Raw genomic sequence first — 218,034 nt, forward strand, 5'->3', positions numbered from 1 at the left:
CCGGCACGGCGGAACACCCCGGGGGGCGTGCCCGGTGCGGTGACCCGGCGGCCGGCGGCTTCCGCCGCCCTGCGCGCCGCACCCCGGCGCCGCACCCCGGCGGCGCGGCAGTGGCTTCGCGGTCTCCCGCAGCCCGCCCGCCCACCCGCCCGTAACGGCCCCCTCCCCGCACCCGGCCGCGCAGGACCCGGTCCCCGCGCACGGTGTGCGCAGCACGGCCGCCGTGCCCGCCGCACCCACCGCGTGCGCCGTCCTGCGGGCCGCCCGCCGCCCGCCGCCCGCCGGACGCCGCACGCGGTGCGCGGATCCGCCGCGGCGAAGAGCGCCGCCCGGACGGACGCGGCCCGCCCGCCGGACGGTACCGCGCATTCCGGGGTTTCTCCACAAACGGAATTCGCTTGAACGGTGACCGGAAAGAGCCCTCTGTGATACGCCGGACGTGCTTCGCTCCAGCCGTGGTTCATCCCTTCTTGAGCCGCTTCGGCAGCCGTTCCCCCCTTCCCGGGGCGGATCGATTTGCGGGCCGGGGTATCCAGTTGAAACACCCTCAAACTCCGGTCGAGGAAAGCCGGGCGTGGCGTGATTCCCGCTAGTGTGCTTACGGCGATGTAATTCAGCCATGAGAGGAATTCGACGAGGTACGGAGGAACGCAGTGAAGATTCAGGTTCTGGGTCCGTTGAGTGCCGAGGTCAACGGGGGGTCGATTGTCCCGACGGCCGGTAAGCCGCGGCAGATTCTTTCTCTGCTCGCCCTCTATCCCGGACGGGTGATGCCGGTCCCCATGCTCATGGAGGAAATCTGGGGAACGGAGCCGCCGCAGAGCGCACTCACCACTTTGCAGACCTACATCCTCCAGCTGCGCCGGCGCCTGGGCACCGCGATGGGGCCCGACGCCCCCGGCGCTGCCAAGGAAGTGCTCGCCACCCGGCACGGCGGCTATCTGCTGCAGATACCGCCCGAGAGTGTCGACGTGCACGAGTACGAAAGCATGGTCACGGAAGGACGGGCGGCTTTCGAGGCCGGCGACGACGAGAGATCGGCCGACCGTTTCCGCCGGGCCCTGGACCTGTGGCGCGGCCCCGCGCTGGTCGACGTACGGGTCGGGCCGATCCTCGGGATCGAGGTCATGCGCCTGGAGGAGAGCCGGCTCGGCACCGTCGAGCGGCGCATCGACGCCGATCTGCGGCTCGGCCGGCACTCCGAACTCATCGCCGAGCTGGCCGAGCTGACGGCACGCTACCCGCAGCACGAAGGGCTGCACTCGCAGGCCATGGTGGCGCTGTACCGGTCGGGGCGGCAGGCGTCGGCCCTGTCCGTCTTCCGCAAGCTGCGCATCCGTCTGATCGAGGAGCTGGGCGTCGAGCCCTCGCCGCAGGTGCAGCGGCTGCACCAGGCCATGCTGGCCGTCGACCCGCAGCTGGATGTCGCCTCCGGGCTGCGGCGCACCTCGACCTTCGATCTCTATGCCGCCTGAGACCGGCCGGAGCGGGGGCTCGAGTCGTACTCAGAAGCTGTGCGGAACCTCTGTTCCCGAAGGCGTCTCGGTGCTGTGACTGAGCATGCCGGCCGGTGAGCCGGGCAGTGCGCCGCCCGTGTGCGCACGCGGCCGGGCCGCCCCGCGCACCCGCGGGCGGCCCGGCAGCACACGGCAAGCACCGGCCCGCGGCGCGGGCGGACAAGGGCAACGGCAGGCGAGGAAGACCACCGCCGCCGGCCTGCGCGCCATCGGTACGGCGGCGGCCACGGCCGCCGGGACGGCGCTGCCTCCGGCCGGGCTCCGGCCCGAGGCGCTGCCTCCGGCCGGCTCCGGCCCGCCGGCCGCGCCGCCGGGTGCCCGCGCCGTCCAGGGCGAAGGCGCCTGGCGCCGCCTCTGGCCGCGAGGCGGCCGGCCCCGAGCCGGCGCCGCGGAGGCCGGCTCGCGGGGACGCGCCGCCGCTGCCGGCCGTGCCCGGCCACCGGCCCGGCGCCGTCCTTCGCCGCGCACCGGTGCGGCGCGCGCCGTCTCGCGGCCCACCGCCTATTCCCGCCCGCCGGATCAACTCCCGGCCCGCCGGACGACGTGCCCGTCACCGCCGCTCCTTTGAATAACGGTATTCGTGGAGCAGGAGCCGGAAATCGGCAGAAAACCCTGAAGATCTCGGCGGATGTCTCTCCGGACAGGGCGGGCGATGACACCTCCCGCCGATACCGCATTCTTTTCTGCAAACACGCTCTGCGGGAACGGAAATGAATCTTCACGCGACTCGCGGATACGGCGGAACCGGCACCGGGGAAGACCTCGCAAAACGTCCGGTCTCTTCGGTCTCTTCAGGCTTCCTGGCGGTTCGTCATGATGGTCAGGAAGGCGGCGGGTTCACCGTGCGGACACCGCGGGTTTCCCGCCCGGCGGCCGCCGTGTTCTCCTGCCCGGCAGCGAGTGATTCCCCCGGTGGCGTACGGGGAAATCACCCGTCCCCGGCTCTGCCTGCCCCGAAGGGAGCCCGGCCGGCCCGGAGGCGAAGCCCGGCCGGACCCGAGGCGCTGATCTGGCCCCGCATGCGAACCGGGTGCCGTCGCGCAGGAGCGGCGGCGGCCCCGGGAAGAAGAACGGGCCCGGCGCGGACTTCGTCAGCCGGTCCGCGGGGTGCCGGCACTTCCTGCCAGGGCGGGGAGGAGCCACGAGGCAGAGGGCCGGGCCGTCGACGAACAGGACGAGATGCCGGGCGTCGTGGACAGGGGGAGATGCGGCCCCTGCCGGCTCGCTCCGCACGGGCCCGTGGTGCGCCCTCCCGTGCAGAGCGGCCCCGCACCCCGGCCCCGCATCCCGGCCCTGCGCGCCGGCCCCGCATCCCGGCCCTGCGCGCCGGCCCGCTGAGATTGCCCGGCACTCCTGGCTGACGCGGGACGGGCCGGCCGCCCCGTCCCGCGTCAGCCAGGAGTTGGCCGCGGACGCGCCCGTGAGACGTTCAGCCGCTGCCGCTGCCGCTGCCGCTGCCGCTGCCGCTGCCGCTGCCGCTGCCGCTGCCTGGCCGCAGCGTCCGGTGACGGCCTGCCCCGCGATCGCCGTGCCGGACAGCTCGCTGATCGGGGCGTACTAGTTGACGCGCTCGGGTTGCGCCGCGTCCTGGCTCTCGGGCGGACCCGCCGGATCCGCCGGGGTCTTGACGGATTCCAGGAGGAGTTGGGAGACGTCGACGACCTGGATGGTCTCCTTGGCCTTGCCTTCGTTCTTCTTGCCGTTGACGGAGTCGGTGAGCATGACGAGGCAGAAGGGGCAGGCGGTGGAGACGATGTCGGGGTTGAGGGAGAGGGCTTCGTCGACGCGCTCGTTGTTGATGCGCTTGCCGATCCGCTCTTCCATCCACATCCGTGCGCCGCCGGCGCCGCAGCAGAAGCCGCGTTCCTTGTGGCGGTGCATTTCCTCGTTGCGCAGGCCGGGGACGCTGGCGATGATCTCGCGCGGGGGCGTGTAGATCTTGTTGTGCCGGCCCAGGTAGCAGGGGTCGTGGTAGGTGATGAGGCCCTCGACCGGGGTGACGGGGATGAGTTTGCCGTCGTCGATGAGGTGCTGGAGCAGCTGGGTGTGGTGGATGACTTCGTAGTCGCCGCCGAGCTGCGGGTATTCGTTGCCGAGGGTGTTGAGGCAGTGCGGGCAGGTCGCGACGATCTTCTTCGCCGACTTCGGCTTCTTCGACTCCTCGGTGACGTTGCCGTCGTCGTCCGTCTCCTCGCCGAACGCGGCGTTGAGGGACATGACGTTCTCCATGCCGAGTTCCTGGAAGAGGGGTTCGTTGCCGAGGCGGCGGGCGGAGTCGCCGGTGCACTTCTCGTCGCCGCCCATGATCGCGAACTTGACGCCCGCGATGTGCAGGAGTTCGGCGAAGGCCTTGGTGGTCTTCTTCGCGCGGTCCTCCAGGGCGCCGGCGCAGCCGACCCAGTACAGGTACTCGACCTCGGTGAGGTCCTCGATGTCGCGGCCGACGACGGGGATCTCGAAGTCGACTTCCTTGAGCCATTCCAGGCGCTGCTTCTTCGCCAGGCCCCAGGGGTTGCCCTTCTTCTCCAGGTTCTTGAGCATGGTGCCCGCCTCGGACGGGAACGCGGACTCGATCATCACCTGGTAGCGGCGCATGTCGACGATGTGGTCGACGTGCTCGATGTCGACGGGGCACTGCTCGACGCAGGCGCCGCAGGTGGTGCACGACCACAGCACGTCCGGGTCGATGACACCGCCTTCTTCGGCGGTGCCGATCAGCGGGCGTTCGGCCTCGGCGAGCGCGGCGGCCGGCACCCCGGCCAGCTGCTCGGCGGAGGCCTTCTCCTCGCCTTCCGTGGTCTTGCCGCCGCCGGCCAGGAGGTAGGGGGCCTTGGCGTGCGCGTGGTCGCGCAGCGACATGATCAGGAGTTTGGGGGAGAGCGGCTTGCCGGTGTTCCAGGCGGGGCACTGGGACTGGCAGCGGCCGCACTCGGTGCAGGTGGAGAAGTCGAGCAGGCCCTTCCAGGAGAACTGCTCGACCTGGGAGACGCCGAAGACGTCGTCGTCGCCGGGGTCGGCGAAGTCGATCGGCTTGCCGCCCGACGTCATCGGCAGCAGGCCGCCCAGCGCGGTGGCGCCGTCGGCGTTGCGCTTGAACCAGATGTTCGGGAACGCCAGGAAACGGTGCCAGGCCACACCCATGTTGGTGTTCAGCGAGACCACGATCATCCAGAGGAACGAGACACTGATCTTGATCATCGCGACCAGGTGGACCAGGTTCTCCAGCGTGGCGGCGTCCAGCCCCCTGAAGGCGGCGACCAGCGCATAGGAGACCAGGTACGCAGGTTCCCAGTGCTCGACGCCCGCGAGGGCGCCCTCCAGACCGCGCAGCGTCATGATCGCGAGGCCGATGGTGAGGATGACGGACTCGACGAAGTAGGCCTGGCCGGACTTGGAGCCGGCGAAGCGGGACTTGCGCCCCGCGCGGGAGGGCAGGTTCAGCTGCCGGATCACGATGAGCACGGCGATGCCGGCCGCCGTCAGTGTGCCGATCACCTCGACGAACAGCTCGTAGGGCAGCCAGTGTCCGAGGACGGGAAGCACCCAGTGGGCCCGGAACAGCTGGCCGGCGGCGTTGGCCAGCGTCAGGAGCAAGGTGTAGAAGCCCATGGCCACGCACCAGTGCGCCACACCGATGACGCCCCACCGGTTCATCCGCGTGTGGCCCAGGAACTCCTTCACCACCGTCACGCTGCGCCGGTAGGGGTTGGCGGTCCGGCTGCCGGCGGGCACCGGCTGGCCCAGCCTGACGTACCGGAATAACTCGCCGACGGCACGGACGAACAGCGCGGTGCCGACGGTGACGAATGCCAGCGAAACGATGATCGCGGCGAGTTGCATGGCGGGCTCCTCGAACCTGCGAGAGCGAATCTACTAAGCGGTAACTTATGTGTCCGGGTCTGAGACTACCCACTCCGGGCCCGCCCATGAAGCCGGGACCACGGTGACCTGCGTCGCCGCGGCCGCCGCGGCCACACCGCCCGGCACCGCCACCACCGCACGCCCGAACACCTGGCACGCCAGGCGCAGTTGCCGTGCGCGGCGGCCGGCCCGTCCCGCGGCCCACGGCCGCTCCAGCCGGAATCGACCGGTCCTCAAGGCGCCCCGAGGCAAAGAGGCGGCGCACCCGCCTGCTGCCACCCGCTCGCCTCCGGTCGGTCTCAGCCCGCTCTCGAGCGGCACTTGAGGCGGTGCCGCCACTCTTGGATCCCACCCCGTGCGACCAGGGGTGCAGGTACAGGAGGGTGCCATGTCGGACGAACAGCCAGTGCGGCTCCACTGTTTCGCGCATTCCCTCGGGGGCGAGTCGCTCTTCGAGCACTGGCCGGCGAGCGCCGGACCCGGCGTGGAGGTGGTCCCGGTCTCCCTGCCGGGCGGCAGCAGGCGGCGGTCCGAACCCCGGGTGAACACCCATGAGGCGCTGCTCGCCGATGTGCTGCCCCGGTTCACCGACCCGCACCCCGGCCCGTACGTCCTGTACGGGCACGGCCTGGGCGCGATGGTCGCCCTGAGCGTCACACGCGCCCTGCACGAGGCAGGCCTGCCCGGCCCCGCGCTCCTCGCCGTCGGCGCCCACTCGCCGCCGCCGGTGTACGCCGGGCTGCCCGACGTGCGCGGGGCCACGGACGCCGAACTGCTGCATGTGCTCGGCGGCGAGGGCGCCGTGCCGCCCAGCAGCGACGAAGGAATCCTCCTGCGCGCCATGCTGCCGGTGCTGCGCGCCGAACTCGAGCTCGCCCGGGCCCTGGACGAGGCGGCCCGCAGGCCCTCCTGCGCCGGCCCGCTGACCACCGCGCTCCTCGTCGTCGCCTCACAGGACAACCCGCTGGCGCCGCCCACGGTCGCCGACAGCTGGCGCCGGTGGACCGTGGGGCCCGCCCGGACCCGCATCGTCCCCGGCCGCCACTTCTTCGCACGCGGCAGCCGCGAACTGCCCCGGCTCCTGGGCCGCGCCTGCCGGGTCACCCGCCGCCTGGCCCAGCAGCCCGCGCCCGTCGGCTGATCCGCGTCACCCGCCCGCCAGCCCGCCCGGTGCGGGACGCGGTGCCCGCACGCCGCCGCAGCCCCCGGCGTGCCGCACACCGCCGCAGCCCCCGGCGTGCCGCACGCCGGCCGGCCGCGACGGCGGCGGCGTTTCGTCCGGCCCGCGGTCCGCTCATGATCCAGTGGTCCTCGTCCGGTTCTCTGAAATCTGTACGTGTTCCGTCCCGTCCCCGTCGGCGCAATGTGAGGAGAGGTGTTCGGATGTCTGGTGAGCGTGTCGACAGGGCGACGCACACGGTGCACGTGGCCGCGCCCGCCGGTGTGGTCTACGCCGTGCTGGCCGATGCGGCCAAGCTGCCGCTCTATTTCTCCCCGAGCATCCATGTGGAGCGCCTGGAGAGCGACGGCGAGCGGGAGCGGCTGCGGATGTGGTCCCTCCTGGACGGGCAGCTGAAGTCGTGGACCTCGTGGCGGCACCTGGACCCGGTGGAGCGCCGCATCGAGTTCCGGCAGGAGCTGTCCGCGGCAGCGGACAGCCCGATGAGCGGCATCCTGCACGCCCGTTCCCGAGGCCCGCACCGCACCGAGCTCGAGCTGCAGTACGACGTCAGCGTCACCGGCGACCTGCCCGAGGTCGGGGCGTGGACGGGACGGGCCGCCGACGGGAGCAGCCGTACTCAGCTCGCCGAGCTCAAGAGCGTCGCCGAGCGGTGGACGCGCCTGGACGACCTGGTCCTGTCCTTCGAGGACGCGGTGCGCGTCAACGGCCCGGCCGAACTGGTCTACGACTTCCTGTACCGGGCCGGGGACTGGCCCGGCCCGGTGCCGCACGTCGCCCGGGCCGACCTCACCGAGGACGCGCCGGGAGTGCAGCGCCTGACCACGCAGACGCTGACCGAGTACGGCTCGTACACCACGGACTCGGTGCGGATCTGCTTCCCGCACGCGGGCCGCATCGTCCACAAGCAGACCACCCCCCACCCGCTGCTGGAGGCGCACACCGGCGAATGGTCCGTCGTCCCGGACGAGTCCGGGGTCAGCGTCATCGCCCAGCACAGCGTCGTGCTGCGCGAGGAGAACATCACCGCCGTGCTCGGCGAGCACGCGGGCCTGGGACAGGCGCGCCGGCATGTGCGCGAGGAACTCGGCCGGGACAGCCGGGCCCTGCTCGCCCATGCCAAGCGGCACGCGGAAAGCGCCGTGCGCATGCTGTGACACCGGCACCGCATCCACGGACACGGCACCGCCCCCGCCCGCCGGGCCGTCGCGCGCCGGACAGCGGCTGCCGCCCCCTCGCGCCCACGCGGACACCCGGGGCGGGCTCGGGCACCCCTCGCACACCCGGGCACCCCTCGCACACCCGGGCGGGCTCGGACACCCGGGCGGGCTCGGGCGCCGCTCGGACACCGCTGTACACCCGCTCGGGAAAACGGACTTCGGGTGCCAACCGCAACTAGCGTGGCCAACCCGCCCGTTGTGGATTGTCGCGGACCAGGAGGCGCCATGCAGCACAGCCCGTACGCCACAGCCCCGGCACACCCGTACGCCACAGCCCCGGCACACCCCGCACCGCGCCCGCTGCGCGTCCCCGCCCGCTGCCCGCATCCCGCCGGGCACGCACCGTCCGCCACGCTCTAGGGCCGGCATCCGGCAAGCCGCACCACAGGCACGGCATCCGGCCCTCACCCGGGGGCCGGGCGAGCGCCACCTCGCAGCCCGTGCAGCGCCCACAGAAAGGAGAGAGGGGAACGCGCCGGCCCCAGCGGACCGCACCCCCCGGACACGCATGACTGTTTCCCGCTCCTCGCGCGAGGCGATCTTCGTGGTCGTCGCCCCCGGGCCCGCCCCGTCCACGGCCCCCTGGGACCTCCAGCTGCGCGGGCCCCTCGACCCCGCCGCCCTCGAACACGTCCTGGGCGAACTCACCGCCGGTGAGCCGGCCGGGACCGTGCCCCGCCACCGGCTGCTGCGGCACGGCCCCGACCATCACACGCTCCGGTTCACAGCGCCGCGAGGGGCGGCCGCCGCGACCGCGGTGGGCCGCATCGCCGACCTGCTCACCGAGCCGCGCCCGGCCGACCGCCCGCTCGCCCCCGCCCAGTACGCGCTCCTCACACCCGCCGCCGGACACGGCTACGAGGCGGTGTTCATCGAAGCGGCCGCTCCGCTGGACGCGGCCGCGGTGCGCGAGGCGCTGCACGCGGTCCTGACCGCCCACCCCCAGCTGCGCTCCCGCCTCGACCCTGCGGCCGGCCGGCCGGCCGGGCAGGCCATGACCGCCGGCGGGGCTGCCGGCAAGACCGGGGCCGGCGCCGTGCCCCGGTCCGAAGCCGCGGACGGATACGGCCCCGGGGCCGGGACTGCGGACAGGACCGGAGCCGAGCTCGGGGCCGGGACTGCGGCCGGGGCCGGCGCCGAGGTCGGGGCCGGGACTGCGGCCGGGGCCGGCGCCGAGGCCGGGGCCGGGACTGCGGCTGGGGCCGCGGCGGGAGGCGGCCAGGAGCTGCTGGTGGAGGGGGAGTTCAGTGACGAGGCCGGCTTCGCCGCAGCGGTTGCCTCGGTCGGCCGCACTCTCGACGCGTACCTGGGCGTCCAGTTGCGGGCCCTGCTCGCCCGAGACCGCCGTCCGGCAGGACCGCGCGCCGACCGGCTCGCCGTGGTCGTCCATGAACTCGCCGTGGACGCCGCGTCCTGGAAGATCCTGCTCGACGACCTGACGGCCGCCCTCGGCGCGGCCGCGCCCGCAGTTCCGGCGCGAGCGCCGTATGCCCCGGACGGCCTGGCCGACTGGGTCACCGGACTGCGGGAGCTGGCCCGCGACCCCGCCGAGGTCCGCCACTGGACCTCCGTCGCAGGGCGCAGGTCCCGGGCGCTCAGCTCCCGCCGGTCCGCACGGGTGACCCGGCCCGGCGGCAGCGCCGGCATCGTCTCCGCCGACACGCAAGACACCGCACCCGGCAAGACCCTGCACACCGGCCCCGCCCAGGACCCCGGCCAAGGCGTCGCCCAGGACTTCGCCCAGGGCCCCGCCCAGGGCTGTGCTCTGAGCTTCCCCCTGGACGAGGACGTCACCGAGCGGATCACCCAGGGCCTGGCCCAGCGGCTCGCGCTGACCGCCGGGCAGCTCCTGACCGGCGTGTTCGCCCTGGCCCTCGCCCGCTGGCAGGGCGTCGACGACATCAGCCTCGACGTCCGCAGCGACCCCAGGCCCGGCCACCAGGGCCTACGGCGTCACGTGGGCCGGCTCACCGACCTGCACCCGGTCCACCTCACCCTGGAACCCGGCCTCGACCCCCTCGGCCAACTGGCCGCGCTGGCCGGCCCCCTGGCCGCCGCCGCAGGCCACGCCACGGGCGGCGCGGGTTTCGGGGCCTGCCGGGAGTGGAGCCCCGACCCGCTGCTGCGCGATGCCCTGCGCGAACTGGCACCCGCCCAGGTCTGTCTGCACCTGCACGCTCCGGGCGAGCTGCTGCCCGCCTCCGTGCACCCCGTGCGCGGCAGCGCACCGCACCGGCCGGGCCGGCCCGCACACCCCCTCGAGGCGCACGCCCAGATCGCCGGCGGCAGGCTGCACATCGGCCTCGAGCGGACCCACGACCTCACCGAAGGCATCACCGACACCTCCGTGGCCGCCCTCGCGGACCTGCTGCGGGACCTGCTGACACAGCTGGCCGACGCCTCCACCGCCCCCATCCCGTCCCTCTTCAAGGCCACCCCCCAGCAGGCGGCGCTGTTCACCGGCGGCGACGCACGGCCCGGCACCGGCCGCCATGTCGAGCAGCTCGTCTGGGTCTGGCACGGCCCGCTCGACCCGGAACGCTTCACCGCGGCCTGGCAGTCCGTCTTCGACTGCGAAGCGGTGCTGCGCACCGCGTTCACCGGCGGCCCCGAACCGCAGCTCATGGTGCACAGCCGGGTCACTGCCGACATCACCCGCCGCATCCATCGCGGCGACGACTGGCAGCCGCTCCTGGAGCGCGACCGGCTGCGCGGCTTCGACCTGCGCTGCCCCGGAGCACTGCGCCTGACCCTGCTGGAGACGGAGCACACCGCACCCGACGACACCGCCCCGCCCACCCGGATCGTCCTCACCTACCACCGGGCGCTCCTCGACACCTGGAGCGCGCACATCCTGCTGCGCGAGTTCTACCGGGCCTACCTCGCCGGCGGCACCCTGCCCGGTGGCGAGCGCCGCCCCGACCTGCGCGACTACACCGCCTGGATCGCGGCCCAGGACCTCGAGCCCGTACGGGTGTTCTGGGCGCGCTCCGCCCCGCCCGACACCGCGGCGTCGCGACCGGGCCGCCCCGCCGGGGGAGCCACGCGGCTGACCGGGGTCGGCCGCGCCCGGCTGCGCCTGGACCCTGCAGAAACCATCCGCCTCGCGCGCTGGGCCGGCCTGTGGGGCATCGCGGAGAGCAGCGCACTGCAGGCCGTCTGGGCGATACTCATCCACCGCGCCTCCGACGCCGCCGGCCCGGCCCCGGTCTGCTTCGCGGTGAGCGTTGCCGGACGCGCGATACCGCTCGACGGCGTGGCCCGGATGCCGGGACCGCTGCGCAACGCGCTGCCCGTAACCGTCGAGGTGGACCCGGCGGGCACGCTGACGGACCTGATGCGGCGCCTGCGCGACCACGCCCTGGACATGGCCGCCTACGAATGGGTCCCCGCCGACCGGATCCGTTCCCGGGACCGGCACGGTCCGGGCACCGACCCCGCCGGCACCGTCCTCGTCTTCGAGGACCCGCCGCATCCGGTGGAAGGCCTGGAGGACGAACTCGCCGCACAGGGGATACGGGCCGAGTTCTCGGGCACCGTCCCCGCCCGCTCGGTGCTGCCCATCGGACTGCTCGCCCACCACGACAACGCCGGCGGCCTGGTCCTCACCGGGGTGCACGACCGTGACGTGCTCGACGAGGAGGCCGCTGCCGAACTGCTGGTGCAAAGTGCCCTGCTGCTGCGTGAACTCCCCTTGTGGGCCGCTGAGTCCACCACCGTCGCGCAGGTGCTGAAGCTTTTGCAGGGCAGGGCCGTACCCCGCATGGCCGACGCTGTCGCAGCCGGCCGCGACACCGTGCTGGTCACCCTGCGCGCCGCGGGGCAGGAACAGGCGGGCACGATCTGCCTGGTCCCGCCGCCGGGCGCGGCCACGACCTGCTACGACCTGCTGCCCCACACCTACGCGGGCCCGCAGGAACTGCTGGTCCTCACCGCCGGCGCCGGCGCCGAGGACGCCGGGCCCGCCCTGGCCGCCCGCGCGGCCGGCCTGCCCCTGCTGCTCGCAGGGTTCTCCGGCGCGGGTGCCCTCGCCTGCGACATCGCCCGGCGGATCGGGGCCGACGGCGGCCGCCCGCCCCGAGTGGTGCTCGCCGGCGCGTTCGAGGACGAGCGGGCGCGGGCCCTCGCACTCGCCCGTGCCCTCCGGGACGCCGCACCGGACGGCTGAGGCGGGACGAACGCCCCACCGGACGGCTCCGGAACAGAACGGCTCCCCGGCGGGACGGGATCCGGTGCAGAACGGATCCCCGGCGGGAGGTGATCCGGTGCAGAACGGATCCCCGGCGGGACGGGATCCGGTGCAGGACGGACCGCGGGACGGGATCCGGCGCGGGACGGGATCCGGCGCGGGACGGGATCCGGTGCAGGACGGACCGCGGGACGGGATCCGGTGCAGGACGGATCGCAGGACGGGATCCGGTGCGGGACGGATCCGTTGCGGTACGGATCCGGTGCGCCACGGCACCGGCAGGTCCGCGCGCGCCGGCCCCGCCGCGGCGGAGCACAGCCGCATGGGCGATCCGCTCCGCTGCTGTTCCGCCGCTCTTCAAGTGCTCCTCGTTCGAGGTCGCACATCGTGGCTGTGACACGGGCGGCCCCCGCCCGCCTCGGACGCCCTTCGCCTGGGCCATCAACCATCTGGAGAGTCATGTCCCGACGTCTTTTCACCTCGGAGTCCGTGACCGAAGGACATCCCGACAAGATCGCGGACCGGATCAGCGACACGATCCTGGACGCGCTGCTGCGTCAGGACCCCGCCTCGCGGGTCGCGGTGGAGACGCTGATCACCACCGGCCAGGTGCACATCGCCGGCGAGGTCACCACCTCGGCCTACGCTCCGATCGCCCAGCTGGTGCGCGACGCCATCCTCGACATCGGCTACGACTCGTCGGCCAAGGGCTTCGACGGGGCCTCGTGCGGGGTGTCGCTGTCCATCGGCGCGCAGTCGGCGGACATCGCCCAGGGCGTGGACACGGCGTACGAGTCGCGGGTCGAGGGCGACGAGGACGAGCTGGACCGGCAGGGCGCCGGTGACCAGGGCCTGATGTTCGGCTACGCGACGGACGAGACGCCGAACCTGATGCCGCTGCCCATCGAGCTGGCGCACCGGCTCGCGCGCCGTCTGACGCAGGTCCGCAAGGACGGCACCGTCCCGTACCTGCGGCCCGACGGCAAGACGCAGGTCACCATCGAGTACGACGGTGACGAGGCGGTCCGCGTGGACACCGTGGTGGTCTCCTCGCAGCATGCCTCCGACATCGACCTGGAGTCCCTGCTCACGCCCGACATCCGCAAGGAGGTCGTCGAGCATGTGCTGGGACAGCTCGCCGACGAGGGGATCAAGCTGGAGACGGAGGGCTACCGCCTGCTGGTCAACCCGACGGGACGCTTCGAGATCGGCGGCCCGATGGGCGACGCGGGCCTGACCGGACGCAAGATCATCATCGACACGTACGGCGGAATGGCCCGCCACGGCGGCGGCGCCTTCTCCGGCAAGGACCCCTCCAAGGTGGACCGCAGCGCCGCGTACGCGATGCGCTGGGTGGCCAAGAACGTCGTCGCGGCCGGCCTGGCCTCGCGGTGCGAGGTGCAGGTGGCGTACGCGATCGGCAAGGCCGAGCCGGTGGGACTGTTCGTGGAGACCTTCGGCACCCACACCGTCGCGGTGGACAGGATCCAGCAGGCCATCGGGGAGGTCTTCGACCTGCGCCCGGCCGCGATCATCCGCGACCTCGACCTGCTGCGCCCGATCTACGCCCAGACCGCCGCCTACGGCCACTTCGGCCGCGAGCTGCCCGACTTCACCTGGGAACACACCGACCGCGCCCCGCAGCTCAAGGCAGCCGCGGGCATCTGAGCCCGGCACCCGGACGGCCGGGCCCGACGGCCGCGGCCGACGCTGCGCACCACCGGCGATCAGCGACTCGAAGCGAGCGAAGGAGTTCTTGTGCGCATCGCGGTGACAGGATCCATAGCCACCGACCATCTGATGGTTTTCCCCGGACGGATCGCCGACCAGCTGTTGCCCGACCAGCTCGCCCATGTCTCGCTGTCCTTCCTCGTCGACCGCCTGGAGGTGCGCCGGGGCGGCGTCGCCGCCAACATCGCCTTCGGCCTCGGCGGCTTCGGGCTGTCGCCGCTCCTGGTCGGGGCGGTCGGCACGGACTTCGCCGAGTACGAGGTGTGGCTGAAGGAGCACGGCGTCGACACCACGGGAGTGCGGGTCTGCGCCGAACGGCAGACGGCCCGCTTCATGTGCATCACCGACGAGGACGCCAACCAGATCGCCGCGTTCTACGCGGGCGCGATGACACAGGCACACGACATCGACCTGCGCGCCCTGTTCACCGGCCCCGACCGGCCGGGCCTGGTCCTCATCTCGCCCAACGATCCCTCGGCGATGCTGCGGCACACCGCCCAGTGCCGGGCCCTGGACATCCCCTTCGCGGCCGACCCCTCGCAGCAACTGGCCCGCCTGGACGGCGACCAGGTCCGTGCCCTGGTGGACGGCGCCACCTGGCTGTTCACCAACGAGTACGAGGCCGCGCTGCTGAAGGAGCGCACCGGCTTCAGCCATGACGACGTCCTCGCGGCCGCCGGCACCTGGGTGACCACCCTGGGCGAGAAGGGCGTACGCATCGAACGCGCCGGACAGAGCCCGCTCGTCGTGCCCGCGGTCCCCGACGCCGTCACGAGCGACCCGACCGGTGTCGGCGACGCCTTCCGCGCCGGTTTCCTGGCCGCCGTCAGCCACCGGGTGCCGCTGGAGGCCGCAGCCCGGCTGGGCAACGCGCTGGCCGCCGTGGTCCTCGGCGCGGTGGGCTCACAGTCCTACGAGGTCGACCCGGCACAGCTGGCCGCCGTCGTCGAGCGGACCTACGGTCCCCGGGCGAGCGGCCCGCTCGCATCCGTCCTCGGAGAACAGGCATGAGCGCCGGCCAGCAGGCCCGCATCGCCGCGTTCCGCGAGGCGCTCGCCACCCGCGTGGTGGTCGCCGACGGCGCGATGGGCACCATGCTCCAGGAACAGGAGCCCACCCTCGAGGACTTCGAGCAGCTCGAGGGCTGCAACGAGATCCTCAACGTCACCCGCCCCGACATCGTCCGCTCCGTGCACCGCGCGTACTTCGACGCGGGCGTCGACTGCGTCGAGACGAACACCTTCGGCGCCAACCACGCGGCCCTGGGCGAGTACGACATCGCCGGACGCGTCCACGAACTGTCCCGGGCCGGCGCCCGCGTGGCCCGCGAGGCGGCCGACGAGTACACCGGACGCGACGGCCGCCCGCGCTGGGTGCTGGGCTCCATCGGCCCCGGCACCAAACTGCCCACCCTGGGCCACGCCCCCTACACCGTCCTGCGCGACGCCTACCAGCAAAACGCCGAGGGCCTGGTCGCGGGCGGCGCCGACGCGCTGCTCGTCGAGACCACCCAGGACCTGCTGCAGACCAAGGCCTCCGTCCTCGGGGCCCGCCGCGGCCTTCAGGCGCTGGGCCTCGACGTGCCGCTCATCGTGTCCGTGACGGTGGAGACGACCGGCACGATGCTGCTCGGCTCCGAGATCGGTGCCGCGCTGACCGCGCTGGAACCCCTCGGCATCGACATGATCGGCCTGAACTGCGCGACCGGACCCGCCGAGATGAGCGAGCACCTGCGCTATCTGGCCCGCCACAGCCGCATCCGGCTGTCCTGCATGCCCAACGCGGGCCTGCCCGTGCTGGGCACGAACGGCGCCCACTACCCGCTGACCGCCTCCGAACTGGCCGACGCCCAGGAGAACTTCGTCCGCGAGTACGGCCTCTCGCTGGTTGGCGGCTGCTGCGGCACGACGCCCGAGCACCTGCGCCAGGTCGTCGAACGGGTCCGCGGCATGGCCCCGGCACCGCGGCAGCCGCAGCCCGAGCCCGGCGCCGCCTCGCTCTACCAGAGCGTGGCGTTCCGTCAGGACACCGCGTACATGGCGATTGGTGAGCGCACGAACGCCAACGGTTCGAAGAAGTTCCGTGAGGCGATGCTGGAGGGCCGCTGGGACGACTGTGTGGAGATGGCCCGGGACCAGATCCGTGAGGGCGCGCACATGCTGGACCTGTGTGTCGACTACGTGGGCCGTGACGGTGTCGCCGACATGGACGAGCTGGCCGGCCGCTTCGCCACCGCCTCCACGCTGCCGATCGTCCTGGACTCCACGGAGGTCCCCGTCATCCGGGCGGGCCTGGAGCGGCTCGGCGGCCGCGCGGTCATCAACTCCGTGAACTACGAGGACGGCGACGGTCCCGAGTCCCGTTTCGCCAAGGTGACCGCGCTGGCCCGGGAGCACGGCGCCGCGCTGATCGCGCTGACCATCGACGAGGAGGGCCAGGCCCGGACCGTCGAGACGAAGGTCGCCATCGCCGAGCGGCTCATCGAGGACCTGACGACGAACTGGGGCATCCAGGAGCCGGACATCCTCATCGACACCCTGACCTTCACCATCTGCACCGGCCAGGAGGAGTCCCGGGGGGACGGTATCGCGACGATCGGGGCGATCCGCGAGCTCAAGCGCCGCCGCCCGGACGTGCAGACCACGCTGGGCCTGTCGAACATCTCCTTCGGCCTGAACCCGGCCGCGCGGATCCTGCTCAACTCGGTCTTCCTCGACGAGTGTGTGAAGGCGGGCCTGGACTCGGCGATCGTCCACGCGTCGAAGATCCTGCCCATCGCCCGCTTCAGCGAGGAGGAGGTGCAGACCGCCCTCGACCTGATCCACGACCGCCGCGCCGAGGGCTACGACCCGCTGCAGAAGCTGATGGCGCTGTTCGAGGGCGCCACCACCAAGTCCCTGAAGGCGGGCAAGGCCGAGGAGCTGGCCGCGCTGCCGCTGGACGAGCGTCTCAAGCGGCGGATCATCGACGGCGAGAAGAACGGCCTGGACACCGACCTCGCCGAGGCCCTCCAGACCCGCCCCGCCCTCGACATCGTCAACGAGACGCTGCTGGACGGCATGAAGGTGGTCGGTGAACTGTTCGGTTCCGGCCAGATGCAGCTGCCGTTCGTGCTGCAGTCCGCCGAGGTCATGAAGACCGCCGTCGCCTACCTCGAACCGCACATGGAGAAGTCGGACGCCGAGGGCAAGGGCACCATCGTGCTGGCCACCGTGCGCGGCGACGTCCACGACATCGGCAAGAACCTCGTCGACATCATCCTGTCCAACAACGGCTACAACGTCGTCAACCTCGGCATCAAGCAGCCGCTCTCCGCGATCCTGGAGGCCGCCGCCGAGCACCGGGCCGACGTCATCGGCATGTCGGGTCTGCTGGTCAAGTCCACGGTGATCATGAAGGAGAACCTGCAGGAACTCAACACCCGTGGCCTGGCCGCGAACTACCCCGTCATCCTCGGCGGCGCCGCCCTCACCCGCGCCTACGTCGAACAGGACCTGCACGACATCTACCAGGGCGAGGTCCGCTACGCCCGCGACGCCTTCGAGGGCCTCTCCCTCATGGACGCCCTCATCGGCGTCAAGCGGGGCGTGCCCGGCGCGAAGCTGCCCGAACTCAAACAGCGCCGGGTCAGGACCACCGCGAGTGCCCTCGTCACACCGGAGCACCCCGAAGAGGCAGGACGCTCCGACATCGCCACCGACAACCGCGTGCCCGCACCGCCGTTCTGGGGCACCCGCGTCGTCAAGGGCATCCCCCTCAGGGAATACGCCTCCTGGCTCGACGAGAGCGCCCTGTTCAAGGGCCAGTGGGGCCTGAAGCAGACCCGCGCCGGCGACGGACCGAGCTACGAGGAACTCGTCGAGACCGAGGGCAGGCCCCGGCTGCGCGGCCTGCTGGACCGCCTCCAGACCGACAACCTCCTCGAGGCGGCCGTCGTCCACGGCTACTTCCGTGCCGTCTCCAAGGGCGACGACCTGATCCTGCTGGACGACAACGGCTCCGAACTGACCCGCTTCACCTTCCCCCGCCAGCGCCGCGGCCGCCGCCTGTGCCTGGCCGACTTCTTCCGCCCCCAGGAATCGGGGGAGAGCGACGTCGTCGGCCTCCAGGTCGTCACCGTCGGCTCCCGCATCGGCGAGGAGACCGCCAGGCTGTTCGAGTCGAACTCCTACCGCGACTACCTCGAACTGCACGGCCTGTCCGTGCAGCTGGCCGAAGCCCTCGCCGAGTACTGGCACGCACGCGTGCGCGGCGAACTCGGCATCGCCTCGGCCGACCCGGACTCCCTGGACGCCATGCTGCGTACCGAGTACCAGGGCTGCCGCTACTCCCTGGGCTACCCGGCCTGTCCCGACCTGGAGGACCGCGCCAAGATCGCCGGCCTGCTCCGGCCGGAGCGCATCGGCGTCCACCTGTCTGAGGAGTTCCAGCTGCACCCCGAACAGTCCACGGACGCGATCGTCGTGCACCACCCACAGGCCAGCTACTTCAACGCCGGAGGCCGCCCGTGACCACCCTGCGCGACACCCTCGGCCGGGGGACCCCGTCGTTCTCCTTCGAGTTCTTCCCGCCGAAGACGGCCCAGGGCGAACGGACGCTGTGGGAGGCGATCCGCCGGATCGAACCCCTCGCGCCGGCCTTCGTCTCGGTCACCTACGGCGCCGGCGGCTCCTCCCGGGACCGCACCGTCGAGGTGACCAAACGGATCGCGACCCAGACCACCCTGCGCCCCGTCGCCCATCTCACCGCGGTCGGCCACTCGGTGGCGGAGCTGCGCCACATCATCGGCCAGTACGCCGATGCCGGCGTGCGCGACGTCCTCGCCCTGCGCGGCGACCCGCCCGGCGACCCCAACGCCCCCTGGAGACGCCACCCCGACGGCTTCACCCACGCCCATGAACTGGTCGCTCTGGTCAAGGAGTCGGGCGACTTCAGCGTCGGCGTGGCCGCCTTCCCCGAGCGGCATCCGCGCTCGCCGGACTGGGACAGCGAGATCCGCCACTTCGTCGACAAGTGCAGGGCGGGCGCCGACTACGCCATCACCCAGATGTTCTTCCGCGTCGAGGACTATCTGCGGCTGCGCGACCGGGTGGCCGCCGCGGGCTGCGACACCCCGATCATCCCGGAGATCATGCCCGCCACCGACGTACGCCAGATCGCCCGCTTCGCCGCCCTCAGCGGCGCCGCCTTCCCCGAGGACCTGGCCCACCGCCTGGACGCCGTGCGCGACGAGCCCGCCGAAGGCCACCGCATCGGCGTCGAGCACGCCACCGCGATGGCCCAGCGCCTCCTCGCCGAAGGCGCCCCCGGACTGCACTACATCACGCTGAACCGCTCGACGGCGACGCTCGAAATCCACCGCAACGCAGCGAACCCAAGGAGTACCCGGCATGTCCTCGCAGCCCAGCACTGACGTCACGGACTTCAAGGTCGCTGACCACCGTGCGCCCCGAGCAGGCCGCCTGCATCGGCGTCGACGCCGCGGGCCCCTACAAGCCGGACCACTACCGCTACTGAGCCCACCCGAGGAGGACTAGATGTACGACACGCCGGAGGAGAACAACAGGCAGTACCAGGACGCCCAGGCCCTCGCCCCGCCGCTGCGGCTCGCCGGCATCGACGAGGACGACCCCCTGGAACCCCACGTCGTACGCGGCATCGACTGACGCCCCGCAGCGTGACGGATCCGCCCACGCCTGCGACGCCTTGCTCCTTCCACCGATCCACGAGTGAACCTTGGCAATCTCTGCGGATGATGACGAGCGCAGACACGCAGGTGCGGACATGAACAGCTTGCTGCGCGGCGGCCGGCGGTGGAAGAACTACTGCCTCCGCCGGATCTGGCGGTCCGTGGCGGCCTTCGGAGCCGGCCACGCCGCACCGGCTCCCGGCGCCGCCGCCGTGGCCGGACAGCGCGTCCGCCACGGCAGCCGGCCCTCGCAGGCCTCCGTCACCATTCGATGAGGGCGAGGCCTGCGGCCATGCCGCCGCCGAAGCCGGCGAGGAGGATGAGGTCGCCGGGGTGGAGGGCGTTGTTGCGGTGGGCTGTGTCGAGGGTGAGGGGGATGGAGGCGGCGCCGGTGTTGGCGTAGGTGGTGAGGGTCTGGTGCATGGTGGCGTGGGGGAGGGCGAGTTGGGTGAAGAGGTCGTCGAGCATGACGCCGTTGGCCTGGTGGGGGATGAAGTGGCGGATGTCGTCGGGGACGGTTCCGGCTTCGTGGAGGAATTCTTTGGTGAGTCGGGGGAGGTGGTCGGCGACGAAGCGGCGGACGCCGCGTCCGTCCATGGTGAAGTAGTGCTGGTCTTGTTGGAGGGTTTGGGTGGTGGTGGGCAGGCGGCTGCCGCCGGCGGGGACCTGGATGAGGTCGGAGTGTTCGCCGTAGGTGTGCAGGGTGAGGTGGCGGATGCGGGGGCCGGTGGTGGCGGGGCCGAGGATCATGGCGCCGGCGCCGTCGCCGAAGAGGACGGTGGTTTTGCGGTCGGTGGGGTTGAGGATGCGGGAGTAGAGGTCGGCGCCGATGATCAGGGCGTGGCCGCCTTTGCGGGCGAGGGTGCCTTCGGCGGCGCTGAGGGCGAAGATTTCGCCGGAGCAGACGGCGTTGATGTCGAATGCTGCTGCGTGGGTGGCGGCGAGGTTGTGCTGGACGTAGGCGGCGGTGGGTGGTTGGGGGCGGTCGGGTGTGGAGGTGGCGACGATGATGACGGTGAGTTCGGCGGCGGTGATGCCGGCGCAGTCCAGTGCGTTTCGGGCGGCTTGGGTGGCCAGGTCGGAGGTGGCTTGGTGGGTGGCGGCCCAGCGGCGTTCGCGGATGGCGGTTTTGGCGGTGATCCAGGCGTCGTCGACGCCGGCCGGTGCGCCGACCTCGTCGTTGGAGACGATCCGGTCCGGCACGTAGGCACCCGTACCGAGAATCCTGACGTCACTCATGCGGCTGCCCTCCCCTCATATGGTCTTTGACTGGCTGTACGGACGGCCGGCAGGTGCCGGGCCATGACAGGGCCGGATCGCGCGGGCGGGCTGTCAGGGTGCCCGCGCGATCCGGCCCTGAAGGGTGCCGCTAGCGCGCCTGGTAGAGGCGCTTGTGGCCGCTGATCCCGGCCAGCCGGAACGGGCCGGTGGTGTGCCGCTCGGTGGCGTGGTCGCCGCCGTCGGTGGGGAACGAGCGCTCGTGCAGGTCGCGGTAGCCGGCGAGGTCGACCGGCGTGCGCCGGGCGATGGCCTCACGGTTGGCGTCGGTGCGCAGGTTCTCCCGGTAGCCGGCGGTGACGGTCCCGGCGAAGAACTCGGCGACGCTGCCGGAGCCGTAACTGAGGAAGCCGATGGCCTTGCCGGTCAGGTCGTCGGCCTGGTCGAGCAGCGCGGCCAGGGCCAGGTACACGGACGCGGTGTAGCTGTTGCCGATGACCGTGTTGTAGGCCGTGGTCCGGCCGATGGCGGCGGTGACGGCGTCGTTGTCGGTGTCCTGGCCGCAGTAGTTCAGCAGGTGACGGTGGGCCTTGTAGGCCATCTTCGTGAACGGCTGGTGGTAGCAGAACGCGGCGAACTCCTCCAGCGTGCGGCCGCCCTGCTCGGTGTAGTCCTTCCAGGTGCCCTCCACCGCCTGCAGATAGGCGTTGATGGACTCGTGGCCGTCGACCAGGGCCTCGTTGCGGTAGTTGGGCCGCCAGAAGTCCATGACGTCGGCGGTGAACAGTCCCGACGGGTCCTCGATGCGTACCAGGGCGGGGTCCGCACCGACCAGCATGGCCACCGCCGCCGCGCCCTGCGTGGCCTCACCGGGGCTGTCCAGTTCGTACTTGGAGACATCGCTGGCGATCACAAGGACCTGCTGCGCGGGGTCGCGCCGCACCAGGCCGATGGCGAACTGGAGGGCGGCCGTCGCCCCGTAGCAGGCCTGCTTCAGCTCGACGATGCGGGTGGCCGACGGCAGCCCGAGCAGCGAGTGGACGTAGATGCCGGCCGCCTTCGCCTGGTCGATCGAGGACTCCGTGGCGAAGACGACCGTCCGTATCCGGTCGCTGCCGTGCCGGGCGATGACCGGCGCGGCGGCCGCGGCGGCCATCGTCACGATGTCCTCGTCGGCGCCGGGGATGCTCATCGACTCCTGGCCGATGCCGATGTGGTACTTGCCGATCTCGGTGCCGTTGTGGGCGGCGAGTTCGGTGTGCGGCAGGACGAACTCCGCTGTGGCAAAAGACAGATCGTGGATTCCGATGGAGAGGGACATGCCTTAGACACCAACCTTTGCGGTCTTGTTGTCGCGTTCCAGCTGGACGTGTGCGCGCATGAGCTCTCCCGGGTTCGTCTGCGCCGCGAGCAGCGAGAGCTCACCGCACAGCACGGTGGCCGCCGCGAGGACGGCGAGCCGGCGCGCGTTCTCGCCCGGGGCGCCTTCGGCCCGGCAGCCGAGCCGGGTCAGGTTCGTCTCCACGAAGCCGAGGCCCTTGCCGTTGCCGACCGTGCCGACGATCAGGTTGGGCAGGGTGCAGGCGAAGTAGAGGTCGCCGTCGCGGTCCTCGGCCATGACGACGCCCTGGGAGCCCTCGATGATGTTGGCCGCGTCCTGGCCGGTGGCCAGGTAGAACGCGAGCAGCATGTTCGCGTAGTGGGCGTTGGCCGAGCGGATGCCGCCGGCGAGGAGGGTGCCGAGCAGGTTCTTGCGGATGTTCAGCTCGACGATCTTCGCGGCCGTCGTGTGCAGGACGTCGGCCACCACGTCACGCGGCACGAGCAGCTCGGTGACCACGTTCTTGCCGCGGCCGAGGATGCCGTTGATGGCGGTGGCCTTCTTGTCCGTGCAGTAGTTGCCGGATATCGACCCGTAGGAGATGCCCGGGACGGTCTGCAGCAGGCGCGCCAGGAGCGCGTCGGAGGCGAGGGTCGCCATGTTGTGGCCGGAGGCGTCGCCGGTGGAGAACTCGAACCGGATGAACAGCAGGTTGGCGTTGATCTCGTGCCGGATGCCGATCAGCTCGGCGAACCTGCTGCACCCGCGCACGACTTCGCGCAGTTCGTCGATGCGGGCCTCGATGGTGCGTGCGGCCGTGAGCGCGGTCTGCGCGTCGGTGGCCTCGACGAGCACCGAACGCGTCATCCGCTCGTCGACGAGGGTGGCGACGATGCCCTTCTCGGCCAGCCGGGACACCTTCGCGCCCCGGCCCACCGACGGCCACAGCGGCGACTCGTAGGTGGCCAGCGGAACCTGGGTCTCGGTGTCGGCGACGTTCCCCGAGATGCGAAGGGGCCCCACCCACCGCATCGGGACTCCGGCGATCGCGTGTGCTTCAGTCATCGTGTGCTTCCCGTCATCTCGTGGAGGGCGTCGATGGAGCTGGAACGCTGGGCGAGCCGCCAGGTGTCGATGCCCCGGTCAAGGCAGAAGTTCCGCAGCTCGCCGTGGATCAGCAGATCGCAGCGCGAGAGGTCGGCGGGCGTGCGCGCGCCGAGCATGGTCTGCAGGGCGGCGAGCTGGTCGAGCCAGGTCGAGATCTGCGTGACGAGCGCAAGGACGCCGCTGTCGACCAGGGTGCGCAGGAACCCGCCGGAGGAGCCGACGGCGCGGGCGCCCAGGGCGAGGGCGCGGGCCACGTCGAGCGGGTTGCGGACCCCGCCGGAGGCCAGCACGGGGATGCCGACGTCCTGCGCGTCCAGGAGACAGGCGACGGTGGACTGGCCCCAGTTGTGCAGGAAGGCGTAGTCGGCGAGTTCGCGCCGGCCGTTCTCGATCCGGGCGAAGTCCGTGCCGCCGCGGCCGCTGACGTCCGCCGCGGCCACGCCGAGGTTCGGCAGCGCGAGGAGCGTCTGGCGGCTCAGCCCGTTGCCGACCTCCTTGACGATCACGGGTACGTCCACGGCCGCCGCGATCCGCTCGATCTGCGGCGCCCAGGACCCGAAGGACCGGTCGCCCTCCGGCATGGGGGTTTCCTGCGCCGTGTTGAGGTGGATCTGCAGGGCGTTCGCCTCGATCAGGTCGATGGCGCGCCGCGCGTTGTCGACCGACGCCGTCGCGTTGACGTTCGCGATGACGAACCCGTCCGGGTTCTGCGTGCGCAGCACCCGGAAGGTGTCCGCGCAGGAGGGGTCCTTGAAGTAGGCGTGCATGGAACCGGACGCGATGGCCACGCCGGTCTCGCGGGCGGCGGTGGCCAGGTCCGAGTTGATGGCCCCTGTCTTGACGCTGCCGCCGGTCATCGCGTTGATGTAGAGCGGTGCCTGCCAGGCGACGCCGGCGAAGGTCGTGGCCAGGGACACATCCGGCCGGTCGATGCCGGCCAGGGCGTGGTGGACGAACGACACATCGTCGAACTGGTTGCGTCCGCTGTGCGCATGCTGCTGCTCCATGGCGAGCCGGACGTGGTCGTCCTTGCGCTGAGCACTACTCATGGTTCGATCCCTTCTGTGGCGGGCCGGACGGGCAGGGGCAGCACCCCGGCCGCGGCCCACCGTTGCCGTACGTGCGAGATGTCGTGGGGGGCGCCGGCGTCGAGCAGGGCGATGCCGCAGTCGCCGCCTCCCGCGCCCGACGGCTTGGCGGCACCGCCGACGCCCTCGGCCGCGTCGCACAGCGCGCTCAGCGCGGGCGTGAAGATGCCGAGGCCGACCTCGTCGTCCAGGCGGGCCAGTTCCTGCCGGGCCCGCCGGATCTGATCGAGCAGCCCCGGACCGTCGCCGGCCTCGAGCGCGGTGACGGCGGCACGCACCAGGTCGCCGGTGGCCGCCACGAACCTGTGGTGCGAGGCGCTGCCCCGCCAGGTCCGCCGGTGCAGGTCGGACACGAGAGCCGTGGTCGAGGCCGGGCTGCGGGTCCAGCCGACCTGGAGGGCCAGTCCGGCCGGCGGCGGCAGCCGGCGTACCGAGAAACCGGGCCAGGGGGCGCTCAGTGCCTTGTGGACGCCGAGGCTGCGGGCCAGGTCGAGGACCTGGTCCCGGTCGGGTGCCCGGTAGGCGATCCAGCCGCCCCAGGTGCTGGCGGCGAGGTCGCCTCCGGAGCCCTTGGGGTCGATGCGGGCGCCGGCGAGCAGGGCCAGGCGGAACCGCTCGTCGGGCGTGAGCTTGAGACCGCAGTACGCCGACACGGCCGCGACGGTCGCCACGGTCACCGCACCGCTGGAACCCAGGCCGTATTTCCTGCCGCCGTCGTGCAGGGTGCTGCTGATCGAGATGTCCAACGGGGGCACCGGCAGGCCGCGTTCGGTGAGCAGGTCGCTCACGGTCTCGATCGCGGACTCCACATGGGGCGTCCGCCCGTCGCCTCCGGCCAGCCGGCCGTCCTGCCAGTGCCGGTGCAGCGCGCGCGGTGCGAGGTCGGAGGAGATGACGACGGTGCCGGGCTCCTCGGCGGTGGTCACGGTGGCGGTGAGGTACCGGTCGACGGCCACCAGGATCGCCTGGTTGCCGGGTTCGACCACCGCGTACTCGCCCGCGACGAACAACTTGCCCGGGGCGCGGCGGACCACGCTCCGCCGGCCGGTCGTCATCCGTCCTCGCTGAGCAGGCGGGCGCCCGGACCCGGCTTGGCGATGTGCACCGCGCCGCCGGGAGCGGCGCCGCGCACGGTCTCGGCGACCCGCTCCGCGTCCGCGCGCCGGCACAGCACCTTGACGTTCGGGCCGGCGTCCATCGTCACGTAGGCCGGCACGCCGTCCTGCCGGAGCCGCAGCACGCTGTCCAGGACGGTCAGCGAGGCCGGCGAGATGTACCGCACGGCGGGCCGCGCCGCCAGCATCGTGGCGTGCATGCCGAGCGCGTTGCGCTCCGCGATCTCGCCCACCGCGGGAAGGTCGCCGCGGCTCAGCGCCGCCCGCATGTCGGCCAGGTCGGCCTTGCTGGAGAGCGCCCACGGCTCGTACAGCGGGGAGGTGTCGACGGTGCGGCGCATGGCCTCCCGGCTGGAGACCTCCTTGGGGCCCGCGTTGACGACGGCGATGACGAGTGCCGGGTCCAGGCCGCCGGCCTCGACCGGTTCGGCGTACGAACTCAGGTCCGCCTGCGTGGCGGTGCCCGTGGTCGTGCCGGCGTGCCACACGGCGAAGCCGCCGAAGACCGACCGCGAGGCCGATCCGGATCCGCGCCGGGCCAGGCGTGACAGGGCGGCGGCATCGAGGTCCAGGCCGTACGCGGCGGCCGCGGCGACGGCGAGCGCGGCGAACCCGCTCGCGGAGGACGCCAGACCCGCGCCGGTGGGGACGGTGTTCTCGGTGTCGACGACGGCCCGCCGGCCGAGGCCGGCCCGCTCGCGCACCAGGTCCAGGAACGCGACGATGCGCCGTGCGGCCTCGCCCGTCGCGGGCCGGCCGTTGAACGTGAGCGTGTCGTGCTCCGCCTCGTCGGCGAGCCGGACACGGGTGGTCGTGGGGAAGATGTCCAGGGTCATCGACAGGCTGTCGGTGCGGGGCAGGAACAGCCGCTCGTCGCTCTTGCCCCAGTACTTGATCAGCGCGATGTTCGGGTGCGCGACGGCGGTGGCGTCCGCCGCCCCGTCTGGCACCCGCGGTCGCACAAGCTGTTCAGAGCGCACGGCCGACCAGCCTCCTCAGCGGCACGACCCACGTCTGTACGGCGCCGGCCTCGTGCAGTTGCCGGGTGACCTCCCGGGCCTGGTCCGGCTGGGTCATGGCGAGGACGCAGCCGCCCAGCCCGCCACCGGTGATCTTCGCGCCGAGACTGCCCGCCCTGAGCGCCGCCCCGACCATCGCGTCGATCCGGTCGGTGCTCAGACCGGCGGCCCGCATCAGCTCGTGATAACCCGTCAGCCGCGCGCCGAACTCTTCTTGTTCGCCCTCTGCGAGCGCCTGCTCGGCCTCGGCGACGAGCTCCGCGGCACGGCGCAGGAACCTGTCCTGCGCCCCGGCCTCCCGCCCGAATCCCGCACGCAGCAGCTCGACCGCCTCCTTGGTGCTGCCCGCGGTGCCGCTGTCGGCGACGATGAACAGGCCGTCGCAGCCGATGCTCAACTCCCGTGCCTCGCCTGCCTGGAACCGCAGCGGGCCCGCCGCGCAGACGGCCTTGGTGTCCACGCCGCTGGCCCGGCCGTGTGTTTCGTTCTCGGCCGCCTGCACCAGGTCGAACGCCGTGCTCTCGGCCAGTTCGAGACCGAAGAGGTCGGCGAGGGCAAGGACGATCGCCCGCGAGTGCGCGGCGCTCGAGCCGAGCCCGCGGCCGGGCGGGATGGCGCCGTCGAGGATCACGTCGAGGTGCGTGGTGTCCTTGACGCCCGTGCGCTCCTTGAAGGCCGCGGTCAGCCGGCGCAGGCCGTCGGAGACGCGCGTCACCACCTCCCTCGACGCGGAGCCGGTCATGGTGAAGGACAACTCGCCCTGGGCGTCGGCGGCGGGCGACGACCTTCCGGCGCTCGCCGTGGCCGTGAGCTGCGGAATCGGCAGAGCGAGCGCCGCTGTCCCGTACACGACCGCGTGCTCTCCCAGCAGGATGGCCTTGGCATGGGCGCGGCCGATGCCGACTGAGCGAGCCCGGCGGTCTTCCGAAACCCTTTCCACTGAGGTCGGTGGAGTCGTCAACCCACTCAGCTCCCCTTGTCGTTGCTGCGGCGAGATCGCGTCGTCCGGATCTCTAGGAAGAAAAAAGGCAGGACGTCAGGCACCCGTCCGCACCCGGCAGCGCAGGCTGGCGCGAAGGTGCGACGGGGTGTGTGGACACGCAGGTGCCGGGCGCCGTTGCCGCCACGGCGCGCGGGATCGACGCGAACTGCCGTGCGTGCACAAGTGGTTGAATGCGGAGAAAGTCGGTGCCCTGCGTCGCCGAAGTCCGGTCCGTCCTGTGCGGACCGGCGGCCGCGGCACCCAAACCGCTGTCCCCCGGCCGTTTTTGGGCAGGGGGGATGTGCGTAGATAGTGACACGGGGGTCGTCCTCGCGCCAAGAGCACCGAAAAGTGACCTGGGCCACTTCGGCCGGGGCCCGTTCGCGCAGCATGCCGCCCCCCGCCCGGCGGTCACGCCCGAAGGCGCGACCGCCGGGCAGGGGGCGGCGAGGTCGCGCGCGTATGCCGTGGGTCACCGGGCTGCCGACGCCTGCTGCGTCGCGCGGGCCCCGCCGGCGTGATGGCGCGGCGAGGGCCGGGGCGGGCGCTGCAGGGCGATCTCGGTGAGCTCGTCGATGTCGAACTGCGAGCGGCAGTTCGGCGCTCCGTAGCGGGTGATCTTCCCGCGGCTCACCCACTTGCGGATGGTCGCCTCGGACACCCCCACGGCGAGCGCCGCCACATTCGTGGGGACGAGCCTGTGGCGCGGCGGTTTCATCATACGGTGACACCCTTTCGCTGCTGCTCCATGAGCCGCCTCAGGTTCAGCCATTCGGTCATTTCCCATGAATGTCCCGCGGAGCACTCGATGCTCCGGCTCCCCGAATTCCCGATGTTTTTCAGGGAAGCGCTGATCGTCCCGCCGCAGTTGTCCACCACGCACTTCCGGATGAGCGCGTGCAGGCCGCTGGGGTCGGGGTCTATTGTGCTGCGCAACTCGACCACCAGATTCTCGATCTCGTCCGCGAAATCGGCGGCCGGCGGCTGGGCCGCCAACCACTCCAGATGCCGTGTCAGAAACCTTGCCAACTGCGGCACCGAGCGCGCCGGTGCGGGGACCGTCAGCTGTTCCACGACGATTTCCGACCAGGACTCGAGCGTCGCGAGGATGTTGTGCCGGGCATCCAGCACCGAGATGTTCAGACGGTCCCGCCGGAGACTTCCCGACACCTTGGTCGGGTTGGTCCGCCTGGGCGTCGGCGCCACGTGGTGCAGGCTCTCCTGGTGCAGCCCGGGGAGTGCTCGCAGACTGCGTTCCACCTGTCCGACGCAGGCGGCGCAGAGCAGGGACCCGGCGGCGGCGCGGCTTTCCTCGTCGTGACTTCTGGTGCACGGGCCGACCGTCATCGAATCTCCTTCATGAGGCGGCTCGCCCTCCGCAACCTTCATGAATTCCATATGTTTTCCCTGCTGGTCACGGCAGTGAATGCAGGACGGGTGGCCCCGGATCGAGGCCACAATAAAGATCGCGATTTCGGATGAATTATTCCGTACCCCATGGCCCCCGCCGTTTCCGAACTCCTGCGTGCGCGTCGCGCGCTCGCGGCCGATCGATTCTCCGAGGGGACAGAAGATTCCCCTCCCATATCCCTGGCGAGCCGGTGAGATTCCGGCCCGAAGCGGGATCGGTGACGCTTTTCGACGAACCTACCGACCCGCGCTGGAGTCCCGATACAGCCCCGTTCGCGGCCCGCCAGGGAGCGCCGAATGCCGGATTCCGCGCCGCCTTCCCGTTTCTCGAGCGAGGTTCCACCCGAATCTGAGCCTTTGTTGAGCGCCTGGCCCGACGGTGGCGGAGAAAGGAGGCACTGTGGACGGTACGCATGGAGGCGAACGCGCAGTAAGCGTCGCAGGCACCGCAGGGCCGCGCACACCGGCGGCCTCTCCGAGGGTCCCGGGCGACCCGGTCCCGGCCGGCTGCCCGGCACCAGGAGAGCCCACCGTGTCCACAGGAAGCGGAGCCATGACGCATGTGCAGATCTGTCTCGTCGGCGCGGGACCGCGCGGCCTTTCCGTACTGGAACGGCTCTGTGCGCAGGAACGGAAGTCGCCGCGCTGGGACGCCGTCACCGTCCACGTGGTCGATCCGGACCCGCCGGGCGCGGGACGGGTGTGGCGCCCGACGCAGTCCCGCCACCTGCTGATGAACACCGTGGCCTCGCAGGTCACGGTCTACACCGACGCCAGCGTCCGCATCGACGGCCCGCTGGACGAGGGGCCGAGCCTGTACCAGTGGGCGAAGGCCCTGACCTCGGGCACCCTGGAGACCGACGCGCAGTGCGGATACGGCGACGACGTCCTTGCCGAGGCCGACCGGCTCGGCCCCGACAGCTACCCCACGCGCGCCCTGTACGGCTGCTATCTGACATGGGCGTTCCGGCGGGTCGTCGCCAACGCCGCCGCCCACGTGACGGTGCGCACGCACGCGGTACGCGCCGTCGCCCTCGAGGACGAGGCCGGCGAGAAGGCCGGCGGGGCGGGGCCGCAGACCGTCGTCCTGGAGGACGGCACCCGGCTCGCCGCGATGTCCGCGGTCGTCCTCGCCCAGGGCCATGTGCCGGTCGAACCCTCCGGCGCGCAGCGCGAGATGAGCGCGTACGCCGAACGCCACGGGCTGACCTACCTGGCCCCGGCCAACCCGGCCGACGTGGACCTGTCCGGCATCAGGCCCGGCGAGCCCGTGCTGCTGCGCGGGCTCGGGCTCAACTTCTTCGACTACCTGGCCCTGTTCACCCACGGCCGGGGCGGCGCCTTCACCCGCGTCGACGGCCGGCTCGTCTACCGGCCCTCCGGCCGCGAACCGCGCCTGTACGCCGGCTCCCGGCGCGGCGTGCCCTACCAGGCGCGCGGCGAGAACGAGAAGGGCGCCCACGGCCGCCACCACCCCAGGCTGCTGACCGCCGGCCACATCGCCGGGCTGCGCGGCCGCGACCCGCAGCGCGCAGCCATCGACTTCGCCGCCGACCTGTGGCCGCTCATCACCAAGGAGGTGTGCGGCGTCTCCTACGCGGCGCTGCTCGCGGCGCGCGGTGAACCCCCGTCCGTCATCGAGGACTTCGTCGAAAAGTTTCTGCACGCCGAACCGGGGGAGGAGGAGGCCCGGCTCCTCGACGACAGCGGTGTCCCCGCCGCCGAGCGCTGGGACTGGGAGCGCGTCGCGCGCCCCTACGGCAGCCGCGCCCTCACCGACCAGGCCGCCTTCCGCACCTGGCTGCGCGGCCACCTCGACGAGGACGTCCGCCTGGCCCGCCAGGGCAACGTCAGCGGACCGTTCAAGGCCGCCCTCGACGTCCTGCGGGACCTGCGCAACGAGCTGCGGCTCGCCGTCGACCACGCCGGCCTGAGCGCCGAGTCCCACCGTGACCACCTCGACGGCTGGTACACCCCGCTCAACGCCTATCTGTCCATCGGCCCGCCCGTCTCCCGCATCGAGGAGATGGCCGCGCTCCTGGACGCCGGCATCCTCGACGTGACCGGCCCCGGCCTGCGCGTGGCCACCGACGAGGACGACCCGCTCGGCCCCTGCTTCACGGCGACGTCGAGCGAGATACCCGGGGTGCGGGTGCGGGCCACCGTCCTCATCGAGGCCCGCCTGCCCGAGACCGACCTGCGGCGCACCGCGGACCCGCTGATGAGCCAGCTGCTGCGCACCGGACAGTGCCGCCCCTTCCGCATTCCCGGACCGGACGGTCACGGCGGCGCCGACTACGAGACCGGTGGCCTCGCCGTCTCCGAGCGGCCCTACCGGCTCCTCGACGCCCAAGGGGTCCCGCATCCGCGGCGCTTCGCCTACGGGGTGCCCACCGAGTCCGTGCACTGGGTCACCGCCGCCGGCATCAGACCGGGCGTCGGCTCGGTCACCCTCGAAGACTCCGACGCGATCGCGGCGGCCGTCCTCGCCCTGCCCGAACTGCCCACTGCCGCACCGCAACCGAAGACCAGGAAAGCGAGGGCGAGCGCATGACCTCCCTGTACGAGGACCAGCGCACGCACGTCCTCGGCGCCCACCTGGACGCCGGGCTGCTGTCGCCGGTCAGGGCGGGCACCCCCGTCGAGGCCGCCGTCGGCGACCGCGCCTGGCTGCAGGCGATGCTCGACGCGGAGGCGGGGCTGGCCCGCGCCCAGGCCCGCTGCGGCACGGTCCCCGCCCAGGCGGCCGCGGCCATCACCGCCGCCGCCCACGCCGACCTGCTCGACGTACGCGAACTGGCGCTGGCCGCGCGGGAGACCGCGAACCCGGTCGTGGGCCTGGTCAAGGCCTTCACCGCCGTCGTCGCCGAACGCTCCCCGCAGGCCGCCGAGTACGTGCACCGTGGCTCGACCAGCCAGGACGTCTTCGACACCGGTGCGATGCTGGTCGCCCAGCGGGCGCTACGGCTGATCGTCGCCGACCTGCGGGCGGTGGCCGACGCGCTGGCCGCACTCGCCGCCGCGCACCGGGACACCGTGATGGCGGGCCGCACCCTCGCCCTGCACGCCGTGCCCACCACCTTCGGCCTGAAGGCGGCCGGGTGGCGCGGGCTGGTCCTGGACGCCGCCGAACGCCTGGAACGGCTCACCGGCGGCGGGCTCCCGGTCGCGCTCGGCGGCGCGGCCGGCACGCTCGCCGGCTACCTCCAGTACGCCGGTGAGGGCGCCGACCCCGCCCGCGTACTCGACTCGCTCGGCGCCGCGTTCGCCGACGAGACGGGCCTGGCCGTACCCGTACTGCCCTGGCACGCCCTGCGCACCCCGGTCGCCGACCTGGGGACCGCGCTCGCCCACACCGCCGGCGCCCTCGGCAAGATCGCCGCGGACGTGCTGGTGCTCACCCGCACCGAGATCGGCGAAGTGGCCGAGCCGTCGGTCGCCGGGAGGGGCGCCTCCTCGGCGATGCCGCACAAGCGCAACCCCGTGCTCGCCACCCTGATCCGCTCCGCCGCCCTCCAGGTGCCCGCGCTGGCCACCGTACTTCTCCAGTGCCTGCCCACCGAGGACGAGCGGTCGGCCGGGATGTGGCACGCCGAATGGCAGCCGCTGCGCGAGGCCCTGCGGCTGACCGGCGGCGCCGCGCACACGGCCGTCGAACTCGCCCGGGGGCTCGCCGTCCACCCGGAGCGGATGCGGGTCAACCTCCAGGCGACCGGCGGCCGGCTCGTCTCCGAACGCGTCTCGGCCGTCCTCGCCCCGCGCATGGGAAAGACGGCCGCCAAGGAACTGCTCACCCAGGCCTCGGTGCTCGCCTCCCGCACGGGTCTGCCGCTCGGCGACATCCTGGCCGAACTCCCGCAACTGGCGGGCGTGCTGAGCCGCGAGGAGGTGACGGCCCTGCTCGACCCGGCCGGATACACGGGCGTCGCCGGCCCGCTCGTGGACCGGGCCCTGACGACGGCACCGCAGCGCACGCGGACCCCGTCGCCCTGAGCACCTCCCCACGGCATACGGAGCAGAGCGGCGCACGCCGACGCCGGCGTGCGCCGCCCTGGCGCGGGCTGCCGGGAGCCGCCCGCGCTGTCATGACGCACCCGCGGGCACCGCGCCGCGGCACAGGCCCGCGAGCCCCCCGGCACCGAGCCCGGAGCACCCCCGGACGGCACGGCCGAACCCTGTGCGGACCGCGGCCGGAGCCCGCCGGCCGGGCCTTCCTGCCCGCACCCGCCCCGTGCCCGTACTCGAATCCCTCTCGTGCCCCCCTCGAATGCCGCTCGAGACGCCGCTGAACCTGGCCGCCTCGACGGCCCCGCGGCGCATGATGCAAGCACAACGCACAGGGGAGGCGGCCGAGTTGGGTCTGGACGCACGTGTTGCCGACACAAGCGGGGGGCACGGCCATGCCGTGGTGATCGGCTCCGGCCTCGCCGGGCTCACCGCGGCGCGGGCGCTGGGGGCATTCATGGACCGGGTCACCGTGATCGAACGCGACTGGCTGCCCCGCGGCCCCGGCCGCCGCCGCGGCGTGCCCCAGGCCCGGCACACCCACAGCCTCACGACCGCCGCCACCGAGGGCCTTCAGCGGCTGTTCCCCGGTATCCGCCAGGAACTCGTGCGCGCCGGAGCGGTCCACGTCCGCGTCCCCGAGGACATGCTGCTGCTCGGCCCGGCCGGCTGGCTGCCCCGCTTCGACGCGGGCCTCACCCTGCTCAGCGCCGGCCGCGACCTGATCGACGCGACGGTACGCGACCGGCTGCGCGCCGACCCCAAGGTGACCTTCCTGCCCGAGCACGAGGTCGTCGCCCTCCAGCCCGGCCCTCAGGACACCGTCACCGGCGTATGGGCCCGCGGCCGGGACCGCAAGGCCCCCGACGGGTTCGCCCCCCGGCGCCTGATCGCCGCCGAGTTCGTGGTGGACGCCTGCGGACGCGGCTCCCGCGCCCCGCAGTGGCTCGCCGAGGCGGGCTACACGCCGCCCGACGAATCCGCGGCCGCCGCCGGGACGACGTACGCCACCACCCTGTACGCGCCGCCGGTCGGCCATGTCGCCGACTTCAAGAGCCTGATGCACATGGCCGCGCCCGGCGACCCGCGCCAGGCCGTGCTCCACCCCGTCGAGGGCGGCCGCTGGTCGGTGACGATCGGCGCCGGCGACGGCACCCGGCCGCCCACCGACCACGCGGAACTCCTGCACGCCGCCGGCTCCCTGCGCGAGCCGCTGCTGCGCGACCTCATCGAGACCGCCACCCCGCTCGGCCCCGTCTACACCTGCCGCGCCGAGAGCCGCTGGCGGCACTACGACAAGCTGCGGCGCTTTCCCGACCAGTTCCTCGTCGTCGGTGACGCCCTCGCCGCTCTCGACCCGGCCCACGGCCACGGCATGACCTTCGCCGTGGAGTGTGCTCTCGTCCTCGACCATCTGCTCACCGCCCACGGCACCGCCGTCGGCATCGGCTACCGCCTGCGCCGGGCCCTGGCCCACCGCATCGCCCCCGCCTGGCGCTCGAGCACCGGACCCCTGGGCCCGCCGAGCGGGCTGCGCGGCCGGCTCGGCAGGCGGTACGCGTCCCGGCTCGCGGCCGCCGCGACCGCCGACCGGCATGCGGCGACACTGCTGCTGCTCGCGCACGAGTCCCTCGCCCCGCCCGCCGCCCTGCGGCCGCGCGCCCTGCGGGCCGCGCTGCGCCCCCGGGCCGAGGTCCCCGCGGCGCCGCCCACCGCCACCCACACCCCCGACGCCCGCCGGCGCCGGCCCGCCGTGCCCACGGCACCCGTCATCGGCGTCACCACCGGCTCCACCGCGCCCCGCCCCGCCGGCTCCTCGGCCCACTGGCCCGCCGCGGCCCCGGCCGGCGATCGCCGACGACCGTGAACTCCCCAGCGTTTACACGCCACATGGCGCAATCAACGCCGTCGCGGCCCACCTCGCACCCTCATACGCTCTGCGTCATGACAGAGGAGGAGCAACCGGTCGCCGGCACAGCAGTCCGCTCACAGGCGCGTGCCCCACGACTCTCTCAAGAGTCACTGGAGCCGCCACTCGAGGATCACTTGAGCGCGGTTGTTCGGGTTCACCACGCGTCGATAGCGTTTCATCCGCTCCAGGGCACGGGCCCGCTTGCGCCGCGGCAGGCCGTCCTCACCACCGACCGCTCGCCGGCCGGCGTAGGTGTGCCTGTGACAGCCGAGCGGCGAGGGGAGGGCGCGCAGGTATGAGCACGACCGAAGAGGCGCCACAGGGCGCGCGCACATTACCGTCCAAGGGCGAACGCGTCGCCGACTGGGCGGACGGGCGGCTCGGGATCTACAGCTTGCGGTTTCTGGTCCGCAAGGTCTTTCCCGACCACTGGTCGTTCATGATCGGCGAGATTGCGCTCTACAGCTTCATCGTGCTGATCCTCACCGGTGTCTGGCTCACGATGTTCTTCGACCCGAGCATGACCGAGACGGTCTACGACGGGTCGTACGCCCCGCTGCACGGCATCCCGATGTCCCAGGCCTACGCCACCACCATCGAGATCAGTTTCGATGTGCGCGGCGGCCTGTTCATCCGTCAGCTGCACCACTGGTCCGCGCTGATCATGATCGGCGCGCTCATGATGCACACGCTGCGGCACTTCCTCACCGGATCGTTCCGCAAGCCGCGCGAGGCCAACTGGCTGATCGGCTTCGTGATCCTCGTGCTGGTCACCCTGGAGGGCTTCGTCGGATACTCACTCCCCGACGACCTGCTCTCCGGCACCGGCCTGCGCATCGCCGAAGGCGTCACGCTCGCCATCCCGGTGGTCGGCACCTATCTGACGCTGTTCCTGTTCGGCGGCGAATACCCGGGACACGACGTCATCCCCCGGTTCTACAGCATCCACATCCTGCTGATCCCGGGCATCGTCCTGGCCCTGGTCGCCCTCCACCTGCTCCTGGTCTTCTACCACAAGCACACCCAGTTCCGGGGCCCCGGCCGTACCAACAACAACGTCGTCGGCCAGCCCCTGATGCCGCACTACACGGCCAAGGCCGGCGGGTTCTTCTTCCTCGTCTCCGGCCTGCTCGCGCTGTTGGCCGGCATCGCCCAGATCAACCCCGTGTGGACCTACGGCCCCTACCGCTCCGACCAGATCTCCCAGGGCTCCCAGCCCGACTGGTACATGGGCTTCCTCGAAGGCGCCCTGCGCGCCATGCCCGCCTGGGAGTTCGTCCTGCCCGGCGGCTACACCGTCAACATGAGCGTCCTGCTGCCGGCCGTCATCCTGCCCGGGGTCATGATGGTGGTGTTCGCCATGTGGCCGTTCCTGGAGGCCTGGGGCACCGGCGACAAACGCGAACACCACCTGCTGGACCGGCCCCGCGAGAAGCCCACCCGCACCGCGTTCGGCCTCGCCTTCGTCTCCTTCTACCTGGTGCTGTTCTTCGGCGGCGCCAACGACGTCCTGGCCGAGCGCTTCCACCTGTCCCTGAACTCGATCACCTGGGCCGTGCGCATCGGACTCTTCCTCGTCCCGATGCTGGTGTACGTCATCACCAAGCGGATCTGCCTCGGCCTGCAGCGGCGCGACCGCGACAAGCTCCTCCACGGCCGCGAGACCGGACGGATCAAGCGGCTGCCGCACGGCGAGTTCGTCGAGGTCCACGAGCGCATCGACCGCGGGCTGGAGTACAAGCTGCTGTCCAGGGAGATACCCGAAGTCCTGCCGGCTCCGGAGCCGGCGGACGAGGACGGCGTACCCGACCCGGACATCCGCGGGAAGCGGCGGCGCCACCGGCTCAGCCGCTGGCTGTACGGCGACGAGGTCCCCACGCCGACCGTGCAGGAGATGCAACGCGCCCTGGAGCACCTCGGCCACGCGCCCTCGCCCAACGGCCACGCGTCCTCGCTCAACGGGCACCCGGTCGACGCCGGACACGCCGCCATCGGTGAGCGGGAGCAGGACCAGCAGGTGCACTGACCCGGGCACGGCACGCACGGCCGGCCGGTGAACACACGGCGCGGGTGATCAGGGGACGGTCACCCGCGCCGCTGTCGTGCCACGCCCGCCGGGCCGTGTGCGCGGCGGACGGGGAGCGCGCCTTCGGCAGGGCGACGGCCGCCCGCCCCAGTTGCCCCGACCCACGGAGGTCCGATGAGCCGCAGTCCATGGCGCCGGGGCGCAACCCGGGCCGATTCCATCACCGGGGCCCGCATCGGCCTGACGCAGGATCTGCGCGGCCGTCAGCGCCGCTATGTCACGGCCATGCTGGTGCGCAGCGCCTGCGTGGTCGTGATGGCGCTCACCTGGAGCCGCTGGCCGGCCGTCGCGGTGTGCGCGCTGGTCGGCGGGGTCGTCATCCCCTACGTCGCCGTCGTCGCCGCCCAGGCGGGATGGCGGCAGCAGCGGGGCGTGCGCGCCGAACTGGCCCGGCCGGACCCGGACCCCGAACCCGTGCCCCGTGTCGTCCTCGAACCGACCCTGATCCTGCCGCCGGAACGGGACACGGCGGGCTGAGCCGGAAGACGGGGCAGAACCGGAAGACGGGGCTGAGCCGGAAGACGGGGCAGAACCGGAAGGCGGGGGAGAGCCGGGCACCGGGGGAGCCGGCACACGAACGCCCCACCCGGAGCAGGCCGCTCAGCGGGCCCGGTTCGCCTCGCGGAGCAGGGCGCAGGCCTCGGCCACCGGGTCGGCGTGCCGGTCGTTGCCGGGGTGGACGACCAGGTGGACGCGCTGGACCCGCCCGTCCACGACGTCGAGCACCATGGTGTGCAGGACGGCGCCGTCCCGGTCGCGGAAGACCCAGCCGGGCCTGGCACCGACCCGGCTCTCCTCGAGCGTGACGCCGACGCGCACCAGGGGCGCGACGATCGCGGCGATCACCCGGGCGGCGTTCCCGGCGCCCTCCACGCACGACGGCCAGGGCAGCGGCTCGCGCCCGCCGTCGCTGACCGCCGCGACGGCGGCGAGGAGCTGGCGGCAGGCCTCCTGGGAGCACCCGAGGGCCGACGCGATCCGCGCCTCGTCGCATCCGAACGCCTCGTGCAGCACGAAGACGGCGCGCTCGAGCGGGGACAGCCGCTCCAGCACCAGCAGGGCCGACAGCGACAGCGAGTCCGCCAGCTCCGCCGGCCGGTCCGCGTCCCCGGGGCCGTCGCCGAGGAGCGGACCGACGAGTTCTCCCCGCTCGGCGCGGGCCGAGCGCAGGGCCCTGGCCGCCACCCGGGTGACCTCGGCCGCCAGATACCCCTCGGCCGGCTCGGGCCGCGCAGGCGCGGCCATCCAGCGCAGCCAGGCCGCCTGGACGGCGTACCGGGCCGTTCGCTCGTCACCCACGATCCGGTAGGCGATCGCGAACAGCAGGGGCCGCAGCCTCGCGAACTCCTCGGCTTTGATCACACCGGCTCCTCGGCGCTGACTGCGGCGGCCGTCGCACGGTCCGCAGGAGGGGCGGGGCGTGCCCGCCGCCGCCGAGTCAGGACGGCGGGCGGCGGGCACGCCCCGGGTGGGGGGTTCCCGGCGCATCCTAGGAGCGTGCGGCCACCGAATTCCTTACCCGTAGCGGAAGTTCGACCTCAGATGCAGAAAGGCTCCATTGCGGCCGGCGGCCTGCTGCGCGCGTGAACGGGACTCGACCGGACATCGAGTCACCGCTTCGATACTGGGACCCGTACGCGAAGGAGCACGGCGAGCACGGACCACGCAGGAGCAAGGTCCGAGACCACGCAACCAGCACGCCTCTCCTCGGTCACCGAGGAGCCGGCAGGACCGCCCCGCGCGTGATCGCGTTCGGCGTGGGCACCGGTGAACGTCGCGCGAGACCCCGACGGCGACTCCTTCCGCCCCTCTGTGCGTGACGGCGGGCGGCGAGGAGCTCTCCGAGCTCCAGGTGTACTCCCCGTGGCAGCCCCGGCCGACCCGCCGGACGCTGCTGTCCCGACTTTCGAAGAGACCAGGGAAGTTGACGCAATGACGAGCACCCGAACCAGCCCCGTGGAGGTCGTCGAGGACGCGCTCCGCCTGTTCTTCGCCGCCCGCCGGGACGAGGCCGCGGCGATCGGCCCGGCCTGCGTCGACGCGGTCGCCGAGTTGGAGACCTATGTGCTGCGCGGCGGCAAGCGCGTCCGCCCGACCTTCGCCTGGCTCGGCTGGCTCGGCGCCGGAGGTGACGCCGAGGACGCCACGGCCCAGGCGGTGGTGCGTATCTGCGCCGCGCTGGAACTGTTCCATGCCTCCGCCCTCATCCACGACGACGTCGTCGACGCGTCCCCCACCCGCCGGGGCGCCCGGGCCGCACACGTGATGTTCGCCGACCGGCACCGGCAGCAGTGCTGGAACGGCAACTCGGAACTGTTCGGCACCGGCGCCGCGATCCTGACCGGAGACCTCGCCCAGGGCTGGGCCGACGACCTGATCCACACCAGCGGGCTGCCGGCACCGGCGCTGGCACGGGTGTCCCCGGTGTGGTCGGCGCTTCGCACCGAGGTCCTCTTCGGCCAGCTGCTCGATGTGACGGCCGAGGCGGCGGGCGACGAGGACATCGCTACGCCGCTGCGCGTCAACCAGTACAAGACGGCCTCCTACACGGTGGAGCGCCCGCTGCACATCGGTGCCGCGATCGTCGGCGCGGACCCCGGACTCGTCGCCGCCTACCGCGCCTTCGGACGCGACATCGGCGTCGCGTTCCAGCTGCGCGACGACCTGCTGGGCGTGTTCGGCACCCCCGAGGAGACCGGCAAGCCGTCCGGCGGCGACCTGATCCAGGGCAAGCGCACGATGCTGTTCGCGGCCGCGCTCGGTTACGCCGACGAACGCGATCCGGACGCGGCGAAATTCCTCAGGGCCAAGATCGGGACCGAGATCAGTGACGACGAACTCGCCGCGATGCGCGCCGTCATCACCGAGGTGGGCGCGGTGGACCACATCGAACGCGACATCACCCGGCGCACCGAGCGGGCCCTTGCCGCACTGCGGGAGAGCAGCGCCACCGATGACGCGAAGGAAGAGCTGACCGCCATGGCGATCAGCGCGACGCAGCGCACTTCATGACGGATGCACACATGCGCAACTCCCCCTGAAAAAAGGCCCCTTGACGTGACCGAGGTCACGTCAAGGGGCGCTTGGCGCGCGGGTTTCATCCGTGTCACTATTTGAGCACGCCTTTCCTGCCCAAAAACATGCATCCGTCATGTATGGCAGTGAGTCGACGGCGTTCTCTCCCCCCCGCATCCCTGCATCGGCACACCACGCCGTCGCGCCCGCGCAGGGGCCCGCGCGCCGCTGTGCCGCGAAAACCCGTGACGACCGTGCGGCCGGGTCCGGACACCGCACCGATCCGGGTCCGGACGCCCTCGCCGAGAAGTTCGACGGCGACAGCGTCACCGAGACCCGCCGCAATGCGTCCCGTTTTCCCGAGAACACACCTTCCGAGAACACACCTTCCGAGAACACGCCTTCCGAGAACACGCCTTCCGAGAACGCAGAGAGGTTCTTGTGCCGGAATCAGTAGATACCAAGGCATTCACCGACGCGTCGGAGACCCGGCGCCACAACCGCGCCGTCGTCGAGCAGTACATGAACACCAGGGGCCAGGACCGGCTGCGCCGGCACGAACTGTTCACCGAGGACGGCATCGGCGGCCTGTGGACCACCGACACCGGCTCGCCCGTCGCCACCCACGGCCGGGACCGGCTCGGCGAACACGCCGTCTGGTCCCTGGCGTGCTTCCCCGACTGGGAGTGGTACAACGTCCGGATCTTCGAGACCGACGACCCCGACCACTTCTGGGTCGAGTGCGACGGCCACGGAAAGATCCGATTCGGGGACTACCCCGAGGGCCACTACGAGAACCACTTCCTGCACTCGTTCGAGTTCGAGGACGGGAAGATCAAGCGGCAGCGCGAGTTCATGAATCCCTTCCAGCAGCTGCGGGCCCTGGGAATTCCGGTCCCCGAGATCAAACGCACAGGAATCCCGACCTGACGACGTTCCTGACGCCAACGACATCACCGCTGGATCGGAGTACGGCATGAACGAAGTCGTGAAGGACGCCATCCGGGATATTCGTGTCCGCGGGGCGCTGCAGCAGCCCGAATGGAGCGACCTTCTCCAACTGAGCCGGGTGACCGAGGCGCTGGCCTCGCGCCCCACCCTCGTACAGCCCGACGACGTGGCCACCATGCGGACCCAGCTCGGCTCCGTGGCCCTCGGCCAGGCACTCGTGGTGCAGTCCGGGGACTGCGCCGAGGACCCCCAGGAGTGCGGGCCGCACCACGTCGCCCGCAAGGCCGCGGTGCTCGACCTGCTCGCCGGGGCGCTCGGCCTGATCACCGGCAAGCCGGTCCTGCGCGCGGGACGCATCGCGGGACAGTTCGCCAAGCCCCGGTCCAAGCCCACCGAGGACGTCGACGGCGTCGAACTCCCCTCGTTCAAGGGGCACATGGTCAACGCCCCGGAACCCGACCCCGAGAGCCGCCGCGCCGACCCGCTGCGCATCCTCACCGGCTACATGGCCGCCAGCGACGTCATCGACCACCTCGGCTGGCGCGAACGCGGCGCCGGCCGCGACGTCGTCGGCCCCCCGGTGTGGACCAGCCACGAGGCGCTGCTCCTCGACTACGAGATGCCCATGCTCCGCCTGGACGAGCAGGGCCGGCTCTTCCTCGGCTCCACGCACTGGCCGTGGATCGGCGAGCGCACCCGCCAGGTCGACGGCGCCCACGTCGCCATGCTCTCCCAGGTGAGCAACCCGGTGGCGTGCAAGGTCGGGCCCTCGATGGAACCCGAGGAACTGCTGGCGCTGTGCGAGCGGCTCGACCCCTGGCGCGACCCGGGCAAGCTCACCCTGATCGCGCGGATGGGCGCCGGCAACGTGGCCGACCGCCTGCCCCGCCTGGTCGAGGCCGTGCGCGCGGCCGGTCACCCGGTGATCTGGCTCACCGACCCGGTGCACGGCAACACCGTCAGCGCGCCCAGCGGCCACAAGACACGGCTCGTGGAGACCGTCGCGCTCGAGGTCTCCCGCTTCGTGACCGCCGTGCGCGACGCCGGCGGTGTCCCCGGCGGCCTGCACCTGGAGACCACGCCCGACGACGTCACGGAGTGCGCCGCCACCGAGGCCGACCTCGCCACCGTCGGCGAGCGCTACACGTCCTTCTGCGACCCCCGCCTCACCCCGTGGCAGGCCGTCTCCGTGATCTCGTCCTGGACCGCCTGAGCCCCACGCACCGAGCAGGAACAGGAGCCGAAGCCATGACCGGCATACCCCCCATCTCCGCATACCCGCTGCCCGCCGAGGGCGACCTGCCGCCGTCCGCCGTGTCCTGGACCGCCGAGGCCCACCGGTCGGTCCTCCTCGTCCACGACATGCAGCGGTACTTCCTCAAACCCTTTCCCGACAGCCTGCGCGACGACCTGATACGCAACGCGGCGCACCTGCGCGACCGCTGCGCCGCACTCGGCGTCCCCGTCGCCTACACCGCCCAGCCCGGCGGCATGACCGACGAACAGCGCGGTCTGCTCAAGGACTTCTGGGGCCCCGGCATGCGGACCTCGCCCGAGGACCGCCAGGTCGTCGACGCCCTCGCGCCGGCCGGCCACGACTGGCTGCTCACCAAGTGGCGCTACAGCGCCTTCTTCAAGACCGACCTGCTGGAGCGGATGCGCGCCGCGGGCCGCGACCAGCTCGTGCTGTGCGGGGTGTACGCGCACGTCGGCGTCCTGGCCACCGCCGTCGAGGCCTTCACCCACGACATCCAGCCGTTCTTCGTCGCGGACGCCACCGCCGACTTCTCGCAGGACTACCACCGCTCGGCCCTCACCTACGCCGCCGAGCGCTGCGCTCGCGTCATCACCGCGAAGGAGGTGTTCGTATGACGCACGGCCCGCACACGAACCCGGGCGACCTGCTCGGGCACGCCCTGGACGGCCCGCCCACCCAGCCCTACGCGCTGCTGCACCGGCCCGGCGCCACCGGCCCCGGCATCATGGAAGTACTGACCGGCGAGGTGTCCCTGCCCGCCACCCTCGCCGACATCGAGCTGCCCGAGAGCCCGGCCGACGGCATCGGAGCCCACCACGAGGTCCTCGTCGTCCTGCCCTACCGGCAGCTGGCCGAACGGGGCTTCGCCTGCGCCGACGACGGCACCCCGCTGGTCGCGATGACCGTCACCGGCCAGCAGCGGCTGCCGCTCGAGGAGGCGCTCGCCCGCATCCCCGACGTACCGACCTCGCTCGCCGGCGGCGACTTCGACGTCGACGACGCGGCCTACGAGGACGTGGTGCGCCGCATCGTCAAAGAGATGATCGGCACCGGGGAGGGCGCGAACTTCGTCATCAAACGCACCTTCGTCGCCGACATCACCGACTACGGGCCGCGCAGCGCCCCCGCACTGTTCCGCCGGCTCCTGACCCGTGAATCCGGCGCCCACTGGACGTTCCTCATCCACACCGGCACCCGCACCCTCGTCGGCGCCTCGCCCGAGCGGCACGTCAGCCTCCAGGGCGGCACGGCCGTCATGAACCCCATCAGCGGCACCTACCGCTACCCCACCTCCGGACCCACCCTCTCCGGCGTCCTCGAATTCCTCGGCGACCGCAAGGAGACCGACGAGCTGTACATGGTGCTCGACGAGGAACTCAAGATGATGGCGCGGATCTGCCCCGGCGACGGCCGGGTCGTGGGCCCCTACCTCAAGGAAATGGCCAAGGTCGCGCACACCGAGTACTTCATCGAGGGACGCACCGACCGCGACGTGCGCGACATCCTGCACCAGACCATGTTCGCGCCCACCGTCACCGGCAGCCCGCTGCAGAGCGCCTGCCGCATCATCGCCCAGTACGAGCCCGGCGGCCGCGGCTACTACAGCGGCGTGGCGGCACTGATCGGCCAGGACGCCGACGGCGAGCGCGTCATGGACTCCGCGATCCTCATCCGCACCGCCGACATCAGCGCACACGGACGCATCGGCATCGGCGTGGGGGCCACCATCGTGCGCCACTCCGACCCGGCGTCCGAGGCCGCGGAGACCCACGCCAAGGCCGCCGCCCTCGTCTCCGCCCTCGGCGGCGGACAGGACACCGAACGCTTCGCCGACCATCCCGTCGTCCGTCAGGCCCTCGGGCAGCGCAACGCCTCCATCGCCGACTTCTGGCTCACCGACGCCGAAGCCCGCGCGGCCGCGCGCCCCGAGCTCGCCGGACGCAGCGTCCTCGTCGTGGACGCCGAGGACACCTTCACCTCCATGCTGGGCCAGCAACTTCAGTCCCTGGGCCTGCACGTGACGGTCCGCCGCTTCGACGAGCCGTACTCCTTCGACGGTCACGACCTGGTCGTGATGGGCCCCGGCCCCGGCGACCCGCAGGAACTCGCGCACCCCAAGATGCGGCACCTGCACACGGCTGTCGACACCCTGCTGCGCGAAGGACGCCCGTTCTTCGCCGTGTGCCTCAGCCACCAGGTCCTCGGACTGCGCCTCGGCCTGCCGCTGCGCCGCAGGCCGGTGCCCAACCAGGGCGTGCAGAAGCAGATCGACCTGTTCGGCAGCGCCGAACGCGTCGGCTACTACAACACGTTCGCCCTCCTCACCGAGCACGACGAGTTCGTCGCCGACGGCGTCGGCCCGGTCCGGGTCAGCCGCGACGCGGCCACCGGCGAGGTCCACGCCCTGAGCGGGCCCGGCTTCGCCTCCCTGCAGTTCCACCCGGAATCCGTGCTGACCCGAGAAGGGCCGCGCATCGTGGGCACACGCCTGGCCGCGCTGCTCACACCGGCCGAGGCCGCCCACCGGGCCTGAGGCCTTGAGCACACGGCCTCACCCCCAACCGCCGGGCCGGCGTCCACCCCCCGAGCCGCCGGCCCGGCACCCACCCGACATCACAGCCCGGGAGACCAGATGCACACGTACGTCGTCGTCGACGCGTTCGCCCGCGAGCCCCTCACCGGCAACCCGGTGGCGGTGTTCTTCGGCGCCGACGACCTGACCGCCGAGCAGATGCAACGCATCGCGCGGGAGATGAACCTGTCGGAGACCACGTTCGTGCGCCGCCCCCGCCAGGACGGCACCGACGCCCACGTGCGGATCTTCACACCGGTCAACGAACTGCCCTTCGCCGGACACCCCTTGCTGGGCACCGCCATCGCCCTCGGCGCCCGGACCGACGCCGACCGGCTGCGGATCGAGACCGCCATGGGCGTCGTCCCCTTCGAACTGGAGCGCGCACACGGCAAGGTCGTCGCGACGAGCATGATGCAGCCGGTGCCCGTGTGGGAGCCCTTCGACCGCACCGACGAACTCCTCGAAGCCCTCGGCCTCTACGGCTCCACGCTCCCCGTGGACATCTACCGCAACGGCCCGCGGCACGTCCTCGTCGGCCTCGAGAGCGTCGAGGCGCTGTCGAAGGTGGACCCCGACCACCGCGCCCTGGCCCGCTTCCCCGACATGGCCACCAACTGCTACGCGGGGCACGGCAGTTCCTGGCGCAACCGCATGTTCTCGCCCGCCTACGGAGTCGTCGAGGACGCCGCCACCGGCTCCGCCGCGGGACCCATCGCCATCCATCTCGCCCGGCACGGCCTCATCCCGTACGGGCAGCGCATAGAGATCACCCAGGGCGTCGAGATCGGCCGCCCCTCTCCCATGCGCGCGCTCGCGCACGGCGAGGGCGACCACGTCACCTCCGTCGAGGTCTCGGGCCCGGGCGTCGTCACCATCGAAGGGGTGCTCCATGTCTGACCTGTCGCCGTCCCGCTCCGCCAACGGCACCGCGGTGGCCGCCCGCCGCGGCTCCACCCGCTCCGAAACCCTCACCGGCACCCTCCACGTGCCCTTCCCCGAGTTCATCGCGCCGCCCGCCGAGCCGATGGGCCTGCTGTCCGCATGGCTCGACGCCGCCGTCGGGCACGGGGTGCGCGAGCCCCGCGCACTGGCGCTCGCCACCGCCGACGCGCGGGGCCGCGCCTCCTCCCGCATCGTCGCCCTCACCAAGGTGACCGGCGACGGCATCGTGTTCATCACCCACTCCGGCAGCCGCAAGGGCCGCGAACTGGCCGAGAACCCCTGGGCCTCCGGCGTCCTGTACTGGCGCGAGACCACCCAGCAGATCACCCTCGCCGGCCCGGTCACCCAGCTGTCCGACACCGAGGCGGAGGACCTGTGGGGCGCGCGGGCCGTCTTCACACACGCGATGACGACGGTCTCCCGGCAGAGCCGGCCGGTGGAGGACCTCGACCACTTCGCCCGGCTGCGCGCCGAGGCCCTGCGGCTCGGCGAACCACTGCGCCCGCTGCCGCGCCCCGCGGCCTTCGCCGGCTACCTGCTCGAGCCCGCCTCCGTGGAGTTCTGGGCCAACGGCATCGACCGGCTGCACGAGCGACTCCACTACGGGCGTACCGAAGGCGGCTGGGAGATCAGCCGGCTCCAGCCCTGAGCCCGCCAGGCCCTGCGAACTCCCCGGGAGACATCATCATTTCGTCATCCGCCACCCAACGTGCCGCCGGCACGACCGTGTTCACCGACCACCACGACCTGCGGGCCCGCAACCGGCAGGCTGTGGAGCAGTACATGCGCACAGGTGCCGAGGCCCGGCTGAGCCGGTACACCCTCTACACCCAGGACGGCACCGCATCGCTGTTCTACACCGACATCGGCCGCCCCATCGTCGTCACGGGCCGCGAGAAACTGAAGCGGCACGGCGAGCTGTCCCTCAGAGTGCTGCCCGACTGGCAGTGGTCCGACGTCCAGATCTACGAGACCCAGGACCCGACGACCATCATGGTCGAGTGCGACGGCGAGGGCACGATCCGCTTCCCCGGCTATCCCGAAGGCCGCTACCGCAATCACTTCATCCACGGCTTCACGCTGCACGACGGCTGGATCGCCGCCAGCCGCGAGTACACCAACCCCCTCGAACACATGAAGTCCCTCGGCATCGAGACCCCGCACATCCGCCGGGACTGGATCCCCTCCTCCTGATCCTGACCCCCGGCCCAGCAGGCCGCCGGCCGCCCTGTGCGGCCGGCGGCCTGCACCGTGCTGTCACCATTCGATGAGGGCGAGGCCTGCGGCCATGCCGCCGCCGAAGCCGGCGAGGAGGATGAGGTCGCCGGGGTGGAGGGCGTTGTTGCGGTGGGCTGTGTCGAGGGTGAGGGGGATGGAGGCGGCGCCGGTGTTGGCGTAGGTGGTGAGGGTCTGGTGCATGGTGGCGTGGGGGAGGGCGAGTTGGGTGAAGAGGTCGTCGAGCATGACGCCGTTGGCCTGGTGGGGGATGAAGTGGCGGATGTCGTCGGGGACGGTTCCGGCTTCGTGGAGGAATTCTTTGGTGAGTCGGGGGAGGTGGTCGGCGACGAAGCGGCGGACGCCGCGTCCGTCCATGGTGAAGTAGTGCTGGTCTTGTTGGAGGGTTTGGGTGGTGGTGGGCAGGCGGCTGCCGCCGGCGGGGACCTGGATGAGGTCGGAGTGTTCGCCGTAGGTGTGCAGGGTGAGGTGGCGGATGCGGGGGCCGGTGGTGGCGGGGCCGAGGATCATGGCGCCGGCGCCGTCGCCGAAGAGGACGGTGGTTTTGCGGTCGGTGGGGTTGAGGATGCGGGAGTAGAGGTCGGCGCCGATGATCAGGGCGTGGCCGCCTTTGCGGGCGAGGGTGCCTTCGGCGGCGCTGAGGGCGAAGATTTCGCCGGAGCAGACGGCGTTGATGTCGAATGCTGCTGCGTGGGTGGCGGCGAGGTTGTGCTGGACGTAGGCGGCGGTGGGTGGTTGGGGGCGGTCGGGTGTGGAGGTGGCGACGATGATGACGGTGAGTTCGGCGGCGGTGATGCCGGCGCAGTCCAGTGCGTTTCGGGCGGCTTGGGTGGCCAGGTCGGAGGTGGCTTGGTGGGTGGCGGCCCAGCGGCGTTCGCGGATGGCGGTTTTGGCGGTGATCCAGGCGTCGTCGACGCCGGCCGGTGCGCCGACCTCGTCGTTGGAGACGATCCGGTCCGGCACGTAGGCACCCGTACCGAGAATCCTGACGTCACTCATGCGGCTGCCCTCCCCTCATATGGGACCTCGTAGATGAATGAACGACTGTGCCGGCGTCCGGCGTTGGCAGGGACCCGCAGACGGGACCGCCCCCGCCGGCAGTGCCGGCGGGGGCGGTCCCGTGCGGGCGAAGGGGCGTGGACCATGGTGTCCGGCAGGTGTGCCCCGGCCTCGCGATTCAGCCCAGATAGCGCTGGATCGTCGGCTTGAGGAGGGTGATCAGCTCCTCCGCCGAGGCCGACGCGATCGGCTCCAGCTTCACGATGTAGCGCATCAGGACGACACCCCAGACCTGGGACGTCGCCGCGTTGACGTTGATCACCGGCACCTTGATCGTCTCCGCCGCCTGGTAGATGTCCATCCCCGAGATGCCGATGGACCTGCCGGCCTGCGCGAAGAGCTGGTCGGTGAGGAACCGGCGCATCTGGTCGGCGCCCTCCTCGCTGTTGACCGCGGCCTGCAGGAGCCCGAGCAGCCGGGGCCGCACCTGCGGGTCCTCCCACAGCGCGAAGGCCGCGCGCAGAAGTCCCTCGGCGAGCTCGTCACGCGGCCCGGCCAGCGCGTGCGCACCGGCCTCGCCGAGTGCGCCGCCCAGCGAGTCCAGGGCGTCACGCTCTTCGGTTCCTATGGCTTCGGACATGTCTCCTCCTGAGGTCGCACTTCCTTGCTCGTGCGGAGCGTTCTTCGACACTGCCCGCCGGACGGGCAGGCCCCCGCCGCGAAAGACCCGGTCGGCCGTAACGGCGGCCGATGGAGCGGCGCCCCTTCGGACCTCGGGGCGGGACGGCCCGGGCGGTGCCGGGAGGCAGCGGTGAGTTGGGCGCGGGGGGCGGCGGGGCGGGGGGAAGCCGCCGCTCCCCGCAACTTGTGGGCCGGGGGATTCCCGGCTATCGGCTCGGCAGCTGGTTCTTGAGCCGGTCGGCGAGCGCGAGGCGCTGCACCTTCAGCGTGGCGGTGCGCGGCAGTTCGGCCTCCGGGATCTGGACCGGGTCGGCCAGCTGCGGGAACCCGGTCACGGCCGCACGCCAGCGGTCCGGGTCCAGCGGCGCGTCGCCGTGGGTGCAGATCACCGGCACCGCCTCGGAGTTCGGGCCCTGCACGACGACCAGCTCGCTCAGCTCGTGCAGCTTGCCGAGGACGACGTCCTCGATCTCCAGGGAGCTCTTCACCCCGGGGATCATGTCGACCTCCCGGTCGAGCATGTGCAGGCAGCCGAGCCGGGTGAAGTAGCCGACGTCGCCCGTTCCCCACCACTCGCCCTTGCGGTTGGCGTCGTAGCGCTCCTGCTCGCCGTGGTACGTCTTGGCCAGACCGGGCCAGGAGACCTCGATGCGGCCGGGGCTCTGCTCGGTCGGGCGCCTGCCGTCACCGCTGACGACCCGCACCTTCGCCGCGCCCAGCGGCATCTGCCAGCCCACGCACCGCCCGTTCGCCCGGTGGGCGGAGTGACGCAGGTAGGCACGGCCGACGGCGGGGCCGACCTCGCTCTGGCCGTAGATCTGGAAGAACAGGGCACCGCGCCGGTCGGACGCCTTGAGCAGCTTGCTCATCGTGCCCGGGTGGATCGCGTCGAAGGTGCTGCTGAAGACCTTCACCGAGCCGAACGGCGCCCGCGGGTCATCGGCCAGCCCCTCCCACTCCATCAGCGAGTTGGGCAGCGCCTCGATCAGCGCCGGCCGGTGCTCGAGGAGGTGCTCGGCGACGACGGCGGGGTCCATCTCCCGCATCAGCAGGACCGGGTACTCCCTCAGCAGCGCCAGCGACATCGCCGCGACCATCCGCGAGTGCACGAACGGCACATGGATGGCGACGGTCTCCCGCTTGCGCAGCAGGGACAGCAGCCGCCACTGGGGCACGAGCCGGATGCCCTGGGTGCGGGGGGTGTGCACCACGAGCTTGGGGATGCCGGTGGTGCCGGAGGTGTGGGTGATGACGGCGGCCTCGTCGATCGGCCGGACCACCGGCTTCACCCGCTCGGCGCCCGCGAGTTCACCGAGCGAGATGCTGCCGGGCCGGTCGTCGGCCGAGGTGATGACCCGCTCGGTGAGGTCCGCCAGCGGCACGCCGGCGAGGACGTCGAGCTTGGTGCCGTCGGTGAGGAGCGTCGGCCGGCCGACCCGCTCCAGCAGGACGCCCACGGTCGTGGCGTCCAGGGCAGGCGAGAGGTTCACCACGATCCCGCCGATGCGGGAGACCGCGGCGGCGAGCATCCAGTGGTCGGCGTTGGCCGTCTTGTAGATCACGACGTGCTCGTCGGGCCGCACGCCCGCCGCCCACAGCCGGGCGGCCAGGTCGTCGACGTGCTCGGCGTACTGGGCGACCGTCAGCCGCCGCCCGGCCTCGGGCAGGACGCCCAGGTCGTGGTCCAGGACGATCGGGGTCGAGGGGTTCACAGCGGCGGCCATCTCCGGCAGGAGACCGATGTGCAGGCCGCGCTTCTGTATCGAGGAATAGACGGTGGAGCCCTTCATCGGGCTGTCTCCTTCGGGCGATGGATGTCCGGGCTGTTCGCCGGCTCGGTGCGGGATGCCAGGACGCGCCGGCCGCGGCGCCCGCCCGGACACGGGGCGGACGCGGGCGCCGGCCGCGCAAGGGACCGCGGCGGCGGCCCCGGGAACACCGGGACCGCCGCCGCGGGCGGGGGATCGGTCCGTACGGAGCACACCGCCGTGCGGCGACGTCACCGTGACGGGAATCAGGCGGCGGCGCGGCCGGTCTTGATCGCGCAGGCGATGTCCACCACGCGCCGGGCCTGATAACCGGCGCCCTGCAGCACGTCCTCGCCGGGACCGCCGTCGGCGCCGCCGGCACCCGAGACGTACGAGGTGCCGTAGGGGTTGCCCGTCTTGAACTGGATCGGGTCGGTGTAGCCCGGCGGCACGATGATGCCGCCCCAGTGGTAGAAGGTGTTGCTCAGCGCCAGGATGGTGGACTCCTGACCGCCGTGGGCGGTGCCGGTGGAGGTGAACGCCGAGACGACCTTGTCGGCCAGCGCACCCCTCTGCCACAGCGGGCCCGCGGTGTCGATGAACGCCTTGAGCTGGCTGGAGACGTTGCCGAAGCGGGTGGGGGTGCCGAACAGCACCGCGTCCGCCCAGCTCAGGTCGTCGAGAGTGGCCACCTCGACATCGGCCGTGTCCTCGGCGTGGCGGGCCCAGGCCGGGTTGGAGCCGATCGCCTCCGGCGGGGCCAGCTCGCGTACCTTGCGCAGCCGCACCGTCGCGCCGGCCTTCTCCGCGCCCGCGGCCGCGGCCTGCGCCATGGTGTGCACATTGCCGGTGGCGCTGTAGTAGATGATCGAGACGTTCACGGATGCCATATGCGGTTTCCCTCCCTGACTCTGTGTCCGGTGCGGCCGGGGAGAACCGCTCGCGCGGTTCTCCCCACGAGCCTTCGCGCGCCGCCTACCGGGCGACGACCAGGGTGGCGGGCTCTGCGGTGTGGAAGGAGACGTCCTCGAAGCCGGCCTTGACGAGCCAGTCGCGGTAGTCGCTGCGCGTCCAGGTGCTGCCCTGACGGGTCTTGAGCAGCATCTCCGAGGCGAAGATCAGCGGGAACGCCGGGCCGCTGCGGTCGTCGTCGACGACATAGTCGTTGACGACGAGGGTGCCGCCGGGCTTGAGGGCCTGGCGGAGCCTGGTGAAGACCTCCACGTTGCTCTCCGGGCTCTCCTGGTGCGCGATGTGCGAGTACACCGCGACGTCGTAGGCGGAGGTACCGAAGTCGGTGGTGTGGAAGTCGCCGTCGATGGTGGTGAACCGGTCCCCGACGCCGCGCTCGGCCAGCAGCCTGAGCGCGATCTCGTTGATCGGCGCCCAGTCGAGCTGGGTCGCGCGGGCGGCCGGGTTGGCCTCGAGCCAGATGCCCGAGTAGATGCCCGAGCCGCCGCCCACGTCGAGGATCGAGATCTCCCCGGCGTCGGCCAGTGCGAGCACTTCGGCGGCGAGCGCCGCGGCCGGCACCGACTGGGCGGCGATCGCCGTGACGATGCCCTCCCAGTGCGGGTTGTTGGCGACCTCGACGACCGCGTCGTCCTTGACCGGGCCGCCGGCGCGGACCACCTCGGCCAGGTCGGTCAGGGAGCCCGTGTGGGTCAGCTTGAGCCTGGCGAAGGGCGCCAGCGAGACGGGGCTGTCCTCGACCAGGTAGGTCGCCGCCTCGGGGGTGTTGCGGTAGCGGCCCTCGTGCAGTTCGACCAGGCCCACGCTGACGAGCCCGTCGAGGAGGGCCTGGGCGCCCCGCTCGGCGATACCGGCGCGCGACGCGAGCTCGGTGGCCGTGCCGGCGCCGTGGTCGAGGTGGGTGAAGACCGAGTGGGTGGCGGCTGCGGCCAGGACCCCGGTGGCCCAGTAGCCGTTGATCAGCCGCATGATGCCGACGGGTGACGGCCGGTTGTTCGTCATGCTGCCCCTCCGAGGACCGCTGTGGAGGACGAGTGGGTCCGAACCGCCCCGCGCAGGGCGGCCACGACCCGTTCGACCTGGTTCGGCTTGAGTTCCGCGTGCATGGGTATGGCGAGGTGACGCGCGAAGAGATCCGCCGAGACGGGGCACTTCTGCTGCGCGTCGAACACCGGCTGTACGTGGGCCGCGAACGTGCCCTGCCCGCAGCCGATGCCCTGGCCGCGCAGCTCGGTGGCGACCGCGGCGCGGTCCACGCTCGCGTCCAGCGTCACCATGTACGTCTGCCAGGCGTGGGTGCGGTCCGCCGGGACGGCCGGCACCGTCAACAAGTCCTCGTCGGCGAGGAGTTCGGCGTACTGCGCGGCGATGTTGCTGCGGCGCCGGAGCAGTTCGTCGATGCGGCCCAGCTGCACCTGAAGGATGGCCGCCGCGATGTCGGACAGCTTGAAGTTGTAGCCGATCTCGGTGAACGTCGGGATGGGCAGGCCGACGACATTGCCCATGTCGAAGATGCTGCCGATGCCGAAGGAGGAGCGCAGCCGCGCGTCCTTTCCGACCGCCGGGTCACGGGCGAGCAGTGCGCCGCCCTCGCCGCTGGAGGCGCCCTTGCGGCCGTGGAAGGACAGGCAGCCCACTTCGGCGAGCCCGCCCGCCTGGCGGCCCTGGTACGTTGCGCCGACCGCGCAGGCGGCGTCCTCGACGAGGAACAGGCCGTGCCGGTCGGCGATCGCCTGCAGTTCGGTGTAGTCGGCGGGCATGCCGACCGTGTCCACCGCGACGATGCCGACGGTGCGCGGGGTGACCAGGTCGGCCACCGCCTGCGGGTCGATCGTGTAGGTGTCGGGCCGTACGTCGGCGAAGACCGGGGTGGCGCCGACGTAGAGCGCGGCCTGGGCGGGCGCCGGGAACCCGTAGTCGGCGACGATCACCTCGTCGCCCTCCTTGACGCCGAGCGCGAGCATCGCCAGGTGCAGCGCGGCGCCGCAGTTGCTGACCGCGACGGCGTCGGCGACGCCGTACTTCTCGGCCAGCCGGGCCTCCAGCGCCTTGCCCCTGGGGCCCTGACCGGCAGGCCAGCCGGAGGCGAAGACCTCGGCGACGGCCGCCAGTTCCTGCTCACCGAGACTCGCGTGGACCAGGGATATCGGTTCCATCGAGGTCACCTCCCACTCTGCTGCTGGTGTGTGCCCTGGCCGGGGATGCGGGCGGCCGGCGGTTCGTAGCGCAGCGGTGTCAGCTGCTGGACGCCGTACCGCTTGCGCATCTCGGCCACGGCCGCGGGGTCCACGGCGGTGCCGCGCGACCAGATCTCGGCGATCTCCTCGAAGTAGTCCTCGTGGATCGGCGAGGGAAGGCACTCGAAGAGCATCTTCACCGGCTTGTCCGTGGCGTTGCGGAACGCGTGCGGGGTGCCGGGCGGCACGAACATGCAGCTGCCCTCACCCGCGCGGATGACACGGTCACCGGTCGCCGACACCCAGTTGTGCCAGCTGTCCGTCGTGCGCTCGGTCGGCTCGAAGCACAGCAGGTCCAGCTCGCCGTCGAGGACATAGAAGAACTCCTGCGCGTCGTCGTGCACATGGGCCCCGACGTCGAAGCCGGGCGGCACGATCACCTCGAAGATCGATACGGAGGAACCCATCTCCTCGGTGGCCTTGAACGTCACCTCCTGCGCCGGGGTGATCAGTTTTCGCCCAGCCCCCGCCGGGACGATGAGGTCAGTCATCGCTTCGCTTCTCTCGTCTCTTTCGTCCGGGCACGGGCGTCAGGCCGCGTTCTGGGAGACGTCGGCGCCCCAGGTGCCGAGCGCCATCTCGGCGGTGATGCCGGGGCCGAACCCGGCGATCAGACCGGTGGCGCCGGGAGCCAGGGCGTCCTCCTCGAACAGCCGGCGGGCGGCCTCGAGGACGACGGCGCTGGCGATGTTCCCGTACTCGCTCAGCGTCGACCAGCTGTGCCGGAACACGTCGCGGTCGACCTCGAGGAACTTGGCGAGGTCGTCGAGGATGCGCGGGCCGCCGGCGTGGACGATGTAGAAGTCGAGCTTGCCGGCGTCCCAGCTGTGGTCCTTGGCCAGCTCGCGCAGGACCGGGGCGAGCGGCTCCATCGTGCCGGGCACCCGGCGGTCCAGCTGGAAGTGGAAGCCGGTGTCCTTGACGGCGTAGGAGATCCAGTCCTCGGTGTTGGGGATGAGGTAGGAGGCGTTGCGCTCCAGCTCGATGCCGACGCCGCCGATGCCGCGGACGACGGCGGCGGCGACCGCGTCACCGAACAGGCCGTCGGACAGCAGCGAGCCGATGTCGTCGGCCTCGGGCTGGTAGCACAGCGAGCACAGCTCGCAGGAGACGATCAGGACGTTGCTGCCGGGGTGGGCGACGCAGAAGTCGTGGGCCCGGTTGATCGCCGCGCCGCCGGCCGCGCAGCCCAGCTGGGCGATGGGGATCTGCCGGGTGTCGTGGCGCAGGCCCATCTTGTTGATGAGCCAGGCCGTCAGCGACGGCATCATGAAGCCGGTGCACGACACGTAGATGATCGCGTCGATGTCACGGGCCCTCAGGTCGGCGTTGACCAGGGCCTGCTCGATGACCGCGGGGGTGCGCTTCTTCGACTCGATCTCGTAGATGCGGTTGCGCTCTTCGAAGCCCGGGTGCCGCAGCGTCTGCTCGATGGGCTGGACTATGTGCCGCTTCTTCACGCCGGTGTTGCGGATCAGGCGAAGGGCCAGGGGAAGCTGCTCCTTGCCGGCGTGCGCCTTCTGCGCGAACTCCAGGGTCTCTTCCACCGTGATGATGTATTCCGGCGCGCTCATCGCCGGTTTGCACAGCCTGGGCATATAGGGAATCCACTTCTCTTGGAGTCTCGGACAGCAAGGGCAGGAGGATGTCGAGCTGAGGGCCGTGAGGGCAGGTCACGTCCGTCTGTCCGCCGGCGGGCCGACGCGGGATCGCGGATACGGCAACGGCCGGCCGCGGACCGCGTCGGGCTTCCCGTCCGCACGAGCGGAGGGGAGGTGACACGGTCCGCGGCCGGCCGGGCCGCAGATCGCTACAAGGGTGCTCAAGACCGAGTCGTCGCCGCTGGCGGCGAGCGCTGCGTGGTGGTTCAGTGGTTCTGCGCCGCACGGACGGGGCGACGGCCCTGGTCGGCCGTACCGAACAGGGCGGCACGGGCGGCAGTGAGGGACAGGAAGGGAAGGCGGACGCGGCGATGGTCAGCACGCTGGGGCGGTGCCGTGGTTCCCGCTTGCGTACGTCGCGCGAGGAGGGGACTTCGGCTGTCTGAGAATCGCAGCCGGCCGCGGTGCTTCACGAACACTCAACTCGCCGCCCCGGAAATGCTTTTGGGCAGGCGAGTGGTGCCGCAATCGTGACACATGCAGCTGACCCGCGCCAAGCGCTTCTTGGGGTGACCCACGTCACACTCCAGTCGGTCCGTGCCGCGTTCCTGAGCACTTCTCGTGCGACTTCCCGGTGGTTGCCCACCGGTTCCCGTGCCGTCGTGGACTCGTCCGTCCGGGTGCGATGCCCCCGCCGCGTGCCGCATGTGCGGTCCCTGCCCGTCACATTCGTCGGCTCCGGACTGTCAGACGTGTGAGGCACCGATGGGAGGGCGTGACCCGATGAACGAAAACGAATGGCTGGCCGCTCGATTCGAGACCGACCGGGCCCGGCTGCGGGCCGTGGCGTACCGGGTGCTGGGCTCGATGCCCGAAGCCGAGGACGCTGTCCAGGAAGCCTGGCTGCGGGTCACCCGCGCCGACGCCGCAGCGGTGGAGAACATGAGCGGCTGGCTCACCACCGTCGTGGCCCGCGTCTCGCTGAACATGCTCCAGTCCCGCAAGTCGCGCCGCGAGGACCTGGTGGACGCCCCCGACCCCGACCGCGCGCACCACCGGGAGACGGAGTCGGCCGACCCCGAGCAGGAGGCACTGCTCGCCGAGTCGCTCGGCGCCGCCATGTTCCTCATCCTCGACACGCTCACGCCCGCCGAGCGGCTGGCGTTCGTGCTGCACGACATGTTCGCGGTGCCCTTCGAGGAGATCGCACCGATCGTCGACCGCACTCCGGCCGCGGCCCGCCAGCTGGCCAGCCGTGCCCGCCGCCGCTTCCAGCGGCAGGGCATCGTGCCGGACGCCGCGGGCGCGGCCCACAAGAACGTGCCGGTCCCGGACGCCGCGGGCACGGCCCCCAGGAACGTGCCGGTCCCGGACGAGAGCGCCCACGCCGAGACCTCCCAGGCCGGCAAGGCCGACTTCGTGCACGCCTTCCTCACCGCGTCCCGCGAGGGCGACTTCGAGGCCCTGCTGTCCATCCTCGCCCCGGACATCGTGGTCCGCGCCGACCAGGCGGCGGTGCGGATGGGCATGGCCACGGGCATGGGCATGGCCACCGGCATGGGCCTGACCGAGGAGATCCGCGGCACCGACGCCGTCACCCGCGCCTTCGCCAAGCTCTCCTGGGCCCCGGTGCCCGCCCTCATCGACGGCTCCGCCGGACTGGCCTACGTCCGCGACGGCGTGCCGCACGCCGTGTTCCGCTTCGACATCGCCGACGGCCTGATCACCGACATCGACATCCGCGCCGACCTGACCGGCCTGGACATCATCATCCTGAGCTGAACGCCGGACGGCAGCACGAAGAGGGCGGCCCGCACCGGGCCGCCCCTCTTGTCGTGGCGCTCGCGCCGACGGCGCCGCAGCAGATCGGCTCTGCTGCGGCGGCGCCCCTCAGTCCTCCAGCGCGTCGAACGCCTTCAGCAGCTGCCGCTGGATGTCGGTGATGTGGTAGTACGCCCCGAGCTTGTAGTACTCCTCCGTGGACGACAGCGTGAGCCCGTACACGAGGGTGCGCTTCTCGCCGACGTACGCGTACGGCGCCTTGGTCGCGTACTCGCGGAACATCTCGATGTCACGCTCGTCCGTCGAGGGCACCAGCGTGGGGTCGGTACTGATCGCGGCGAAGCACAGCCGGTCGATCTTCCCCGTGTCCCAGTTGAGGGTGGGATAGACCGCGAACGAGCGCTTGCAGAACTCCAGCCCCAGCTCGCCCGGCACCTGCAGGCCCAGCTCGCGGGCCAGGGCCACGACGGCCTCCGGCTGCAGATACTCCTGCTTCAGGTCGCTGAAGTAGAGGTTGACCTGCCGCTTCTTGTAGTCCATCGACGTCATCTGGACCTTGTCCAGACCGTAGCGGGCGAACAGCTCGGCGTTCTCGGCCACGGAGGCCGGCATGGAGGGGATCTCGGTCAGCTGGGCCACCCCGGGCATGTCGTCGGTGGGGAAGAACGCGTACGTCTTCTTGAAACCGCCGGTGACCTCCCCGTCGATGGCGAACATCGACACCGGCAGGTGCTTGACGGTGTCCGCGAGCAGCTCGTCCACGGGAGACCCCGTCGCCCGGAACAGCCCCTCCTTCACCACGGTGGCGTACGGGTCGCCCTGACTCACCGGCACCGAGATGCTGAAGTCCAGCTCCGTGGAACGACGGCCGCTCGCCATGGAGAAGACGACCACGCCGTCGGTGAGCGTGTCCTGGAAGACGGTCAGCAGCGGGTAGATCTTCTCCCGCGCGCAGGACACGTCCAGCAAGCCGGCCGCTTCCTCCATGGCCGCGTACACCCGCTCGACATCAGCGGCTCCGGACATTGAAACCTCCATGCGTTGGTTCTGACGGTCCGTCAAAGGTGCTGGTTCCAGGGCCCCTTGCGCGACACGATGCCGTGCGCGGCCACCCCCGCTGCTCCCCTCGCATCAGGGTCGGACACCCGCCTCGAATCGGGCTGGAGGATCGATCGGCGCTGACTAGTCGCACGGCCCACCACCGCACCGACTCGCGCACAATGACCAAGGCATGGCTCGCCCCACGCCGACGCGACGCGCAACGGGCCCGGACAGCGGGCGCCCTGAATCCCGATCACCAGGCAGGCCGATTCACCGCGCCGCACCCCGAGTGCGGCCACCCGAACCAAGCCCCGGAAAGGGAGAGTTCCCGGATGGCACACGAGAAAGCCGATGCCGGCATTCCGCCCGACGGCCCCTTCGCGCGCCCCGCACACCAGGACGCGTGGCGCATCGCACAGCTGGAACGCGAGATCCGTGAGCTGCGCCGTACCAACGAGGCGCTGTGGGCGTACATGGCCGGCGAGCTCGCCAGAGCCCCCGGACTCCCGGCATCCGACGGGACGCTCACGCAGCCGGCCACCGGGCACCTCACCCCGCACGGCAACACACCAAGGGCGGCGGCCGCGGCACCCGGGCGAGCGGAGGACGCCCGGATGACCACGCGTCCCTCGCCCCGCCCGCCGGCCCGGCCGCGCCCCCTGGTCGAGTTCCGTGCCCTGGGCCCGATCGAGGCCGTCGTCGGCGACCGCCTCGTCGACCTGGGCGCGCCCAAGCAGCGGGCCCTGCTGGCGCTGCTGGTCAGCAAGGTGGGCAAGCCGGTGGCCGTCGACCTGATCGTCGAGGAACTGTGGACCGGGCACCCGCCGCCCTCGGCGATCCCCTCCCTGCAGGCGTACGTCGCCAACCTGCGCCGCGTGCTGGAGCCCGACCGCGAGCCCCGCACCGCGCCGACGGTGCTGCGCACCTACGGGCGCGGCTATCTGCTCGACAGCCGGGTCGTCGAGGTCGACGTGCAGCGGTTCAGCGAACGCGCCGTCGCCGGCTGGCAGGCCCTGGACGCGGACGACCCGCAGTTCGCGGTCCACGAGTTCGAGGTGGCGCTGGCCCAGTGGCGCGGCCCGGCCTACGCCGAGGTGGCCGACGCCGCCGGCGTCCGCCCGGACGTGGCCCGTCTGGAGGAGCTGCGGCTGTCGGTGGTCGAGGGCCGCTGCGCGGCCCTGCTCGCGGTCGGCGCCCACGAGATCGCGGTGGCCGAACTCGAGGCCTTCGTCCAGGACCACCCCTTGCGCGAGTACGGCTGCGAACTGCTGAGCCTGGCCCTGTACCGGGCAGGCCGGCAGGCCGACGCGCTGGCACTGCTGCGCACCAACCAGCGGCGGCTGGCGGACGAGTTGGGCATCGACCCGCGGCCGGCACTGCAAGTGCTGGAGAAACTGATACTCAACCAGTCGCCGTCCCTGGACTGGCCGCCGCCCCAGGGACCGGCCGTGACCTCACCCTGGCGCCCGCCGGCCGTCCCGAACCCCCGCGGCCAGCACCGGTCCGGCCGCCGCCCGCTGCCGCACCACGCGGCCCTGCCCGGCGGCGAGTTCCTGCGCGCACCCCTGCCGGCGGAGCTGTAGACCGCGGGCGGTTCCCCCCTCCCCCCGGGCCCGGGCACGAGCGGCCCGCCCCGGCGTCGCTACTGCGGGCGGTTGGGCGCGATCCCGGCCAGGGGTGAGGAGTCCTCGTAGCGGACCTCGTAGACCCGCTCGGCGAACTTCCACCCGTCACCGGTGCGCTGGTAACGGTCGTGATAGATGGCGTAGTTGATGCCGCCGCGGCCGTCGAAGGCCCGTCCCACCTCCGACATGTACGCGCGACCGGTCGCGGTGTCCCCGTCGAGCCGGATCACGCCCGGATGGGTGTTCTGCACAAGGAAGTCCACGATCTCCGGCACCCGCCTGCCCCAGGCACGGATCGCCTCCGGGCCCTCGAGCTCGACGGGAATGTTCGGCATCCGCAGCGCGCCGTCCGGCGTGAACAACAGGGCCGCCCGGGCGTAGTCGCGCATCATCACCGCATCGGTGAACTCACCGCGCAGCGCCTCGATCTCGACGCGATCCACGATGTCCTGGAAGTCACTCATCGCTGTGCTCCTGCCTGCTGAATGGTGTGTTCCGCTCACCGGATACGACAGCCCGGCCCAGCCGAACGTGACACGGTCCCGCCCGGTCCACCCGTCCGGCCGACACGCCGTACACCCGTACGGCGCAAGGCGCCAAGCCGACGCCAACCGGGGCCATAGTGCGGGCCAACCACCCCTGCCGATGCTTGGGACCGCAGCATCGGCCGAGGCGCGTCGCCATGGCGGCGCCGACCGTCGTGTCCGGGCCGGCCCACAAGCCGCGTCCGGGACGCCACCTCGGCCGAACCGTTTCCGCGGCCCGCCCGTCGGCGACCAGGGTCGTCCCCGACCGTCCGACGTCCTGCATGCGGGCCCTCACTCATGGAAGGCCGAAAATGGAGGAGACCGAGGTTCCGGTCCTGATCGTGGGTGGGGGCGGCTGCGGCCTGTCCGCCTCCCTCTTCCTGTCGGACCACGGTGTGCAGCACCTGCTCGTCGAACGGCACGCGGACACGTCGATCCTTCCGAAAGCGCACTACATCAACCAGCGCACCATGGAGATCTTCCGGCAGCACGGCCTCTACGACACCGTCGTCGAACGCGCCTCCTCCACCGACCGGTTCGGCCGGGTGCGCTGGCAGACCACACTCACCGGCGACGGCCCCCTGGACCGGCGGGTCATCCACGAGATGGACGCCTTCGGCGGCGGCGCGCTGACCGACGTCTACGCCGCCGACGGCCCCGTACTGCCGTACAAGCTGCCGCAGCTCAGGCTGGAGCCGATCCTGCGCCGTGCCGCCGAGGAACGCAATCCCGGCCGGGTGCTGTTCTCCCACGAACTGGTCTCCTTCGACGATCAGGGCGACCGGGTCGTCGCCGAGATCCGCGACCTGAACAGCGGCGAGGCCACACGGGTCGTCGCCCGCTACGTCATCGCCGCCGACGGCGGCCGCACCCTCGGCCCCCGACTCGGCGTGCAGATGCAGGGCACCGTGAAGATGGCCGACGTCTCCACCGCCTACTTCTCCGCGGACCTGTCGCAGTGGTGGCACGAGGGCACCCTGATGACCTGGTTCATCAACCCCGAGCGCGCCGACCGCAACTTCACCCTGCTGGAGATGGGCCCCCACTGGGGCCGGCAGTGTGAGGAATGGGGCCTGACCTCCTTCCTCCTGGGCGACGCCGACCGCGCCGACCCCGAGGCAGTCGCCGCCCGCATCCGCGAGGTGCTGGGCCTGCCCGACCTCGAACTGACCGTGCACAAGGTGTCGCAGTGGACGGTGGAGGGCGTGCTCGCCGACCGCTACCGGTCCGGCCGCGTCCTCATCGTCGGCGACGCCGCCCATCGCCAGCCGCCCACCACCGGACTCGGCCTCAACGGCGGCATCCAGGACGTCCACAACCTCGCCTGGAAGCTCGCCGCCGTCCTCTCCGGCCACGCCGACGACGGACTCCTCGACACCTACGAGAGCGAGCGGCGACCGGTCGGCAAGCGCAACGTCGACTGGGGCCTGGCCGCCTGGTTCCACCACCGCGTCATGACGGAAGCCGCCCTCGGCCTCGGCCCGCACGTCCCGCCCGAGCGCCGCTCCTCCGCGTTCGCCGACTACTTCGAGCAGTCCGAGGCCGGAGAGGTCAGGCGGGCCAGGGCGGCGGAGCTCTTCGCCACCCACCGCGCCGAGTGCCAGGCCCACGACCTGGAGATCGGTTACGTCTACGAGGAAGGCGCCCTCGTCCCCGACGGCACCCAGGCGCCGGCCGGCTCGCCCATGGGCACCGAGTACCACCCCACCACCCGCCCCGGGCACCGGCTGCCGCACGCCTGGCTGGAGCGCGACGGCCGACGGCTGTCCACCCACGACCTGGTCGGCGCCACCGGCGGCTTCGCCCTCCTCACCGGCCCCACCGGCGCGGGCTGGGCCGAGGCGGCCGAGCAGGTCGCCGAGAAGTTCTCGATCCCCCTCACCGTCGCCCGCATCGGAGCCGGCGCCGAGTACACCGGCGACAGCTGGGCCGACGTACGGGAGATCACCGAAGACGGCGCCGTCCTGGTACGCCCCGACAACCACGTGGCGTGGCGCTCCATGGACGCGGCCGACCATCCGGCGGCCGTGCTGACACAGGTGTTGTCCCAGCTCATGGACCACGGGACACCCGAAAGGCCCTAGCCCCGAAGGCCCCGCCGGGAAATCGGTGACGGCAGCCCGTCACATTCCTCCGCCGGGACCTGTCAAAGGGACGAGGCCTTGAGTCCGACCCAAAAAACAACGAGGAGAACAGACTATGTCCACAACCAGTGCCGTGCCTGCGGCAAGGGACTCACGGCGGTGGATGGTTCTCGCCGTCATCTGTGTCGCCTACCTCATGCTCACCCTCGACATGACGGTGATGAACCTGGCTCTGCCGTCGGCGCAGGAGGCCCTCGACTTCTCGGACGCGGACAAGCAGTGGATCGTCACGTCGTACGCCCTGTGCTACGGCACGCTGCTGCTGATCGGCGGAAAGCTCTCTGACCTCATCGGCCGCAGGGAGACCTTCCTCGTCGGCCTGGTCGGGTTCGCCGCGGCCTCCGCGGTCGGCGGCGCGGCCACCAGCTTCGGGATGCTGGTGACCGCCCGCGCGGCCCAGGGTGTCTTCGCCGCACTGCTCGCGCCCACCACGCTGTCGATGCTGGCCACCACGTTCACCGACCCCAAGGAGCGCGGCAAGGCCTTCGGCGCCTTCAGCGCGGTCGCGGCCAGCGGCGGCGGTCTCGGTCTGCTGATCGGCGGCGCGCTCACCTCCGGCCTGAACTGGCGCTGGTGCATGTACGTCAACCTGGTGTTCGCCGCGTTCTGCCTGATCGTCGGCGGCCGCCTGGTCCCGCGCCAGCCCCGCGCCAAGGCCAGCCTGGACATCCCCGGCGTCATCCTGGTCTCCGCCGGCCTCTTCGGCCTGGTGTACGGCTTCTCCAACGCGGCCACGCACTCCTGGGACACCCCCTCGACCTGGGGCTTCCTCGCCGCCGGTGCCGTGCTGCTGATCGTGTTCGCCGCCTGGCAGACCCGCGCCCAGCAGCCGCTGCTGCCCCCGCGCGTCGTCACCGACCGCAACCGCGGTGGTGCCTACCTGACCTCGCTCCTCGTCGGGATCGGCATGTTCGGTGTGCTGCTCTTCCTGATCTACTACCTGCAGACCGAGCTCGGCTACTCCGCGATCAAGTCCGGTCTCGCCCTGCTCCCGATGATGATCGTCACCGGTGTGGCCAGCAACGTCGGCAACATCAAGGTGATGCCGAAGTCCGGCCCGCGTCCGCTGATCACCATCGGCATGCTGGTCAACGCCGGCGCGATGCTCTGGCTGACGCAGATCGGCGCCGACTCCAACTACGCCACCGCGATCCTCGGCCCGCTCATGCTCATCGGCCTCGGCATGGGCATGATCTACGCCGCCGCTCTGAACACCGGCACCTCCGGTGTGGCCCCGCAGGACGCGGGCGTCGCCTCGGCGACCATCAGCGCCGGCTCCCAGCTCGGCGGCGCCATCGGCACCGCCCTGCTCAACACGATCGCCGCCAGCGCGGCCAGCGACTACGTCTCCAGCCACGCGCAGGGCAAGCCGAGCGCCGAGGTGTTCCAGCTCGCCGCGATCGAGGGCTACCAGCAGGTGTTCTGGTGGTGCGCCGCCATCTTCACCGCCGGCGCCGTCCTCGGCGGACTGATCCTGCGCAGCGGCCCGCTTCCGGCACCCGCCTGGGCCGCCAAGCCGAAGGTGGAGGAGCCGGAGGCCGGCGAGCCGGAGAAGGCACTGTCCTGACACACACCGCCTGAGCGACACGAAAGAGGGCCGGGTCACCCCGGCCCTCCTTTCGTTTCCCGGCGGCTGGTGTCAGCCGCGGCGCGCGTCAGCTACGGCGCAGCGAAGGCTTGCGCACCCGGAAGTTCGCCATCATGCCCATCGACGCGTGGTCGAACATGTGGCAGTGGTACACGTAGGTGCCCTCGTAGCCCGTGAAGGTCGCCTGAAGCTTGACCGTCTCCCCGGGCAGGAGCGGCACGGTGTCCTTCAGCCCGCTCTCCGGTCCGGAGGTGACGGGCTTGCCGTTGCGCTCCAGTACGCGGAACTGCACGAGATGGATATGGAAGTTGTGCGGGGTGTAGATGTTGGCGTTGCGCACGGTCCAGATCTCCGTGGCCCCGTACTTGATCTCGGTGTCGATCCGGTCCATGTCGTACGACTTGCCGTTGATGAACGCGTCCATGGTCGCGCCGGTCTCGTCCATGCTCAGCACGAAGTCGCGGCTGACCGTGGCGCTGCCCGCGGCGGGCAGCGTGCGCAGCGTCGAGGGCACGCTGCTGGTGTCCCGGACGGCCCCGGTGACCCGGAACTGCAGCACCCTGCCGACCTGGTCGACGGGGTCGCCGGGCAGCAGCCCGCCGGTGTTGGTGAGGATCAGCCTGGTGCCGGCGGCGTACCGGGAGAAGTCGACGACGATGTCGGCGCGCTCACCGGGGGAGAGGGACACCGACGTCACGTCGAGCGGCTTCTCCAGCAGCCCGCCGTCGGAACCGATCTGCTGGAAGGCCGAGCCGTCGGACAACTGCAGCGTGAAGAACCGCAGGTTGGCCGTGTTGAACAGCCGGAAGCGGTACTTGCGGGCGGCGACCTCGAAGTACGGCCAGGCCTTGCCGTTGGCCAGCAGCACCTGGCGCTTCATGAAGTCACCCATGGTGTACACGAGTTGACCGCTGTCGTCGAAGCGCGCGTCCCGCAGCGCGATCGGCACGTCGTACGCCCCGGAGGGAAGGTTCAGGTTCCGCTCCACGTCGTCGGTGAGCAGATAGAGGCCGGTCAGCCCGCGGTAGACGGTCTCCGACTCCTGGTGGTGGGTGTGGTCGTGGAACCACAGGTTCGCGTGCGGCTGGCTGTTGGGGTACGTGTAGATCTTCGACCCGCCGCCCGGCGTGATGATGTCCATGGGGGAGCCGTCACTGCTCTGGGGCACGTGGCCGCCGTGCAGATGGATCGAGGTGGGCACGCTCAGCCGGTTGGTCTGCCTGACCACGACGCGTCGCCCGGAGACCGCCTTGATGACGGGACCGGGGAAGCTTCCGTCGAACGTACGGACCCGGGTCAGCCGCCCCGGCAGGATCTCCGCGTCCGCCTCCTGCAGGGTCATGTCGTAGTAGCTGGTCAGGCCCAGGTCGCACACCGGCTGCACGACCCCGGGCACCGGCATCGCCTGCTGGAACTGCGGAACGGTGCTCGGGTCCAGGTCGGTGGCCTGTGCGGGACCGGCCACGGCGGGCACCAGCAGGCCCGCACCGCCGAGGGCGCCGGTCAGTGCTGCCCCCGCCTTCAGGACGGTTCTGCGCTGGATCATGTCCCCTCCCCGTGGGGTGTTGCGTGTGATGGAAGAGCAAAGACCTGGCAGAGGATGCATCGCTGCACTGTGGGGACTCTGGAGCCCTGCTGGAGCAGCGGAGACGGCAGATGCGCGACCGGCGTGCCGTGCGGCCGCGGGGGCCGCGGGCCGCATCGGGCACCGGCGCGTGCGGCGAGGCCAGGTGTGCCGCGCCGCGAGGCCTGCCGCCGTCGGCAGCTCGTCCTCCCGCGCGGGCACGGCCCCTTGCCGCCCGTAACCGTCATCGTCGCTTCTGCCGCCGGGCAGTTGCCGCCCGGCCGTGAACGGACCGCGAGGTTGCCCTCGCGAACACGCGTCGCGGGCCGGGCCGGAAGTGGCCGGCCCGGCCCGCGAACGAGATGACTGGACAGGCTCAGCCGATCTTGACGATCTGTCCGTCGCCGGTGGCTCCGATGTCCGTGGAGGTGGTGCAGGCCGGCGCGTCCGTGCAGGCCGGCCACATCATGGTCTTGTTCGCCACGTAGATGGAGCCGTCGGGGCCCGCCGCGAAGCCCGTCGGCGCGAACAGCTTTCCGTCCGCCAGGACGGTACGGGAGTTGTTGCGGTGGTTGATCTGGATGACGTTGCCGATGGGGTCGCCGGTCGGCAGGAACCCGGTGGTGTCGAACTGGGTCACGTAGAAGTCACCGTTGGCACCGAAGCCGCAGCCGCTGATGGCGCTGAAGCCGCTCTGCCAGACCTTCAGCTTGCCGGTCTTGGGCGAGTACCGGTACACGTTGGCCGCGGTGGCCGAGTTGCCGTGCCCGGTGATCTCGCCGATGTACACCCCGCCGTCGGGGCCCACGTCGACGCAGGTCGGCACGGCGTCCGAGCCGGCCGGCGTCTTGGGGACGAAGGCGAGCACCTTGACGCGGCCGTGACGGTCGACCGAACTCAGCGTGTTCGCCCCGGCGTCCACCAGGTAGAACCCGCCACCCGGCTTCGTCGTCAGCGCGTAGGGGTTGGAGGCGGGATAGGTGTTGGACAGGTCCGGGTGGGCCGCGGTCCACTGCCAGTTGACCGTGCCGGGGTTCGCGATCACCTTGCGGCGGCCGCCGGTGATGTCCATCACCGACCCGTACTGCTTGCTCAGCACCGCGGACAGGTCCGCGGGCAGACTGGACGGGACCTGCTCCGGCGACCCGGCCTGAAGCGTGTACACGTGGCCGTTGGGCCCGACGGCCAGGCCGTTGGGGCCGATCGTCTCTTCCTGGTTGAACGCCGTCGGCAGTCCTTCGGCGATCCGCACCGGCGCGCCGGAAGAGACGTCCGCGACCGACCCGGTGAGGCCGTAGCACCTGGTGGCGAAGCCGGTGCCGCGGCACTCCGTGGGGGTGGCCCCCATTTCGGCGACCAGGAGGTGACCGTCAGATCCCCAGGTCAGGCTCCGCGGTGAGTTCAGCCCGCTGGCCACCACGGTGACCGGTGCGTCGCTGGTGAGATGGCTGGTCGGACGGGGCGATTGCGTGACGGCCTCGGCCGCCTGTCCCGATGGTCCGGCTCCCACGCCGACGAGCGCTGCCGCTGCCGCCACACCGGCGGCCAGTGTCCTGCTCGTTTTGAGACGCCACATCTTGGCCTCATTCCCTCCGGTTCGAGTGAATCCACGACTTGATGACTGGTATTCACACAGGACGCACCGGGACCGACTCGCACTGCTGCGGTATGACCGCCCCCCTGCATCTTGTTCTGGCGCCTCAGCATCGATCACATGACTTGTTTGTGACTGTCGACCGGGTTGGCGCCGACTTGGCGGCGCGTGCCGGCGGCGAACCGGACGGCAGGCCGGGCGGCAGGCCGGGCGCTGGAAGAGCCGGTAGGAGGGCCGACGTCCAACTGCCCACGGCCCACGCACGGTTCCCCGCCCCGGAAGCCGTCCCGCCCCTGAGGGCGCCCGTATCGGTGCGATGTGGCCGGATCTGTTCCGCGGCTCGGCTTCGGCTAGTGACGGCGTCCAGCCGGCGAGGCGCAGACGGACTTTCTGGGTACGGTCGGCGGCGGTCACATTTGTGCGCCACGGCCTGTCATGAGGGTGAGGCTGCGGATCGGCGCGACCGGCGCGGCACAGAACCGACAGACACCGCGGACGAGGCCGGATGCGAGAACTCCGGTCCGCCGACACGGGACAGATCAGGAGAGACCATGGGCGACAGGCTCGACATGTCGTTGATGTACGCGATGCACAACGCGCTGCGGCGCGAGCTGGACATCATGGCCGCGATCACGGCGCGCGTCGACGACGACCCGCGGCGGGTCCTCACCGGCGCCGCCGGCTGGGACATATTCAAGAAGGCCCTGCACATCCACCACACCGCCGAGGACGAAGCGCTGTGGCCGGTGCTGCGCCAGGCGGCGGCCGGCCGCCCCGACGACCTGGCCCTGCTGGACGCGATGGACGCCGAACACGCCGCCATCGACCCGCTCGTCGAGACCATCGACGCCGCGCTGGCCGACCCGGAGGGCGGGCCTGAACGCCTCGCGACCGCCGTTGACAGCCTGGCCGTCAACCTGACCGGACACCTCAAGCACGAGGAGGACCAGGCACTGCCGCTGATCGAGGACCTCCTGACGCTGGAGCAGTGGCAGCACTACGGCCGCATCCACGGCGCCAAGACCGGGCCGGACGGACCCCTTCTGACCCCCTGGGTCCTCGACGGCGCCGACGAGGACACCGTCAACACCATGCTCGCCGTACTGCCCGAACCCGTACGCGCCGCCTACCGCAACGAATGGCAGCCCGCCTACGCCGCGCTCGACAGGTGGAACAGCAAGGGCTGATCGATCTTGTCCTTCGGCCCCGGCCGGCGAGCCTGCGAAGCCGGTGCCGGGGCGGTTGCCGGGTCCGATCCCGAGGAACACCCGCGGCAGGACGATGGCGGTGTGCGCGTATTCGGCCGTTGCCCGAAGCGCGCGCGCCGCCCGTCGCCGTCCCCGGCGGGCCGGAGTCCACACCGATGCCGATGCGGCGGGCCGGGCTTGGCACGACGCCGGCGAAGAGGACGTCGCCGGGTTCGAGTTTGTCAGCGGGCGATGGAGATCGCGAAGGGTGTGAATCCGGTGGAACGGATGACGTGAGGTACGAACAGGATCGCGGCCTCTGTGGCGCGGGCGGTCTGGATCCCGCCGAGGTCGGTGATCCATTCCTTTTGCCAGCCGAGGTCGGTGAGCAGTTCGCGGACGCTCTGCTTGGCCTGCGCGTCCTCGCCGGAGAGGAACGCGGTCGGTGTCTGGGCGAGCGTGTCCGGCGAGGTCATCACCGGGAAGAGCATGGTGTTGAGTGTCTTGACGACGCGCGTTTCGGGGAGCGCCTTCTGGAGCTGTTCGGCCAGGCTCGAGCCGGGGTAGATCAGATCGGCGGGCAGTCCGTCCGGTCCGTCGGTGGTGGCGTTGGAGACGTCGACGAGGATCTTGTCCCGGAGTTCTTCGCGCAGAGCGGCGAGCCGGTCCAGCGAGCCGGCGCCCGGGGTGGCGTTGATGACGATCCGGGCAGTCCGGGCGGCGTCGGCGGCGGCGCCCGGCGTGCGGTCCGCCACTGTCACTTCGTGTCCTGCCCGGGCGAGGGCTGCGGCCAGGTTGCCGCCGACGCGGCCGTTTCCGAGAACTGCGATCTTGGTCATGATGATCTGGTCCTTCCGTGGGCGTGCGGGTTGTAGTGCGCGGTCAGCGTGAGAGCGTGGACACGGCCTCGGCGTGGACGCCCGGCGCGGCGGCCACAAAGCTCTGGCTCTGGGGGGTCCAGGGGCGGCCCTCGGCGTCGGAGATCCGTCCGCCGGCCTCGGTGACGAGCAGCGCGCCGGGAAGCAGGTCCGCGCGGGCGCCGGCGAACTGCCAGAAGGCGTCGATCCGGCCGGCGGCTACGTTCAGCAGGTGCAGGGTCGCCGGCACGGCGACGCGGACGACGAGCGCGTCGAAGAGCATCGCGGTGATCGAGGAGCCGACCCGCTGCACGACCTTTTCGTCCTCGTCCGGCCGGGCCTGGCTGGTGGCCACGATGCTCAGGCCGAGGCCGGCGGTCCGGGAGACGTGCAGCGGCCGGCCGTCGAGGTGGGCGCCCGCGCCGGTGAGCGCGGTGTAGGTCTCGCCGGTCAACGGCAGGTGCACTGCGGTGAGCACCGGCTGGTTCTCCCGCACGAGGGTGGCGGTCACCGCCCACTCCGGCAGGGCGTGCAGGTGGTTGACGTTGCCCTCGGCCGGATCCACGACCCACCACTCGCCGGCCGGCAGCGCCCCGCCGTCCAGTTCGTCCTCCACCCAGCCGGCCTGCGGGCGCAGGCTCGTGAGACGGGGACGCAGGATGTCGAGCGCCGCGTCGTCGTTGACGGCCAGCGCGCGCATCAGCTCTTCGCGGCTCTGGTAGCGGACCACCTCGCCGAAGCGCTCGCGCAGCGCCGAGCCCGCCTCACGCACGGCGATCGCGGTCTGGGCGAGCAGGTCGGCGTCGGAGGCGGCGACGTCGGTGGTCCGGAGCGTTTCGGACATGGCGGTATTCCCGTCTGTGGAGGGGTGCTGAGGCCGGTCGAGGGCCGAACTGCGCGTTACTCCCTGCGCTTTCGCCTCAACGGTAGGCAGACCGGCGATTAACTTCAAATGCATGTCAGGCACGGCTAGGATTACTCACATGCAATTGGATTTGAACCTGCTCGCCGCGCTCGACGCGCTGCTGGAGGAGGGCAGTGTGGCCGGGGCGGCGGCGCGCCTGCACGTCACCGCCCCCGCGATGAGCCGGAGTCTGGGCCGGATCCGGCGCACGACCGGGGATCAGATCCTCGTGCGCACCGGCCGCACGATGACCCCGACGCCGTATGCGATCGCCGTCCGGGAACAGGTGCACGAGCTGCTGCACCAGGTCCAGGGGGTGCTGGCACCGAGCCGTGAACTCGATCTGGCAATGCTCGAGCGCACGTTCACACTCCGCTGGCACGATTCCCTCGTCGCCCTGAGCGGCCCCGCACTGCTCGCGGCCGTGCGCGGACAGGCGCCGGGCGTGCGACTGCGCTTCGTCGCGGAATCGAGCATCGACACCCCCGAGTTGCGGCGCGGCGAGGTCGACCTGGAGGCGAACTCCAACCGCCCGAGCGCACCGGACATCCGTGCCGAGAACGTAGGCGGGACCCGCCTCGTCGTCGTCGCGAGGCAGGGGCACCCCCTCACCCGCGTCAGGACCCTCACCGCACAGCAGTACGCCGACGCTGAACACGTCACCGTCTCGCGACGCGGAAACCTCACCAACGCCATTGACGACGCCCTCGCCCGGCTCGGCCTCACCCGCCGTGTGGTGGCGACCGCGCCCACGGAAGGGGCCGCTCTGGAGTTCGCGCGCGGCTCCGACATCCTGATCAGCGTCCCCGAAGCCACCACGCGGTCAGCGGTCGCCGACTTCGGCCTGGTCGTGCTCCCCCTCCCGCTCGAACTGCCGTCGGCACCGGTATACCTGTCATGGCATCAGCGCTACGACACCGATCACGCCCACGCCTGGCTGCGCGGACTGGCGCGAACCGCGCTGGCCCTGTGAGGAGCGTCGTAGTGGGCGCCGTGGCCGCGTCACCCATACGTCCGCGGTCCATGCGACCACCACGGCGATCTGATTGAACGTCGGCAGCGGCTTGTCCGTGCGGGTGCCGGCCGTGGAGGCGGCCGTGGAGGCGGCCAGACCGACGCCTGCGGCTCACCCCCTCGCGGACCGCCGGTGTGCAGATCAATCTCACCGGGATTTCCTGTACCTCAGCTGCTCAAGGGCGAGTTCGGTACCGCCGGGCTACGCGGGGACGGCCGCTGAACCGTGATCGATCAACGCCGGAAGCAGCAACTCGGGACAGGCGACAAGTGGAGGACGTTTCCGTCAGCGGGCCACGGGAGTCCCCGCGGCCAGGCCCTCACCGGCCGCACCGGCGCGCACCCGTCCGCGGTCGATCGTCACGACCTGGTCGGCGCCGGTGAGGCCCTCCCGTTCATGCGTGACCAGAAGGGTCGTACGGTTGCGGGTGGCGTCGAGGATGTCGGCGAGCACGCCGGCCGCGGCATCCGGGTCGAGTCCCTCGGTCGGTTCGTCCAGGACGAGGACGGGCGGATCGGCGAGCAGCGCGCGGGCCAGCAGCAGCCGGGTCCGCTGGCCGCCGGAGGGCTCCGTGCCGTCGGGCCCCAGGCAGGTGTCGAATCCGTCGGGCAGCGACTCGATCCAGTCCAGGATCCGCGCCCGGCGCGCCGCGTCGCGCAGCTCGGTGTCGCCGGCGTCCGGCCGGGCGAGCAGCAGGTTGGCGCGGATGGTGGCGTGGAAGACGTGGGCGTCCTGGGTCATCCCGGTGATCACCCGCCGCACCTCATGGCCGGCGCAGTCACGCAGCTCGCGGCCGGCGACCTCGATGCTGCCGCCCTCGTAGTCCACGAACCGCATGAGCGCCGAGATCAGCGTCGACTTCCCCGAGCCGCTCGCGCCGAGCAGCACGGTGCGCTGTCCGGCCGGCAGGTGCAGACTCAGACCGTCCAACGCCGGTGCGTCACACCCCTGGTGGCGCACCGTCAGATCGCGGATGCGCACACCGACCGGACCGTCCACGACGAGCGCCGGCGCGGCGGCCGGCTCGACGACCGGCGCCGACGTGTCGAAGAGGTCGGCCAGCCGCCCTGCCCGGGCCCGCACGTCGGCGAGCCGGAACGCGGCCGCCGGCAGCGGAGTGAGCGCCTCGAAGGCCACCAGGGAGAGCACCGCGAGCACCGTCAGATGGACGGCGGGCAGTTCTCCGTCGGCATGGGAGCCCAGCGCACTCCACACCACGGCCACCAGAGCCGCCCCCTGGAACAGCATCAGCACGGCGGACGCCAGCGACGTGGTCAGCGCACGCCGCCGCTCCAGCCGGGCGATCCGCGCGGCGGCCAGCCGGGCCCGCGCGGCGGCCCGCCCCTGGGCGCCGTAGGCGGCGAGGTCCGCCGCCCCCTCGCTCAAGTCCACGACGTGCGCGGCGAGTTCGGCCCGCAGTGCCGCCTGCGCCCGCCCCGTGCGCCGGGCCACGGCGAGCACCGTCGTCGGCACGAGCAGGACGGCCACGAACAAAAGCAGCCCGAGCACAAGACCCGCCTCGGGCAGCAGCATCGACGCCGTCGCGGTCGCGGCGACACACACCGCGGCGGCGGCCGCGGCCGGCAGCAGGATCCGCAGCAGCAGATCCTGCGCGGCATCCACGTCGTCGACGAGCCGGGTCAGCAGATCACCGCTGCGGAAAGCGGGCGTCCCCGCAGGGGCGAGCGGCACCAGCGCCTCGTACACCTTGGTGCGGAACCCCGCGACGGCCCGCAGCACACCGTCGTGCCCGAGCAGCCGGTCACCGTAACGCAGGGCCCCGCGCCCCAGTGCCAGGGCGCGCACGGCCACGATCGCAAGGCTCACCGAGGCGAGCGGCGGCTGCTGCGCGGCCCGTGTGATCAGCCAGGACGCGGTCGCCATGAGGGCGGCCGCCGCCAGTTCACTGCCGGCCGCGGCGAGCCCCGCCGTCAGCAGCCTGCGCCAGTACGGCAGAAGGTGACGCACCAGGCGCACCGTCGGCCAGGACCCGCCCGACGGCCGGACGGGGGGTACGACCGCCGGACGGGAGTCTGTGCGGCGCGCGGCCGCCGTGTACAAGGAAGTCATGAGGTCAAAGCCCCTTCTGGGGGAAGGAGTCGCGGTGCACGGAGGGAAGAGTTCGCCATCGCCTGCGGACGTCCGTCCGCCGCCTGCGTGCGCTCGTACCCCACCGTTGCCGGGCGCGGGTCCGCCACCGTTTCCAGCCGCCCGCCCCGCACCGTGACGACACGGTCGGCGTACGGGAGCAGGCTCGTGCGATGCGCCACCACGATCGCGGTACGTCCGCGCATCAGCCGCACCGTGGCACGGGTGACGGCGGCCTCGCTGTCCGGGTCGAGATGCGCGGTCGGCTCGTCCAGCAGCAGCACGGGCGCGTCCTTGAGGAAGGCCCGGGCGAGGGCGAGGCGCTGCCGCTGCCCCGCGGACAGCCCCGCACCGTGTTCGCCGAGCAAGGTGTCGTAGCCCTGGGGAAGGGCCTCGACGAAGTGGTCGGCGTCGGCGTCGCGGGCCGCCTGGCGCACCTCGGCATCGCTCGCGTCGGGCCGCCCGAGGCGGATGTTGTCCGCCACGGAAGCGGCGAACAGGTGCGGGCGCTGCGGCACCCACGCCAGCCGCGTCCGCCAGTCGTCGGCGTCGAGGTCCGCCAGGTCGGTGCCCCCGACCGTGATCCGGCCGGCCGAGGGCTCGACGAACCCCAGCAGCAGCGCCAGCAGCGTGGACTTGCCCGCCCCGCTGGGTCCGACCAGGGCGACGTGCTCACCGGGCTGGACCTGCAACGACACACCGTCCAGGGCGGGCACGGCCCGGCCCGGGTAGGTGACGCACACACCGTGCAGCGACACCGGCACGGTACGGACATCGGGCGACGCGGGCCGCTCACCGGCGTCCCCGGCCCCGCCCTCGCCCTTGCCCTCGTCGAGGATCGTGAAGACCTGCTCCGCCACCGTGACGCCCTCCGAACTCTCGTGGAAGGCGGCCCCCATCGCCCGCAGCGGCAGATACGCCTCCGGCGTCAGGAACAGCACGACCAGGGCCGTACGCAGATCCAGCGCACCCCCCAGCAGCCGCAGCCCGACGGGTACGGCGACCAGCGCCACCGACAGCGTCGCGACCGTCTCCAGCACGAACGACGACAGGAACGCCACCCGCAGGGTCCGCATCGTGGCCCGGCGATGGGCATCGGCCATCTCCCCGACCCGCCGCGCCTGGTAGTCCTCGCGGCCGAACGCCCGCAGCGTCGGCAGCCCGGCCACCACATCCAGGAAGTGCCCGCCGAGCCGCGCCAGCAGCCGCCACTGCCGGGCGGTGCGCCGCGCGGTGTGCATACCGACCAGCGCCCCGAACACCGGGATCAGCGGCAGCGTCACGACGACGATCAGCGCCGACGACCAGTCGGTCACGAACAGCCAGACCACCACCGTGAGGGGGACGACGCCGGCGGCCGCCATGGTGGGCAGCGCCCCGGTGACATACGGATCCAGGGCGTCCAGCCCACGCGTGAGCAAGGTGGCCGTCTCGCCGTGCCGGCGCGCCGCCGGCGCGGACGGCGCGGCGTGGCCGAGCCGGTCCGTGAGCCGGCCGCGCAGCGCGTGCTTGGCGTCGGCCGCGGCCCGCTGCGCGAGGACGTCCCGCGCCCAGCCGAGCAGCGCCCGCAGCGCCACCACGCCGCCCAGCGCGGCCGGCGCCGCGAACGCGACCCCGTGCCCGGCGAAGGCATCCGCGAGGACCCCGGCCAGCAGCGTCACCTGGACGACGACGAGGACCGCGGCGAGGAACGCCAGGCACGCCGAACGCCCCACATGGCGTCGCAGCACCGGCAGTTCCCGCATCAGACGGCGTTCGACCGGTTTCATGTGCGATCCCTCCCCCTACTACGGTGGCGGCTGACGGGCGGTTGCTCAGAAGTAGCTGAGATGACGGCGTCCCGTACGTCCCCTGAAGGCCCACCAGCTCCACGCCTGGTACGCCAGGATCGTCGGGACCACCAGCACCCCGAACCCGCTGAGGATCTTCAAGGTGGCGTCGTCGGTGACGGCGTGCCCGATGTCGAGCCCGTGGCCGGCCGAGCTGATCAGCAGGTACGGGTAGTGCCCCGCCCCGATCAGCAGCACCGGCAGCGCGGTCGCGCAGCAGGTGGCCACGAACGCCCGCACCTGGTGCCCGCCGGCGAAGGACCACCGGGCGACACCGATCGCCGCCACGATCGCGGCGGCGATCGCGGCCGCCGCTGCCCGGTTGGTCATCGAGGCACCCTCGCCGAACACCGTCAGCAGCAGTGCGAGCAGCGCCGCCGCACCGGTCGCGGTCAGCAGCCGCGCCCCCAGCCGCCGTGCCCGGCCGGCCACTTCGGGTTCCGAGCGCAGGGCGACGAAGCCCGCACCGTGCGCCGCGAACAGCAGGATCGTGGTGACACCGCACACCAGCACGAACGGCGTGAACACCTCACCGAACCCGACCCGGAAGCTGCCGTCGGCCCGCCGCGGCACACCGTGCAGCAGCAGGCCCACGACCAGCCCCCAGCACAGGGCCGGCAGCGCGCCACCGAACACGATCAGCGCGTCCCAGACCCGGCGGCCGGACGCCCCCCGGGCCCGGCGGCGCAGCTGCACGGCCGCGTTGCCGAGGACCAGACCGACCAGGATCGCCACGATCAGCGGATACATGGCGGGCAGCAGGGTGCCCTCCAGATGCGGGAACGCACCGAACATCACTCCCGCGAAGGCGACCAGCCACACCTCGTTGCCGAGGAAGAACGGAGCGATGGCATCGAGCGCGGCGTTGCGGTCCGGGGCCCTGCCGCGCTCCCGCTCCTCGCGGGACCTGCCGAGGAAGGGGTGCAGCATCTGTGCACCGTAGTCATATCCGCCGAGCACGAAGTACCCGGCGAGCAGCAGGCCCAGCAGGGCCAGCCAGGCGGTCTGCAAAGTCATCTCGTCAACTTCCCCTCAGAAAGCCGGGACCGGCTGCTTGTCACCGGCACCGTCCGTGGGACCCTCGAGCCGGTCCTCGGCGAGCGGCTCGGTGGCACCGAGCTGGGTGGCCTCGGGGCCGCGGACGGCGAAGCGGGTGATCAGGGTCCAGTTCGTCACCGCCAGCGCCAGGAAGACGGCGATGAACAGCGTGCAGGACGCGATCAACGAGGCCCTGCTGACGTGGGACAGCGCGTCCTCCACCGTCAGATGGCCGTAGACGAGCCAGGGTTGGCGTCCCACCTCACGCACCACCCAGCCGGCCACCGAGGCGAGAAACGCGAACGGGATCATCGCGGTCATCAGATAGGCCATCGGACGCCACCGCACCAGCCGGTCCTTCCACAGCAGGAACACCGCGATGAAGGTGATGGTGGAGATGGTGTTGCCGATGAGCGTCATCGCGTTCATCGACAGATGGATCCAGCCCTCCGGCGGCACATAGTCACCGGGCCCGAACTGCTCCACGAGCCGGCGCTGCACCTCGGCGACACCGGAGCCGTCCAGCACGGCGGCCTTCATGGGCTGCGTCCGCTCGATCACCGGACGCTGCAGCTCACCCACGACGACGACGAAGAAGGAAGCGAGCATGGCCACCCACGTCCCCAGACGCAGGGAGGAGCGGAACAGGTCGGTCTCCTTGGTGCCCCGGGCGAAGTGCCAGGCACTGACCCCGGCGACGAAGATGCCGCCCGTCATCAGCGCGGCGAGCGTGATGTGGCCGAGGGCGACCAGCGCCATGTCGTTGGTGAGCAGCGCCCCGAAGTCGGTCAGGTAGGCGACACCGCCCCGGACCTCGTAGCCGACGGGATGCTGCATGAAACCGTTGGCGATCAGGATCCAGAACGCGGAAGCGTACGCGGTGAGGGCCACCAGCCAGATGAGAGCGACATGCACGCCCCGGCGCAGCCGCCCCCAGCCGAAGATCCACATCCCGAGGAACGTGGACTCGGCGAAGAACGCGATCAGCGTCTCGAGCGCCAGCGGCGCCCCGAAGACGTTGCCCGCGAACTTGCTCAGTCCGCTCCAGCTCAACCCGAACTGGAACTCCATGACCAGGCCGGTGACGATACCGACCGCGTAGTTGATGACGTAGAGCTGTCCCCAGAAGCGCGTCATGCGCTCCCGGACAGCCTTCTTGGCGGGATCACGGGTGTACGCGGCCCGGGTGTGCATGAATGCCACGAGGGGGACGAGCCCCATCGTGAGGATCACGAACAGCCAGTGGATGCCGGTGGTGGCCGCGAACTGGAGTCGGGCCAGCTCCGCAGCGCTCATGGATGCGACCTTCCTGGTAGGGCGGCGGGAGAAGGACAGAAGTAGGGGCCCTCGCATCGCGTGTACAGGCACCGGGCGTCACCGCCCGTCACCTGTGCGGTGACCTCGATCAGACCGTAGAGAGAAATGCTCATGCTTTCCAAGACCGGTTTTGCCATGTGACGATGCCTCAAAAGACATAAGTGAAGGTGGCTCGTGGATCTGCTGCAGTTGCGCTACTTCCAGACCGTCGCCCGCTACGAGCACATCAGCCGCGCCGCGGAGGAACTGAGCGTCGCCCAGCCCTCCCTCAGCCGCACCATCGCGCGCCTGGAGGCCGAGCTCGGCTCCACGCTGTTCGAACGCCAGGGCCGCGGCATCAAGCTCAACGCGTACGGATCGATGTTCCTGCGCCACGTCGACCGCGCCCTCAGCGAACTCGACGACGGCATCCGGGCCGTTCGCGAGGCCGGCGAACTCGGCCTCGGCCGGGTCAGCATCGCCTGCGAGACGCTCTTGACCATCACCACGGTCCTCGGCAGCTTCCGCGCCACCCAGCCCTACGCCGACGTGCGGCTCTTCCAGTCGAACGCGGAGGAGATGGAACGCCAACTGCGCGTCGGCGAGGTCGACTTCTGCGTCGCCTCCCAGCAACTGAACGGCACCCACCTGGAGTCGCTCGAGCTCACCCGCGAAGAGGTGCTGCTCGCCGTCCCGCGCGGCCACTGGCTGGACGGACGGGAGTCCGTGACGATCCGCGAGATCGCCGACGAGCCCTTCGTCACCACCCGCAAAGGTCACTGGCAACGCACCCTCCTGGAGACGCTGTTCGCGTCCGAGGGCCTCACGCCCCTGCTGTCCTGCGAGGGCGACGAGCCGGGCGCGAGCCAGGTCCTGATCAGCGCCGGTCTCGGCATCGGCCTCATCCCCGCGATGTCCCGCCAGGCCGGCACCGAGACCCGCGTCCCGGTGGCCTGGGTGCACCTGGACGCCCCCGCCTGCCACCGCGTGCTCACCCTCGTCTGGCGCCGCGACGCCTACCTGTCCGAAGCGGCCCTGAGATTACGGGAGTTCATCACCTCGCGGCCCTTCATGACCCACCGCCTGCCGGACCCGAACCGTTCCCGCTCCTAGCCGTCCTCGAGCAGAGCTGGACCTGGCGAGCGGGAAAATCCTCTGCTACGGTCCGTTTTCGCTCACTTTCCACGGCTCGGGCATCGCGTGTCCCGACGGCCGCCGCGCGGAGCCGAGTGGACGAGGTGTCGCGTCCCCGCCCCGTCTCCAGCGGTACTCCACCCTTTTTCATCGGCCGCTTGACCGACCTTTGAGCACACGCCCACGCATGGTCAAGCGCTCCCCGAGGAGTCCCCATGCCCAAGATCACGTACATCTCCGCCGGCGGCACCGAGCGGACCGTCGACGTCCCCGTCGGCACCAGCGTCATGCGCGGCGCCGTCTTCAACGACATCGAAGGGATCGTCGCCCAGTGCGGCGGCAACGCCCAGTGCGCGACCTGCCACGTCTACGTCGACGACACCGCCGTCGGCACACTGGACCCCCGGCAGCCCGACGAGGACCGGTTGCTCGACTACACCGTCTGCCCCCGCCGCCCCACCAGCCGCCTCAGCTGCCGGCTGAAGGTGACCGAAGCGATGGACGGCCTGATCGTCCACACCCCCGAACGGCAGGACTGACGCCCGGTCCCGCACCGCCCACGGCCGCCCCTGACCACCTGGCAGGACACCGGCTCCGGGCCGCCAAGCCGGCGCCAACTCACCCTCCAGTCCTGGCCAAGACAGACGACCCATGCTGTGCGCCACGAGCAATAAGCAAAGGTTTCATGTCGACATCTGGGGGATTGATGTCTGGAAAAGCCAACATCCAACGTGTGTACTCAGCCGTGGAAGAAGCGGCCGACCTGTTGGACATAGCCTGCTCCCGTGAGCAGATGTGGCCCACCCTGACCGCATTCGAGGATGTCCTCACCGACGGCGCCATCGTCTTCAACATGGTGACCAGCGGCGGCCGCATAGGAGACCTCTCCTTCGACTTCACGCTGCCCCCCAGCGCCGGCGACCCCTACCAGCTCGCCCTCTCACACGGCCTGGTCGACGAAACCGACCACCCCATCCGCGCCCTCTTCTCGGACATCCAGGCGCGATTCCCCCTCCAGGCGTACGGCGTCGACCACGGAATCACCAGCGGCTTCCACAAGACCTACGCCTTCTTCCCGCTCGGCGACCTGCAGAGCGTGGCGGAGCTCGCCGACATCCCCTCCATGCCCAGCGGCCTGTCCGAGCACGTGACCTCGTTCGCCGCCTACGGCCTGGACGACAAGATCTCGGCCATCGCGATCGACTACGCGCGCCGCACATGGAACGTGTACTTCAACGGCCTCTCCGCCGAACACGTACAGCGCACAGCGGTCCTCTCCATGCTCAGCGAATTCGGCCTCCCCGAGCCGAGCGCGCAACTGCTGGAATTCATCGAGACCTCATCGGCCCTGTACCCCACCTTCGGCTGGGACTCCTCGAAGATCGAGCGGATCAGCTTCTCCACGAGGACCACGGACCCGGTGGCACTGCCCGCCCGGATCGAGCCGAAGCTGGAGAAATTCGCGCGGAGCGCCCCGCACGCGTACGAGGGCGAGCGGGTACTCGTCTACGCGGGCGCGCTGTCGCCCAGCGAGGAGTACTACAAACTCGCGACCTACTACCAGATGACCGCCGCGGCACACGACCGCGTCCGCTCCGCGAACTGACACCCCGCCGGCCTCCTGCGGCGGGGGCCCGGCCGCCAGGCCCCGCCCCCGGCCCCCGCCCAGGCGACCCTGCAGGCCCTCCGACACCGCGGCCGCATCCCGGGCCGGGCCCCGGACACGGCCCGCCGAGCGCCCTCCCGCCGGACACGAACCGCAGCAGGAACGGCACCGACCCGGCGGCGCGGGTGACAAGGCGACAGACGAACGCCCGCACCCGTCCGAAGAAGGCCCGGTCCAGCGCGGCGCGACCGGCATCGGTGAAGACGTCCGGTTCCCACCGGGCCGCGGCCGAGGCGACGCGCACCGCGCTCACCCCCGCCCGCACGAGACCCTCGCCGCGCACGGTGCGGAAACCGCGGCCGCGGCGCACCTGCCGGGACCCGCGCCGAGGCATGAGGAACCGGAGGGCACCTGCCGGGAGAGCGGCCGCCCGGCCCGGCACCGCACCCCGGTTCTCCGGGCGGCCCCCGCGGTGCCGGCGGCGCGAGGACGGGGCCAGGACGCGGCCGGGCGTGGACCGGGCCCTCGCGCACCGCCGTGCACGAGGGCCCGGGAGCCCACCGCCGGTACCCGTATCCCTCGTTCCCGGCGGGTGCTCACGCGCGGCTCATGACGAACCCGCGCCCTGGGTAATCCGCAGCGGACGGCGAGACGGATTGCCCCTGTCTCCGGGTTCTTCCGGACAGCGCGTCCCACACCGGGCGCAGCGGCCCGGCTGTCATGGACGAGGCCGGGATACCCGTACGACGGCGGGCACCCCCCCGGCGACACGGCCGGGATGCCCGGGGCCGGGCTCAGGACGTCAGGGGTTCAGACGGTGGCGCCGAGCCGGTGGATGGTGATGGGGACCTTGGTGCGGTTCCCGGTGGGGTCGATGCCGAAGCGCCCGGTGGCGGCGGGGACGGCGCCGTCGGTGAGGGCGTAGAGGTGGTTGAGGACGGCGTACCGGTTGGGGCGGGCGGTGGTGGGGGTGGTGGCGTTGCGGATGGCGGTGACGGCGGTGAGGACGGCGTCGTGGGCCAGGACGGGCCAGTAGCCGCGGGTGGCGTGGGCGGCGGGGAACTTCTGCCCGTGGTGGTCGCCGCCGAACGCGTCGAGGAACTGCTCGTACAGGTTGTGGTCGCTGTTGCCGGGGCCGCGCAGCTGCGCGGCGGTGGGCAGGGAGGCGTACAGCACGGCGATGGGGGCCTCGCCGTCCTGGTTCAGGGCGGCGAGGGTCTTGGGGTCCAGGGCCGCGGTGTCGGATCCGGAGACGACGGTGATGGGCCGGCGGTGGCAGCTGCGCCGGCTGAGCGCCTGGAGGAAGTCGGGCAGGTACTTCTCCCGGGCCGCGAAGTACACGGTGTCGACGGGACGCCCGGTGCCGCACAGGTTCTGGCCGATGGCGCCCAGGATCGACGCCACTCCGCCGCGGGGGTCGAAGATGAAGTCGTCCGCCGCGGGGTCGAGGTGCTTCTTCAGCCCGTCGACGGTGCGGAAGTCCTCGTAGAGGGAGTCGGTGTAGAAGTCGTCGGTGCCGTTGGGGGTCTTGGCGGTGCGCACCAGCGCGGCGGTGCGCGTGTCGCCGTCCAGTTCTTTGCCGAGCGCCCCCAGCTGGGCCGCGTTGGTCAGGGTGACGCGGACCAGCCCGTTGATGCGTCTCGGTGCGTTCTTCGCACTGTCGATGATGCCGGTGGTGTCGAAGCCGTCGGCGGTGATGAGGTCGGCGACCATGGGGATGTCCTTGGCGCCGAGCGTGCGGGCGGCGTCGACGGACTCCTGCTGGCTCAGCCCCATCCCGGTGACCGCGACCAGGTTGTCGGCCTCGGCCAGCCCGGTCAGCGTGTCGACGGCCCTTTTCCAGTGCAGTTCGCCGCTGCCCATGTTGGCCAGCACCAGACGGATCTTCAGCGGGCCGTCGTCGGCGTTGGCCCGTTCGACGGCCGTGTAGGCGCCCTCGACCTCCCCGACGAACTGGTCGAGCGTCAGATCCTTGGCCTTGCCCGCGCTGCCCACCGAGGTCAGCGGCGCCAGGAACGCGATGGTGACGTAGTGGCCGTCGCGGGTCGCCCGGTGGTTCTCCGCGCCGATGGCCGTCAGCACGGGCTCCAGGGCGGAACCGAACACATCGGAGCGGTCGAGGCCGTCGGTCACTCCCGTGCACTCCCCGCCGGCCCGGGTCACCAGCGCCGGGTTCATGGTCCCGCAGTGCTCCTTGCGGTACGTGTCCTGCCGCTGCTGCTCCTGTCTGCGCTGCTGCTCCTGCCGTTCGCTCTTGTGGTGCTCGTCGACGGCGTACACGCCGGCGGCCGCCGCGAGCGCGAGGGCGGCGCAGACCGCCACGGCGGCGCGGTGCCCCGCCAGGCGGGCCCGCCACGCCTTCCACCGGCGGCCGCCGGCGGGCGGGATGTCGTCCGGGGACTTGTCCGGCTGCTTGCCGGGGGGCGCTGTCGGAGGCGGCGAAGACACCGGGGGAGGGTCCGGGGGAGAGGACCCGGCCGGGGGAGGAGAAGCGGCTGCGGCTTCCGAACCACCGGGGGCCCCAGCCCCAGCCCCAGCCCCAACAGCCCCAACCGGAGCCCCAGCCGGAGCCGGAACAGGGGCAGGGGCCGGTGCCGGTGCCGGTGCCGGGACGGAAACCTGGGTCGCGGACACCGCGGCCAGCTCCCGCCAGGCCTGCTGCCAGGGCCCGCGCCGCGCCTCGTCCAGACCGCACGCGGCCAGGAAATCGGCGACGAACTCCCACTCCGGCAGCCGGTCCCGCGACAGCACATTGGAGACGGTGGCCGGCGGCAGCCGCTTGCCCTGCCGCTGGCTGGCCTGCTCGAGCTGGGCGAGCGACACCCCGAGCCCGGTGCGCAGTCGCGTCAGTTCCTCACGGAACTGCTGCTGGCCGCCGATCCGCGGCGGAACGGTCTCGTGCTCCGCCTGCCGCCTGCCGGGCACCTGGTCCCACGTCATCACACACCTCCCGCGGCGACCGCGCCGACGGCCGTGACGATGCCGGGCGCGCCGGCCGGGGACCGGCGGCGGGGGCTGTACCGATGCAGCATGAACGAATTCCTGTCTTCCTGGGCGCGGCGTCACGGACGCCGCACGGAGCACCCCGTGTCCGGTTACCGGCCGGGCCACGAGACGTTCTGGATTCCCCGGTCCTGAAAATGCGAGGATGTTCCGCGGCAGGGCTGTTGCGCGAGCGGAACTCAAGAGGCCGAGGAGGCTCCTGCCGCATCAGGATTCCGCTTTTCCGTTACCGGCTGACGGGTATTCCGATCTATTTCTGAATTCTTCGGTCCGTGCCGCATGCTGACCGGCTTCTTGCCGCCGCCACCGCCGCCACTGGCGCGCCCGGCCGCGGCGCAATCCCCTCCGCCTCGACCCGCACCGCTGTGACCTGCGTGTACGGCGTTCCGAAACCCCGGCGCCCCTTCCGAAGGCTCCCGAAGACGCGAACGATCGTGCGGCGGAGGCGGTTCGGTGATGAGCTGGATGACAGCGGCCCGGCCGCACCCCCGTAGGAACTGTCCTGTCTTCCTGGGCTCGGCAGCACGACCCACCGGGGAAACGCAGGGGGTTCCTGTTACCGGCAGGAACCCCCTGGCACGTTCTCGCGGCCCGGCAGAACGGGACCTCGCCCCACGCAAATCCGGGACCTGCCCGGAAAGTCCGGCAGCCTGTGCGCTGCACGGAAACAGAATTCCGCACGCCCCGGAAACCGCTCCGGAACCCACCACGACACCTGCGGTGACGGGCTTGTCCCCGAAGGGCGCCCGGACTTCACCGGGGCTGTACAGGCGCGGGCCCGCGGGGAACGGGCGGTCCCGTGCGGCGAGCCGGCCCTTCTCCCCGGCGGCGCGCAAGCGCTCAGCGGTCTCCTGACCTCTCCCGACACCCAAGGATATGACTAGTCATTTTATTGAGTATGCTGAGCGGCGGACGAGGCAAGGAGCCGCGTCAACTGCGCGGCCATGCGGACGAAGAGGGCCACCGGGACCGGGACCGGTGCCTGCGGATCGCAGCCGTCCTGCGCGAAAGGCGGACGACTCATGCCGAGCGGTGCATACCTGCGCTACGTCGCCCTGGGCGACAGCCAGACCGAAGGACTGGGCGACGGCGACGACACCGTCGGCCTGCGCGGCTTCGCCGACCGGTTCGCCGAGCACCTCGCAGCCCTCGACCCCGGCCTCCAATACGCCAATCTGGCCGTACGCGGACGTACCGCCGGCCAGGTCCGCACGGAACAGCTGGGACCTGCCCTGGCCCTGCGCCCCGACCTGGCCACCGTCGTCGCCGGGGTCAACGACCTGCTCCGGCCGCGGTACGACGCCGCGGAGACGGCCGGGCACCTGGAAGAGATGTTCGCCGCGCTCACCGATGCCGGGACCCATGTGGTGACACTGACCTTCCCCGACCTCGCGAAGATCGCGCCCCTCGCCCGGCCCCTCAGGTCCCGCGTGGCCGACCTCAATACCCGCATCCGCGCCGCGGCCGCCCGTCACGGCGTCGCGGTCGCCGAAACCGGCCGGCAGGCCGCCACCACCGACCCACGGATGTGGACCGCGGACCGGCTGCACGCAAGCGCCCTCGGCCACGAACGGATCGCCGCGGCCCTCGCCCAGGCCGTCCACCTGCCCGGAAGCGACGACGCCTGGACGCTCCCCCTCCCGCCACGGACGGTCCCCTCGCGCCGGCAGGCCGCAGGAGCCGAACTGCGCTGGGCGGCCGCACACCTCGGCCCCTGGCTCGGACGCCGTCTGCGCGGCCGGTCCTCCGGCGACGCCCGCACCGCGAAACGCCCCCGGCTCCTGCCCGTGCACGCCACGCCCGACTCCGCGACGGACACCGGCCGACGCCCGTCCCCGTAAGGGCGGCACGGGCGTCGCGCCGGCACAGACCTGACGCCCGACGGAACCTCAACGCCGTGCGTGACGGAACCTCAACGCCGTGCGTGACGGATCTTCAGCCGTCCGAACCCCATGGCCCCGGAGATCCGGATCCTCGGCCCGCCGCCGCGGGAACTGCGCGGGGCCCGGTACCGCGTGTCCTTCCACCCGGTGTGCAGATCCTCGTACTCGACGATCGCGTCGCGCGGCACCGTGATCTTCGCCCGGCCGGTGCCGAGCTGCAGCTCGATGTCGACCACCGGATGCTCGAAGACCGCCCGGGACAGGTCCAGACGTACGCTTCCGAAAGCGGACTCGACCTTGAGGAACCGCGGTACCCGCCATGCCCCGCTGCGCCTGATCCGCCCGCCGGCCGCGGCGATCGTGGACGTGGTGCCCGCGTTCTCCTCCGGCAGCGAGGCCAGCGCCGACACGAGCTCGCCGTGCGTGGTGACGGTCAGCACCCGGTGCAGGCGTTCGTCCAGATCCTCGTGCGAGAGGTGGCCTTCGGCGTACGCCTCCCGCAGGCGCCGCACGGCCGTGTCACGGTCCTCTTCGCCGATCAGCGGCGGCCGGTCGTCCGGCAGAGCGGTCACCCTCTCACCCTACTGCCGGGCCCGCGACCCGCACCCGATCCGGTACCGATCGAGGGCACGCTCTCCACGCAGGCCCGCACGTCGCGAGTTCCCTGCCCCGTGGGCCTGTTCAGACGCAGATCGGCCTGTTCAGATACAGATCACGATCTTTCCGCGGGTGCGTCCGCGCTCGGCGTGCGCGTGGGCGTCGGCGATCCGTTCCAGGGGGTAGGTCTGTTCGATGCGGGGTGTGTAGCGGCCTTGCCCGCCCAGTTCCGCCGCCGCAGACAGCAGGGCGGAGTCGTTCACCGCGTTGACCACATGCGTGCCCAGGCGCTGCCCGCCCGCGTGGTCGGCGACCGTCGCGACGCACTTCGGGTCGCCCGCGATCGCGACGAGGTCGTCCAGGGAGCCGGAGGCCGCGGTGTCGAGCACCATGTCGACGCCGTGCGGAGCGAGGGCGGTGAGGCGCTGTGCGAGGCCAGGGCCGTAGGTGGTGGGAACGGCGCCGAGAGAGGTGAGGAACTCGTGGTTGCGTTCGCTGGCCGTCCCGATCACGGTGGCAGCACCTTGTGCCACGGCGATCTCGACCGCCGCGCTGCCCACGCCTCCGGCAGCACCCTCGACGAGGAGGGTGCGCCCCGCGAGGGGGCCGAGCGCGTTCAGTCCACCTATCGCGGTCACTGACGCAAGACCGGCACCAGCGGCCTGCTCGTCGTTCCATGTGGCGGGGGTGTGCGCCCAGGCGGAGAGGATGAGCAGCTCTGCGGTCGCCCCGGTGACACCGCCCAGTCCGAAGACCCGGTCGCCGATGCTCACCCCCTGCACCCCGTCGCCGATCTCGTCGACCACACCGGCGCCGTCGCGCCCGGGAATGTCGGGCAGATCCAGGGGGAGGATCTGGTGCAGGGCGCCGGAGCGCAGCTTCCAGTCGATGGGATTGACGCTGGCCGCCGCGACGCGGACACGAATCTCACCGGGTCCGGGGTGGGGGTCGGGGGCCTGCTCGATCACCAGGCTCTCCGCTCCGCCGTATTCGTGGAACCGGGCTGCGCGCATAATGGTCTGCCTTACTTTGACGGGCCGGAATGACGTGTTCATCCGACGTCCGTCACGCTACGACCTGACGTTGACGTGAGGTGCAAGTCGGCAAGCGCAACTGCGCCCGGCCACGAGGAGGGCAGACGCGGATCGGTGAGGTTGCCGAGCGGGCGGGGTGAGCGTGAGGGATCTGCGCTGCTACGGAGAACAGCAAGCGTCACTGGCAACACCTGGCGCACGGTCAGAGGGCACGCCGCCCGCCAAGATCTACACTCATGTGACCTCTGGCGAGCTCGGCGATCACGGCACGACGCGAGGCCTGCCGTGCACACTTGAACCGCGTGAACGCCCTCAGGTCCGCCGCCGGGGCATGATCAATCTCAGCACCGGCAATGGTTCGATCGACCCCGGAGCCGGTATTGCTAGCTTAAATCTGACGTCAACACGAGGTACGAGCGGGAAGAGAGTGACCTGCGTCATGCGCATCGGACAGCTCGCCAGGCGGTCAGGGGTCAGCGTGCGAGCCCTGCGCTACTACGAGGAACAGCGCCTCCTGGAATCGGCCCGGACGCCCGGTGGGCAGCGTGACTATCCCGACGAAGCCCTGGAGCGGGTCCAGCTCATCCAGGACCTCTTCGCGGCCGGCCTCTCCAGCCGTACCGTCGTCGAACTCCTGCCGTGCGTGAGCACCGGCGTCGCGACCCCCGCCATGCTCGACCAGCTCATCACCGAACGCGACCGCATCGCCGCACGTATCCGGGACCTGACCCGGGCCAAGACCAAACTCGGCCGCGTGATCGAGAATGTGACCGCGGCGAGCGTGGTGCAGGACTGATCAGGAGCGGGCGCGGAATCGGATGGACACGGCTCGGTACGGTGGCCGATGATCTCCGGCATGATCCGGGCCGCCACTGTGGACGACATCGCGGAGATCCGCGCGATGATCCGTGAACTCGCTGAGTACGAACGGGCCGCTGAGCAGGCCCGAACGACCGAGGAACAGCTCCGCGACGCGCTGTTCGGAGAACATCCCGCTGCATTCGCACTGATCGCCGAGGACGACGAGACGGGGCAGACCGTGGGCTATGCCCTGTGGTTCCCCCGCTTCTCGACCTGGACCGGCACGCGCGGCATGCACCTGGAGGACCTCTACGTGCGGTCGCACGCCCGAGGCGGAGGACACGGCAAGGCTCTGCTCGCCTCCCTGGCCGCGGTCTGTCAAAAGAACGGCTACGAGCGCTTCGAGTGGTGGGTCCTGGCCTGGAACGAACCGACGATCGACTTCTACACGTCACTCGGCGTGGAGCTGCTGAACGAGTGGACGGTATGCCGGCTGAGCGATGAACCACTCAGGGCACTCGCTGCCCAGGCCCCGGCAGTCCACAACCAGATCCCGGCCCTGTAGGACGCAGGCTCATGCAACCTCCCGTCGCAGCTGTGTTCGCAGCGCATCGGACACTGGAAGCCTCGTGGCCGGACTGAGCGACCAGCAGGTCGCCGAGGCGTCCGGCCTTCCGGGTTGGTCACGCGGCCACGTCCTCACGGAGGCCCGAGGGGCTGGGTGTTCGGTCCGGCCGGAGGGAGTGGCTGAGGGAACGTGGCTGGCACAGCGGCTCGGGACCGGGGGAGGCCGTCTGCGGCCTCCCCCCTGTCCGCGGGGTCAGCTGCCGTGCTTGACGTAGGTGATGGCGGTCAGGCCGACGGTGAACACGCCGAGGAAGACGCTCGCGCTGGTGGTGAGGACCGTGCTCACACCGGCTCCCTGCGCGACGGTGATGACCGCTGCGCTCAGGGCGACGACGGTCGACAGCAGAAGAACGGACACGACTTCCAGGGCACGGTGGTTGCAGGCCTGCTGCTGGAGCGGAGTGGTCGCCGCCATGAAGAACCTCCCAGTTGTGGATCAACCCTTACCGGATCCGGACACACGTCACCTGAGTGACCGGTGTCGGACCACGGCTACGGAAGGCAGCTAGACGCGCAGACGCGTCGTGCTGCTCCACCGTTGGGAGATCTGCTGCAACTGGTCCTCCGTGAAGGGAAGTTGGTTGCGGCAGAATAGCCGAGACGGCGGTAGCCCCGCAACGGGCCGCACAGTCGGTTCAGTTGCCCAGGTCTGTCGGCGAGCCGGCCCGGGTCGGCGCAAGGAATCGAACACTGCGGTCTTTCGGCCGATCCGGCGGGGGACGTGGGGGCGTCGCGTGTCCTGAGGACGCCTGCCCTGCGCAGCTGAGGCGTCACCGGCAGGCCGACGGGCCGGGGCGTTGTGGGGTGGTGACCAGGCCGGGGCGGCCGGGGCGGCGCCGGGTGTTCGAACGGTGCGGGCGGTCGGGGAACTGCACGCCGCGCGGGAGAACTGGCTGTGAGTGAGTTTCGTCCGTGGCAGGTCCGCCGCCGCTAGTGCACGCCGCCGAGTATCGCCTTGCCTTCGGCTGCCGCCTTGGCGAAGAACGGGACGAGGTCGTCGAAGTCCCGCTCCTCGGCCTCGGCGTTCCAGTGGGCGGCTGAGGCCCGGTGCGTCCAGTGCTCGCCGGCCAGCCCCGCCGCGACCTGCCCGACCTCGTGCGGGGTCAGGAAGTGCGCGGGACCGTAGCCGAAGTCGGACCCCTCGATGGCGGAGCAGTTCTCGCCCGTGGCCCGCGCCAGCCAGGGGTACGCCGTCTGCCACTTCGGGGTGCCCTTCTCGGCTTCGGACCGGCCTTCGGCCATGTCCGACAGCAGGCGGTAGTCGTAGTGGAAGGAGTCCGCGGTCGGGTCCACGCCGGAAACGAGGGGCTCCGGGACGTCGTCCTCGAAGAACAGGGCGCCGACCGACTCCGGACGCTCCTGGAGGGCGGCCAGCAGCGCGGGGTCGATTTTTACGAGGGCGAGCCACATGGACATGCGGGGACATCCTTTCCAGGCCCCTCGGTGGGGCGCGGCAGGGTGAGGTGGTCAGCACTGTAACGAGGGGTGCCGACAGTGGTGCGGCGGGACCAGGGTGGGGCCGGGCCGGCCGTCTGGGTCATGCCGGCGTCGGGCCCCGGCGCCCCGGCAGCCCGTGCGACCTCGCGCGGCAGCCGGCCGTCGCGGCCGCAGCGCGGGAACCTCAGTCAAGGAACTCGCGCGCGCCGCGCAGCCTGGTACGCAGCCGCTCCTGCGTCGCGCCGCTGTCGAGCCGTACGTCGAGGGCCCCGGGCAGACCGGACGCGGCCCGTCGTCCGGCGGGCAGCCGCTCGCCGTCGAGGCCGTCGCGCCGGGCGATCAGCACACCGAGATCGTGGCTTCCCTGATGATTGCTTGTGTTCAAGCGTCAGGGGAGGCGGCTGGTGGGCACGTGGCATGTGGTGTGGGTCCCGGATTCGGGACGGTGGAGAGCGCTGCCAGCTGACGGCGTCCTGGGGGTACAGGACCTGCCGGAGGCAGTGGCACGGATCGGGCTGCGGCCAGGCGATCCGGTGTTCATCAGGCCCGATGGGATGGTCGACGCGGACCTGATGCACTACGTCCGCTCGAGGGAATTCAGCACGCTCGAACGGGAGTCGAAGCGCAACTACGCGACGGATACGCGGTTGCTGCTCGAGTTCTTGTCCTCGCGTGGGGTTCCGTGGCGAAGGGCCACCGAACGGGATCTTCGTGACTATCGGCACTGGCGATGTGTGGCGCCGGAGAACCCGGAGCGGATCAGCGGGGCGAAGTGGGACCGGGAGGAGGCGGCCTTCACGAAGCTGTTCCGGTGGGGGCAGGTGCGTCCGATGCCGGTGGATGTGTCGCGGCGAGGGGACCGGGCTGCGGACTCGGTCAGCTCGCGGGTGTCGTGGCTGACGCCGCGGACCTGGGGTCTGTGGTCGGACGTCGGCTTGCGCGGTCTCACCCCCGCGGGGTTGCCGGCAGAGGCTCTGATTGACTGTCCGTCAGTCGGGTAGGGAGGGGCGGCACATGGACTGGTTGCGGCGCGGGAAACGGTACGAACGGGCCCAAGCTGCCGCAGCGGCCGCCCGGGCGGCGGAGTGGGGTGGCGGCCCGGAGGGGGAGGCGCTGGCCGACCTCCACATCTTCCGGGACGAGGTCCTGGCGCTCACCGCCCTCCCCCCGGACGTCGAAATCCTGCTGTCGGACCTGGCCGTCGGCTGGGAGGACGTCACGCCGGAGCGCCCCGCCCTGACCGTCCTGCCGATGATGGAACGCCGGGGACTCGTCGCCCTGCCCCGGGGCGGCGACGGACTGCGGCGGATCACGTTCCCCGGACGGCTGCACGCCCTCATCTCCTCCCACCGCACCCCGGAGGAGATCCGCGCCGGGCACCGCCGCGTCCTTGCCCGGGCCGTCACCCTGCCGCCGGAGGGCGGCCACTGGTGGCAGCTGCCGGTCGCCGAGACCTACCTCTGGCACCACCTGCCCTGGCACATCGCCGCCCACGACCGCGCCGCCGCCGTACGACTGGTGCAAAACCCCCGCTGGCAGGCCGCGAAGGTCAGGGTCTGCGGCGTGGCCGCACTCCGCGCGGACCTGGAGATGTTCGACACTCCCGAGATCGACGCGGCCCGCCGGGCCGTGGACCGCGTCGCCCACCGCCTGGAGCACCGCGCCTGCCCGGACCCGGTTCTCCGGGCAGGGCTGCTGCTAGACGCCCTGGCCGGCGAGGCCGTCCTGCGGGCGGAGGCCGACCTCCTCCGGCAGGAGCTGCGGGAGGAGGCCCCGGGTCGCGTCGCCACCGACCTGACGTCAGCCCTGGTGGGCGTGCTGCCGTCCCCGTCGTATGTCAAGGACGTCGCCCTGGCGGCGGACGGCAGCTGGCTGGTGACGGCCTCGGGCCACAAGGCCAGCCGGATCCACGACGTCGCCGACCGGAGCGTGCGGCACGTCCTGGGCCCGACCGAGGGGATCCACGAGGTGTGCGCGATCACGCCGGACGGCAGCCGGGTCATCACCGGGGACTACGACGCCGCCCGCTGGTGGGACGCCGCCACCGGCCGGCGCCTGCGGTCGGTCGACGGCTGGACCACCCAACTCGCCCTCGACCCAGGCGGTGCCTGGGTCGCCACCGACACCCGGCCCCGCCCCGCGGTCATCGACAGCACGACCTACGCGATCAGACGGCTCGGGAAGGAGTCGGACGACCGCACCCTCGTCACCGCCATGGCCTGCTCCCCGGACGGCCGGACCGTCGCCGTCGGCGAACAGAGCGGGCGGATCCAGCTGTGGGACCCCGTCTCCGGCAAACTGCGGGCCGAACTCCCCACGTCACCGGGGTCCGTCTACCGCCTGGCCTTCGCCCCCGACGGCAGCTGGCTGGCCACCGTCACCCTGGACGGGGTCCGGATCCTGGGTCTGCCCGGCGGCCGGGAGCGCCTGCACATCCCGGGCTCGCACCGGTTCGCCCTCGGCGACGGCGGCCGCTGGCTCGCCGTCCCGGGGGACACCGTCCGCATCCACCGGACCGACACCGGCGAACTGCTCGGCGAGTTCACCCCGGACCGCCGCGGCAAGGACGACCACCACGTGCGGACCTCGCCCGACGGCCGGTACCTGGCCACCTGGCACCTGGGCAGCGCCTCCATCCTCGTCTGGGACGCCCGACGGCTCGTCCGCTGACACACAGGGACAGCGCAGGAGAGCCGCCCGGTGCCGGCCCTTCACGCCCGCCATCGAGACCCTCCGCAGCCCGATCCCCGCTCCCCGGCACCCGCAGCCGCCCCAACGGCCCGATCCACATCGCCGTCCAAGTACACCGCGGCGACGAGTGGGACATCCTCACCGGCAGCCCCGTCCCGGACGGCCAACTCGAGGACTACTCAGGTTGAACTCGTAGTGACGGGTGGGGCTGACCTGGGTCTATCAAAAGCACGCACTCAGGAGCTCCAGGAGACTGAACAGAAGAACTTGACAGGGAACGTGGCGGCTCAGGGCGTCCGGCCCGGCGAGGTGGAACATCCCGGCCGTGTCGGACAGCGCGATCTCCCACAGGGCGGCGGCCAGGTCGTCGACATGCACCGGGCAGCGGATGTCGTCGGTGAACAAGGCCCCGACACGGGTGCCGCCGGCCAGGGCGTGCACCAAGCGCTCGTGCACGGACCGGCCGTGTCCGACGATCAGCGAGGTCCGGGCGACGGCGGCGGCCGGCACCAGCAGCCGCACCGCCGTCTCGGCAGCGGCCTTCGCGGCACCGTACGGAGTGACGGGATCGGGCGGGCAGCTCTCGTCGTACCGGACGCGCGCACCGGAGAACACCGCGTCGCTGGAGACATGGACCAGGCGGCAGCCCTGCCCGGCGGCGGCCAGCGCCACGCGGACGGCGCCGTCGGCGGTGACCGACCAGTCGGCGCCGCCGCTCGACGCGTTGACCACGACCGACGGGGCCACATCCGCGATCACCGCGGCGACCCGCGCGGGATCGCGGACGTCGAGCGGATGCCAGGCCACACCGTACGAGGCACTGCCGGGCCGGGACGCGAACGTCGCGGACGTCTGCCGCCCCGCGGCGGCGGCCTGCCGGATCAGCGCGGCGCCCAGGAAACCGCTGCCCCCGATGATCAGGACCGTCATGGACCGACACGGTAGCGAACCACCGTCACCGGCGCGCCCCCGCCGCTGCGACGCCTGCCGCGCCAGAGGCTGCACGGACCTGCGTTCCGTGTGACCTTCCGGCACCGTGGACAGGTCACCTTCCGGTCAGAAGGAGCGTCACTCACAGCCACCGCTGTGCAGGTTGCGTGAAAGGCTGGGTAGGAGGCTTCTCCAGACAGGCGATGAACAGGAGTCGGAGTGGACTGGGGTCGGTTCGCACAGCAGATGGCCTCGATGGCACGTGACCTGCTGGCACAGGATTCGGTCGACGACACGCTGGAGCGGATCACCGCCTCGGCCACCGAACTGGTCGACGGCTGCGACGCCGCCGGCATTCTCGTACGGCACGCCACGAAGGTGCAGACCCTCGCCCCCACCGACCAACTCGTCGTCGACAGCGACCGCCTCCAGGAACAGCTCGGCGAAGGACCCTGCTTCGACGCCGCCCGCAGCACGCGCGGAGAACGGCTCTTCCGCATCCCCGACCTCACCGGCGAGCACCAGCGCTGGCCCGCCTACGCCCCCAGGGCCCACTCGCTCGGCGTGGGCAGCATGATGGGCTTCCTGCTGTTCACCGAGGACGAGAACCTCGGCGCGCTGAACCTCTACTCCCGCAAACCCGGCGCGTTCACCGAGGCCAGTGAGACGGCCGGCTGGCTGCTCGCCTCCCACGCCGCGGTCGCTCTCTCCAGCGCCCGCACCCACGCCCAGATGGAACAGGCCATCGCCACCCGGCACGCCATCGGCGAGGCCATGGGCATCCTCATGGGCCGCCACCACATCACCGAGGAACAGGCCTTCGACGTGCTGCGCCGCTACTCGCAGGAGAACAACGTCAAACTCCGCGAAGTCGCCCGCCTGGTCTGCGCAGGCCGCGGCCTCGCCTGACGTGCGAGCCGGCCTGCCGTCACGGTGGGAGGCCAACTGCCGTAAGAGTGGGACGGCGACCTGCCGTGTCCGTGGGAGGGCGACCTGCCGTGTCGGTGGGAGGGCGGCCTGCCCACCGGCCGGCACCCGGCCCTGGTGATGCCGCCGGTCCACCGGCAGGTCACCGTCCGGTGAAATGCGCTTCGCGGTAGTCGTCGAGCCGGTCGAGGACCAGCAGCAGGATGCCGCGAAGCAGGCTGTCGTGCCGGCCGCTCCCGGCAGGCCCGCCCCGTTCGCCGATCACCCGGGCCCGGGCGATCGGTTCCGTGGGATCGGCGCCGGCCAGCGCGCGGATCAGCGCGTGCCGCACCGCGTCCAGCAACGGGCCGGGGCCCTCCCCGGCGTGAGCGTCACCGGGGCCGGCCGCCGCCTGCCCGCCCGCGGCCCGCAGCTGCGCGGTGAGGCAGTGCAAGGGAGCCGCGGTGCGTTCGGCCAGCTGGATGCGGTATCCGACCTCGTCGAGCGCGGCGGCCGAACGACGGTGCGTCACACTCCAGCGCAGCGCCCGCCGGGCCCGGTCCAGATCCCGCGCGAGGTCATGGGGCTGCTGCCACAGGCCCCCCGCCTGCCCCGCCTTCTGCCCCGCCCCCTGCCCCAGCGGGGCCCGGCCGGGGTGGCGGCCCAGCTCCGCCAGCAGACGGTCGAGCCGGTCGCGGTAGGCGTCGAGCCGGCCGGACAGCAGACGGCTGGGGTCGGGAGGCCACAGCAGGGGACCCAGGAGGATGACCACCGCGATCCCCACCAGGTTCTCCAGAACGCGCTGCTCCGGATAGCCGGAGACGGGCACACCGAAGACGAGCACGGCGCTGACGAGCACCTGCTGGCTGGGAGCACCGTCGATACGCACCAGGAGACTGGCGAGGTATCCGGCGCTCACCACGACGGCGAGGGAGAGCGTGGACACGGGAAGCCAGCGCAGGGCGAGCGCCGCGATGCCCACCCCCAGCAGGACACTGCCCAGACGGTAGAGCCCCAGCCGGGGGGCCCACAGCGGGATCCCGGACAAGGTGAACACCGCAGGCAGCACAGCGGCGATGGGGGCACTGTTGATGCCCAGCTCGACCGCCAGGTACCACGACAGCGTGGCGCACAGCACCATCCGGGCCCCGCCCCGCACCTCCTGCACGCTCAGCGGGCGCAGCCCGCCGGGCACCGGACGGCCGAGGCGGCCCAGGACGCTCACCGCCGACGGCAACGCACAGCCCCGCCCGCAGTCCCGCCCGCAGCCCCTTCCCCGTACGGCGGCACGAGCACACTTCCCTCCCACAGGCGATGAGACCCGACCAGATTACGAGCCGCCCGCACGCCCGCGGGTCTACGCGGAACGTGTCTGCCGCCCTCCCTCAACGTGCCGGACGGCGGCCGTCTACGCTCGGCGACCGGCGCGGCACGGATCGCGCCGGACGGGTTCACAACGGGGGAGTTGCGGTGCGCGCGGGACTGATCGGGCTGTGGCGGTGGACGGCGTGGGGCGGGATCGGGCTGAGCCTGTACGCGGGCTGGCTGACGGCCGACGACCTCCGCGACCGCGCGTCCAGCGAGCGCGACATCAGCGCGGCGTGCGGCGGGCTCGTGTCGGGGGCCGCGGTGATGGACCTGCAGGGCGGGATGGTCCGGGCGAAGGCCAGCGACTACGACGAGTACCGGATCGACAGCCGCGAACTGCACAGTTCCTGCACCGTCTACAAGGTGCCCGGCCCCGGAAAGACCACGAGTCTGTTCACGCTGGTGGTGCGGCGCAGCGACGCCTCCGAGCCGATGAACTGGATCGGTGACGACAGCGGACTCGAGCCGTTCTACGACACCGACGACACCGACGACACCGACGACACCGACGACACCGACGACACCGACGACACCGACGACACCGAGAACGGCGAGAAGGACGATGTCACGGCGGTCGCCGACCGGCGCCCCGAAGCGTGGCCCGTGGGCGACGGCACCCTGGGCCGGTACGGGGACTGGTACACGACCGTGCGCGCCGCGTGCGGACCGGGCAGCCGCACGACGGCCCCCGAACTGCTGAACGTCACCGCCCGCGCCGACTACGACGACGTCTCCGCGGCCGACCGTGAACGCCTCGCCCGCATCGCCCGCACCGCCGCCGAGGCAGCAGCCGACCGGATCGGCTGCAAGACCAGCCTGGCCGCCCTGCCCGGCCGCCGGCTCGCCTCCGTGCCGATCACTCTTCGCCCCGCGAAGACGGCCGGCGGCTCCTGCAGCTGGTTCGCCGCACACCTCACACAACAGGGACAGGACCGGCTGCCCGACCGCGCCCTCGCGATACCCCTGCGCAACGCCAACCCCCTCGAAGGCTGCCTTCTGGCGGTCGGCCCCGACCAGGTGGGCCGGATCGCCGACGAACTGAACGACGACCAGCGCGACTACGCCCGCAGCGCGCTCACCCACTCGCCCTGGTGGCTGCGCACCGCCTCCTACTTCGGCCCGGAGGCGCACACCGTGGGATATGAGGCCCTCGGCGCCCAGGACGCGATCATCAAGGCGGGAACGGCCGGACACGCCGACGGAGCGTGGTGGGCCTCCTCCGTCTGCGACGGCAAACCCGCCCTGCACACCCTCAGCTCCAGCTACACCTACGACGACATCCTCGGCTCCCGGCGACTGAACACCCTGTTCCGCGCCTACGTCGACGACATCACCAAGCGGCGCGGCTGCACCGACGTGACCTACCCCGACGCGAAGGACTTCCGCAGCCTCTGAAGCCCCTGAAGCCTTTGAGTACGGCACCGCCGGCCTCGTCGAGGGTGGTGGCCGGGCGGCCGATGACGTGCCGCAGATCGCCGGTCTGCCGCTCCAGGGCGCTGGCACGGACCTGCTCCTCCAGCCAGCCCTGGGCCGTCGCGCAGGCCCGGGTTGAGGAACGCCTCACTGTAGAAGGGGTGGCGCAGCAGCGTGTGGGGCGCCGTTGACGTTGCAGGGTCGGGACTCGGTCTCAGCCCCCGGACCTAGGTCGGTGACCCGATGTGCGCGCGGCCGGGAACATGTTTGGCTGCTGCCATGACCGAATTCAGCACGGCCGAACGCGCGTACCTGATGTCGCAGCGGTTGGGGCGCCTCGCGACGGTCGACCCGTCGGGGCAGCCGCAGGCCAATCCCGTGGGGTTCTTCCTGCAGGAAGACGGCACGATCCTGATCGGCGGATTCGCCATGGGACAGACGAAGAAGTGGCGCAATCTCCGCAAGAACCCGAAGGCCGCGCTCGTCGTGGACGACGTCGTGAGCCTGCGGCCCTGGACCGTGCGCGGCGTGGACATCCGAGGAGAGGCCGAACTCCTCGTCGGCCCGCACGAGTTGGGCCCGCACTTCAGCGAGGAGGTGATCCGCGTCCACCCCAGGCGGATCCACAGCTGGGGCCTCGAGAACTAGCCGTACCCACCCCTCCTGAGGCGCGGGTACGGCTCGTGTGATGCTGGCGCAATGACCGATCGACACGGGGTTGTCATCGTCCGCTGGCCAGGTCAGGGCCCTGCGGCGGCCCGGCCGGCCGAGCTGCTGGCGGCCTACCACCTGCGGACGCAGGCCGAGAAGGGCGACCCGGTCGCCGATGTGGACGCGCTGCCGGACCGCTACCGGACGGAAATCCTCGACCCGCGGGCCGCGTTCGCCGACGACACCGTGCTGATCGCTCTGAGCGGCGGCGACACAGCCGTGGGCTGCGTCGTGCTGACCGCCCCCGCCGGCGGACGCTCGGAGATCAAAAGACTCTGGACCGACCCGGCATCGCGGAGCCGGGGTATCGCGTCCGGCCTGATCGCCGCCGCGCTTGCGCACGCCGCGGACAACGGCGTCGGCACGGTACGCCTGTCGGTGTGGAAATGGCGCACGAGCGCCATCGCCCTGTACGAGCGGCTCGGCTTCACCGTCGTCCCCTCATGGGAAACGCGCGACCAACTGCTCTGCATGGAGCGCACCGTGTAAACAGCCGCCTCAGCCACACGCGGCCGCGGCCCGCACATGCCCCAAGCACGCAGCCGCAGCCGCACGGGCGCCTGACGCATCCGTATGCCCACGCTGCCGGGAAGGCGACGGCAGGGCCCCGGTCCCGTGATTCCCCCGAGCCGGGACGGGAGCCCGCCGGGCCGGTCGACGGTGCGGGAATGCCGCCACGGTGACGGCACGGGAATGCCGCCAGGGCAGGCCGTGTTGTGCAGGACGTGGTCGTGAAGGGGACAGTGTCCCCGGGCCTCACCTATTGCCTGCGGGGACGATCGTCCGGCTGAAGCCCCGCAGAGCCTTTCGCCGCGCAGGCGACCGCCCCTTCACGACCCCACCCTTCGCCCCCGCCCCCGGCCCGAGCCGGCGGGCCCCGGCAAGTCGCCTCCTGGCACCGGACATTGACCGGTGTGAGCAGGCTGCGCGTCTACTACAGTGCGCTGTGGGCCGTGACTGGCGCTGAGGTGGAGCACCACCGGGGAGCGGTCTGACGAGACGTCGTTGCCGTGCGCCTGGGCGAGTGGTCGGCCACACCCCGGAGGCAACGATGTCCGCGACTCGGACGGCCCAGCTCATGGACGGCACCGGTCTTGCCGGACGCATCGTCGAAGAGGCTGCTGCCAAGGCGGCACAGATCTCACAACACACCGGGACCAGCCCCTGCCTGGCGACGGTGCTGGTGGGGGAGGACCCCGCGTCGGTCACCTACGTCCGTATGAAACGGGCGCGGTGCGCGAAGGCGGGTATCCGGTCCCGGCACATCGCTCTGCCCGCCACCACCACGACCGCCGAGCTGATCGACACGCTCGCCGGCCTGTCCGACGATCCGGACGTGCACGGCATCCTGCTCCAGCATCCCTGCGGCCCGCACATCGACGAGCGGGCGGCGTTCGAGGCCATCGCCCCGCACAAGGACGTCGACGGGGTCACGGCACATTCCTTCGCCGCCATGAGCTTCGGGCTGCCGGGCTTCGTGTCCTGCACCCCGGGCGGCATCATGCGGCTGCTGGAGGCCTACGACGTCGATCTCACCGGCCGGCGCGCCGCCGTGGTGGGCCGCAGCGCGATCCTCGGCAAACCGGTGGGAATGCTCCTGCTCGCCCGGAACGCGACGGTGACCTACTGCCACTCCCGCACGGCGGACCTGCCGGACATCATCCGGGAAGCGGACGTCGTGGTGGCGGCCGTGGGACGGCCCCGGCTGATCCGGGGGGAGGACATCAAGCCCGGCGCGGTGGTGATCGACGCCGGCTACAACCCGGGCAACGTGGGCGACGTGGACTTCGACACCGCCCTCACCCGAGCCCGTCTGATCACCCCGGTGCCCGGCGGCGTCGGCCCGATGACCATCGCCGTCCTGCTCGCGCAGACCGTCGACGCCGCCTCGAACCAACTCGGCATCACGCACCACTGACCCTTCCGTCGCAACGGCGACCGCAGCAGCCACGAACAGCCCCCGCGCGATACCGGCACCGACATCGCGCGGGGGCTGTTCGTGCGTGCCTGCCTGCAGAACGAGACGCCGACGACCGCGAAGCCGGGAGCCGGCCGCCGGCCGCCGACGGGGCACGGGCCGCCCGCCCGTGCCCCGTCCATGACGACCGCGGCCGCCTGACCACTTGCCTGTCTCAAGTGCCTGAGCGCTCAGCACCGACGACGACCGGCCGAGGACCGACCCTCCGCCACCGGCCGGGGACCGACCCTCCGCCGCCCGCAGACCGTCCCTGCGCGCGCCCGGGGCATGGCCGGCACCCGCATGACCGGCACCGCATGACCGACCCCCGGAGCCGGTGTGATGCAGGCCATAATTCCTGTCGGCCGATCTTGGAATGCGTGGGCATGTGCCACCGCTGCACTGCTTGTGGGCCTTCCCTGCCCTGGGGGGCGCACCGGGCAACGGTGGCCGGCGCGAATGGCCACAGGAGCAGGACACCTCGTGGTCCCGCCTGCTCCGCCACGATCCGGACCGCCGCCCGCGAAAGGTACTTCCGCTCCATGCCACTGGCCCTGCTGGCCCTTGCCCTCGTCGCGTTCGGTATCGGTACGACCGAGTTCGCCACGATGGGGCTGCTGCCCCAGATCGCCGACGGGGTCGGCGTGTCCGTGCCGCACGCCGGCAACATCGTCTCCGCCTACGCGCTCGGCGTCGTCGTCGGTGCCCCGCTCCTGACGGGCATCGGCGCGCGCATCGCCCACAAACGACTCCTGCTCCTGCTGTCTGCCCTGTTCGTGATCGGCAACGTCGCGTCCGCCCTCGCACCCGGCTTCGGCCTGCTGTTCGCCGCACGCTTCCTGGCGGGCCTGCCCCACGGAGCACTGTTCGGCGTGGGCGCCGTCGTGGCCTCCCGGCTGGTCGCCCCCGAACGGGCCGGGCGGGCCGTGTCGAGGATGTTCCTCGGACTCACCATCGCCAACATCATCGGCGTCCCGGCCGGCACGGCTCTCGGACAGCAACTGGGCTGGCGCTACGCCTACTGCGCCGTCGCCGTCATCGGCCTCGTCGCGCTGGCCGCGCTGGCCGCCTTCGTCCCCGACCAGCCCCGCAGCAACCAGGCCGGCATCCGGCACGAACTGCGCGCCATGGGCAACCGGCAGGTCGCCCTCGGCCTGGCCACCGCCGTCGTGGGATTCGGCGGCTTCTTCGCCGTCTACAGCTACCTGGTGCCGATCCTGACCCACGTGACGGGTCTCTCCGACTCCTCGACCACCTGGGTCCTCGCGCTCTACGGCGGCGGAATGACGCTGGGCACGCTGATCGCGGGCCCGCTGACCGACCGCGCCCTGCGCCCGACGCTGTACGGAGGGCTCGCCCTGCTGGGCGCGTCGCTCGTGACGTTCTACTTCACGGTCCACAGCACCGTTCCCGCCCTGGTGACACTCGCCTTCATGGGCGCGATGGGCGCCCTGGTCACCACACCCGTGCAGATGCTGCTCATGGCCAAGGCGAGGAACGCCCCGACGATGGCGGCGGCCTCCAACCACTCCGCCTTCAACCTGGCCAACGCCGGCGGCGCCTGGCTCGGCGGCCTGGCCATCTCGGCCGGCTGGGGCTGGGCCTCGCCCGCCCTGGTCGGCGCGGCCCTCGCCGCCGCCGGCCTCGCCCTCGCCCTCCTCGCTGGCCTCACCGACCGCGGGACCGGACCCTCCGCACTGATCACGTCATCGGCAGCCGAAACCCCGACGGAATCCCCGGCCGAGGCCCGGCAGATCCCGACGGCCTGACAACGCGTGCACGGTGGGGGCGCTCTCCCGAAGTCATGGCGGACCACAGGATCCGCGCGCACAGGCCCGAGTCCGCCGGCAAGTGCACCCCCGTGCGGTGCTTCCTCGCAGTCAGCAGACAGCAGTCAGCAGTCAGCAGTCAGCGGTCCGCGGTCCGCGGTCCGCAGTCCGGCAGGGCGGGCCGGCCGGGCTGCGGTGCTGCCTTCTGCAGGTACTGATCAGCTGTCTCGTTTCAAAGGCAAAAGGTAGGGAATCGGCAAAATAGGAATATATGGCGCGCCCGTGAGGGGGTCCTGCCCATGTCGACAGGGACACTTCTGGCAATCATCGTTGCCGTCGTGGTGGTGATCGCCCTGGTAGCCGTCGCGGTCTCCCTCAGGCGCCGCCGGAAGCTGCGTGAGCGCTTCGGCCCGGAGTACACGCGCACGGTAGAGGACGCCGACAGCCGCACGGCCGGCGAGCGTGAGCTCCGTGCCCGCGAGAAGCGACATGACACGCTGGACATCAAGCCGCTGGACAGCAGCGTCAGGGATCGGTACACGCGGGACTGGACCAACGTGCAGGACGAATTCGTGGACCGCCCGGAAGACGCCGTGCACGATGCCGACCGCTTGGTGACCTCCCTGATGCACGAGCGCGGCTACCCGACCCACGACTTCGAGCAACAGCTCAAGGACCTCTCGGTCGAGCACGGCCGCACCCTCGAGCACTACCGGGCCGCCCACGATGTCGACGTGCTCAGCACCCGCCACGAGGCGACCACCGAACAGTTGCGGGGTGCCATGGTGCACTACCGCGCCCTGTTCGACGAGCTGCTCGCTGACGGCGGACGACCCCGCCACGCCCGGGCCTGAAGGGCTCAGCGAACAGCCCGCCGCCCGAACCGGGACGCCGCCAGGCGTCCAGGAACGGAGGAGACATGCGACGCGAAGACACACCGGGCACCGCCGCCGCGAGCGGCCTGTCCACCGACGACCTCGCCCGGCCTCGCGACCGGTCCGTACAGGAGGGCGCGGCCGGCCCTCCTGCCGATGTGCCGACCTTCCCCGGTGAGAGCACGGACACGCCGAGCAAGCCCGCTGAAAGGGAGCCGGTGGAGGCCGCGGCAGGCACTCCGGCCCGGACCGCGGGCCAGCCCGTCCAAGGCGAGGACGACGTCCCGCAGCTCCTCACCACAGAGGACGAGGAAGGGTTCCGCACCCGCTGGCAGGAGGTGCAGGACAGGTTTGTGGACGACCCGCGGGACGCCGTGCACACCGCCGACGCCCTCGTCGCCGACGTGATGCAGAGGCTGGCCGCCACCTTCGCCGACCACAAACAGGAACTCGAAGGACAGTGGAACAGGGGCGAACAGGCCGACACCGAAGACCTGCGCCAAGCGCTGCGCCACTACCGTTCCTTCTTCAACCGCCTGCTGGTCACCTGACACGACGCGACGCGACACGACATGACGCGGTGGCACGGCGGCAGAGGCCCGGACAACGCCGGCCTGATCGCCCCACCCGTCCCGCGGACGCGCCTCCGACGGACCGATCAGGGTGGAGCGCCGCGCCCGCATGCCACCACGCCTGCATGCCTACATCCGGGCTTCGCTTCGCGCCATGCACGAAGAGGACCCGGCGTCTGAGCGTCACCGAGCGGAGCCGTTCCTTTTGATCGTGCGATCCGTTCGCGGCTCAGGAGAAGCGGGTACCCGGAGCCCGCACAGCACATCGGACAGGGGCCGAGGCGATCGCCATGACAGACACCACCACCAGCAGCAACCGCGGCTCGACGGGCCGGCCCGATGCGGACGTGAGCACGTTGAAGGGCCGTACCGGGGTCGGGGCTCCGGCGCAGACCCGGGGCAAGACCACTGTCGCGGACGGCGTGGTGGCCAAGATCGTGGGCATGGCCGCCCGTGAGGTGCCGGGAATTTACAACCTCGGCGGCGGCGTGGCCCGCGCCTTCGGTGCCATGCGGGACAGGGTCCCCGGCGGCAGCGGGGGCGTCACGCAAGGGGTGAAGGTCGAAGTCGGTGAGCGCCAGGCCGCCGTCGACCTGGACATCGTCGTCGAGTACGGCGTCGCCATCGTCGACGTGGCCGGCGACGTGCGCTCCAACGTCATCAACGCTGTGGAGCGGATGACGGGTCTGGAGGTCGTCGAGGTGAACATCGCCGTCGGCGACGTCCGCCTCCCCGACGAGGAGGAGGAGTCCGAACCCGACGAGGACCGGGTGAGGTGAGCTCCCACAGCCCCCGCACCCCTTTCTCGCACAGATGAAGATCCGCTGCTCGCGGGGGAGCGGCCACCACTCCCCAAGGGGAACGTCATGATCATCCTGGGCGTCGTTCTGCTCGTCATCGGCCTCGTCACCGGCATAGCCGTCCTATGGACCATCGGGGTCATCCTGGTGGCCGTCGGAGCGGCCCTGTGGATCCTCGGCGCGATGGGACACGCCGTCGCCGGACGACGCCACTACTGGTGAACCGGCCCTGACGGCCGATCGGTCCGCGGACGAACGGCCGCTGCCGCGTCGCCCCGGCCGAGCCGATCGGCGTGCCGTGGCCGACCTCGACCGTGGCCGAGGAAATGGCCTGCCGCACCGCCCTGGGACTGGACGACACCCGCCGGTACGCCGCCCAAGTCGACATCGCCATCCCAGTGCCGGCGGCTCTCCCTGAGACCGCGCGGCCCTTCGTACGCGCTACCGGTGACAGCCCGAGGAGTCGCGCACGACCAGTCAACGGGCGCACCTAGTTGCTGCGTCCGCTGAGGGGTACTTGCGCGGCCGGACACGGCTGCGCGGCGTTGGACGGATGTTCTTCATGCCCTTGTTATGCCGCCGCCCGTGGCGGTCATGGCTCGTGACGAGGTAGGCCGTACCCGAGCATGGAGGAACGATGTCGAAGCCCAACCCGATCAAAGCCGCAGCTGAGAAGCTGACGCAAGCGCTGGGCGACGAGGGTCCCGCCGAAGGCGTGCCTGGTGCACCGTCGCCGGAGCCGGTGCCGGTCGAGGAGCCTGTCGAGCCGCGTGCGCCGCTCCCGCCCAAGGCGGATCAAGGCACCCCCGAAACCGTCAGTCCCACCGGCCAGCCCACCGGCGCGGACCCCACCCGTAAAGCGCAGAGCGGCACCTACCTGACCACCGCCCAGGGCACCCGGCTCTACGACACCGATCACTCACTCAAGGCGGGTGCCCGTGGGCCGGTTCTTCTGCAGGACCACCACCTGCGCGAGAAGATCATGCACTTCGACCACGAGCGCATCCCCGAGCGCGTGGTCCACGCCCGCGGCGCCGGCGCTCACGGCATCTTCCAGGCCTACGGCACCGCCGAGAACGTCACGCGCGCCGCATTCTTGCGCAAAGACACCGAGACACCGGTCTTCGTGCGCTTCTCCACCGTGCTGGGATCCCGCGGATCCGCCGACACGGTCCGTGATACCCGTGGGTTCGCCACCAAGTTCTACACCGAGGAGGGTGTCTTCGACCTCGTCGGCAACAACATCCCGGTCTTCTTCATCCAGGACGCCATCAAGTTCCCCGACGTCATCCACGCCGGCAAGCCGCACCCGGACCGGGAGATCCCGCAGGCCCAGAGCGCCCACGACACCTTCTGGGACTTCGTCTCCTTGCACACCGAGGCCCAGCACCACACCTTGTGGAATATGTCCGACCGGGGGATCCCCCGCTCGTTTCGGACCATGGAGGGCTTCGGTGTCCACACCTTCCGCCTCGTCGACGCGCAGGGTGGCACGACGCTGGTGAAGTTCCACTGGAAGCCCAAGCTGGGAGTGCATTCCCTGGTGTGGGAGGAAGCCCAGATCACCAGCGGCGTCGACCCCGACTTCCATCGCCGCGACCTCGCCGACGCAATCGAAACCGGCGCCTACCCGCAGTGGGAGCTGGGCATCCAGGTGTTCCCGGACATCGCGGAGCAGACCTTCGAAGGCATCGACCTGCTCGACTCGACGAAGATCGTCCCCGAGGAACTGGCCCCGGTCCAGCCGATCGGCCTGCTGACCCTGGACCGCAACCCGAGCAACTTCTTCGCCGAGACGGAGCAGATCGCCTTCCACGTCGGCCACCTCGTGCCCGGCATCGACGTCACCGACGACCCGCTGCTTGCCGGCAGGCTCTTTTCCTACCTGGACACCCAGATCACACGCCTGGCCGGCCCCAACTTCAACCAGATCCCGATCAACAGGCCGCATTCGCCCGTCAACGACATGCTGCGCGACGGCTTTCACCAGCAGGCCGTACACACCGGGGTGGCGCCGTACAAGCCGAACTCGCTGGACGGCGGCTGCCCGTTCTTCGCCGGAGCGGACAGCGGCGCCTTCATCGAGACACCGGTCGAAGTGCCCGCCGGCCGCAAGGTCCGCGACGCCCCGGCCAGCTACGCCGACCACTTCAGTCAGCCCCGGCTGTTCTGGCTGAGCATGTCTGCGGTGGAACGCGAGCACATCATCGCCGCCTACACCTTCGAGCTCGGCAAGTGCTGGAGCAACGCCATCAAGGAAAGGCAGTTGCGCGCGCTGGCCCATATCGACGCCGAGCTGTGTGCCCGGGTTGCCGAAGGTCTCGGACTCCCCGTTCCCGAGGCCACCGAGACCCTTGCCGATGTGCAGCCGAGCCCCGCCCTGTCCCAGGTCGGCCAGGAATGGCCTGCCGACGGCCGGGTCATCGGCATCGTCACCGACGGCTCCACCGACGCCGACGGCGTACGGGCCCTGCGCCAGGCCGTGCAGCACGCGGGCATGGTCCCGCTGGTCATTGCGCCGGCCGGAGGGAAGCTCGGCACAGACGGCGACGCGATCACCGTCCAGCGGACCTTCGCCACCGCCCGCTCGGTCGAGTTCGACGCCGTCGTCATCGCCGGAACACCCGCTCTGGGCGGCGACTCCTACGGCTCCCGGGACGCCAAGGCCGGCGCACCCGGACCAGACCAGGCGACGTTCGATGCCCGCCTGCTGCTCCTGGTTGCCGAGGCATTCCGGCACGCCAAGGTCATCGGCGGCTGGGCCGGCGCGCAAGCCGTCCTTCAGGCGGCCGCAGTACCGTCCGATGCCCCCGGAGTCGTGCTTGCCGACAGCGGCGAGGCGGTCCTGACCGCGATGACTGCGCTGCTGGCCCGCCACCGGGTCTGGGACCGTTTCCCCACCGCTGTCTGACCCCCATCCAGTACGGTTCGGGCCCGCCGTCGCCTGGACGGCAGGCCCGAGTCCTCTGAGACGTGCAGGCTTCAGGCACGTGCTTCGTGCGCGGTCGGGACGCAGGTTGCTCGCCGCAGCCGACGCGCACGACGACGTACCCACGCTGGCGTGAGCCACTGCCTACCGTGGTTCGCCGCCTGAGGCGACCCGATCCCGACGTACTGCGTCCGGTACAGGCCTTCGCGGGCTCTCGGCTGCGCCCGGGGACCACGGGTGCGGTGTTTCGTACTGGCACTGAGGGGCAGACGGGACTTCGTGCTTCGGACTGGAGGCGCACGCCCGGCGGGATCCGGGCTGTCGGCTTCTCCGGTCGCTCTTCCCGCTGCGGCATCCCTGACCAGACTTTGCCCCGGCCGGATACCACTGCCGGCTGAGCCCGAAGAACCAAAGCTCAGGAGCGATCCGCATGCTGACCAACATGTCGACAGGCCATCCCGGCGCGCCTGAGACCACCTCTGCCCCGCGGTCGCGGCGCACGCACGACGACAGCCCCGACACCGCATGCCTGTTCACCCGCCTGTCTCAACTGGGGGAGGGCCCGGAGCGGCATGCCGTCCGCGACGAACTGGTCGAAGCCTGGCTGCCGATGGCGCACCGGATCGCCGGCCGCTTCCGGGACCGGGGAGAGTCCATCGAAGACCTGCGCCAAGTGGCTGCACTGGGCCTGGTCAAGGCCGTCGACAGGTTCGACCCCGCCGTCGGATCCTTCGAGAGCTACGCGGTACCGACCATCACGGGCGAGGTGAAACGGCATTTCCGCGACCGGATGTGGGCCGTCCGCGTGCCGCGCCGGGTACAGGACCTGCGCAACCAGGTCCGGCTGGCCCGCCGCGAACTCATGCAGCACCCCGGCAGCCCCGAACCCACTCCCGCCGCTCTCGCCTCCCACACCGGCCTCACCGAGAAGGAGGTCAAAGCAGGCATGGAGGCGCTGGAGAGCTTCAGTGCCCTCTCCCTGGACGCCGAGCTCACTGCTGACGGCGGCGGAGCCAGCCTCGCGGACACCCTCAGCGTCGCGGACCCCTCCTACGACAAGGTGGTGGACCGCGAGGCGGTGAAAAGGGGGCTGCGCCGGCTGCCGGAACGGGAGCGGGCCATCCTCTACATGCGCTTCTTCCAGGACATGACGCAGAGCAGCATTGCCGACCGGCTCGGCCTCTCTCAGATGCACGTCTCCCGGCTCATCAGCACCAGCTGCGCCAGTGTCCGCAACGACGCCCTGGCCGACTCCGGCCCTCCCACATGACCCCGGCTGCCGCCCGGTCTGAAGGAGACCGTCCGATGCTGATGCCTCTGCCCGCGACACTGCGCCGTCTCGTCAAGGACTACGAAGCCCTCGCCGCCGATCAGAGCGCCGCCGCAGCCGCCACGTCGAGTGCCCGGCTGCGAGACCTCGCTTACACCCTGTGCGTGTCTACCGGGAGGCGCGAAGTCTTTGACGCATCGCAGGTCGCCCGCACCTGCCTCGACAGTGCCGCGGCCGGCCCGTACCCGGCGAGTGCTTTCCCGGATCTCCCGGTCCCGTCGAGTTCCCGGCCCGGCTGTCCGGCTCCGAGCCGCAGACTCTCTTCCCGCGGGTGTCGATCCGTCGTGGCCAGTGATGCAGCCGCCGCGCACCGGAGCGCCGCAGCGACTTCCAGCACCCCTCCAAGCCAGCCGTGGCCAGCCACTGGGCGGCCTCGCGCCTGCCACGAACCCAGCGCGGCCCGGCGTAGGCGGCTGCGCACCCGGACGAGAGGTTTGTGATGAGCGAGCACCCCACCGAAAAGCACCCCCAGCCCGACTTCCCGCAGCAGGACCAGGAGTATCCCGGCTGGACCGGCCCGATGGACCCTCCTCCCGACCACGGCGAGGAGACATACGAAGGCAGCGGCCTGCTCGGGGGGCGCATCGCCGTCGTCACCGGAGGAGACTCGGGCATCGGCCGTGCCGTGTGCCTGGCCTTCGCCCGCGAGGGCGCTGACGTCCTGTTCACCTACCTTCCACAGGAGGACAAGGACGCTCGCGAGACCACGCGGCTCGTCGAAGAGGCAGGCAGCAAGGCGATCGCGGTGCCGTGCGACATCCGTGAGGAAGCACAGTGTGACCGGCTGATCGAGCACGCCGTCGCAGAGTTCGGACGCATCGACGTCCTCGTGAACAACGCCGCCTACCAGATGTCACAGCCTGATGGCATTCAGGCGATCACCACGGAACAGTTCGACCGGGTCATCCGCACCAACCTCTACGGCATGTTCTGGCTGTGCAAGAAGGCCCTGCCCCACATCCCGGCAGGTGGATCGATCATCAACACCACCTCCGTGCAGGCGTACAAGCCCAGTCCTCATCTCCTCGACTACGCCACCACCAAGGGCGCGATCGTCACCTTCACCCAGGGGCTGGCCCAGATGGTGGCGTCCGACGGCATCCGGGTCAACGCCGTGGCTCCCGGCCCTGTGTGGACCCCGTTGATCCCCGCGACGATGCCGGACACCAAGGAGTTCGGTAAGCAAACACCTCTGGGACGGCCGGCACAGCCCGCGGAGATGGCACCTGCCTACGTGTTCCTCGCGTCCGACCGCGCCAGCTTCATCACGGCTGAGATCCTGAATGCCACCGGCGGAACGCCGCTGCCCTGACAGCTGGGGCTGCCGCCCCGGCTGCGGAACCCAGATCAGCCAGACGGCATGAACATGTGATCGCGGAAGGACTGCCGACGCCCTTCCGGGCGCTGAAACCGGGCCCAGCCGGCCATGCTCGGGACCAGAGTCGGCGAGCACGCTTTGCAGGCGGTTGATCGTCCGCTTGACGACTGCGGCGCGCCATCGCGATCCGCCACGACAAGACCTACCAGACAGCCGTCATCCTTCGCTTCTGACGTGGGCGCGAGATCTGACGGCAACTCCCAGACGCCAACCGCGTCAAATACCGCAACGGTGAACCACGGCGTGCGAGTTCGAGGTCACGATGCTGCGGCGGTCTCGGCCAGCTTCTGGAATTCGCCGAGGTCGTAGTTGGCCAGTGTCGAGTCCAGATTGGTCAGCGCGCCGACGTGCTCGATGAACCCCTCGGGGTCGTACTCGATCTGCAGCGTCACGCGACTTGTCGTGTCAGTGAGCCGATGGAAGGTGACCACACCCGCGTGGTGAACACCTTCCACGGTGTGCCAGGCGATCCGTTCCTGCGGGATCAGCTCGGTGAGCTCGGCGACGAAGTTCTTGTCGGCGCCGGGCAGTTGCAGCTGCCAGGCGAAGCGGCGGTCGTCCAACCTCTCCACCAGGCGTACGTGGCTCAGAAAGGACGGCCACCGGGCTACATCGCTCCACAGTTCCCAGGCGACAGCGACGGGGGCCTCGATATCGACCGTTTCCACGAGGGACGCGGACATGCGGTACCTCTCCTCCGGTTGGTTGGGCGCCGGCCCGACGGTTGCGATGCGGAGCGGATACCCGCGCCGGGGCGGCGCACACGACGCGGATCCGACAGGGCGGCAACAGATGAGAGCAGGCTCGGCATGTCACGCCCATGGCGGACGCCATCACTCCTGTGCCGGCCGTCGGCGACCCTCAGCGCTGGCGAGGTGTCCCTTAGACCTGCGCAATTCTTCGGACCCGGGTGGCTCGGCGACGGTTACCTCGGCACCGGGGGGTACTCGATTCACGTAATGCACGCATAAGAGTCAAATCGGAGGTATCGGCATGACGACGCAGCCCCGGTCGGACATGGCAACACATCCGGACATCCTCGCCATGCGCAATCGGCACGAGATGGCCGAACGTGTCGCGACCACTCCGAGGGCACAGGCCGTCGAGGCCATGGCCCTGATCACAGGCCTCTACCTGGCGGCTTCACCGTGGATCGCGGGTTTCAACGAGTTCTCCACCCTGGCGGTCAACAATCTGATCGTCGGCATCGCATACGCCGTGATCATGAGCGGGGGCTTCGGCCGGGCATACGAGCGGTCGCACAGCATGGCGTGGGCCGCTTGCGCGCTCAGTGTGTGGACGATTTTTGCGCCCTGGGTGGTGGCAGGCGACGTCAGTACCACCAGGACCATCGTCAACAACGTCATCGTCGGCGTGATCGCGCTCATGATGGCCCTTATGGCCGCCGCAGCTGCCCGCCCGGTGGATCAGTCGTCCGGCGACCGCTCGTCCTCGCACAGGTGATCGCCCCACACCGCATCGGCGGGACGCTGTTGAGCCGGCGCTAACACGCCGGAGAGGGCCCTTGCCGTGCAAGAGGCAGTCCATCAAGAAGCCCAGGGCTTCCTTGACGCGGCTCCCGCGGCTCACATCCGAACAGGATGGCCCGTGGTGGGCGGGCGGATGCGTTGGCTACGAGGACGTCCCGCCCGAGCATGGCCGCCGCCCGTTGCCGCCGCAATCTTGCTCAAGGCACTCCCCGGTCGCCGGGCGAACCGGGGCCGTGCCGACTGCGTTCGGCCTTGACCCCGGTACGCCGGAGCCTGTCGATCTCCATGTCGTCGGCTTCCTCACGGTGTTCTGGCAGGGCTGGATGGCATCTGTCAGTCGTGAGTCAGGAGCGGGACTTCCGGGGTCTTAACCGCGGCCACTGGGTACTCCGTCTGCTCGGCCTTTCAATGAAGAGAGTGCCCATGGCCTTCAATCCCCTGGAACAGCGGGGTATCCCGCTGGACCGCCAACTGCGCAGTTGGCGCGAGCTGCACGTGAAGCCGATCGATCCCGACCACGGTGATCCGTACACCCGATGTCGGATCATCACGATGAACGGCATCAAGTGGAGGCGATCCTCTTCAGCCACCAGCTCGCCCGCGACACTGTCGATCCTGAGGTGAAGCGGCAGCTCGCGCGGATCCGGTACATCAAGGCGCAGCAGCAGAAAACTGGTGTGCGCGTGGCGAAGGCGGGCGCCCCGGCCCCAAGATCCCAGGAAGACCGGCCGGCGCTCGCGAGCAGGGGTGGGATCCACGCCGAAACACGGCACTGTCGCCCTGGCTCTTCGCCTCCTGTGGGCGGCCAGGACTCAGGTGGGGGGGCCGGTGCAACGGAGCCGGCCCATCGCCGTATCGGTCTCGCCCCGCTCGCAGCCGCCCCTGGTCAAAGCGCTGACAGCAGGGTGGCCATCGTGGTGAGAACTGCGCAGACAGTCAGTGCCAGACCGAGGCAGCGGCGCCGCAACTGGCGGTAGCGGTGTTCGTACTCGATACGCAGGGACAGGCTTCGCGCCGCGATGCGCTCGATGTCACGTCGAGCGCGGCAAAGACTGTCGGCAATGTAATGGCTTTCGATCTCCGCGCGCTGTGACGTCGTCAGCCACTCCATCGGCCGGACGAACTCCCGCGCACGCTGCTCCGCTTCCGCGACCCGGGCCTGCCACAGCAGGTATCCCTCCACCGTGTTGCCGAGTTCGTCGGCGGTTCCCCGCTCCGGCAGAGCGCTCAACGCGTGCCTCGGCCGTTCATGCGCGGACGCCGTGGGCCTCGGCCTCGGCGATCGCGATGTCGGGATGGTGCAGGTCGAACGCGGGGGACTCGCTGCGGATCCGCGGCAGGGTGAGGAAGTTGTGCCGTGGCGGCGGGCAGGAGGTCACCCATTCGAGGGAGCGGCCGTAGCCCCACGGGTCGTCGACGCCGACCGGCTTGCCGTACCGGCTCGTCTTCCACACGTTGTACATGAACGGCAGCATCGACAGGCCGAGGATGAAGGAGCTGATCGTCGAGATCGTGTTCAGGGCGGTGAAGCCGTCGACGGCCAGGTAGTCGGCGTACCGACGCGGCATGCCCTCGGCGCCCAGCCAGTGCTGGACGAGGAAGGTGCCGTGGAAGCCGACGAACAGCGTCCAGAAGGTGATCTTGCCGAGGCGCTCGTCGAGCATCCTGCCGGTGAACTTCGGCCACCAGAAGTGGAAACCGGCGAACATCGCGAAGACGACGGTGCCGAAGACGACGTAGTGGAAGTGCGCCACCACGAAGTACGAGTCGGACACGTGGAAGTCCATCGGCGGCGAGGCCAGGATGACGCCGGTCAGACCACCGAAGAGGAACGTGATGAGGAAGCCGGCCGCCCAGAGCATCGGTGTCTCGAAGGACAGCGAGCCCTTCCACATCGTTCCGATCCAGTTGAAGAACTTCACGCCCGTCGGCACGGCGATGAGGAACGTCATGAAGGAGAAGAACGGCAGCAGCACCCCGCCGGTGACGAACATGTGGTGCGCCCACACCGTCACAGACAGACCGGCGATCGAGATGGTCGCGGCGACCAGACCCATGTAGCCGAAGACCGGCTTGCGGGAGAAGACCGGGATGATCTCGGTGACGATGCCGAAGAACGGCAGCGCGATGATGTACACCTCTGGATGGCCGAAGAACCAGAACAGGTGCTGCCACAGCAGGGGCCCGCCGTTGGCCGCGTCGAAGATGTGGGCGCCGAACTTGCGGTCCGCCTCCAGGGCGAACAGCGCGGCCGCCAGGACCGGGAAGGCCAGCAGGACCAGGACACCGGTCAGCAGGACGTTCCAGGTGAAGATCGGCAGGCGGAACATCGTCATGCCGGGCGCGCGCATGCAGATGATCGTGGTGATGAAGTTGACCGAGCCGAGGATGGTGCCGAAGCCGGAGAAAGCCAGCCCCATGATCCACAGGTCGGCGCCGAGCCCCGGGGTGCGGACCGCGTCCGACAGCGGGGCGTAGGCGAACCAGCCGAAGTCGGCGGCCCCTTGCGGGGTGAGGAAGCCGCCTACAGCGATCGACGAGCCGAACAGGTAGAGCCAGTAGGCGAACATGTTCAGCCGCGGGAAGGCGACGTCCGGCGCGCCGATCTGGAGCGGCATGATCCAGTTCGTGAAGCCGGCGAACAGCGGCGTCGCGAACATCAGCAGCATGACCGTGCCGTGCATCGTGAACGCCTGGTTGTACTGCTCGTTCGAGACGATCTGGATGCCCGGACGGGCGAGCTCGGCGCGCATGAGCAACGCCATCACGCCACCGATCAGGAAGAACGCGAACGATGTGGTCAGGTACAGGGTGCCGATGGTCTTGTGGTCGGTGGTCGTCAGCCACTTCACCGCCACGTTGCCGGGCTGCCTGCCCCTGAGCGGCAGTTCGTTCTGGTAGGAGTCCTCGGCTGCCTGTGTGCCGTGGGGTTGGGGTTCGTCGAGGATGCTCACAGGTTGTCCGTCTCTCGAAGCTCGCTGTCCGCTCACGCCATGACGTCAGCCATCCGCCATCCTTGCTGCGCGAGAGCAGCACCCACGCCCGGAGCGGCCGCCGAGCGGCCGATCGCGTGACTGATACACCCGGACGGAGCAGACCGCCGACGCCGACCGCACCCCGTTCATCACTGCGGTGAAGGCAGGCCGGCCGGGACCGGAGGTGTGAGCGATGTCCTTCGTTCCGTCCCACTCGGCGGTGTCGCACGTCGATGACAGGTCGGTGGGCGAGCTGCTGTCCGTCGTGACGTCGGACGTCCAGACACTGTTCCGTCAGGAGGTCGAACTGGCGAAAGTCGAGGTCAGGCAGGAGGCGACCAAGGCGGGCAAGGCTGCCGGCATGTACGGCGGCGCCGGGTTCGCCGGCTACATGGTTGTCCTGCTGCTCTCGCTGGCCGCCGTGTTCGGACTGGCCAACGTGATCGACGCGGGCTGGGCCGCCCTGATCGTCGCCGCCGTGTGGGCCGTGGTCGCAGCCGTCCTGTATCAGCGGGGCAAGACAGGCATGCGCACGGTGGCACCCAAACCGGAGCACACAGTCGAGACGATGAAGGAGAATGCGCAATGGGCACGTCACCCGACCGGATGAGGGCCGAGATCGACGCCACTCGGGGCCGGCTGTCTGCGGACGTGGACCGGCTCGCGGACCGGGCCAGCCCCCGAAGGGTGGTCCGCCGCCGCGCTCGAAGGATGCGCGGCGCTGTCTCGGGGATGCGTGAGCGGGTCATGGGAACGGCCTCGTACACCGCCCACGGGGTCAGCGGCGGTGCCCAGACCGCGGCCGGTTCCTTGCAGGAGGGCACCCAGCAAGCGGCCGGCACGGTGCGCGACGCGGCCGACCAGGCGGGGGAGGCGATACGGCAAGCGCCGGACGAGGCGATGCGCCAGACACAGGGCAATCCGCTGGCCGCCGGCCTGATCGCCTTCGGCGCGGGCATGCTGGCGTCGTCGCTGCTGCCCGCGTCCGAGGTGGAACAGGAAAAGGCCGCCGACCTGATGGCACACGGCGGGGCACTGGAGCCGGTGAAGGAAGCCGCCCTCGACTCCGCGCAGAACCTGAAGGAAGGCGCCAAGGAGGCCACACAGAACGCGGCGCAGCAGATGAAGGACACCGCTGCGGAAGCGGCCCGCACCACACAGGACGAGGCCCGCGACCAGGCCACACAGGTGACGGACCAGGCACGTGAATCGGGCAGGCAGGTTGCCGACGAGGCGCGACACCAGCCTGGACCCCGCTGAACTGCGAAACCCTGGCAGGGCCGTGCGCTGCCTGAGCCCGTCCGCGCAGGCCCTGCCCACCCCAAGCAGGCATACCGGTGCGGTGTGCTGGGGAACTTTGACCAAGTTCCCCTGGACAAGCCACGACCGCACCCGAACCGACCCGCTGTCCAGGCACGTTCAAAGAGAGAAGGACGGCTGTGTACGCGCCGTCATCCACCCGCACGGACGCCCCCCAGACCGATGCCCGGCCGGTCCCGTTTGCGGGGTGCGCAGGTGGGGACCCAGAGGCGCATGGAAAGTACGCCACGCCGCCGACGGATGAAGCAGAACCGAGTGCTGTGGCTGCTGGACGGTCTGGAATGGGCGCCCTGGGCCGATCCGGTCATCGATGCGCTCCAGGCCGGCGTGCGCTCCCTGCCACTGGGGCGCGGCCGCGACCTGCTGCACGGCAGATGGCTGGGGCACCCGGTCCATCCGCTGATGGTGCAGGTGCCGATCGGCACCTGGATGTCCGCGGCCGTGCTGGACACACGGTCCAACCACTCCCGCGAAGCGGGCCTGCTGATCGGTGTCGGCCTGGCTGCCGCCGTGCCCTCGGCGTTGGCGGGCGCCGTGGACTGGGCGGAGCTGCACCGCGAGCAGTCGCGGGTGGGGCTGGTGCACGCCATGGCGAACTGGGCGGCCGTGGGCCTGTACGCGACCTCGCTCACCTGCCGCCTCAAGGGGCGTACGAGAGCCGGCCGGGCGTACGGCTTCCTGGGGCTGACGGCGGTCGGGATGGGCGGCATGCTCGGCGGCCACCTGGCCTACCGCCAGGCAGCGGGAGCCAATCACGCCGAGGAGGTCCCGCACGTCGTGCGGGAGGGATGGCATCCGGTCGGCGCTGTGGCCGAGTTCGCGGCCGGGCGGGCCGTGCGGCGCGTCGTGGACGACGTGCCGGTCCTGGTGGTCCGCGAACCCGGCGGGACGATCCATGCGCTGGCCGACCGGTGCAGCCATCTCGCGGGTCCGCTGTCGCAGGGCACGATCGCCGACGGGTGCGTGCAGTGTCCATGGCACGGCAGCGTGTTCCGGCTCTCGGACGGCTGGAACGTGCGCGGTCCCGCGACGGCGCCGCAGCCCGCCTTCGACACCCGCATCGTCGACGGGCATGTCGAGGTGCGCCTGCGTCGCAGCGGCATGGACACGGACGGGGAACCGAGCGGGACCGAAACGGACAGGGCCCATGAGAGCACCAGCTGACAGCCGGCTCGCACCAGGCGGGAACAGGTTCTTCCGGCGCACCGCACGGGAGTACTCGGCAGGACAGGAGCGGCCGCTGGGCGGCTATCTCGCGGCCATTGCGGGGTTCAGCGCATACACGGCTGCCTGGGCGTCGGCGGTACGGCTGCGCGGGCGCCCGCTGCCCGACCGGCCCGAGCCGTGGGACGTGGTCTTGACCTCGGTGGCCACGTTCCGGCTCAGCCGACTGCTGAGCAAGGCGTCGGTGACCAGTCCACTGCGGGCCCCCTTCACGCGCTACGTGGGTGCGCAGGGGCCGGCCGAGCTTCATGAGGAAGCGCAGGAGGAGGCGGGCAGGAACACCATGGGCGAGCTGGTGACCTGCCCCTTCTGCGTCAGCGTCTGGGTAGCCTCGACCTTGACCGCCGGGCAACTGCTGTGGCCCCGCGCGACGCGCACCGCCATGGGCGCGCTCGCCGCTCTGGCCGGCGCGGACGCGTTGCAGCTGACGTACAGCGCGCTGGTCGAGAAGACCACCGACAGCTGATCCTGCGAGCGATGCCAGACGGATCAACCGGACGGGTCAAGATGCCGGAGCCGCGGACTCGAGGCAGGCGTGATCAAGCGCGTGCTGTGGCAGGGGCTTGTCGCCGGCGCCGCCAGCGGTGTAGTGAGGCCCCTCAGCGAGAAGGCCCTCACTGGCCGGCCCGACTCCCATGTGCCGACGCGGGTCCTCCAGCGCCTCACCGCCTGTCGAACGCCCCGGCACACAGCCATGTCCCGTCAACTGGGCCATGCACGACGGTCAGGCCGCCCCCCGGCGTGCTGCGCTCGGTCATGGCTCAGGCCGGATGTGCGGGGCCCGGTCGCCTCAGCCCGGTTCACCGTCGTGCCCTCACCAACGACCAGATCCTCGAGAACGCGACGCGCCGCCCTCCACATGAACCCATCAGCTCCTTCACCGTCCGCATCGCCCTGTCCGACGCCCCCAGCGCACACGCCACCGGTCGCCGCCCCCCCGGTAACCGTCAGCGTGCTCCCCGTAAGCCGAACCGCCTTGCCGTGACGGTCAGCCCGAGGTCTTGCCTTCTGTTGCCGCTCGAGGAGGCCGATTACCTCACCGTCGAACACGCGAAAATCTGTGTTGGCTGGAGTAGACATTGAGTGGTGTCGTGGATATGGTTTCTCTCGTAGCCCAGAGAGACAGCAGGGCCTGGCAGACACGAACTGCCGGGAAGCAGTATGCAGTTGCAGTGCGCAGGACGGTGCGGTGGTGGAGTTCCGAAGCCAGGGTTGTTGCAGGACGGCGACGGGGCTGACGACCGGACCGGGTGGCCCGCAGTCATCAGGGGCCGCCATGAGCAGTGGCAGTACTCGTAAGTGAAAGTTCGCAGTACCCAGCAGTGAAGTCAGTGAGCAGCACCTCGGTGAAGGCGTCGGCTGCGGGCGCGCGCACCGGGAGGTTCGGCAGTGGGGTTCCAAGCCAGAGCGGACGCAGGACAGGTGACGGGGCTGGCTGCCGAAGAGTGGCGCTTCGCGAGGCCACCAGTAGTTCGCATCACCAGCAGTACGCAGTACCGCGCTCAACAAGTGATTGATCACTGAGGGAAGAACGGAGGAGCCGAACGCCATCAGGATCGCCCGGGCGTAAGTCTTGAGCCCGGGTACCGCAGGACATCGATAGTGAGGTGGTCTCCGGTCAAGCAACCGCGATCCCGGCACGCCCGACTGCATCTCGGTCGGGTCTGCGGAAACAGAAGGCCGGCGCAGTAGAAGGGCCGGCGATGGTGTAGCAGTTCCTTCGGGCCCTGGCGCCGTACGGCGCCAGGGCCCTCCCTGTGCTCCCTCTACGCGTTCCACAGAGAGGTGCAAGTGACAGCAGACGATTCCTACGACCGTCTCGACGACGATGACTACCCCGCCTACACCATGGGCCGGGCCGCCGAGATGCTCGGCACCACGCAGGGCTTCCTCCGCGCCATCGGCGAAGCCCGCCTCATCACCCCGCTCCGCTCCGAGGGCGGACATCGCCGCTACTCCCGCTACCAGTTGCGGATCGCCGCCCGCGCCCGGGAACTCGTCGACCACGGGACTCCCATCGAGGCCGCCTGCCGCATCATCATCCTCGAAGACCAACTCGAAGAAGCCCAGCGCATCAACGCCGAGTACCGCCGCGCCGCCTCCGGGCACATGGCCGGCACCTGACCCGCAGCAGCCAGCAGCACGTCCCCCCCCCAGACTCCAGCCCAGCGACGCGCCAGGCCGCACTGATCAGCCGATGTGCCGCCATCGGTCTGGAAGGCACGGTGGAGCGCGCGGCGGCTGCGCTGAAGCCCAGGATGCGCGGGTGGCTGCACGCCGGTGTGTTTCCCCTGGCGCTGGTCGGCGGGATCGTCCTGACCGCCGTCTCGCGCTCGGCGGCGGCGGTGGCGGCCTGCTCGGTGTACGCGCTGTCCGCCTGCCTGCTGTTCGGTACCAGCGCGGTCTACCACCGTGGCACGTGGGGCCCGCGTGGGGAGGCGATCCTGCGGCGGCTGGACCACGCGAACATCTTCCTGACCATCGCCACCTTCACCGCGCATTACACGGCCATCCTCCTGGCAGCCACCTGACCGCGGCCGAGGCATGCCGGAGCGCAGGATTCGGAGGGCCCTGGCCGCACACGGCCCGAGAGGGGCTGGTGGGCGCGGCGTGCCCCGGGTCCCGTGGTGCAATGTGACTTGTCCGGTATCGGGCTCGGCAAGCTCTTTCGCGCGCCCCGAGCGGAGGCTTGAGCGTCATCGAGCAGTGAAGGAGCCGCTGTGATCGCACGAGGGCCGGACGCCGGGCGGGCTGCTCGTCTTCCCGGAGGCGACAGTGGCCGGGGCAGGGCGATGACGTTGGCGGGGGTGTTGGAGGCGGCCGAGGCCGCGGCGCCCGTGGAGTCGCTAGACGTGGTCGCGCGCATGCTCAAGGAGCACCTCGGGGCCGCGGCGGTGTCGTTCCTGATCACCGACTTCACCGGCAGTTCAGTCGTACGGCTGGGGGTGGCGGGCAGCGTCGACACCGATGAACCCGCCCGGCGGATCATGCTGCGGGGCACGCTGTACGACGATGTGATCCGCACCCAGCGGCCGAGCGTGGAGGGCAGGGGCGAGGGCGCGCTGGTGCGCATCGTCGCCCCGGTGACCAACCGCGGGGACGCCATCGGGCTCCTCGAACTGTTCCTGCCCGCGGTGCCGGACGCGGAGGCGATGCGGGAGATCGGCGAGACCGCGCACGCTCTGGCGTACATCGTCATCGCCAACCGGTCCTACACCGACGTGTACCAGTGGGGCCGCCGTACCGTCCCGCTGAGTCTGGCCGCGGAGATCCAGCACCGGCTGCTCCCGGCCTCGCTGGCGTGCGAGGCGGCGCAGTTCGCGGTGGCCGGGGCGCTGGAGCCGGCCGATCACGTCGGGGGCGACACCTTCGACTACGTGATCGACCGGGACACCGTCCAGCTCTCCGTCACCGACGCCATGGGTCACGATGTCGCCGCCGCGCTGCTGGCCACCCTTGCGGTGGGCGCCCTGCGCCGGGCACGGCGGGCCGGTGGCGACCTCGCCGAGCAGGCCCGCCAGGCCGACCAGGCCATGCGCGAGCACGGCCACAAGGGCTACGTCACCGGCCAGCTCCTGCGCATCAGCCTGATCGACGGCACAACCGAGTTCATCAATGCCGGGCACCCCTGGCCGCTGCGCATGCGGGACGGCCAGGTCCGGGAGATCACCCCGAAGATCGATATGCCGTTCGGCTTCCCTGCCCCTCACACCTACCAGGTCCAGTCGCTGGACCTGCGGCCGGGCGACAGGCTGGTGATGCTGACCGACGGCATGCTGGAGCGCAACGCAGGCAGCCTCGACCTGTCCGACCTGATCGTGCGCACCCGCGATCTGCATCCACGCGAGGCTGCCCGCACCCTCATCGCGGCGATCATCGACGCCAACGACGGCCACCTGCAGGACGACGCGACCGTCATGTGCCTGGACTGGCACGGCACCAACCACTCCCAGCGGGACGCCGCCACCGGCGCCGACCTCACCGACGCCTCACGACCGTCAAAGACGGGACGGCCCACCCCTGGGCGATGACTCTGGGTGGGTGTTCCGGCAGCCGCAACGACTGCAAGACATGGGAGCTGTGTCGCGCGAAGCCGCCGTCTCCCCGTACGAACGTGTGCTGTTTCGGTCTCGGTAGCCGCCGTTTCGCAACCAGACTGCCCTGGCGTCTCCCTCTGGGGAACTTGCATCCGTCCGGGTCAGTCGTGATGGCGGCGGGGCCAGGCTCCGGCGAGGGTGGGGTGGTCCTCGACCTTTCTGTCGGCACCCATCCCCCGTTCCGAGGAGCACTGTCATGTCCGATCGCAATACCCTCATCCGCAGCCTGCACGATGTGGGTCTGGCAGCCTGGTTCGGCGGCTCCCTCATGGGCGCGGTCGGTCTCAACGGGGCAGCAAAGGATCAAAGCGAGACGGCCCAGGCCAGGGCACGGATCGCCTCGTCGGGGTGGGCGAAGTGGACGCCGGTCAACGCCGCGGCCCTCGGCGCGCACCTGTTCGGCGGCGGCGGACTGCTCGCGGTGAACGCTCACCGGGTCGCCGCCCAGAAGGGCGTCGGGGCCTCCACCACGGCCAAGACCCTTGTCACCGCTGCGGCCCTGGCCGCCACTGCCTACGCCCGTGTCCTGGGCAAGAAAGTCGAGCTGGCCTCTTCCTCCGACCCGCAGGACGCCGAAGAGGCTGCCCGGCATCCGATCGACATCGACACGGCCCAGCGGCACCTGACCGTCGCGCAGTGGGCGGTGCCGGCCTTGACCGGATGCCTGGTGGTGCTCAACGCCCTGCACGGTGAGCAGCAGCGTCCTGAGGAGCAGCTGCCCGGCATGTGGGAGCGGGCTCGCTCCGCCGCCACCCCCTTCATCCCGCAGCACTCTTGAGGGATCTGCTCGCGGCGGGTGCGGACCAGTCGATCAAAGGTGGCCAGCCGGACTGGCGTAGCACTACGCCGCGCCGACCTTGTCGCCCCGCGGCCCTCAGGCGTGGACGCGGGCGCGCCTGAGGGGTGCCCCGGCCTGGTGGAGGCTGGTGAGCGCCTGTCGGTAGGAGGCGATCAGCCCGGTCTCCAGGTAGGCCACGCTCAGTTCCTCGCAATAGCGTCGGACGAGGATATGGGCCTTGCGCAGGTTAGGGCTGGGCATGCTGGGAAACAGGTGATGCTCGATTTGCTGTACGCCGAAGCCGCTACGGCTACGCCGACATCGTGATCCCGGCACTGTCCGCCACTGTTACAGGCCCGGCGTCGGGGCGGACGTCCTCGGTCGGCGGTTCACCACGATCGCAGACCACCCACGCGCATTGCTGGTGGCCGGAGCAGGGCGGCAGGCCGACCGGCGGATCCTGCACCCCGCAGCCGCACTCACCATGGCCCGCCAGTCCGGCGACGACGCCACGCTGCTGTCCCTTGACCCAGACCTGTACGCCGCAACAGGTGTCCCATCTGCGTTCACGCCGGCAAGGTCAGAACAACGTGGTCACCGTTCGGTCTGCCTCCTGCGGGCGGCGGGCCGTGCGCCCTGACGTTCCCGGTCCTCTTCACGGGCCGGATGGAAGGCATCGGAGACCGTCTCCGCGGCGCCGGACAGGGCTCCCTTGGTCTTGCCGCGGGTGCCGGACTCAGTGACTTGCCCGGTGAGCTCGGTAAGCCCTGCCGGCCTGCGCGGCCCTGCCTCAAGGTCGAGACGGTTGCACGCCTCGGCGAAGCGTAGGTAGGTGTCGACGCTGGCGACCACGATCCGTATGTCGATCTTGAGTATCTCGATACCGACAAGGGAGACCCGCACGAACGCGTCGATCACCAGCCCTCGGTCGAGAATGAGTTCCAGCACGTCGTAGAGACCACTGGAACCTCCCCCGCCACCCTGCTGTGTCGCCACGGTCATCACGACCAACCCCTTGCCATCTGTCTCTGCTGTGGTCCTGTCGGCGCTGCCCCTCGTCGCGACAAGGCTCGAGGTGCGAGTAGCCCTGCCACCTACGACCAAACGATGTGTGAGTCCTCAGCGTCGTGGCCGCCCGCATACCGCACCGACTTCCGCGAGCCGCATCTGCGTCTGGTGGACGGTGCTGCCCTCGACGGCGTGGGCACGGACCGGGTGCGGACGGCCTTCGGGATGGGCCCGGCCTGAAGAATGATCTCTCCTGCTGGGCTTTAGAGGGAGACGGCCGCTTTCGCTGGTTCGGGTAGGCCGGGCGCATGCCTGACACCGTCCTGGACGATCCGCGGTGGGTGGAGTGGCGCGGTGTTGTATGACTACGGCGGCATCGACCTGCGCGCGGGGCAGGGGGCGGTCGGCCTGGCGAGTGGACCGCCTGGCCGTGCCTGATTACCCGGCGGGTGCCTGCCGGCTGTGGTCCCTGAGCGACTTCTCGATGGTGTGCACGCACGTGGTGAACGTATCGAGCTGGTCAGGGATCAGATCGCGCACGGAGATCTGCTCCAGGGTGCGCCACATGTCGGCGATGGGCTCCTGCAGGGCGCGGCCGGCGTCGGTGAGGCTGACCACCATGACCCGCCGGTCGTGGGGAGCGGGTTCCCGGGCGCGCAGCATGGCGGCGGCGTGGCCGCGGTGGGCGCGGGCGAGCTGGAAGATGGCATAGCTCAATTGCCCGTCGCGCGTCGCGTCCGGCAGCTCCGATGCGGTGATGCCGGACATTTTTGCTCCCTGCCCACAAGATGTGGGGGTGATCGGTCAGTTGACGGTGAGGACGATCTTGCCGCGGTTGTGGCCGGCATCGCCGGCCTGCTGCGCCTTGGCGGCTTCTGCCAGCGGGTAGGTGGCGCTGAGCGTGGTCACCAGTGTGCCGTCGGCGGCCTGCTGGGCCAGTTCGGCCAGCCGCGCGGCGGAGCGGCGCTGCGGGCCCTCCGCGAAGACGACGCCGAGTTCGCGGGCGCGGAAGTCGGCGGTGGTGACGATCCGGTCGGTGCCGCCGCGCAAGGTGATGGAGTCCTCCAGCGCGCCCTTGCCCGCGGCGTCGAAGACGGCGTCCACCCCTTCGGGGGCGAGCTCGCGGACCCGCTGGACCAGATTGTCCCCGTAGACCAGCGCGGTCGCGCCGAGCGAGGTGACGTACTCCTGGTTGGCGGCTCCGGCCGTGCCGATGACGCGGGCGCCGCGTGCGACGGCGAGCTGGACGGCGATGGTGCCGAGCGCGCCGGACGCTCCGTGGATCAGCAGCGTCTCACCCGAGGTGACGTTGAGCAGGTCCAGCACGCGTTCGGCACCGTCGCTCGCCACGGGCAGGGCGGCGGCGTGCGTCCAGTCCAGGCCGGCCGGCTTGGGCGCGAGGACGGCCGCGGGTGCCAGGGCGTACTGGGCGTAGGAGCCGGTGTCGGACCAGCCCAGGACCTCGTCCCCCACCTTCAGGTGGTCGACGCCCTCGCCGACGGCGTCGACCACACCGGCGATCTCCCCGCCGGGGACGGCGGGCAGCGGGTGGGGAAGATGGCCTCCATGACACCGGAGCGGATCTTGCCGTCCACCGGGTTGACGCCGACAGCCTGTACCCGCACACGGACCTGGCCGGAGCCGGGCCGAGGAATGTCGATCTCCGCCTCGTGCAGAACCTCGGTGCCGCCGAACGCGTCGAAAACGATGGCCTTCATCACGGTGGTCTCCTCAAGTGGGATGCCGCGCCAACCACTTTCCGTGGCTAGCCACATAAAAGTAGCACCGATTGTGTGGCTAGCCAAGTAATTGCTTCGAGGGGATCTCGGCGAGGTCGGAGCCCCGGGGATCAGGCATCCCCGGGTCCCCCTCACACGCACCGCGCCGTCAACGACTCGGCGATGGCGGCGTCACTTTGCCGACCGTCGTCGGGCGCTGCCCGACACTGGCTTCCTGGCGAGCCCGAAGTCTCTCTTGCGTCCGGACGTCCGGAACGCCTACAGGGCGAACACGCGGCGAGCGTTGCCGGACAGGAACAGCTCGCGAGCCTCATCGTCGAGTTCCAGCTGGTCGAGGTGTTCCAGCGCCTGGGCGGGGGTGATCATCGGATAGTTCGTGCCGAAGAGCACCTTGCCCCGGCCCCGGCCGCGCAGATACTGCACCAGTTCCGCCGGGTAGCGGCGGGCGGTGTAGGCGCTGGTGTCGATGTGGACGTTCTCGTGTTTGTCCGCGACCGCGATCATCTCCGTCGTCCACGGATAGCCGATGTGCCCGCAGACGATGGTCAGTTCGGGGAAGTCCAGCGCCACCTGGTCGATGTAGGGGATGGGGCGTCCGGTCTCCGAGGGCTTGAGCGGGCCGGTGTGTCCGACCTGGGTGCAGAAGGGCACGCCCAGTTCCACGCAGGCCGCGTACAGCGGGTAGTACAGCCGGTCGGTCGGCGGCAGCTCCCACAGCCACGGCACCACCCGAAGCGCGACGAATCCCAGCTCCTCGACCGCTCGCCGCAGCTCCCGCACCGCCCGCACCGGCCGCGTCAGATCGGCGCCGGCCACCCCGCGCAGCCGACCGCCCGACTCGGCGACGAACCCGGCCACCTCATCGTTGCTGATCAGCGCCCCGTGCGGCCCGTACCAGGCAGCCGACAGACCGATCTCGACACCGGCGGCCTCCAGCGCGGACACCGTGACGGCAACGGGCAGCTGCTTCTCCAGCGGGCCGCGGCCGGTCCAGCGGCGCAGCGATTCGAACATCTCGTGGTTGGAATGGCGCAACGTGGGGTGCTGCATCCATGCGTCGACGACGGACATGATTCCCGCTCCTCTCCCAGCCGCGCAGGCCCTGCCCACAGTCTCCTCAGCGATCGCTGACCGGGAGGCTGGCGGTGAGGGGCAACAATAACTACCCGCCAGTAGAAGGTTCCGTGGAGTCGTTGGACAGAGCGGTGCCCTGCGATCCGGAGCGGGCGGGCCGGGTACTTGCGGAGCGGATCGGGTCCCTGCCCGCGATGCCCCGGCAGGTCCGGAACGCAGTCCATGACGACCAGCTCGCGCGTCTTCGCGGCCGCCGTCACGAGGGCCCTCCTGGCAGACACGGCGCCAGCACCCGCTGACGCCGACCGGGCACGACGAGGAGTAGATCTCCCCCGCCCCGAAGGCTCAAGTGCGCGCTCTCAAGGAACCCGAAACCTCGGCCGGCGCTGACTTTGGACCGACGCCGTGAGGCAGCGCATGGCGCATCTGCCACCTTTCGGGCACGAGAGGCACCTGCCACACTCTGTGTGCGGTGCTGATGCCGTGTACGTATCCCCGTGACGGCGTCAGCACTCGCTTTGTGGTGGCCGCCGGGTGGGAGCAGGTGTGAGTGGCCGAGCGAGGCTCGCGCGAGCAGGGGTCGGGCAGTCAGCCTCTCGGGCTCTTCGCCGTCGTCAGCGAAGAGTCCTCTTCCCGCCCCATGTGATCTTCGCGTGGCGCTGAGGGTGTCTTGCCGTTCCGGTCCGGGGCAGGCGTACTGGAAACGTCGCCCCTATGGAGCCCCGGAATGACGATCTCCCGCGTGCAGCGGCCCCTACCCGACGGAACGCGTGATGCCGCGGTGGCCCGTCTGGAACAGGAGAATGCCCAGCTACGGCAGGCCGTCGACTCTCATGCGGTGGTCGACCAGGCGATCGGTGTCCTCGTCGCGGTCCACCGGATTGCGCCGGCCGCCGGGTTCGAGGGGCTGCGTGAGGTCTCCCAGCACACCAACGTCAAGCTGCACACGGTCGCCGAGATGGTGATCGGCTGGGCGCTGGGGCAGTCATTGCCGGAGAGGGTGGAGCGGGAGCTGGGCCAGGCCGTGCGGCGCCGCTCGGGTCAGGGCGATGTCCCGGGCCGGCCGCAGTAGGGCGGTCAGGGTTCGAGGGCCTGCTCGAGGGTGGGGTGGCAGGTGATGAATGTGTCGATGCCGACCAGTCGCAGGACATGCAGCACGGGTGTCTGCGCGGCGGCGATACGCAGCCACCCCTCGCTCCTGCTGACGGCTTTGTGGGCGGTGACGAAGACGTTGATGCCGCTGGAGTCCATGAAGGTCACGCCGCTGAGGTCCGCCACGATCCGCGACGGCGGAGCCGCACTGTCCGCGGACAGCAGGGCTGCGCTGAGCAGCTCTTTGACGTCGTGGTCGATCTCGCCCTTCAGGCGCTCGCCGACCTGGCCGAGGCCGCGTCTGCGGCACGCCGCGCCTGGTCCGGGGACCAGGCAGGCGGTCACACACTTCTGGTCTTTACCGTCCGCGTCCGAGACCTGGGCGCTGCAGCGCTGCTGGGCCGGCGGAAGGCCTCGGAGGCGCTCGACCAATACGTGGCGGGTCAGCGCGTCGCGGAGATGCGGGTCCGGCCCGAGACCCTCGCCCATGACCTGGACTCCAGGCGAACGCTGAGAACCGCTGTGCCCGTCCGGGGGTCGGGCCCGGTGCGGCCTCTGACCACCAGTTGGCCATGCACGCTGCCTGAAAGCCTGCGCACCGCGCACGTCGCCCGGGTCACCGAGGCTCCCACGACGGCCGCCGGGCTGTGCGGGGCCGCCCTGGAAGCACTGGACGTGAAGCCCCAGAGCATCGTGCGCTGAGTTTGCAGGCTACCCGCCAGCAAGTCGTCGACCTCCACCAGCGAACGCGCACTGCAGCCGCGGCCGCGATATCGGCCGCTCGTACCGCCCACCGCGCGGCGCAGCGTGCAGCAGACCAGTTGGAAGCCGCGGCCAGCGCCGCCGAGGGCGATTACGTGGCGGTTCTGGCAGAAAAGGCGGTGGCGGCCCGCGCTAGTGAGCTCCATCGGTGCGCGGCACAAGCTCGCCCGCGACATCTGCCACGGCAAGCGCGGCCAGATCATGCAGGGGTACCGGACGGGACAGGAGGACCAGCTCGCCCCCGTGTGTCGGTGGACACCGCGGCTCAGGAGGAGGCGGCGGTGCCCGTCCGGGCGCGGTTGGCGCGGATCTCGTCGTGGTGGTCGGCGGCCCAGCCGATCAGCTGCATGACGATCTCGTGCAGGCCGCGGCCGAGCGGGGTGAGGGCGTACTCCACACGCGGCGGCACCTCGGCGTAGGCGGTGCGCGTGATCAGGCCGTCCTCCAGGAGCTGGCGCAGTGTGCGGGTGAGCATGCGCTGCGAGATGCCCGGGATCTGGCGCTGCAGGTCGGTGTAGCGCAGTGGGCCGTTCTCCAGGACGGCGATTATCAGCATGCTCCACTTGTCGCCGACCCGGTCCAGTACCTGCCGGATGAAGGCCATGTGGTCGACGGGGATGCTCGCGCACGGCCCGATCGCAGCCGCCATCTCCATACCAGTGCTGTCCTGCATGGCGCCCATTCCTCTCCGTCGCGCACACCGATGTGCCTTTTGTAACGACTTCCATACTGGCGCATCATGGCGTTACGAACAAATGAGAGGAATTGGAGCTCAGGCCGTGAAAATAGAGATCTGGGCCGAGGTTACCTGCCCCTGGTGCGGGCTCGGCAGCCACCGTGTGGACCGGGCCGTAGAGCGGTTCGAGCACAGCGACCAAGTGGAGGTGGTCCACCACTCCTTCCCGCTGGGCGCAGGCTTCCCCGCCGACCGCACGGTCAGCGTCCGCGAGGCCCTGCTGAGCAAGCACGACATCAGCGGCGGGCAGGCAGAGGCGGCGACCCGGCAGATCGAGACGCTGGCCGCCTCCGAGGGACTGAGCCCCTACCGAGTGCTGGACAACGTCGTCGGCGACACCGAACTGGCCCACGAGTTCCTCGCCCACGCCTCCGTGCAGGACAAGAACCGCGAAGCCTGGGACACGATCTTCCGTACGTACTTCGGCAAGGCCGAGCCCGTCTTCGCTCTGGACGATCTGCTCCGGCTCTCCGACGAGCTGGGCCTGGACCGTGACCTGACGCGCCAGGTGCTCACCGAGCGCCGCTACCGCACCCAGGTCCAGGACGACGCCCGCCGCGCTCAGCGCCTCGGCGCCACCGGCGCCCCGTTCATCGTCGTCGACGGCCGCTACGGCGTCCCCGGTGCGCAGGACAGCGACACCCTGCTCGACCTGCTGCGTACCACCTGGGACGAAACCCACCCGGTCACCCTCGCCCCCGCAGGAGACGCCCCGGGCTGCGGCCCCGATGGCTGCGCCGTCCCGGCCCGTCCCCGACCCGTCACCCCCTCCCCACCCCCATCTCTGTGAAAGGCACAACAGCCATGTCGTACCTGCTGCACATCGACTCCTCCTCGCTCGGCGAGGCGTCCGTCTCCCATCAGGTCGCCCAGTCCTTCCGCGACCAGTGGCAGGGCCCGGTCGTCCACCGCGACCTCGCCGCCTCGCCCGTGCCGCACCTGAGCGCCGCGGGCATCACCGCCCGCATCACCGACCCGGCCCAGCACACCCCCGAGCAGGCCAAGGCCGCCGCGCTCCAGGACGAGCTGATCGAGGAGTTCCTCGGCGCCGGCGCGTACCTGTTCACGGTGCCGATGTACAACCTCTCCATGCCGTCGGTGTTCAAGGCATGGCTGGACCAGATCATCGTCACGGACCGCACCCTGATCTTCAACGGCACCTCCCCGGTCGCGGGCCGTCCGGCCGTGCTGGTCTCCGCCCGGGGCGGCGGCTACGGCCCCGGCACCCCCAACGAGGGCCTCGACTACGTGGTGCCCACCCTGGAGGCCGTCCTGGGCCACGACAACCTCCTCGGCCTGGACGTCACCACCGTGACACCCGAGCTGACCATGGCCCCCATGGCTCCGGCCCTCGCCCCGCTCCTTCCCCTGCACGAGGCGTCCATGACGGCCGCCCACGACAAGGCCCGCACGCTCGCCACGACCTTGGGCACGCCGCGAGCCGCCTGACGCATCTCTCCAGGTGATCCCCCTGTCCCACCTGCTTGTTCTCGGCGGCAGCGGCCGCACCGGAAACACCTACTCCAGCAGGCCACTGCCCGCGGCCACCGTGTCCGCGCCCTGGTGCGCAGCCCCGAAGCGGTACAGGCTCCGGCCGACGTCGACTGTCTGAGGATTTGTGTCAGTGGAGGATGACCGCTGGAGGTGCTTAGCGGCTGCGGTGCGCTGCTGGTCCCTTGCTGGGATGTGACAGGCTGACGCGATGCGCAAGCCCAAGCCCCGCACCGCGCTCATATCTCTGGCCGCCGCCATCACTGTCTCGGCCGTCGCCACGACCGTTCTCGAGTCCTCGGCCTTCCCCGCAAGGGACGATCCCAAAGTCAAGGAAGCGTATGAGCAGGGCTACGAGTGGGTGAAGACCCGCACCGAGGCAGAACCTGACCCGACAACGAGGCTCAACCCCACGCCCACGCCGCCCACACCGTCGCCGAGCCGCGTGACCGAGATGCAGAGGGATGCGGTCACGCTCAGCGCACGTTCGGTCGGCGAGTTGGGTGAGGCGGACGACCGGGAGATCTGCGACTACTACGCCTCGGTATCCGAGTACACCAGCAGCCTTCCGGCGAAGTACCGGGATGACTGGGTACGCGGCTGCCGGGCGGCCATGACGCCCCAATCCGACAGCGGACCACGCCCCAGCGGACGCTGATCACGCACAGTTCCCAGGTGATCAGCTCGCGCTCACCCGCCGAGGAGCAGCATGTGACTTCGCCGCAACCGCTGAGAACCCCTAGCAGAATGGATCGCCCGGCGTGCGGTGTTCGGCACGCACGCTCGCGGCGTTGCCGAAATGCCCAGGTAGCGCCGCTACCAGGGCCCCTCCGGCGCCTCGCGAGCGCCCGCACCTGCTCGTACGCCAATTGATTAACCCTTCGGTGGCACAAACCAGCGTTGATCATCTTTGAGTGGCAAATGATCAACGTTCACTGGCACAGGTCAGCCCAGGTCTGTACCGTGCTTCCACGCGGCAGGATGCAACGCCTGGGCGTACGCCCCCGGGCGGCGGTATGCCCGGGTCATGACGGAACGTCGCGCGTATCCAAGTGATCTGTCCGATGCCCGCTGGGAGCTGATCGAACCAGTACTGTCCGCCTGGCGCTCGAACGCCGCGGCCGGGCTCTGGACTTCGGCCGGCCACCCAAGCATGACCTGCGCGAGATCATGAACGCGATCCTGTACGTGGACCGCACCGGCTGCCAGTGGGCCTACGTCCCGCACGACTTCCCGCCGCATCAGAGCGTCTACGGCTACTTCGCCGAATGGCAGAGGGACGGCGTCTTTGCCCAGCTCAACGGCCTGCTATGGGAGTTGGTACGCCAGCAGGAGGGCAAGAACAGCGAGCCCTCGGCCTGTGTGATCGACGCGCAGAGCGTCAAGACCTCCACGTCCGTGCCCGCGAGGAGCCAGGGCATCGACGTGGCCAAGAAGATCGTGGGTCGCAAACGCAGCGTCATCACCGACACCCTCGGCCTGCTGCTGGCGGTGCTGGTCACTGCGGCCGGCGTCCAGGACTCCACGGCTGGCCGTGTTCTCCTTCAACAGGCCGCCGCCGACCACTCCAGCCCTGCGCGAGGTCTGGGGTCGACGGCGGGTACCGCAAGCACTTCACCGAGCACGCAGCGACCCTCGGCATCGACCTGGAAATCGTCCAACGCACCCCTGGGAGCAGGGGATTCACCCCGATTCCGAGACGGTGGGATTACGGCCGGTGCGGCGAGAGTGCGTGCCGGGCGCCGTGAGTGCTGTGCGGGGCTTTCGAAACACCCCCTAGTCTCACAGCCTGAGGTGGCAGGAACCGCGAGCACGATCCCGTCGTCAGGCGGGTCCGCAGCTGCGGCATCGGCCGGCGTGGGGTGGGAGCGCCGGGCTTCGGGGACCGCGCGTGACCGGGAGCAGCGACGCGTCAGCAGTAGTCGAGCAGGCTGTAGACGTTGTCCCAGCCCCACTGGTCGAGGTAGACCTCGCTGACGTAGACGTTGCGGTTGCCGCTGTCGTCGTCCGTGAGAAGCCAGTAGCGGCTCCGGCGCCCGTTGTCGGAGTAGTAGACGCCCTCCTTGATGCAGTAGAAGTAGTTCGATCCCGCGTACAGCCACCCCGCGTGAGTGGAGTCGTAGTAGTCCGGGGCCCAGTGCGTCCACTGATTGACCACCGTGTTGAGGTACACCTGGGGGTACGTGGCGGCCTTGGCCGCCGTTGCGGATGTCTGAACCGAGGCGGCCGCCGCTGTGCGGGAATCCGCTGGTGCGGCATGCCCCGTGCCTGCCGTACCCATCACCAGGCCGGCCGCGAGCAGACCTCCAAGAAGGCGGCCCGTCATACGAGTTCGCACCTGAAATCTCCCTGTTCCCGAAGGGCTCTGTCAGTCCGGGAGCCTAGGACGCGCACGGTCGGCTGCCTTCTGGCAGCTGCCGGGTTGTGGCGCCGCCCTCCGGCTGGTAGGGCCGTGACGCACAGGAGACTGCCGAGCCTGCTACGCCGCGGGTCCTGCTTGCGGCATCGGCCTTCCCGGACGCCTCCGGCACGGCGGCCCCGGCCGCGGCGTTCACCGCCGCCGAGGCCCCTGTGCCCTCTGCCGCGCAGCGGTTCCAGCCGTGGCCGACCGCAGCCCGCCTCGTCCGCGGCCGCGGACAGGGAGCTGCCGTCGGCGCACAGCGTGCCGACGCGGGCGTTGCCGGGCCCTGCGTCAGAAGGTCAGGTTCCAGGCGTCGATCTTGCCTGTGTCGGAGGCGGCGTTGTCGTTGACGCGCAGTTTCCAGGTGCCGTTCGCGACCTCCGAGGAGGCGTTCACGGTGTAGCTCTGGGCGATGTTGTCGGCGCTGCCGCCGGCGTGGTTGTGCAGCGTGTAGACGGTGCCGTCCGGCGCCACCAGGTCGACCTTCAGGTCGCCGATGTAGGTGTGCTTGATGTCCACACCCACCTTGAGGGTGGCCGGGGCGTTGCCTGTCACGCCGGTCACGGCGATCGGGCTCTCCACGGTTGCGTTGTCGTTGACGGCGAAGTCCGCGAGGTTCTCGAAGTACTTGCCGGGCGGCGGGGTGGTCCCGACGGCCTTGAGGGCGTCGACCTGTCCTTCGCCGAAGAACGAGTTGCTGGCCGTCGTGCCCGTGCAGCGGCTGTCCGAGGGGCAGGCGATGTCGTTGGCCTGGGCGGCCAGCTTGGCGCGGATCTGCGCCGGGGTGATGCCCGGGTCGGCGCTGGCGATGAGTGCCGCCACGCCGACCACGTGCGGAGTGGCCATCGAGGTGCCGCTCTTGCTGCCGTAGCCGCCGCCGGGAACGGTGGAGTACACGTTGCTGCCCGGCGCCGCGACGTCGATGACGCCCTGCCCGTAGTTGGAGAACGAGGCCTTGGTGACGCCCGTGCCGTTGGCCGCGACCGTGACCACGCCCGGCAGCTCGGTCGGGATGTCGAGGCAGGCGTTGGTGATGGTGCGGGTGACCGGCGTCGAGTCGTTCGGGCTCGCGGAGTCGGTCGTCTTGTGGGCGAGGTCGTAGTTCTCGTTGCCCGCCGCGGCGATCTGGAGGGAGCCCTTGCCCTCGGCGTACTCCTGGGCGCGCTTGACGCCCTCGATGATGGCGGCCTGGTCGATGTTGTCCGGGCAGTTGAACTGCCACGGGTCCGTGTAATAGCTGTTGTTGGTGACCTTGAAGCCGTGGTCACCGGCCCAGACGAAGCCGCAGATGGTGTTCTCGGCGAAGAAGAAGGAGTTGCCCGGCTCGGCGACCCGGACCGCGGAGATCCTCACCCCGGGGGCCACGCCGACGACGCCCTTGCCGTTCTTGGCCGCGGCGATGGTGCCCGCTACGTGGGTGCCGTGCGTGTCGACGTCCCGCCAGGCGCCGGCACGGGTGTCGGGCTTGCCGTAGGCGCAGGAGACCGAGTCGGCCGCGTCGAAGTTGGGCGCCAGGTCCTGGTGCCGGTCGTCCACACCGGTGTCCAGGATGCCGACCTTGACGGAGGCGGAGCCCGGGTTCACGGCCCAGGCCTGGTCGGCCTTGATCTGGCTCATGTCGGCCCGGACCGGTTCTCCGGCCGGGGTCGAGGCCTGGGCCGGATCGGCCGGGAGCGCCGGGTTGTAGGCGTCGGCCGGGACGTCCGAGGTGCGCGTGGCGCCGACCTGCTGCACGCCGGCGACGCCGCGCATGGTGGCGGCGAACCCGCTGGACGCCGAGTGGGCGACGATCACGCCGATGGCGTCGAAGTTCGAGAAGACGGTGCCGCCGTTGGCCGCGATCGCGGAACGGACCGCCGAGCTGTCACCGGGGGCGGTGATCACGAGGTAGGCACGCGTGCCGGCCACCCAGGTCGCACTCAGGGAAGCCGGCACGGCGGCCGGAGCGTGGGCCTTGGCGGCCGTCGCGGTGGAGGGGGCGACGGGGAGCGTGCCCGCGAGGGCGCCCGGGGCGCCGAACGCGAGGACGGCGCCGAGCGTGGCCGCCAGCACCAGAGTGCGTCTAGGTCGGCCGGATATGGGGGGTATCAATGCGTCCTCCGGAGACGGCCCGGCCGCGCTGAGGGCACCGGCGGGGCCGCACGAAACGAATGGTGGATGCAAGATGTCAGGTGCATGCTCCTGTACGGAAGTACCTTTCCGCGCAGGGACGTCATAGGGGCATGGCTGAAAAGAGACACACTCCGGGCATCAAGGGGTCGAGACCCCTCGGGAGCTCGGCGACGCCGACCGCGCCCTGGCATAGCCGCCGACCTGGCGCCGGCCGTGCTGCCCGCACCAGAGCCGGACCCGACCCGAGGCACTCCCCGGCCGTCGCCGCCTCGAGGCCGTTCTGTACGAAGGGCCTGCGGCCCGCATCCACATCACCTACGACGGACCCGAGACGCTGCGCAGCGACCTTGAAGTACGGACCAAATCCCTTGACCAGGTCGCCGCGCACACGCCGGACCACCGCCTGCTCGACGACTTCGGCACGCTCCGCGTGGTCTTCGGGATCCTTCTGAAGGACGGCCAGGACATCCGTGTTGACTCGCTCTTCGCATTTGCCCAGGTCTCGCTGCCTCGGGGAACACCACCGCATCCCGCGCCAGCAGCTTCCACTGCCGCTCCCCCCAGCCCGCCGGCCGGGCACCCCGCCCGCGCGCGGCCGCGACCACCTGCTCCAGCCGCGGCCCCCACACCATCTCCCGCGCCCAGAAATCCTCCCGTTCCCACCACCCGCACACCACCGCACGCGCCAGCGCGAACACCTCACCCGGCACTACGCCGGCCGCCCCCGCCGCCCGGGCCACCCGCACCCACCGGCGCTGCGCCCGGCCCAACTCCCCGACGAGAGAGGCGACATCGGCGAACTGAAGCGGATGCCCCTCACCCCACATCGAGCAGCCACCGCCCGTGCGGCGCACCCAGCCGCCGCCGCGACGGCCGGCACACCCACACCTGCCCGCCCCCCGCCTCGCGCCGGGCCGCACACAGCCGGCAGCCGAAGACCACCGGCCCCACTGCGGCGCACCCAGCCGCCACCGCACCCAGCCGCCACCGCACCCAGCCGCCACCGCGCCCACCCCTGCCCGTCCTGCCCCGGTCCGTCCTGCCCCGGTCCGTCCCCGCCCCGTCCGTGCCCGGCCAGCGCCTGGGGCCCGGCCGTCCAGGACGGCAGCGCCCGCGCCAGATGGCCAGCCGGCACGCGGCACCACCCGGCCAGCTGCTCCTGCGCCACCGCGTCGAGCAGTACCTCGCCGTCCGGGCGCCCGCCGTGCCGGTGGCGTACCGGGTTCACCCAGCGCCACCAGGCCGTCAGATCGCCGGTCTGCAGCCGGTAGACGGCCGCCACCCGGTGCAGGAACGACCACGTCGTCTCACCCGCAACAGGTGCCACGTGCAGGACTGCCTCCATCCCGACTGCCTTTCGTTCACCGGTCGCGGTGACCGAGGTCCCTGCGGGCCGGCGCCGGTCCGCTGTGCTTGCGGCCGCGGCAAGGCGAACGAGCGCCGGTGTCGGCCGGTACCGACCCCTGGCAAGCCGTGACTCGAAGGAGCAGCCGGGAAACGTCCCTGTCCCTGTCCCCTCCTCCCGGTCGCCGGATTGGCGGTGTTCAGGCGTGGCTGGGGGAGGGGCGGTCGTCCAGGACGATGGTGGTGACGTCGGTGTCCCCGGATCGGCCCCCTGGGGCACTGGAGGCGGCGGTGACGGCTTCTCGGGTGCGCTGGTTGATGGCGTGGGCCAGGGCCCAGGCGGCCAGGTCGTCTGTGGCGGGCTGGTCGAGGATGTGCTGGGTGGTGACCAGCACGGCCAGCAGGGAGCGGCCGGACAGGCGGGTGTCGATCTGTCCGTCGTCGGTGTCGGTGATGCGGTCGGGCAGCCGGAAGTGGGCGTGCCGCAGGCTCTGTTCGACGAGGAAGGCCCAGGTGTCCTTGGGGCAGACCAGCCGTGCGGAGGAGACGGCGGCCGCGGCCAGCAGACCGCGCAGATGTTCCCTGTAGCGGTCATCGGCGGTGTCGGCGGTGTCGCTGTCCTTCCCGCCGTCCGGTGATATCCCGGGCGCGACGGGCTGGGCCTGCCCGGCACCGGATGCGGCCGCAGGAACGCCGGCCGCCCCGTTGACGTGCGGGTCTGAAACGGCAGGTAGCGGCTGCGCAGCGACCAGGACTCTCTCCTCGTCGTCCGGCACGTCGGGCTGCGGGTGTGCCTGCGCTGCCTCGGCGGGCGGCTGTCCGTCCGCACGCTCACCGCTGGCGTCAGGCTCGGGCCGTTCGGACACGGATGCGCCGCCCTTCCGCTCGTCGTCCAGGTCGCCGCCCGGCTCGAGCGCCGGCGTCTGCTGCTGCGCGTCGTGCACCTGCCCGGCCACCGCGGTACCGGGGATGTGGGGCAGGCCCAGGGTGTGGGCCCAGGCCTGGGCGATTTCGCGGCGCAGGCCTTCCATCGCGGAGCGGACCTCGCCGAGGTCGCCGAGCATCCGCTCCTGCCGGCGGCGCAGTTCGCGGTTTTCCTCCCGCACGCCGGTGGTGCTGTAGGTGACGTGTTCCAGCACCTTGCTGTGCCGGCTCTCCTGCACCTGATACAGCGCAGTGATCCCGGTGTTGGGATCGGCGAGCATCCGGCGGATTTCCCCCAGCTCGCCGATGATCTTTTCGATGTCTCGTCGTGCCACGCGCTCTCCCTTCGCGATGACCGGGACATCCCTTTCCGCCCGTCCATCAGCTGACGCTGCACTTTTCGGCCGTTTCGTTCTTCCACCGGCCGCAGGGATGGAGAAGAGGGCCGGCGACTGGGGCGCGCTGCCCCACCGCACCGCGCACCGCATCATCAAAGCCCGCAGCGTTCCGACGACCTGGCGCCAGCTCCACGGCTTTCTCAAAGCGTGCGAAGAACACGAACGGCGCCACCACTTGTGGGCCCAGGCCCTGGACAAATGCCTGGCCCATCCGGACGGACTGGCTCCCCTGACAGGCCGCCGTCTCCTGGAAAAGCTCCAGCCGGTCAGCCCGCCTCGCGCCTCCCTCGGCCTGGCAGCGCCCGGCGGCTGAGGACAGCCTGGACCAGCGGCCATCGGGCACCCAACGGGGGGTGTTACGAAACTTGAGCTGCTGCCGGCTGGAGCGCCAGCTCGCTGACCTGCGGATAAGCCGGGTGCAGTGGTGGAAGGCAGCAAGTGGCCCATTGTGTGGCTACAGTCTGCTGCGGACGGGCAGAAACCTGCCCGTACATCAACCCCGCCTCGTGCGGGGTTTTTTGGTTGTCCTGTCCGAAGGCCCCGGCACCGATGGTGTCGGGGCCTTCGGCGTTGACGGCGGAGGAACACGCTCGAATGAATATCGTGGTCATGGTGATTGCTGGTGCGGTGGCGGTGCTGGCGGTCGTCGTCATCGTGGGGATCGTGGCGTTCGCCCACACAGCGAACAAGGTGGTGGACCGCAGCCGGACGGAGGACCTTCCGAAGGTGCTGGAGACCATTGGACGCACGCAGTCGGGCCTGGTGGGCGTGATGGGCCGCGGCATCCGGCAGATGAGACTCCCCTCAGGCCTGCCGTCACCTGCCTCAACGACGCCGTCGGCTGCTGCGCCGGCTGATCAGGGTGCAACGGGCGCTCTGGATGGCGCACCCGCCGGCACGGCGGCTGCGGAAGGCAGCGCCGGTGCGCAGGGGGTGATCCAGTGACGCGCAGCAGGCTCTACGGGCCTGACCGGGATCCGGTTGCCCGCCATGTCGGCGAGCCCTGGATCGACCGGGCGCTGCGCAAAGTGCTCAAGCCCAACGAGATACGCCTGCTGACCGACTGCCTCTGGGGAGCTCCGCCCGACCAGGTAGGGCGACGCCTGGGCATCCGTGAAGACGACGTCCTGCGCCTGGTGTCGGCCCTGCTTCACCGCATCAAGACATCCCCCTACGGTCCGGCGCTGCTGGAGGAACTGCGATCAGGCAGCGGGCCCCGCTTTTCCGAGCTGCTGTGGGAAGGCCGCAAGGAAGTACCCGTGCACCGCTGCGCGAGGACGGGGTGCACCGAGCCGCCGTTCACCCAGCGTGCCACCGGCCGGGCCCGCCGCTTTTGCAGCAACCGGTGCAAGCAGGCGGCCTACCGGGAGCGACGCAACACCGAACAGACACCCTCCACCGCAGCCACCCGTCACCGTCCCCGAACCGAAGCACAGCGCCGCGGCTACCTGCTGCGCCAGTACGACGAGTTGCCCGAACTTCCAGCACCACGCCGAGAGCAGGGCTGGTTCTTCACCTACATCCAGCGCCGCATCCGCTACGCCGCCATGCGGCCGGCCCTTCCGGCCTTGGCGGTGTCCCGGGCCAAGCCCCTGCCGTACTCCTTCCGCTCCGCAGGCAGGTTCGGGCTGCCCCCGCTCTTCTTCGACACCGCCAGCTACAGCATGGACACGACGGCAAGGCGGCGCCTTAGGGAGCTCTACAGGTGGTTCAACGACAGGCAGGCCGCGTACAGGCTTGGTGCCACAGCACCAGCGCGGCGGCAGCCCCGTGTGAAGCCCGAGGGCAGTCTCACAAGCCCGATGCAAGCACTCATGGAGCACACTCTTGACCAACTCCCGCCGCCGCGGGTGTATTTGCCAGACGCGGCCCGCGCCGGGCGCTTTGAAGCACCTCCGGCCTCTGGCCCGCCCCCGCCTCCCTGGCATACGAGAACCACACTGCAGGGGCAGACGACGCGTGCGCCGGCGAAGCGCCGTCGGCGGCGCAGAGGGCGATGACGTGGCGGCAGGCCGGCCAACGCCTGCAACGTCTGTGCCGGGCTCCGTGTGGCGTTGCACGGAGCTCAGCAGGGTACGGCGGCGCCGACTGGCTGGGGCTGTCAGCCGGCTTTGAGGTCGCTGAGGTGTGCCGAAGCACGACAGTTGGCACCAGGGAGGTCGACCGAGCTGCGGCCCTCCCAGCGTTGAGGCACTGTAGTCGTCACCGAAACGACCCGCTGCTTGTCACCAACGACAGAACCGGCAGGGTTGTTGTCACCGGCCTCGCTGCTCCTTCGACGCGCTGGGATGAGTCCGGGTCAGGCCGTTCGCTCTCCTCCGGCTCCTCCGGCGCTGGGCCGGTCTGAGGCAGGGCTCCTGGCTGAGGCGATGTCGTCGCGGAGCAGGCTGTAGCGCACGACGTCCCGCCACTGCCCGTCCCGGAACACGGTGCTGCGCAGCACGCCCTCGCGGGTGAAGCCGGACTTCTCCAGTGCGCGCTGCTCAGCGATGTTCCCCATCTCGGTGTCCGCCTCGAGTCTGACCACCGGTGTGTGCGCGAACAGGTACCGCGTCAGCAGCCGCTGGGCCTGCGTGCCGACACCCCGGCCCCGGGCTTCTGACAGCAGCTGGGCTCCGATGTTCCAGCAGTAGGAGCTCCTCGAGGTCACGACCTTCCGCCATGCCACGAAGCCGAGCCGGTCGGCGCCGGTTACCACCATCAGCTGACCGCCCTCATCGCTCAGCAGGCCGTCCTGCGCCCAGCGCCGCCGCCAGCGCCCCGGATCTGACCAGCCCAGCCACTGGAAGGGCCCGGTCGCCTCCGGATCTGTCAGGAACCGCTCAAGCACCGGAGGTCATGGAGGGCAATCTATGCCGGGGCCCGCTGTGGAACCTTTTCCGGGGCGGGGCCGTTTCCGGGGTGAGATCGATCAGACGAGTACCGAGGTGACGGCAAATGGCACTGTTCGACCGGCTCAAGGACCAGGCCAAGAGCTTGCAGCAGCAGGCGCAGGGCGGGCGCGGCACGACCGGGGGACATGGTTCGCAGAGCGGTTCGCGGACGGGCTCGCACGGTGGATCCCGCGCCCAGCTGGTCGGCTTGCTGAAGAACCAGCTCGGCTCGATCAAGACCGAGCTGAAGAGCGGTGCGTACCGGGACGCGAGCATGGCGATGTGCGCGCTGGTCGCGGCGGCCGACGGCCATGTGGACGCGTCCGAGATGCAGCAGATGGAGTCGATGATCCTCAGCAACGAGGTGCTGCAGAACTTCCCGCCGGAGCAACTGCGTCAGCGCTTCCACAAGCACGTGGAACAGCTCACCCGTAACTTCCCGCAGGGGAAGGCCGAGGTGATGCAGGACATCGCCAAGGCCGCCAAGAAGCCGACCGAGGCCCGCGCGGTGATCCAGACCGGCATCGTCATCGCCGGCGCCGACGGGCACTTCTCACAGGCGGAGCAAATGGTCCTCCAGGAGGCCTGCGTGGCACTGGGGCTGAACCCCGCGGAGTTCCAGCTCTGACAGCTCGACAGCTCGACAGCTCTGACAGGGAAGCGGCCGCCGACGCAGGGGGAGTGCGTCGACGGGCCGCTGTCCGAGTCGTTGTCGAAGTACGGCTGGCACTCGGCCTGGAACGTGCTGCCGTTGTACGGCAAGGGGCCAGAACACCCGCGCCGGCGCTGCCTGCCAGGAGATTGGCCCGCTTCATCCCGCGCGGCCGCGGCCCCGGCCGGCGCGCGAGTTCAGGGGACCCTGCGCTAAGCCTCGTCGCCCCTGGTAGGCGGCCAGCAGGTCGCCAGCGATGGGGCCGGTCTGAAGGCGACCTCAATAACACCCCAATCGCGGTAGCGGTCATGTGGCGGCGGGGGCGTCACCTCCCGCCGCCAGATCACCGGCGTGCCGGGGAAACACCATGCGCACTCGACTCCTCACCCTCGTCACCGCCGCAGTCGCCTCCATGACGGTCCTGGCCGGCACCGCCTCGGCGGCCCCGGCGGACCTCAACGCCCCCTACGCCCGGGCTGCCGCCAAGGTCGGCGCGGACGGAACTCTCCTGGCCACCAAGAACGTCGCGTCATCGGAGCGGTTCAACGGGCAGCCCGCGGGCTACTACCGCGTGGGGGTCTCCGACCCCACCATCGACCTGCGCAACGCCGCCGTCCTCGCCACGATCAACAACCGCCGCACCATGATCACCACCATCCCGAACAGCAACAGCAACAGCAACAGCAACAGCAACAGCAACAGCAACAGCAACAGCAACAGCAACAGCAACAGCAACAGCAACAGCAACAGCAACAGCAACAGCAACAGCAACAGCTACACCCGCACCATCACCGTCGTGACGACCGACTACAACAACAACCTCAGCGACTTCCCCTTCACCGTCGCCGTCCTGTAGCGGCGACCTGAAAAGCGCCCCCCGCCGGGCGGGGCCAGGGAGATCGCCCTGGCCCCGCCCGGTGGCACAGCTATAGCTGCGCCACCCAGACGGGGCCGCCAGTGCGGCGCGCCTGTCGGCGGCGAGCTCCGCCGCTGCGCCGGGGCTCGGTGATCAGCAGTCACCGTCGCCGACTTGGCCGAAGCTCCGCAGGGGCTGGTCGCTTCGGGCGCGAGGGAGTGCCTCAGGTCGTTTCCGGTGCGCTCCGCTGAAGGGATGAGGGCTGTGCGCCGGGGGGCAACGGGGGGCAACAGCATGCTGCCCAGCCGCACACCGGTCGTCGGGGATCCCGACCGAGGGGCATGCCCGTCGGGTGGTCGCGTTGCGGGACACCATTCACCGCATCACCGACGAGGTGATCGACGCGGGCACCTTTCACTACGGCGGTGAGCTGCCCGGCATGGTCGACCAAGAGCTCGCCGACCTCATCTGATGCCGGGGGGATGGTTGTAGCGGGCGGCGATCTCGCCCAGCGGGTGGACACACTGTCCGGAGGCGACCGGAGAGAGAATCTCGTGGAACGTCCGCGCGGCGGGCCTGCGCGGGATTCGGCGGTCGAGCGGCGTACGCGTGGGGACCATCGCCGTGACCCAGTATTCGGGGCGTCGGGGCGTCGGGGCCGAAGTCGACGACATGGTTGTCGCCGAGGTCTTCCAGCGACGCGGTGTGCCGCGCTCGGCCAGCGGATGGTCTGCCGCCCACGGCGAGCACGCGGCCTCCGGTCAGCACGGTCGGGCCGACCGTGCTGACCGGTTCGGCCACCGGAAGCCACAGCACGTGCGCGTCGTGCTCTTCGGTGAGCAGCGCGGTGAACGGGTCGCTGCCAGCGACTCGGCCTGTGACATCCCGAGTCCGGTCAGCGGAGAGACGTGGGTCACACCGCGTCGTGTCACAGGCGTGAGGGCCGCCTCGTCTCGGGGGTGAAGGCATCGACGAACGTGGAGGAGCACACGATGGACGCGCGATTGAACTACTTCGCCAGCCCGACCGCCGGCAAGGCGCTCAAGTACTTCATGTCGGTCGGCCGGGTGCTGAAGGAATCGCCGCTGCCGGCTACGACGCAGGAGTTGGTAGCGCTGCGCGTGAGCCAGATCAACGGCTGCGCGGTCTGCATCGACATGCACACCAAGGAAGCCGCCGCGGCCGGTGAGAGCCCGGTGCGGCTGAACTTGATCGCGGCTTGGCGGGAAGCAACGGTCTTCACCGAGGCTGAACGCGCCGCGCTCGCATTGGCGGAGCAGGGGACCCGGGTCGCGGACGCGGCCACCGGGGTCAGCGACGAGGTCTGGGCGCGTGCCGCCCAGCACTATGACGAGGAGCAACTCACGGCCCTCGTGCTGCTGGTCTCGTTCATGAACACGGTGAACCGGCTGAACATCATCACCCAGCAGCCGGCCGGCGATTACCAGGTCGGCCAGTTCCACTGAACCCGCCACCGCGCCCCGGCCGGGTCAGGCCTGCCGGGACCGGGACGCCATGCTCAAGGCCATGAGGTCGTCCGCGGGCGCGGGCGTTGTCAGGTCCGCTCACACATCGGATGATCTTCGAAAGATGCCTCGTCGGCACGGGTCCGGCCGGGCACACAGTCCGCAAAGGGGGGGGGAGTCGGCGTGGGCAAGGTCGAGGAGTTCGAGGAGCTGCGGCCGCTGCTGTTCTCGATCGCGTACCGGATCCTGGGCAGCGTGGGTGAGGCGGAGGACGCGGTACAGGAGACCTGGCTCCGCTACGACGCCTCAAGAACCCGGCCCGCGTCGGCCAAGGCGTTCTTGTCAGCCACGGTGACCCGGATCGCGATCGACGTGCTGCGCTCCGCCCGGGTGCGGCGGGAGAAGTACGTCGGACCGTGGTTGCCCGAGCCGCTGCTGGACGATCCGTACGAGGACCCGGCCCGCGCGGCGGAGCTGGCCGACTCGGTGTCGATGGCGGCGCTGCTGCTCCTGGAGCGGCTCAGTCCGCTCGAGCGGTCGGTGTTCGTGCTGCGGGAGGTCTTCGCCTTCGGCTTCGCCGAGATCGCCGCCGCGGTGGGGCGCTCGGAGGCCGCGTGCCGACAGCTGCTCGTACGGGCACGCCGCCACATGCACGAGGGACGGCCCCGGTTCGAAGCGGACCGCCAGGAGCGGCAGGAGCTGGCGAGGCGGTTCTTCGAGGCACTGACGCAGGGAGACGTGGACGGACTGCAGAATCTGCTGTCCGCCGACGCCCAGCTCATCGGGGACGGCGGTGGCAAGGCACCGCAGCTGGCCAGGGCCGTCACCGGCGCCGAGAACGTGGCCAGGCTGCTCGCCACCGTCTACCCGCTCATGGCCCGGATCGACATCACGTTCGAACCGCACGAGGTCAACGGCCAGCCGGGCGCGCTCTTCCGCGACCGCGACGGCAAAATCCTCCACATCCTCGCCCTCGACACACTCGACGGGCAGATCCAGACGATCCGCGCGGTCATCAACCCCGACAAGCTCAGCCACCTCGGCCCGGTCGCCGACGCCTGGGCCGTCGACCGGGAAGTGAAGCAGACCCGTAAAACCCAGTGATCTCCCGACCAGCCTGACAGGGCAGGACCGGAGGTTTCAGTGCCGCATGCCGATGACCCTGGCGCACGGCTCGCCCGTGACGTCTTCCCACGATACGAACCGTGATCATCCACTGCGCAAGATCGATTATCGACACACCCACTGGGGGTTCAGTCATGATCCTGATTACCGGAGCCACCGGCGTCGTCGGCCGGGAAACCGTCCGCCTCCTGGTCGAGGGGGGAGCGAAAGTCGCCGCGGTCACCCGCGACCCGCACGCCGAATTCCCCGCCGGTACACAGCTCGTCCACCCCACGAAGGTTCCCACCCTCGGCGGCGTGGAGGCCATTCTGCTCAGCCCGCGTGCCGCCGGATCCACCGCTGTCGACCTGTTGGCCCGCGCCCGCGAGACGGGCGCGGCAAGAGCAGTCGTACTGTCCGCCGTCACCGTGCAGTACCCGGCTGGGCACGCACGCTTCCGGCAGCAGTTCCACGCTGTTGAGAAGGTCGCCCAGGAAAGCGGCCTGGACTGGACGATCCTGCGCTGCGCCGATTTCGCCGCGAACACCCTGGCCTGGGCCGGGCAGATCCAGGCGACCGGGACCGTCCGGGGGGCGTACCCGCACGCGAGGACCTCGACTGTCGACGAGCGGGACATCGCCGCGGTGGCCGCCCTTGCCCTGACTCACCCTCAGCACCACGGTCAGACCTACCTGCTCACCGGAGAGCAGTCGCTGAGCCAGCCGGAGAAGGTCGCCGCGCTCGGCGCGGCGCTCGACCGGTCACTGTCCTTCGTCGAGGCCGCACCGGACGAGATCCGCCGCGGCATGCTCGCCGCCGGCCTGCCCGACGAGGTGCCCGACCGGCTGCTCGGCTCGCTGGCCGACTACGCCCGCGAAGCCGGGCCCACCACCGACACCGTACGGCGGCTGCTGGGCCGCCCGGCACGTACGTACGCCACCTGGGCGCAGGACCACCGCGCCGCCTTCACTGCAGGAGGAACCCGATGAAATGCCGTCCCTCCTGCATCAGTTGCTTGACGGTGGCCCGGCCGCGCACATCTGCAGGCCGGTCACAGGCGGAGCAATGCCTGACCTGTCGTGTAGACGAAGTCACCGTGTCAGGCGTTATGCCTTGGCCTTGGGCCGCTTCCTCGACTGGGTGAGGGAGGTGCCATGCTCGCGCGGATCACCTCGTCACTGAGCCGGAGGGCTCGGAGCAGTTGAGCGCGATGCGGGGCGGGCAGGTCGCCGCTGCCGAACGCGCATGCGCGGACAAGTTCGCGGGCACGGCGACTGGCTCCCGGCTCTCTCCGATGTGGGCTGATTTTCGACGCGTAGGTCCATGCCAGGCTGGCTAGCGTTCCTGCGATCTGCCCGATCGGTGTTGAGGGGGACTTCCGTGTTCAGGATCCGTCCGGTGGCCAACGGCACCCGTACCGACCATCCCAGCCCTGGGCTTCCGTTCGTCAACGACGGTCGTCTTCCCCTGGACAACCCTGACGCGATCGAGCGGACCGGACGCAAGCAGGGCGACGGGTTGTGGGGCAGGACGGATCCGCTTCAGGGCGGGGGGTGGGTGGCGTTCACCACCGAGCCCAAGAATTCCGACTTCGCCTGGGCGGTGCACTACGACCCGGTGCACGGCCGGACCGTGCTGCTGATCCACGACGACGATCTGGGCGGTCTCCATCACGCATGGATGTACGAGCCCAAGGGCATCTTGTACCGCCACGGCGGATACTGGTGGGACGGTGAGCGGTGGAACCGTCCCGCGCTGGTCTGGGATGGCGCCTACGAGCGCTGCGACAAGCGCCCTGTCGAACGCCAGGTCACCATCACCGCAGCCGATGTGCTCCGATCCCCCTGCCAAGCGCATAACGCCAGCATCGCCACGATCGCCAGCTTCACCGCTCCCGAGGCGCCGGTCGCCAACTGGCAGGACCACCTGGCCCTGTGGGCACAGCGTCGTTCCTCCGGCAGTGGGAGTCGGCCGTTGGAGGCCTGCGTCGTCGACCTGCACGCACCCGAGCTGGAAGCCGACACGTTCGTCGACATGGCGGGGCTGACGAAGATCACCGCCGTACCTGCCGACGACATGCCCGACCTCCGCTACGGCGGCGCCAAGGAACTTCCCGAACCCCAGGAAGGAACAGGCCAGGCGATGCGCTGGTCGCTGCCCGTCGCGCGTGACTGGGCTGAGAACTTCCACCAGAAGAACGGCCCCAGGATCCTGTTGTCGGCGACCACCTCGTACAACACCACACAGCCGGCCGGCCTCACCGACAGCCACAACAGGCTCCGCGGCAACTTCCTGGAAGACCTCACCAAGCCCAGCGGGACGCGTCGCAAGCCCTTCCTGAAGGGAGAGGACGCCCGGCAAGCCGCCGACGACCTTGCATGGACCGCCGCGAGCAGCCTGATGTACGGCTCCGACTCCGGCCTGGTTCCTCACAGCGCTCTGCACGAAGTCCTGGTGGACGCAGTTCTCGGTCACCTCGCGGAAGACGCCCAACGCGAGCACGGAGCCAAAGTTCTCACGTGGCTGCCCAAAAGCACGGTGACCATGCTGGTCTGGTTCTTCCGCCATCAGCCTGACCGCACCGCGGGCATCCTTGGAGAAATCTGCCTGGAAGCACGCACACGCTTCGACATCGGCCCTGAACGCGTCGGAGAGATGCTCAGGAGGTCATTCCTCAACGACAGCGGCCTCGGCCGCAGCACCGCCGAGAGCCTGATGAACATGGCACTGCCTCCGTCCGCGCGCAGGCAGTAGAGCGGGCCCCGGGAATACAGCCCGCTGCCGTCGCGGCAGCGGGCCTACGCCCCTGCACCAGACACTGGGTAGCCCCGCCGGCACCCCCTCGCCGGCGAGGGGGTGCCCTCCCTTGCGGCGCAAGGTGGTCTCCCTCTCCAGAAGCGACAGCTTCTCGGGAGGCCCATGCGATGCCCTGCCCTCGGTGTAGTGCACCGGGTTGTACATGGCCGGATGGTCCAGCGGCGCGGCGACCTGCCGCACTTCGGCATGCCACGCCGCCCACACCTACGCCACGTGCTCCGAATCTTTCCCGTACGGGAACCCGGCCGACGGCTGAGCCGGGGCTCCCGCTTTCTCCGCTGTCTTCTCCGGCACCTGGACGACGGCCTGACCGTCGTCCAGGTGCCGGACGGTGTCGCGCGGGGCCTTCCCGGCTCAACACTGCTCCGGCAGCTCCTCTCCCGCGGCCTGTTGGGGGCGCAGTTGTTGTTCGGCTGCTGTGGATTCCTCGGTGGTGCGACTGAGGTGGAGCATCTGCCACGGCGGGTGGGCTACGGGATGAATTGAATCCAGTGGCCGGCGGTGCTGATCAGACCGCTGACGCTGGCGCCCCATGCCAGTACGGGGAGCGACAGGCTCAGGCTGAGGTGTCGGCCGGCGTGGATCTGCAGGCCCTTCCGGCCCAGGTTCAACTGCCAGGTCGCCGACGCCGACGTGGTGGTCGTGGTGGTCTGCTGCTCGCTCACGTCTTGCCCCTTCTCGAGCGCCCCTGGGTGAGCCCGGAACGGCCAGGCAGGGATGCGCTGGGTGTCCATGTTCCGGTTGCACCGGGGGTGCTTCCAGGAATCGGGTGCTAACTCGTAAGCCGTTGAATATGCAGGTCAGAAAGAGATGATCATGGAAGGCTCGTGAAGATCTGCGATGTGCGGATCTTTCACATTTCTTCGTGCTCCATCGCTAGAATTCGTTCCTCGGTGAGCGACATCCAGGGGGACCAGTGCCGGACGAAGCAGCAGACCCTGCCGAGCCGGCCGACCCGGCAGCCCGCTTCGAGCGGTCCCGCAAGGAGTTCGCAGAGGATCTGACGGTCCTGCTCATCAAGTGCGGCAACCCCACCCAGAAATCCTTGGTCGATGCGGCGGCGAAGCACGCCGCCAAGAAGCAAAACGACAAGTTCCGCCTGAACCCCAGCACTCTGTCCGCCGTGCTCCATGGGCACGTGTTTCCTGGCAACGAGTTCCTGTCCGCGCTGATCATGCAGCGTCCAAGTCCGTCCCGAAGTCGGCGACTACAAAAAATTATGGAAGGAATGGGAGGAAAAATGGCAGAAACTCGCATTCCAGAAAAAGCAGGCCGCTGCGTACCTCAAAAAGCAAAAGCGGGAAGCTGACCAGGCCGCCGCCAAGCTGCAGCAGCAGCGCGAACGGGCAGAGGATCTTGTTTCGGCTGCCCACCGGGAGGCAGACGCTCTGGTTGCCGGGGCGCGTGCCGACGTCGTTGAGCGGCTGCTCGATGCCCGTGACCGGAGCGCTGACATCACCGCCATGGCCAAGGACGATGCCGCCGCCCTCCACGCCACCCAGGCGCGGCAACTTGCCCTTGAGACCGCGGAAGCAGAGCAACAGCTTCAGACGCAGCGCGACGAATCGGCCCGTCAGATCCTTCACGAGGCACAGCAGACCAGCATCTTGCGGCTGAGGGCACAGGTTGAGCTGCAGCAGGCGCAGACGCAGGCGAAGTTGATGCGGGCGGAGGCTGCGCGGGAGTCGGAGGAGGCTCGTGAGCGGTGTGATGAGGAGATCAGGCAGGCGCGCGGTGAGGCTGAAGTAGAAGTCGCGCAGATGCTCGAGTCGGCCCGGCAGACGCTTGAGCGTGCCCGGCGGCAGGCTTCCAGTACACGGCTCGGCTTCCCCCTGCCCCGTACCGGGAAGGCTGGACCCCTTCCCACCAAGGCTGACGGGGAGCAGCCCGATCCTCGTGCGAAGGAATGCACCTTGTATGCCCGTCTCATGGCCTCTGCGCAGCCATTTTGGGAGGGCGGCGGGCAGCTGGCAGTGCAGACCGGGAAGCAGCTTGAAGTACGGCCCGTCTACGACATCGAGCCTGCCTGGACACCAGCCGTGTGGTTCGGGGCGCAGAAGCGGACGATGGGGCAAACTGCCCCGGACCAGCCCGTTGTCGCAAGTTTTCGTGCGGCTGCCAGCCAGTCGGCCCCTACGCAGGCCCCGCCGCAGGACGTCACCTCCCAGGGCGTGCAGCCATTGCCTGCCGAGGGGGCTGCCACGCACACCGCCCCCGCAGCTTCGGAACGCGCAGCGAGCTCCTCCCCGACAGCCGAACAGCCCCTGCCTGCCCAGCAGATACCGCTCACGCAACTGATGGGCGGGTGGGACGCCCTATATGCAGAGAGGAACGCCGCAAAGGAGCCCGAGCCGCTGGACGATCCGCGTCGGCTGCTGGTCTGGCCGGCGCCGGACGTCGGTACGCAGCAGGCGCTCAGCGACCGCGGCTACCGGCCGGTGATCGTGCGCTCGAGCGAGGAGGTCGACGCGCAGATCGCCGCCTTCCCGGCCGCGCTGTTCGTGGACCCGCTGACCGGGCCGATCACCCGTACCGCGTTGCAGTCGCTGCGCACGGCCGCGGTGGCCGCCGAGATTCCGGTGCTGGTCACCGCCGGGCTCGGACAGACGACGCGCGAGAACCCGGTAGGCGCCGATCCCGCCGTCCTGCTGAAGGCGCTCGCGCCGCGCGACAGCGAACAGCATCCCCCGCGGGTGCTGCTCATCGAGGAGCACGCCGAGATCGCCCTCGCCCTGACGTCCACGATGGAGCGGCGCGGGATGCAGGTGGCGCGGGCGGCCAGCGACGCGGACGCCGTCACGCTCGCCGGGCAGCTGCGACCCAACCTGGTCGTGATGGACCTGATGCAGGTACGCCTTCATCAGGCAGGGATTCTCGACTGGCTGCGGGCGAACGGCCAGCTCAAACGCACCCCGCTGGTCGTCTACACGGCCGCCGTCGACTTAGCGGACCTGCCGCGGCTGGCGTCGGGAGATACGGTCCTCTTCCTCGCCGAACGGGCGACCAGCCCCGAAGTACAGATCAGGATCGTGGATGCCCTGGCCAAGATCAGTACCTGCTAGAGGACCGAGTCGGGGCTGGGACCGGATCTGTGCAGGACGTGGTCTTGCTTTCGGCTTCCGGGATTGGTCCCCTCGTCGCGGACTCAGCTAAGTCGCTTCCAGGTCTGACAGCCGGACGTCTGGAATGCCTTGCCGCCACTGGCTCGAGATGGACGGCGGTCGCGGTTCCGGCCGCAGCGCCATCCACGCCGTCGACTGCGAGGAAGCACCAGCCGGGCGCCGAAGCTGACCCTGGACCAGGCGCTGGACGCCGCGGAGCACCCCGGGACCCGGCTGTGCTCCCTGTGCAGCGTGGCAGCCGAACTGGACTCGGTGCTCAGGGTTTTCGAACATGGTTTCGGCGGCTCGGAAAACGACAACAGGGGAACGCAGTGATCGCCACACTTGCAGGATGAGCCTGTTCCACGCCGACTCCTACAGCCCCGACGACATGATGATGCACCCCTCGCCATCAGGCGATGCAGCCGGTCCTGGTCCAGCTCATCCAACAGCTCCGCGCCTGCGAGTCGGTGGAGGCCGGGATCGATTTTCAACGTGACCTGCTCACGCGCCTGCTGGAGGTGGAGAAGGACCGCTGGGAGTTCAAGCGTGCCGTCACCCGGATGCGCAACGGCAAGCAGCCGCACCCGGAGGCCCCGGAGCTCCAGCCAGGCCGCGACCCCGCCGACGTCGTCGCGTGCGTGCCGGCGGGCGTGCATGACCCAGGTGTGGGAGCGTTCGACAACCCAGCGCCGGGGCAGAACCCACCCCGCCTGGCTGGTGACCTATCTCGGATCAGCGCTGCACAGGCGCCGTGCGGATCTGCGTCGGCAGATCCGCGGCGTCCGGGGAGGAGAGGGACGCCCTGGTGCGACTGTGGCGGAGCACCCACTCCGCAGAGCCGGTGCCCACGGCCTGAGGGCCAGGTTCACGCCCGCCTTGGAGGCTCATGGCCTTGCCCAGTCCAGTCCGGGAGCTGCGAGTGCAGCGAGCCGTTCAGCGGTGAGCTCCCTTGCATAAAACGGCTGTTCGGGAGAAAGGCCTCCAGCTTCAGTGCTCCGCACCATCGACCATCACGGTTTCCACCTGAGGGTTGTCACAGAGCCTGTTCGGGCCCGGTACTGCGCAAGGTCGTCCTGTCCGTCGCGACCGCCGACGGCGGCAGGTGAACACCTTCTATGTTCCCTTTCCCTTTCGGTGACGTCGGCCGAGTGGGCACTCCTCTGCGCCGCGTGATTCGCCGGCATGCGGTGGGATGGGGGCTGGCGTGAACCGCTCGAACGGTCTTGTTCGCGCTGTTGTACTGCGTTTATGGCAGATCAGAAGCGGTGCTCGGTGGTTCGGACCGGGCATTACGAGGGAGCTCAGGGCGGTGTCTTCGGGGCGGGCATCAGCGCGCAGTCGGCGGGGGCGGAGGGGTTGTGTCTGCACCGGCTGGTGATGGCCGCGGGCAGCCGGGGCCGGCCTCACCTGCATGAGGGTCACGAATCGGCCATTTTCATCCAGTCCGGACAGGTCGAGGTGTGGCACGGGGAGGGGCTTGCCGAGCATGTGGTGCTGCGCGCGGGCGACTACATCCACATCCCGGCGGACGTCCCGCACATGCCGGTGAACAGCGGCACGCAGGAGATGGTGTGCCTGGTGGCGCGGACCGACCCGAACGAACAGGAGGGGGTCCGGCTGCTGGACCTGCCGGCGTGGCTGGAGGACCGGGTCGGCCCTGTGGCGGTGGGGGCGGGCTGAGCCGCAAGCGGCACCCCCTTCCTGGGATGGCCCCGGTCCCGCACCGGCGCGAAGCATGACGGGACACCGGTCGAGAGGCCCCCGCCAGATTCTGGCGGGGGCCTCTTCACACGCAGGGTGACTGCTCAGGAGGGAGCGCCGGCGCCGCCGATCCCGCTGAGGCCGCCGGTCAAGGAGCTGAGGGGGAGCCCGTGGTCGGCCGCGCCGTCCCCGCCACCCGCCGGGGCATCGCCTACTCCACGGCCGATGGCTGCGGCGCCACCCTCCAGCCCCGCTACTTCTCCATCGACCTCGACGCGCACCGACCTCGGCCCCGTGCCGTGCGGGCCGGCCGCCCGGACTCACCGAGCTTCGCGGTCGACTTCCCCTACCGGGTGTCCCTGCAGGAGCCGGAGGTCCTGCTGGTCTCGGCGGGCACCGAGTCCTGCACCTGCGACTGGTACCTCGAACTCGAATGGTCCTCGCAGGGCCGCAGCGGCACGGTGCGCATCGACGACCACGGCCGCCCGTTCCGTACCACCAGCATCAAGGGGCTGCCCCACTACTGGTACCGCGGCCCCGCCGGCTGGGTCCCCATGACCACCGCCGCCGACGGCGAGGCGGAAACCGGCGGCTGACGGGCGACGTCGGCCGCATCCGATGGCCGGCCGGCGCGGCGCGGGTCGTCCCGCGTCCCGGAACGGCATCCCGGGCCTCCCTGTTTGCGCAGGTCAACGCAGGTGGGACGGTCCCACTGTCCCGGGTATGGGGGCAGCTGTTGCCGGAGGTCTGCGGCGTCCTGGAATCTGTGGATGTCGCACCGGCCGAGGCGGCACGACCGCCCGGCCGGCAGCACGACGACCACCGCCCTGCGCTTGTGCACCGGGACACTCCTGTGCCCGGCGGCGTGCGGCGCCTCGCACCACCCGCCGCCCCACGACGCAGGAACACCCGCGCTCTGAATCTGAGAAGGAAGCCACCACATGAAGAGGAACACTCCCGCACGCCGTCGTCCGGCCCGCCGGGTGGCCGTCGCCGCCGGCCTGGTCCTGGCCCTCGGGCTCGGTGCGGCGGCGCAGGCCTCCGCCGCTCCGCAAGCCGCCGGCGCCCCGGTCAGTGCTTCTGCCCCGTCCACCGCGCTGTCCGACTCGGGCGCGCCGCTGTCCGGCCGCCAGATGGTCCGGGTGCTGAAGTCCCTGCTGCCCAAGGGCGCGAAGATCTCCGACGAGCAGAGCCAGGAAGGCTACGCCGCCCTGGTCTGGGACGACGGCCGCGGAAAGAGCATGATCGGGGTGAACGCCCAGCACGACATGGGCGACGTCATGGACGGGCTCATGGGCTGCGAGGGCGAGTACATCGCGTGCCAGGCCCTGACCCTGGCCGACGGCACCCAGGTGAAGCGGGCCAAGCGTGCATCGGAGAAGGGCGGCTCCGCCGTGGTGTGGCTGGTCGACACCCTCCACCCCGACGGCCGCCGGGTCATCGTCCAGGAAGTGAACTCCTACGCCGAGGGCGGCCCGGTGACGCGGCCGAAGCCCCCGCTCACGCTCGACCGCCTGCAGACCATCGCGCTCGACTCCCGCTGGGCGGGCTGACCGGATCGCCGCTCGGACGCGGTGTGCTCACACGCCATCGCAGAAAGGGCGCTCGACCGCTGCTTCGCCGCAGGTGCCTGTGCCGAGAGCGACGGCATCACCAAGGGCGGGGAGCGGTGCGTGAACTGATGTGTCCCGGCGGCGGGGCACCGAAGTGGTGCCCCGCCGTGTGACCGCATCCTGCAAGGCCGCCGTCCGTCCCACGTGGGACGGACGGCGGCCTTGCAGGCATGTGTCGCAGCGGACATCGCCCCGATTGGCTGCGTAGGTTTCAAGCGAGAGCACTTGTTGGTGGGTTTCGGCATCACGCAGTGACCGATGAGCGCGTGAATGTTGGTGAGAAGTAGGAGCACCGTCGGGTGGCGGGGGATCGATCGTGCGTGCGATGTCGGCTGTGTTCGTGGCAGGATGACGGCATGTTGATCAGAAAGGGCGATGCCGCGTAGGCGCCCGAAGGCCGTCCGTGCTGAGCTGTGGCGGCCTCGCAGACATGTTGTAGTTCGGCGGATCGGGGGCGTTTCCGCGAGGACTCGTGCAGCTGTCCGTCGCGTCGAGGATGAGCGGATGTGGCCTGGCGCGGTTGCTGACGCGCTCGCCCGTTTCGAGTGGGCGTTCCGGCAACCTGGCCGTTATCTGAATGCATCCCAGGTCTGGCAGCCCGGACTGGAGGTGGAGTATGCCCGCGACGATCTGGAAGAGGTCATGCTTCACCTCCCGCGCGGTGCCCAGCGCGATCTCGGCCGGCTGATTGCTCGCATCGATGATGAGTTCGAGCGTCGCACTCTGCCGATTCCTGGGCCGGTGAACGCCTTCACGGTGGGCGGCTGGTGGTGGTCAAGGATCCGTGAGCACTGAGGATGCTCACGAAGCGACCTGCTCCGGGGACAGGCTGGCCCATCGCATCACGGCACGCATCGCCTCAGACGTGGCCGATCGTTCTGGGCACCCTCGTAAGATCCGCGCATGACCGATTCGTGGATATCTGCCATGAGTTTCTCCTCCTTTGCCGCTCCCCTTACAGCGAAGGGCGAACCGGCAGCCACCGACAAGCGCGGTGACATAGAGGACATTGCGATGCGCTGGCAGTCGCACAGCAGTAGGGGCGCAGCGGCGGGTGTGCCGAAGCGGAGTCATGCACCGGCCGCTGCGGGCTGCTCCTCAGCCTGCTCCGGCACTGCGGTAGCCGTGTAGAAGACGGACGAGCCCTGCTTGCTGCGCTGCGCCTGGCTTTTGGCCACTAGCCCCTCGAGCGTGGTGCGTACCACGGTCGTCTTGACGCTGCGGTCGGGATGGGCCTTGCCGAGGGCTGCGGCGATCTCCGCCGCCGAGCGCGGCTCGCTCTGCTCGGTGAGATGGCCACGGATCAGGTCGACCAGTGTCGGCTGCGCGGTTGTCGCCGGTTCAGCCTTGTCGGACTTGGTGGAGGCCTTCTTGGCGGCCGGCTTGCCAGCAGCGCTCCGACGCGGCGCGGGAGCGGTCTTCTTCGGCCGTGCATGCTTGCCCGCGCTGGGCTCAGCCTGCTTCCTTGCCGCTCGAGGGGCGGGTACAGCGGCGCTGTCCGGCAGGACCGAAGACTCTGCCGCAGCCGGTGCTGCGGCGATCGCCTGCTGGATGCCGACCAGCACGGCGCGGTCACGCTGATGCGCGGCCAACTGCTCCTGCAGAGCGGCGATTTCCGCGCCGATCCGCTCCTGCTCTTTGGCGTTGCGTTCGAGGTCGGCACCTACTTGGGCGGTGTACTGCGATGTCAGTTCGGTAGTGTTCTCAGACATGAGGTGCACAGCCTTTCCTCGACCTGGGGCCGGAGTTGAAGGGCCTGCCACACATGTGTGTCTGCCCGGTGGCTGATGCCTGCGGGCGGCAGCAACGTCCAGTGCGCAGTGCCCTGTCATAGGGATAGTACGGATATCCGGAGCTGCTTGTTCCATTCGGGCATGTCTGTGAACCGTCTTCAGTGATCCGGCGGCCTGTTTCACAGAAGGGCAGGCCGGGGGAGAGCGCGCTGTGGGGGCAGTTGCCAGACCACCTCATCGGTCTCCTGGTTCCGGTGCCAGGGGCCAGCGTGCCTTGAGCCACCAGCCGGTCCAGGAGCTCTCCTGTCTGGTGAGGGGAATGGCCGCACAGGCGGGCTGGGACGGCCATGCCAGTGTTGGGACTGCCGCGGCTGGACAGGTGTGCCGCCAGCACCAGGGCAGTCAGGCGCAGCACGGGGTGGCTCCCGCCCTACAACGACTGCCGCTTCGACGCCTCCGTCCTCACCGTCTTGCGCATACTGAGCAGCCTGAGCACCCCGGACCGGAACGTCTGCCCCACCGGGCCGACGCCATCACCAACTACGTCGCCAACGCCGTCACCCGCGGCTACGCCTGCCATCCCGGTGTGGAGATCCCGGTGCCCGGCCCCCGGTTCGCCGACCGTTCACCTACATCCTCACCACCGACGCGCCCGGGGCCCGTCGGCTGCCCAAGGTGCCCGCTCCGGCCCTGCCCAGCCGGCCCGAGAGGGCGCCCGACCGGGGCCGGCGAGCAGAACAGTGACCACACGGCCAACTACACCCCCAGCCCGCACAGTTCGACGTCTGCTGGCATCAACCGCGCTTGCGCACACATCGCGTCACCCCTGCTGTCACCCAACCATCCAGCGACGGTGAGCGCAGTTCGTAGCCTGCGTCCTCCTGCATTGTCAGTGGATGCCCGTAGCGTGAAGGGCATGGTCGAAGCAGGCGAGAACTCTTCCTGCCCGGGCGCGGGCTCCGGGGCGGAGCAGCATGCTGTGGGCGTTCAGGCGTACTACGCGCGCAACGCCGAGCAGCTCGGGGAGCGATACGGGAGTGTCTCTTTCGATGAGGTGCACGGGGGAGTAGCGGACTTGTTGCCGCTGCCTCCGGCGCGGGCGCTGGACGTGGGCGCCGGTACCGGACGCGACGCCCACGCGCTCGCACGGCGCGGCTACGAGGTGGTGGCAGTCGAGCCCGTGCGCGAACTGCGAGACGTCGCACAGGAGCTGAATCCTCACGAGCGGGTCCGGTGGGTGCAGGACGCCCTGCCGGACCTGGGGCGGCTGGAAGGAGCCTTCGACCTGGTGCTGCTGTCGGCGGTGTGGATGCACCTGCCGCTGGCCGAACGCAGGCCGGCGATGCGGAGGCTGGCCGAGCTGCTGGCTCCGGGCGGTCTCCTGGCGATCTCGCTGCGGCGCGGGGAGCCGCCGGCGGACCGGGTGATGTTCGACGTGCCCGCACAGGAAGTCGCGGGCGACGGACAGCGTGCGGGGCTGGAGCTGATCCGGGTCGTGGAGGAAGGCACCGACCGGCTCGGGCGCTCCGAGGTGTGGTGGCAGAGCGTCGCACTGCGCAAGGGACAGCAGTGAACGGGCGCGCGTTCTACGCCCAGGACGCCTCGGCGCGTGCCTCGTGGCGGCTGGCGGTGCTGATGGGCGCCAACTCCCGCACCTACAAGTTCGCCTTGGGCCAGGCCCTGCTGGAGTTTGCAGGGGCCGGGCGCCGATCGGTCCCGCTCGCCGAGTTCGCCGTCCCCTACAGCCTGAGCATCGTGCGTCGCATGGCCACGAGCCCGCAGGCGCCGCAGACCACACAACTCGGCGACAACGACTTCCTCGCCATCGCCCATCAGGAAGGCGCCGCCACCCTGGACGCAGACCACCCCACCGAGCGGCTGGTGGCGGCAGCTGTACGTTCGATGCCGGCCATGGTGATGCAGAAATTCCACAACCTGCGCGGCAACACAGCAGTACCCCACACCTTCTACCAGCTCACCGGAAACGGGCGGCAGCGCGCGGTGCGCCTTGCACCCGACGCCCTCGCGCTGGCACATTCACAGCAGGCCGCCGGCCTGGCCGCCGAACTGGACGCCCGCTGGAGCATCGTGGAAAGCTCCTTCGCCACCGGAGTGGGCCGCAGCCTGATCGAGGAAGGCGTCACCGTCGACTGGGACACCCTGAAGATCACCGACAAGCGGCGGCGCCGCCCGGTCACCGGCCTCACCCAGGCCACGATCGGCTTCCAGCACGGCCGCTGCCTGATCTGTGACGACATCCTTGCCCCCACCGATGCCACAGCTGTCGACCACGTCTTCCCGTTCTCCCTCATGCACCGCTACGCCAGCATCGGCTCCTGGCAAGGCCCCGACCTTGACGCGCTGTGGAATCTCGCCCCAGCTCATGCCGCCTGCAACCTGGCCAAGAGCGACCGGCTGCCCACACAAGCCGAACTCGCCCGCCTGGCCGCTCGCAACGAGGCCATCATGACCTCCCCCCACCCACTACGCCGCACCCTGCACATCAGCCTGGACAGCACCTCGACCACAGGGCGCGCATCGTCCTGGGTAACGTTCCTGCAGGCAGTGCAGATGACACTCTGAACCACACGCCCTTCACAGCCCCGCACCAACGCCGCACCGCGACCTCGCCCCTCTCCGACCGAAGCGCTTTGGCGTGACCACCCGGCAGGCGAACGTCCGTCAACGCAACTCCCTGCGACGCCTGACACAGTTGCCAAGTGCGCCGTCCCGGAGCCGGGTTACACAAAGCGGCGTTGCGTCATCCACTGAGGAGGTGGAGACCATCATCGCCAACGGCATAGCCGTCGTCGGCACGCTGCTTGGTTCGGTGATCACCCTGGCAACGGCGCCACATTCCACAACGGCTACCTAGTCGAGCGTCCCGAGGTGAGCGCAGCATGACCAGGCACGGGAACCGCCCACTGCTCTTCCTGGACGTCGACGGACCGCTCCTGCCGTTCGGTGACGGCCCGCAGCGCGATCTGGCGGGCACCGCATCCAACTCGCACATGGCGCGGCTCAACCCGCAGATCGGGCCGCGGCTCGCGGCGCTGCCATGCGACCTGGTCTGGGCCACCACCTGGGAAGAAGAGGCCAATATCGAGCTGGCACCGCGACTCGGCCTGCCGCAGCTGCCGGTCGTGAACTGGCCAGTGCCCTCAGCCGCCCACGAACGCGAAGACCAGTGGTTCGGGCTCCACTGGAAGACCCGAACCCTCGTCGCGTGGGCGGACGGACGCCCGTTCGCCTGGGTCGACGACGAGATCACCGACGCCGACCGAGACTGGGTATCCACCCACCACCCGGCCCAGGCGATGCTCCATCGCGTCGCGTCATCCCGCGGCCTTACCGACCAGGACTTCGCAGTCCTCGATCAATGGCTACAGCTGGCCTGAGGTTCTCCGCGATGATCCACAGGATTTGACAGTTACTCCAGACATACCGACCTACGCTCAAGGCCAACCGTTTTGCTCGCGACAACGGCCGCACCGGGACACGAGAGGGCACCCTGGTCGTCACGACGGAGACCGCCGCCGCCCGGATGCCGGTCAATCCGAAGAGAGTCTGGCTGACTGTCTCGACATCAGAAGGATCACCCCGCCCCACACCGGACGGCCCCGACCGGCCGACAGATGGTTACCCGACGCATCGAACAGGTCCTAGCCGTCATGGCGGATGGCGGGGTGCCCTGCACGGACCTCCCGCCATCCGTCTCACAGGCCCAGGACTGTGGCTTCGGTGATGCTCGCCCAGTCGTTCTCGGGGTTGCCCCGGAAGGTGATCTTGACGTAGCGGGCGTCGCGTGGCCCGCTGGTGAACAGTTTCTTCTCGGGCGCGGTCGTGGTTCCCGAACTGCGCCCCTCCCACACCTTGCTGTAGGTGATGCTGTCCTGGGACACGTAGACGGTGTAGTCGTTCCATCGCAGGTCGCCGCGGTGCCAGGCCACCGTGGCTGCGCATAGATGACGCTGGACGCCCAGGTCGAGGATCAGTGAGGCTCCCAGGCCCTGCCCCGACCAGCGCGTGGTGAGGTTGCCGTCGACGGCGTTCCCCGGTGGATTCGCCGGCTCATAGGTTGTCGCCGTCACGCCAGCCGGTGAGATGGCCCTCCCGCACGCGCGTACGGGGCTGACGTCCGCGTAGGTGGCCCGCTCGTCTCCCAGCCGCAGTGCGTCGTAGTGCATCACGCGCTGGGTTGTGTCGGAGGGCGCCCCGGTGTTCCAGTCCCATTTGTAGATGCCGAACTTGAAGTACGGCGATCGTGGACCGCCGCTGTGCGTGGCTCCGGTACGGTGCATGACCTGTTCGCCGTCCCGCCAGACTTCGAGCACGCCCGTGCTGTCGGTACGCCACGTGACGTGGAAGACCCAGTCGGTCCAGGCGCCAGTGGTGTAGGGACCGAGGTCCGTGATCTGACCCTTGAAGTCGATCTTCCACCGCCCCTCGTCCGTGAGCAGGGCCAGGGGAGGGGAACCGGAGGGGCACTGAGTGTCACACTGGTGCCACTGACTGACGATTTCGGCTGACCTGTCGTAGGTCCAGGACGACGGCAGGTTGATGCTGAAGCCGTACCAGCGCTCGGCATTGAGGGGCTGATCGTCGCGCTGGGTGATCTCCGCCCGTTTGCTGCTGGACACCACCGGGTCGCTCTTGTGCAGTTCGAAGCGCGCGGCGTAGGAGCCATCACGCACCGGGGCGGTGGTGGTCGTGGCGCCGTAGGAGGTGGCCCACTGCTTGCCGAAGCCGCTGGGTGCCGCTGCCGGCAGGGTTCGGTCGGCCGAGTTCTCCCAGTCGAGCGTGCGCTGCACTCCTGCGGGGTCCGCGCTCACGGTGGGGGCTGACGCCCCCACGGCGCCGGCCGCCAGCAGCGCCACGGCAACCAGTATGGCTCGGGCCCTGTGCCGTTTGAGTGTCATGTCTCAGCTCCCGCCTTGCTCAGCGCGCGGTGACGGACAACGGCGAGTACGCGTTGTTCCTGACGTTGATCGGAACCCCGCCCCACCAGCGGTTGATGCATCGTGTCGTGCCGGCCTGCACGGGGATGTACTCGGGCGACGCACCCAGGCGGGTCTGGACGCGTGCCTCGCCGTACTGCGTGCCCTGGTTCTTCACGCACAGCTGGGTCCCGCCGAAGACCCAGGTGGGGAAGTCCGCGCTGCTGCCGTAGGTGCGCAGCTCCGCCGGTCCGGTGACAGCGGCCCGCAGAGGCACGCCGGGCCGTGCGCCTTGCGCGGCGACGGATCCTGCGGGGTGCGTGGATGCTTGGGCGGGGCCGGCAATGCCGGCCCCCATGACGCCCGCAAGGGCGACGGCCAGGGCCATGGCCGCGGCGTCACGCCGGATCGATCGCTTGTTCATGGTGACTCCTTCGCGGATCAGTGAAGCGGTCCATGTCGCGAAGCCCAAGGGACTCATCCGCAGCCGTGTTCGCCCCCGCGGTGGCTCCCTCGGGCCGTGGCTTTTCATGCTGATCTCCCAGGTGTCCCGGGAACACTGCCCAACGGCTCCTGGATCGTCCTGCACCCTGGGGTGGCCAGTCGGGAGGGCGGTGTCCGAGACCATGACTGCGCGCCAGGGCCACTGCTTTCTCGCGGTTTTCCGCGCCGAGCTTTCGTACGACGCAGGACACGTAGTTGTGCACGGTGTGGCGCTCCAGGGTGAGTTCGCGGGCAATGCGCGCGGGCCCCATGCCGCAGGCGAGCAGTTCGAGGACCTGGCGTTCGCGCCTGCTCAGTGACGGGAAGGGAATCGTGTCCACCAGCAGACGGGCGGCGGAGTCGGCGACGGCGGTTCGCACATGGTTCTGGACGCGTTCGTCAAGGACGGTCAGCCCGTGGGCGGTGGCGGTGATCGCGGCCAGCAGAGCCTCAGCAGAGCACCTCTTCGACGCGTAGCCGCTCGCGCCGACACACAAGGCCTCGCTCACCAGTGCCGCGTCGTCACACGCCGAGACAAGCAGGACGGGAGTACGGGGCTGGCTGTCCGCCACGGCACGGACGCTGCCGAGGCCTCCGCCGTCTGAAGTCTGCGGTTCGAGCACCACCACGTCGGGCTGAACGCCTGCGATGACGGCGAGAGCTTCATGGCCGTTGCCCGCCTCTGCCACCACCTGCATGCCGACGGCCTCCGCGCAGTCGCGCAGACCTTTGCGGAACACCTGGTGGTCATCGACCAGGACCAGTCGGATGGGATTCATCATGGGCCGCCCCCTTGGCTCATTCGGCTCGCTGCCGACGCTACGGCCGGGGCAGTGCCAGGCGCCCCAGGGACGGACCCGGGGACAGCCCTGGGGTGGTACCCGAGGCACGCCACTGGCGGGACACAAGGTAGGTGTGGCTACGGACGGGGTGGAGCAGCTGACATGACGAGTAATCAGTCGTTTGGGCCGAGCTTGTCGACCAGGTCTGTGCGGGAGGAGATGCCGAGCTTGGCGTAGGTGTTGCCGAGGTGGTACTCGATCGTTTTGACGCTGAGCACCAGCTCCCGTGCGATGTGGCGATTGGTCAGCCCGCGGGCTGCCATCTGGGCCACGGTGAGCTCCTGAGCGGTCAACAGCGGGTGGACTACCTCCCGGGGGCGGGCGGACACACGGCCGCAGGCCGCCAGCTCAGCGGCGCACCGCTCCAGATACGGAGCCGCCCGGAGACGATGGAAGGTCCCCCAGGCTGCTTCGAGCTCCGCCACCGCGCTGCTGCGCCTTCCGGCGCGGCGCAGGAACGCCCCGTAGGACAGGCGCAACAGTGCCTGCTCCCAGCACGGCTCCCCACGGTCGCAGTAGCCGAGCCCCGTCCGAAAGGCGCGTTCGGCGGCCTGAACGTCACCGCGGGCCCCCTCCAGGACGCCGCGGCAACGGGCGGCCGCCGCTTGGTCGAGCCAGCGCCGGCGAGCGGCGGCCCCGGCTTCGTACGGGACCAGCACCTCTTCCGCCGTGTCAATACAACCGGTACGTACCAGGGCCTCAACGAGCAGGGGCCGCCACGCAACGAGCCCCACTTCGTCGATGCCGTGCCGGTGCACAATGTCCTGCCTCAGAAACCGGCTGAGCGCGGCAACCGTCCCTTCGTGGTGGCCCCGCGCCGTGTGCACCAAGGCGAGCGCCGTGGCCGCGAACGCGGCGTCATTGACATCCCCCAGTACGCGCGCGTGCTCCGCCGCTGCGGTGGCATGGTTCTCGGCTGCGCGGAAGTCGCCACGGCCGGCGAGGGGACAGGCAGCCAAGGCGTGCACGACGGCAAGAATGGAGATCTGGTCGGTGTCCTCGGCCAGCGACACCGCCTGCGTGCCATGCGCGATCGCCTCGTCCCACCGGCCGGAGCGGTACTCGGCATCGGTGAGGAAGCCCAGCGCCACGAGAGCCGCGTAAGGCAGTCCGCCGCGCCGGTGAGAGGTGAAGGCGTCCTCCAGATCTCGCCGGGCATCACTGAGCTGCCCGTTCCACAGGTGCAACATGCCGCGCGCGAGCAGACCGTCCAGCTGCTCCGGGCTGTTGCGGGGACCGCACCCGGGCAGGTGGGCGAGGGACGCCATGCCCTCCCCGTAGTCGCCGGAAATCGCCAGTCCGATTGCCAGGGAGTCCCGAAGGAACGATGACCGCTTGCCGGGCGGCAGGCCGAGTCCGCGGCGCGCCCAGTGCACGATGCCTCGCGCATCACCCTGGATGAGACACAGCCAGGCCATCTGCTCGGCGGCACTGCGCAGCGTTTCGGTTGCAGCGCCGCCGCTCTCCCAGCACGCGTTCAGTTCATGGCGCGCCTCGTCAAGCCGGCCGGAAGTGAGGGCCTGATGGCCGAGGACGTAGTGCTGTTCGGCGCCGGGCGGCATCTCCCGCACGGTCTGCTCCAGTTCGGCGGCCTGGCTGACGTCGCCGGCGAGCAGCAGGTATTCGACGGCCCGCAGCGTTTGCTGCGCTCCGCGGGAGGGGGCCGCAGACAGGCGGGCGGCGGCCATGGAGGCGGAGGCAGCCGTGGACCAGGCCCCCTTCTCACACTGACCGGCGGCGAACCGGACCAAGTCGTCCGCGAGCTCCTCGTCGGGTCCGACAGCAGCATGCACCCGGTGTCCCAGTGCGATGTCCGGCTCGTGCACGCCCCCCGCGGCCAGGCCATGCAGACGGGAGCGTTCGGCCGGTTCGAGAGCGTGGTACACGGCGGCCCGCAGTAGCGGATGAGGGAAGACAGCCCTTGGTACGGAGCCGACCGTTCCCTCCTCCAGCAGCTCACGCGCCATCGCCTCCGACAGGGCCTCCAGGGGATCGGGCACGGTGCCAATCTGTGCCGCCAGGTGCACTGGGCTGGACGTGCCCAGGACGCTGACGGCACCGACCAGTCGGCGGGTATCGGGCGCGCAGGCTTCCAACCGTTCGGCGATGAGCCGCTCGTAGGCACGCGGTGCGGGAAGGGACACGCCGCCCCCGCCGAGTACCTCGGCGGGAAGCTGCTGGAGCAGCGCCCTGGTGTGCAAGGGATTGCCGTCCGTGTGCTCTCTCAGGCGGGCGATGGCCCAGCGGGGAAGCGCAGAGGGCCCCACGGCGGCGTTGAGAGCCGTGAGCTCCGGCAAACCGAGGCCGGCCAGCGTTACTTCGAGCGTGGTGTCGGCGTGGAGGATCCGGCGCAGCCCTGGCGGCAGCCGGGTGTCGGCGGCGTCGCGGGTCACCAGCAGCGTGAGGACCCGGTCGAACCGCAGGCGCCGCAGTACGAACGTGAGTGCGTGCAGGGAGGGGGTGTCGGCCCAGTGGACGTCGTCGATCACCATGACGCCCGTGGCGTGGTCCTGGATCCGGCCCAGCGCGTCCAGCAGGCAGGAGCCCACCGCGATCGGGTCCGGCACAGGACCGCCGGAGCGTGTGGTGTGCTCGAGCTCTCCCTCGGGGACGTCGACCACCCGTCGCGCGTGGAGCAGCAGTTGGGCGGCCACCCCGTACGGCAGGTCCATCTCCATCTCCTCACCGCTGGCACGCAGGACCTGGCAGCCCGCATGCGCTGAGGCGAGGAAGCGCCGGACCAGCGAGGTCTTGCCGATGCCCGCAGGCCCGTCGACGAGAACGATCTGGGGCTCGCTCCGGGCGGCTCTGGCCAACCGATCGCCCAGCTCCTCCAGTGCGCCTGCCCGACCGAAGAAGGGCGCCTCAGACACAAGCCTCCATCCCCGGGCAACCCGACTGCGGCGGGATCACCCGCCAGCACGCACCCGCCATCCGGCGAGGCCGTTTCGCCTGGTCGTCGACTGGCCGCCAGAGCTCGGCGGGAACTCCTGCTGTCCCTTCGTGCCGCATGCCGCCTCCCCTGTTGCTGTCCTGTCCGACCATGGTGGCGAACCACACCCACCGGGGCGCGAGAAGATCAAAACCGGGGACAAGACCATCTCTTTTCAGCTAAAGCGGCCAAGTACCGGATTAACCGGCTGCTTTCAGTGAGCGGCTGGTCGTGTGGAACGAGGCCGGCCTCTGGAACGAACTGCACCCGGTCCTGGTGGAAAAGCTGCGGGCGGCGAAGAAAGTGGACTGATCGCGGGCGGTGATCGGCTCCTCCGGGTGAGGGCCTGGCGGGGCCCGAAAGAGCGATCCTTGCCTACCCCCGCAGCAGCCCCGGATTCGGCGGAAGCCTCACCGCTGCGGCTCGCATCAGCGGCCGGGGGCGGGAATCCGCCCAGCCCGACGACGTGACCGACGTGGACGCACCATTCCGCGCAAGCCGATCACCCCACCCCACCCCACCCCGCGCCGACCGGCCGCCGACCGCCGGGGCTCCGGCCGGACACCCGCCGGCAAGCATTCCCGCGCGCGACCGGCATCAACGGCTCGATCTGCGAGGGGGAGATATGCCGGCCCCACTGCCCCGGGGGGAGGGGGGTGGGGCCGGCATGCGCTCGAACGCCGGGGGGACGGCGCTGCGTCGAGCTCATGTTCGCCTGCTGCCCCCGGTCGAGAGGAGTATGCACCCCTCCGACGATCCTCCCGCTCCCACTCCCACTACGACGCCACGGGCGGCCTCCCCGTCAGGTTCCGGGCGGGCTCTACCACAGGGCGAGTCAAGCCCAGCCCTTCAAACTGATGCGCCACATCGGCGCGGTGACGATGCCCCGCTCGCGGATCGGACGACGGTGTGATCGCGACCGCCGCCGAACCCGCTCGGCGTCAGGCCGGCGGCTTCACCAGTTGTCCGGGTCTCGTCTCAGGAGACTGCGGGCCGGCCCTGTCTGCCGGCGGCGCGGGGCCGGTCATGCTGTGCGGGAGGAGTCCAGGCCGCGGCTGTCAGGCGCAGGGTGCGCTCGCGGCCGGCGGCGGTGATGTCGTAGGGGACGAGCATGATCTCGTCGGCGCCCAGCGTGGCGGCCAGCCGCCGCAGGCCGGCGGAGACGGTGGCCGGGCCGCCGCGCACGAGCTGCAGGTCCTCCAGCATCCTGCCGATCAGGTACCGCTCCCGCGGCTCGGGCAGAGCGACCCCCGGGGACGTCGCCGTGTGCTTTTGGCGGAACCGTGCGGCGGCGGTGTCGTGGGCGAGTCGCTCGGCCTCTTCGTCGGTCTCCGCGCACTGGACGTTGACGGACGCGATGACATGGGGACTCGTGCCGAGCGGGCCGGGGGAGAAGGCCGACCGGTAGCGGTCCAGGGCCGCGGGGCGTGACTTGGGCCCGAGGTGGGCGCCGTAGGCGAAGGGCAGCCCGCGCGCGGCGGCGGTGCGGGCGCCGTTCTCCGAGGCGCCGAGGACGAACACGCCGGGCGGCACCGGCAGCGCGGGGGAGAGCTCCAGGTCCTGGAAGGCGTGCCCGCCCGGCCAGCGGCCGTAGAGGAAACCGACGAGTTCGTCGAGCAGCAGAGGGAACTCCGCGCGTGCCTGCGGCGGCCGGCGCAGGGCACGGTCGAGGAGGGTGCTGCTGTCCGTGCCACCGGTCGCGCGGCCGACGCCGAGGTCGATCCGGTCGTCGTGCAGCGACTGGAGCACGGCGAACTGCTCCGCGATGGTGAGCGGCGCGTGGTTGGTCAGCATCACCCCGCCGGAGCCGACCCGGATGCGGTGCGTCACCGCCGCGATGTGCGAGATCAGCACCGCCGGTGAACTGCCGGCGCACCGGGGGGAGTTGTGATGCTCTGCCACCCAGAAGCGGTGGTAGCCGCAGGCGTCGGCGGCCACCGCCGTGCGCACGACGTCGTGCAGTGCCTGCCGGGCGGTGCAGCCGGGCGCGACCAGCGCGACGTCCAGCACGGACAGCGAAACCATGGAACCTCCCTGAAGGGGTCGGGCGGCGTTCGTGGGTGTCAGGCCGTGGCCTTTTCGGTGTCCGGCACGGCCGGGGGTGACGGCATCAGCAGCGCGACGACCGCGAGCACGGTGAAGGCCAAGGCGAACACGGCGGCGGCGCCCGACAGAGACAGGTACGTCAGCAGCAGGCCCGCCGTCAGCGGGCCGAGCGGCTGGAGGATTTCCGTGATGAACCCCAGAGCCGTCGTGGTGCGGCCGTAGATGTTCTCCGGCACCGTCGTGGCCAGAATGGTCCCGAACACAGCCCCGTTGACCGGAGTCAGCAGGCACAGCGCGGAGTATCCGGCGGCGAACGCGATGCCGCTGCCGGTGTACCAGGCGAGGGCGAGCATGACGCCGGCGAGCGCGGGACCGGCCGCCATCACCGTCTGCATGCGCAGCCTGTGCTGGAGGAAGGGCGCGATCAGCGAACCGGTCAACCCGGTCACCGCCGCCGCGCTCATCGCGAGACCCACGGCCGCGGCGCCGTTGTGCTCCCGCCCGATGCCCAGCAACAGGGCGTAGGCGAGGGCCTGGAACGCGAAGTTGTCGCCCGCGGCCAGCCCGGCGAGCGTACGCAGGAAGGGGTCGCGGACCACATGGCGCAGCCCCGCGGTCAGACGGTGCAGAAAGCGCTCGCGCGGCGCGGCCTTCGCCCCGCCGCCCGCCTCCGGCTCCTCCGCCCCGCCGCCCGCCTCTGCCTTCTTCGCCCCGCCGCCCGCCTCTGCCTTCTTCGCCCCGCCGCCCGCCTCTGCCTTCTTCGCCCCGCCGTCTGCCTCCGCCTCCTGCGCCCCGGCCCGCCCGGCCGTCCGGCCCGCGCCGGCGTCGGGCCGGGCGGACCGAGCGGCCTCGGCTCGGCGCAGCGGCCGGTACAGGGCCAGCACGCACAGCGCGGACACCGCGTAGGTGACGGCGTCGATGGCGAACGGCAGCCACAGCGAAGCCGCGATGAGCACACCGGCCACGGCCGGGGCGATGATCCCGGCGGCGTAGGCCCGCGCCTGGTTCAGGGAGATGGCCGTGCCCAGCTGCGCGGCTGGCACGACCCGGCGGACGGTGGCGTTCTGACTCGGCCGGAACAGTTCCACCCCCACCTGCGCCACGACCACCGTGACCACGGCCAGCGCAATCGGCAGCCGGTCCAGGTACGTCCACACGGCGACGGTGGCGACCGTGACCAGGCGGGCCAGGTCGGCTACGAGCATCAGGCGCCGGTGGCTGTAGTGATCGGTGAGGTACCCGGCCGGCATCCGCAGCACCATCGCGGTCACCAGTACGGCGGTGCCGATGGTGCTGGTGGCCGACGTCGAGTACCCGCTGCTCAGCAGGGCGAGCGGCAGCACCAGCGCGGTCATGGACGTACCGAAGTCGGACAGCGCCTGCCCCACCCACAGCAGCCGGAACTCCCGGTTGGCCCGCAGCGGTACGGCGTCGACAGCCGCCTGGGAGGCGGCCGTGGTCGCCTCCATCACACACCGGTCCGGCCCGCGGCGGCGGGCAGCAGGTCGTCCAGCAGGAAGTTGCCGTTGGTACGGCCGCCGGGGCGGGCCGTGCGCAGGCGGTCCAGGAACAGCGCCACCCCGGCCGACCCGCTCGCGAGGTCGCAGCTCTCCCGCACGGTCTGCTCACCGGGGAAGACGATGCCCTCGGGCCGCTCGATCGCCATGCACAGCACGGACTCGGCCACCCGCTCCGCCTCCGCCAGCAACTCGGCGTCGCCGAGGAACTCGTAGGCATCGAGCAGGACGTTGCCCAGCCCGCTCGTCCCGTGGAACAGCTGCGGGAACACCGTGTACTTGCGGCGGACGTCGGGCAGCAGCGCGGTGATCCGCTCGCGCAGCACGGGATCGCCGGTGACGTGGTGGTAGCGCAGCAGTGTGGTGAGGACGCCGGCGGTGCCGTGGTCCCAGTAGTGCCGTACGACCATGACGGGTTTGTCGTCCGTGGCCACCGTCGCCGGGAGCGACAGCCGGCCGCCGGCCCCGGCGACCACCTGGGCCAGGTCGAAGTCCAGTGCGGCCCGGCCCAGTTCCAGCGCCGCCGGATCCCCGGTGGCGCAGTGCAGGGAGAGCAGGAACAGGGCGATGCCGGAGGCACCGTCCGCGTAGCCGACCGGGGTCGGCCGGCTCGCGTCGGGCCAGTGGGCCAGACCGTCCTCGCGGTGCGCCGCTTCGGTCAGGTGACCGCCGACGGCGACGGCACGGTCGAGGAACTCCGTGAGCCCTGAGTCGCGCCACAGCCGCAGGCACGCCATGCCGTAGCCGGCCGCCCCGGTCAGTACACCGGGCTCGGACAGCGACTGCGGGTGGCCGTGCGCGTCCCGGAGCGTCCGCACGGCTATGTCCAGGTGGCCGATGGCCGACTGCGCCCAGGCCACGCCCGCCGCGCCGAAATACAGGCCGGCCGGCATCACGTCGTGCGCGGTGGAGTGCCGCAGCGCCCAGGCGTGCAGATCGTCGGGCACCGTGCCCCGCAGCCGGTGCAGCACGTACAGCGGACCGTACGCCCCGTGGGCGAGCGAGAGCGGATTGGTCCGGAACACCGCGACGTCGGCCGGGAAGAGCCGGTCCTGACGGTCGAGGTCGGCGGTCTTGGCCCAGAAGTCGGCGACACCGTGGAGGGTGGCCTCCACCCGCTTGTGCAGCTCGGCGCGTGCCGTCGCGTCCGTCACCGGGGGCAGTCCCAGCGGGGGCGGCTGCCGCCAGGCGTCCGCGAAGGGCAGCGCCTCGATCCGCCGACGCAGGGCGGCAGGGTCGGGCAGGTCGGCGTCCTCGTCGTACAGGTCGGTGATCAACCGGACGAGTTCCGTCGGGAGTTCGAGGTCGGCGGCCGCTTCGGCCAGCAGTCTGCGCGGCATCGTGGAGTCGATGAAGTCGGTCTGGTGGCAGAGCAGGACGCAGCCCAGGATCAGGCCGCCGAGGGCGTAGTGGTCGGTGCGCCGGTCGCCCTGCGCGGCGAGCCTCGCGCGGCGGGTCACCATGCCGGGCGTGTACAGCCGCGCCCCGCGCGCCGGGCCCGCGGGAGCGTCCTCGTGGAAGGCGGACTCCATGTCGATGACCACGACCCGGTCGTCGCCGGTGACCATGACGTTCGTCAGCGACAGGTCGCCCATCACGATGCCGCGTTCGTGGCAGACGGCGATCGCGTCCGCGACGTGGAGCCACAGGGTGCGGAACCGCTCGTAGTAGTCGGTGAGGCGCTCGGCGCTCAGGTCGAGGTTGTAGACGGGGTTCTCGACGATGCCGAGGTGCCCGAGATGGGTGCCCTCGATGAACTCCTCGACGAGGAAGGAGTGTTCCCAGTCGGTGAAGAACGCGATCGGGCGCACGAACAGGCCTGTGTCGGCGAGTTCCGTGAGGATGTCGTACTCGTGCCGCAGCAGCTGGACGGCGTCCGTTCCCTCCGGTCCGATCTGCACGCCCGGCCGCGCCTCGCGGATGACCACGTCCGCGCCCGTGTCGTTGTCGATGCCGCGGTAGATGCCGCCGCGGTTGCAGAACTTCATCGCGCTGACGATCGTGAAGCGCCCGTCGGCGAGGGTGATGCCGGTGTCACCGCCGGCGGACCCGTTTGTCCCCGCGGGTTCGGCGCCGGCCGTGTCCGGTGCCGCGGGCTGCTCCGGGGCGGACTCCCCGGTGAAGGGGTCCGTGACCCAGGCCGGGAGATGGAAGTACGGGTGCCGGATGTCCACGACCGGCTCGCCGTCCGGGGTGCGGATCAGCAGTTCCTTCATCCCGGAGGGCCGCATCCGGGAGATCGACACGAAGCCGCCGTAACGGTAGTGGACCACCCGCGATCCGGGATAGCGCCGGTCGGAGAGGATGTGCGGGCCGTCGAAGCCGGCCAAGGCCTCGGTCAGCGCGTCGCCGACCGCCCGGAACTCCCGCTCGTCGGCCGGGTACACGGTGATGAACTTCCCGCTCGAGCCCCTGGGGAAAGACTTGCCGTTGGACTCGAGCATCGCCACCGGGTCCATCAGGAACTTGAAGTGCACGCCGGCGTCACGCAGCAGCGGCAGCAGGGCACGCAGCGTGGCGGCGCTCGTCGCGGAGGTTGCCGACACATGCAGCTTCCACCCCTGGGCGACGGCCGGCACCTGCGGCGGAGCGGTCAGCAGCCAGTAACCCCGCCGCCACAGCAGCCAGGACGCGGGCATCACCGCCCGGTACTCGCGCAGATGCTCCCCGCCGGGCGCGCGGCGCTCGAAGTCCTCGAACCAGCGCGGGTGGTGTGTCATATAGGTCTGGATGATTTCCCACTCGAGCTGCATTCCGCCCATCCCCTCTGCCGAGACCGGAAGTTGATGACGCGCCGTCCGGCCGGGCCGGGGAACCGCTGTCCCCGGCCCGGCCGAACGCCGTGATCGCGTGAACGCCAGCTGTCAGAAGCAGCTGATGTTGTGGCAGGAGCCCCCGCTTCCCGCGGGGTCGCTGATGATGGAGGCCTCCCTCTCGGGGGTGAGCTTTTGCAGACCCAGGACGGCGTCCTGGCCGGCCGCCAGGTGCGCCTCCACGTCGCCGTCGGCCTCCGCGGCCTCGACGGGCTCGGCGTCGGGACGGATCTCCTCGGACATGGCGTCACTCCTCACATCGACGGGTACGGGGTGTACGGCGTTGCCGTGGTTCTCCGGCCGCCAGGCCCTGGACAGCCGGCGCCGGTCATCGGGCCTCTAGAAACAGCTGATGTTGTGGCAGGAGCCCCCGCTTCCCGCGGGGTCGCTGACGATGGAGGCCTCCTTCTCCGGGTCGAGCCGCTGCAACTGCAGGACGGCGTCGGCGAGCGAGTGGGCGGCCACCTCCGCCGCGCGGGCCACCTCGGCCGCCTTCTCGACCTTGGTGGAGTCGTCGTCGCCCTGCACGGGTACCTGGTCCGCTTCCGTCATGGGATCTCCCTCCCTCGTGAGCATGAGGCCGGTCCGTCCCTTCCGGTCCGGCTGGCCCCAGACGGTAGGAACGCCTGCCACAAGAGCGGTTGACGGACGGTGAATACGCAGCTCCGGCCCCCTGCGGCGGGACACCGAAGGGTTTATCCGGACGTGCACCGGCCGCCACCGTCACGCATTTCACAGCCCTGACCTGCACATATACCGTTTTCGAACCCCTTCGCAGCCACAGGTTCGACACTCGGCCGGTGAAGGACGATCCGTGCCGGACCACGGCCTCACCGAGAAGGGGGTGGCCATGCGGCTGGCCGAGCTGATGGCGCTGCGCCAGAGGATCGTGGCGGGCGCCCTGGTCTCGCTCACCGAGCGCTGCCCGCTGAGCTGCGCCCACTGCTCCACGGCCGCCACCCGCCGCGGCCGCGACCTCGACAGCGCCGCGCTGCTCGGCTTCCTGCGTACCTTCACGCCCGCGGACCGCCCGGACGTGCTGATGCTGACCGGCGGCGAGCCCCTGCTCCGTCCCGGTCTGGTGATCGAGGCGGCCGTCGCCGCCCGCGCCCGCGGCACCCGCACGGCGGTGCTCTCCGGCGCGTTCTTCGCCGACGGCGGCTCGCTGCCGCCCACCGTCTGTGAAGTCGCCCGCGCCGTCGACCACTTCTCGCTCAGCCTGGACGCGTTCCACGAGCGTCAGGTCCCGCGCCGGAACGTGTTCGACGTGCTCGACGCGCTGCTCGGCACCGGCGTCGCGGTCAGCCTGCATCTCCTCGCGGACGGCCCGGCGGACCCCTACCCCGACGAGGTCGGCGCGCAGGTCCGGCGCCGCTTCGGGACGGACGTACCGATGCTCGTCGGGCAGGTGCGCCCGGTGGGCCGCGGCGGCACACTGCGCCCGCTTCCCCGCCCGCCGGCCGGCCCCGACCCGTGGGCGGCCGCCCCCTGCGACATGGCCGCCTGGCCGGTCGTCACCACCGACGGCACCGTCACCGCCTGCTGCAACCAGGACGTCGCCGACCGCCGGGTGCGCCCCGGCCACCTCGGCCTCGGCGACATCCGTACGACGACCTGGCAGACCGTGCGCGAGCGCGCGCAGGCCAGCCCGATGCTGCGGATGATCCGCACGGTGGGCCCCGTCCACATCGCCACCCGCGCCGGCCTCCCCGCCGGCGGCTACTGCGCCACCTGCCACCGCCTCGACGGCTCGGACGCCGCCCGGGACTGGACCGACCGCGCGGGCACCGGCCCGGCCGGTGAGCTGCTCCAGTCGGCCGCGGTCCACAGGGGCGAGACGGGCGGCCCCGCGGCGCTCGTGGCCCGCCACGGCCCCGCGCGCCACGCACACCTCGTCGACCCGGGCCAGGGCCCGGCCGTCCGCCCCCGGCAGGAGCACACGCCGTGACGGCGCCATCCGGCCCCCTCGCCCCCGCACCCGGCGTGCGGCACGCCCAGGCACCCCTCGGAGCAGAGCTGCGCACCGTCCTCGGTCTGGTGGCCCCCGTCCTGCACCACAGCGCCGCCCGGCTGTGGCAGCCGCAGGGCCTGCGGGCACGCTATCTGCGCTACCTCGTCACGATGCACACGGTCATCCGGGCCTCCGTACCGCTGATGGAACGGGCCCGGGCCCACTGCCGCGACGCGCCCGCCACCGACTCGGCGGCCCGGCCGCTGGGCAGCTACCTGTCCGCGCACATCCCGCGCGAACGCCACCACGACACCTGGCTGCTGCGGGACATGGAGGCCGCCGGACTCCACCCCGGCCACGAACTCGCCCGGCCCCCCTCGCCGGAGGTCGCCCGGCTGGTCGGCGCCCAGTACTACTGGATCGACCACTTCCACCCGCTGTGCCTGCTCGGCTATGTGGCGGTACTCGAACTCAACGCTCCCGCAGCGCCGTTGATCCCCCTGCTGGCCGACCGCACGGGTCTGCCCCCGGCCGCCTTCGACACCCTGCGCCTGCACGCGGAGATCGACGCCGGACACAGTACGGCAGTGCTGAGCACCCTCGACGAGAGTGCGGCGGTGCCACAGGTACGGGCGGCGGTCAGGCTGAGCGCACTGCACACCGTGAAGGCGCTCGCCGACGTACTGAACTCCCTGACCGACGTGACGGACCGCACCGGCGGTCCTCCGGAGCGAGAGGACCACTGACATGACACCGGACAGCGGTGAGGAAGGCGCCGTCGACGGCGCGGGGGAGCGCGGCGCCGGATCCGTATTGAGGGCCCTGGAGCAGGCCGGCTTCCCGGTGCGGGCGTTCACCGGCGAGCAGTGTGCCGTCTTCGCCGGGCTCACACCGCAGGAGCTCGAACTGATCCTCGACCTGAAGGCGCGCCTCGACGCCGTGGAGCCGGAAGTGCAGGCGCACACCGTCGTCGCGGGCGCGGCGCTGTTCTGAGCGGCTCGCACGAGCGGCTGTGCACCACGGGCCGTACGACCGGCCGGCCGCACACGACCGGCCGTACCTGCGACGACGTCCGACGGCGAGTAGCGAGGGGACCGCTCATGCAGCAACGCAAGGTGATCACCGCGCTCTTCTGCGATCTGGTCGGATCCACCGAACTGTCGGGGGCGCTGGAGCCGGAGACGCTGCGCTCCGTGGTACTGCGCTACTTCGACGCGATGCGCGGCGGGATCGAGTCGCACGGGGGGACGGTGGAGAAGTTCATCGGGGACGCCGTGATGGCGGTGTTCGGCGTGCCGCACGTGCATGAGGACGACGCGCACCGGGCCGCCTCGGCGGCCCTGGAGATGATCGCCGCCCTGGACGGGCTCAACGCCGAGCTCGACCGGGACTTCGGCAGCACCCTCGCGGTCCGCATCGGCCTGAACAGCGGGGAGGCCGTGACCTCGCAGGACCTGGAGGGGGACGGCACGGTCGTCTCCGGCGAGGTGGTCAACGTCGCCGCCCGGCTCGAACAGGCGGCGCAGCCCGGACACATCCTCATCGGCCCCGCCACCCGCACGCTCCTGGGCCCCGCGGCGGTCGTCGAAGCCGTCGGCCCGCTCACCCTCAAGGGCAAGCGCGACCCCGTCGACGCGTTCCGGCTGCTGAGCCTGGCAGCCCAGGACGGGCCGCCGGGAGCAGCGCGGCCCGCGGCCGCCCTCGTCGCACGGACGCGGGAGTACGACCGGCTCGCGACGGCGTGGACGCGGGCTTCGCGGGACGGCACCGGCCGCCTGATCCGGCTCACCGGCGACGCCGGCATCGGCAAGACACGCCTGCTGCGCGAATGGCTCGCGGTCCGGTCCGCCGAGGGCTCCCTCGTCGGCACCGGTCGCTGCCACTCCTACCGCGACGAGGCCAGCCTGGCACCCCTGGCGGCCGCGATCCGGGAAGTGCTGGACACCGCGACCGCCCGCACGACGCCGGCATCCGCACGCTCCGGGCCACCGCAGGGCCCCGCCCCGGCCCGGCCGTGGGACGGTGCCGCGTACGAGGTGCTGCGCGGCGGACTGCTCGCGGACGGCACGCCGAGCCCGTCCGCCGAGACGACCTGGGCGGCCGCCGCGGCGGTGCTGCGCGGCCTGGCCGCCGTAGGACCGGTCGCGCTCGTCCTGGACGAACTCCAGTGGGCCCGGCCTCAACTCCTCGAAGGCATCGCCCGGTTGACCGACATCCTGGCCGGATCACCGGTACTGCTGATCTGCTCACAGCGCACCGGCGAGGACGAGCAGCCCGCCACCGCCGACGAGATCCGTCTGCGCCCGCTGTCCCACGCCGACTCGCTGCGCCTGGCCCGCGCCCTGGCCGCCGGCGACCTCGACGACGGCGTACTGCACACGGTCGTGGAGCGCGCCGAGGGCAACCCACTGCATCTGGAACAGCTGCTGACCATGGTCAGGGACGGCGCCGACCCGGGCGGGCTGCCGGTGACCGTCACCGCCGTTCTCGCCGCCCGCATCGACGTCCTGCCGCAGCCGCAACGAGCGGTGCTCGACGCGGGCGCGGTGATCGGCCGCCGGTTCGCCGTCGCGGAGGTCCGCCGGCTCCTCGACGACCCGCCCGCCGACACCGCCTGCCCGGAGCACGCGCTCGTGACAGGCGCGATGCACGACCTCGTACGACGCGGCCTCGTCGAACCGGCTCCCGGGGCCCCGGCGACCCACCAGTTCAGCTCCGGACTGCTGCACGACGTCACCTACCGGTCCCTGAGCAAGAGCCGGCGGGCCGCCTGGCACGAGCAACTGGCGACCCGCCCCTCCGCCGCGGCCGCCCTGGCCGCGCACCACCTGGAAGCGGCCTACCTGCACCGGCGCGACCTCGGGCTGCGGGGCGAACACGTCGAAGGCCTGCGGGGCCGGGCCGCCGACGCACTCAGCCGCGCAGGCCGGTACGCGCTCGCCCGCGCCGACCTGTCATGGTCGGCGGAGCTGCACGCCCGTGCCCTGTCCCGCTGCGCCCCCGGCGAGGCCCGGTGGCGCCATGCCGCGCAGGGACTGGGGGAGACCTGGCTGGCACTCGGCCGGACGGGCGAGGGCGGCGACCTGCTCAGACAGGTGCGTGACGCGGCGTCCGCGGCCGAGGACCGGCTCGCCGGCGCCCACGCCGGCCTGCAACTGGCCTCCCTGGACCCCGATACCTCGCCGACGACGGCTGCCGACGCGGCACGCGCCGCACTCGCGGTGTTCGGGGAGTTCGACGACCGGCTGGGCCTGGCGCGCGCCCATGTGCGGCTCGCGCAGGAGCAGCAGTACGCCGGACGGCATCGCGCCGCGAGCGATCTGCTGGCCGTCGCGCTGGGCCACGCACTGGCCGCTGAGGCGGCCCCGGAGCGGGCGATGGCGCTCGGAGCGCTCGGCATCTCCCTGTGGCACGGACCCACCCCGGCCGGCGAAGCGATCGAGCGCTGCCGAGCCCTGCTCGCCGAGCACGGCCCCGGCAACCCCGTCGTGGTGGTCGCGCTGAACTACCCGCTGGCGAATCTGCTCGCCCTGTGCGGCCGCACCGGCGAGGCCCGCGGCTGCCTGACGGACGCGGAGCGGTTCGCCGCCGGGCTCGGCTACGCGGAAGTGGCCGCGTTCGGGCCGCTGTTCGCCGCCGGGGTGGAGGTCCTCGCGGGATCGACGCGGGAGGCGGAGCGGCTGTTGCGGCAGGCCGTGGAGACGTTCCGCACGGTGGGCGGTCCGCAGCTGCACGCGGCCGCCTGCCGGGACCTCGCACGGGTGCTGCTCGCCCGCGGGCTGCCCTGGCACGCGGCGTCGGCCGACGTCCGTGACGTGACGTCGGGCCTGGAGCCCGCCGATGCGGGCCGGCACGGCACGGCTGTCCCGGCGCCGGCAGCGGCGCTGCCCCCGGCGGACGCGGCCGACGACTTCGGGGTGCGTGCCCTGGCCGCCGCCGCGGCCGGGGATGGCGTGAACGCGCTGCGGCTGGCCCGCCGCGCGGTGGCGGCGGCGGACACCACGGATTCACCGATCGGCCGCGCGACCGCCCGGCTCGACATGGCGCAGGTCCTGTACAGGACGGGACGGCCGAACGCCGCCGCCCGAAGCGCAGGCCGGGCGGGTCGTCTGTTCCGGGCCAAGGGCCATGCCGTGGGAGCGACGGCCGCGGGGCAACTGGCCGCCCGGGCAGCCGAGACGGCCCGGGGCCGCACCGCGGCGAGCGGGGACGGCCGGTGACGCGCGCGCTGAGCTGGGGGCTGGGGGACCGGCGGCCGGACGACATCCAGGTCCCGGCGGCGGCCATGGGCGGCGCCGTCACCCCCGCATGGGCGTGGGGCGGCTCCACCGGCCGCAGCGTACGGGTGTGCATCGTCGACAGCGGGGTGGAGCGCGACCACCCCATGGTCGGGCGGGTGGCATCGGCGCACGTGGTCGTCGAGGGGGACGACGGCCGCCCGCGTACGGTGCCCTCCGGCAGCGGCGACGTGTGCGGCCACGGGACCGCCTGCGCGGGGATCGTCCGCGAGGTCGCCCCCGACTGCGAGCTGCACAGCGTGCAGGTGCTCGGGGAACGGTTCACCGGCACCGGCGACTTCCTGCTGGCCGGTCTGCGGTGGGCGGTGGAGCAGGGCTTCGACGTCATCAACATGAGCCTGTCGACCACCCACGAACGCTTCATCCGCGAGCTGCACGAACTGGCCGACGAGGCGTATTTCCGCCGGTCCGTCATCGTCGCGTCGGCGCACAACAGCCCTGTGGTCAGCTTCCCCTGGCGGTTCAGCTCCGTCGTGTCGGTCGGAAGCCACCAGGAGGACGACACCGGACTGCACCTGTACAACCCGGCTCCGCCGGTGGAGTTCTACGCCAAGGGCCAAGACGTACGCGTGGCGTGGCTGGACAACTGCGTCACCCGCACGACGGGCAACAGCTTCGCCACCCCGCGCATCGCGGGACTGTGCGCGCTGATTTTGGCCAAGCACCCGGCGCTGACCGTCTTCCAGCTCAAGACGGTGCTCTACCTGACGTCGGCCAACGTCCGCGCGACGGACCCGGCCCACGGGGCCACGCACATGCCCGCCGCTCCCGTGATCACCCCCGCACCCCCGCCCCGGCCCGAGTCCGGCGCGGACCCGGTGGGTGACGGCCTCGTATCCGCGCACGGTGCCGGCCGGCAGGCCTCGGGGGATGACGGGCAACGCCCCGACGGCCGGCCCGGATCGCCCCCGCCCCCGAAACCCAACCGGAGAAGTGAGGTCCGCGGTGTCCCCGATTCTTCCTTCTGACGACACCCACGCGCTGCTGCAGTCCGTGGTCGACGTGGCCCGGGCCATCTTCGCCGCCGCCGCGAGCTCGGTGTTCCTGCTGGACGACACGGCCGGCGAACTGGTCTTCGAGGCCGTCTCCGGAGAAGGCGAGGACCTGCTCGTCGGCACCCGGTTCCCGGCCCACCGGGGCATCGCCGGCTGGGTGGCCTCCTCGGGCCAGGCGATGATCGCCGACGACCTGGCGAAGACCCGGACCTTCGCCCGGGACCTCGCCGAGTCCACCGGCTACGTCCCCAACGCCCTCATGGCCGCGCCGCTGCTGTCGCAGCAGCGGGTCCTGGGCGTCCTGGAGGTGCTCGACCCCTCGCCCCGGCCCCGGGCGGGCCTCGAAGACCTCGACCTGCTCTCCCTGTTCGCCGGGCAGGCGGCCATCGCCCTGCGGGTCGCGGGCCGCTCCGCGCCCGGCGCCGGCACAACGGCCTGGGGCGCCACCGACGAGCAGCTGACGGACGCCTTCCGCGCCTTCCTGCGCGATCGTTCCCGCTGACCGCGAACCCGGCGAACCGTAATCATGATCATGACAAGTGGTGGTGTCCGGGACGACAGCACGCCGTAAGCCGCTCACGTGCCCGCCACCGGCGGCAGATCCGCGGCCGCCGGGCCGGTGACCCGGCGGCCGAACTCGTGGGTGAACCCGGACATGCCGTACGCGGCGATATGGGCACTGACCTCCCCGGCGGGCGGCATCAGCAGATTGCACTCGTGCAACTCCTCCACCTCGGAGATCACCTGGTCGTACCGGAACGGCGGAGTGAGCGACGCCAGCCTCCGATAGGCCAGCCGCTGCTGCTGCGGCAGATCGCGCCAGAACGACTCGTACCGTTCCCGCAGCACGAGTTCACCGACCGCCATCTCGTCCAGCAGGGAAGGTGCCACGCTCAGCCGGTCGGCGTAGTCGGCCAGCCGCACATGGCGCAGCGAATCGAGTTTCGCGGCGATGATACGGATGGCCAGCGGAAGCCCCTCGCAGCACTGGACGATCCGCCGCGCCGACGCCTGGTCGCTCATCACCCGCCCGAACCCGACGATCCGACCCAGCAGTTCGGTCGCCTCCGCCCCCTGGAACGGGGGAAGCTCCACCCGCGCCACCGCCTCCAGCCCGCTGAGCCGGTACCGGCTGGTCACGAGAGTGCAGCTGGCACCGGACCCGGGCAGCAGTGCCAGGACGGTCTGCTGCCCCACGGCGTCGTCCAGCACGAGCAGAATCCGCCGGCCCGCCACCCAGGTCCGCCACCGGGCCAGAGCCTGCGCGACATTCTGCGTCCCGGGCAGACCGACACTGTCCAGCAGCGCCCGCAGCACCGACCCCAGCGAGCGGTTGCCCAGCTCGGTCATGATCAGCCCGTCCGGGAAGGCGTCGGCGAGAAGATGGGCCACACGGACGGCCAGCGCGGACTTGCCCACCCCCACCGGCCCGGACACGACCATCACCCCGCCCTCCCGGCGGGCACGGAAGTACCCGAGCGCCCGCTGCACCTCGTCGGCACGGCCCACGAAGTCCGGCAGATCACGCGGCAGCTGATTGCCCGGTCCTGGACGGCGCTCGGGCGCGGGAGCCTCCAGGAGACGACGGTGCAGCGCCGCCAGCGCCGGCCCCGGCGTCACGCCCAACTCCCCTGCCAGCGCCCGCCGTACGGTGTCGAAGTGCGCCGCGGCCTCGCTCTGCCGGCCGGTCGCCGCGAGCGCCGTGATCCACGCGGCGGCGAGCCGCTCGCGCAGGAGATGGCACACGACGTGCTCCTGGAGCCGGTCCAGCACGAACGCGTGGCGGGCACGGCCGTTCTCCAGCTCGGCCCATTCCTCCAGCGCCGACACCTGCATCTCCTGGAGCCGGTCGACCGCTGCGGTCAGATACGGCACGTCACCGAACTCCCTCAGCGGCCGGCCCTGCCAGAGTTCGAGGGCCTCGGCGAGCGCGTCGCACGCCGAGTCCGTGTCCCCGTCACGAGTGCGCCGCCTGCCGATCCGGGCCAGTTCCTCGAACCGCAGCAGATCGCACTCCGACGGGTCGAGCCGCAGCAGATATCCGCCCGGCGTGTGAGTCAGCCGGCCGCCCAGCACGCGGCGTAGACGGGAGACGTAGACCTGAAGGTTCTTCCTCGCGGTCCGCGGGGGCCGGCCGTCCCACAGGGCGTCGATGAGGCCGCCGACCGGTAACACATTGTTGGCCTGGCTGACGAGAACAGCCAGTAACAGACGCGGTTTCGGCCCGCCGAGATCGGCTCTCCCGCCCCCGTCGCCCCGCACGCATAATTCCCCGAATGCAGTGATCAACCGATTCATGTATCGACATTGCCACAGGCCCTTCTTCCCCGCAGGAGGGTCCGACCAGCAAGTTCCTGCTGTTTAGACGCATGACCCCGGCGCACGCCGAGACCGCTTCAGCCGCCGCGTACCGGCAGCGGCTTTGCGATGCTGCGACTGCGGAGCCGCGAAGGACGGACACGGACACCACTACGCCCGAAAGACACATCAGGAATGAAGGCGTCACACACGTTTTGTCCATATCGGAACGCCGCATTCCCTCACCTCGGGGCAGGGCACGGGGCAGCGGTCCTCCGGCACTTCCCGCGGGCAACGGCCCCGGGGAGCCCTGAACGAGCTGTCACGATCACCCCTGCGCGCCATCGAAGAAGAGATCACCCAGTGGCGCGAGGCCTGCGCAGCACACACCGCAGTCCTCGACAATCCGACACTGCAGCAAGCCGCCGCGCAGCCCCGCGCCGACCTAGACACAGCCACGGCTGCACGGGCTGCCGCGGATGACCAGCACGCCGAGGCGGCCGCCGCCGCCAGTGCCGCTCACACCCGCAGCGCCGCCCTCACCGCCCTGGCAACCGACCTTGATGCCGCCGTCCAACGTCTGCAACCGCTCGAACAAGCGCACCTCACCGCCCGCCACCCAGCCGAACTCGTCACCGGCAACTCACCCAGCGCCCGGGTACGCATGCAGCTGGAGTCCTACGTCCTGGCCGCCCGCCTGGAAGAAGTCGTCACCGCCGCCAACACCCGCCTGCACCTCATGTCCGAGGGCCGCTACACCCTCTCCCACTCCGACCACCAAGCGGCCCGCGGCGCCCGCTCCGGCCTGGGCCTCCAGATCACCGACTCCTGGACCGGCCGCCCCCGCAAGACCGACACACTCTCCGGAGGCGAATCCTTCTTCGCCTCCCTGTCCCTGGCTCTCGGACTGGCCGACGTCGTCACCCACGAAGCCGGCGGCAACCCTCTGGACACCCTCTTCATCGACGAAGGCTTCGGCGCCCTCGACGAAGACACCCTCCATAAGGTCCTCGACGTCCTGGACTCCTTGCGCGCCCACGACCGTACCGTCGGGGTCATCAGTCACGTCCCCGAACTGCGCCGCCGCATCACCCACCGCCTCCACGTCCGCAAAGACCCCACTGGATCGGCCTTCGCTCACCTGACGGCAGCAGCCGAATAGCTGTGAAAGAGACCTGACCGGTTCGGCACCTGCGGGCGGGCGCCGAACCGGGCAGGCAGCAGACCCGAACGTCCACTGCCCACGGCTACCCCATCGGGTCGGCCGTGCCATTCACCGAAGAGCAGTGATCAGGACCCGTAGGAGAGCTGCTCCTCGTGGTACCACCGCGACCGCGAGGATGAGAATGTCACGTGATACAGGAGGGGTGACCATGGACAGGCTCCACAACGAGGCCCCGGCAATCAGTCTGTCCAAGATGCAGGCGCAAGCCCCGGATCTGGTGAGCCTCTACAAGGCGGCTGGGTCCAGCGTGCGCGCGCACGGTCTCGAGGGGGTGCACGCTGCGGTGTATCTCGTGCTGGACCGCTCCGGCTCGATGCGGCCCTACTACAAGGACGGCACCATGCAATACCTTGGTGAGCAGGTCCTCTCCTTGTCCGCTCACCTCGACGACGACGGCATCGTGCCGGTGGTGTTCTTCTCCACCGATGTCGACGGATCCACCGACCTCAAACTCGGAGGTCACCGTGGCCGTATCAACAAGCTGCACGAGAACCTCGGTCACATGGGGCGGACGAACTACCACTGGGCCATGGACGACGTCATCGACCACTACCTGGCTTCCGGCAGTGACGACCCGGCACTGGTGATCTTCCAGACCGACGGCGGGCCCACCAGCAAGTTCGCCGCCGAACGGTACCTGTGTAAAGCTGCCCGCCTGCCGCTGTTCTGGCAGTTCATCGGATTTGGCGACCCGGATGACAACGAGTTCGCCTTTCTCCGTCGTCTCGACACCCTGGCCGTCCCGGCACATCGCGTCGTCGACAACGCAGGCTTCTTCCACGCCGGCCGCGATCCGCGCGCCATACCCGACGATCTCCTCTACGACCGGCTTCTGCAGGAGTTCCCCGACTGGCTGTTGTCGGCTCGCACCGCTCAGGTCCTGCAGTGAATACGTGAACTGGGCAGGCCCCCGGAGAAGCGAAATCCCTTGCTTCGGGGCGAGCGGGGAAAGTGTTCTCCCGGTCTGCCTCTCGGGCACGGCCCGGATCGCGCCGCGCAGCCGCCTGGCCCACCGGGCTGATGGCCGCAGCCCGGCGATTTTAGCGATAGGGCGAGACAAAGGATCTGACCGGCATGAATCGGGGTGCTGCTTGCCGATGACGTGCTCAACGCCGTGTCCGGGGCTGCCGGGTGGGCGGTCGTGGACGTGGAGACATCCGCTCGGCGAGCACCGCCCGCCCGGCTTCGTTGAGGACGATCTCCGCGTCGGCCCGCACGCCGCCGCCGTCGTTCCGGGCGGGGGAGTTGCGGCACGTCCACAGCCGCAGCACGCCGGCGGCCGGCAGACCGTAGCGGGCTGCGGCCCGGCTGATCAGTGACGCGGTCCGCTCCCCGGCCAGTGGCACGGTCCGTAACACCCCTGCTGCCACAGCTCTCCCCGGCATCTGTTCCTGCTCTCCCGTCCCGGCGCCCCCGACCGGTCTACAGCTCGAACTGCAAGGTAACCGCTGCCTGTGACAACGGCCCTGCTGAGCGGGCGGCGGGCCGGCTCCGACGGCGAGACGGTGGTGCCGGTGATCCGGTCCATGGCCCGCTCAGCGAGTGGCTTGCCAGCGTGCTCCGTTGGGGACTGAAACACCCAGGAACTTGCCCTCAGAAGAGCGGGAGCCTACACATCGCTGGGACCGGGCACCTGGGCCCCCACCGCCTCCACCCCGGCGACATCGTCAACCCGTACGGCACCTTCCGCCTGGACATGGACAAGCGCCTCGACCTAGGGTCGGCCGTCGCCGTGCCTGGCCCTCGTGCTGCGGCGGGCTCTGTCGGCATCAAGGTCCTTCAGCCATCAGAATCGAGGCCAGGTTGTTGACCAGGACGGGCGGAGCACCGCAACTACGGTACTAGGCGGCTGGCCGGGGAGACGGCGGATCGATCAAGTCGCAGGCGATGCTGAGCGCCGCATCGATCAGCTCCGGGCCTCCGTTTTCCGCTCGATCGGCCTCGTCGCCGGCCAGGTGCAGTGCGGTGATGGCTAGTCGGACACGCAGCGATGCGGCCGGGTCGCCGTCACCGGACAGCGCGCCGGGCCGGCCAGAAGCTCGAAGAGCGTCATGACGTGCTGCTGCACCTCGGCCGCGAGTGGCTGGTTGCGCCGCCACCCGTACCTCTCCGAAGCCGTCCTGGCCTCCGTCCCCCACGCCCTGCGTCTCGACGACGAACGCGGCTACCTCTTTGCCCTCACCCGCCCCGCGTCCCACCGCCCCGTAGCGCCGGCGCACGCCCCGAGCGGAGCGGACCCGGTCCGCGGCCCGCCAGAGGCTGGAGTTCACCGCGCTTCGAGGCATTCCCGGTGACCAGGTGCGTGCTCGGCGGACGCGGCACGGAGCAAGAGGTGCCCGACACAGTCATCACTTCCTTTTGCTAGGTTTGCCGAGGCGTGACAAAACGGCCTGCCGGACATGTCCACTGTCACCTCGCAGGCACTCCCCACGTCGCCTCCCGGCTGGCTTATGGTGCGCATGTGGTGCGCTCCCCGCCCGCCAGAACAACCCCCGGGTCAATGACCTGGGGGTTCATATTGGAGCGGGTGACGAGAATCGAACTCGCGCTCTGAGCTTGGGAAGCGACGGCGCTTGGGAGCCTTACGCCGTCTGACCTGCACAGATCCGTTCGGCCGCCGCTGGTGTGGGGGCTTGATGGCCCTGTTGTTGACCGTGGTTGTCCGCTCTGAAGGGCACGCTATGGGCACGGCGCTCCAGGACGGGCGGGTGCCGCGCTGAAGTGGCCACTTTCTGCACGGGGTCGGTCCGTGCAAGGGCCGACTGCGCGGAGCCGTTGCGTGTGCACATGGATGGCTGGCCCCTTCCGCGCCCGAGTCCTGAAGGTCACAAAAAGCCTCGGCGGTGATGCTGACTTTGGTCCCCATCGGGAGCAGCCTGGTGCGCAGGCGGCGCCTGCGCGTCAGTCGGCCAGCTGGTTCATCTTGCGGATCTGCTTGTCGAAGACCCCGGCGGGTGCGAGGCGGCGCAGCCCTATCTCTTCCGGCTCTTCCCGGACAAGAAGGCGATCTTCGTCGCCGCTCTGGTGCGGAGCATGGAGGACACCCGCCTGGCTTTCGAGAGGGCGGCCGACGGGGTGGAGGGCGGCGAGCGGGCTCTTCAGGCCATGACGACCGCTTACGCGCGGCTGATCTCGACGCGCCCCGAAACGCTCCTGATGCAGATGCAGGGATATGCCGCCGTGGCGCAGGGCGATGACCTGATCGGTGAGGTAGTCCGGGCCGGCTGGATGAGGATCTGGGACACCGTGCACCTGCCGCTGGGCGCTGATGCCGACGAGACCGCAAGCTCTTTCGCCTGCGGCATGCTCGGCAACACGCTTACGGCCATCGGGCTTCCCGTGGGTGCCGGGAGGTGAGGGATTCTTCTGGGCGGCGATGCGTCAGCGCACGCCTGCCGCGTCGAGCAGGGTCGTCACAGTGGGCGCGACGAGCCCGGTCAGGTTGTCGGCCTGAATCCCCGCGCGGGCGCTCGCGCCGTCGAAGACCAGGCTGAGCTGCCGGGCCAGCAGATCGGGATCGCCCGCCCCGCCCTGTTCGGCCTCGGTGCGGAAGAAGGCGGTCAGGTTCGCCTTGACCTGATGGGCGACCCGGCTCGCCGGGTGGCTCTGGTCCTTGAGTTCGACCTGTACGGCCAGGTACCGGCAGCCGTGGAACTCGGGGGTGCCGGACTGTGATTCCACCTGCTCGAAGACGTGCAGGATCCGCTCGCGGGGTGAACGGTTGTCGTCCGCCGCAGGCAGGAGGGTCGCCACGTAGGCGGAGGAACGCTCCTTCAGGCTTGCTGCCAGGAGTTCGTCCTTGCTCTCGAACAGCTGGTACATGGAGCGCTTCGACACCCCCGCCGCCTTGCACAGCGCCTCGACGCCGATGCTGACGCCGTCTCGGTAGGTGAGCGTGGCCGCCGCCTCCAGCAGCCGCTCCCTGGGGCTCAGTTTCACTTCGGTGGTCATACCGCGAGGTTAACCCGAAGCGGACGAAATAGAAACCGATCGGTTTCCGGGGGTCCGGGAGAGAGGCTCGGCGACGGCCTGGGGGAAGGTCCGTCGCCGAGCCATGATGGTGTGCGCGCCTGTCGTCCACGGCAGGGCGACACACCGGGGCCACTCCGAGTAATGGCCCGTCTTAGGTGACCTGCCGTCACGCCGGGACGGCGGTCTTCTCGGGCTTCGTCTCCGCCGGGATGCGGTGCAGTTCCTCGCGGTCGTACCACCCCAGTACGCCGAAGCCGAACAGTGCGGCCGCCACGAGTGCGGCCGCCATCATGACCCAGCACCGGGTCAGACCCGCGTCGCCCTGGGCGTCGTAGTAGAGGATCGAGCGGATGCCGCCGGTGATCTGCCGCAGCGGCTCGAACTCCGCGAGGAAGCGGTAGAAGCCGGGCAGCGCCTCGATGGAGGTGGTGGCGCCGGTCGTGGGTACCGCCATCCCGATGAAGACCAGCGTGGCCACCAGCATGCCGGGCGTACCGAAGACCGCGAGCGGTCACTGACATGTGCCAGTCCGTCCCGGTGGACATACCCGTCCTCGGGACCTACACGATGACGCTCAAGGCCGGCGGATCGGGTACGCCGGTCAAGGCCAAGGACCTGTACATCGACATGACCGATCTCCAGGCGAGGGTGGACTCCTGGCCCTGGCGTGGGGCCCGGTGAGCACGCCCGATGACACTGAGGGGCCGTCGGGGAGGGCCGGGGAATGACCGACCAGTCGCCCGACCTCCGCGGCGAGGTCGTGGGACCCCACTACGCGCGGCCGACGAAAGGTTGCCACGCCGTTCCCCGTACGTCCGCGCTGACCCGCCTGCGCCTGCTGCTCGGGAAGGCTCTCGCACTGACTGCGCTGCCGACCGTCCTCGTCCGGGCGAGTCAGCGTCCGCCCGCAGCCGACGCGACTGCCACCGCGGCTCATTCCGCTCCCGAAGAGGCGCCCGCCGGCGGCGTCGACTGTGCCCGCCCCGACGACACAGCAGCCCCAGCCACGGCACCTCCTGCCACGCCCCCCACTTCCTCCGCTGCTCCCGGCACGCCCAGTGCCCCCACGAGCGGCGAGCCCGTCGAGCCGTCGGAGCACGTGGCCGACGAGGAAACGGGCCTGGTCCCGGCTCCGACGGCCTCACCGAGCCCGACCGCCGCCCCCGGCCTCGCGGACATCCTCGGTTCCCTCCTCCAGGGCGACACCGAGCAGCGGAGTCCGGCACCCGGCCCGCAGATCCAGCACATCGATGGAGCGCCCGGCTCGACGTCCAGGCTGCGAGGCGACGCATCACCATGTACGTCGAGAGCCTGACGGGCACCCTCTCCGGCGTCGAAGGCATCCCCCTGCCGCCAGTCCTCCGCCTCCATCTCACGCCCGACACCGTCCCGGAGTGGCTCTACGACACGGTCGGAAACCTCGGCCTCAAGCTCCGACTCGGCTTGGACGACGCCGACATCGACCAGGCCGGTCAGACAGGTGGCGGGCTCGTCATCCCGGGGATCCACGGGTACGGAACGCCCGGTGAGTCCGGGGATCCGGTTGGGCTTGCGTCTTGGAACCGATCGGTTTACCGTGATGGAAACCGATCGGTTTCTCATTCTGTGGAGGCAGTCATGACCGCACTCAAGGGCGCCAACGTCTTCGTCACCGGCGGCAGCCGAGGCATCGGCAAGGCCCTGGTGGAAGAGCTGTACGCGCGCGGTGCCGGCAAGGTCTACGCCACGGCCCGCGACCCGCGCACGGTGACGCACCCCGACGCGGTCCCGGTGGCGCTGGAGGTCACCGACCCGGCCTCCGTGGCGGCCGCCGCCGCGCAGGCGCAAGACGTGACTGTGCTGATCAACAACGCCGGTGCCTCGGTCGGCGCGTCGTTCCTCGACTCCCCGGTCGACGACGTACGCCGGGAGTTCGAGACCAACTTCTACGGCCCGCTGCTTCTCACACGCGCCTTCGTGCCCCTCATCGAGCGCAACGGCGGCGGCCACCTCCTCAACGTGCACTCTGTGCTCTCCTGGCTGGCCCTCGGCGGCTCCTACAGCGCATCCAAGGCCGCCCTGTGGTCGCAGACCAACTCCCTGCGCCTGGAGCTGCAGCCGCGCGGCATCGCCGTCACCGGACTTCACGTCGGCTACGTCGACACGGACCTGGCGGCGGACGTCGAGGCGCCCAAGTCCGACCCGCGTGACGTCGCCGCACTCGCCCTCGACGGCGTCGAGACGGGCGCGTACGAGGTGCTCGCCGATGACATCTCGCGGCAGGTCAAGGCCGGCCTGGCCGGCGAGCTGGCCGGCCTGTACGCCCAGCTGGCGAAGTAACCCCCTTTACACCCCGAGGAGTCGGCGAGATGCCCAGCCACGAGTCACGTCCCACGATCCACGTTCCGGGAACCACCAGCCACACCCTCGCCCCGCGCGCGGGGCTCGCCGGCCGCGAGGGAACCCTGCGTTACCTCAGGGCGGGCACCGGCGCCCCCCTGGTCCTGCTGCACACCGTGCGCACCCAGGCCGAGCACTTCCGCGTCCTCATCCCGCTGATCGCGGACCAGTACACCGTGTATGCGCTCGACCTGCCGGGGATGGGCTACTCGGAGATCGTGCCCGGGGCGTCGTACGACGAGCCGGCCATGCGCGCGGGCGTCGAGCGGCTCCTGACCGAACTCGACCTCCACGACGTGACGTTGGTCGGGGAGTCCATGGGGGCGGTGCTCGCCCTGACCGCCGCGGCCGACCTGCCCGAGCGGGTCCGGCGCGTCGTCGCGGTGAACGCGTACGACTTCCGCGGCGGGATCGCCCGGTCCAGTCTTCTCGCCCGTGTGGTGGTCGGCGGTGTCCTCACTCCGGGGGTGGGCCCGGTGGTCGCCGGGGTGGAGCCCAAGCCCGTCGTCCGCAGGATCTTGCAGGGCGGGCTGGTCGACAAGGCCGCGCTGCGGGAGGACTACCTCGACGAACTCCTCCAGGTGGGCCGCCGCCCCGGCTACCCGAACGTCGCCCGGGCCGTATACCAGAGCATGCCCAGTCTCATCGCCGCCCGCTCGCGCTACCCGGAGGTCAAGGCACCCGTCCACCTCGTCTACGGCGAGAAGGACTGGTCCCGTCCTTCGGACCGGCAAGCCGACAAGGAGCTGCTGCCGGGCGCCGACTTTACGCAGGTGCCGGGAGCAGGCCACTTCATCGCCCTGGAACGGCCCGACCTGCTGGCCGACCTGCTGAACGCGGTGGCGTGACCGCCCCGAGGAGCGCCGTAGCCACCCCCGTTCGGGTGTAGTGCGGGACGGGACCAGGTTCGACCATGTCCCCGACAGCGCAACACATGGCAGAGATTCAGATCGAGTTCGATGTTCCGGCCGAGGTGCGTGACGGCACCGTTCTGCGCGCCGATGTCTACCGGCCCGGGGGCACGGGGCCGTGGCCGGTGCTGAGCCGACTGCCGTACGGCAAGCAGACGGCCCTGGCGATCGCCCTCCTCGATCCTCTGGCGGCGGCTCGGCGTGGCTTCATGGTGGTCCTCCAGGACACCCGTGGCCGGTTCGCCTCCGATGGGGAGTGGGAGCCGTTGACGTACGAGGAGAGCGACGGGTACGACACCGTACGGTGGGCCGCTGCCCTTCCCGGAGCGAACGGCTCCGTCGGCATGATCGGCGCCAGCTACTTCGGCAACACCCAGTGGACGGCGGCGCTGTCCAAGCCGCCCGAGCTGAAGGCGATCGCGCCGATGGTCACGTGGTCCGACCCGGACGACGGACTGTGGACGCGCGGCGGCGCGATCGAACTCGGCATCACCGCGCCCTGGTCCCTCATGATGGGCGCCGACGCGCTGCTGCGCCGTCACAGCACCGACCCGGCCACGCTCGGCGGCAGCCTCGGCAGGCTCGTGCAGGATCTCGACGGCCTGGCCGACGGCGGCTACGGCGAACTGCCCGCCGGGCGATTTCCCGCGTTCGCCCGGCACGACCTGCCCGAGCTGGGCTACGAGCGTTCCCGACGGGAGCCCGACTGGGCGCGTTCCTCCCGTGTCGCGGGCCGGCACGACGAGGTCGACCTGCCCACCTTCCAGGTCGGCGGCTGGTACGACATCTTCAGCCAGGGCACGCTGGACAACTTCACCGCCATGCGCCGCGCCGGCCGGCCCGCCACGCTGATCATGGGTCCGTGGAGTCACGCCAACCAGCAGCACGTCATCGGCGACGTCAACTTCGGGTTCGGCGCGAACTCCGCCTTCATGGGCATGCGCGGACCCCTGCACGGCCTCCAGCTCGACTGGTTCCAGCGTACGATCGGCGACGGTGAGGCGCTGGAGCCGGACACGGGCAGGGTGCTGCTGTTCGTCATGGGCGTCAACCAGTGGCGCGAGGAGACGGAATGGCCCCTGTCGCGGGCCGTGGACACGGACTTCCACCTGCGCGCCGACGGGCGCCTGACGCGGGAGCCGCCCGCTGTCGCCGAGCAGGCCGAGGAGTTCACCTACGACCCCATGGACCCGGTGCCCACCACCGGCGGCGCGTTGCTGATGTCCGACGAGTTCCGTCCCGGGCCTCTCGACCAGAGGGACGTGGAGGCTCGTGAGGACGTCCTGGTCTTCACCACCGAACCCCTCACCGAGGACATCGAGGTGACCGGCCGCGTCAAGGCCGTGCTCTTCGCCGCCACGGACGGGCCCTCGACCGACTGGGTGGCACGGCTGTGTGACGTCGACGAGCACGGCGTCTCCCGCAATGTGACCGACGGCATCGTGCGGGTACGGGCGACCCCGGGTGAGCCGGCCGAGCACGTCGTGGACCTGTGGTCGACCAGCATCGTCTTCCGGGCAGGGCACCGCATACGGGTCCAGGTCACCTTCAGCAACTTCCCCCGCTGGGACCGCAACCTCAACACAGGCGAACCCGAGGAGAGCGCGACCACGGCCCAAGTGGCCCGCCAGCAGGTCTTCCACGCCCCCGCCCGGCCCTCCCGCATCGTGCTGCCGGTGGTACCGGCCCGCCAAGAAGCGTAGGCACCAGTCGTCCGCGCCCACCAGCATGCCGCCGGGGCGCGAAAAGGGGGCTCCGCAGCCCCGGACTCGGACGCTCCCGAGGTGGTCTGACCAGCAAGATCCACCTAGCCTGCGACGCCATCGGCCGACCACTCGGCTTCACCGTCACGGGCGGGAACACCAACGACTGCACCCAGTTCACCGCCGTGATGGACGCTATACGGGTGCCCCGCCTCGGCCCGGGACGGCCACGGAACCGGCCCGACCACGTCCTGGGCGACAAGGGCTACAGCTCCAAGGCCATCCGAGCCTGGCTTACGGCCCGTTTCTACTCCCACCCGGACGTGGTGTTCCGTCCGGTCCGCGGGGTCTCACCGAGCCGGGTGGGGCTGGCCCGGCCTCAGGGGCGGATGCACGAGGCCGCGCTGGATGAGCTGCTAGAGGCCATCGCGCGGCGGCTGAGCCGGAGTTGATGACAGGACCGACGGACCGCCGGCGCGCTGCCCGGCCGGATCGGCGCTACTCCCAGCGGCGGCCGCGTTGAACGGCTCGTCCAGCACGAGGACACCCGCGACGACCGCCTCGGCCGAGTGCGCATAGGCCATGGCCGCCGACCGCGCCGACCCGATGGCACTCAATGAGCGGTGTGCATCGTGAAGTCGCAGGTCACGGGTCTGGTGTGAATGGCGAGTTGGGTACTCGTGCCGGTCGGCGGCCGATGACCATGGCGTAGATCATCGGGCGGGTTCGGCTCCGGCAGGATGCCGGGTTCGGCTGCGCCCACGACCGGCCCCCGCCTACGATCCGTCAGCAGGTCGACACGCTGTGAGAGCGCGGGGGGCGCGGGGATGCAGGAGCGGCAGTGGATCACGGCCCGCCGGAGCGAACTGGACGCTCTCGCCGAGGAGTTGGCCAAGCAGCTTCAGGAGGTCCAGGACAGCGGGATGAACTGGCGATCGCGGAGCGGGTGTTGAACCGCCTGGCCGAGCAGGCCCAGGCCGATGCCGGGGCTGTCGCTCCGGTGTCGGTGAAGGTGGCCGGGCGGGCGGTCCTGCTCATCCCGCACCGCAGCGACGCGGCCGACGAGAGCGCGCTGCCCGGCGACTACCGCAAGATCCTGGCGATCGTGCGGGAGGCCGACGGCCCGGTGCAGGTCAGGGCGGTCGGCGAGCGGCTGGGCCTGGACGCCTCGGTGCGCGGCAAGCTGGAGCCTCTGCGGGCAAAGATGACCAAGCTCGCCGACCGCGGCTGGCTGCACAAACGCCCTGACGGGCAGTTCACCGCACGCCCATAACTGTGCGGGGCGGGGGCGTAACTGACGGCTCTTTGGCGGCAGTTGAGTTTGGTGTGAAGAAAAACAACAGTTCCGTCGAGGGCCCTGACGGCCTCGTCTACACTGCCCGCCTGCCGCTGTCGAGTGCCACTCTGAACTGGCTCGCCGACCTAATACGCGGCCACCTCAAGAAGATCGGCTCCAGGTGGCGCGCCCTGCCCGCAGGGAAGATCGCCACCATCGTGCTGGCAGTGCTGCGCTGTGACCAGCGGCCCGGCGACCTGGCCGGCGGCAACGGAGTACACCGCACCACCGTTACCCGGTGGGTCCGCGAGGTCATCGGCTTGCTCGCCGCCCGCGCCCCACGCCTGGACCGGGCCCTGAAGAAGATCGCCCGAATGGGTGGCGGCATGGTACTGCTGGACGGATCGGTGGTCCGCACCCGGCGCAGAACCGGGAAGGAGAACCGGAAGAACTACTCCGGCAAGAACAAGTGCCACGGCCTGCTCGTGATCGCCCTCACCGACGACCAGGGCCGGCTGCTGTGGATCTCGGCGGCCCGCCCAGGGCGCACCTCGGAGATCACCGCCTGCCGGCACGACCAGCTCACCCGGAAACTGCGGGAAGTCGGGCTCGGCGCCATCGCCGACCTGGGATTCGTCGGCCTCGACGACGGCGGCCCCGACGCCGAACCGGCGGTGATCACCGGCTACAAGGCCGCCCGGAACCGGCCCCTGACGCGAGGCCAGAAGCTGTCCAACACGGCACTGGCGGCCGTCCGGGCACCCGTCGAGCACGGCTTTGCCCACCTCAAGAACTGGCGCGTCCTCGGCAAGGTGCGCACCGACCCCTCCTGGGCGACCTCCCTGGTCAGGGCCTTGCTGGTCCTCACGAACCGCGAAGTCGCCCGATGACCGACGATCTTCACCAAAGTCACCTGCCAGCGACCAGCACGAGCATCCCGATGCCCACGCACACCAGCCCTGTGACCAGCAACTTCAGCTTGCGCACCTCCCCGTTGGGCAGCGGCGGAGAACAGCCGCAGCCTCCCACGGCAGCAGCGATCGGCAAGCCGAGGTCTATGGCTTCCGGGTCGGGACAGCGTGACGGCGGTGGTGCTGGCCGGCCGGCACCAGTCGCGGTCACCTCATCACCCCACCGCTCTCTCTCGGGCTGTTGGACCCAGGACCGGCCTTCCGAGACGGGTCGTGGTCTCGGACATAGACGGTGACTCGCGCCCCGTTGACGTGGGTTGTTCCGTACGCGCGGAAGTGGCGCCGCAGGGTGCTTGTTTTCGCTTCCTCCTGCGGGTTGGTCGAGTGCGTACCCGCCGCGCGGACCACGACGATCCGGTCGAATTCCAGCATGCGTGCCGCAATTTCCTGGGCGGGAAACTCGACACCTGCAAGTGTGTTCGACGAAACGGGGTCCTGTGCCAGGGCGAGATCTGTCAGGAAACGGGTGTCCTCGGGGTTGGCCGCAGTCAAGATCCGGTGCTGGCCGGAGAGATAGAGCAGCCCGTCGCCGGGACGGCCTTCCTTGCGTACGGTGGCGCCGATGGCGGTGACGTCATTGCTCCGGCCCTGGGGCGTCCTCAGCGAAAGGCTCGGCTGGACGAGCGCGGCCAGTACGGCAACCGCCGCGATCCACACGTAGCGGGAAGACCGCTGCCGCCGGAGGAAGTAATCCATCCAGGCACCCAGCAGCAAGGCGACTCCGATATTGCTGTAGAGCACATACCGGTCGACGAAAAGGGGCTTGACCAGTGAGGCGATCAGCAGCAGAAGGCCCGGAAGCGCAAGAATCGGCACAGCCAGCGCGGAAAGCCGCACAGGCCCCCTCACCCTCAGGGGCGCCAGGGCACACGCCACGCCCACGACCGCCACCACCAGGAAATAACCAGGCCGCACCGGTCCGCCGATCCAGGACACCTGCTCCGACTGCCCCGCACTGCAGATTGCCAGCGGCAACAGCCCGGCCACAACGCCCGCGGCAGCCACACTCCACGCCCTCAGCACCGGTCGTGGAACACGGGACACGACCAGTGTGACGCCGTGTGCAACCAGGGCGAGGACCGCGAACTCATGGAGCAGACAGGCCAGCAGCATGGTGGAGCCATAGACCGCCCACCGCCACCGGGCGCGATGCGGGACGCTGACCACGAGCGCATAGGTGGCCCAAGTGAGCAGGGCACAGACCATGGCATACGAGCGGCCTTCCTGCGCGTACTTCTGTACCTGGGGAAGGAGCGGGAACACCAGCCCGGCCACCAGCCCGGCACGGGGTCCCGCTAGGCGTAGCGCCAGAAGCCCGACTCCGCTCGCCGCCACGGACATCGCCAGCACGGACGGCAGCCGCAACGTCAGCAGCCCTCCGCCGAAGAGACCGAAGATCTCGTGCATCACGGCGTAGTAGAGGGCATGAACCAGATCAACATGCTGGGCGGTGAGCCATATCTGCGAAAGATCGCGGTGCGCGAGCTGATAGGTGACGGACTCGTCCCCCCACATGGTGTTCTTCCTGCGGATACCCCAGAGCCCCAGAGCGATGGTCAGTGCCAAGGGCGCGAGGACGACAACGGCCTTGGCCGGGCCCGGTGTTTGTCGACGGGCGGGCACAGGAGGGGAAACCGTCTGGGCCGCGACGGGGACACGTTCATCAACGGACATCGGCGACAGGGCCTTTCAGCAGTGGCGAAGAAACTCCGCCAGCGTGCCCGGACCTCGTTGACCGGAGGCTGACCCAACCTGACCAGCCGATCAGGAAGGCGGGCCGGCGCTGTGCGAGGCTGCACCGCATGCGCATCCTGGTGGTCGAAGACGAGGTGGACCTTGCCCACACCCTGCACACCGGTCTGACCGCCGAGGGCTACAGCGTCGACCTCGCCCATGACGGCCGGCAGGGACTGTGGATGGCCCGGACCGGCGAATACGCCCTTGTCGTACTGGACTTGATGCTGCCCGGACTCAACGGCTACAAGGTCTGCGCCCAGTTGCGCCGGGAGGGCAACGCGACCCCCATCCTGGTACTCACCGCCAAGGACGGGGAGTGGGATCAGGCAGAGGCCCTGGACACGGGGGCCGACGACTACCTGGCCAAACCCTTCTCCTACGTGGTGCTCGTCGCACGGCTGCGAGCGCTGGTCAGACGGGCCGCCACGGTCGCCCCGCCCGTCCTTGCTGTGGGCGACCTCTCGTTGGATGTCGCCGGCCGGGTCTGCCGCCGGGCCGGGGCCCGGGTGGAACTCACGCCCAGGGAGTTCGCCGTGCTGGAGCTGCTGGCCCGCCGGGCGGGTCAGGCGGTCTCCAAATCGGATCTGCTCTATCACGCGTGGCCCGAGGAAGCCCTGGATCCCAACCTGGTGGAGGCTCGCGTCAGCGCACTGCGCAAGAAGGTGGACTCCGCGTTCGGCCGACGGTCCCTGCAGACCGTACGGGGTACCGGTTACCGGCTGGTGGACGACCGTGAACGCGACTGAGCCGCGGCGCCGTTGGTGGCCGCGTTCGGTACGGGCCCGCGCGGCCCTGGCCGCTGCCTCGGCCGCCGCCGTCATCCTGGTCGGCATCGGCTGGTGGCTGCACCACGACGTCTACCGCCAGAGCACGCAGATCGCCGAAGACCAAGCCAAGGAACAACTCTGGTCTCTCTGTGACAAGTTGCAACAGGGTGTCATTCCTGACTCCATAAGCACTGTGCCGTACGAGGTCGTCGCGACCGGTCGGCGCACCGCTGTCGCCTACGGCGGAGGCATGGACGACTTCGCTCCCGGCACCCACCACGTGATGCCCGCCCCGCCGAAAGCCTTGAGGGCCGAGCTCATTACTACCGTTCGCCTGCCTGCGAACCCCGACTACGACCCCCATGACAAATCCTCTGTGGCCGGCGGGACCAATCAGGTCATCACGGCCAATATCCCGGCCGATGTTCTGGGCGATGACAAAGCCGCTGCTCTGGGCGTCACCGCCGACGCCAACCTGCGGGTATATGTGGTGGTGCTCCCGCACACAGCCGAGGCAATCACCGAGACCACCGACCTCCTGCTGCTGCGGGCCGGGCTCGTGAGCCTCGTACTGATCGCCGCCGCCTACTTCGCCGTCCGAATCGCGCTGCGGCCGGTCGAAGCCATCCGCGTCCTCACCGCCTCGGTCACCGCGAGCGACCCCCGCGAACGCGTCACCGTCCCCGCCACGGGACACGAGATCACCGCCCTGGCCACCACCATCAACAGCACCCTCCAGCGCCTCGACGACGCCGCCGCCCAGCAACGCCGCTTCGTCGCGGACGCCGCCCACGAACTACGCAGCCCCCTCACCACACTGCTGGCCAGCCTGGAAGTCGCGCTCGCCTACCCGGAACGCACCGACTGGCCCGCCGCGGCCACCACCGCCGCACGACAGACCCGCCGCCTCCAGGCCCTCGCCGAAGACCTGCTGCTCCTGGCCCGCCTAGACACCCGCACCCTCATAGCCGGCCCCGAAACCGTCGACCTGACAGCCCTCGCCTCCCGGCTGACCGAGCAATACCCCCTCACCGAACGGCCGTTGACCCTCACCTGCGACAGCACCGCCCCCGCACACGCACGCGGAAACCCGGACGAATACGAACGACTGCTGCGCAACCTCATCGACAACGCCGCCCGCCACGCCGCACACCGCATCCAGATCACCATCCGAAACCAGGACGCCTGGGTCGTCCTCACGGTGCACGACGACGGACCGGGCGTGCCCACCGAGGACGCCGAGCGCATCTTCGAACGCTTCGTCCGGCTCGACGACGCCCGCTCCCGCGACCACGGCGGCACCGGCCTGGGCCTCGCCATCGCCCGCGACCTGGCCCACCGTCACCGAGGCACCCTCACCCTCACCCCCCGGCCCCTCGGAGCATGCTTCCAGCTACGCCTTCCCCGAGCCTCCACCCCGGCCGAGGAATGACGCGCTTCACCGCGGCAGCCCTTCGGAACCGGAAGACCACCAGATGACCACGCCCAAGAAGCTCCCGCCCGCGAAGAAGCAGGTCAACCAGCTGATCGCCGCAGAACGAGCCGTCTGCGAACACGCCTTCGCACACCTGAAGAACTAATCCCTTTTCAAGGGCAACCCGGCTCGTCCGCGCGCTGATGGTCGTCAACTGGCACGAGATCGCCCGCTGACCGACGATCTTCACCGCAGACAACCGCCGCCGACCAGCACGAGCATGACCTCACCCACCCATGCCACCCCCGTGACCTGCACGTTCAAGATGAACACAACTCACTGGACTTCACCGGCATCACCCAGCCCTGGCTACGGGAGAGGACCAAGGGGTACATGCGGCTGCGGCTCGCGCGCACGGAACTGCGCTCGGTCGCGCGCAACATCCACGACGTCGTTGTTTTCTCCCGGTTCATCGCCGAAAGCCGCCCCGCCCAGCAGAACGACCCGGCAGTCCTGGACCGTGCACTGCTGGAGTCGTACATCGGCTGGGTCGGCCGCAGGACGGTGGAGAAGAAGGGACCCCACTACGGGCAGCCGGTGAGCCCCGGCAGCCGCATCCGCCTGCTGTCGGTGATCTCCACCATGCTCGAAACGTGGCGCCGCTACGGCTGGCAGCCCGTGCTGCCACCCGATGCCCGGATCCATCGGGACGAGTACCCGCGCCAGCGCGGGCTGAAGGCCAACTTCATCGACGAGTACCTGATGGAGCAGATCGAGTCCGAGGAGAACCTCGCCTTACTCGATCCCGAGACCCGCACGCTGGTGTTGATCTGCCGCGACGAGGGGCTCCGCATCGGCGAGGCACTCACTTTGAAGACCGACTGTCTGAAGAAGACCCCGTCGGGCCGATGGGCCCTGGTCCACTACAAGAACAAGGACAAGAGCTTCCGCGCCATCCCCGCCTCACGCGTGGTGGTGGACGCTATCCGCGGGCAGCACGGACGCGTCCGGGAACGCTTCCGCGACGGCTGCCACTGGCTGTTCCCCAAGGTCAGCGGCAACCCGGACGGGAAGTATCCGATGCCCTACGGCACGGTCGACACCCGCTTCGACGCCTGGCGGAAGCGCATTCGCCTCATCGACTCCCACGGCGACGCCGCCATCGTGAACTGGCATCAGTTCCGGCACACCCTGGGCACCAGAATGGCGAACGCGGGCGTGTCCGGACGCACCATCCGCGAGGTCCTCGGTCACACCTCGTGGGCGATGCAGGAGCACTACTCGCGCATCGCGGACGACACGCTTCGCCGTGAGTACGAGGAGAAGTACGAGGTCCGCTTCAACCTCAAGGGCGAGGCTGTCAAGGTCCACCGCGACGCCGACCTGGCCGGCGTCGAGTGGCTCGCCGAGAAGATCGGGCGTCGGCTCCACGCGGTGGCCGGCGGCTGGTGCGGACGGCACATCGCGCGTCCCTGCCCGAAGACCGCCGCCGACGGCTGCTACTTCTGCGAAGACTTCCAAACCGATCGGCAGTTCCTGCCGATCCACCGCGACACCCTCGCCCGCACACGCGAACTGCAGATCAGCGCCACGGCAGCGGAGCGTCCTCGCGCTGCCGGCATCAACGAGCGACTCGCCACCGCCGTCGAGCATGTCATCGCGAGCATCACCGACCAGGAACACGACGAGCTGTTCCCCGCCACCGGCCGGCAGCGAAGCCGTCCGCCACGAGACCGAGAGGACATCTGATGCGGGCTGACAACTCGGCCCATCTGGCCGAAGCCGCTCAACAGCGCCGTCTGGACTGCATTGAACGCGTCCAAGCAGTCCTGAACAGCCTGGAGCGCGACGGCGGCCCGGTCACCGTCGCCGGGGTCGCCTCCCGGGCCGGTGTATCCCGCACTTTTCTCTACGACGAAGCCCAGGCCTTGCTGCTGGCCAGGCTGCGCGACCTCGCGAGCAAGCAACCCGCCACGGGCCGACCCGCTCTGCCAGACCACCAGCGGATCACCACCAAGTCCCACGAGACGGTGGTGCGAGCGCTGCGCGACTCCAACCGGAAACTGAACGAAGAGAACGAACGGCTCCGCAACGAACTCGCCATGGCTCTCGGTCAGCTCCGCGACCTTCGCCGAGGCATCCCCGCCCCACGCGGTCAGTGACCAGACTCGGGGTAAGGCCCGACATCGGCGAAGCGGCGAATCCGGTCCTGTTCGGCGGTCTCGTCGGCGGCGTCGAAGTGCCGTACCTGGTTCCACCAGCGGTCATGGTCATAGCCCTCGCAGTGGTTGAACTCGTGGGCCGTACTGCGTAGCCGCTGCCACTCGCGCACGATCGCGGCCCGCTGCCACATCTCCGGCTGCTCCACCGCGAGCAGCGTGTGCAGGAGCCCGGCCGAGTCGCAGACCAGGATGAGCAGAGACCGCATCGCGAAGGACGTCTCACCAGTCTCGCCGACCTCCTCGTACACCCGCCCCAACTGGACGTTGAGGAATGTCTCCAGGGCGTGAACGTCCTCGGGCCGGAGGTCTTCAGCGTAGGTGAGGGGTCGCTCGGACGACGAGGTGGTCATGCGGGTGGGGCCTCCCATGCGTGCAGTGCCAGCCGGATCGGCTCCGGTGACACTGAGCAACTCTAGGAGAGGTTGCTGACACTGTCAGCCACACAAAGGACCAGCTCATCACGCCAGCCGAGCGTAAGAAATCCAGATAACGGCCTGTTCATCGCTCAAAAATTCCACCGGTACGAGCCGGACCGTAGTCAGCCCCGGAGCAAGCCCGGAAGCGTTTCACCGAACCCCAGCGGCGAAATGGATCACTGTGCTACACGGACATGATCATTCTCACCGATAACCGCTGTACCGATGTTCCTACCAGCGATGGAGGCCCGTGGGTTCAGGGAAACCGAGTCTGTTCAGCGGGAACTCGCGGGTCGGTCGGTGTGCATCAGCTGGGCGAATCCGTGGGTTCGGCGGGAACCGTGGGGTGGGCTGCGAGGCGGCGGGCTTCGGCGGTGACCTCGGCATTGACCTGGTCCACGGTCCTATCGCCGTATTCGAGGATGCCGTACTCGTCGTCGAGCTCAGCGAGGCGCTCGGTCAGGGGCAGCTCATGTCCGTGGCGCTGATGAATCCGGAAGGTGAACTCCCGAGGCGTGAGCTCTCCGGCGAGCATGCGGCGTGCGAGGGCTCGGGCGGCGGCTTCCTGACCGGCCTCGCCGCCGACTGGATAGAAGGAGAGGCCGAGTTCTCCGAGTGCTGCGGGAAGCAGGCCGTGGACGTCGTAATCCGCCTCGGCGCGCGTGCAGGCGGCGAGCATTCGAAGGCCGGGGGCGTCGAGTCCGGCGACGAGCGCATCACAGGCGGCATTCACCACGTCGCTCGCGCGGATTTCCCCCATGCTCCAGAGAGCGGCATGGTCCTGTAGAGCGATTGCTGCTGCTTCGGTCGACGTCACTCGTCCATGATCCCTTCATGGTGCGTGGTCTATTCGTCGCCGCCATGACTTTCCGTCGCCACTGGATGTGAGACAGAGCCGTTGATTGGACAGTCCCCCCGGCAGTCCAACGACGCGTGTGTCCAACCTGTCGGCTCCTGGTTGGCGCTGGTGGAGCAGCTCAGGAGGCAGCGGCTGTGCCGGACTGACGCCGAGCGATGGCCTCATCTGACCGCGGTGAGTGTCGCGTAGACCACGAGGTTGCCCTGGTATCCGGTGTGCTTGGCGTAGCCCCCGCCGCAGGTGATCACCCGTAGTTCGGCGCGCTCGGAGATGCCGTACACCTTCTTGCTCGGGAAGCGTTCCTTGTCGTAGACCTCGAGGGCGTCGACGGTGAATACGGCTGTGCGCCGGTCCGCCCGGTCGATCTCGATGGTGTTGCCCTTGGTCAGGGCGCCGAGTTCGTAGAAGACGCCCGCGTTGCCGGTGGGCAGGTCCACGTGGCCCGCGGTGACGGCTGTCCCGGCAGATCCTGGTGCCGTGCCCTCGCTGTACCAGCCGGCGCGGTTGGGGTCGTCGGCGGGCGGGGGCTCGAGCGCCCCCGATGAGTCGAGGTGCAGCTTGGTGACGGGGGTGTTCACGTTGATGGCGGGGATCCGGAGCCAGAGCGGTTCCGCGGGCGGGAGCGGGGACACGGCGGGGCCGGCTGGGGCGGCGGTGCGGTGGACCGAGGCACCTGGCAGTGGAGAGAGTGCCTGGCCGGCGGAAGGCTGTGGTGGCTGCTCGTCGTGTACCGCGCCGGCCAACAGCAAGGTCCCCGCCACGAGCGTCCAGGCCAAAGACCTGGCCGAAGGGATGAACGGGGATGAGGGAGAGTCGGTGGTACGCCTGGAGGCCATCGCGGTGGGTTCTTTGCCTGCAGCGGGGGAGAGGGGAGGCGATCGGTTCCCGGCGGCTTCCGGGACCAGGGAGGCCTCGGGAGCCGGCCGGGGGAGCCGGTGGGGCAGAGGCAGTCAGTTTCGGTTCGAGCGGCGGCGCATCCTCACCAGCCCCCCGGCAGCGGCTGCGGCGACCAGCGCCGCGCCCAGAGCGAGCTGCGGGGCTTCCCTTCCTGTGTCTCCGAAACCGGCCTCGACGGCACCGTCAGGCTGGCGTGTTGGGAGCTGGTACGAGTCCGTGATCCTGGTCCGCGGCGGGCATTTGACGGTTACGGTGTCGGTACCGGGCGAAGATCCTTCCGGCACGGTGAACTCGCCGGTGAGTACGCCCTTGCTCTCGCCTTCGTACAGGTGGAACGCCCCTGCCGCCTCGGACTCGCCCTTGCCGTAGGTCACGTCCGCACCGCATGCGGTGGTGCTGACGGTGACCGTGGAGCCGTGGGAGGTTAGCTGCGGGCGAATGTCGAGACCTGAGTCACCGGCGGCAGCGGCGACTGGAATCTGAAGAGCTAGGAAACCGGCCATCAGGCCGATACTGAGGCCAACACGTGTATTGCCCACAAGAACCCCTCCAGCGCAGCATTGTCCGTTCTATTGCGTTAAGCCTGAATTGTGCATCACTGCTGAGGCAACCGACGCTGTGTCACCTCCGCAACATGACGGATCGGCACATGTCTCGCCCGGACAGGCGTATCGATTGCCTGAAAACGGGCATTCACGCGGGTCAGAGAAATGGGAGCCGGAGTGGTGGGGGATTCGCCACAGGTCGGCAAACAGGCTAGTGATAGGCGGGGCAGGTCATCGACACAGATCGGTGTTCACCTGTTCCAGGCGGCCGCGGACCGATAGGCCCCCTGCATCAGGGATGCGCCGGGCGGCTCCGTTACCGTGCTCGACGTCGCCTTATCCGACGCCGACCGCCTCGGCATCGACGTCACCATCGCCGCCACCTCCACCGCCCACGACACCGGATCCGCTGCGCGGGGCTGCTTCACGAGGCAGAGACCGCCGATCCATGGATGAACCTTCCTCTCCCTCCCCTGCGCGGGCGCTCCTACGGTCGAGGCCGCGGGCACGCACCGGGGCGATGTCCAGGACGTCGCGGACCATCTCGTTGGCGGGCGCGGGGAGCTCGGGTGAGCACCTTTGTGGCCTGTCCGGCAACGCTCGCCGCGTGTTCGCCCGGCGTTCCCCGTGGGGCTGACTTCAGTGGAACGCCGGCGACCCGGAAGGTGAGGCCGTCCGCGCCGCCTCCATCGGACAGCTGTCCGTCGTCCACGTGATCAACCGGCTGACCCGGCGCCTGTCCGTCCTGGACATCCTCTGGCTCGGGTAGCCGCCCGTGAGTACGCCCCGACGGTCGCCCTGATGGAACAGGGCCTCAACCCCGCCCGCCGCACGCCGGTGCGCCCAACGCTGACCGGGCATCGTCGACTGCGGGCTACTCAGGACGATCTAGGTACTCGCGCCCAAGCGGAGCACGGTGCCCGCTGCCTAGCATCCGGAGCATGAGTTCTGTTGAGCAGACAGTCGGGTCGAGTGAAGGGCTGACGGAGCGTCAGCAGGAGCGGGGTGCGACATCGTTTGTGCTGGGCGCTGCCGCCGTCGCGATGATGATGTGCCCGTTTCTGCCTGCCTGGGTCCCGCCCTGGTTCCGCTTCTTTCCCGTGTACTTCATCGTGCCCACGGGGATCGGTGCGGTCGTCTCCGGCCTCGTCGTGCTGCACAGGGCGCGGGGCCAGGAGGAGGCGGCGCCCTCCTGGGCGCGGGTGGGAGTCGCACTCGGCGGGGCGGCGGTTGTGCTGTCGCTGGCCGTGATCGTCTGGGCGATCTGGGCGCTGAACCAGGCCTACCAGTAGAGGCCGAGCCGAGTACGCAGCCCGGAAATGGGTGGGCAATCCCTACGGCAGGCCGGGGCCGCAGGCGTTGTCCCGCCGTGTCCTCCCAGCGGTCGGTGACGTTGCCCTGCCTCACTGCCGGCACGATCGCCTCCTCCACCGCGCTGATCGGCTTCGGCCTCGACTCGGTCATCGAGGTCTCCTCCGCCGCCGCGGTCGCCCGGCAGTTCTCCGCCCGCGACCACACAGTCCGCGAAGTACGCGAGCAGCGCACCCTGCGGATCATCGCGGTGTCGTTCTTCGCGCTCGCCGCCCCTGTCGCCGTCGACGCCGTCCGCGCGCTCACCGGCACCGCCGAGGCCGAACCTTCCATCCCCGGCATCGTCGTCGCCTTGTCACTGGCGATCACGCCGTCTCTCTCTGCCGCTTAACGCAAGGCCGGACGCGAACTCGGCGCTGCCTCCGCGGTCGCCGACTCCAAGCAGACGCCGCTGTGCGCTTACCCGTCCGCCGCCCTCGTGATCGCCGCCATCGTGGTGAAGGAGGGCCGCGACGCCCGGCAGGGCAAGGGCTGTTGCGCCCCACGGCCGCGGCGGTGCCGTCCGCCGAGCTGGACGCGTGCGGCTGCCGTCCCGGCTGCGACTGCTGCTCCTTGACCCCTCCCGCTCACTCCAGGGCCTCGGTACCGGACCGGGCGCCCACGTGTGCACGGCTGGTTGTTCCCCCGACCCTTTGCTCAGGTGAGGGTCTGGACGGCGTAGAGGGTGCCGATGGCGGCGGCCAGCGCGCCCAGCAGGAGGCGCAGTGCGGTTTCCGGGATGCGAGGCTGGAGTCGGGCGCCGAGGTATCCGCCGATGAGTCCGCCGAGGCCGCAGGACACACCCAGGTACCAGTCGGGTGAGATGTTCCCTCGCCCGGTCAGGGAGAGCAGCGCGAAGGTGGTGGCACCGACGAGTGAGGTCGCGAAGGTGGCGGCGAGCGCGGCGGGGGCGACACGGGCGACGGGCATACCCCGGCCGACGAGGACCGGACCGAGGAGGGAACCGCCACCGATGCCGTAGATCCCGCCGACGACACCCACGGCCACGGCGAGGGCGATGACCGTCCGGTCGGAGGGTTCGGCGGCGGGCCGGCCGTGTGGCCGACAAAGGGTGCGGGCACACAGCCACAGCCCGAGAGGGAGCAGGAATCCGGCGATGAGCAACCGGAAGACGACCGGGCCGGGGAGGGCGAAGACCCGCACGGCCGCACCGATGACCACACCCGGCAGGGTGCCCAGGAGCAGACGCCGGGTGAGCGGGCCGCGCACGGCGCCGGTTGCGCGGTGGCGCCACAGCGATCCGGGACCGGCGACGACGTTGAAGAGAAGGTTCGTCGGCGTGACAGTAGGGCTGGGCACCGCGAACACGCTCAACTGGACGGGGAGAAGGAACACCGCTCCCGACACCCCGACCGGCGCGGTCACCACCGCTATCAGCAATCCCGCAGTCAGCCCGCCCAGCCCAAGCCACCACTCCACCACTGCCCCCGCCTGAGATCGTCCGAGCCAGTATCGGTGCGCGCGCCCCGGCACAGCCAACGTGAAACACGGCGATCACATCTCGACTGGACCGGCCCAGCGTCGGCCAGCCTCCTCAGTGTCGGCCGCACCGCCCGCAAGGCCGTCCGGCGAGATCACCGTCCTGCTGTCGTAGCCGCAGGAGCGGCCGCGTCACAGTCGGCGCCCTGCTCGCCGATTGCCCCGTTTTGCTTCGATGATCTTGTCCATGGCTTCGGTGTAGGGGTCCTTGAAGTCGTCCCCTTCGAGGTCGTCGCGGGACATCGACTCCATCAGGGCGAGCGCGCCCTTGATCTCCTCCTCGGACACGTCGCCGAGCCCGCCCCGACGGACGGCGAGCGGGCCGGCGTGAAGGGACTGGGCGACGGACCCGGATCAGGCGGCCCGGCTGTGGGGGCTGTCGGCACGGCTGACCGGTGTGAACACCCTGCGCGGCCCAGCCGCGCAGGCCGGCGCACCGGGCGGGCCCCGCGTGCGCCCGGCGGGGCCGGGGTACTCGGCCGGTCCCTGCGAGGACCGGCGAGAGGAGCCGAGGGTGAGCAGCGCAACGGGCAGCAAGGTCGTCGTCACGGGTGCCACCGGAAATGTCGGCACGAGCGTGGTGCGGCTTCTCTCGGAGGACCCGGACGTGGCCTCGGTAAGGGGTCTCTCCCGGCGGATCCCGGACTGGTCGCCGCGGAAGACCGAGTGGACGGCCGTCGACCTGGCCTCGGACCGGGCCGATCTCGCCGCCGCCTTCGTCGACGCGGACGCGGTCGTGCACCTGGCCTGGGCGTTCCAGCCGACCCACGATCCGGCGGCGACCTGGCGTACGAACGTTTTGGGCAGCATCCGGGTCTTCGAGGCCGTGGCCGCCGCGCGGGTGCCCGTCCTCGTGCACGCGTCCTCGGTGGGCGCGTACTCGCCGGGACCGAAGGACCACGCGGTGGACGAGTCCTGGCCCACGCACGGCTGGCCGGACGCCGCGTACTGCCGGGAGAAGGCCTACCTCGAGCGGACCCTGGACACCTTCGAGCGCGACCACCCCGGGATCCGGGTGGTGCGGATGCGGCCCGCGTTCCTGTTCAAGCGGCAGTCGGCGAGCGAGCAGCGGCGCATCTTCGGCGGCCGGTTCCTGCCCGGCCCGGTCGCCCGCCCCGAACTGCTGCCGTTCCTGCCGGACATTCCGGGACTGCGCGTCCAGGCGCTGCACACCGACGACGCGGCCGAGGCGTACCGGCTCGCGCTGCGTACCGAGGTGCGCGGCCCCTTCAACCTGGCCGCCGAGCCGGCCCTCGACGCGGAGCTGCTCGGCGAGATGTTCGACGCCCGTCCGGTGCGCCTGCCCCGGACGGTGGCCCGATCGGCGATTGCTGCCGCCTGGGGTCTGCGCCTCCTCCCGTCCTCCCCGCACCTCTTCGACGCGGTGCTCAGGCTCCCTCTGATGGACTGCACGCGTGCCCGCGTCGAGCTGGGCTGGCATCCGCAGCACACGGCGCCGGAGGTGCTGGAAGAGTTCCTCCTGGGACTGCGGGCCGGTGAGGGCGAGGCCACCGAGCCGATGCGGGGGCGCAAGGTGGGCTGAGCGCCCGGCGCCCACCCGAATCCTCCTGTCCGCCTGCGCCCATGCACGCGATGAACAACCTTGCGCGCCTCCGGCCAGCCGTCCGTACGGATCCCCCAGACCCCAGACCCCATCCCCCGCCGCCGGGAACGCTGTGCGGAACGCAGGGAGGCCCGGCACCTCCACCGTGGCCGCCGCGCTTTCGTCGTTGCCGAGTCCGAGCTGTCGGCGTGCATTGGCGGCGCCAGCCGTCACCGGCGCGAGGGCGGCCGCGACGCCCGGCCCGACGCGCGGACAGCGCCCCGGCGACGGTGTCGATCGCGTTCAGGGACTCGTCTGCGGCCGCCCGGCTCCAGCTTTCCGGCCCGTCGAATCGGCGAGCCCTGCTTCCCGACAGGAAGACTGGCCCGGCCGAGTCGGGCAGCAGGAGTACCGGTCGGACGTGGACCGGTGGGACACGGCGGTGACGGCGGAGAGGCTGTCGGAGGCGAGCGCTATGGTGCGTGGCCGTGGACGAGGTATTCACCGGGGCCGGTGGTTTCCGGATCACGGTCATCAGCGAGCCGGAGCCTGACGTAGCCGCCCGCGAGCTGCTCCCCGAAGCAGCTATGGCGACCGAGCCGCGCTTCCTGTGCTTCCTGTTCTTCGTCCTGCAGTGCCGATGTGCTCGGACGGTGGACGCCGCAGCCAATGCTGAGCACCCCGCTTCGCGGTCCTCCGCGTCCTGTGCAATCCCCCCGACGGGACCAACGGCGCACGGTAGCGTCAGCCGCGGCCGAGCCTGTACAGAAACGGGAGTGAGGGAATGGTGGCACGCAGACTCCTGGCGTTCGCCGACGCGCTGGTGCTTCTCGGTGCCGAGCCGCCGCGGCTGGCGGCGTTGGATCGGGCGCTCGGTGGGGCGTTGAATCTGGCGACCGCCGGGGTCAGCGGCACGGTGATCGGCATGGCCGACGCCAACGGACGCCTCCTCGGCCTCGGACGCGACGCGCTCCGCGGCGTCGGCGCCCGTCTGCACCGTACCCAGGCACGTGCGGAGCGGACCGATGTGCTGCGCGCGGCGCACACGGTCATCGTCGTGGTGGCCTTCTTCGAGGCGATGGAGGAGGTGGAGCTTCCGTTCACCCTCGCCGAGGTGCGATTGACCCGCGACGAGCAACTCGCCCTCGCCCGAACGGAATCAGGCTCGACCCCGCGGATGCCGGACCTGGTGTCATTGCTGCTCGCCACGGACCTGCCCTGCCCGGCACCGCACATACGGCCCTCCGCACTCACCGCGATGCTGCTCGGGAGTTACGCGGAGTACGCCCGCAGGTTCTTCGACTTCCTGCAAGGCCTTGCTCTTTGGGAGCACCTGGACGCGGTGCAGCGCCTTCGGACCCATGCGGCTCTCATCGATGACCTGCCGCACGCAGCTCTTGCCCGATACCAGAGTCTCTACGTCGAGCTTGCCAAGGCGGCGCCCGAATTCGGCTTCTGGGTCACACACGTGGCGCAGCAGGCGATCCACACAGACGTCGGCCGTGCCCTGTCCGGGATCGAGACCCTCCTCACCCGCACCGCCGAGGCGCTGCGCCCGCCGGTCGACGTGGCCTCCGCGCTGGCGCGCGCACACCGGGCGGCGCTCGCTCACCCAGTGCTGGACGCCGCGTCGGCGCCGGACGGCATCAGGATCCCCACCCTTCAGGACCTCTACCTCGACCCGGACTTCCGTGTCAGTGCCGTCTCCGGACAGGCCGCACCCGCCGACCACGAATGGTGGGGCCGATTGCCCCTCCGCCGAGACCTCACCCGCTACCTGGCGGGGGCCCTCACCTCTCCCCACCTCGCCGAGGCCCCCCTGCTGATCCTGGGCCAGCCCGGCGCCGGCAAATCAGCCCTCACCCGGGTGCTCGCCGCACGGCTCCCCTCCGTCGGTTTCCTCCCCGTGCGCGTGCCGCTGCGGGACGTCCGGGTGGAGGACGAACTGCAGGACCAGATCGAACAGGCGATCCGCGCCTCCACCGGCGAACGGGTCAGCTGGCCGGAATTGGTGCGCGCGGCGGGCGGCAGTACCCCCGTTCTGCTCCTGGACGGCTTCGACGAGTTGCTGCAGACGACCGGCGTCCACCAGACCAACTTCCTGGAACGCGTCTCCCAGTTCCAGCAGCGTGAGGCGGATCAGGGGCGGCCCGTGCTCGCGTTGGTGACGAGCCGGACCTCCGTGGCCGACCGCGCCCGATACCCCACCGGCATGGTCGTCCTACGCCTGGAACCCTTCCGCACCGAGCAGATCACGACCTGGCTGGCCGTGTGGAACGAAGCCAACACGGTCGGATTCTCGGCGCACCGCCGCGGCCCGCTCACCTGGCAGCACCTCGAACGGCACGCCGAACTCGCCATCCAGCCACTGCTGTTGACGATGCTCGCACTGTACGACGCAGCCGAGGGCGCTCTGCGGCGCGCCGACGACTTCGACGTCACCGAGTTGTACGAGCAGCTGCTGTCCTCCTTCGCCCGGCGCGAGGTCGGAAAGACGACACTCCATGCCCTCCCCGACGCGGACACGGCCGCCCTCGTCGAGCAGGAACTGCAACGTCTGTCACTCGTGGCCTTCGCCCAGCTGAACCGGGGCCGCCAGTGGGTGTCGGCCGACGAACTCGAACAGGACCTCAACGCCGTACTGGGCAGACAGCCCGTGCGACCACCGGGATTCCGCACCCCGCTCACCGCCGCCGAAACGGCCCTCGGCCGCTTCTTCTTCGTCCAGCGAGCCCAGTCCGTACGCGACGGCCAGGTACTGGCCACCTACGAGTTCCTGCACGCGACCTTCGGCGAGTATCTGGCCATACGCCTCACCCTGCACCTGCTCACCGACCTGCTCGCACCCCGCCCCACGCTTTCCCTCGGGGACACCCGCATCGACGACGACCTCGCCTACGCACTGCTCTCCTACACCTCCCTGGCGTCCCGGCAGATGCTGCGCTTCGCGCGGTCGCTCACCGGCAGACTGTCCGCGCCGGAACGGCGCCGGCTGACCCGGACCCTCATCCAGGCCCTGACCCAGCACACGACGCGCACCGCAGACCAGTACCCGACCTACCGGCCCGCCCTACTGCGCACCACGACACGCCACGGCCTGTACGGCTCCAACCTCGTCCTCCTGACGGTGCTGTTCGCCGAGCGTTGCACCGCCGCCGAGCTGTTCCCAGACTCCGCTGACCCGCCGGGTGCCTGGCACCGGCACTGCCTGCTGTGGCGCTCGGCGATGAACGAGAGCCAGTGGACGGACTTCGCTCTCTCCGTCGACGTGCATCACACGTGGGACGACGAGGGCCGGGCCCTGGAGATATCGCTTCGCTCCGAGCCAGGCACCCCACCGCAGCCGCTCGACATGAACTGGCACTTCCGCTACCCGCGAGGCAGCGAAGGCACAGGCTGGTCACGGTCGTACTGGGATGAGCTGTGGCACAAGACAGCCGTGTCCGGCGGAACCAATGACTCGGTGATGCGGCACGCCCTGGACCCGGTATTCCGGTGGCTCGGCCAAGCCGTGACTGTGTTCAGCCCGGTCGACGGTGCTCCGGCCTCATCGCTCGCGCACGACCTGCTCGAACTGCTGCTGGCCGATCGCACGACCATGAGCGACAGGGAGCTCGGCGATCTCTACAACCGGGCGCTCCGGGGAACGCGACTGCTGATGGACATGCGCCACCCCCAGCTGGTGTCGGCCGTGCACGCCCTTCTCACGGCCTTCGGCCAGGACAGACGGCGAGTCCCCGGCGACGCACACGACGGCGTCCTGCTGTTTCTCACACAGCTCATTCAGCTCATGTTCGGTGACAGCGAGAGGGTACAGCCATTGCCGGTGACCGTCTCCGATGCACTGTCCCATGCGCTGGCGTCCCACCGACCCTTGGTGCGCGCCCTCGTATCAACGGAAAACTGGGCCCTGATCGCACGCCACCACGATCCGGCCACCGGCCCGCCGGAGTGAGCAGACGAGGTGGCGGTCAGCGAGCAGTCGGCTGGCCACCCGGACGATCCCCTTGCTCCCGGGAAGGTGACGCGCGGCGTGGAGCGGCCCTCGGCACCGTGACGAGGATTCCAGGGAGCGCACCGCGCCGGAGTGCTGCGGGCGCACCCAAGCAGGGTCGTCGAGGACGCCCCAGAGCCGTTCGTCGGCGATGCCGTCTCCGGCGCCACGATCGAGACGTCCATGCCGTGCGCGACCTGGTCGTAGAGGGCGCGGTCGAGGCCGGATCAGCCGGACGGCCCTGTCCGCCCGGCTGATCCGGCCGCCGCTCGCCGACGCGGATGGTGGCGACCACGTGCTGGTCCTGGACGCCGCCACGGCGGTGATCGGTGACCCGTACGCGCATCCCGGCGGCGCGGACGGCGCCGAGCAGGCGCAGAACTGACAGCGAGGGAGCCTGATCGGTTTCTCAACGAGTGCGGGAGTGCGGGACGACGTGGCCCGTGACAAGCCGGCCACCACCACGATCCAGCAGCCGACCGAGCGATTCGCGTCGCAGAGCGCAGACATGCTCCCGGCCTTGGCGGCCTCCCGAAGCCGCATGTCACGTCTTGCCCGGGGACGAGTCAAAGAGGCCGTCCGGCGGCAGCCTGCTCGCTCGTCTACGGCGCTGTGAAGAGCAACGGGAAGCGCAGGCCCAGCCACGGTTTGCGGCCCCAGACGACGACCTTGGCGCGGGCCATGGCGGTGGGGGCGGTCCAGCGGCCCAGGGCGAGGAGGAGGAAGGCGACGGGGTCGATGGCTATCGTGCAGTCGGGCCGCCGGGGCGGGGTGTCGGAGACCGTGGGCACGCCGTCCGCGAAGGTGACGGCGAAGCGGTCGCGGCCGACCCGCAACAGATAACACGCGTGGTGGCCGGCCGCGCCGGCGTTCACTGCACGCGGCATGGCCAGTCGCATGAAGGGCAGCGTGAACGCGACCACTTCCCGGTTGACCATGTGGGGCCCGCGCAGCGCGACCGCGATGTCGTATCCGTGCCCGAGCAGGTGCGTGAGCAGGTACGAGCCCAGGGCGGCCAGGTTCATCGGCCCCATCGGCGTCAGCAACGCCTCGCGCGAACTGCGGCCGGCCGCGGCCACAACGAAGGCTCGGGCGGTATCCGCGATCTGCGCACCGAGGACCGCCGGATCCCGCTGCGGGAAGACGGCCAGAGCCGCACGGTTGGCCGCCGCGAGACCGCTCGGCGTCCCATCGCCGTAGGGGCGCTCCTCGCCCGCCCCGATGTCCGCCATCAGTTTCCCCGCCAGCGCGAGGTGCGCCGCCGCCTCTCCCACCGTCCACTCCGCGCCCGGCAGCGGCGTGCGTGGGTCGGCCCCCACCAGCAGCTCCGCGATCCGGTCGGCAGTAACGACAATGGCATCCCCGGGTGTCATGAACGCGATCGTGTCGGTGCTCGGACCTGCTGTCCAGTGCCCTGCCGACCCCGCTCCCCGCCCGTACACAGCTTCCCGGGCCGCGCCAGCTGTGCGCGGCCGGACAAGGGCCGCGGCCGGACAAGGACGTGGACCAGGACGACGACGGCCTGGCGGGCCGCGCCGCCCCGCACCCACGCGCCGGTGAACCGCACCTGACCCTCAGCCCAGTCGCCCAGCCGCAGCCACGGCCGCACCCGGCCCACCAGGTAGCCCACCACGAGCGCCGCGACGGCAACCACCAAGACGTTCGCGCCCATCGTCAGGACCACCGCATCCCGATGGCGGCCAGCTGCTCCATCCGCTCCGGCGTCAGCGTCGCGGCCCTGCTCCGCTGATTCCCGATCCAGGCACCCAGCTTGAGCTCCCGCTCCTCCTGGTCCTCGCCCACCCAGCTTGAGCTCCCGCTCCTCCTGGTCCTCGCCGACGATCCGCTCGACGTGCTTCCTCGGGACCTGAAGGTGCCCCTCGCGCTCGTGGAACTGCTTGGCGGCCTCGTAGTTCACCGCCCACTTGCCGGCCTGCGTACGGCGAGGTCTCGGCTTCTCGTCCTCGCTGGCGGGCTTGATCCCGAGGACCTGCTCGCACATCCACTGCTGCACGGTCGTGAGCTGAGCCCACCCGAGCCGCACCGACGTCACCCACCGCCCGAGATCCTCGCCCTGGCGCAGAACCTCGCCCGCCGTGGTGGGCAGCGCCTCACCCGCGTCCAGGCGCATCCGGACCAGGTGGAAGCACCGCTGCCACCGAATTTCCGGGGTGTGGGTAGCTTCTGCGTCTAATGGTCCCGGGGTGTGTTTTGGCTGGTCAGGGGTGTTGTGCTGGTCATAGGCCTGGGCTGGTGTCTGGGTGTCGGCGGTGTAGGGGTCCGCCAACGGGCCGGGGGCGGGGCCACATCCCGCGGCGGCACTCCGGCGTTCACGGCCGCCACGACAGTGTGCTGCAGGGCCTTCTCGAGCAGGGCGGCGCTGTGGCTGAGGATGCGCAACAGATGCTGGGCCACGTCCGCACTCGAACCGGTCTGCGCCCCGCGCAGCTGGATGAGCTGCTCCTGAGCGCCGTCGACGAGACTGGTGATCTGGGCGCGCTGCTCGGCGGGCACGGTCGAGCGCCACATCGTCCCCGAACCCGGCGCTTTCTTCTCCTTGCCCAGCACGCGCAGTTGTCCGGCCATCGTGGAGGGCTGGTTTTCCTGGCGCAGCCACCAGGGGGCGTTGCCGTATCCGGGTGGTCCGCCGGCGCCGCGGCGGATGCGGATGACGCTGCCCATCCAGGAGGTCAGCGGGCCGCCGTAGTCGATCGCGGCCAGCGGCCCCAGCCACGGGCGGTCCACCCGCTCGCCGAGCCGGCGGCAGAACATCCCGTCGGAGGGCAGCGGCCGCGGCCGCCCGGCCCCGCTGTCGGTCCACGCCAGCTGGGCACATGGCCGGGTCCAGCAGCGCGCCGGCGACGGCCACGACCTCGGGGAAGACGACCGCGTCCCGCCCCACGATCCGCCACCGCTCCAGATCCCCGCTGGCGTTACCGCCCGCGACCTGGTGCAGGCGCCGCGGCCTCCCGATCCAGTTGAGGGCCTGCTCCCACCACCGGGCCACCACCGCGTGCGCCAGCGCGAACACCCTCTCCGGCTCGGCCCCGGCCCGTACCGCCCGTCGCGCCACCCCGGTCCACTGCCGCTGCGCAGCGGTCACCTCCGGCAGAAGCCGCACGTCCGTGCACAGGCGGCAGCCGAACGACACCGGCCCGGCGACCGCGCCCCCGGTCCGCCAGCGACGCGGTCGTCTCCCCCTGCAGGGGAGCGGGCCGCAGGAGGCCGAGGTGATGTGTCACTCCCTCACGGTCTCGTGTTCGCCGTCCCGGGCGGGCGCCTTCGCAACAGATGCCCAGCGGATCAAGCACACCGGATCCCCGGGAGGGTTGGGAGAGGGCTGTCCCCTTCGCAAGCTGCTGCCTCGGCTCTTTCGCCAAGCAGGGCGGACAGACGAGGAACGGGAGCCCGACGAGCAGGTCCGGCCTCCCGGTTGGTGTGGGGGTTAGTAGTCGAGGTCGAGGTAGTCGATGTCGTTGAGGGTGACGTCGGAGAGTCCCATGGCGCGGCCTCCGCCGTCCTGGAAGTAGATCTCTTTGAATCCCTCGGCGATGATCCCTCGCATCTCCCGGTCGCTGGCGCCTGTGTTGCGGGCGTCGAACAGGCGTTGTGCGTACGCAGGGGGAAGGTGCACGGTGAGCCGTCGGAAGCGTCCGTCGTCGGTGGTGCCGACCGGTGCGGTGTAGCCGAACCGGGCCCGCGTCTCCACCGTCACCCCACCGGTAGTGGCGGCCTGCTTCTGTCGGCGTTTGCGCACCAGTGGCTGCCAGCGTTGCCGTACCGCGTCGTCGATCTTCGCGGCGACGTCGGCACGGGCGTGCTTGCGGGCACCGCGCCGGTAGCGGTTCACCGAGTCGGCGGTGACCCCGATCTCCTGCGCGACGGCCTTCGCACTGCCCAACTGCTTGATCAGGTAGCCGATCTGACCCTTCAGCGTCTTCGGCGGCTGGCGGGTGAACGATTCCCGGTCGGCCCGTTCGATCGCGTCGTCGATCTCTCCGGCCACGGCCTACTCTCCTTCGTCCAGGACGGCGTCGCCGCCCTTGATGTGGCGGGCGGGGTTGTGGCCCTGCTCCATCAGGTCGACCGCCCACAGCATCGTCTGGACGCCTTCCAACTTGGCCAGGCCGGGCGTGGGCCCGAGGCGGAACCCTCCGGGCTGCGGCTTGCCCGACGCGGCGTACGGCAGGAAGTCCAGTGGCGAGGCGCCGGGGGAGGGGTAGACGACGCAGTCGGAGAGCACGGCGAGCGGGTACAGGCCCGTCATCCTGGCCATGTTGGTGAGCTTGCGGTGCATGTTGACCCGCGCCTTGGAGATGACGGCGGCACGGATGTCGGGGCGCCAGGTGGGGCGCTGGAGGGCCGGCCACCGTTCGCCCTCCTTGTACTTCTTGCCCTGGGGGCGCTCGCGGAGTTTGCCGATGCCGCCCTTGACGGTGGCCTTGATGGCGGCGAGGACGGCCGCCATCGCGGGGTCGGCGTCCTTGTGCCGCTCCATCGCGGTGAGGAAGGCGCGGTCGTCCAGGTCCTTGGTGACGCCGAGGTCGGCGAGGGTGTCGACGTAGGCGTTCTTCAGACGGTCGTGCCACGGGTCCAGGTACGCGCCGGTCTCCCGGCGCAGATACGCCTCGATCGGCGTCACGTTGGAGCCGAGTTCCTGGGCGTAGGCGACGGTGTGCGTCTGATACCAGGCAGGTCCCGTCGGCCGGGTGCCGTCCGGCGTGAACGGCGAGGGCAGGCGCGGGTCCACCTCGATGTGGGACAGGTCGACCAGCCAGCTCCCGGGGATCTTCGGGTTGAACGCCGGGGCGTGGAAGTGGTCCGGGGCGGAAAGGCCGACGACCAGGCGGGCCGCGGCGGCAAGGAACGCGGTGTTGAGGTCCAGGCCCACCGCGTACGGCAGCGTGCATTCCTCATCCGTCAGCAGGCTGACGTCGCGCACCCACTGGTACGCCTCCTCGTTCAGGAACCCGCCGCTCCAGCCGCTGTCGACGACGACGGGGTGCTCGGGGGTGGCCTCCGGCGGCGCCGGGTCCATCGGTTCCGTCCCCAGCGAGCCGGGGTTGTGGCCGGGCACCCAGTTACCGCTTGCTTCGTCCCGCATGGCCCGGGTGGGCGGGCGCAGCGCCGTCATCAGCTCCAGCCCGGAGACGGCCGTCGACCCGCGCGGGGTGATGACGCGGGTCGCGTACACACCGAGGACGCGGGCGACGTCGGCCGGCTCCATCTCCGCCACCCCGGGCCAGGACCGCTCATCGAGGGCGTCCCACGACAGGATCGCCAACTGCACGCACTGCCGCTCGCGCCCCTGGACTTTGCGGTAGATCCTTGCCCACGGCCCGAACCCGCGCTGGGTGAGCCGCCACTTCGCCTTCACCACCTGCTTGACCACCAGATGATCCTCGGGAAGACGCAGCGATCGGCGCTGCTCGTGGCCTTCCAGGCGTTCCGGGAGTCCGAGTTTCACGGCAGCCGCGCCGGTGAGGACGATCAGCGGGTCGCTGTCCTTGCCGTTGCGGTGCAGGCGCGGCGCGCCGAGGCCGGACTCGTGCAACGTCCACTCCACCAGCTCCACCACGCTTGTCGCCGGGCAGTCGAGCACGATCCCGTCGATGCCGTAGGCGGAGCCGTCACCGTCCAGCACGGCGAGCGGCCCGTGCGGGAAACCCGGGTCCAGCGCGGGCCTCGCCGCCTTCTTCACGCCTGGGCGACGCGACGCCGCGGCGGGCCGGGGGGCGGCGGGATGCGGTGCTTCCGCAGCCACAACGGCGTGAGTCTGCTGGGCGTTTGCTGTCGCGGATCCGGTCGGTTCACCAGAGGCTGCCGGCGCCGTCGCGGCAGCGGCGGCGACACCGTGGGCCGGGTACTTCGCAGCCCACCCGTCCAGCAGCCGCTGGTAGGCATCCAGACGCGGCGACTTCGGCTCGCTGCGGCCGTTCTCCCAGTTCTTCACCGACTGGGTCGTCGTCTTCAGCGCGGTGGCCAAACGGGCCTGGGTGATGCCGGCAGCCTCACGCAGTCGGGCACGCTCCGCCGGAGGCGGCAGATGCGGCTCCTCGTTCAGCAGAGCATCAACGGACGCGAACAGCTCTTCCTCAGTTGCCATCCCTGCACCTCCACTCCACGTAACCACAAACTTATCCCACTCCTTAACCCTTATGCGCCCATTCTGGAGCTGTCGGCGGTGTGTCCCTTGAGATTCATGGTCCACACGCCGGCAGCTCCGGCCGGTGACTGGTGGGTCTACCAGGCGGGGCGTATGTCCTGGCGGGCAGTGGAGAAGCCGGTGGGCATAGGCGATTCCGTCCGCCACAGCACACCTGGGTCCGGCGGGCACGGCGGGTACTCACCGATGGTCAGCACCGGCCCGTGCAGGCGCCGGTGGCCAGGCACAGGCTGTTCGGCCAGTACACCGTCGCGCATCATCCACAGCCCGAAGCAGTGGTCGTCCTCGTCATGGATCAGCACCTGCACGCTCTCCGGATACGGCCACGCCAGGGACTCCAGGTGCCGGAGCAGACCTGAACGCGGACGCACCCGCTCGAACTCGATCACCCACGCGCCAACAAACAGGTCCAGCTGCTCGAAGTGACCCTCCCAGCTGCGCGAGTCATCCGGCTGTGTCAGTGGTTTCATCACCTCGTCGGCGTACGGAGCCAACACGATGACCTGCGCGAATCTGCTCATGCCGAAGTATCGGCGGACACCGTCCGCCGACGGCAATCGAATTGGGAGACCAGAGGTCACGTGGCCCAGTCGAGTCCGAGCGCGGCAAGCTGCGCGAGCCGGTCTCCGGGCAGTTTCGCCCTGCGCCCCTTGAGGTTCATGATCCACACTCCCAGCTTGATCGGGTGTTCCTCACCGTCGATCACGATCCGTTCGATGTGGGAGCGGCTGATCGGCCCCACCGTGCCCGTGCGGTCCTTGTACTGAGTCAGCGCCGCCAGACCCCGCTCAAAGGCGTCAGAACCGCCGCGAGGGGCCTTGCCGGGCGTCTCCGGCTCAAGCGCCAGCGGCGTGATGCCGAGCTCCTCCAGGAGCTCGCGCTGGCCATCCATGAGTCCTGCCCACACGCCCGGTTGGCGCTGCCGAAGGAGCCACCGTCCGACGTCCTGTCCTCCCACGGTGACGCCCGGCAGGAGCTTCGTTCCGGTCTCGTCGCGCAGCAGCTCGCGCACGGCGGCGTAGTGGCGGTGCCAGTCGGCCGGCCAGGCGGGGTTCCAGTCCGGGTCGATCGCCTCGAGCGCGGCCGCCCATTCCGGGTGCCCGTCCAGCGCCCCGGGCCGTCGGAGGTTCGCCAGCCACATTCCCAACGGCCGGTCCAGCACCGTGGCTGTCCGCGGAGCACAGAGACTGAACGCCTGCTCGTAGTAGACCCGCGCGGCCGCCAGGTTCTCCTGGAAGCGTTCATCGGCCGGCGACCACACCATCCCGAGTTGCTCGAGCCGGCGGGCGCGCTGGCAGGTCATCTGCCCGGCTCCGTACGCCCGTCGCTGTTCTGCCACCCACTGCCCGAGCGGTGTCGCGCCCTCCCGGTGCTCGTAGGGCACCCGAGCGTTCCCGACCCGCTCCACGTACCGCCGCAGCGCCGCGTAGCCGCGTGCCCAGTCCTGGCGTTCGGTGTCGATCACATTGAACGACACCCACTCCGCGACCATCACCGGATCCCTGGGGGCGGCAAAACGGAGCAGCAAACGTGATTCTTCCTCGCCCTCCTCCGGCGCGACACCGATGTTCACGGACGGCTGTGCGACGTCTTTCTGCGGCTCCTGCGGGATCGCGAGCAATTCGACGGCTTCTTCGTCGTGCGCGCGCAGGCCCTCCAGGACTTTCACCAGGGGCCGGTAGGAGCCGGAGGTGAACATGTCCTCAGGCTGCTCTCCGGGCTGTAGGAAGACGGGCACGATCAGGGAGGCGAGCTTGCCTTGTCCGGGCTTCTGCCGGAGTGCCCGGCCGATGGCCTGGACGATGTCGTGCGGCGCTCCCTTGGGGTCAAGTAGGGCAACCGAATCCACGCTTCGAATATCGACACCCTCGCCCAAAACACGACAGTTCGACAGCACAGCTCGCTGCGCCGTCGACCCGAACGAACCCAGGACCTCCCGCCGGCGCTCGGGGACGTGTTCGCCGCACAGCCAGTCCGCCCAAATCCGAGAGGGGTACGTCTCGGGCTGGTCGGCGTGCAGTTTCGCCGCGACGCGCTCCAGGCCCTCCGCGTACGCCTGCGCCTCGATCGTCCGATGATGGAACGTGATGCACGTCTGCAGGTTGTGCTGGCTCATGGTGTGCAGGAGCGCGGCCTGCAAGGCTCCCAGCCGCTGACCGCGTACCTCTTCGCTGCGCCGCTCCTCGCCCATCAGCCGTTCGGGGGTGACCACGGGGTCCTTCAGCTCCAGGACGATGATCTGATACCGCGCCAGCAAGCCTCGGGAGACGGCAGAGGCGAGCGAGAGCTTGTACAGGACGGGGCCGAAGACCTTCTCGTCATCCATGGAGGCCGCCATCTCCCTCGGCAGCGCATCCCGCACCCCCTCAGCAACCTCCCGGCTGAGCCGCTCCTCCCAGATTCGCGGCGTCGCCGTCAGGTACAGCCGCCTGTACGCCGGGATGACGGTCTGGTCATGGATATCCGCCCACGCCTTACCCATCGACCCACTTGTCCTGTGGGCCTCATCAACCACCGCGAGGTCTACTGGATCAAGCTTCTGACCGTAGACACCCTCGAACGCCTCCGCCAGCACCCCCAGCGACGCGTAGGTGGCGTAGATGGTCACGGGCCCGGAGCCGTGCCACAGCGCCAACTGGATCGGGTTCGTCGTGGAGCGCACCTTCAACGACCACAGCTCCGGGTCGTCCTGGAGAGAACACACGGCCACCGCCGGCCCCTTGTGCCCGGCCTCGTGCCACGCCCTCACCGTCTGCGCCAGCAGATCCAGCGTCGGCACCAGCACGAGCACACGCCCCCTGGGCACAAGCCGTTTCGCCGACGCGGCAGCCATGATGGTTTTCCCCGTCCCACACGCGGCGTGCACTTGTCCACGAAGACCATTCCAGGGAATACCACCCGGCGGAACATCAAGACCCCGCACAATGGCGGCAACGGCCTCGATCTGGTGATCACGCAGCTTCACGGCCATGCCCCATGTTCTCCTTTTCGCGGAATGCAGCGCGTAATAAAAAATGGAATCCAGGCGTAAGGTGCGCAGCGCTAGGGGTGTAGCATCTGATCCCAGACTCTACACAGTCACAACTTGTGATGCATCACCCGCACACCAACTTCGCACCCGAGGGTGACACAGTGACTCAATCTCACTCACGAACGGCCGTTTCCCTGTATGCTGACAGGCCATTGGCGGACATGCCGGGACGGTCAGACGATGGGGGAGGGGTTCAGGGTGGAGCGCAGCGGAACCCGTCACTACAACGAGGCCGGCACCCCGTCAGTCGACGGTCCGTCACATCCTTTACAGGGATGATGGCTGGGAATCCCAAGCCTTACACAGTCCCGCGCGCGATGCACCCCCCCTACTGCCAGCCCCAGGAATCCCGCTTGCGGGATTCCCCCAATTCGCGCTTGCGCGAGTGGGCACACACCTAGAATTCCGCTTGCGGAATTCGATTCCACGCTTGCGCGGGAATCTGGCGGAGCGTCAGCGGAGCCG

General features: G+C 70.7%; 184 protein-coding genes, 12 pseudogenes and 1 riboswitch. Of the genes and pseudogenes, 113 read left to right on the plus strand and 83 right to left on the minus strand.

Translation table 11 applies throughout. The features are described 5' to 3' along the window. The first annotated feature begins 653 nt into the window (after window positions 1-653). Window positions 654-1,475, plus strand: coding sequence for an AfsR/SARP family transcriptional regulator (locus OG933_RS44080; protein ID WP_362277959.1), 822 nt, complete (start codon window positions 654-656; stop codon window positions 1,473-1,475). Between the two features lie 1,599 nt (window positions 1,476-3,074). Here OG933_RS44080 and OG933_RS44085 read toward each other — a convergent pair. Next, on the minus strand, window positions 3,075-5,357 hold the full coding sequence (locus tag OG933_RS44085; RefSeq protein WP_405624826.1) for a (Fe-S)-binding protein: 2,283 nt from the start codon (window positions 5,355-5,357) through the stop codon (window positions 3,075-3,077). Between the two features lie 409 nt (window positions 5,358-5,766). Between OG933_RS44085 and OG933_RS44090 the strand changes: the two genes are divergently transcribed. The 11 genes and pseudogenes from OG933_RS44090 to OG933_RS44140 all read left to right on the plus strand — a co-directional run bounded on the left by OG933_RS44090 (window position 5,767) and on the right by OG933_RS44140 (window position 19,662). After that, window positions 5,767-6,519, plus strand: a complete 753-nt coding sequence (locus tag OG933_RS44090) for a thioesterase domain-containing protein (RefSeq protein WP_362536531.1) — start codon at window positions 5,767-5,769, stop codon at window positions 6,517-6,519. A 242-nt stretch (window positions 6,520-6,761) separates the two neighbouring features. Next, on the plus strand, window positions 6,762-7,715 hold the full coding sequence (locus OG933_RS44095) for an aromatase/cyclase (RefSeq protein WP_405624825.1): 954 nt from the start codon (window positions 6,762-6,764) through the stop codon (window positions 7,713-7,715). Window positions 7,716-8,003: 288 nt separating this feature from the next. Further along, entirely contained in the window at window positions 8,004-8,138 is a 135-nt protein-coding gene (locus OG933_RS44100) for a hypothetical protein (RefSeq protein ID WP_362536527.1), read from the plus strand. A 148-nt stretch (window positions 8,139-8,286) separates the two neighbouring features. Beyond that, window positions 8,287-11,946, plus strand: coding sequence for a condensation domain-containing protein (locus OG933_RS44105; protein WP_405624824.1), 3,660 nt, complete (start codon window positions 8,287-8,289; stop codon window positions 11,944-11,946). 480 nt (window positions 11,947-12,426) lie between these two features. Continuing rightward, complete coding sequence (gene metK / locus OG933_RS44110; protein ID WP_405624822.1) at window positions 12,427-13,635, plus strand: methionine adenosyltransferase; 1,209 nt, start codon at window positions 12,427-12,429, stop codon at window positions 13,633-13,635. A 90-nt stretch (window positions 13,636-13,725) separates the two neighbouring features. Then, on the plus strand, window positions 13,726-14,709 hold the full coding sequence (locus OG933_RS44115; protein ID WP_405624820.1) for a carbohydrate kinase family protein: 984 nt from the start codon (window positions 13,726-13,728) through the stop codon (window positions 14,707-14,709). Then, on the plus strand, window positions 14,706-18,209 hold the full coding sequence (gene metH / locus OG933_RS44120) for a methionine synthase (protein ID WP_405624819.1): 3,504 nt from the start codon (window positions 14,706-14,708) through the stop codon (window positions 18,207-18,209). The genes OG933_RS44115 and metH overlap by 4 nt, the downstream gene beginning before the upstream one ends. Next, a complete protein-coding gene (metF, locus tag OG933_RS44125) occupies window positions 18,206-19,111 on the plus strand; it encodes a methylenetetrahydrofolate reductase [NAD(P)H] (protein ID WP_405624817.1) in 906 nt (301 codons plus the stop codon). Before metH ends, metF begins: the two co-directional genes overlap by 4 nt. A 20-nt stretch (window positions 19,112-19,131) precedes the next feature. Then, window positions 19,132-19,215, plus strand: a pseudogene (locus tag OG933_RS44130) (adenosylhomocysteinase); the annotation flags it as partial. Window positions 19,216-19,235: 20 nt separating this feature from the next. Next, entirely contained in the window at window positions 19,236-19,364 is a 129-nt protein-coding gene (locus tag OG933_RS44135; RefSeq protein ID WP_362536714.1) for a hypothetical protein, read from the plus strand. Window positions 19,365-19,482: 118 nt separating this feature from the next. Then, window positions 19,483-19,662: a hypothetical protein gene (locus OG933_RS44140; RefSeq protein WP_362536712.1), complete on the plus strand. Its 180-nt coding sequence runs from the start codon at window positions 19,483-19,485 to the stop codon at window positions 19,660-19,662. On the opposite strand, the gene OG933_RS44145 is transcribed toward OG933_RS44140, so the two are convergent. The 9 genes from OG933_RS44145 to OG933_RS44185 form a co-directional block, all read right to left on the minus strand. Next, entirely contained in the window at window positions 19,649-20,626 is a 978-nt protein-coding gene (locus tag OG933_RS44145) for a 3-oxoacyl-ACP synthase III family protein (protein ID WP_405624802.1), read from the minus strand. The two genes, OG933_RS44140 and OG933_RS44145, sit on opposite strands and share 14 nt — an antisense overlap. 130 nt (window positions 20,627-20,756) lie before the next feature. Beyond that, window positions 20,757-21,926, minus strand: a complete 1,170-nt coding sequence (locus OG933_RS44150; protein ID WP_362536209.1) for a hydroxymethylglutaryl-CoA synthase — start codon at window positions 21,924-21,926, stop codon at window positions 20,757-20,759. 3 nt (window positions 21,927-21,929) lie between these two features. After that, window positions 21,930-22,991 (minus strand): hydroxymethylglutaryl-CoA reductase, encoded by a 1,062-nt coding sequence (locus OG933_RS44155; protein ID WP_159051356.1) that lies wholly within the window; start codon window positions 22,989-22,991, stop codon window positions 21,930-21,932. Further along, on the minus strand, window positions 22,988-24,082 hold the full coding sequence (fni, locus tag OG933_RS44160) for a type 2 isopentenyl-diphosphate Delta-isomerase (protein WP_362536212.1): 1,095 nt from the start codon (window positions 24,080-24,082) through the stop codon (window positions 22,988-22,990). Before fni ends, OG933_RS44155 begins: the two co-directional genes overlap by 4 nt. After that, window positions 24,079-25,176 (minus strand): phosphomevalonate kinase, encoded by a 1,098-nt coding sequence (locus tag OG933_RS44165; protein WP_405624815.1) that lies wholly within the window; start codon window positions 25,174-25,176, stop codon window positions 24,079-24,081. The genes fni and OG933_RS44165 overlap by 4 nt, the downstream gene beginning before the upstream one ends. Continuing rightward, on the minus strand, window positions 25,173-26,216 hold the full coding sequence (gene mvaD, locus OG933_RS44170; RefSeq protein ID WP_405624814.1) for a diphosphomevalonate decarboxylase: 1,044 nt from the start codon (window positions 26,214-26,216) through the stop codon (window positions 25,173-25,175). The genes OG933_RS44165 and mvaD overlap by 4 nt, the downstream gene beginning before the upstream one ends. Beyond that, entirely contained in the window at window positions 26,206-27,195 is a 990-nt protein-coding gene (gene mvk, locus OG933_RS44175; protein WP_362536218.1) for a mevalonate kinase, read from the minus strand. Before mvk ends, mvaD begins: the two co-directional genes overlap by 11 nt. A 514-nt stretch (window positions 27,196-27,709) precedes the next feature. Next, window positions 27,710-27,958 carry a hypothetical protein gene (locus tag OG933_RS44180; protein WP_362536220.1) on the minus strand — a complete coding sequence of 83 codons (249 nt, stop codon included), beginning with the start codon at window positions 27,956-27,958 and terminating at the stop codon, window positions 27,710-27,712. Further along, a complete protein-coding gene (locus OG933_RS44185; protein ID WP_405624811.1) occupies window positions 27,955-28,635 on the minus strand; it encodes a hypothetical protein in 681 nt (226 codons plus the stop codon). Before OG933_RS44185 ends, OG933_RS44180 begins: the two co-directional genes overlap by 4 nt. A 565-nt stretch (window positions 28,636-29,200) precedes the next feature. On the opposite strand from OG933_RS44185, the gene OG933_RS44190 reads away from it, so the two are divergent. The 5 genes from OG933_RS44190 (at window position 29,201) to OG933_RS44210 (ending at window position 37,127) form a co-directional block, all read left to right on the plus strand. Next, window positions 29,201-31,201, plus strand: a complete 2,001-nt coding sequence (locus tag OG933_RS44190) for an FAD/NAD(P)-binding protein (RefSeq protein ID WP_405624810.1) — start codon at window positions 29,201-29,203, stop codon at window positions 31,199-31,201. Then, on the plus strand, window positions 31,198-32,640 hold the full coding sequence (pcaB, locus tag OG933_RS44195) for a 3-carboxy-cis,cis-muconate cycloisomerase (protein ID WP_362536227.1): 1,443 nt from the start codon (window positions 31,198-31,200) through the stop codon (window positions 32,638-32,640). The genes OG933_RS44190 and pcaB overlap by 4 nt, the downstream gene beginning before the upstream one ends. Before the next feature lie 274 nt (window positions 32,641-32,914). After that, entirely contained in the window at window positions 32,915-34,519 is a 1,605-nt protein-coding gene (locus tag OG933_RS44200; RefSeq protein WP_405624809.1) for an FAD-dependent oxidoreductase, read from the plus strand. Window positions 34,520-34,859: 340 nt separating this feature from the next. Then, a complete protein-coding gene (locus tag OG933_RS44205; RefSeq protein WP_405624808.1) occupies window positions 34,860-36,590 on the plus strand; it encodes a cytochrome bc complex cytochrome b subunit in 1,731 nt (576 codons plus the stop codon). 174 nt (window positions 36,591-36,764) lie between these two features. Further along, the gene (locus OG933_RS44210; protein ID WP_362536233.1) at window positions 36,765-37,127 is read left to right on the plus strand and encodes a DUF3099 domain-containing protein; all 363 of its coding nucleotides are present in this window, start codon (window positions 36,765-36,767) and stop codon (window positions 37,125-37,127) included. Window positions 37,128-37,250: 123 nt separating this feature from the next. On the opposite strand, the gene OG933_RS44215 is transcribed toward OG933_RS44210, so the two are convergent. Then, window positions 37,251-38,012, minus strand: a complete 762-nt coding sequence (locus tag OG933_RS44215) for a sigma factor-like helix-turn-helix DNA-binding protein (protein WP_362536235.1) — start codon at window positions 38,010-38,012, stop codon at window positions 37,251-37,253. A gap of 570 nt (window positions 38,013-38,582) precedes the next feature. Between OG933_RS44215 and OG933_RS44220 the strand changes: the two genes are divergently transcribed. The 8 genes from OG933_RS44220 (at window position 38,583) to OG933_RS44255 (ending at window position 46,585) form a co-directional block, all read left to right on the plus strand. Beyond that, window positions 38,583-39,662 (plus strand): polyprenyl synthetase family protein, encoded by a 1,080-nt coding sequence (locus OG933_RS44220; RefSeq protein WP_405624807.1) that lies wholly within the window; start codon window positions 38,583-38,585, stop codon window positions 39,660-39,662. A gap of 444 nt (window positions 39,663-40,106) precedes the next feature. Then, on the plus strand, window positions 40,107-40,595 hold the full coding sequence (locus tag OG933_RS44225) for a PhzA/PhzB family protein (RefSeq protein ID WP_362536239.1): 489 nt from the start codon (window positions 40,107-40,109) through the stop codon (window positions 40,593-40,595). Window positions 40,596-40,641: 46 nt separating this feature from the next. Then, window positions 40,642-41,829 carry a 3-deoxy-7-phosphoheptulonate synthase gene (locus OG933_RS44230; protein ID WP_362536241.1) on the plus strand — a complete coding sequence of 396 codons (1,188 nt, stop codon included), beginning with the start codon at window positions 40,642-40,644 and terminating at the stop codon, window positions 41,827-41,829. Window positions 41,830-41,864: 35 nt separating this feature from the next. Further along, window positions 41,865-42,488 carry an isochorismatase family protein gene (locus OG933_RS44235; protein WP_362536243.1) on the plus strand — a complete coding sequence of 208 codons (624 nt, stop codon included), beginning with the start codon at window positions 41,865-41,867 and terminating at the stop codon, window positions 42,486-42,488. Next, complete coding sequence (locus OG933_RS44240; protein ID WP_405624806.1) at window positions 42,485-44,407, plus strand: anthranilate synthase family protein; 1,923 nt, start codon at window positions 42,485-42,487, stop codon at window positions 44,405-44,407. The genes OG933_RS44235 and OG933_RS44240 overlap by 4 nt, the downstream gene beginning before the upstream one ends. Before the next feature lie 99 nt (window positions 44,408-44,506). Continuing rightward, window positions 44,507-45,346 (plus strand): PhzF family phenazine biosynthesis protein, encoded by an 840-nt coding sequence (locus tag OG933_RS44245; protein WP_405624805.1) that lies wholly within the window; start codon window positions 44,507-44,509, stop codon window positions 45,344-45,346. Next, the gene (gene phzG / locus OG933_RS44250) at window positions 45,339-46,040 is read left to right on the plus strand and encodes a phenazine biosynthesis FMN-dependent oxidase PhzG (protein ID WP_405624804.1); all 702 of its coding nucleotides are present in this window, start codon (window positions 45,339-45,341) and stop codon (window positions 46,038-46,040) included. The genes OG933_RS44245 and phzG overlap by 8 nt, the downstream gene beginning before the upstream one ends. Before the next feature lie 77 nt (window positions 46,041-46,117). Then, window positions 46,118-46,585 carry a PhzA/PhzB family protein gene (locus tag OG933_RS44255; protein WP_405624803.1) on the plus strand — a complete coding sequence of 156 codons (468 nt, stop codon included), beginning with the start codon at window positions 46,118-46,120 and terminating at the stop codon, window positions 46,583-46,585. Window positions 46,586-46,648: 63 nt separating this feature from the next. Here the strand turns inward: OG933_RS44255 and OG933_RS44260 are convergent, their stop codons facing one another. The 8 genes from OG933_RS44260 to OG933_RS44295 form a co-directional block, all read right to left on the minus strand. Further along, the gene (locus OG933_RS44260; protein ID WP_405624802.1) at window positions 46,649-47,626 is read right to left on the minus strand and encodes a 3-oxoacyl-ACP synthase III family protein; all 978 of its coding nucleotides are present in this window, start codon (window positions 47,624-47,626) and stop codon (window positions 46,649-46,651) included. A gap of 178 nt (window positions 47,627-47,804) precedes the next feature. Then, window positions 47,805-48,266, minus strand: a complete 462-nt coding sequence (locus OG933_RS44265; protein ID WP_054238937.1) for a hypothetical protein — start codon at window positions 48,264-48,266, stop codon at window positions 47,805-47,807. 247 nt (window positions 48,267-48,513) lie between these two features. Beyond that, window positions 48,514-50,097 (minus strand): class I adenylate-forming enzyme family protein, encoded by a 1,584-nt coding sequence (locus tag OG933_RS44270; protein ID WP_362536725.1) that lies wholly within the window; start codon window positions 50,095-50,097, stop codon window positions 48,514-48,516. Between the two features lie 224 nt (window positions 50,098-50,321). Next, window positions 50,322-50,945: an NAD(P)H:quinone oxidoreductase gene (wrbA, locus tag OG933_RS44275; RefSeq protein ID WP_362535096.1), complete on the minus strand. Its 624-nt coding sequence runs from the start codon at window positions 50,943-50,945 to the stop codon at window positions 50,322-50,324. Window positions 50,946-51,030: 85 nt separating this feature from the next. Continuing rightward, window positions 51,031-52,029, minus strand: a complete 999-nt coding sequence (locus tag OG933_RS44280) for a class I SAM-dependent methyltransferase (RefSeq protein ID WP_362535099.1) — start codon at window positions 52,027-52,029, stop codon at window positions 51,031-51,033. Continuing rightward, window positions 52,026-53,183 (minus strand): DegT/DnrJ/EryC1/StrS aminotransferase family protein, encoded by a 1,158-nt coding sequence (locus tag OG933_RS44285; protein WP_362535102.1) that lies wholly within the window; start codon window positions 53,181-53,183, stop codon window positions 52,026-52,028. Before OG933_RS44285 ends, OG933_RS44280 begins: the two co-directional genes overlap by 4 nt. Before the next feature lie 5 nt (window positions 53,184-53,188). Continuing rightward, window positions 53,189-53,755 carry a cupin domain-containing protein gene (locus OG933_RS44290; protein WP_362535104.1) on the minus strand — a complete coding sequence of 189 codons (567 nt, stop codon included), beginning with the start codon at window positions 53,753-53,755 and terminating at the stop codon, window positions 53,189-53,191. Window positions 53,756-53,794: 39 nt separating this feature from the next. Then, window positions 53,795-54,862 carry a type III polyketide synthase gene (locus OG933_RS44295; RefSeq protein ID WP_362535107.1) on the minus strand — a complete coding sequence of 356 codons (1,068 nt, stop codon included), beginning with the start codon at window positions 54,860-54,862 and terminating at the stop codon, window positions 53,795-53,797. Between the two features lie 786 nt (window positions 54,863-55,648). On the opposite strand from OG933_RS44295, the gene OG933_RS44300 reads away from it, so the two are divergent. Further along, complete coding sequence (locus OG933_RS44300; protein ID WP_405624800.1) at window positions 55,649-56,647, plus strand: sigma-70 family RNA polymerase sigma factor; 999 nt, start codon at window positions 55,649-55,651, stop codon at window positions 56,645-56,647. Window positions 56,648-56,755: 108 nt separating this feature from the next. Here OG933_RS44300 and OG933_RS44305 read toward each other — a convergent pair whose 3' ends face one another. Then, complete coding sequence (locus tag OG933_RS44305; protein WP_405624799.1) at window positions 56,756-57,673, minus strand: aromatic prenyltransferase; 918 nt, start codon at window positions 57,671-57,673, stop codon at window positions 56,756-56,758. Between the two features lie 347 nt (window positions 57,674-58,020). On the opposite strand from OG933_RS44305, the gene OG933_RS44310 reads away from it, so the two are divergent. Further along, window positions 58,021-59,271 (plus strand): BTAD domain-containing putative transcriptional regulator, encoded by a 1,251-nt coding sequence (locus OG933_RS44310; RefSeq protein WP_405624798.1) that lies wholly within the window; start codon window positions 58,021-58,023, stop codon window positions 59,269-59,271. A 59-nt stretch (window positions 59,272-59,330) separates the two neighbouring features. Here the strand turns inward: OG933_RS44310 and OG933_RS44315 are convergent, their stop codons facing one another. Beyond that, entirely contained in the window at window positions 59,331-59,777 is a 447-nt protein-coding gene (locus OG933_RS44315) for a nuclear transport factor 2 family protein (protein ID WP_362535119.1), read from the minus strand. Window positions 59,778-60,151: 374 nt separating this feature from the next. On the opposite strand from OG933_RS44315, the gene OG933_RS44320 reads away from it, so the two are divergent. Then, window positions 60,152-61,924 (plus strand): FAD-dependent monooxygenase, encoded by a 1,773-nt coding sequence (locus tag OG933_RS44320; RefSeq protein WP_362535122.1) that lies wholly within the window; start codon window positions 60,152-60,154, stop codon window positions 61,922-61,924. 115 nt (window positions 61,925-62,039) lie between these two features. Further along, on the plus strand, window positions 62,040-63,551 hold the full coding sequence (locus tag OG933_RS44325) for an MFS transporter (RefSeq protein ID WP_079073834.1): 1,512 nt from the start codon (window positions 62,040-62,042) through the stop codon (window positions 63,549-63,551). A gap of 88 nt (window positions 63,552-63,639) precedes the next feature. On the opposite strand, the gene OG933_RS44330 is transcribed toward OG933_RS44325, so the two are convergent. Next, complete coding sequence (locus tag OG933_RS44330) at window positions 63,640-65,118, minus strand: multicopper oxidase family protein (RefSeq protein ID WP_405624797.1); 1,479 nt, start codon at window positions 65,116-65,118, stop codon at window positions 63,640-63,642. 394 nt (window positions 65,119-65,512) lie between these two features. Continuing rightward, the gene (locus OG933_RS44335; protein ID WP_362535129.1) at window positions 65,513-66,712 is read right to left on the minus strand and encodes a ScyD/ScyE family protein; all 1,200 of its coding nucleotides are present in this window, start codon (window positions 66,710-66,712) and stop codon (window positions 65,513-65,515) included. Window positions 66,713-67,281: 569 nt separating this feature from the next. Between OG933_RS44335 and OG933_RS44340 the strand changes: the two genes are divergently transcribed. Then, window positions 67,282-67,917 carry a hemerythrin domain-containing protein gene (locus tag OG933_RS44340; RefSeq protein ID WP_405624796.1) on the plus strand — a complete coding sequence of 212 codons (636 nt, stop codon included), beginning with the start codon at window positions 67,282-67,284 and terminating at the stop codon, window positions 67,915-67,917. 242 nt (window positions 67,918-68,159) lie between these two features. On the opposite strand, the gene OG933_RS44345 is transcribed toward OG933_RS44340, so the two are convergent. Both OG933_RS44345 and OG933_RS44350 read right to left on the minus strand, forming a co-directional pair. Continuing rightward, window positions 68,160-68,756 (minus strand): NADPH-dependent F420 reductase, encoded by a 597-nt coding sequence (locus tag OG933_RS44345; protein WP_362535135.1) that lies wholly within the window; start codon window positions 68,754-68,756, stop codon window positions 68,160-68,162. 43 nt (window positions 68,757-68,799) lie between these two features. After that, window positions 68,800-69,618: a 3'(2'),5'-bisphosphate nucleotidase CysQ gene (locus OG933_RS44350; RefSeq protein WP_362535139.1), complete on the minus strand. Its 819-nt coding sequence runs from the start codon at window positions 69,616-69,618 to the stop codon at window positions 68,800-68,802. Window positions 69,619-69,757: 139 nt separating this feature from the next. Here OG933_RS44350 and OG933_RS44355 point away from each other — a divergent pair, with 139 nt between their 5' ends. Beyond that, entirely contained in the window at window positions 69,758-70,651 is an 894-nt protein-coding gene (locus OG933_RS44355) for a LysR family transcriptional regulator (RefSeq protein ID WP_362535142.1), read from the plus strand. Window positions 70,652-70,978: 327 nt separating this feature from the next. On the opposite strand, the gene cydC is transcribed toward OG933_RS44355, so the two are convergent. The 4 genes from cydC to OG933_RS44375 all read right to left on the minus strand — a co-directional run bounded on the left by cydC (window position 70,979) and on the right by OG933_RS44375 (window position 76,944). Further along, window positions 70,979-72,661, minus strand: a complete 1,683-nt coding sequence (gene cydC, locus OG933_RS44360) for a thiol reductant ABC exporter subunit CydC (protein WP_405624794.1) — start codon at window positions 72,659-72,661, stop codon at window positions 70,979-70,981. Window positions 72,662-72,759: 98 nt separating this feature from the next. Beyond that, complete coding sequence (gene cydD, locus OG933_RS44365; protein ID WP_405624793.1) at window positions 72,760-74,550, minus strand: thiol reductant ABC exporter subunit CydD; 1,791 nt, start codon at window positions 74,548-74,550, stop codon at window positions 72,760-72,762. Window positions 74,551-74,595: 45 nt separating this feature from the next. Next, the gene (gene cydB / locus OG933_RS44370; protein ID WP_405624792.1) at window positions 74,596-75,627 is read right to left on the minus strand and encodes a cytochrome d ubiquinol oxidase subunit II; all 1,032 of its coding nucleotides are present in this window, start codon (window positions 75,625-75,627) and stop codon (window positions 74,596-74,598) included. A gap of 15 nt (window positions 75,628-75,642) precedes the next feature. Then, window positions 75,643-76,944, minus strand: a complete 1,302-nt coding sequence (locus OG933_RS44375; RefSeq protein ID WP_362535153.1) for a cytochrome ubiquinol oxidase subunit I — start codon at window positions 76,942-76,944, stop codon at window positions 75,643-75,645. A gap of 195 nt (window positions 76,945-77,139) precedes the next feature. Between OG933_RS44375 and OG933_RS44380 the strand changes: the two genes are divergently transcribed. From OG933_RS44380 to OG933_RS44390, 3 genes are all read left to right on the plus strand, one after another. Beyond that, a complete protein-coding gene (locus tag OG933_RS44380; protein ID WP_362535156.1) occupies window positions 77,140-78,057 on the plus strand; it encodes a LysR family transcriptional regulator in 918 nt (305 codons plus the stop codon). Between the two features lie 236 nt (window positions 78,058-78,293). After that, on the plus strand, window positions 78,294-78,617 hold the full coding sequence (locus OG933_RS44385) for a 2Fe-2S iron-sulfur cluster-binding protein (RefSeq protein WP_405624791.1): 324 nt from the start codon (window positions 78,294-78,296) through the stop codon (window positions 78,615-78,617). Between the two features lie 194 nt (window positions 78,618-78,811). Then, window positions 78,812-79,684 (plus strand): aromatic prenyltransferase, encoded by an 873-nt coding sequence (locus tag OG933_RS44390; RefSeq protein WP_405624790.1) that lies wholly within the window; start codon window positions 78,812-78,814, stop codon window positions 79,682-79,684. Between the two features lie 810 nt (window positions 79,685-80,494). On the opposite strand, the gene OG933_RS44395 is transcribed toward OG933_RS44390, so the two are convergent. Then, the gene (locus OG933_RS44395; RefSeq protein WP_405624789.1) at window positions 80,495-82,624 is read right to left on the minus strand and encodes a helix-turn-helix domain-containing protein; all 2,130 of its coding nucleotides are present in this window, start codon (window positions 82,622-82,624) and stop codon (window positions 80,495-80,497) included. Window positions 82,625-83,709: 1,085 nt separating this feature from the next. On the opposite strand from OG933_RS44395, the gene OG933_RS44400 reads away from it, so the two are divergent. Next, on the plus strand, window positions 83,710-84,528 hold the full coding sequence (locus tag OG933_RS44400) for an SGNH/GDSL hydrolase family protein (protein ID WP_405624788.1): 819 nt from the start codon (window positions 83,710-83,712) through the stop codon (window positions 84,526-84,528). A gap of 71 nt (window positions 84,529-84,599) precedes the next feature. On the opposite strand, the gene OG933_RS44405 is transcribed toward OG933_RS44400, so the two are convergent. Continuing rightward, on the minus strand, window positions 84,600-85,142 hold the full coding sequence (locus OG933_RS44405; RefSeq protein ID WP_405624787.1) for a DUF1707 domain-containing protein: 543 nt from the start codon (window positions 85,140-85,142) through the stop codon (window positions 84,600-84,602). A gap of 129 nt (window positions 85,143-85,271) precedes the next feature. Beyond that, window positions 85,272-86,180, minus strand: coding sequence for an NADP-dependent oxidoreductase (locus OG933_RS44410; RefSeq protein ID WP_405624786.1), 909 nt, complete (start codon window positions 86,178-86,180; stop codon window positions 85,272-85,274). Between the two features lie 460 nt (window positions 86,181-86,640). Between OG933_RS44410 and OG933_RS44415 the strand changes: the two genes are divergently transcribed. Together OG933_RS44415 and OG933_RS44420 are read left to right on the plus strand one after the other, a co-directional pair. After that, entirely contained in the window at window positions 86,641-86,997 is a 357-nt protein-coding gene (locus tag OG933_RS44415) for a MerR family transcriptional regulator (RefSeq protein WP_362276691.1), read from the plus strand. Between the two features lie 60 nt (window positions 86,998-87,057). Next, a complete protein-coding gene (locus OG933_RS44420) occupies window positions 87,058-87,567 on the plus strand; it encodes a GNAT family N-acetyltransferase (RefSeq protein ID WP_405624785.1) in 510 nt (169 codons plus the stop codon). Between the two features lie 255 nt (window positions 87,568-87,822). Here the strand turns inward: OG933_RS44420 and OG933_RS44425 are convergent, their stop codons facing one another. From OG933_RS44425 to OG933_RS44435, 3 genes and pseudogenes are all read right to left on the minus strand, one after another. Further along, the gene (locus tag OG933_RS44425; protein WP_054238908.1) at window positions 87,823-88,044 is read right to left on the minus strand and encodes a hypothetical protein; all 222 of its coding nucleotides are present in this window, start codon (window positions 88,042-88,044) and stop codon (window positions 87,823-87,825) included. Window positions 88,045-88,559: 515 nt separating this feature from the next. Beyond that, window positions 88,560-89,045 (minus strand): hypothetical protein, encoded by a 486-nt coding sequence (locus tag OG933_RS44430; RefSeq protein ID WP_405624784.1) that lies wholly within the window; start codon window positions 89,043-89,045, stop codon window positions 88,560-88,562. 205 nt (window positions 89,046-89,250) lie between these two features. Further along, window positions 89,251-89,424, minus strand: a pseudogene (locus OG933_RS44435) (dTDP-4-dehydrorhamnose reductase); the annotation flags it as partial. A 19-nt stretch (window positions 89,425-89,443) separates the two neighbouring features. Here OG933_RS44435 and OG933_RS44440 point away from each other — a divergent pair. Together OG933_RS44440 and OG933_RS44445 are read left to right on the plus strand one after the other, a co-directional pair. Further along, window positions 89,444-90,067, plus strand: a complete 624-nt coding sequence (locus tag OG933_RS44440) for a hypothetical protein (protein WP_405624783.1) — start codon at window positions 89,444-89,446, stop codon at window positions 90,065-90,067. A gap of 13 nt (window positions 90,068-90,080) precedes the next feature. Further along, window positions 90,081-91,736 carry a WD40 repeat domain-containing protein gene (locus OG933_RS44445; RefSeq protein WP_405624782.1) on the plus strand — a complete coding sequence of 552 codons (1,656 nt, stop codon included), beginning with the start codon at window positions 90,081-90,083 and terminating at the stop codon, window positions 91,734-91,736. 243 nt (window positions 91,737-91,979) lie between these two features. Here the strand turns inward: OG933_RS44445 and OG933_RS44450 are convergent, their stop codons facing one another. Continuing rightward, window positions 91,980-92,687: an SDR family oxidoreductase gene (locus OG933_RS44450; protein WP_405624781.1), complete on the minus strand. Its 708-nt coding sequence runs from the start codon at window positions 92,685-92,687 to the stop codon at window positions 91,980-91,982. A 219-nt stretch (window positions 92,688-92,906) separates the two neighbouring features. Between OG933_RS44450 and OG933_RS44455 the strand changes: the two genes are divergently transcribed. Beyond that, on the plus strand, window positions 92,907-93,596 hold the full coding sequence (locus tag OG933_RS44455; RefSeq protein ID WP_405624780.1) for a GAF and ANTAR domain-containing protein: 690 nt from the start codon (window positions 92,907-92,909) through the stop codon (window positions 93,594-93,596). A 160-nt stretch (window positions 93,597-93,756) separates the two neighbouring features. Here OG933_RS44455 and OG933_RS44460 read toward each other — a convergent pair whose 3' ends face one another. Continuing rightward, entirely contained in the window at window positions 93,757-94,818 is a 1,062-nt protein-coding gene (locus OG933_RS44460) for an FUSC family protein (RefSeq protein ID WP_405624779.1), read from the minus strand. A gap of 245 nt (window positions 94,819-95,063) precedes the next feature. On the opposite strand from OG933_RS44460, the gene OG933_RS44465 reads away from it, so the two are divergent. The 13 genes from OG933_RS44465 to OG933_RS44525 all read left to right on the plus strand — a co-directional run bounded on the left by OG933_RS44465 (window position 95,064) and on the right by OG933_RS44525 (window position 108,629). Continuing rightward, entirely contained in the window at window positions 95,064-96,356 is a 1,293-nt protein-coding gene (locus OG933_RS44465) for a hypothetical protein (protein ID WP_405624778.1), read from the plus strand. 297 nt (window positions 96,357-96,653) lie between these two features. Beyond that, window positions 96,654-97,022, plus strand: coding sequence for a PPOX class F420-dependent oxidoreductase (locus OG933_RS44470; RefSeq protein ID WP_405624776.1), 369 nt, complete (start codon window positions 96,654-96,656; stop codon window positions 97,020-97,022). Window positions 97,023-97,073: 51 nt separating this feature from the next. Continuing rightward, window positions 97,074-97,574: a GNAT family N-acetyltransferase gene (locus OG933_RS44475; RefSeq protein ID WP_405624775.1), complete on the plus strand. Its 501-nt coding sequence runs from the start codon at window positions 97,074-97,076 to the stop codon at window positions 97,572-97,574. 454 nt (window positions 97,575-98,028) lie between these two features. Continuing rightward, window positions 98,029-98,114: riboswitch (ZMP/ZTP riboswitch) on the plus strand. 22 nt (window positions 98,115-98,136) lie between these two features. Then, window positions 98,137-99,003, plus strand: a complete 867-nt coding sequence (locus tag OG933_RS44480; RefSeq protein ID WP_405624773.1) for a bifunctional 5,10-methylenetetrahydrofolate dehydrogenase/5,10-methenyltetrahydrofolate cyclohydrolase — start codon at window positions 98,137-98,139, stop codon at window positions 99,001-99,003. A 581-nt stretch (window positions 99,004-99,584) separates the two neighbouring features. After that, window positions 99,585-100,811 (plus strand): MFS transporter, encoded by a 1,227-nt coding sequence (locus OG933_RS44485; protein ID WP_362535189.1) that lies wholly within the window; start codon window positions 99,585-99,587, stop codon window positions 100,809-100,811. A gap of 299 nt (window positions 100,812-101,110) precedes the next feature. Further along, on the plus strand, window positions 101,111-101,665 hold the full coding sequence (locus OG933_RS44490; protein WP_362535192.1) for a hypothetical protein: 555 nt from the start codon (window positions 101,111-101,113) through the stop codon (window positions 101,663-101,665). Between the two features lie 65 nt (window positions 101,666-101,730). After that, on the plus strand, window positions 101,731-102,237 hold the full coding sequence (locus OG933_RS44495; protein WP_405624772.1) for a hypothetical protein: 507 nt from the start codon (window positions 101,731-101,733) through the stop codon (window positions 102,235-102,237). Window positions 102,238-102,548: 311 nt separating this feature from the next. Next, window positions 102,549-103,037 (plus strand): Asp23/Gls24 family envelope stress response protein, encoded by a 489-nt coding sequence (locus tag OG933_RS44500; protein ID WP_362535197.1) that lies wholly within the window; start codon window positions 102,549-102,551, stop codon window positions 103,035-103,037. 87 nt (window positions 103,038-103,124) lie between these two features. Beyond that, window positions 103,125-103,280, plus strand: a complete 156-nt coding sequence (locus OG933_RS44505; protein WP_362276647.1) for a DUF6131 family protein — start codon at window positions 103,125-103,127, stop codon at window positions 103,278-103,280. A 415-nt stretch (window positions 103,281-103,695) separates the two neighbouring features. Further along, window positions 103,696-105,969 (plus strand): catalase, encoded by a 2,274-nt coding sequence (locus tag OG933_RS44510; RefSeq protein WP_362533426.1) that lies wholly within the window; start codon window positions 103,696-103,698, stop codon window positions 105,967-105,969. 448 nt (window positions 105,970-106,417) lie between these two features. Continuing rightward, entirely contained in the window at window positions 106,418-107,257 is an 840-nt protein-coding gene (locus tag OG933_RS44515; RefSeq protein WP_405624770.1) for a SigB/SigF/SigG family RNA polymerase sigma factor, read from the plus strand. A 41-nt stretch (window positions 107,258-107,298) separates the two neighbouring features. Continuing rightward, window positions 107,299-107,757 carry a DUF5133 domain-containing protein gene (locus OG933_RS44520; protein ID WP_405633712.1) on the plus strand — a complete coding sequence of 153 codons (459 nt, stop codon included), beginning with the start codon at window positions 107,299-107,301 and terminating at the stop codon, window positions 107,755-107,757. Beyond that, the gene (locus tag OG933_RS44525) at window positions 107,757-108,629 is read left to right on the plus strand and encodes an SDR family oxidoreductase (RefSeq protein WP_405624766.1); all 873 of its coding nucleotides are present in this window, start codon (window positions 107,757-107,759) and stop codon (window positions 108,627-108,629) included. The genes OG933_RS44520 and OG933_RS44525 overlap by 1 nt, the downstream gene beginning before the upstream one ends. Window positions 108,630-108,952: 323 nt before the next feature. Here the strand turns inward: OG933_RS44525 and OG933_RS44530 are convergent, their stop codons facing one another. After that, complete coding sequence (locus OG933_RS44530) at window positions 108,953-109,378, minus strand: SRPBCC family protein (protein ID WP_405624765.1); 426 nt, start codon at window positions 109,376-109,378, stop codon at window positions 108,953-108,955. A 310-nt stretch (window positions 109,379-109,688) separates the two neighbouring features. Between OG933_RS44530 and OG933_RS44535 the strand changes: the two genes are divergently transcribed. Then, window positions 109,689-110,159: an SPW repeat protein gene (locus tag OG933_RS44535; RefSeq protein WP_405624763.1), complete on the plus strand. Its 471-nt coding sequence runs from the start codon at window positions 109,689-109,691 to the stop codon at window positions 110,157-110,159. Between the two features lie 449 nt (window positions 110,160-110,608). Further along, window positions 110,609-110,856 (plus strand): annotated as a pseudogene (locus OG933_RS44540) (hypothetical protein); the annotation flags it as partial. Between the two features lie 215 nt (window positions 110,857-111,071). Here OG933_RS44540 and OG933_RS44545 read toward each other — a convergent pair. Next, entirely contained in the window at window positions 111,072-111,416 is a 345-nt protein-coding gene (locus OG933_RS44545) for a cytochrome C oxidase subunit I (RefSeq protein ID WP_405624762.1), read from the minus strand. Window positions 111,417-111,432: 16 nt separating this feature from the next. Further along, complete coding sequence (gene ctaD / locus OG933_RS44550; protein WP_405624761.1) at window positions 111,433-113,139, minus strand: cytochrome c oxidase subunit I; 1,707 nt, start codon at window positions 113,137-113,139, stop codon at window positions 111,433-111,435. A 265-nt stretch (window positions 113,140-113,404) separates the two neighbouring features. Here ctaD and OG933_RS44555 point away from each other — a divergent pair, with 265 nt between their 5' ends. From OG933_RS44555 to OG933_RS44590, 8 genes are all read left to right on the plus strand, one after another. Further along, entirely contained in the window at window positions 113,405-113,770 is a 366-nt protein-coding gene (locus tag OG933_RS44555) for a phage holin family protein (protein ID WP_405624760.1), read from the plus strand. Further along, entirely contained in the window at window positions 113,746-114,420 is a 675-nt protein-coding gene (locus OG933_RS44560; protein WP_405624759.1) for a DUF3618 domain-containing protein, read from the plus strand. The genes OG933_RS44555 and OG933_RS44560 overlap by 25 nt, the downstream gene beginning before the upstream one ends. Before the next feature lie 300 nt (window positions 114,421-114,720). Further along, window positions 114,721-115,644 carry a Rieske 2Fe-2S domain-containing protein gene (locus tag OG933_RS44565; RefSeq protein WP_405624758.1) on the plus strand — a complete coding sequence of 308 codons (924 nt, stop codon included), beginning with the start codon at window positions 114,721-114,723 and terminating at the stop codon, window positions 115,642-115,644. Then, a complete protein-coding gene (locus OG933_RS44570; RefSeq protein WP_405624757.1) occupies window positions 115,628-116,170 on the plus strand; it encodes a DUF1360 domain-containing protein in 543 nt (180 codons plus the stop codon). The genes OG933_RS44565 and OG933_RS44570 overlap by 17 nt, the downstream gene beginning before the upstream one ends. Before the next feature lie 1,325 nt (window positions 116,171-117,495). After that, complete coding sequence (locus OG933_RS44575; protein ID WP_362523084.1) at window positions 117,496-117,828, plus strand: MerR family transcriptional regulator; 333 nt, start codon at window positions 117,496-117,498, stop codon at window positions 117,826-117,828. Between the two features lie 134 nt (window positions 117,829-117,962). After that, on the plus strand, window positions 117,963-118,235 hold the full coding sequence (locus OG933_RS44580) for a hemolysin III family protein (RefSeq protein ID WP_405624755.1): 273 nt from the start codon (window positions 117,963-117,965) through the stop codon (window positions 118,233-118,235). Between the two features lie 261 nt (window positions 118,236-118,496). Then, complete coding sequence (locus tag OG933_RS44585) at window positions 118,497-119,735, plus strand: PP2C family protein-serine/threonine phosphatase (RefSeq protein ID WP_405633178.1); 1,239 nt, start codon at window positions 118,497-118,499, stop codon at window positions 119,733-119,735. Between the two features lie 262 nt (window positions 119,736-119,997). Beyond that, window positions 119,998-120,579 carry a hypothetical protein gene (locus tag OG933_RS44590; RefSeq protein WP_405624754.1) on the plus strand — a complete coding sequence of 194 codons (582 nt, stop codon included), beginning with the start codon at window positions 119,998-120,000 and terminating at the stop codon, window positions 120,577-120,579. 96 nt (window positions 120,580-120,675) lie between these two features. Here OG933_RS44590 and OG933_RS44595 read toward each other — a convergent pair. Together OG933_RS44595 and OG933_RS44600 are read right to left on the minus strand one after the other, a co-directional pair. Beyond that, window positions 120,676-120,867 (minus strand): annotated as a pseudogene (locus OG933_RS44595) (fatty acid desaturase); the annotation flags it as partial. Window positions 120,868-121,173: 306 nt separating this feature from the next. Continuing rightward, the gene (locus OG933_RS44600) at window positions 121,174-121,581 is read right to left on the minus strand and encodes a gas vesicle structural protein GvpA (protein WP_405624752.1); all 408 of its coding nucleotides are present in this window, start codon (window positions 121,579-121,581) and stop codon (window positions 121,174-121,176) included. Window positions 121,582-121,686: 105 nt separating this feature from the next. On the opposite strand from OG933_RS44600, the gene OG933_RS44605 reads away from it, so the two are divergent. Then, on the plus strand, window positions 121,687-121,827 hold the full coding sequence (locus OG933_RS44605) for a hypothetical protein (protein WP_405624751.1): 141 nt from the start codon (window positions 121,687-121,689) through the stop codon (window positions 121,825-121,827). Between the two features lie 198 nt (window positions 121,828-122,025). Here the strand turns inward: OG933_RS44605 and OG933_RS44610 are convergent, their stop codons facing one another. The 3 genes and pseudogenes from OG933_RS44610 to OG933_RS44620 form a co-directional block, all read right to left on the minus strand. Then, on the minus strand, window positions 122,026-122,355 hold the full coding sequence (locus tag OG933_RS44610) for a hypothetical protein (RefSeq protein ID WP_405624750.1): 330 nt from the start codon (window positions 122,353-122,355) through the stop codon (window positions 122,026-122,028). A gap of 36 nt (window positions 122,356-122,391) precedes the next feature. Then, window positions 122,392-123,305: pseudogene (locus OG933_RS44615) on the minus strand (NADP-dependent oxidoreductase). A 279-nt stretch (window positions 123,306-123,584) separates the two neighbouring features. Then, on the minus strand, window positions 123,585-124,397 hold the full coding sequence (locus tag OG933_RS44620; RefSeq protein ID WP_405624749.1) for an amidohydrolase family protein: 813 nt from the start codon (window positions 124,395-124,397) through the stop codon (window positions 123,585-123,587). Between the two features lie 730 nt (window positions 124,398-125,127). Here OG933_RS44620 and OG933_RS44625 point away from each other — a divergent pair. After that, on the plus strand, window positions 125,128-125,472 hold the full coding sequence (locus OG933_RS44625) for an ANTAR domain-containing protein (protein WP_405624748.1): 345 nt from the start codon (window positions 125,128-125,130) through the stop codon (window positions 125,470-125,472). A 5-nt stretch (window positions 125,473-125,477) separates the two neighbouring features. On the opposite strand, the gene OG933_RS44630 is transcribed toward OG933_RS44625, so the two are convergent. Continuing rightward, on the minus strand, window positions 125,478-125,765 hold the full coding sequence (locus OG933_RS44630; RefSeq protein ID WP_405633176.1) for an STAS domain-containing protein: 288 nt from the start codon (window positions 125,763-125,765) through the stop codon (window positions 125,478-125,480). Between the two features lie 273 nt (window positions 125,766-126,038). Between OG933_RS44630 and OG933_RS44635 the strand changes: the two genes are divergently transcribed. Then, the gene (locus OG933_RS44635) at window positions 126,039-126,194 is read left to right on the plus strand and encodes a hypothetical protein (RefSeq protein WP_362533516.1); all 156 of its coding nucleotides are present in this window, start codon (window positions 126,039-126,041) and stop codon (window positions 126,192-126,194) included. 325 nt (window positions 126,195-126,519) lie between these two features. Here OG933_RS44635 and OG933_RS44640 read toward each other — a convergent pair whose 3' ends face one another. After that, window positions 126,520-126,936, minus strand: a complete 417-nt coding sequence (locus tag OG933_RS44640; RefSeq protein WP_362533519.1) for a helix-turn-helix domain-containing protein — start codon at window positions 126,934-126,936, stop codon at window positions 126,520-126,522. Window positions 126,937-127,033: 97 nt separating this feature from the next. On the opposite strand from OG933_RS44640, the gene OG933_RS44645 reads away from it, so the two are divergent. The 4 genes and pseudogenes from OG933_RS44645 to OG933_RS44660 all read left to right on the plus strand — a co-directional run. Beyond that, a complete protein-coding gene (locus OG933_RS44645) occupies window positions 127,034-127,780 on the plus strand; it encodes a DsbA family protein (RefSeq protein WP_405624746.1) in 747 nt (248 codons plus the stop codon). Between the two features lie 14 nt (window positions 127,781-127,794). Next, the gene (locus OG933_RS44650) at window positions 127,795-128,439 is read left to right on the plus strand and encodes an FMN-dependent NADH-azoreductase (protein WP_405624744.1); all 645 of its coding nucleotides are present in this window, start codon (window positions 127,795-127,797) and stop codon (window positions 128,437-128,439) included. Between the two features lie 253 nt (window positions 128,440-128,692). Beyond that, window positions 128,693-129,139, plus strand: a complete 447-nt coding sequence (locus OG933_RS44655) for a hypothetical protein (protein ID WP_362533528.1) — start codon at window positions 128,693-128,695, stop codon at window positions 129,137-129,139. A gap of 369 nt (window positions 129,140-129,508) precedes the next feature. Next, a pseudogene (locus tag OG933_RS44660) lies at window positions 129,509-130,187 on the plus strand (IS5 family transposase); the annotation flags it as partial. Window positions 130,188-130,393: 206 nt separating this feature from the next. Here OG933_RS44660 and OG933_RS44665 read toward each other — a convergent pair. From OG933_RS44665 to OG933_RS44675, 3 genes are all read right to left on the minus strand, one after another. Beyond that, complete coding sequence (locus OG933_RS44665; protein WP_405624743.1) at window positions 130,394-130,807, minus strand: hypothetical protein; 414 nt, start codon at window positions 130,805-130,807, stop codon at window positions 130,394-130,396. A gap of 366 nt (window positions 130,808-131,173) precedes the next feature. Continuing rightward, entirely contained in the window at window positions 131,174-132,934 is a 1,761-nt protein-coding gene (locus OG933_RS44670; protein ID WP_405624742.1) for a S8 family peptidase, read from the minus strand. 1,604 nt (window positions 132,935-134,538) lie between these two features. Continuing rightward, entirely contained in the window at window positions 134,539-135,597 is a 1,059-nt protein-coding gene (locus OG933_RS44675) for a hypothetical protein (RefSeq protein WP_405624741.1), read from the minus strand. Window positions 135,598-135,694: 97 nt separating this feature from the next. On the opposite strand from OG933_RS44675, the gene OG933_RS44680 reads away from it, so the two are divergent. The 3 genes from OG933_RS44680 to OG933_RS44690 all read left to right on the plus strand — a co-directional run bounded on the left by OG933_RS44680 (window position 135,695) and on the right by OG933_RS44690 (window position 137,660). Next, window positions 135,695-135,973, plus strand: coding sequence for a hypothetical protein (locus OG933_RS44680; RefSeq protein ID WP_362533539.1), 279 nt, complete (start codon window positions 135,695-135,697; stop codon window positions 135,971-135,973). A gap of 281 nt (window positions 135,974-136,254) precedes the next feature. Further along, window positions 136,255-136,605, plus strand: a complete 351-nt coding sequence (locus OG933_RS44685) for a hypothetical protein (RefSeq protein WP_405624740.1) — start codon at window positions 136,255-136,257, stop codon at window positions 136,603-136,605. Continuing rightward, complete coding sequence (locus OG933_RS44690) at window positions 136,602-137,660, plus strand: hypothetical protein (RefSeq protein WP_405624739.1); 1,059 nt, start codon at window positions 136,602-136,604, stop codon at window positions 137,658-137,660. Before OG933_RS44685 ends, OG933_RS44690 begins: the two co-directional genes overlap by 4 nt. A gap of 299 nt (window positions 137,661-137,959) precedes the next feature. Here OG933_RS44690 and OG933_RS44695 read toward each other — a convergent pair whose 3' ends face one another. Next, on the minus strand, window positions 137,960-138,490 hold the full coding sequence (locus tag OG933_RS44695) for a GNAT family N-acetyltransferase (protein WP_405624738.1): 531 nt from the start codon (window positions 138,488-138,490) through the stop codon (window positions 137,960-137,962). Between the two features lie 107 nt (window positions 138,491-138,597). Between OG933_RS44695 and OG933_RS44700 the strand changes: the two genes are divergently transcribed. The 6 genes from OG933_RS44700 to OG933_RS44725 all read left to right on the plus strand — a co-directional run bounded on the left by OG933_RS44700 (window position 138,598) and on the right by OG933_RS44725 (window position 145,365). Beyond that, the gene (locus OG933_RS44700; RefSeq protein ID WP_057604975.1) at window positions 138,598-139,161 is read left to right on the plus strand and encodes a tellurite resistance TerB family protein; all 564 of its coding nucleotides are present in this window, start codon (window positions 138,598-138,600) and stop codon (window positions 139,159-139,161) included. A 391-nt stretch (window positions 139,162-139,552) separates the two neighbouring features. Beyond that, window positions 139,553-140,041: a hypothetical protein gene (locus OG933_RS44705; RefSeq protein ID WP_405624737.1), complete on the plus strand. Its 489-nt coding sequence runs from the start codon at window positions 139,553-139,555 to the stop codon at window positions 140,039-140,041. Window positions 140,042-141,033: 992 nt separating this feature from the next. Then, window positions 141,034-141,507: a carboxymuconolactone decarboxylase family protein gene (locus OG933_RS44710; RefSeq protein WP_389061096.1), complete on the plus strand. Its 474-nt coding sequence runs from the start codon at window positions 141,034-141,036 to the stop codon at window positions 141,505-141,507. Window positions 141,508-141,690: 183 nt separating this feature from the next. Next, window positions 141,691-142,611 carry an RNA polymerase sigma-70 factor gene (locus tag OG933_RS44715; protein ID WP_405624736.1) on the plus strand — a complete coding sequence of 307 codons (921 nt, stop codon included), beginning with the start codon at window positions 141,691-141,693 and terminating at the stop codon, window positions 142,609-142,611. A gap of 155 nt (window positions 142,612-142,766) precedes the next feature. Beyond that, entirely contained in the window at window positions 142,767-143,600 is an 834-nt protein-coding gene (locus OG933_RS44720) for an NAD(P)H-binding protein (RefSeq protein WP_405624735.1), read from the plus strand. A gap of 568 nt (window positions 143,601-144,168) precedes the next feature. Beyond that, the gene (locus OG933_RS44725; RefSeq protein ID WP_405624734.1) at window positions 144,169-145,365 is read left to right on the plus strand and encodes a hypothetical protein; all 1,197 of its coding nucleotides are present in this window, start codon (window positions 144,169-144,171) and stop codon (window positions 145,363-145,365) included. A 533-nt stretch (window positions 145,366-145,898) separates the two neighbouring features. Here OG933_RS44725 and OG933_RS44730 read toward each other — a convergent pair. The 3 genes from OG933_RS44730 to OG933_RS44740 all read right to left on the minus strand — a co-directional run bounded on the left by OG933_RS44730 (window position 145,899) and on the right by OG933_RS44740 (window position 147,014). Then, complete coding sequence (locus OG933_RS44730; protein WP_405624733.1) at window positions 145,899-146,093, minus strand: hypothetical protein; 195 nt, start codon at window positions 146,091-146,093, stop codon at window positions 145,899-145,901. A 188-nt stretch (window positions 146,094-146,281) separates the two neighbouring features. After that, entirely contained in the window at window positions 146,282-146,560 is a 279-nt protein-coding gene (locus tag OG933_RS44735) for a hypothetical protein (protein ID WP_405633172.1), read from the minus strand. Window positions 146,561-146,645: 85 nt separating this feature from the next. After that, entirely contained in the window at window positions 146,646-147,014 is a 369-nt protein-coding gene (locus OG933_RS44740) for a hypothetical protein (protein WP_405633175.1), read from the minus strand. Window positions 147,015-147,770: 756 nt separating this feature from the next. On the opposite strand from OG933_RS44740, the pseudogene OG933_RS44745 reads away from it, so the two are divergent. From OG933_RS44745 to OG933_RS44765, 5 genes and pseudogenes are all read left to right on the plus strand, one after another. Continuing rightward, window positions 147,771-148,490: pseudogene (locus OG933_RS44745) on the plus strand (response regulator); the annotation flags it as partial. Window positions 148,491-149,780: 1,290 nt separating this feature from the next. Further along, a complete protein-coding gene (locus OG933_RS44750) occupies window positions 149,781-150,212 on the plus strand; it encodes a cupin domain-containing protein (RefSeq protein WP_405624731.1) in 432 nt (143 codons plus the stop codon). 191 nt (window positions 150,213-150,403) lie between these two features. Next, window positions 150,404-150,829: a hypothetical protein gene (locus OG933_RS44755; protein ID WP_405624730.1), complete on the plus strand. Its 426-nt coding sequence runs from the start codon at window positions 150,404-150,406 to the stop codon at window positions 150,827-150,829. A gap of 345 nt (window positions 150,830-151,174) precedes the next feature. Next, window positions 151,175-151,786: a hypothetical protein gene (locus OG933_RS44760; protein ID WP_405624729.1), complete on the plus strand. Its 612-nt coding sequence runs from the start codon at window positions 151,175-151,177 to the stop codon at window positions 151,784-151,786. 564 nt (window positions 151,787-152,350) lie between these two features. After that, entirely contained in the window at window positions 152,351-152,641 is a 291-nt protein-coding gene (locus OG933_RS44765; protein WP_405624728.1) for a hypothetical protein, read from the plus strand. Between the two features lie 275 nt (window positions 152,642-152,916). On the opposite strand, the gene OG933_RS44770 is transcribed toward OG933_RS44765, so the two are convergent. After that, window positions 152,917-153,558, minus strand: coding sequence for a hypothetical protein (locus tag OG933_RS44770; protein WP_362534101.1), 642 nt, complete (start codon window positions 153,556-153,558; stop codon window positions 152,917-152,919). 937 nt (window positions 153,559-154,495) lie between these two features. On the opposite strand from OG933_RS44770, the gene OG933_RS44775 reads away from it, so the two are divergent. The 3 genes from OG933_RS44775 (at window position 154,496) to OG933_RS44785 (ending at window position 156,977) form a co-directional block, all read left to right on the plus strand. Then, window positions 154,496-155,152: a class I SAM-dependent methyltransferase gene (locus OG933_RS44775; RefSeq protein WP_362534098.1), complete on the plus strand. Its 657-nt coding sequence runs from the start codon at window positions 154,496-154,498 to the stop codon at window positions 155,150-155,152. Then, the gene (locus OG933_RS44780) at window positions 155,149-156,162 is read left to right on the plus strand and encodes an HNH endonuclease (RefSeq protein WP_405624727.1); all 1,014 of its coding nucleotides are present in this window, start codon (window positions 155,149-155,151) and stop codon (window positions 156,160-156,162) included. Before OG933_RS44775 ends, OG933_RS44780 begins: the two co-directional genes overlap by 4 nt. Before the next feature lie 317 nt (window positions 156,163-156,479). Further along, a complete protein-coding gene (locus tag OG933_RS44785; protein WP_405624726.1) occupies window positions 156,480-156,977 on the plus strand; it encodes an HAD domain-containing protein in 498 nt (165 codons plus the stop codon). Between the two features lie 318 nt (window positions 156,978-157,295). On the opposite strand, the gene OG933_RS44790 is transcribed toward OG933_RS44785, so the two are convergent. The 9 genes from OG933_RS44790 to OG933_RS44830 all read right to left on the minus strand — a co-directional run bounded on the left by OG933_RS44790 (window position 157,296) and on the right by OG933_RS44830 (window position 169,701). Continuing rightward, window positions 157,296-158,498 (minus strand): heparin lyase I family protein, encoded by a 1,203-nt coding sequence (locus OG933_RS44790; protein ID WP_405624725.1) that lies wholly within the window; start codon window positions 158,496-158,498, stop codon window positions 157,296-157,298. Between the two features lie 19 nt (window positions 158,499-158,517). Continuing rightward, entirely contained in the window at window positions 158,518-158,940 is a 423-nt protein-coding gene (locus tag OG933_RS44795; protein ID WP_362534087.1) for a hypothetical protein, read from the minus strand. After that, window positions 158,915-159,781 (minus strand): response regulator, encoded by an 867-nt coding sequence (locus OG933_RS44800; RefSeq protein ID WP_405624724.1) that lies wholly within the window; start codon window positions 159,779-159,781, stop codon window positions 158,915-158,917. Before OG933_RS44800 ends, OG933_RS44795 begins: the two co-directional genes overlap by 26 nt. A 173-nt stretch (window positions 159,782-159,954) precedes the next feature. Further along, the gene (locus OG933_RS44805; protein WP_405624723.1) at window positions 159,955-162,714 is read right to left on the minus strand and encodes an AAA family ATPase; all 2,760 of its coding nucleotides are present in this window, start codon (window positions 162,712-162,714) and stop codon (window positions 159,955-159,957) included. A gap of 1,037 nt (window positions 162,715-163,751) precedes the next feature. After that, entirely contained in the window at window positions 163,752-164,798 is a 1,047-nt protein-coding gene (locus OG933_RS44810) for an MsnO8 family LLM class oxidoreductase (protein ID WP_405624722.1), read from the minus strand. A gap of 38 nt (window positions 164,799-164,836) precedes the next feature. Continuing rightward, complete coding sequence (locus OG933_RS44815) at window positions 164,837-166,288, minus strand: MFS transporter (protein ID WP_405624721.1); 1,452 nt, start codon at window positions 166,286-166,288, stop codon at window positions 164,837-164,839. Continuing rightward, window positions 166,288-169,089 (minus strand): class III lanthionine synthetase LanKC, encoded by a 2,802-nt coding sequence (gene lanKC, locus OG933_RS44820; RefSeq protein ID WP_405624720.1) that lies wholly within the window; start codon window positions 169,087-169,089, stop codon window positions 166,288-166,290. Before lanKC ends, OG933_RS44815 begins: the two co-directional genes overlap by 1 nt. A 111-nt stretch (window positions 169,090-169,200) precedes the next feature. After that, window positions 169,201-169,392: a hypothetical protein gene (locus tag OG933_RS44825; protein ID WP_362534070.1), complete on the minus strand. Its 192-nt coding sequence runs from the start codon at window positions 169,390-169,392 to the stop codon at window positions 169,201-169,203. A gap of 96 nt (window positions 169,393-169,488) precedes the next feature. Beyond that, window positions 169,489-169,701, minus strand: coding sequence for a hypothetical protein (locus OG933_RS44830; RefSeq protein ID WP_362534068.1), 213 nt, complete (start codon window positions 169,699-169,701; stop codon window positions 169,489-169,491). A 262-nt stretch (window positions 169,702-169,963) separates the two neighbouring features. Between OG933_RS44830 and OG933_RS44835 the strand changes: the two genes are divergently transcribed. The 6 genes and pseudogenes from OG933_RS44835 to OG933_RS44860 all read left to right on the plus strand — a co-directional run bounded on the left by OG933_RS44835 (window position 169,964) and on the right by OG933_RS44860 (window position 176,895). Beyond that, window positions 169,964-171,097: a radical SAM protein gene (locus OG933_RS44835; RefSeq protein ID WP_362534066.1), complete on the plus strand. Its 1,134-nt coding sequence runs from the start codon at window positions 169,964-169,966 to the stop codon at window positions 171,095-171,097. Then, window positions 171,094-171,846, plus strand: a complete 753-nt coding sequence (locus OG933_RS44840; RefSeq protein ID WP_362534063.1) for an iron-containing redox enzyme family protein — start codon at window positions 171,094-171,096, stop codon at window positions 171,844-171,846. Before OG933_RS44835 ends, OG933_RS44840 begins: the two co-directional genes overlap by 4 nt. Window position 171,847: 1 nt before the next feature. After that, the gene (locus OG933_RS44845; RefSeq protein ID WP_362534060.1) at window positions 171,848-172,093 is read left to right on the plus strand and encodes an aroma-sacti cluster domain-containing protein; all 246 of its coding nucleotides are present in this window, start codon (window positions 171,848-171,850) and stop codon (window positions 172,091-172,093) included. Between the two features lie 107 nt (window positions 172,094-172,200). After that, complete coding sequence (locus OG933_RS44850) at window positions 172,201-175,320, plus strand: adenylate/guanylate cyclase domain-containing protein (protein WP_405624719.1); 3,120 nt, start codon at window positions 172,201-172,203, stop codon at window positions 175,318-175,320. Window positions 175,321-175,385: 65 nt separating this feature from the next. Continuing rightward, window positions 175,386-176,135 (plus strand): annotated as a pseudogene (locus OG933_RS44855) (S8 family peptidase); the annotation flags it as partial. A gap of 208 nt (window positions 176,136-176,343) precedes the next feature. After that, window positions 176,344-176,895, plus strand: coding sequence for a GAF domain-containing protein (locus OG933_RS44860; protein WP_405624718.1), 552 nt, complete (start codon window positions 176,344-176,346; stop codon window positions 176,893-176,895). A gap of 74 nt (window positions 176,896-176,969) precedes the next feature. Here OG933_RS44860 and OG933_RS44865 read toward each other — a convergent pair whose 3' ends face one another. Continuing rightward, window positions 176,970-178,691: a BTAD domain-containing putative transcriptional regulator gene (locus tag OG933_RS44865; RefSeq protein WP_362534053.1), complete on the minus strand. Its 1,722-nt coding sequence runs from the start codon at window positions 178,689-178,691 to the stop codon at window positions 176,970-176,972. Window positions 178,692-179,355: 664 nt separating this feature from the next. Here OG933_RS44865 and OG933_RS44870 point away from each other — a divergent pair. Both OG933_RS44870 and OG933_RS44875 read left to right on the plus strand, forming a co-directional pair. Further along, window positions 179,356-179,853 (plus strand): SbcC/MukB-like Walker B domain-containing protein, encoded by a 498-nt coding sequence (locus OG933_RS44870; RefSeq protein WP_405624717.1) that lies wholly within the window; start codon window positions 179,356-179,358, stop codon window positions 179,851-179,853. 211 nt (window positions 179,854-180,064) lie between these two features. Then, window positions 180,065-180,805 carry a VWA domain-containing protein gene (locus OG933_RS44875; protein ID WP_405624716.1) on the plus strand — a complete coding sequence of 247 codons (741 nt, stop codon included), beginning with the start codon at window positions 180,065-180,067 and terminating at the stop codon, window positions 180,803-180,805. 217 nt (window positions 180,806-181,022) lie between these two features. Here OG933_RS44875 and OG933_RS44880 read toward each other — a convergent pair whose 3' ends face one another. Beyond that, on the minus strand, window positions 181,023-181,262 hold the full coding sequence (locus tag OG933_RS44880) for a hypothetical protein (protein ID WP_405624715.1): 240 nt from the start codon (window positions 181,260-181,262) through the stop codon (window positions 181,023-181,025). 1,687 nt (window positions 181,263-182,949) lie between these two features. Between OG933_RS44880 and OG933_RS44885 the strand changes: the two genes are divergently transcribed. Continuing rightward, the gene (locus tag OG933_RS44885; RefSeq protein WP_405624714.1) at window positions 182,950-183,273 is read left to right on the plus strand and encodes a hypothetical protein; all 324 of its coding nucleotides are present in this window, start codon (window positions 182,950-182,952) and stop codon (window positions 183,271-183,273) included. 24 nt (window positions 183,274-183,297) lie between these two features. On the opposite strand, the gene OG933_RS44890 is transcribed toward OG933_RS44885, so the two are convergent. After that, window positions 183,298-183,867, minus strand: a complete 570-nt coding sequence (locus OG933_RS44890; RefSeq protein ID WP_405624713.1) for a TetR/AcrR family transcriptional regulator — start codon at window positions 183,865-183,867, stop codon at window positions 183,298-183,300. A gap of 187 nt (window positions 183,868-184,054) precedes the next feature. Then, window positions 184,055-184,396 (minus strand): annotated as a pseudogene (locus OG933_RS44895) (DUF3533 domain-containing protein); the annotation flags it as partial. Window positions 184,397-184,407: 11 nt separating this feature from the next. Between OG933_RS44895 and OG933_RS44900 the strand changes: the two are divergent. The 8 genes and pseudogenes from OG933_RS44900 (at window position 184,408) to OG933_RS44935 (ending at window position 191,047) form a co-directional block, all read left to right on the plus strand. Then, a complete protein-coding gene (locus OG933_RS44900; protein WP_405624712.1) occupies window positions 184,408-184,569 on the plus strand; it encodes a DUF6230 family protein in 162 nt (53 codons plus the stop codon). Between the two features lie 936 nt (window positions 184,570-185,505). Continuing rightward, window positions 185,506-186,207 (plus strand): SDR family oxidoreductase, encoded by a 702-nt coding sequence (locus OG933_RS44905; protein WP_327180882.1) that lies wholly within the window; start codon window positions 185,506-185,508, stop codon window positions 186,205-186,207. Between the two features lie 29 nt (window positions 186,208-186,236). Continuing rightward, window positions 186,237-187,115 carry an alpha/beta fold hydrolase gene (locus tag OG933_RS44910; RefSeq protein WP_405624711.1) on the plus strand — a complete coding sequence of 293 codons (879 nt, stop codon included), beginning with the start codon at window positions 186,237-186,239 and terminating at the stop codon, window positions 187,113-187,115. 86 nt (window positions 187,116-187,201) lie between these two features. Then, on the plus strand, window positions 187,202-188,881 hold the full coding sequence (locus OG933_RS44915; protein ID WP_405624710.1) for a CocE/NonD family hydrolase: 1,680 nt from the start codon (window positions 187,202-187,204) through the stop codon (window positions 188,879-188,881). Between the two features lie 9 nt (window positions 188,882-188,890). Continuing rightward, window positions 188,891-189,186: pseudogene (locus OG933_RS44920) on the plus strand (transposase); the annotation flags it as partial. Between the two features lie 522 nt (window positions 189,187-189,708). Continuing rightward, a complete protein-coding gene (locus OG933_RS44925) occupies window positions 189,709-189,834 on the plus strand; it encodes a hypothetical protein (protein ID WP_405624709.1) in 126 nt (41 codons plus the stop codon). Next, window positions 189,831-190,154 carry a hypothetical protein gene (locus OG933_RS44930; protein WP_405624708.1) on the plus strand — a complete coding sequence of 108 codons (324 nt, stop codon included), beginning with the start codon at window positions 189,831-189,833 and terminating at the stop codon, window positions 190,152-190,154. Before OG933_RS44925 ends, OG933_RS44930 begins: the two co-directional genes overlap by 4 nt. A 53-nt stretch (window positions 190,155-190,207) precedes the next feature. Then, the gene (locus tag OG933_RS44935; protein WP_405624707.1) at window positions 190,208-191,047 is read left to right on the plus strand and encodes a transposase family protein; all 840 of its coding nucleotides are present in this window, start codon (window positions 190,208-190,210) and stop codon (window positions 191,045-191,047) included. A 228-nt stretch (window positions 191,048-191,275) separates the two neighbouring features. On the opposite strand, the gene OG933_RS44940 is transcribed toward OG933_RS44935, so the two are convergent. Further along, window positions 191,276-192,802 carry a hypothetical protein gene (locus OG933_RS44940; RefSeq protein ID WP_405624706.1) on the minus strand — a complete coding sequence of 509 codons (1,527 nt, stop codon included), beginning with the start codon at window positions 192,800-192,802 and terminating at the stop codon, window positions 191,276-191,278. A 128-nt stretch (window positions 192,803-192,930) separates the two neighbouring features. On the opposite strand from OG933_RS44940, the gene OG933_RS44945 reads away from it, so the two are divergent. The 4 genes from OG933_RS44945 (at window position 192,931) to OG933_RS44960 (ending at window position 197,208) form a co-directional block, all read left to right on the plus strand. Next, window positions 192,931-193,611: a response regulator transcription factor gene (locus OG933_RS44945; RefSeq protein ID WP_327187359.1), complete on the plus strand. Its 681-nt coding sequence runs from the start codon at window positions 192,931-192,933 to the stop codon at window positions 193,609-193,611. Continuing rightward, window positions 193,598-195,064: a sensor histidine kinase gene (locus OG933_RS44950; RefSeq protein ID WP_405624705.1), complete on the plus strand. Its 1,467-nt coding sequence runs from the start codon at window positions 193,598-193,600 to the stop codon at window positions 195,062-195,064. Before OG933_RS44945 ends, OG933_RS44950 begins: the two co-directional genes overlap by 14 nt. 375 nt (window positions 195,065-195,439) lie before the next feature. After that, window positions 195,440-196,795 carry a tyrosine-type recombinase/integrase gene (locus OG933_RS44955; protein ID WP_405624704.1) on the plus strand — a complete coding sequence of 452 codons (1,356 nt, stop codon included), beginning with the start codon at window positions 195,440-195,442 and terminating at the stop codon, window positions 196,793-196,795. Further along, window positions 196,795-197,208, plus strand: coding sequence for a DUF6262 family protein (locus OG933_RS44960; protein ID WP_362533170.1), 414 nt, complete (start codon window positions 196,795-196,797; stop codon window positions 197,206-197,208). Before OG933_RS44955 ends, OG933_RS44960 begins: the two co-directional genes overlap by 1 nt. On the opposite strand, the gene OG933_RS44965 is transcribed toward OG933_RS44960, so the two are convergent. From OG933_RS44965 to OG933_RS44980, 4 genes are all read right to left on the minus strand, one after another. Continuing rightward, a complete protein-coding gene (locus OG933_RS44965; RefSeq protein ID WP_405624703.1) occupies window positions 197,202-197,618 on the minus strand; it encodes a hypothetical protein in 417 nt (138 codons plus the stop codon). The genes OG933_RS44960 and OG933_RS44965 overlap by 7 nt on opposite strands. 373 nt (window positions 197,619-197,991) lie before the next feature. Then, complete coding sequence (locus OG933_RS44970; RefSeq protein ID WP_405624702.1) at window positions 197,992-198,501, minus strand: hypothetical protein; 510 nt, start codon at window positions 198,499-198,501, stop codon at window positions 197,992-197,994. A 203-nt stretch (window positions 198,502-198,704) separates the two neighbouring features. Beyond that, window positions 198,705-199,379 (minus strand): class F sortase, encoded by a 675-nt coding sequence (locus OG933_RS44975; RefSeq protein WP_405624701.1) that lies wholly within the window; start codon window positions 199,377-199,379, stop codon window positions 198,705-198,707. Window positions 199,380-199,493: 114 nt separating this feature from the next. After that, complete coding sequence (locus OG933_RS44980; protein WP_405624700.1) at window positions 199,494-199,943, minus strand: sortase; 450 nt, start codon at window positions 199,941-199,943, stop codon at window positions 199,494-199,496. A gap of 983 nt (window positions 199,944-200,926) precedes the next feature. Between OG933_RS44980 and OG933_RS44985 the strand changes: the two genes are divergently transcribed. Both OG933_RS44985 and OG933_RS44990 read left to right on the plus strand, forming a co-directional pair. Beyond that, window positions 200,927-201,277, plus strand: coding sequence for a hypothetical protein (locus tag OG933_RS44985; RefSeq protein WP_331739665.1), 351 nt, complete (start codon window positions 200,927-200,929; stop codon window positions 201,275-201,277). A 38-nt stretch (window positions 201,278-201,315) separates the two neighbouring features. Further along, window positions 201,316-201,908 (plus strand): annotated as a pseudogene (locus OG933_RS44990) (hypothetical protein); the annotation flags it as partial. Window positions 201,909-201,992: 84 nt separating this feature from the next. Here OG933_RS44990 and OG933_RS44995 read toward each other — a convergent pair. Together OG933_RS44995 and OG933_RS45000 are read right to left on the minus strand one after the other, a co-directional pair. Next, window positions 201,993-202,775: a sulfite exporter TauE/SafE family protein gene (locus OG933_RS44995; protein ID WP_331740754.1), complete on the minus strand. Its 783-nt coding sequence runs from the start codon at window positions 202,773-202,775 to the stop codon at window positions 201,993-201,995. A 192-nt stretch (window positions 202,776-202,967) separates the two neighbouring features. Continuing rightward, complete coding sequence (locus OG933_RS45000; protein ID WP_331739663.1) at window positions 202,968-203,123, minus strand: hypothetical protein; 156 nt, start codon at window positions 203,121-203,123, stop codon at window positions 202,968-202,970. A gap of 226 nt (window positions 203,124-203,349) precedes the next feature. Between OG933_RS45000 and OG933_RS45005 the strand changes: the two genes are divergently transcribed. The 3 genes and pseudogenes from OG933_RS45005 to OG933_RS45015 all read left to right on the plus strand — a co-directional run bounded on the left by OG933_RS45005 (window position 203,350) and on the right by OG933_RS45015 (window position 208,333). Next, the gene (locus tag OG933_RS45005) at window positions 203,350-204,378 is read left to right on the plus strand and encodes an SDR family oxidoreductase (protein WP_405624699.1); all 1,029 of its coding nucleotides are present in this window, start codon (window positions 203,350-203,352) and stop codon (window positions 204,376-204,378) included. Between the two features lie 485 nt (window positions 204,379-204,863). Then, window positions 204,864-205,013 (plus strand): annotated as a pseudogene (locus OG933_RS45010) (SAM-dependent methyltransferase); the annotation flags it as partial. A 149-nt stretch (window positions 205,014-205,162) separates the two neighbouring features. Continuing rightward, on the plus strand, window positions 205,163-208,333 hold the full coding sequence (locus OG933_RS45015) for an NACHT domain-containing protein (RefSeq protein WP_405624698.1): 3,171 nt from the start codon (window positions 205,163-205,165) through the stop codon (window positions 208,331-208,333). Window positions 208,334-208,974: 641 nt separating this feature from the next. Here OG933_RS45015 and OG933_RS45020 read toward each other — a convergent pair. From OG933_RS45020 to OG933_RS45055, 8 genes are all read right to left on the minus strand, one after another. Next, on the minus strand, window positions 208,975-209,745 hold the full coding sequence (locus tag OG933_RS45020; protein ID WP_405624697.1) for a maleylpyruvate isomerase family mycothiol-dependent enzyme: 771 nt from the start codon (window positions 209,743-209,745) through the stop codon (window positions 208,975-208,977). Then, entirely contained in the window at window positions 209,742-210,044 is a 303-nt protein-coding gene (locus OG933_RS45025) for a hypothetical protein (protein WP_331739657.1), read from the minus strand. Before OG933_RS45025 ends, OG933_RS45020 begins: the two co-directional genes overlap by 4 nt. A 2-nt stretch (window positions 210,045-210,046) precedes the next feature. Then, window positions 210,047-210,175, minus strand: coding sequence for a helicase associated domain-containing protein (locus OG933_RS45030; protein ID WP_405624696.1), 129 nt, complete (start codon window positions 210,173-210,175; stop codon window positions 210,047-210,049). 387 nt (window positions 210,176-210,562) lie between these two features. Next, the gene (locus OG933_RS45035; protein ID WP_331739654.1) at window positions 210,563-211,144 is read right to left on the minus strand and encodes a hypothetical protein; all 582 of its coding nucleotides are present in this window, start codon (window positions 211,142-211,144) and stop codon (window positions 210,563-210,565) included. A gap of 673 nt (window positions 211,145-211,817) precedes the next feature. Further along, complete coding sequence (gene tpg / locus OG933_RS45040) at window positions 211,818-212,378, minus strand: telomere-protecting terminal protein Tpg (RefSeq protein ID WP_362533219.1); 561 nt, start codon at window positions 212,376-212,378, stop codon at window positions 211,818-211,820. A 3-nt stretch (window positions 212,379-212,381) separates the two neighbouring features. Beyond that, window positions 212,382-214,478, minus strand: coding sequence for a telomere-associated protein Tap (gene tap, locus OG933_RS45045; RefSeq protein WP_405624695.1), 2,097 nt, complete (start codon window positions 214,476-214,478; stop codon window positions 212,382-212,384). 137 nt (window positions 214,479-214,615) lie between these two features. Continuing rightward, window positions 214,616-215,119 carry a hypothetical protein gene (locus OG933_RS45050; RefSeq protein ID WP_405624694.1) on the minus strand — a complete coding sequence of 168 codons (504 nt, stop codon included), beginning with the start codon at window positions 215,117-215,119 and terminating at the stop codon, window positions 214,616-214,618. Beyond that, on the minus strand, window positions 215,116-217,509 hold the full coding sequence (locus tag OG933_RS45055) for a Helicase associated domain protein (RefSeq protein ID WP_405624693.1): 2,394 nt from the start codon (window positions 217,507-217,509) through the stop codon (window positions 215,116-215,118). Before OG933_RS45055 ends, OG933_RS45050 begins: the two co-directional genes overlap by 4 nt. Window positions 217,510-218,034 lie beyond the last annotated feature (525 nt).

Origin of the sequence: Streptomyces sp. NBC_00016, from assembly GCF_045040885.1 — a bacterium.
Taxonomy (GTDB): Bacteria; Actinomycetota; Actinomycetes; order Streptomycetales; family Streptomycetaceae; genus Streptomyces; species Streptomyces coriariae.

Bases quoted from the DNA above. Each gene is read 5' to 3' on its own strand.
- OG933_RS44085 (WP_405624826.1), bottom strand. From the start codon at position 5,357: ATGCAACTCGCCGCGATCATCGTTTCGCTGGCATTCGTCACCGTCGGC.
- OG933_RS44090 (WP_362536531.1), top strand. From the start codon at position 5,767: ATGTCGGACGAACAGCCAGTGCGGCTCCACTGTTTCGCGCATTCCCTC.
- OG933_RS44095 (WP_405624825.1), top strand. From the start codon at position 6,762: ATGTCTGGTGAGCGTGTCGACAGGGCGACGCACACGGTGCACGTGGCC.
- OG933_RS44100 (WP_362536527.1), top strand. From the start codon at position 8,004: ATGCAGCACAGCCCGTACGCCACAGCCCCGGCACACCCGTACGCCACA.
- OG933_RS44105 (WP_405624824.1), top strand. From the start codon at position 8,287: ATGACTGTTTCCCGCTCCTCGCGCGAGGCGATCTTCGTGGTCGTCGCC.
- metK (WP_405624822.1), top strand. From the start codon at position 12,427: ATGTCCCGACGTCTTTTCACCTCGGAGTCCGTGACCGAAGGACATCCC.
- metH (WP_405624819.1), top strand. From the start codon at position 14,706: ATGAGCGCCGGCCAGCAGGCCCGCATCGCCGCGTTCCGCGAGGCGCTC.
- OG933_RS44135 (WP_362536714.1), top strand. From the start codon at position 19,236: ATGTACGACACGCCGGAGGAGAACAACAGGCAGTACCAGGACGCCCAG.
- OG933_RS44140 (WP_362536712.1), top strand. From the start codon at position 19,483: ATGAACAGCTTGCTGCGCGGCGGCCGGCGGTGGAAGAACTACTGCCTC.
- OG933_RS44145 (WP_405624802.1), bottom strand. From the start codon at position 20,626: ATGAGTGACGTCAGGATTCTCGGTACGGGTGCCTACGTGCCGGACCGG.
- OG933_RS44150 (WP_362536209.1), bottom strand. From the start codon at position 21,926: ATGTCCCTCTCCATCGGAATCCACGATCTGTCTTTTGCCACAGCGGAG.
- OG933_RS44155 (WP_159051356.1), bottom strand. From the start codon at position 22,991: ATGACTGAAGCACACGCGATCGCCGGAGTCCCGATGCGGTGGGTGGGG.
- fni (WP_362536212.1), bottom strand. From the start codon at position 24,082: ATGAGTAGTGCTCAGCGCAAGGACGACCACGTCCGGCTCGCCATGGAG.
- OG933_RS44165 (WP_405624815.1), bottom strand. From the start codon at position 25,176: ATGACGACCGGCCGGCGGAGCGTGGTCCGCCGCGCCCCGGGCAAGTTG.
- OG933_RS44180 (WP_362536220.1), bottom strand. From the start codon at position 27,958: ATGATGAAACCGCCGCGCCACAGGCTCGTCCCCACGAATGTGGCGGCG.
- OG933_RS44185 (WP_405624811.1), bottom strand. From the start codon at position 28,635: ATGGAATTCATGAAGGTTGCGGAGGGCGAGCCGCCTCATGAAGGAGAT.
- OG933_RS44190 (WP_405624810.1), top strand. From the start codon at position 29,201: ATGACGCATGTGCAGATCTGTCTCGTCGGCGCGGGACCGCGCGGCCTT.
- pcaB (WP_362536227.1), top strand. From the start codon at position 31,198: ATGACCTCCCTGTACGAGGACCAGCGCACGCACGTCCTCGGCGCCCAC.
- OG933_RS44200 (WP_405624809.1), top strand. From the start codon at position 32,915: ATGCCGCTCGAGACGCCGCTGAACCTGGCCGCCTCGACGGCCCCGCGG.
- OG933_RS44205 (WP_405624808.1), top strand. From the start codon at position 34,860: ATGAGCACGACCGAAGAGGCGCCACAGGGCGCGCGCACATTACCGTCC.
- OG933_RS44210 (WP_362536233.1), top strand. From the start codon at position 36,765: ATGAGCCGCAGTCCATGGCGCCGGGGCGCAACCCGGGCCGATTCCATC.
- OG933_RS44220 (WP_405624807.1), top strand. From the start codon at position 38,583: ATGACGAGCACCCGAACCAGCCCCGTGGAGGTCGTCGAGGACGCGCTC.
- OG933_RS44230 (WP_362536241.1), top strand. From the start codon at position 40,642: ATGAACGAAGTCGTGAAGGACGCCATCCGGGATATTCGTGTCCGCGGG.
- OG933_RS44235 (WP_362536243.1), top strand. From the start codon at position 41,865: ATGACCGGCATACCCCCCATCTCCGCATACCCGCTGCCCGCCGAGGGC.
- OG933_RS44240 (WP_405624806.1), top strand. From the start codon at position 42,485: ATGACGCACGGCCCGCACACGAACCCGGGCGACCTGCTCGGGCACGCC.
- OG933_RS44245 (WP_405624805.1), top strand. From the start codon at position 44,507: ATGCACACGTACGTCGTCGTCGACGCGTTCGCCCGCGAGCCCCTCACC.
- phzG (WP_405624804.1), top strand. From the start codon at position 45,339: ATGTCTGACCTGTCGCCGTCCCGCTCCGCCAACGGCACCGCGGTGGCC.
- OG933_RS44260 (WP_405624802.1), bottom strand. From the start codon at position 47,626: ATGAGTGACGTCAGGATTCTCGGTACGGGTGCCTACGTGCCGGACCGG.
- OG933_RS44265 (WP_054238937.1), bottom strand. From the start codon at position 48,266: ATGTCCGAAGCCATAGGAACCGAAGAGCGTGACGCCCTGGACTCGCTG.
- OG933_RS44270 (WP_362536725.1), bottom strand. From the start codon at position 50,097: ATGAAGGGCTCCACCGTCTATTCCTCGATACAGAAGCGCGGCCTGCAC.
- wrbA (WP_362535096.1), bottom strand. From the start codon at position 50,945: ATGGCATCCGTGAACGTCTCGATCATCTACTACAGCGCCACCGGCAAT.
- OG933_RS44280 (WP_362535099.1), bottom strand. From the start codon at position 52,029: ATGACGAACAACCGGCCGTCACCCGTCGGCATCATGCGGCTGATCAAC.
- OG933_RS44285 (WP_362535102.1), bottom strand. From the start codon at position 53,183: ATGGAACCGATATCCCTGGTCCACGCGAGTCTCGGTGAGCAGGAACTG.
- OG933_RS44290 (WP_362535104.1), bottom strand. From the start codon at position 53,755: ATGACTGACCTCATCGTCCCGGCGGGGGCTGGGCGAAAACTGATCACC.
- OG933_RS44295 (WP_362535107.1), bottom strand. From the start codon at position 54,862: ATGCCCAGGCTGTGCAAACCGGCGATGAGCGCGCCGGAATACATCATC.
- OG933_RS44300 (WP_405624800.1), top strand. From the start codon at position 55,649: ATGAACGAAAACGAATGGCTGGCCGCTCGATTCGAGACCGACCGGGCC.
- OG933_RS44305 (WP_405624799.1), bottom strand. From the start codon at position 57,673: ATGTCCGGAGCCGCTGATGTCGAGCGGGTGTACGCGGCCATGGAGGAA.
- OG933_RS44310 (WP_405624798.1), top strand. From the start codon at position 58,021: ATGGCACACGAGAAAGCCGATGCCGGCATTCCGCCCGACGGCCCCTTC.
- OG933_RS44315 (WP_362535119.1), bottom strand. From the start codon at position 59,777: ATGAGTGACTTCCAGGACATCGTGGATCGCGTCGAGATCGAGGCGCTG.
- OG933_RS44320 (WP_362535122.1), top strand. From the start codon at position 60,152: ATGGAGGAGACCGAGGTTCCGGTCCTGATCGTGGGTGGGGGCGGCTGC.
- OG933_RS44325 (WP_079073834.1), top strand. From the start codon at position 62,040: ATGTCCACAACCAGTGCCGTGCCTGCGGCAAGGGACTCACGGCGGTGG.
- OG933_RS44330 (WP_405624797.1), bottom strand. From the start codon at position 65,118: ATGATCCAGCGCAGAACCGTCCTGAAGGCGGGGGCAGCACTGACCGGC.
- OG933_RS44335 (WP_362535129.1), bottom strand. From the start codon at position 66,712: ATGTGGCGTCTCAAAACGAGCAGGACACTGGCCGCCGGTGTGGCGGCA.
- OG933_RS44340 (WP_405624796.1), top strand. From the start codon at position 67,282: ATGGGCGACAGGCTCGACATGTCGTTGATGTACGCGATGCACAACGCG.
- OG933_RS44345 (WP_362535135.1), bottom strand. From the start codon at position 68,756: ATGACCAAGATCGCAGTTCTCGGAAACGGCCGCGTCGGCGGCAACCTG.
- OG933_RS44350 (WP_362535139.1), bottom strand. From the start codon at position 69,618: ATGTCCGAAACGCTCCGGACCACCGACGTCGCCGCCTCCGACGCCGAC.
- OG933_RS44355 (WP_362535142.1), top strand. From the start codon at position 69,758: ATGCAATTGGATTTGAACCTGCTCGCCGCGCTCGACGCGCTGCTGGAG.
- cydD (WP_405624793.1), bottom strand. From the start codon at position 74,550: ATGAAACCGGTCGAACGCCGTCTGATGCGGGAACTGCCGGTGCTGCGA.
- cydB (WP_405624792.1), bottom strand. From the start codon at position 75,627: ATGACTTTGCAGACCGCCTGGCTGGCCCTGCTGGGCCTGCTGCTCGCC.
- OG933_RS44375 (WP_362535153.1), bottom strand. From the start codon at position 76,944: ATGAGCGCTGCGGAGCTGGCCCGACTCCAGTTCGCGGCCACCACCGGC.
- OG933_RS44385 (WP_405624791.1), top strand. From the start codon at position 78,294: ATGCCCAAGATCACGTACATCTCCGCCGGCGGCACCGAGCGGACCGTC.
- OG933_RS44395 (WP_405624789.1), bottom strand. From the start codon at position 82,624: ATGACGTGGGACCAGGTGCCCGGCAGGCGGCAGGCGGAGCACGAGACC.
- OG933_RS44400 (WP_405624788.1), top strand. From the start codon at position 83,710: ATGCCGAGCGGTGCATACCTGCGCTACGTCGCCCTGGGCGACAGCCAG.
- OG933_RS44410 (WP_405624786.1), bottom strand. From the start codon at position 86,180: ATGCGCGCAGCCCGGTTCCACGAATACGGCGGAGCGGAGAGCCTGGTG.
- OG933_RS44415 (WP_362276691.1), top strand. From the start codon at position 86,641: ATGCGCATCGGACAGCTCGCCAGGCGGTCAGGGGTCAGCGTGCGAGCC.
- OG933_RS44420 (WP_405624785.1), top strand. From the start codon at position 87,058: ATGATCCGGGCCGCCACTGTGGACGACATCGCGGAGATCCGCGCGATG.
- OG933_RS44425 (WP_054238908.1), bottom strand. From the start codon at position 88,044: ATGGCGGCGACCACTCCGCTCCAGCAGCAGGCCTGCAACCACCGTGCC.
- OG933_RS44430 (WP_405624784.1), bottom strand. From the start codon at position 89,045: ATGTCCATGTGGCTCGCCCTCGTAAAAATCGACCCCGCGCTGCTGGCC.
- OG933_RS44445 (WP_405624782.1), top strand. From the start codon at position 90,081: ATGGACTGGTTGCGGCGCGGGAAACGGTACGAACGGGCCCAAGCTGCC.
- OG933_RS44450 (WP_405624781.1), bottom strand. From the start codon at position 92,687: ATGACGGTCCTGATCATCGGGGGCAGCGGTTTCCTGGGCGCCGCGCTG.
- OG933_RS44470 (WP_405624776.1), top strand. From the start codon at position 96,654: ATGACCGAATTCAGCACGGCCGAACGCGCGTACCTGATGTCGCAGCGG.
- OG933_RS44475 (WP_405624775.1), top strand. From the start codon at position 97,074: ATGACCGATCGACACGGGGTTGTCATCGTCCGCTGGCCAGGTCAGGGC.
- OG933_RS44480 (WP_405624773.1), top strand. From the start codon at position 98,137: ATGTCCGCGACTCGGACGGCCCAGCTCATGGACGGCACCGGTCTTGCC.
- OG933_RS44485 (WP_362535189.1), top strand. From the start codon at position 99,585: ATGCCACTGGCCCTGCTGGCCCTTGCCCTCGTCGCGTTCGGTATCGGT.
- OG933_RS44490 (WP_362535192.1), top strand. From the start codon at position 101,111: ATGTCGACAGGGACACTTCTGGCAATCATCGTTGCCGTCGTGGTGGTG.
- OG933_RS44495 (WP_405624772.1), top strand. From the start codon at position 101,731: ATGCGACGCGAAGACACACCGGGCACCGCCGCCGCGAGCGGCCTGTCC.
- OG933_RS44500 (WP_362535197.1), top strand. From the start codon at position 102,549: ATGACAGACACCACCACCAGCAGCAACCGCGGCTCGACGGGCCGGCCC.
- OG933_RS44505 (WP_362276647.1), top strand. From the start codon at position 103,125: ATGATCATCCTGGGCGTCGTTCTGCTCGTCATCGGCCTCGTCACCGGC.
- OG933_RS44510 (WP_362533426.1), top strand. From the start codon at position 103,696: ATGTCGAAGCCCAACCCGATCAAAGCCGCAGCTGAGAAGCTGACGCAA.
- OG933_RS44515 (WP_405624770.1), top strand. From the start codon at position 106,418: ATGCTGACCAACATGTCGACAGGCCATCCCGGCGCGCCTGAGACCACC.
- OG933_RS44520 (WP_405633712.1), top strand. From the start codon at position 107,299: ATGCCTCTGCCCGCGACACTGCGCCGTCTCGTCAAGGACTACGAAGCC.
- OG933_RS44525 (WP_405624766.1), top strand. From the start codon at position 107,757: ATGAGCGAGCACCCCACCGAAAAGCACCCCCAGCCCGACTTCCCGCAG.
- OG933_RS44530 (WP_405624765.1), bottom strand. From the start codon at position 109,378: ATGTCCGCGTCCCTCGTGGAAACGGTCGATATCGAGGCCCCCGTCGCT.
- OG933_RS44535 (WP_405624763.1), top strand. From the start codon at position 109,689: ATGACGACGCAGCCCCGGTCGGACATGGCAACACATCCGGACATCCTC.
- OG933_RS44560 (WP_405624759.1), top strand. From the start codon at position 113,746: ATGGGCACGTCACCCGACCGGATGAGGGCCGAGATCGACGCCACTCGG.
- OG933_RS44565 (WP_405624758.1), top strand. From the start codon at position 114,721: ATGAAGCAGAACCGAGTGCTGTGGCTGCTGGACGGTCTGGAATGGGCG.
- OG933_RS44570 (WP_405624757.1), top strand. From the start codon at position 115,628: ATGAGAGCACCAGCTGACAGCCGGCTCGCACCAGGCGGGAACAGGTTC.
- OG933_RS44580 (WP_405624755.1), top strand. From the start codon at position 117,963: ATGCGCGGGTGGCTGCACGCCGGTGTGTTTCCCCTGGCGCTGGTCGGC.
- OG933_RS44585 (WP_405633178.1), top strand. From the start codon at position 118,497: ATGACGTTGGCGGGGGTGTTGGAGGCGGCCGAGGCCGCGGCGCCCGTG.
- OG933_RS44590 (WP_405624754.1), top strand. From the start codon at position 119,998: ATGTCCGATCGCAATACCCTCATCCGCAGCCTGCACGATGTGGGTCTG.
- OG933_RS44600 (WP_405624752.1), bottom strand. From the start codon at position 121,581: ATGACCGTGGCGACACAGCAGGGTGGCGGGGGAGGTTCCAGTGGTCTC.
- OG933_RS44605 (WP_405624751.1), top strand. From the start codon at position 121,687: ATGTGTGAGTCCTCAGCGTCGTGGCCGCCCGCATACCGCACCGACTTC.
- OG933_RS44610 (WP_405624750.1), bottom strand. From the start codon at position 122,355: ATGTCCGGCATCACCGCATCGGAGCTGCCGGACGCGACGCGCGACGGG.
- OG933_RS44620 (WP_405624749.1), bottom strand. From the start codon at position 124,397: ATGTCCGTCGTCGACGCATGGATGCAGCACCCCACGTTGCGCCATTCC.
- OG933_RS44625 (WP_405624748.1), top strand. From the start codon at position 125,128: ATGACGATCTCCCGCGTGCAGCGGCCCCTACCCGACGGAACGCGTGAT.
- OG933_RS44640 (WP_362533519.1), bottom strand. From the start codon at position 126,936: ATGGGCGCCATGCAGGACAGCACTGGTATGGAGATGGCGGCTGCGATC.
- OG933_RS44650 (WP_405624744.1), top strand. From the start codon at position 127,795: ATGTCGTACCTGCTGCACATCGACTCCTCCTCGCTCGGCGAGGCGTCC.
- OG933_RS44655 (WP_362533528.1), top strand. From the start codon at position 128,693: ATGCGCAAGCCCAAGCCCCGCACCGCGCTCATATCTCTGGCCGCCGCC.
- OG933_RS44665 (WP_405624743.1), bottom strand. From the start codon at position 130,807: ATGACGGGCCGCCTTCTTGGAGGTCTGCTCGCGGCCGGCCTGGTGATG.
- OG933_RS44680 (WP_362533539.1), top strand. From the start codon at position 135,695: ATGGAGAAGAGGGCCGGCGACTGGGGCGCGCTGCCCCACCGCACCGCG.
- OG933_RS44685 (WP_405624740.1), top strand. From the start codon at position 136,255: ATGAATATCGTGGTCATGGTGATTGCTGGTGCGGTGGCGGTGCTGGCG.
- OG933_RS44700 (WP_057604975.1), top strand. From the start codon at position 138,598: ATGGCACTGTTCGACCGGCTCAAGGACCAGGCCAAGAGCTTGCAGCAG.
- OG933_RS44705 (WP_405624737.1), top strand. From the start codon at position 139,553: ATGCGCACTCGACTCCTCACCCTCGTCACCGCCGCAGTCGCCTCCATG.
- OG933_RS44710 (WP_389061096.1), top strand. From the start codon at position 141,034: ATGGACGCGCGATTGAACTACTTCGCCAGCCCGACCGCCGGCAAGGCG.
- OG933_RS44720 (WP_405624735.1), top strand. From the start codon at position 142,767: ATGATCCTGATTACCGGAGCCACCGGCGTCGTCGGCCGGGAAACCGTC.
- OG933_RS44735 (WP_405633172.1), bottom strand. From the start codon at position 146,560: ATGGAGCACGGCGGACAGAGTGCTGGGGTTCAGGCGGAACTTGTCGTT.
- OG933_RS44750 (WP_405624731.1), top strand. From the start codon at position 149,781: ATGGCAGATCAGAAGCGGTGCTCGGTGGTTCGGACCGGGCATTACGAG.
- OG933_RS44760 (WP_405624729.1), top strand. From the start codon at position 151,175: ATGAAGAGGAACACTCCCGCACGCCGTCGTCCGGCCCGCCGGGTGGCC.
- OG933_RS44765 (WP_405624728.1), top strand. From the start codon at position 152,351: ATGTGGCCTGGCGCGGTTGCTGACGCGCTCGCCCGTTTCGAGTGGGCG.
- OG933_RS44770 (WP_362534101.1), bottom strand. From the start codon at position 153,558: ATGTCTGAGAACACTACCGAACTGACATCGCAGTACACCGCCCAAGTA.
- OG933_RS44775 (WP_362534098.1), top strand. From the start codon at position 154,496: ATGGTCGAAGCAGGCGAGAACTCTTCCTGCCCGGGCGCGGGCTCCGGG.
- OG933_RS44785 (WP_405624726.1), top strand. From the start codon at position 156,480: ATGACCAGGCACGGGAACCGCCCACTGCTCTTCCTGGACGTCGACGGA.
- OG933_RS44790 (WP_405624725.1), bottom strand. From the start codon at position 158,498: ATGACACTCAAACGGCACAGGGCCCGAGCCATACTGGTTGCCGTGGCG.
- OG933_RS44795 (WP_362534087.1), bottom strand. From the start codon at position 158,940: ATGAACAAGCGATCGATCCGGCGTGACGCCGCGGCCATGGCCCTGGCC.
- OG933_RS44800 (WP_405624724.1), bottom strand. From the start codon at position 159,781: ATGATGAATCCCATCCGACTGGTCCTGGTCGATGACCACCAGGTGTTC.
- OG933_RS44810 (WP_405624722.1), bottom strand. From the start codon at position 164,798: ATGGTTTCGCTGTCCGTGCTGGACGTCGCGCTGGTCGCGCCCGGCTGC.
- OG933_RS44815 (WP_405624721.1), bottom strand. From the start codon at position 166,288: ATGGAGGCGACCACGGCCGCCTCCCAGGCGGCTGTCGACGCCGTACCG.
- lanKC (WP_405624720.1), bottom strand. From the start codon at position 169,089: ATGCAGCTCGAGTGGGAAATCATCCAGACCTATATGACACACCACCCG.
- OG933_RS44825 (WP_362534070.1), bottom strand. From the start codon at position 169,392: ATGTCCGAGGAGATCCGTCCCGACGCCGAGCCCGTCGAGGCCGCGGAG.
- OG933_RS44830 (WP_362534068.1), bottom strand. From the start codon at position 169,701: ATGACGGAAGCGGACCAGGTACCCGTGCAGGGCGACGACGACTCCACC.
- OG933_RS44845 (WP_362534060.1), top strand. From the start codon at position 171,848: ATGACACCGGACAGCGGTGAGGAAGGCGCCGTCGACGGCGCGGGGGAG.
- OG933_RS44850 (WP_405624719.1), top strand. From the start codon at position 172,201: ATGCAGCAACGCAAGGTGATCACCGCGCTCTTCTGCGATCTGGTCGGA.
- OG933_RS44865 (WP_362534053.1), bottom strand. From the start codon at position 178,691: ATGAATCGGTTGATCACTGCATTCGGGGAATTATGCGTGCGGGGCGAC.
- OG933_RS44870 (WP_405624717.1), top strand. From the start codon at position 179,356: ATGCAGCTGGAGTCCTACGTCCTGGCCGCCCGCCTGGAAGAAGTCGTC.
- OG933_RS44875 (WP_405624716.1), top strand. From the start codon at position 180,065: ATGGACAGGCTCCACAACGAGGCCCCGGCAATCAGTCTGTCCAAGATG.
- OG933_RS44885 (WP_405624714.1), top strand. From the start codon at position 182,950: ATGGAGGACACCCGCCTGGCTTTCGAGAGGGCGGCCGACGGGGTGGAG.
- OG933_RS44890 (WP_405624713.1), bottom strand. From the start codon at position 183,867: ATGACCACCGAAGTGAAACTGAGCCCCAGGGAGCGGCTGCTGGAGGCG.
- OG933_RS44900 (WP_405624712.1), top strand. From the start codon at position 184,408: ATGTGCCAGTCCGTCCCGGTGGACATACCCGTCCTCGGGACCTACACG.
- OG933_RS44905 (WP_327180882.1), top strand. From the start codon at position 185,506: ATGACCGCACTCAAGGGCGCCAACGTCTTCGTCACCGGCGGCAGCCGA.
- OG933_RS44910 (WP_405624711.1), top strand. From the start codon at position 186,237: ATGCCCAGCCACGAGTCACGTCCCACGATCCACGTTCCGGGAACCACC.
- OG933_RS44915 (WP_405624710.1), top strand. From the start codon at position 187,202: ATGGCAGAGATTCAGATCGAGTTCGATGTTCCGGCCGAGGTGCGTGAC.
- OG933_RS44925 (WP_405624709.1), top strand. From the start codon at position 189,709: ATGCAGGAGCGGCAGTGGATCACGGCCCGCCGGAGCGAACTGGACGCT.
- OG933_RS44940 (WP_405624706.1), bottom strand. From the start codon at position 192,802: ATGTCCGTTGATGAACGTGTCCCCGTCGCGGCCCAGACGGTTTCCCCT.
- OG933_RS44945 (WP_327187359.1), top strand. From the start codon at position 192,931: ATGCGCATCCTGGTGGTCGAAGACGAGGTGGACCTTGCCCACACCCTG.
- OG933_RS44955 (WP_405624704.1), top strand. From the start codon at position 195,440: ATGCGGCTGCGGCTCGCGCGCACGGAACTGCGCTCGGTCGCGCGCAAC.
- OG933_RS44960 (WP_362533170.1), top strand. From the start codon at position 196,795: ATGCGGGCTGACAACTCGGCCCATCTGGCCGAAGCCGCTCAACAGCGC.
- OG933_RS44965 (WP_405624703.1), bottom strand. From the start codon at position 197,618: ATGACCACCTCGTCGTCCGAGCGACCCCTCACCTACGCTGAAGACCTC.
- OG933_RS44975 (WP_405624701.1), bottom strand. From the start codon at position 199,379: ATGGCCTCCAGGCGTACCACCGACTCTCCCTCATCCCCGTTCATCCCT.
- OG933_RS44980 (WP_405624700.1), bottom strand. From the start codon at position 199,943: ATGGCCGGTTTCCTAGCTCTTCAGATTCCAGTCGCCGCTGCCGCCGGT.
- OG933_RS44985 (WP_331739665.1), top strand. From the start codon at position 200,927: ATGAGTTCTGTTGAGCAGACAGTCGGGTCGAGTGAAGGGCTGACGGAG.
- OG933_RS45015 (WP_405624698.1), top strand. From the start codon at position 205,163: ATGGTGGCACGCAGACTCCTGGCGTTCGCCGACGCGCTGGTGCTTCTC.
- OG933_RS45020 (WP_405624697.1), bottom strand. From the start codon at position 209,745: ATGACACCCGGGGATGCCATTGTCGTTACTGCCGACCGGATCGCGGAG.
- OG933_RS45025 (WP_331739657.1), bottom strand. From the start codon at position 210,044: ATGGGCGCGAACGTCTTGGTGGTTGCCGTCGCGGCGCTCGTGGTGGGC.
- OG933_RS45035 (WP_331739654.1), bottom strand. From the start codon at position 211,144: ATGTTCTGCCGCCGGCTCGGCGAGCGGGTGGACCGCCCGTGGCTGGGG.
- tap (WP_405624695.1), bottom strand. From the start codon at position 214,478: ATGGCAACTGAGGAAGAGCTGTTCGCGTCCGTTGATGCTCTGCTGAAC.
- OG933_RS45055 (WP_405624693.1), bottom strand. From the start codon at position 217,509: ATGGCCGTGAAGCTGCGTGATCACCAGATCGAGGCCGTTGCCGCCATT.